We start from the raw sequence: 226,750 nt of genomic DNA, 5'->3' as shown, positions 1-226,750 counted from the left end.
TCTCGGTGTCGCCGCCGACCAACATGTACGACTTCAGCTTCCTGGCCCCCTGCCCGGCCTCGGGCCTCTTCCTGACGGGCTCGGCCGACACCATCACCCCGCCGGTCGAGGTGGAGCGCGTGGTCACCAAGCTGCGCACCCAGAAGGGCATCACGATCGACTACGAGGTCATCGACAAAGCCACCCACTTCTGGGCCGAGCACCTGCCCAGCGTCGAGAAAAGCGTCAGCGACTATCTCGACAAGCGCTTGGCGGAAAATCCGATCTAGACAGCTGGGCAAGGCCTCCTTTCGGGAGGCCTTTTCCATGAGGCGGTGCGACGTTGCGTCACTGGCGTGACGGCGCCGCTAGCGTAACACTGGTCACGAACCTATTTTTCATCAATTGATGAATATCAAGGGCGCGTGATGCATTATGACATCGTCATCGTTGGCGGGGGCGCCGGCGGGCTGGAATTGGCGTCGCGGCTGGGCCGTCGCCTAGGAGGCCGGCGCATCGCGTCCCATGGGGGCAAGCGCAGGGTGCTCCTGATCGATCGCTCCAGCTTTCACATCTGGAAGCCGACCCTGCACGAGGTAGCGGCCGGCACGTTGGACGTCCACCAGGAGGGCGTGTCGTATTCTATCCTGGGCCGATCGAATGGCTTCAACTTCCTGCTCGGCGAACTCGCGACCTTCGATCCAGGCGCCAAGCGTCTGACCCTGAAGGCGATCACCGACCAGGGCGGCCAGGTCCTGGCGCCCGAGCGGACCATCACCTTCACCTATGGCGTGCTGGCGATCGGCTCGGGTTCGAACCTGTTCGGCACGCCCGGCGCGGAGCAAGCTTATCTGCTGGAGCGCACCGAAGACGCCGAGGTTTTCCATGCGCGGCTGCTGGCCGCCTTCACCAGGGCTTCGTTCTCGACCGACAAGATCATGCGCGTGGCCATTGTCGGCGGCGGCGCCACGGGCGTCGAACTCTCGGCCGAACTGATCGAGGCGCACCGGGAGTTATTGGGCAGCCTTGGCGACGAGCAACGCTTCCGGCTGGACATCACGGTGGTCGAGGCCGCTGAGCGAATTTTGGGCGGCCTGCCCCCGGAGATCGCCGACAAAGCCAAGCTCGCGCTTGAGCGCAAGGGCGTGGCGGTGAAGACGGACGCCAAGGTGCTCGCCGTCCACGCCGACCGGCTGGAGACCAGCCGGGGCGACGTCCTCGCCGACCTGATCGTCTGGGCGGCGGGCGTCAAGGCGGCAGAGGCGAACCGAGGCTTCGGCCTGGAGACCAATCGCGGCAACCAGTTCGTGGTCAATGATCGACTTGAGACCTCCTCGCCCGACATCTGGGCCCTGGGCGATTGCGCGGCGGCGCCCTGGAAGGACGGTAAGACCGTTCCCGCCCGCGCCCAGGCGGCGCACCAGCAGGCCAGCTATCTGGAACGGGTCCTGATCGCGCGACTGCGCCAAGGTCATGTCCAGACGCCGTTCGTCTATCGCGACTTCGGCTCTCTGGTGTCGCTGGGCGATAACAAGGGCGTGGGCGCGCTGATGGGCGGTCTGGGCGGGCCGAACTTCTTCATCGAGGGCCTGTTGGCCAAGTGGGCCTATATGTCGCTGCACCTCGACCACCACCGGGCGATCCTGGGCGTCGGCCGCACGGCGACTCTGGCCATCGCGCGGCTGCTGCAGCAGCGCGTGTCGGGACGCTTGAAGCTGCACTAACTGCCCCCAGCTCCTAGGGCGAGATCCATTAAGGCTGAACGATCCGCCCGCCCGTCATCGGCGCCTTCACGCCCGTGGTGCCGGGGAAGCTGATCGGCAAGCCCTTCGCCGTCCGGGCGGCCAGATAGGCGAAGGCTTCGGCCTCGATGCTGTCGCCGCGCCAGCCGTGCGCCTCGGCCGTGTCGACCGGGACCGGCGCTCGCTCGGCCAAGGTCCGCATAATCATCGGGTTGTGTCGCCCGCCACCGCAGACGATCAAGGCGCTGGGCGTCTCGCCGCCGTGCGAGAAGGCGCGGAACACACCCTCGGCCGTGAAGGCGACCAGGGTGGCCGCCGCGTCCTCCGGCGACAGATCAGCCACCGGGTCCAGCGAGAAGTCGTAGCGGTCGAGCGACTTGGGAACCGGCGCGTCGAAATAGGGGCTCGCCAGCAGGGCCTTCAGCGCCGCCTCGTCGACGCGCCCGGCGGCGGCCAGCCGGCCGTCCTCGTCGAAACGCCCCAGCCCCCGCCCCTGCAGCATCAGGTCGATCATGCCGTTGCCAGGACCGGTGTCGAAGGCCAGGAGTTCGCCGCCCGAGCCGATCAGGGTGATGTTGGCCACTCCACCGACGTTCAGCGCCGCGACCGGCGCGGCCAGGCCCGAAGCGCGGGCGCGCGCCGCGTGGTAGATCGGCGCCAGCGGCGCGCCCTCCCCGCCGGCGGCGACATCGGCCGTGCGGAAGTCGAAGGCCACCGGTCGTCCCGTCGCCCGGGCCAGGCGCTGGGCGTCCAAAAGTTGGACCGTGCGCCCCGGACGCTGGGCCGATGGCCGCTCATGCAGCACCGTCTGGCCGTGCACGCCCAGCAGATCAAAGGCGTCCCAGGTCAGGCCGTGTTCCCGGAGGAAATCGCTGGCGGCATGGAAGTGCTCGTCGGCGACGGCCTTGCGCGCCGCGTCGAAGATCGCCGGCTCCGGCGCGCCACGCGGCCAGGCGCGGGCGATGTCGGTGGTCTTCAGCAGGAGATCGCGCGTCTCCTCGCGCAGCTTTCGCTCGCCCGCCGGGCCGAAGGCCTGGATGTCGTTGCCGTCGGTCTCCAGCACCGCCATGTCGACGGCGTCGAGCGAGGTGCCGGTCATAAATCCAAGGATACGCATGAGCCGTTGACTGCCATGCTCCGCCAACGGTAGCTAGGCCCCATGATAGACCCGCGCGTCCTGGCCCGTCCGTATTACCGCCCGCTGCCATAGCGGGAGGCCGACCAGACACGTCGCTTAGCCCCCGCCTCGCCGGGGTCGCTCTCTCAACAGTCGATCATGCGCTCCGGCCCTCCCCGGAGTCGTGAAATGAAATCCTCACAAGCCGACGCCGCCGTGTTAGACGGCCCGCCATTCAAAACAGAGAGTCGAACCATGTCAGCCGCCTCGCCCTTCAAGTCGGAGTTCCTGCGAACCCTGGAGGCGCGCGGCTACATCCACCAGATCACCCATCCTGAGGAACTGGACGCCGCGGCGGCCAGTGGCGTGATCACGGCCTATGTCGGCTTTGACGCCACGGCCTCGTCTCTGCACGTCGGCAACCTTATTTCGATCATGATGCTGCGGCGCCTGCAGCAGGCCGGCCACAAGCCGATCGTCCTTGTCGGCGGCGGCACCACCAAGGTCGGTGATCCTTCCGGCAAGGACGAGAGCCGCAAGATGCTGACCGAGGAAGGCATCCAGGCCAACATCGCCAGCATCAAGCGCGCGTTCGAGAAGTTCCTGACCTTTGGCGACGGACCGACCGACGCCGTGCTGGTCGACAACGACGAATGGCTGAGCAAGCTGGGCTACATCCAGTTCCTACGGGAATATGGCTCGCATTTCACGGTCAACCGCATGCTGACCTTCGACTCGGTCAAGCTGCGTCTCGAGCGCGAGCAGCCGCTGACCTTCCTCGAATTCAACTACATGCTGATGCAGGCTACCGACTTCCTGGAGCTGAACCGGGTTAAGGGATGCACCCTGCAGATGGGCGGTTCCGACCAGTGGGGGAACATTCTCAACGGTGTCGAGCTGATCCGTCGCGTGGACCAGAAGCCGGCCTTCGGCCTCACCACGCCGCTGCTGACCACGGCCTCGGGAGCCAAGATGGGCAAGACCGCCGCAGGGGCGGTATGGCTGAACGCCGATGTGCTGAGCCCCTACGACTACTGGCAGTTCTGGCGCAACACCGAGGACGCCGACGTGGGCCGCTTCCTGAAGCTGTTCACCGACCTGCCGCTGGACAAGATCGCCGAGCTGGAAGCCCTCGAAGGCGCTCAGATCAACGAGGCCAAGAAGGTGCTGGCCGACGAGGCCACCCGCATGGCCCACGGCGAGGAAGAGGCTCGCAAGGCGCGCGACGCCGCCGAGAAGGCCTTCGAGCAAGGGGCCCTGTCGGCCGACCTGCCGACCTTCGAGGTGCCAGCCGCCGATCTTGAGGCTGGGATCGTGCTGGCCGCCCTGTTCGCCGACGCCGGCTTGGCCGGCTCGCGCGGCGAGGCCCGTCGCCTGGCCCAAGGGGGCGGCCTGAAGGTCAATGACAAGGCCGAGGCCGACGCCAATCGCGTGATCACCTCGGCCGACCTGGCCGAAGGGGTCGTCAAGCTGGCCGCCGGCAAGAAGAAGATCGTCTTGGTGAAGCCCGTTTAGTTATGGGGTTGATTATCGTTCCGGCCCTGGCGTAGCCAAGGGCCGGGACGATGGTTTCCCTAACGGACATCAAGGACGCGTTCGATGCTGCAGCCCGGCGACAAGGCTCCCGATTTCGACCTGCCGACCGATACCGGCCGAGTCAGTCTCTCGGGGCTGAAAGGCAAGAACATCGTCCTCTATTTCTACCCTAAGGACGACACGGCCGGCTGCACATCCGAGGCGTTGCAGTTCTCGTCGGAAGTCGAGGAATTCCAGAAGCTGGGCGCGGTGATCGTCGGCGTCTCCAAGGATAGCGTCGCCTCTCACGCCAAGTTTCGCGCCAAGCACGACCTGACCATCGAACTGGCCGCCGATCCCCTCGGCGACGTCGTCGAGGCCTATGGCGCCTGGGTCGAGAAATCCATGTATGGCCGCAAGTACATGGGCGTCGACCGCTCGACCTTCCTGATCGACCGCGAAGGCGTCATTCGCGAGGTCTGGCGGAAGGTCAAGGTGCCGGGCCACATCAAGGCCGTGATGAACGCGGCCAAGGCGATCAAGTAGTTTTCCCGCGCGGGGAAACGGACCACGTCCACGATGTGTTGTATCGGCGCCTCTACCTGTGTCCATTTCGCGTGATTGTCACCATTCGCCGTGACTTCGCCGCTTAGGAAACGTTAAGGCTTAGGGCGCAAAGTCGCTTTTTTAGATTCGCGCTCACTTCGGGCGCGAACAGTCTTGCGCGTTTCCGCTTTATCGTAGCATATCGCCGGACCTGAAACGGGGGTCTCGGGCGATGGCGATTGAGCGCTTCAAGCGACTGCGGCAATCTCTCGAAAGTTTATTTCCTGAACGGCATGTCTACATTCGCTCTGGCGGCGAAATGCGCGGATATGTCTTTTCCACCAACAAGCAGTTGCTGGGCGCCGCGGCGATCGCCGGCGCGGCGCTGTGGATGGGCGTCTGCACCGCCTCGATGATGGTGGACGCCCTGGCGGTCAGCTCCACCGACCAGCAGATGATCAAGCAGAGGGCCTATTACGAGCGCCTGAACGCCGACAGGCAGGCGCGCCTGAACAGCGCCGTGGCCCAGCTGTCGGCCACCAATGGCTCGCTGGAAGACCTGGCCGCCTCGGTCGAGAAGCGCCACGCGGCCCTGGCCCTGCTGGTTTCCGACTTCAAGGGCGTGCCCGGCGCCGCCGACGCCCTGAAGGTCGCCAAGCCGCGCCTGCTGGCCGCCAGCCCGGTTCAGCGCATCCAAGCCACCCGCATGGACCAGGAGCGCCTGGTCGACGCGGCGGAAAGCTTCGCCAAGAGCCGCGCCGAACGCCTACGCCTGGCCATGCGCATGGCCGGCCTGGACGCGGGCAACTTCACCGGTCGCGGGGCGTCGCTGGGCGGCCCGCTGATCGAGGCCAAGGATCCGCGCGCCCTCGCCGCGGTCCTGGACGTGGACGAGGATTTCGCCGGCCGCATCCAGCACGCCGCCAACGACATGTCGGACATGCGCTCGCTGACCTCCGCCTCGAAGCGGTTGCCGTTCTACCGTCCGACCAACAATCCGGCCCTGTCGTCCAGCTACGGCGTTCGCTTCGACCCGTTCACGCACCGTCCGGCCTTCCATTCGGGCCTGGACTTCCCGGGCGCCTTTTACACGCCGATCATGGCCACGGCGCCGGGCGTCGTGTCGTTCACCGGCGTCCGCTCGGGTTACGGCAATACGGTCGAAATCGACCATGGCGGCGGCTTCAAGACCCGCTACGCCCACCTTGCCGCCATCTCGGTGCATGTGGGCGAACACGTGGCGATCGGTTCGCGCGTGGGGGGCATGGGCTCGACAGGACGGTCGACCGGCCCGCATCTGCACTACGAAGTCTGGGTCAATGGCAAGGCTCAGAACCCCAACCGCTTCTTGAAGGCTGGTGAGTATGTTCAGCAAGCAAGCTAAGTCCGGGTCCAAGACCCCTGCTCGCATCGAGCCGCTGCCGGCTCCGACGGCGGCGGCCCAGGTCGACTCCCAGCGCCGCGCGCCGCCGAAGGTGGCCAGCCTGCTTTCGGCCGATCTGACCATCGAGGGCGGCGTCACCGGCGAGGGCGAGCTGCAGATCGACGGCGTGGTCAAGGGCGATGTTCGCGTCGGCCGGCTGACCGTCGGCGAGACTGGACATGTCGAGGGCGGCGTCTATGCCGAGGTCGTCGAAGTGCGCGGGCGCGTGGTCGGCTCGATCACCTCCAAGCAGGTCCGCCTCTACGGCACCTCCTATGTCGACGGCGACATCACCCACGAACAGCTGGCCATGGAAACCGGCGCCTTCTTCCAGGGCCGCAGCCTGAAGTTCCAGCGCCCCGCGCCCCAGGCCCAGCCGGCGCCGACGGCCCCGCAAGCCGAGCCGCTGGCGATCGCCCAGGCCAAGCCGGTCACCGGCTAAATCGCCGCGGCGTCGCGGTTCACGCCCCCCCCGCCCATCAAAGGGCGGGGGTCATGGCGGCGCCTACGCTTCGCCCCCGTCGCGGGTATGCCCGACGCGTTGGGCCAACGAAGCGCCCATGAAGGCGTCGAGATCGCCGTCCAGCACGCCTTGCGTGTCGGAGGTTTCGACATTGGTCCGCAGGTCCTTGACCATCTGGTAGGGCTGCAGGACGTAGCTCCGGATCTGGTGACCCCAGCCGATATCGGTCTTGGTGTCTTCCAGCGCCTGCTGGGCGGCTTCGCGCTTCTGCAGTTCGGCCTCGTAGAGGCGGGCGCGCAGCATCTTCCAGGCTTCTTCCCGGTTCTGGTGCTGCGAGCGGCCGGCCTGGCAGGCCACGGCGATGCCGGTCGGGATGTGGGTCAGGCGGACGGCCGAGTCCGTCTTGTTGATGTGCTGACCACCGGCGCCGGAGGCGCGATAGGTGTCGGTCCGCACGTCGGACGGGTTGATCTCGATCTCGATATTGTCGTCGACCACGGGGTAGACCCAGGCCGAGGCGAACGAGGTGTGGCGGCGGGCGCTGCTGTCGTAGGGGCTGATGCGCACTAGGCGGTGCACGCCAGCCTCGGTCTTCAGCCAGCCATAGGCGTTCTGGCCCTTGACCAGCAGGGTCGCCGACTTGATGCCGGCCTGGTCGCCGTCGGTCTCTTCGATCAGCTCGGTCGTCATGCCATGGGCGTTGGCCCAGCGCGTGTACATGCGCAGCAGGATGCCCGCCCAGTCGCAGGACTCTGTGCCGCCGGCCCCGGAATTGATTTCGATATAGCAGTCGTTGCCGTCGGCCTCGCCGGACAGCAGGGCCTCAAGCTCGGCGCGACCGGCGCGCTCCTTGATAGCCTTGAGCTGCGCGCGGGCGTCGTTCAGCGAGTCCTCGTCGGACTCCATGTCGGCCAGCTCGGCATAGTCGAGGGCGTCCTTCAGGTCGCGCTCGATCGATTGCACGGCCTCGACCTTGGCGGCCAGGTTGGCGCGCTCGCGCGACACGGCCTGGGCCTCGGACGGGCGGTCCCAAAGGGTCGGGTCCTCAACCCGGGCGTTCAGCTCATCGAGCTTGCGGAGAGCGACGTCCCAGTCAAAGACGCCTCCTGAGCAGTCCCACGGACTGCTCGATGTCGGCCGCGGCGGCCTCGACATCCGGTCGCATCACGTAACTCCGTGACAGTGTTGAAGGGCGCGGGATCAAGCGCGCCAGGGTTAAGTGCGCGCGGTCAACCCGCTCGGGCGCGCTCTAGACTTTTGAATCCCGAGCCCGCTGATCCGGCGCGGATCGAACGATCCGAGCCGGGCAGGCTCTAACGCGCGTCGCGCTCCCACGCAATGCGTCAGTAGAGACCGCTGAGCGGATCGACCTTTTGCGCCGGCTTGCCCGCCTGGGGCGCGGCCTGCGGAACCGGCGGCAGTCCGGGCGGCAATTCCTGCTGGTACGGGATCGGACCGGGCGTCGGCGCGATCTCGACCTTAGGCTCGGTGCCGGGCCGGAAGGCCTCGCGGATGCCGCGCACCAGAGCGAACTTGGCGTTCTTCGGCGGCTTGAAATCGACGATTGGCTGGCCTTTCAAGGCTTCGCTCATGAAATCCATGAACACCGGCACGGCGTCGGTCGCGCCGGTCTCGGCCTCGCCCAGCGAGCGGTTGTCGTCGAAGCCCACGAAAACGCCGACCACCAGGTTCGGCGAGAAGCCGACGAACCAGGCGCTGCGATATTCGTTGGTCGTGCCCGTCTTGCCCGCCAGCGGACGGCCCAGCGAACTGACGGCGGCGGCCGTGCCGCGCTGGACGACGCCCTGCAGCATCGAGGTGATCTGATAGGCCGTGATCGGGTCCATGATCTGCTCGCCCGGCGCGGCGAAGCGCGGGCTTTCATCGCCGTTGAAGCCGGCTTCGCAGCGCTCGCAATCACGCTTGTCGGCGCGGAAGATCACCTTGCCCTCGCGGTCCTGGACCAGTTCGATCAGGTGCGGCTCGACGCGGCGTCCACCGTTGACGAAGGCGGCATAGGCGGCGGTCAACTTGAACGGCGTCGTTTCGCCCGCCCCCAGCGCCATGGCCAGCACCGGGTCCATATTGCGCACCACGCCGGCGCGCTGGGCCATGTCGACGATCTTCTTCATGCCGATGCTCTGGGCCAGCCGCACGGTCATGGCGTTGATCGACAGTTCCAGGCCTCGGCGCAGCGGCTGAGCGCCGTAGAATTCCTTGTGGTAATTCTCCGGGCTCCAGTCCTGGCCGTTGGCCCCCTTCAGGGTAATGGCGCTGTCGACGACCACGCTGGCGGGCGTGTAGCCGTTCTCCAGGGCCGTGGCGTAGACGAACGGCTTGAACGACGAGCCGGGCTGACGCATCGCCTGGGTGGCGCGGTTGAAGTTGGACAGAGAATAGCTGTAGCCGCCCACCAGGGCGACGATCCGGCCCGTATAGGGCTCCATCGCCACCATCGCGCCATTGACCGCCGGGATCTGCCGGAGACGATAGCCGCCGTTCGGCGACTTCTCGACGAAGACCAGATCGCCCGCCTTCAGGCCCTTGCCGGCCTTGGCCCAGGCCATGTCCTCGCTCACGATCTGGCCCTCGCCCTCCTTGCGGACGAGACGCACGTGGCCGTCGTTCGAGGTCACCAGGGCCGGACGCCAGCCGGTCCGCTCGGAGGGGATCGCCTTGCCCAGCGCGCTTTTTTCCCAGGCAAGGTCCGTCGGCTCCACGTGCCCCCAGGCCCCGCGCCAGCCATGGCGGCGGTCGTACTTCTCCAGGCCATCCATCAGCGAGATCCGGGCCGCCGTCTGCAGGCGCGGATCCAGCGTGGTGCGCATGTAGTAGCCGCCCTCGTTCAGGCGGGGGCCGAGGGTGGCGACGCCGCGCTGGCGCACCTCCTCGACGAAATAGTCCGCGTCGCGATAGGCGGCCCGCTTGGGCGCGGCCTGGACAACCAGATCCTCGGCCATGGCTTTGGCCGCGTCCTCCTTGGAGACCCAGCCCTGCTCGACCATCTGCCCCAGCACCCAGTTGCGGCGGGTGATCGCCTTGGCCTTGTTGCGGATCGGATGATAGTTGTCCGGCCCCTTGGGCAGCGACGCCAGATAGGCGCACTGCGCCAGGGTCAGCTCGGGCAAGGACTTGCCGAAATAGTTATAGGCGGCCGCGCCGACGCCAAACGAGCGATAGCCCAGCCAGATCTCGTTCAGATAGAGCTCAAGGATCTGCTGCTTGGTCAGCGACTGCTCCAGGCGATGCGCCAGGATGGCTTCCTTGAACTTGCGGCCGACGGTGGCGTCGCTGGTCAGCAGAACGTTCTTGGCGACCTGCTGGGTGATGGTCGAACCGCCCTCCAGGCGCCGCCCGCGCAGCGCGTTGCCGACATTCTTCAGCATGGCCCGGGACAGGCCCGAGACGTCCACGCCCCCGTGTTGGAAGAAGTTGCGATCCTCGGCCGCCAGGAAGGCCTGGGCCAGCTGCGGCGGGATCTGGTCGTAGGGAATGAAGATACGGCGTTCCTTGGAATATTCGCCGATCAGGGTGCCGTCCCAGGCATAGACGCGCGTCGCCGTCGGCGGACGATAGTCCTGCAACTCGCCGGCGTCGGGCATGTCGTGGAACAGCCAGGCCGCATAGATCGCGATCGCGAAGCCCGCGACCGCGATGGCCGACAGCACGGCCACGCCCGCGATGGCCATCCATCGTTCGGTGGGTTTCAGATCCACGCGACCTCCGTCGGACGAGCCACGGCGCCCGCCTTACACCCTTCACTAGATCGCTTGCCGCCGAACCGTAAACAGGGTCGTGGTCGCGTCGAGCTCGGCTCCACGCGAACGATCGTTCCTGTGATTAGAGCGCGACAGCGCAAAGGGGAAGCGCCAGGACAGCCGCGAGGCTTACGACTTCCGAAGTTCGGCGCTGAAATAGGCCTCGATGGAATCGCCCACGGCGTCGACCAGACGCTCGCGACCGTGGCGCGAGGTCAGGAAATGCTCGTCCTCGGGATTGGTGATGAAACCCATCTCCAGCAGAACGGCGGGCACGTCCGGCGCCAGCAGCACGAAGAAGCCCGCGTCGCGGTGGCTGCGCGGCAGCAGTGTCGTTTCCTCGCCGACCTTGGCCAGCAACAGTTGCGCGAAGGCGGCGGAGCGATTCTTGGTGGCGCGCTGCGACAGGTCCAGCAGGATCTGGCTCACGGCCCGATCGCGCCCCGGCATATTGGCCTTGGTCAGCCAGTCGTTCTTGTCCAGCACTAGGCCGACCCGATCCGTGCCCTTCTCCGACAGGGTGTAGACCGAGGCGCCCCGGGTGTTCACGTCCGGTCCCGAGTCGGCGTGCAGAGAAATAAAGAGGTCGGCGTCCGCGCGGCGCGCGATCTGCACCCGGCCTTCCAGCGGCACGAACGTGTCGGTTTCGCGGGTCAGCACCACCTGAAAGCGACCCGTCTTCTCGAGGCGCGCCTTCAGGGCCTTGGCCGCGGCGAGGGTGACGTCCTTTTCGTAGACGTCCGCGCCCAGCGAACCGGGGTCCTTGCCGCCATGGCCGGCGTCGATGACGATGACCTTCTTGAGGCGCAGCGGCGTCATCTTGACCGGCGCCGAAGCGACCGTCAGGCGCGGCGGGGCCGCCACCACGGGAGCGCCGTCGACGGCCTTAAGATCGATGACATACCGATAGGCTGTCGCGCCGTCTCCGGGCGGCAGCAGGAAGCGACGGCGCACCTCGGCGCGGCCGGACAGCTCCAGGCGAAGGCGAGCGCCGCCCGCCGCCTCGTCGATGACCCAGCGTTTGACCAGCCCCTGCCCCGTCCCCTGCAGATCGCCGGAGACGATGACGTTGGGCAACGTCATCACCAGACGCTGGCCGTCGGCGCCGTCCGAAACCAGCCGGCCCGCCGCGGCGCGATCCAGGTCGATGACGATGCGCGTCTCATTCCGGTCGCCGCCGAAGCGCACCTTCTGCACCCCGGCCGGGGCCGCCGGCCCCTGTGCGGTCGCGACCGCGACGCCCGCCAGGGTCAGCCCGCCGACGATCAACGCCGCGCGGACCCATCCCATTCGAGCCAGATTGATAAGAGCCTTGCGCATCCCCGCCCGCGTAGCCGGAACTGGTGAACCGAACGTCAATATCGTTCAGCCCCGGTAGCGAAAGGGTTAAGTCGAGATGCTCCGTCGAATGCTTTTCTTTTGTGCGCCAATGTTGCTACAGTCGCTCCGCGCTCGGAGGCCGTGATCGTCACGACACCGCGCGGTCCGTTGGAGCGGCGAAGTGGTCCTGAACCCTTTCGCCATGAAAGCGGCAGACTAGATAGTGTTCGAGACGCGGACGCGGGAGCGGGCTGGACGCCCCTCCAGGCCGTGTCGAGGGGCTCGCGTCGAGCTCTAACGCCTCCCGGCGACGACGCGCCATCCCGACCGCGCCATTCCGGCGCGACAGGCAAAACAACTCCACCACGCCCCACGGCGTGGCCAGGGAAAACGAAACCTCAATGGGCTGCGCCGCACCCGTCCGCCATTGGCATCCGACCCTTCGCAACCGCGCTGGCGGGGCGACGGACGGCGACGCGCGCGCCCTTCATTCATATCGGCGCCCGGGCCTAGCGCCCGCCGCGCGCCGTGGAGACTTCCTTAATGTCGAAGAAGATGCTGATCGACGCAGCACACGCCGAAGAGACGCGTGTGGTCGTCGTGGACGGTACCCGGGTTGAAGAGTTCGATTTCGAGAGCCAGACCCGCAAACAGCTCCGTGGAAATATCTACCTCGCCAAGGTGACCCGCGTCGAACCCAGCCTGCAGGCCGCGTTCGTCGAATATGGCGGCAATCGCCACGGGTTCCTGGCGTTCAACGAAATCCACCCCGACTACTACCAGATCCCGGTCGCCGACCGTGAAGCGCTGATGCGCGACGACTCGGCCGACGACGAGGACGACATCCCGGTCTCGCGTCGCGCCTCGGGCAGCGATGATGAGGACGACGTCAACGGCGGCGATCACGCGGTCGACGACGAGGAAGACGACGTCGAGGAAGAGCTGGCGCGTCGCAAGCGCCGGCTGATGCGCAAGTACAAGATCCAGGAAGTGATCCGCCGCCGGCAGATCATGCTGGTCCAGGTCGTCAAGGAAGAGCGCGGCAACAAGGGCGCGGCCCTGACCACGTACCTCTCCCTCGCCGGCCGTTACGGCGTGCTCATGCCCAACACCGCGCGTGGCGGCGGCATCAGCCGAAAGATCACGGCGGTTACCGACCGCAAGCGCCTGAAGAGCGTGGTCCAGAGCCTGGAGGTGCCGCAAGGCATGGGCCTGATCGTCCGCACGGCGGGCGCCAAGCGCACCAAGGCCGAGATCAAGCGCGATTACGAATATCTGCTGCGTCTGTGGGAAAACATCCGCGAAAACACGCTGCACTCGATCGCGCCGGCGCTGATCTACGAGGAGGAAGACCTCGTCAAGCGGGCCATCCGCGACATGTATGACAAGGACCTGGAGGGTATCTGGGTCGAAGGCGACGCCGGCTACAAGGAAGCGCGCGACTTCATGCGCATGCTGATGCCGAGCCAGGCCAAGAAGGTTTTCAACTACCGCGACCCGACCCCGCTGTTCGTCAAGAACAAGATCGAGGACCACCTGGCCCAGATCTATTCGCCGGTCGTGCCGCTGCGCTCCGGCGGCTATCTGGTGATTAACCAGACCGAGGCCCTGGTGGCCATCGACGTCAACTCGGGCAAGGCGACGCGCGAGCGCAACATCGAGGCCACCGCCCTCAAGACCAACATCGAGGCGGCCGAGGAAGCCGCCCGCCAGCTGCGCCTGCGCGATCTGGCCGGCCTGATCGTCATCGACTTCATCGACATGGATGAAGGCAAGAACAACCGCACGGTCGAGAAGGTCCTGAAGGACGCGCTCAAGGACGACCGCGCCCGCATCCAGATGGGCAAGATCTCGGGCTTTGGCCTGATGGAGATCAGCCGCCAGCGCCGCCGCACGGGCGTGCTGGAAGGCACGACCCACGTTTGCGAACACTGCGAGGGCACCGGTCGCGTCCGCTCGGTCGAGTCCAGCGCCCTGGCCGCCCTGCGCGCCGTCGAGGTCGAGGCCCTGAAGGGCTCGGGCAGCGTGATCCTGAAGGTCTCGCGCGCGGTCGGCCTCTATATCCTCAACGAAAAGCGCGCCTATCTGCAGCGCCTGCTGACGACGCACGGCCTGTTCGTCACCGTCGTGGTCGATGACAGCCTGCACGCCGGCGACAGCGAGATCGAGCGCACCGAGCTTGGCGAGCGCATCGCCGTGGCGCCGGCGCCCTATGTCGAGGAAGACGACGATTTCGACGCCTCGGCCTACGAGGACGAGGAAGAAGAAGACGAGATCATTCCGGACGAGGACGAGGAAGACCTCGAACGCGAAGACACCGACGACGACGACGCCTCGAGCCGCAAGCAGGCTCGCGAAGACGATCGCGGCGACCGCAAGGGCCGCCGTGGTCGCCGTGATCGCGGCCGGGGTCGCGGCCGTCGCGATGACCGCGAGGCCGACGCCGAAGTTGAATCCGAAGAGGAAGAGGTCGAGGGCGAGGCCGACGACCGCGCGGAATTCGGCGACGATGACGATGACCGTCGCCGCCGCCGCCGTCGCGGTCGCCGTGGCGGTCGTCGCGGCGGTCGCGAGGACGGTGATCGCCCGACCGACGCCTTCGTCTGGATCCGCCCGCGCGTCCCGTTCGGCGAGAACGTCTTCACCTGGCACGACCCGGCCGCCCTGGTCGGCGGTGGCGAGCAACGCCGCGCGCCCGAAGGTCGTGGCGAGGCCGCCGAGTCCGAACGCGCGGAACGCGTCGAGCGTCCAGAGCGCGAGGACCGTCCCGCCCGCGAACGCGGCCGCCGCGGCCGCGATCGGGGTCGTCGCGGTCGCGACGAGGCTCCCGCCGCTCAGGAGGCGGTCGTCGCCGAGGCCGCCAACGTCGAAGCCGTTGCCGAGGTCGCCGAGCCCTATGAAGCGCCGATCCTGGCGCCGCCGGTGATCGCCGCCCCGCCGGCCGATGTCTGGGTCGAGCTGCCGGAAGTCGAGGAGACGCCGAAGAAGCCCAAGCGCACGCGCTCGCGCGCCAAGAAGGCGGCCCCGGACGTCGTCGCCGAGGCCGCGCCCGAGACCGCCGAGGCGGTGGCCGAAGCCGTGACCGAAAGCGTCGCCGTCGCGCCGCCGGAACCGGTCGTCGAGGCCGCGCCCGAGCCGGCTCCGGCGCTGGAGCCGGAGGTCGTCGTGGAAGCCGCGGCGACCGCCCCGGCCGAACCTGATCCGAACGAGATCACCACCCCGCCCGAAAAACCGCGCCGCGGGTGGTGGCGCCGGTAAGGCGAACGGTTCCCGGCCCGCGCGTTCTGACCGACGCGCGGGCCGAAATCGTTTTGGGCCTGGGCGGAAACCCTTGTTCCCTCGCCTCGCCGTTCCAAGTTACATTGGTCGTGGTTCGCGGGGGCGCGATCTGGAGATCATTCGATGACCTCGCGTAGTGGGCGCGCTGGTAGGCGTCAGGCAGGCAAGCGACTGGGTGTGGCGGCCTCCGTCCTGGCCGTCCTGGCGTCCAGCCTCGCCACGCCCCGCGTCGCCCATGCCCAGGACGACGGGGCCTCGCTGATCCGCGACACCGAGATCGAGGAGATCCTCCACCATGACGCCGACCCGATCTACGCGGCGGCGGGCATCGATCCCAAGACGGTGCGCATCCTGATCATCGGCGACAAGACCCTGAACGCCTTCGCGACCCAGGGCCTTCAGATGGGGATCAACACAGGACTGATCCTGCAGACCGAAAACCCCAACCAGCTGCGCGGCGTCATCGCCCACGAAACCGGGCACCTGGCGGGCGGCCACCCGATCCGCTCGGACGAGATGATGAAGGCCGGCCTCAAGCCGATGATCCTGACCATGGGTCTGGGCATTCTGGCGGCCCTGGCCGGCTCGCCGGACGGCGGCGCGGCCTTGATCGCCAATTCGCAATTCGCCGGCGCGCTGGGCGCCCTGGGCTACAGCCGCGAGCAGGAATCGCGCGCCGACCAGGCCGGCGCGGGCTTCCTGGAGGCCACCGGCCAGTCGGGTCGCGGGCTGGTCGAGTTCTTCGACAACTTCCGCTACCAGGAGGTCTTCGACCAGTCGCGGCGTTTCGCCTATTTCCGCAGCCACCCCCTGTCGTCCGACCGCATCGAGGCCCTGCGCGGCCGGGTCGAGCGCCTGCCGCACTACGGCGCGGTCGATACGCCGGCGGATCTGGCCGAACACGAGGTGATGAAGGCCAAGCTCGAGGGCTTCCTCAACCCTCAGATCGCCTTGATGAAGTACAAGGAAACCGACACGAGCTTTCCCGCGCGGTACGCCCGGGCCATCGCCTACTATCAGATGAAGGATCCGGACCGGGCCCTGCAACTGCTGGATCCGCTGATCGCCGACCACCCCGACAATCCCTATCTCTGGGAGCTGAAGGGCCAGATCCTGTTCGAATTCAATCGCGTGGCCCAAGCCGAGGAACCGCAGCGCAAGTCGGTGCAGCTGAAGCCCGACGCGCCGCTGCTGCGCATCAATCTCGGCCAGACCCTGATCGGGATGAACGACCCCAAGAAGGTCGACGAGGGCGTGCGGGAACTGAAGCGCGCGCTGTTGAACGATCCCGAGAACGCCGTGGCTTGGCGCCTGCTGGCCGACGCCTATGACAAACAGCACAAGGATGGCGAGGCCCGCCTGGCCACCGCCGAACAGTACTTCTCGCTGGGGGCCACGCGCGAGGCCAAGGTCTTCGCCATGCGCGCGCGCGAGCTTCTTCAGAAGAACACCCCGGACTGGCGCCGCGCCACCGACATCGTCCTGGCCTCCAGCCCGAGCAAGCAGGACCTCCAGGCCCTGGCCAAGGAGGGCGCGGTGGTCTCCAGTCCCGGCCTTTAAGCTCCTTCCCTTCTTTCCCGACCAGAGATTTCGATGACCCTGATCCGTCGCGCCGCGACCCTCGCCGTTCCGCTGGCCATCGCCGGCCTCGCCCTCGCCGGCTGCGACAACGCCAAGCCCGACAAGGCGTTTGGCGAGAAGGTCCGCGCCTACCTGCTCGAACACCCCGAGGTGTTGATGGAGGCCAACCAGAAACTCCAAGAAAAGCAGGCCGCCCAGCAGATGGCCACGGCCCAGAAGGCCATTAGCCAATACCGTCAGGCCATCGAACATGATCCGCGCGACATCGTCGTCAATCCGTCGGGCGCGGTGACCGTCACCGAGTTCTTCGACTACCGCTGCGGCTACTGCAAGGCGGCCGCGCCAGAGATCGTCGATCTGGTCGCCAAGAACCCCGACATTCGCCTGGTGCTGAAGGACTTCGTGATCTTCGGCCATGACAGCGAGGCCGCCGCGCGCCTGGCTTTGGGCGCCAAGGACCAGGGCAAGAGCCTGGAGCTCTATAAGGCGATGATGGCCGAGAAGAGCCTCGACGCCGCCAGTGCCCTGCGCATCGCCCAAGGCCTCGGCATCGACCTCAACAAGGCCAAGACGGTCGGCGAGAGCCAGGCCGTCACCCAGCATCTGTCGGACACGCAGGCCCTGGCCAAGACCCTGGCCCTGCAAGGGACCCCGGCCTTCATCGTCGGCGACACGCTGGTGCCGGGCGCCGACATCGCGGCCCTCAAGCTGGCGATCGAGCAGGCGCGGGCCAGCAAGGCAAAGCCGGGCTGACTTGAAGGACGGCGATCAAGGAGCCACTATCGCTTCGTGAACGCTTCAGGAGCATAGCCGTGCGCGTCGCCATCGCCGAGGCCGAGGGTCAACTGACCGACCTAGTCCGTCGGGCCGAGGCCGGCGAAGAGATCATCCTCACGCAGGACGGTCATGCGGCCGAGCGGCTGACCCCGATATCGAGCACGCCGTTGACCGATCCGGCTGACCGTCTGCGGCGGCTGCAAGCGATCAGTGAGAGTGGCCGGTCCAAAGCTCTTCCCGGCGTGTCAGCCGCGCGCAGTCAGGACTTCCTATATGACGACGACGGTCTCCCAGGGTGATCGTCGTCGACACTTCGGCTTTGATGGCGATCGCTCTTGGAGAGGCGTTCGCCTCGGCTTGCCACATCGCCCTCGCGACCGAGACCGAGGTTCTAATCTCCGCGGCGACGGCTGTTGAGGCCATGATCGTCGCGCACCGCAAGAATGTCGCCGAAGAGATGAACGGCCTTCTGAACGGGTTCGGCTTCAGCACCATCCCAGTGGCGCTTGAAGATGTCGACAAGGTCGCCGCCGCTTACCGGCGTTGGGGCAAGGGCTTCCAACCCGCCGGCTTGAACTTCGAAGACTGCTTCGCCTATGCGCTGGCTCGCGAACGCGGATGTCCGCTGCTGTTCGTAGGCGAAGATTTCTCCCGCACCGATGTCGTGTCGGCCCTTTAGATCAGCCCCGCCAGCGGCGAGCTGGGATCGGCGTAGAGCCGCTTCTGCATCCGGCCGGCCAGATAGGCCTCGCGGCCCGCGATGACGGCGTGCTTCATCGCCTTGGCCATCCGGATCGGATCCTTGGCCTCGGCGATGGCGGTGTTCATCAGGATGGCGTCACAGCCCAGCTCCATGCCGATCGCCGCGTCCGAGGCCGTGCCGACGCCGGCGTCGACCAGCACAGGCACCTTCGCGTTCTCGACGATGATCCGCAGGTTCACGCGGTTCTGGATGCCCAGGCCCGAGCCGATCGGCGCGCCCAGTGGCATGATCGCCACCGCGCCGGCCTCTTCCAGCTTCTTGGCGTAGACCGGGTCGTCCGAGCAGTAGACCATCACCTGGAAGCCGTCGGCGACCAGCAGCTTCAGCGAGCGCAGGGTCTCCTCCATGTCCGGGAACAGGGTCTTGGGGTCGCTGAGGACCTCGAGCTTGACCAGATCCCAGCCGCCGGCCTCGCGGGCCAAGCGCAGGGTCCGCACCGCGTCCTCGCCGGTAAAGCACCCGGCGGTGTTGGGCAGGTAGGTGAACTCGGTGGGCTTGACGTAATCGACCAGCAGCGGCTGGCTCGGGTCGGTCAGGTTCACGCGGCGCACGGCCACGGTGACGATCTCGGCCCCGGCGGCGCGGGCGGCGGCGGCGTTGGTCGCGTAGTCCTTGTACTTGCCCGTGCCGACGATCAGGCGCGAGCGGAAGGTGCGGCCGGCGACGGTCCAGGTCTCGTCGCTACCAACATTTTCTGGGGCGGTGACGGTGTCGGGGGAAACATGCGCGTTCATGGGGCCGGTTTACGCCCCGTCAGCCCGGGTTTCAAATGCGGATGATCAACCGCCGCCGATGAACGTGACGATCTCGATGCGGTCGCCGTCGGCCAGGGCCGTGTCGGCATAGGTTGAGCGCGGCGCGATCTCCAGGTTGCGCTCGACCGCCACCTTGCGGGCGTCCAGGCCCAGGGCGGTCACCAGATCGGCGATCGTGACCACGTCGGCCAGGTCCCGCTCTTCCCCGTTCAGCAGTAGCCTCATCTCACCTCCGAAGCGAGCCGTGCTTGTGACCCGGAGGAACCGGCTATACAAGACCTCCCGGAATCGACGGCGGAGCCGCATGGTAAAACCGATCCACGTGCTGAGCGGACCCAATCTCAACCTGCTGGGAACCCGCGAGCCCGAGATTTACGGCAAGGACACCCTCGACGATGTCCGGGCGCGCTGCGAGGCGCGGGCGGCTTCGCGTGGCGTTTCGGTGGTCTTCCGCCAGTCCAACCATGAAGGCGTGCTGATCGACTGGGTGCAGGAGGCGCGTGAGTCGGCCTCGGCGCTGGTCCTCAATCCGGCCGGATACGGCCACACCTCGATCGCGCTCTTGGATGCGCTCAAGACCTTGAGCATCCCGGTGATCGAGTGTCACTTGTCCAACCCGGCGGCGAGGGAGGAATTCCGCCGCCACACCTATGTGTCGCTGGCGGCCACGGGGATCGTCTCCGGGTTCGGCGCGGCGAGTTACGAACTGGCGATCGAGGCCGCTCTCGGCCTGATCCGCGTTTAGCAACGATATCGCCCGGCGGTTTTGGTCGCCGAGGCGCTTCAGAACAATAAGGTAAGCTTCCATGTCGAACCCCAAGGCCCCCGCCGATCCGGTCGAAGCTCCGGCCATCGACGCCCGTCTGGTCCGCAAGATCGCGGACATCCTGAAGGACACGGGCCTGTCCGAGATCGAAGTCGAGCACGCCGGCCTGAAGATCCGCGTGGCCCGCGAGCTGACCGCCGCGCCGGTCAACTACGTGCAAGCGGCCGCCCCGGCCTACGCCCCCGCGCCCGTCTCCGCTCCGGCCCCGGTGGCGCCGGCGGCAGAAGCCGCCGCGCCGGCCCCGGCCGCCGCGCGCGGCGACGCCGTGAAGTCGCCGATGGTCGGCACCGCCTACCTTTCGCCGCAGCCGGGCGCGGATCCGTTCGTGAAGGTCGGCGACAGCGTTTCGGCCGGCCAGACCCTGCTGATCGTCGAAGCCATGAAGACCATGAATCCGATCCAGGCCCCCAAGGCCGGCAAGGTCGTCGAGATCCTGGTCGCCGACGCCCAGCCCGTCGAGTTCGGCGAGCCGCTCGTCGTCATCGAGTAAGCGCGCCATGTTCGACAAGATCCTCATCGCGAACCGGGGCGAGATCGCGCTCCGGGTCCACCGGGCGTGCAAGGAAATGGGCATCGCCACGGTGGCCGTGCACTCCGAGGCCGACCGCAACTCCATGTGGGTGCGCCTGGCCGACGAAAGCGTCTGCATCGGTCCGGCTCCGGCCGCCAAGAGCTACCTGAACATCCCGTCGATCATCGCGGCCGCCGAGATCACCGGCGCCCAGGCGATCCACCCCGGCTATGGCTTCCTGTCCGAGAACGCCCGCTTCGCCGAGATCGTCGGCGCGCACGGCTTCACCTTCATCGGTCCGAAGCCCGAGCACATCCGGATGATGGGCGACAAGATCACCGCCAAGCAGGCCGTGAAGGACGCCGGCATCCCGGTCGTTCCGGGCTCGGACGGCGGCGTCTCGACCGAAGAAGAGGCCTTCGAGGCCGCCGACCGCATCGGCTTCCCGGTGCTGATCAAGGCCGCCGCCGGCGGCGGTGGTCGCGGCATGAAGGTCGCCCAGACGCGTGAAGACCTCGCCGAAGCGGTCTCGACCGCCCGCGCCGAGGCCCGCGCCGCTTTCGGCGACGACACGGTCTACATGGAGCGCTACCTCCAGAAGCCGCGCCACATCGAGCTGCAGGTCATCGCCGACAGCCACGGCAACGTGGTGCACCTGGGCGAACGCGACTGCTCCCTGCAGCGCCGCCACCAGAAGGTGCTGGAAGAAGCCCCCTCGCCAGCCCTCTCCGCCGAAGGCCGCGCCAAGATCGGCAAGATCGTCGTCGATGCCGTCAAGGCCATCGGTTATCTGGGCGTCGGGACCATCGAGTTCCTGTGGGAGAACGACGAGTTCTTCTTCATCGAGATGAACACCCGCCTGCAGGTCGAGCATCCGGTCACCGAAGCGATCACCGGCATCGACCTGGTGCGCGAGCAGATCCGTATCGCCGCCGGCCTGCCGCTGTCGTTCACCCAGGACGACGTGGTGTTCGAGGGCCACGCGATCGAGTGCCGGATCAATGCCGAGAGCCCGCGCACGTTCACGCCCTCGCCCGGCGTGATCACCGACTTCCACGCGCCGGGCGGCCTGGGCGTTCGCCTGGATTCGGCGATCTACACCGGCTATGCGATCCCGCCCTATTACGACAGCCTGATCGGCAAGCTGATCGTGCATGGTCGTGACCGCGCCGAGTGCGTCGCACGCCTGAAGCGCTGCCTGGCCGAAATGGTGGTCGGCGGCGTCGAGACCACGATCCCGCTGTTCCAGGACCTCCTGGTGCAACCCGACATCCTGGCCGGCGACTACGACATCCACTGGCTGGAGCGCTGGATCAAGTCCCAGGAAGCCTAGAGCCTTATCCGCTCGAATGGAATCATTCGAGCGGAAAATAAGGCTCCAAATCAAACATTTAGAGCGTGATAACCGCCGAAACCGCTTACACTTTCGGCTATCGCGCTCTAGTCCGGGCCTCGTCATGGAAGACGCCTTCACGGTCGACGACCTGGTCGCCTGCTACGCGCGCGGCGTCTTCCCCATGGCCGACGCCCGCGAGGACGAGAGCCTCTTCCTGATCGATCCCGAGCGGCGGGGCGTCCTGCCGCTTGACGCGCTGCACGTTCCCCGGCGCCTGGCCCGCACGGTGCGCCATCAGCCCTACGAGATCCGCATCGACACGGCGTTCGACGCGGTGGTCGAGAATTGCGCCGCCGCTCGGCCAGGGCGGCTGGAGACCTGGATCAACCATCCCATCCAACGCCTCTACGGCCAGCTCTTCCAGCGGGGCGTGGCCCATAGCGTCGAGGCTTGGTCGGGGACGGATCTGGTCGGGGGCCTCTACGGCGTGTCGCTGGGCGGGGCGTTCTTTGGCGAGAGCATGTTCTCGACCGCGCGGGACGCCAGCAAGGTGGCGCTGGTGCATTTGGCCGCGCGGCTGATCGTCGGCGGCTACCTGTTGCTGGACACCCAGTTCATCACAGACCACCTGACGCAGTTCGGCACGATCGAGATCAGTCGCGCGGACTATCGGCGACGCCTGGCCAAGGCCTTGACCGTCGAGGGCGACTTCTACGGCTTGGCGGGCGGCGCGTCGGGGATCGACTGCTTGCAGGCGATCAGCCAAGCGTCATAGACCGGATGCTCCAGCGGGTGCAGGCCCGGGGAGCTGGCGTACATCCACCCCTTGTAGATCTGGCGACCGGCGGGCGCGGCGCGGCCGGCCTGGGCCTTGGGCTGGGTGTCGATCACGACATAGGCCGTGGTTTCCGGCGCCACCTCGTCGGCGGCCGCCGTCTCGCAGGCGCGGACGGTGAAGATCAGCGTCTTGTAGCGGATCGGCTGACCAACCGGGACCTCGAACCGCATGGTCTCGGTCGTGACCTTGTCGAGCGCTTGCATGATCGCGATGGCGTAGCGACCGCGCTTGGCGGGGAGGTCCGGCGCCTTGGGCGCGGCGGGCTTGGCGGGTGTGGTCGCGCCCAGCGCTCCGTCCGCGGCGCCGGGCTTCACGGCTGGGGTCGGGGTTGGATTGGCCTGAGCGGGCGTGACCTGCGCGGGCTGCGCCGCGCGCAGATCGGGCGCCGCCGTCGGATTGGACGACGGCCGCAGCGTCGGCGACAGCGCGGGCTTCGCCGCCGAGGCGACGGGCGGCGGGGCCGCGACCGGCGCCGGCTGGGCCGGTTGGGCGTTCTGGCGCGCCACGGCGACGCCTGTCGCGGCCAGGCCGGACAGGATCGCGACGACGCCGACCAGGGACGCCCGGCGGGTCATCGGCCCTATTCCGGCTTCCAGGCTTGGTAGTCGCTGGTGGCGGCGGCGCGCTCGCCGCCATTGGTCAGGGAGCCCTTAGGGCGCCAAGCGTGCACGGTGCCGGTCAGGTTCGGCAGGTGATCCTTCTCCCAGGCGCGGCGCTTCAGCGGCTCGCGGGTGGGTGGCTCGTCCAGGGTGTAGTGCAGCCAGCCGCTCCATTCGGCGGGGACCTTCGAGGCCTCGGCATAGCCGCTGTAGATCACCCAGCGGCGCTTGCGCTGGTCATAGCTGTCGCTGTTGTCGCGCGCTTCGAAATAGCGGTTGCCGTAGTCGTCCTGGCCCACAAACACGCCGCGGCGGCCGATATGGAAGCGCTGACCCATGGTCGCGCCGTTCCACCACGTGAAGATCGCTTTCAGCACTAGGTTCGCACCCGGAATTATAAGGGCTCACAGGGGCCGCGCGGCGGGCGCGGCTGAAGTCGGCGGAACATAGCGTTCCGGACGCGCAGCGTCCAGCGCCGGTAAAGCGCGCCAAGCTTCAACATCTTGTGGATTAGCACCTCGGCGCCCGCAACATCTATTGAGGCTCGGCGATCGAGGTTCTAGTTTGAGGTGCGACCTTAAGCGCATCCCGTTGGCTTGGAATCAGCCGCTAGGGATTTGGCAAGACATCACTACCGCCGCCCGGACCGGAACTCGCCCATGCGCACGCCCGTCAAAGCCGCCGGAATTGTCCCCGCCATGGAATGGCGGGATCTGGAGCGCGCCGACGAGATGGTCGTCGTATCGGCGCCGTCGTCTTGGTCCGACGCGCGGGTCGAGGCCTGGCTGGACTGGGCCGGCGAGATCGAGCCGAAGGCGCCGCTCGGCGGCGGCCCCGCCCGATACGCCGATCGGATCGCTCAGATTGGCCTCGCGCGCGGCCTGTTCGGCGACAAGACCGACGCCGCCGCGTTCCGCGAGGCGCTGCTGGCCACCATGCTGTCGGGCGTCGCCACACCCGCGAACGGCCAGAGCAATCTGGAGCTGCTGCCCGACATCGCCGAGATCGAGTTCCAGAGCGCGGTGAAGACCACTCTGGCCCAGCGACGGGGCCGCGTTCTTGCCGCCCAGGCCGCCGCGCGGCTCGACGCCGCTCTGGCGCAGGTGGCCGACGCCGTCCGCCGCTGCTCGGGCGATCCTCGCGCCTGCGGCGACGTCCGCAAGAACCCCGCCCTGGCCCGCGCCGCGCGCAAGGCGCGCGAACTGGGCGCCGACGACCGCGTCATCCTCGACGCCATCGCCACGGCCGACGCCTTCCGCCCGCCCTTGACCGACGAGGCCCCGGCTCGGGAATTGGCGCTGATCGCATCGGCCTCGCGTCAGGCCGTCGCCGCCGGCGACGAGGCCGCCGCCCTGGCCGCCCAGGTAGGCTGGGAAACCGGCGCGCTGACCCTGGCCCTGTCGCCGACCGACGCCGAAGCCCTGTCGCGCGGCGTGGGCGTGGCCGCCGCGATCGACGCCAGCGCCTTCCTCGACGACGACGCTTTCGACATCGAACGCTTCACCTATGTCTGCCACCTTTGGGGCACGGCGCTGGAGCTGGAACGGGGCGAACGTCCCGCGCGCCTGGGCCTAGCCGGCGTCGGCGACTGCCTGCTGAGCCAGGGCTGGGCCCAGACCAGCGTCGAAGGCCGCGACGGCGCGGCGGCGCTATGGGCCCTGGCGGTCGGCGCGGCCCTGTCGGCTAGCGCCGAGGCGGCGGCCGTCCTGGGTCAGGACGAGGCCTTCGCCCAGGACAAACAGGGCGTGCTGAAGACCCTGGCGGAACGCCGCGTGCGCGCCGCCGCCCTGCGCTCGGACCTCGCCACGGAGGCCGCCGCCTCACTGGCCACCGCCCACGCCCTGGCCCGCAAGCACGGCCTGCGCTCGGCGGCCCTGGTCGGCCCGTTCGAGGACGCCGAGGCCACGCTGCGCCTAGGCGGCGCTCCGGTCGGGCCGGCCGGCGCCATGTCGCCCGTGTCGGTGAGCCAGACCGCCGACGGGTGGCTGCTGCCCGCCTTCAGTCCGGCCGCGTTCGAGGCCCTCTCGACCGAGGGCGTCGATCTGGACGCCGCGCGTCGGCACGCCTTGGGTCATGGCTCCCTGCTGGACAGTCCGGCCATAGACCACCTCATGCTGCAAGCGCGCGGCTTCACGGCCCACGAGATCGAGAAGGCCGATAACGCTCTTCGCGAACACCACGGTCTGCGCGCCGCCTTCGCGCCGGCCGTCGTCGGCGCCGGCTTCCTGCGCGACGTGCTCGGCGCCTCGGCGGAGGACGTCGCTCGGCGCGACTTCGACACCCTGGCCTTCGCCGACTTCTCGCCCACCGAGATCGCCGCCGCCGAGCGCCACGCCCTGGGCGCGGGAACCCTGGGCGACTGCGACGCGCTCAATCCGGAACTGCGCGAGGCCTTCCGGTCGGTCGAGGCTCCCGCCTTCGGCGATCGCCTGGCGATGATCGCCGCCGTTGAGGCCTTCGCCTGCCTGCCGGCTCCCGTGACGATCCCCATCGCTTTCGATGCACGGCCCGCCGACGCCGTCCGCGCGCAGGCCGCCGCCGCGCGCGCCGGCGTCCGCGCCCTGCGTTTGATGCGCGCCGACGCTCCCTCCGACTTCAAGCTGGATCTGCCCGAGGAAGCCGCTGAACCCGCGCGCGCGGCGCCGGTCAGCGCCCCCCTGGTGACCGAGCGCGTCGTGGAGAAGATCGTCGAACGCGACCGCTCCCGCCGACGCCTTCCCGATCGCCGCAAGGGCTATATCCAGAAGGCCTCGGTCGGCGGACACAAGGTCTATCTGCACACCGGCGAGTACGAGGACGGCGAGCTGGGCGAGCTGTTCATCGACATGCACAAGGAAGGCGCGGCTTTCCGCAGCCTGATGAACAACTTCGCCATCGCCGTGTCGCTGGGCCTGCAGCACGGCGTGCCGCTGGACGAGTTCGTCGACGCCTTCGTTTTCACCAAGTTCGAGCCGGCCGGGCCGGTCACGGGCAACGACTCGATCAAGTCGGCGACTTCGATCCTCGACTACATCTTCCGCGAACTGGGCGTGTCGTATCTGGGGCGCGACGACCTGGCCAATGGCGACAGCGGCCAGTTCAACGCCGACGGCCTGGGTTGGGGCAAGCCACGCGCGGACGACGAGGCCGATGAAGCCGGCCCCGACCCCGTGCTGGCCAGCAAGTTCATCTCAAAAGGCTTCTCGCGTGGCGCGGCGCCCGACAACCTGGTCTTCGCCTCGTTCGGTCGCCGCCGGGTCGAGGGGGCGGACCGTCCGGGCGTCGAGGGCGAGATGTGCCCAGCCTGTGGCGACCTTTCGCTGGTTCGACGCGGCGGCATGACCGTCTGCGACACCTGCGGCGCTCAGTCGGACCGTCCCGGCCCCCTCGCCTCTTCGTGACCGCGTTCGGTTGGCGTTAAGCTTGCTAGGCCAGGGTGCGAACCGCTCTCTTGCCGCAGGACGTGCGCCAGAATGAAACCGATCGCTCTTATCGCCGCGCTAGTGGCCTTGGGCTGCGCCAGCGCCGCCGCCGCCCAGAACGCCGGACAGATCGCCTCGGTGCGAAACGGCGCTAATTGCCCGCGTTGCAACCTGTTCCAGGCCGATCTCGCCAATCTGGAGCTGAAGAATAAGAACCTGTCCGGCGCCCGCCTTCGCCAGGCCGACTTCTCCGCCGCGATCATGAACCGCACCCGCTTCACCGGCGGCGATCTGCGAGACGTCAACGCCTACGGCGCCGTGCTGACCGGCGCCAGCTTCGCCCACGCCGACCTGACCAACGCCAGCTTTGTCGGGGCCTACCTGCAGGGGGCGAATTTCGCCGGCGCGCGCTTGGCGGGCGTCAACTTCTCGGGCGCTGAAATGGACCGCGCCATCGGTCTGACCCAGGGCCAGTTGAACCAGGCTTGCGGCGATGGCTCGACCGCCTTGCCGCGCGGGCTTTCGCTGCCTCGCTGCCGTTAAATCCCCGTCATTACCGCGATTTAAGTGGCGTCTGGACGGTCTCGCGTCCAAACCGTAACTCATACAGTCGCGTATCGACCGCACGGAGAAATCAATGGCCCGCTGGGGCGCTTCCATCGTCGCATTGACCTTGAGCCTGATGGCCGTCTCCGGCCAAGCCCAGGCCTCGGTCGAGGACAGGGATGTCGCCAAGCTGACGTCTTTCGGCGGGATGTGCGCCAACTGCGATCTGGCCGGCCGCAAGCTGATGAACGCCAAGTTCGCCAATGCGAATTTCGTCAGGGCGATCCTGATCGGCGCCGATCTGCGCGGCGCGATGTTCTACGGCTCCAATTTCGCCAGCGCCGACCTCAGCCGCGCCGACCTGCGCGGGGCGGAGATGCGCGGCGCCAATTTCGTCGCCGCCAACTTCACCGACGCTCGGATGTCGGGCGTCGAGGGCAGCGGGGTGAGCCTTCAGTCCGCCGTGCTGATCCGCGTCGATCTCACCTCGTCCGAAATGCATGGCTCGCAATTCGTCGGCGCCAACCTGCAGAAGGCCCGCTTTTCGAACGCCGAGCTGACCGGGTCGAACCTGCAAGGCGCGAACGCCCGCGACGCCGATTTCTCGAACGCCGACATCAACCACGCCAATCTGACCGGCGGCCATTTCGAAAGCGCCAGCTTCCGCAACGCCGACATGACGGGCTCGATCCTGCGGGGTGGGATCTTCTCGGGAGCCGACTTCCGAAACGCGGACCTGACCATGGCGGTGCTGACCGGCGCGGACCTGTCCAGCGCGCGCGGTCTGGAACAGGAACAGCTGGACGACGCCTGCGGCGATGGCGCGCGTCTGCCCGCGGGCCTGACAGTGCGTCCCTGCAACGGCCTGAAGAGCAGCCATTTCCTGCTGCTGCGCGAGATGCCCAAGGCGCCGCCCGCTCCACCGGCCCCACCTGCCCCGCCCGCGCCGAAAGCGCCCAAGGCGAAGTGGTAAAGCCGCCGCCTTAGCCTGGCCCGAAATCAAAAAGCCCTCCGATCGTAAGACCGGAGGGCTTTTTCGTGGGCTTACCCTGATCCTAGACCTTGATCGGGGGCGCGGTGCGGATGTGCAGCTCCTTCAGCTGCTTGTCGAGCACATTGGCCGGGGCGTTCATCAGGAGGTCCTGGCCCTGCTGGTTCAGCGGGAAGGCGATAACCTCGCGGATGGCGACCTGGTCGGCCAGCAGCATGACGATGCGGTCGATGCCGGGCGCCAGACCGCCGTGCGGCGGCGCGCCGTAGCGGAAGGCGTTCAACATGCCGCCGAACTGCTCCTCGACCACCTCGGGGCCGTAGCCGGCGATCTTGAAGGCCTTGAGCATGATCTCGGGCTTGTGGTTCCGGATCGCGCCCGAGCACAGCTCATAGCCGTTGCAAACGATGTCGTACTGGTAGGCGCGGATGGTCAGCGGGTCCTGGTTCTCCAGGGCCTCCAGACCGCCCTGCGGCATCGAGAACGGATTGTGCGAGAAGTCGACCTTCTTCTCGTCCTCGTTCCACTCGAACATCGGGAAGTCAACGATCCAGCAGAACTTGAACTGGTTCTCGTCGACCAGCTTCAGCTCCGTGCCGACGCGCGTGCGGGCCAGGCCCGCGAACTTGGCGAACACGGCCGGGTCCCCGGCCACGAAGAAGGCGGCATCGCCGGCGCCCAGGCCCAGTGACTCCATCAGCGCCTGGGTCGGTTCCCCCAGGTTCTTGGCGATCGGACCGCCCCAGCCGCCCTGGTCTTCCGACCAGAAGACGTAGCCCAGGCCCGGCTGGCCCTCGCCCTGGGCCCAGCTGTTCATGCGGTCACAGAAGGCGCGCGAACCACCGGTCGGGGCCGGGATCGCCCAGACCTGGTTCTTGGCGTCGGCGCCCAGGATCTTGGCGAACAGGCCAAAGCCGCCGTCACGGAAGTGCTCCGAGACGTTGGCCATCTTGATCGGGTTGCGCAGGTCCGGCTTGTCGCTGCCGTACCAGGCCATCGACTGAGCGTAGGTCAGGCGCTCGAAGCCCTTGTGCTCGAACGTCGCGCCGAAGTCGTTGGTGAAGGTGTGGGTCTCGCTGATCGGCGAGACGCGGCGGCCATTGCCGAACTCTTCGAAGACGCCGTGCATCACCGGCTCGATGGCCGCGAACACGTCTTCCTGGGTGACGAAGCTCATCTCGACGTCGAGCTGGTAGAATTCCAGCGACCGGTCGGCGCGCAGGTCCTCGTCGCGGAAGCACGGGGCGATCTGGAAGTAGCGGTCGAAGCCCGAGACCATCAGCAGCTGCTTGAACTGCTGGGGCGCTTGGGGAAGCGCATAGAACTTCTCCGGGTGCATCCGCGAGGGCACCAGGAAGTCCCGCGCGCCTTCGGGCGAGCTGGCCGTCAGGATCGGCGTCTGGAACTCGTTGAAGCCCTGGGCGAACATGCGGTTGCGGATCGACTGGATCACGCGCGAGCGCAGGACGATATTCTTGTGCAGCGTCTCGCGACGCAGATCGAGATAGCGGTGCTTGAGGCGGATCTCTTCGGGATAGTCCGGCTCGCCGAAGACCGGCAGCGGCAGCTCGGCGGCCTCGCTCAGAACCTCGACGGCCGACACGCGGATCTCGATCTCGCCGGTCGGGAGGTTGGGGTTCACCACGCTGGCGTCGCGGGCGATGACCTCGCCGTCGACACGGATCACGCTCTCGGCGCGCAGGCGCTCGACGATCGCGAAGCCGGGGGTCTCGGGGTGCAGCACCAGCTGGGTCAGACCGTGGTGGTCGCGCAGGTCGATGAAGACCAGGCCGCCATGGTCGCGCTTGCGATGGATCCAGCCCGACAGACGCACCGCGGCGCCGGTGTCGGAAGCGCGCAGGGCGCCGCAGGTATGGGTGCGATAGGCGTGCATGGAGGTCATGAAAGTCTTGAATACGCGCTGATTTGCAAGGCGCGGTAAGGCGCACGTGGGCGCCGCGATGTCAAGGATTCTGGGGACGGATCTTGCGCGCGCGAGACCCGTCCCGAAAGCGGCGTCGACCTAGGCGGCCGCGACGATGGCCAGGAAATCCTTGGCCTTCAACGAAGCGCCGCCAACCAGGGCGCCGCCGACCTCCGGCGCGGCCAGGATCTCGCCGGCGTTGTCGGGTTTCACCGAGCCGCCGTAGAGGATCGGCGTCGCCCCGCCCTGTTCGCCGAACAACGCCACCAGTTCGGCGCGGATGGCCCCGTGCATTTCGATAATGTCCTCGACGGACGCCACATGGCCCGTGCCGATGGCCCAAAGCGGTTCGTAAGCGACATTGAAGGCCTGCCCCTTCAGACCGGCCGGCAAGGATTCGCGGACCTGGCCCAACACGAACGCGACCGCCTCTCCCGCCTGACGTTGGCTCAGGCTTTCACCGACGCAGATGATGGGCTCGAGGCCAGCGGCGATCGCCGCTTGGGCCTTGCGCGCCACCTGCTCCGAGGTCTCGCCATGATCGGTCCGGCGTTCGGAGTGGCCGCAGATCACCAGGGTCCCGCCCGCATCGGCGATCATCTCGGCCGCGATATCGCCGGTGTGGGCCCCGTTGGCGTTCGCGTGGCAGTCCTGGCCGCCGACGAGGACGGACGAACCCTCCACGGCGTCGGCCAAGCGGTGCAGCAGGGTGGCGGGCGGAAAGATGGCGACGCGGGCGGCGACGGGCTGGCTGTCCAGCGCTGCGGCCACGGCGCGGGCCTCTTCGAGGGCGGCCGAAAGGCCGTTCATCTTCCAATTTCCGGCGATCAGCGTCCGGGGCGTCGTGCTCGAAAGGGTCATGAACGCCTTCTTGGGGACACGCTCCCCTGGGAAGTCAAGCCCGCGCCGCTTGCCCGTTGACGTGTGGCTCTACTATACCCGCTGCTCTCGACCATCGCGCCCGTTCGCGCGGCGGTCCGTCTGGAAGGTTTTCGCCCCTATGCTCGCCGGTTTCCGCACTTTCGCCAAAAGCCCGTTCGCGGTGCTGCTGTTTGGCCTGCTGATCGTCAGCTTCGCCATCTTCGGCATCAGCGACGTGTTCAAGGGTCCGCGCGGCTCCGGCGTAATCAGCGCGGGATCGCGCACGATGACGCCGCAGGATTTCAAGCTGCGCTTCGACAACTATCGCAAGGCGATGGAGCAGCGGAACGGAACGACGATCACGCCCGACCAGGCTGTCGAGCAAGGCGTCGACCGCCAGATCCTTCAAGAGCTGGCGCTGCAGGAATCGATCGCCGCCGCCATCCACGACATGGGCGTCGCGCCCTCGGACAAGCTGGTCGGCAACGTGGTGCGCGAGCAGATGAGCCAGCTGCCGCCGACCCAGCGTCCGTTCGACCCGATCACCGGCAAGTTCGACTCCAAGACCTACGCCGCCCTGCTGGCCCAAAACAACCTCACGCCCCAGGCCTACGAGGCCTCGTTGCGCGACGAGATCGCCCAGACGCATTTCTTCACGGCCGTGGCCGACGGCTTCAAGGCGCCGCGCATCTATGCCGCCCTGCAAGGCGCCTACGGCCTGGAAGCCCGTGACGTCGGCGCGTTCGCCATCAATCCGGCCTCGGTGCCGCGCCCCGCGCCGCCGGCCGACGCCCAGCTGACGGCGTTCATGAACGAGAACCGCGAGCGCCTGACCCGCCCGGAGACCCGGGTCCTGTCGATCGTGCGCATCAGCGCCAAGGCGCTCGAGCCCAGCGTCACACCGAACCCGGCCGATGTGCAGAAGGCTTTCGACTTCCGCAAGGACAGCCTGGCCAAGCCCGAGACCCGTTCGCTGGTCCAAATCCAGGCTCCGGACCTCAAGACCGCCGCCGCCATGGCCGACCGCCTGAAGAAGGGCGAGGATCCGGCCGCCGTGGCCAAGGCCTATGGCAAGACCGCCCTCGTCCTGGCCGACAAGCCCAAGACCGCCCTGCCCGATCGCAAGGTCGCCGACGCGGCGTTCTCGCTGGCCGCCGGCCAGTCCAGCGGCGCGATTCAAGGCGATCTTGGCGTCTCGGTGATCAAGGTGACCAAGGTCACGCCGGGCGCCGCCGCCACGCTGGAGAGCGTCCGTCCGCAAATCGAGGCCGAGGTTCGCGCCCAGGCCGCCCAGAGCAAGGCCTACGATCAGACCCAGGCCTATCAGGACGCCCACGACGCCGGCGCCAATCTGGTCGCCGCGGCCAGCAAGGCCGGCGCCATGGTCGTCACGACCGCCCCGGTCACCGCTCAGGGCGCCGATCAGACCGGCCAGCCGGTCGCCGGCCTGACGCCGGAGATTCTGAAGACCGCCTTCGGCCTGGGCCAAGGCGCGGACAGCGACCTGATCGAGGCCGGCAAGGGCGAATACTACGCCGTCCGCGTCGAGAAGGTCATTCCCGCCGCCATGCCGCCGCTCGCCGAGATCAAGCCGCAATTGACCGCGGTCTGGATGGGCCAGGAGCTGGGCAAGCGCCTGAAGGCCAAGGCCGACGAACTGGCGGCCCGGGTCAAGAAGGGCGAGACGCTGGACGCCGTGGCCGCCTCGGCCCAGTCGAAGGTGCAGCACGTCGACGGCCTGTCGCGCGAGAACGTCCAGCAGCACATGGGCCTGGGCCGTGAGTTCCTGGTCGCCGCCTTCAACGCCAAGCCGGGCGAGGTCTTCACCGCGCGCGCCGGCCAGCAGGGCGAGGCCTATGTCGTGGCCAAGCTGGACAAGGTGCGCGCCGCCCCGGCGGCCGACGTGGCCCGCGCCTCGGTCATCCTGCAGACCCAGGCCGCCAGCGGACTGGTGCGCGACCTGGGCGACGCGGCGCGCAACGCCGCCAAGGTCCAGTTGAAGACCAAGAGCAATCTGACGCTGGCGCGCCAGGCCATCGGGGTCGACACCGACGCCCTGGCCAAGGCGCAGGGCGGCAAGGCCGGAAAGAAAGCCGAGTAATGAGTTTGGAGCCCGCGTTCGACGCCTTCTCGGAAGCCTATGAGGCTGGACGGCCGCAGGTCGTCTGGACCCGCCTGATCGACGATCTCGAGACCCCGGTCTCGGCCTACCTGAAGATCGCCCAGGCGCGTCCCTATAGCTTTCTGTTCGAGAGCGTCGAAGGCGGCGCCTGGCGCGGCCGCTACTCCATCGTCACCCTGAACCCGGACCTCGTCTGGCGTTGCCGGGGCGAGAAGGCCGAGATCGCCGAGGGCGCCGACATCGCCGCCGGCCGCTACACGCCCCAGCCTGGCGACGCGCTGGACAGCTTGCGCGACCTGGTGGCCCGTTCGCGGATGGAGATTCCCAAGGGCCTGCCGCCGATGACGGCTGGGGTCTTTGGCGCGCTGGGCTATGATCTCGTGCGGCTGGTCGAGCGCTTGCCCGACGTCAATACCGACACCCTGGACCTGCCGGACGGGATCATGACCCGGCCGTCGATCGTGGCGATCTTCGACGCCATCGCCCAGGAGATCGTGCTGACCACGGCCGTGCGGCCGCGAGCCGGGGTCTCGGCCAAGGAGGCCCACGCCGCCGCCCAGGCGCGGATCGAGGCCGTGATGGCCGACCTGCGCAAGCCGCTGGCCCAGGAAGGTCCCCACACGCCGCGCGGCCCGATGGAGTTCACGACGCCGGTCAGCCGCGCCGACTACGCCGAGGTCGTGGCCAAGGCCAAGGACTACATCGCCGCCGGCGACATCTTCCAGGTCGTGGCCAGTCACCGGTTCCGCAGCCCGTTCGACCTGCCGCCGTTCGCGCTCTATCGCTCGCTGCGCCGCACCAACCCGTCGCCGTTCCTGTTCTTCCTGAACCTGGACGGCTTCAATCTGGTGGGCTCCAGCCCAGAGATCCTGGTCCGGCTGCGCGATGGCAAGATCACCATCCGGCCGATCGCCGGCACCCGGCCGCGCGGCGCGACGCCGGAAGAGGACGCGGCGCTCGAGGCCGAACTGCTGGCCGATCCCAAGGAGCGCGCCGAGCACTTAATGCTGCTGGACCTGGGCCGCAACGACGTGGGTCGCGTGGCCATGCTTCGTCAGCAGGGCCGCAACGCGTCCGCCGAGCAGAAACTGGCCGAACGCCCCAAGGGGCCCAATGTCCGCGTGACCGAGAGCTTCAAGATCGAACGCTACAGCCACGTGATGCACATCGTCTCGAACGTCGAGGGCAACGCGCCCGAGGGTGTCGATCCAGTCGACGTGCTGATGGCGGCCCTCCCCGCCGGCACCCTGTCGGGCGCGCCCAAGGTGCGAGCCATGGAGATCATCGACGAGCTGGAAGTCGAAAAGCGCGGCATCGGCTATGCCGGGGCCGTGGGCTATTTCGGCGCCGATGGCTCGGTCGACACCTGCATCGTGCTGCGCACGGCGCTGGTGAAGGACGGCATGATGTACGTGCAGGCCGGCGGCGGCATTGTCGCAGACAGCGATCCCGACGCCGAGTACGACGAGACCCTGCACAAGTCCCGCGCCCTCAAGCGCGCCGCCGAGGAAGCCTGGCGATTCAGCTGAGCCTTAGGGCTGGCGGACGCGGCGGGGCGGTCGTTTGGCGCTCATGGGACACCGAGGCGATCGTCTGGAAGGTGTTGCGTGACCGCCGGCGGCGCCAGCACCATCACCGTGGCGAAGCTGATGGCGCACAGCGCGGCGAAGGCCGCCGCCGTCAGCACCACGCCAAGCTTCACGCTCCGCGTCTTCGGACGCAACAGAGCGCGAACATAGGCGAGAGCGACGGGGTCCAGGGCGGAATCACGCGGGTCCATGCCGCCATGATGCGCAAGCTCGCGACCGCTGTAACCGGCCCTGAAAGCCGCGCGCGAAAATGCCGCTACACAAACCTTCATCGCGGGCTGGAGCATCGGGCGAAAAGTGGATGCCGGTTTTTCGCGAAAGCGATGCGAAAACAAAAAAATAGAGCGAACCACGCGATTCCTATATCGCGCGGCTTGCTCTAGAACCGCACTCCGAAAGGCGGCGTCATGATCCTCGTCATCGATAACTACGACAGCTTCACCTACAATCTCGTCCACTATCTGAACGAGCTGGGCGCGGAGACCGAGGTCTACCGCAACGACGCCCTGACGGTGCAGGAGGCGCTCGGCCTGAAGCCCGCCGCCGTGCTGCTGTCTCCTGGCCCCAAGGCCCCGGACCAGGCCGGCATCTGCCTGCCTCTGCTGCGCGGCGCGCCCGAGGACCTGCCGATCTTGGGCGTCTGCCTGGGCCATCAGGCCATCGGTCAGGCCTATGGCGGCGAGGTGATCCGCGCCAAGCAGGTCATGCACGGCAAGGTCAGCAAGGTTCGCCACAACGACAAGGGCATCTTCAAGGGCCTGCCCAACCCGTTCACCGCCACGCGCTATCACAGCCTGGCCGTCCGCAAGGAAGACCTGCCGCCCGAGCTGGAGGTCACGGCCTGGACCGACGATGGCGAAATCATGGGCGTCCAGCACAGGACGCGCCCGGTGTTCGGCGTCCAGTTCCATCCGGAATCGATCGCCACCGAGGGCGGTCATCAGATGCTGGCCAACTTCATCGACCTGGCGGGCGTGCCCCGCGACGCGGCGATCTGGGTCTAGGAGCGGGCCGTATCATGTCCGACGCTTTCAAGCCGCTGCTGGCCAAGCTGGCCGACGGCCAGACCCTGGGCGACGAGGACGCCGAGGTGTTCTTCGCCGCCTGTCTGCGGGGCGAGCCAACGCCCGCCCAGGTCGCCGCCGCCGTGACCGCCATGCGCCTGCGCGGCGAGACGGTCGGCGAGATCGCCGCCTGCGCCCGGGCCATGCGCCGCGCCGCCGTCCAGCTGGAGCATCCCTACGACGTCATCGACGTCTGCGGCACCGGCGGCGATGGCCTGCACACCCTGAACATCTCCACCGCCGTCGGCTTCGTGGTCGCCGGCGGCGGCCTCAAGGTCGCCAAGCACGGCAACCGGGCCATCACCTCCAAGTCCGGCACGGCGGACGTCCTGACCGCTCTCGGCGTCAATATCGATGCGACGCGCGAGCAACAGCGGCGCGCCTTGGACGAGGCCGGCATCTGCTTCCTGTTCGCCCAGGCGCACCACGGCGCGATGAAACACGTCTCGCCGATCCGCCAGCAGCTGGGCTTCCGCACGATCTTCAACCTGCTGGGCCCACTGACCAATCCAGCGGGCGCCAAGCGCCAGGTGGTCGGCGTCTCGGCGCCGCGCTTCGTCGAGCCGATCGCCAAGGCCCTGGGGGCTCTGGGCGCGGAGCGCGCCTGGTCGGTGCATGGCTCCGGCATGGACGAGCTGACCACCACGGGCGAGACCGAGGTCGCCGAATGGCGCGACGGCCGCGTGCATCTGTTCCGGATCACGCCCGAAGCCGTCGGCCTGCCCCGGGCGGCGCTTTCGGATCTCACCGGGGGCGATCCGGCCTTCAACGCCGCCGCCCTGACCCGTCTGTTCGACGGCGAGAAGGGTCCCTATCGCGACATCGTCCTGCTAAACGCCGCCGCCGCGTTCCTGGTCGCCGACAAGGTCGAGACCCTGGCCGAAGGCATCGCCTTGGCCGGCGACGTCATCGACAAAGGCCGCGCCAAGGCGGCGCTCGCCGGCCTCGTGGCCGCCACCAACTCCACGGAAGTGCCCGCGTGACCGACATCCTCGCCAAGATCGCCGCTTACAAGCGTGAGGACGTCGCCAGCCGCAAGGCCGCGCGCTCGCAAGCCGACATCGACGCCGCCGCCAACGCCGCCTCGGCGCCGCGCGGCTTCAAGGCCGCGCTGGCAGCCCGGCACGCGCCGGGCAAGTTGTCGCTGATCGCCGAGATCAAGAAGGCCTCACCGTCCAAGGGCCTGATCCGCGAGGATTTCGATCCGCCGGTCCTGGCCAAGGCCTATGAGGCCGGCGGCGCGGCCTGCCTGTCGATCCTGACCGATGGCCCCAGCTTCCAGGGCGCCGACGCCTATCTCGTGGCCGCGCGCGCGGCGACCGCCCTGCCCTGCATCCGCAAGGACTTCCTGGTCGATCCCTGGCAGGTCGCCGAGAGCCGCGCCCTGGGCGCCGACGCGATCTTGGTGATTCTGGCCATGATCGACGACGTCCTGGCCGCCGAGCTGATGTCCGAAGCTAGGCGCTTGGGCATGGACGCCTTGGTCGAGGTTCACGACGAGGCCGAGATGGCGCGCGCCGCCGGGCTGGGCGCCGACCTCGTGGGCGTCAACAACCGCGACCTGAAAAGTTTCGTCGTCGATCTGGCGGTGACCGAGCGCCTATCCGCCCTCGCGCCCAAGGACGCCCTTTTGGTCACCGAAAGCGGCATCTTCACCCACGCCGACGTCACGCGCATGGAGGCGACGGGCGCCAAGGCCATGCTGGTCGGCGAAAGCCTGATGCGACATGCTGACGTGACGGCCGCCACGAAAACCCTGATAGGCTGAGTTTGAGCTCAACCTCGGCTCGGCCTGGAAAAGACCGCATGAACTGGCTCGCCCGCGTGGTGAAATGGGCGCTCTCGGCTCACTTCAAGCTTCGGGGCTGGCGTATCGAGGGCGAGCCGCCGACGACCCGCAAGTTCGTCATCGTCGCCGCCCCGCACACCAGCAACTGGGACTTCGTCTATTTCGTCGGCGCGGCCGACGCCTTGGGGCTCGATCTCAGTTTCATCGGCAAGGCCTCGCTGTTCAAACCGCCCTTCGACACGATGATGCGCGACCTCGGCGGCATTCCGCTGGATCGCGAGCGCTCGAAGGACATGGTCAAGGCGATGATCGAGGAATTCGCCCGGCGCGACCAATTCATGCTGACGATCGCGCCGGAGGGCACGCGCGGCAAGGCGCGTCAGTGGAAGACCGGCTTCTACCACATCGCCGTCGGCGCGGGCGTGCCGATCGTGCTGGGAATGATGGACTATCGGCGAAAGCGGGTCGGTCTGGGTCCGGCGCTCTATCCGACAGGCGATTACGAGGCCGACATGCGCCGCATCGCCGGTTTCTATGAGACCTGCACGCCCAAGTTCCCCGAGTTGGCCACGCGGTTCGAAGAGCTGACCGATTCGGCGGCCGCGCCGCCGCCGAACGCCCCCTGAGCCTTGTTTTTCAGGCCTGAACACAGCGCGAACGGCGTCAACTTGACATTAAGGAAGAACGCCTAGAGAACATCTCCAAGGTTTGCGGTTTGTTCCGCGCTCCAGCCGAGGTCGCCATGCTCACCCGCAAGCAGCACGAACTGCTCATGTTCATCCACGAGCGGATCAAGGAGACCGGCGTGTCCCCTTCGTTCGACGAGATGAAGGAGGCGCTGGATCTGGCGTCCAAGTCCGGAATTCACCGCCTGATCACCGCCCTGGAGGAGCGTGGCTTCATCCGCCGCCTCGCCCACCGCGCTCGGGCCTTGGAGGTGGTGAAGTTGCCGCAGCAAGCCACGACGGCCGCCCCGCCGAAAGGCCGCGGCGCCTTCCGTCCGCAGGTGTTCGAGGGCGGCGGCGCGCCGCCCTCCGCGCCAGCCTCGGCCGCCTCGGGACCGACGAGCGACAGCCGCGATCTGCCGATCCTCGGCCGCATCGCCGCAGGCACGCCGATCGACGCCATCCAGCACGAGCGTGAGCGCCTGCCGGTGCCCGAGACCATGCTCGGCAATGGCGAGCACTACGTCCTCGAGGTCCAAGGGGACTCGATGATCGAGGCCGGCATCCTCGACGGCGACTATGTGATCATCAAGAAGGGCGATACGGCCACGTCCGGCGAGATCGTCGTGGCTCTGGTCGGCGAGGAAGCCACCCTCAAGCGCCTCCGCAAGAAGGGCGGCTCGATCGCCCTGGAGGCGGCCAACCCCAAATACGAAACGCGCATCTTCGGCCCCGACCAGGTCGAGGTGCAGGGCAAGCTGGTCGGCCTGATCCGTCGCTATCACTGATCCCGAGCGGTCGTCCCCGCGTGCGGGGATGACCGGACACCCTGAAGCTGTCGCCCTATCGCCGCGGCGGCAGCCGCCCGACCTCGGCGAGGCTCTTGGCCGCGCTGTCGAAGCCAGCCCACGCCGCGGCCGCCAAAGCGCCGCCGGTGCTGGCGCGACGCACGCCCAAGGCGCCCAGGCTCTCAAGCGACATGTCCGGTCCCCAAAGCAAAACGTTGACGGGCTTGGGCGCGACAGCCTGGACAATGGCCCGGATCATATCGGCCTCCGCGACCGCCGGCGCATAGAGGCAGTCCGCGCCCGCGTTCGCATAGGCCTTGAGGCGCTCAAGGATCCGGTTCAGGTCTCGATCACCTCGCAGATAGCCTTCCGCCCGGCCCACGAGCATCACGTCCTGTCCGGAGGCGTCGATGGCCGACCGCGCGGCTCGCAAGCGTTCGACCGCCGTCGGCAGATCGTACAGCGCCTCGCCGGACCAGTCCTCGATCGAGACCCCCGCGACGCCGGTCTCGATCGCCAACGCGACGTTTCGCGCAACCCCCTCGGCGGTGTCGGAGAAGCCGTTCTCGAAGTCGGCATTGACCGGTAGACTCGTGGCCGCGCACAGGGTCCGAAGATGCGCCAGCACCTCGTCGCGGCTCAGCCGGCCGTCGTCCTTGCCCAAGGCCCAGGCCGCGCCCGCGCTGGTCGAGGCCAGGGCCTTGAAGCCCATCTTCTCCAACCGAAGAGCGCTTCCGACGTCCCAGGGATTGGGCAGGGCGAAGCAGCCCTCGGCGTGGAGCGCCCGGAAAGCGGCGCGGCGGGCGGTGAAATCGTTAGACATGATGTTCCTTGATACCCCTTCGGACGCGTTAGCCTCGCGCCCCGCCTTAACGGTCGCCCGTGACATCGGCTGTCAGCAGATGGCTCCAGGGGCGATCGCCCCGCAAGGGCTGGGCCCAGGCGATCCTCCAGCCATCCAGATGCCTGTAGAGCTCCGCCGCGCCGCCCTGGGCGAAGTCCTCGCCGGTCAGCAGCACGGTGTCATTGCACAGCGGCGGAATACGCTCGGGCCGCGGGCCACGCACCACGACGACCTCGGCCGCGGCGCACAAGCCCGACAGGATCTCGGCGTCCGGCGTCTTGCGGCTCCAGGCCAACGCCAGCCGCACCGGCGCGCCCGTCGCGGGGACGCAGACCCGGCGATCGCACCCATAGAGGCTCCAGGTCGTCGGCTCCAAACCGCGGCGCCGCGCCCAAAGCTCGGCGCCGAACCGCTTGGCGTCGGTGCGCAGCAGCACCGCCGCGTCCCCGGTCCGAACGGCCGCCGTCGCGCCGTCGGCGGCGATCCAGGCGTCGGGCGGCTCGGGCCTTGGCCACAGGGCGATCGACAGCGCCATCGGCGCGCCGATCCAACGAAGCCGTCCGCGCCAGAGGCACAGCATCATCAGGCCCAGGAACGCGACCACCAGCACCTGGGGCGGCGCGCTGGCCACGATCCTCTGCGCGCCATGGACGCCCGCGAAGGCGTTGGCCACCGCCACCATCGCGTCGATGCCCCAGCCGGCCACGGCTAGGAACGGCCCGCCCAGGCCAAGGGGCTCAAGCACCGTTCCGATAGCCAGGAACGGCATGATGACGAAAGACGACAGGGGCTCGACCGCCAGATTGGCCGGCAATCCCCAGATGGCCACGCGGTTGAAGTGCTGCATGGCGAACGGCCCGGTGGCCAGGCCCGCCACGAAACTGGCGGCGACGCTGATCGCCAGCCAGGCGAGCCCAGCTTGCGGCCAACGGATCCACCAGGGCGTCGAGATTTCTTTCAGAGGGCGCGGCCAGGCCTCGGCCAGCGCCACCAGGGCGGCGGTGGCGGCGAACGACATCTGGAAGCCCGGCTCGCCGGCGGCTTCGGGTTTCCAGGCCAGGATCAGCAAAGCCGCCACCGCCAGTCCGTGCAGCGTGATCGCCCTGCGGTCGAACAGAATGGCGAGGAAGGCGACGCTGGCGGTGATAGCCGAGCGCTCGGCCGGCGGCGGGGCGCCGGAGATCACCAGATAGGCCAGGACGGACAGCAGGCCGGCGATGGCGGCGATCTTCTTGCCAGGCGCGCGCAGGGCCAGCCAAGGCCAGGCGGCGACCGCCAGGCGCGCCAGGCCGAAGACGAAGCCGCCGACGATGGCCATGTGCAGGCCGCTGATCGACAGGATATGCGCCAAGCCCGAGGCGCGCATGGCGTCCGTCTGGGCCTGGGTGATCCAGGCTTCGTGACCGGTGACCATGGCCACGCCGATGCCGCCGCTGGACGGCCCCATCCGCGCGAAAATTCGTTGGGCCAGACTCCAGCGGAAGGCGTTGACAGCCATGGCGATCCGCAGGCGCGCGGGCGGCGCGTCGAGACTCACGTCCCCGATATCGCCGATCACGAAGCCGACCCCGCCGATCGAATCGAACCAGGCGTCACGCGCGAAATCATAGGAGCCCGGCGCGGCCGGCGGCGGCGGCTGGCCCAGCATGGCCCTCAGGTGGACGGCGCTGCCCGGCGCCGGGATCGGGTTTTGGCCAATCGTCACGCGAATCCGACGCGGCGTCCGCTCCGGCGCAAGGCCGGAGATCGCGACTGGGGCGACCACCAGCCGCTGGCCGCCCGCGCCCGGACTGGCGACATCGACCACGAAGCCATCGACCCGGCGCACGATCCGCTCGCCGCTCATCAGCGGCGCGGCCACGCGGTCGCTGCGTAATTTAGCGGCCAGGCCGCCGGCCATGAAGAACGCCGCCAAGCTGACCAGGACGATCAGGCCGCGTGGCGCGTTCCAACGACGCGCCAGAGCCCAGGCGGCTGCCAAGGTCGCGGCGACCGCCGCCAGGGGCCAGAGCAAGGGCTCGGCCGGCGCCTCCAGATAGGCCGCCGCGCCGAGGCCGAACATGGCCGGCGCCCAGAGAAACGCGCGATCCAGGTTGGCCAGGCCTTCCGCCAGGATCAGACGCTTAAGAGCCGCCCAGCCGCCAAGGCGCGGCGACGGCGCCAGATCTCCAGCCAGAACATCAGAGCCTAACACGCGGAAACCTTTGTATTTTTGACGCCGCGGACAAGTTCGAGACTGGACACGAAACCGCTAGGCCCCGCCCGAAATGGCGTGCTAAGACGCGGCGCCGAAGCCGCGCCGCGGCCCGCGAAATCCGACGCCGTCACGGCGCCTAGCCTTGCAGCCTTGAAGTCCATGTCGAACCTCTCCCCCACCGGCGTCGTCACGCGTTTCGCGCCCTCGCCCACCGGCTTTCTGCACATCGGCGGCGCCCGCACCGCGCTGTTCAACTGGTTATATGCACGGCATACGGGAGGAAAGTTCCTTGTTCGCGTCGAGGACACCGACCGCGAGCGCTCGACCGAGGCCGCCGTGGCCGCCATCTTCGAGGGCCTGGACTGGCTGGGTCTGAAATCCGACGAAGAGGTCGTCTTCCAGCACACCCGCGCCCCGCGTCACGTCGAGGCGGTTCACCAGATGCTGGCCGCAGGCCGCGCCTATCGCTGCTGGATGACGGTCGAGGAGTTGGAGGTCGCCCGCGAGAAGGCCCGCGCCGAGGGCAAGGCCATCCGCTCGCCCTGGCGCGACGCGCCGGAAGGCGATCTGTCTGCGCCGCACGTGATCCGCTTCAAGGGCCCGCTGGATGGCGAAACCCTGGTGGACGACCTGGTCAAGGGTCCCGTGACCTTCCGCAACATCGAGCTGGACGATCTGGTCCTGCTCCGCGCGGACGGCGCGCCGACCTATAACCTCGCGGTGGTGGTCGATGACCACGACATGGGCGTCACCCACGTCATCCGGGGCGACGACCACCTGAACAACGCCGCCCGCCAGACCCTGATCTACAAGGCGCTGGGCTGGGATGTGCCAGCCTTCGCCCATATCCCGCTGATCCACGGTCCGGACGGGGCCAAGCTCTCGAAGCGTCACGGCGCCCAGGCCGTCGGCGAGTTCGCCGATCTCGGCTACATCCCCGAAGGGATGCGCAACTATCTGGCGCGTCTGGGCTGGGGCCACGGCGACGACGAGGTGTTCAACGACGAGCAGGCGATCAGCTGGTTCGACGTGAAGGATGTGGTCAAGGCGCCCGCGCGCCTGGACTGGGCCAAGCTGAACCACATCAACGCCCAGCATCTGCGCAAGGCCGACGACGCTCGCTTGACGGATCTGGCCCTGAAGGCGGCCGAAAAGCGCGGAGAGCCCCTGCCCGCCGACGCCCGCGAACGCATCGCCCGCACGGTTCCCGAAGTGAAGGAAGGCGCCAAGACCATCCTGGAGCTGGTCGACCACTGCGCTTTCGCGCTGAAGACCCGTCCGTTGGCGCTGGAGGAAAAAACTCAAAAGCAGCTTACGGAAGAAACCGTCGCGCGCCTGGGTCGTCTGCGCGACCAACTGGCCGCCGCGCCGTCATTTGACGCCGCCACCCTGGAAACCGTGTTGAAAACGTTCGCGGAATCCGAAGGTGTCGGCTTCGGCAAGTTCGGTCCGGCGCTGCGCGGAATCCTGACGGGCGGCGCTCCGGCGCCCGACCTGAACAAGACCATGGCCGCGCTCGCCCGTGAAGAGAGTTTGGGGCGCCTTGACGACGCCCTGGCGTCGCGCGCATGAGGCGCTATAACGCAGCCGCGAAAAGCGAAAGTTGGACTGCTCGTTCCACTTATGAAGGGGTCTAAGTATGACCGATAAAGCCACGCTGACGATCGGCGACAAGAGCTACGAACTGCCGATCCTCAAGGGCAGCACGGGTCCGGACGTCCTCGACATCCGCAAGGTCTACGCCGAGAGCGACCACTTCACGTTCGATCCGGGCTTCACCTCGACCGCGTCCTGCGAAAGCAAGATCACCTATATCGACGGCGACGCGGGCATTTTGCTGCACCGCGGTTATCCGATCGATCAGCTGGCCGAGCACTCCTCGTTCCTCGAGGTCTGCCACCTGCTGCTGAACGGCGAACTGCCGACGGCGGAGGAATTCGCCAAGTTCGAGCACAACATCACCTACCACACGATGTTGCACGCTCAGTTCGACGCGTTCTTCCAAGGCTTCCGCCGCGACGCCCACCCGATGGCCGTCATGACCGGCGCCGTCGGCGCCCTGTCGGCCTTCTACGCCGACAGCATCAATGTCGACGACGCCCGTGAGCGCGAAATCAGCGCTCACCGCCTGATCGCCAAGATGCCGACGATCGCCGCGCGCGCCTACAAGTATACGGTCGGCCAGCCGTTCGTGTCGCCGCGCAACGACCTGTCGTACTCGGAAAACTTCCTGCGCATGTGCTTCGCCGTGCCGGCCGAGGACTGGAAGCCGAACCCGGTGCTGACCCGCGCCATGGATCGGATCTTCATCCTGCACGCCGACCACGAGCAGAACGCCTCGACCTCGACCGTCCGTCTGGCCGGCTCGTCGGGCGCGCATCCGTTCGCCTGCATCGCCGCCGGCATCGCCTGCCTGTGGGGCCCGTCGCACGGCGGCGCCAACCAGGAAGCGCTGGAGATGCTGGAGACCATCGGTTCGGTCGACAACATCAAGGACTACGTCCAAGGCGTGAAGGACCGGAAGTACAAGCTGATGGGCTTCGGCCACCGCGTGTACAAGAACTTCGATCCGCGCGCGAAGGTCATGCAAAAGACCGCGCACGAAGTTCTGGCGGAACTGGGCCACAACAACGACCCGCTGCTGCAAGTCGCCCAGGAACTGGAAAAGGTCGCCCTCAGCGATCCTTACTTCATCGAGCGCAAGCTGTACCCGAACATCGACTTCTATTCGGGCATCACCCTGCGGGCGATGGGCTTCCCGACCAACATGTTCACCGTGCTGTTCGCCCTGGCCCGCACCGTCGGCTGGATCAGCCAGTGGAAGGAAATGTTCGAGGATCCCTCCCGCAAGATCGGTCGTCCGCGTCAGCTCTACACGGGCGCCACGCAACGCGACTACGTTCCGGTCGAAAAGCGCTAAGCGCTTCGGCCTCGGATCAAGGATCAGGCCCCGCTTCGGCGGGGCCTTTTTCGTTCAGCGCTTCAGCAGGAAGCCCAGCACCTCGGCGACCGCCCTGTACAGCGCCTCCGGGATCTCTTCGTCGAGGTCGAGGGTCGAGAGCGCCTGAGCCAGAACCGGATCCTCCTCAATCGGGATGCCGTGTTCTCGGGCCGTCTCAATGATCTTTTCCCCGACCCAGCCTTGGCCGGACGCCACGACTCTGGGCGCGCCTGGATCTTCGTGCAGTAGCGCCACGGCGATGCGCGGCCTGGACGTCGGTCCGCTGACGCCGCTCATGAGGCCTGATCCACGAAGTGTCCCAACGGACTGTCGCCCGCGGCCGGCGGCGCGCCCGAATGGACGGCGACATCGGGCGTCAACGCCGCCTCCCGCAAGCCTGCGGCCAGGCTTTCCTCGCCAGAGCGGAGTGAAGCGATGGTCTCGGCGCGCTCCGCCCACAGCGACACCCGCGCTCGCGATCCCGTGAGGATAATGAGCGCATGGACCGGGCCCAGCGGTTCGACGTCGATCGAGAAGCGAGCCCTGTAGGTGCGTTCGACCGGACCGATCGCGCCCCCGCCGGAGCCGCCGCCATCGCGGCTGATCTCGAACTGCGCGACCGCGACGCCCCGCGGCGTCACGAACGGCGTCTCCCAGTTGAGCCTGGCGGCGGACTGGACGCGCGACTCTCCCGCCTCCGCGCCGGCATGGCCGCTCGGCAAGGACGCGATCTGCAGGAGATCCTGTCGCGCCAGCGCTCCGCCCGTCCGTTTCAGCAGGCGGCGGACGACCTCCAGGATCGGCGTGTCGGCCGGAATGGATGGCGCGCCCGGCTTCTGCCCCGCCGTCGGGCCGCCGGCGTAAGGTGGCGGCGGCGTTTTGGCGCGTTCGGCCTCGAGCGAAGGCGCGGCGTAGCCGCGAACGACGGGGGGCGCGGGCTCGACCGAAGCCGGCGCCGCGTCGACTTGGGCCTCATTGAGCAGGCTCAGTTGCACGAGCGCCGGCAAGGCCGGGCGCGCCGGCGAGGACGGAACCGGGAGGGATCGAGCCGAGGTCACGAAGCCGGCGAAACGTGGCTCCACGGCGACGTCCGGCGCCGACGATGGCGGAGCCGCCAAACTCGAAGCCGCCGCGCCCTGGGACGGGGCGGCCTTTGCCGTCGGGACGGGTTCCCTCTCCGATACGGCGCCCGGAGGGTCATCCGCGGGCGGCGTCGGCGCGGTTGGCGGTGATCCTGGCCCACTCCGCCGCTCCAGGGGTTCGGAAACGGCCGGCTTGAGCGGCGGCGCGCCCGGTTCAAGCGCGGTCGGAACCTGGGGCTCGACCGGCGGCGCGGGGGTCGCGGGATCGGGCTCAGGCATGGCGCTGGCCAGCCACGCCGATAGCGCGCCTCGAAACACGAGCAATGCGGCCTTCAGGTCAGGTTCGCCGATGATCGACCTGACGCCAGCCTGGGGCTCCGCCGCCAGCGCGGGACGCGCGAGGTGGGCCTCCAGGAGAACGCCTGATCGTTCGACGGCCCGGCGCAGCCCCTCGGCCGTGGTGAGCTCGATGGGCGAAGACGCCTGCGCCATCAACGCCCTGCCCGCTTCGCGGACCTCCGCCGGTGTGTCGGCCCGGTCGATCACGGCGCTCACATCGGCCATCAGCGGCGCCAAGCCGGCTTGGCGCGGCACGGCCTCGGCGGCCGCCAAGCGGACGGCGCGGAGCAGCACGGTCTCCTGGGGAAGGCGCGCGGCCTGGATGGGCTGGGCTTGCGGCGGGGGCTTGGCGATAGCCTGTTCCGGGCCTGGCCCGCCGTCTTGGGACGGAGCCTGCCCAGCCTGCTCGACCCCCACGCCGCCTTTGCCGGGGCCCTGGGCGCCCGCCGCCGCCGGACGACCGGCGATCTCACCGAGCCGCGCGGTCATGTTCGCGAGCGCCTGGCGGGCCACCGCCTGCAGAACGACAGAATCCGGCGCGGTTCCAGCCGGGGTGGGTGGAACGATGGGGATCAGGGGCGTGGTCGGGTCTATGGCCACGACAACGACTCCGCGAGGACGACCAACCCAAGGCTAGAACCGGAGCGTAAACCGCGAGTTAACCATCCTCGCGCGAAGTTTGCCTCTACAGCTAGTCCGAGAAATCTCGGAAAAGCTCGGAAGCGTGGTTCCCGGTCCGCCGGCGAGGTCGTCGAAACATGAGCTGGCGCAGCATCGTGGAGCATCGCCGTCGCGATCTCCTCTCCATCGTGCCGATGACCCTCTTAGCCGCCGCGGGCGCCGCCGCTTGGCTTGGGCCGCGCGCCAGCCTGATCTGGCTCGGCGCGGTCAGCATATTGATCGCGGCCAATCAGGCGTTTTGCCATTTTATCCGCATACGGAAAAATAATGTCCGTGGACTGGAGGTGGCGATGATGGCCTTCACCTTCGTCTACACCTTCGTCTACGCCGCCTTGCCCGCGATGCTGATCGCTCATGGCGAGCGCACGTCGATCTTGGCGGGCGCGGCGATGATGGGCGCGATCGCCTTGAGCTGCACGGCCGAGTTCGTCATCTCCCGGGGCATCGGCGGAGCAGCCTTGGGCGCGTTGATTTTGCACGTAATGTTAGTGGCCATCGGCACGCTAGAGACAACGTCGCCCCTGCTCCAAGCGCTATCGTTGATCGCCGTTCTCTGCTTCTTCGCCTATGTGCTGCAGTACGCCTTGCGACGAGAGGTCGATGTGCGGGACATGGCCAAGGCCACCGCCCTGGCGCAGGCGCGCGAAGCCGAGGCCGCGGCCGCCAACCAGGCCAAGACCGCCTTCCTGGCGACGATGAGCCACGAGATCCGCACCCCCTTAAACGGCATTCTGGGCATGACTCAGGTGATGGAGGCCGACGCCCTGTCGCCCGAACAGCGCGAGAGGCTGACGGTGGTCCGCCGTTCCGGTCAGGCGCTGACTCAGATCCTCAACGACGTGCTGGACCTGGCGCGGATCGAGTCCGGTCAGCTGGAACTTCGCCCCGAACCCTTCGACCTGCGCGAACTGCTGGAAGGATGCGCCCAGACCTTCGCCGCCCTGGCCGAGGGCAAGGGGCTGACTCACGGCCTGTCCATCCAACCCGAGGCCGAAGGCGTCTATCTGGGCGATTCAGGGCGGATGCGGCAGATTCTGCACAACCTTCTGTCCAACGCCGTGAAGTTCACAGAGGTCGGCGGCGTGTCGATCGCGGCCGTCTGGCGTGACGGACATCTTGAACTCACCGTCGCCGACACCGGTCCGGGCGTTCCGGAGAGCGAGCAGGAACGACTGTTTGGCCGCTTCGTGCTGCTGGACGATATCGCCACCCGTCGTCACGGCGGCGCCGGCCTGGGCTTGGCGATCTGCCGCGAGCTGGCCCGCGGCATGGGCGGCGAGGTCAGCCTGTTCAGCCGTCCCGGCCAAGGCAGCGCGTTCACCGTCTCGGCGCCGCTGCGCAAGATCGCCTCGGCGGCGCCGGTCGAAGCGGCCGAACCGCCGCCCGCCCCGCCGCCGCTGCGCTTGCTGGCCGCCGAGGATAATCCCACCAACCAACTGGTTCTGAGCGCCGTGCTGCGCCAGGTGGGCGTCGAGCCGGTCATGGTCGATAACGGCGCGAAGGCTTTGGAAGCTTGGCGAGATGGCCAGTGGGACGTCGTGCTGATGGATATCCACATGCCCGTCATGGACGGCCTGACGGCGTTGAAGGAGATTCGGCGTCTGGAGGCCGAGCGCGGCTTGCGTCGCACGCCGGTCATCGCCCTGACGGCCAACGCCATGCGCCACCAAGTCGATCATCTGTTGGAGGCCGGCATGGACGACCACGTCGCCAAGCCGATCGACATCGCCGACCTGTTACGCGCCCTGGATCGGGCCGTTCAGGCGGCCTGACGGACGACGAGCGCTCAGGAAGTCCAACAGCGCGTCGGCGGCGGCCTCGGAGGGATCTGGCATTCCGCGTCCCATCTTGTCCAAGGCGGCGTCCTGCTCGGCGGCCTGGCGTTCGCGCAGCGCCCGATCATCAAGCCGCTCGGCTATGGCCTTGGCCAAGACCTCGCCCTCGCAGGCGTCCTGCAGGAACTCCGGCGCGACCGCCCGTTCGGCGGCGATATTGAACAGAGTCACCCAGCGCGGCTTCATCAGGCGCTTGAGAATGGCGTAGGTCACCGCGCCGGTCTTATAGCCGACCACCATGGGACATCCGGCCAGGGCCAGTTCGGTCGTCACCGTGCCACTGCAGGCCAGAGCGACATCGCCGGCGACGAAGGCGTCGTCCTTGAGCCGATCATCCTCGATCACATGGGCGCGGAAGGGCCAGCCCGCCACGCGCGCCTTCACCGCCTCCGCCACCGTGTAGGCGGCGGGAATGACCACGAAGAGGTCTGGCCGATCCGCCTTGAGCCGCCGCACGGCGTCCTCGAAGTCCGGCATGATCCGCTCGATCTCCGATGGACGGCTGCCGGGCAGGACCAAGAGTATCTGGTCGTCGGGCGAAGCGCCGATCGCCGCCCGCAACCGGCCTGGATCGGCGCTGTCGAAGCGCTTGGCCAGGGCGGAATTGCCAACGAAGACGTTGGGCAGGTCCACGGCGTCGAAAAAGGGCTTGTCCATCGGTTGGATCGACAGCAGCAGGTCGACCGCCGCGGCCAAGGTCTTGGCGCGCCCCGGACGATAGGCCCAGACCTGAGGCGCGACGTATTTCACGAGCGGCAGGCCAGGATCCAGCTTTCTCAGCGCGCGAGCCAGGCGGATGTTGAAGCCCCAGCTATCGATCAGCACCGCCACATCGGGCTTTTCGCGGTCCGCCAGGGCCACGGTGTCCTTCAACCGCGCCACGACCCTCGGATAGGCCTTAAGCCCCTCCAGCAACCCCAGAATGGACAGCTGGGTAATGTCGAACGGGCTTTGCACGCCCTGTGCGGCCATCCGCGCGCCGCCCACGCCCACGAAGCTGACCTGGTCGCCCAGGCGCGCGCGCATGGCCTTGGCCAAGCCGGCGCCGAGGGCGTCGCCCGAGGCCTCGGCGGCGACCAGCATGATCTTCAGGGCGGTCACGGCAGGTCTCGCGGGTCGACCCCCAGCACGAAGAGGCCCAGTTCGTCGGCGCAGGCGATCACGGCGGCGCGGTCCACCACCAACAGACGACCCGCCTCCCCGACGACGCCGGCCAAGCCCGCGCGGGCGGCGCGCTGGAGGGTGGCGACGCCGATGGTCGGCAGATCGACCTTGGTCTCCTGGATCGGCTTGGGCGCCTTGGCCAGCACGCCCTTGGGACGTTCGGCCGAGCCTCGGATGGCCAACGGCAGTTCGGCCACCCGGCGCAACATGGCGTCGGTGCCCTCCTGCGCCTCGACAGCCAGGACCAAGCCGTCGCAGACCACGGCGCCCTGGCCGATGTCGAGCCGACCGCTCTCGCGGGCCACATGCAGCGCTTTGTCGATATCGGCCATGTGGGCTTCGTCGGGCGAGATCTTGCCCAGCCGTCCGCGCGGCAGGGTCATCTCGCCGTTGACCTCATGGGCCCCCTCGATTTCGAAGCCTTCCTTCTCGAACTCATCCAGCACGCGGCGCAGCAGAGCGTCATCGCCCTTTCGGGCGGCGACGATCAGGCTGGGCAGAACCTTCAGGCCCCGCCCGTCGGGCATCATGGCCGAGAAGTCCGGGCGGCTGACCTGGCCCGCGAAACACACGACCTCGCAGCCCTCGGCCCGCAGCGCCTTGAACACCTTGCCAAACTCGCCGATGCCGACCTCGACGCCCGGATAGCGGGCCAAGACGGGGTCGGCGAAGCTCTTCAGCCGCATGACCGCGAAGGCGCGGCCGGCGGCCTCGCAACGGGCCGCCAGTTCGACGGGAAGGTCCCCGCCGCCCGCGATCAGTCCCAGCTTGCGCATCGCGGGCCCCTAGAACTCGCGCTCGGGCAGGCAGAGCGGACGGTTGGCGTCGGCGCGGATGAAGTCGACGATCTCCATCACCTCCGGGATCGCCGCGTGGGTTTCGGCCACGTCGTCCAGGCGCTCTTGGAAGGTGCCTTCGTCGGCGAACATCAGGCGGTAGGCCGCGCGCAGGGCGTTGATCGTCTCGCGCGAGAAGCCCCGGCGCTTGAGGCCAACCAGGTTCAGGCCTTCGAGATGGGCGTGGTTGCCCCAGACCGAGCCATACGGAATGACGTCCTTGGTCACCGCCGCCAGGCCGCCGATGAAGCTGTAGCGACCGATGCGCGAGAACTGGTGCGCGGCGGCCAGACCGCCCATGAACACATAGTCGCCGATGGCCACGTGGCCGCCCAGGGTCGCGCCCTTGGCCAGCACCACGAAGTCGCCGACGGCGCAGTCGTGCGCCACGTGCGAACCGACCATGTAGAGACCGTCCGAGCCGATCGTGGTCACGCCCTTGCCCGAGGCGGTGCCGGTATGCATCGTCACGTGCTCGCGGATGATGTTGCGCGGCCCGATCAGCAGCTCGGTGCGCTCGCCCTTGTGGCCCAGGTGCTGAGGCGGCCCGCCCAGATTGGCGAACGGATGCACGACGCAACCCTCGCCCAGCGTCGTGACGCCTTCCACCACCACGTGCGACAGCAGGCGCACGCCCGCGCACAGGGTCACGTCGGGGCCGACGATGCTGTAGGGCCCGATCTCGACGTCCGGGGCGATCTTGGCCTCCGGGGCGACGATGGCGGTCGGGTGGATGGTCATGCCTTCGGACCCGTCTCGACGACCATGGCCGCGAATTCGACCTCGGCCGCCACCTTGTCGCCGACCTTGGCGACGCCCTTGAACTTGAAGATCGACGAGCGCGCGCGCAGCACCTCGACTTCCATTCGGATCACGTCGCCGGGCCGGACCGGGTTGCGGAACCGGGCGTTGTCGACCGACATGAAGAAGATGGTCTTGCCCTCGGTGTCGACTTCCAGGGACTTGCTCATCAGGACCGCGCCGGTCTGCGCCAGCGCCTCGATGATCAGCACGCCCGGCATTACCGGATTGCCTGGGAAGTGGCCCTGGAAGAAGGGCTCGTTCACGGTCACGCACTTGATGCCGACGATCGACTGGTGAGGCTTATAGTCCTCGGCGCGATCGACCAGCAGGAACGGATAGCGGTGCGGGATGCGCGCCAGGATTTCCGCGATATCGATGTCGGTCCGCACCGTTTGCTCGGCGTTCTCGGTCATTGGCTCTAGCCCCTCGTCCCTCGACCGCCCGCCATGCGCGACAGCCATGCCGTCTCCCGGAGCCACCGCTTGAGCGGTCGCGCCGGAAAGCCGGTCCAAGTTTCACCTTCCGGCACGTCCTTGAACACCGAGGCGGCCGCCCCGATGCTCGCGCCCGAGCCGATGTTCAAGTGGTCGGCCACGCCGGCCTTGCCGCCAAAGGCGACGCCGTCGCCGACGACCGTGCTGCCCGACAGCCCGGTATAGGCCGCCAGGACGCAATTACGCCCGATACGGACGTTGTGCGCGACATGCACCAGGTTGTCGATCTTGGTGTTCTCGCCAATGGTCGTATCGGCGAAAGCGCCGCGATCAACGCAGCTATTGGCGCCGATCGTGACGTTGTCCTGGATCACCACCCGCCCCAGCTGCGGCAGGTCGACCATGCCACGCGGACCCGGCGCGGCGCCAAAGCCCGCCTCGCCCAGCACGGCGCCCGCCGAGATCGTCACGCGATCGCCCAGCAGCGAAAAGCCGATGACGGCGTTGGGGCCGATGACGCCATCGCGTCCGATCAAGACCCCTGGCCCGATGGCGACGCCGGGTCCGATCCGCGTTCCGCGCCCGATCCGCGCGCCCTGGCCGATCGTCACGCCCGGCGACAGCAAGACGCCATCTTCCAGCTCCGCCTCCGGATGGATCGCCGCGGCGGCGGCTTCGTGACGGCGCGGCGCATGAAGCAAATTGACCGCCGCCGCCCAGGCAGCCTGGGGCGTCCGGGTGATCAGGGCCGCGCAGGTCGCCGGCAGGAAATCGCGATGCTCGGGACGCACGAAGCACGCCCCGGCCCGCGTGGTCGCGGCGGCGTCCTTGCGCTTGGCGTCGGAAAAGAAGGTGATCGCCTGATCATCGGCGGCGTCCAGCGGCGCGGCGTGGGCGATCGACCGGTCGGCCAAGGCGGCGTCCGCCAATTCGGCGGCGCCGGCCCGGGCCAAATCGGAAAGCGCTGCCGGACCCAGGCTGTCAAAGAAACGTGGGTCCGGCATGATTCCTCTCGGCGAAAGTTCCCCTAGGTAATCCTAAAGGAGACGATTCGCTTACTTGTTGGTCGGTTGCAGGGCGCCGGCGACCGGAGCCTGATCCAGACGCTCGCGATCGAAGGTCAGGGTCTTGATGCGGGCGTCGAGCGCGGCGACCACGGCGTCCGTGATGTCCATGGCCGGATTGGCCAGCATCACCGATTCACGGTCCAGCAGCAGGCTGCACTTCTGCGACTGGTAGACTTGGCGGATCGGGGTGTCGAGTTCCTGATAGACGCGATTCAGCGCCTTTTGCTCGGTGGCTTCGACTTCCTTTTGGCGCAGCTGGCCCTTGCGCTGCCAAGCGTTGGCCTTGACCTGCAGAGCGGCGGCTTGCTGCTCGAGGGCGTCCTGAGCCAGCGTGCCCTTCTTGGCGTCGAGCGCCTTGGCTTCGTTGTCGAGGCCCGTGCGCTCGGTGTTCAGCTCGGCGTTGACCTGCTGGATGATGGTCTTCAGACGCGCGTCGACGGCCTTGCCGACCAGCGAGCTGGCGACAGCGCGCTGGCTCGAGAAGATGCAGACGCCACTGATCGCCGGCCCATGGGTCACGGGCGGAGCGGCCGGGGCCGCCGCCGGAGCCGTCTGGGCCGAGGCGGCGGTCGCGATGGCGAGGGCGACGACGCTCGAAGCGGCCGCGGACAGGAACTTGGACATGATTATTGGAACCTTGTGGAGGTGGAGAACCGGAAGGTTTCGGTTCGGTCGTAGCTTTCCTTGGCCAAAATGCGGCTGATATCGAATCGAATGGGTCCCATGGGGGATTTCCAGTCGATCGAGATACCCGCCGAGGCACGCAGGCCCAGGTTGTCCTTGATGTTGGTGTCGAAGACGCCGGGCGACTTCTGACGGTCCACGTCATCAAGCAGGCCGGCCGTACCGAAGTCGCTGAACAGGGCGGCCTTGATGCCGTACTGCTCGGGCAGGAACGTCGGAATGTCCAGCGAGACGGTGCCGATGGCGTACATCTTCGCGCCCATCGAGTTGTTCGTGCTCGAGATGTCGCGCGGGCCGATACCCGCGATCTCGAAGCCCCGGAACGAGTCGCCGCCCTTGTAGAAGCGATCGTTGATGCGGACGTTGTCGCCGCCCAGGCCCTCGATATAGCCGAACGAGCCGGTGAAGCTGAACACGAGGCTCTTGGTGAAGCCATAGTACCAGCCGGCGTCAGCCTCGGTCCTCAGATAGCGAACGTCGCCCGCCAGACCGGCGAGGTCCTGGTTCAGGTCGGCGAACCAGCCCCGGGTCGGGTTGATCGGATCGTTCCGCTTGTCGAGACGCAGGCCATAGCCCACCAGCGAGGTGATGTAGGCGCCGCGCTGCAAGCAGAGGATCTGCGAGACCGAGCCGCTGGTGCAGAGGTTGTCGGCGACGCTGACCTGGTCGCGACGCAGCGTGTAGCGCAGGTTCATCGACGAGTCGTTGGTCAGCGGGAAGCCCAGCCGCACGTCGCCGCCCACCGACTTGGTGTCATAGGCCGCGTAGTTCGAGAGGTCGTAGCGGAAGGTGTAGAGGTTCAGGCCGGCGACCAAGTTGCGGCCCAGGAAGCGCGGCTCGCTGAAGCCGAAGTCGACCTGCTGGCGCAGCGAACCGACCGAGACGCGGGCCCGCAGGTTCTGGCCGCGACCGCGGAAGTTTCGCTCGGTGATGCCGACGTCCAGCACCAGCTTATCGACCGAGCTGTAGCCCGCGCTGAACGACAGCTCGCCGGTAGGCTGCTCTTCCAGCTTGACGCGCAGGTTGGTGCGGTCCGGCGCCGAGCCGGGCGTGTCCTCGATGGTCACGTCCTTGAAGAAGCCGAGGCGGCGGATGTTGTTCTTCGAGCGGTCGACCAGCACGCGGTTGTAGGCGTCGCCCTCGGCCACTTCCAACTCGCGGCGGACCACGTAGTCCAGCGTGCGGGTGTTGCCGACGATATCGATGCGATCGACATAGACGCGCGGACCTTCACGCACCGAGAACACCACGTCGACGGTCTTGGTCTGGCGGTTCGGCACGTAGCGCGGACGCACGTCCACGAAGGCGAAGCCGGCCGCGCCCGCCGCGAAGGTCAGGGCGTCGGTGGCCTGCTCGATCTTCTCGTCTTCATAGAGCTGCCCCTGGCGGATCGGCAGGATCTGAGCCAGCAGGTTGCCGTCCAGCTTCTTCAGCTCGGTCTCGACGGTCACCTTGCCGAACTTGTATTTCGGGCCCTCGTCCAGGGTGTAGGTGACGGCGAAGCCGTTCTTGTCGGGCGCCAGCTCGGCGACCGACGACACGACGCGGAAGTCGAAATAGCCGCGGTTGCGGTAGAACTTGCGCAGTTGCTCGCGGTCGTACTCGATCCGGTCGGGATCGTAGTTATCGTTGCTGGTCAGAAACTTGTACCAGCGGCTTTCCTTGGTCACGACCACGTCGCGCAGGTCGTTGTCCGAGTACTCGCTATTGCCCAGGAAGTTGATCCCCAGCACGCCGCTCTTGGGGCCTTCGTTGATTTCGAACACCAGATCGACGCGCTTTTGCGGCAGTTCGACGACCTTGGGCGTCACGGTCGCCGAGATACGGCCCGAACGGCGGTAGAGTTCGATGATGCGCTGGACGTCGGCCTGCACCTTGGCGCGGGTGAAGATGCCGCGCGGACGGATCTGGACCTCGTCCTTCAGCTTGTCTTCCTTCAGGGACGAGTTCCCCTCGAAGACCACCTGGTTGATGATCGGGTTCTCGACGACCTTCACGACGAGATCGCCGCCCTGCATCTCGATCTTCACGTCGGCGAAGAGATCGGTGCGGGCCAGGGTCTTCAGCGCCAGGTCGAGGCGCTGGGGATCGACGGTGTCGCCCGGCTGGATCGGCAAGTAGGACAGAACCGTCCCCTGCTCGATGCGCTCGTTGCCTTGCACCACGATGCGCTGAACCACGCCGGTCTGAGCGGCCTGGGCGAAGGCCTGCACCGGGGCCACCAAGGCGGTCGAGCCGAGCAGAAGCGCCATACCCGTGGCGAACGCGGCGCTTTGGGCGCGAAGTTTGTTCATGTGACCAATCATGGACGGAGGGCGAGCGCTGTTCACGTAAACAGGCCGCCGATGAATTTGAACACGTCGTAGCGGTTGAGGTCGTTCCACGCCGCGAACAGCATGAAACCCAGGATCAACGCAAGCCCCGCGCGGAAGCCGGCCGCCTGAAAGTCCGCGCGCAGCGGACGCTTGGCGATGGCTTCGTAGGCGTACATCAGCAGATGGCCGCCATCGAGGACCGGAATAGGCAGCAGGTTCATGAAGCCGATGCTGACCGACAGGCTGGCGATCAACACCATGAAGTTAAACAGCAGGCGCAGCGACATGATCGCGAAATTCGGCGCGCCCTCGGTGCTGGCCTTGGCCACGGCGCCGGCGGTGTGGCCGATGCCGATGATGCCGCTGACCTGATCGGCGGGCACCTGGCCCGTCACCAGACGACCAAGATAGAAGCTGATCGTCTTGATCATGCCCCACACTTCGACGGTCGCGTCGGGAATGGCCGACAGGACGGTCGACTTGTGCAGCGTGGCCATGCTGGCCAGCTCCGCGCCCATCCGACCTTCCTTGACCTTGCCGCGGATGTCGTCGCGGTTCTCGACCAGCGACGGCGTCACGACGATGTGCAACGGCTTGCCGGCGCGCAGCACCGTAAGGTCGATCGGCAGGTTAGCGCGCAGAGAAACATAGTTGACCAGATCGCCGACGCTGGTGATCTCTGTCCTGTCGGCGCGGATGATGCGGTCGCCGGCGGCCAGGCCCGACGCGGCGGCCGGCGTCGCGGGCAGCACGCGCTTGACCGTCACCGCGCCATGCTGGCTGCCGATCAGCACCAGGAAGACGGCCGTGATCGCGATGGCCAGCACGAAGTTCGCCATGGGGCCCGCGGCGGCGATGATCGCGCGTTGCCACACCGGCTTGAAATGGAAATAGCGCTTGAGAGCCCCCTCGCCTTCCCGCGAGACGATCGAGCGCTTCATGGCCTCCAGATCGTTCTGATCGGGCACGCTGGCCGCGTTCTCGTCGCCCGAGAACCGCACATAGCCGCCCAGGGGGATCGAGGCGATACGCCACTCGACGCCGTGCTTGTCGCGCCATGACATCAGCGGCGGACCGAAGCCGATCGAGAAGCAATCGATCGCCACGCCGCACGCCTTGGCCGCCCAGAAGTGGCCAAGCTCGTGGATCGTCACCACGATCGAGAGCACCACGACCGTGGACAGAATGATGGTCAGGATGTCGAGCATGGGCCCCCGGGGATCAGCGTCGATGCTTTTGCGCGACAACCTCGGCCGCAATGCGGCGAGCGCTGGCGTCCACCAGCATCGCCGCCTCGACGGCGTCGTCATTATTCGCGGCGGTCAGGTCACCAAGACTGTTCATACGCTCGAGGGTTCCCGCCACAGCGGCGGCAATATCGAGAAAGCCAATCCGGCGGTCAAGGAAGGCCGCCACAGCGACCTCGTTGGCGGCGTTCATCGCCGTGGGCGCGCCGCCGCCCAGACGCAGGGATTCGCGGGCGATGCCGATCGCCGGGAACCGGTCCAGGTCCGGCGATTCGAAGGTCAGTTGGCCATAGGCGGCCAAGTCCAGGCGCGGAGCCGGCCACGGCAGGCGATCCGGCCAGGCGAAGGCGCAGGCGATCGGCGCGCGCATGTCCGGCGGCCCCAGCTGGGCCAGGGTCGAACCGTCGGCGTACTCCACCAGGCTATGGATGACGGACTGGGGATGGATCACGACATCGACGCGGTCTTCGGGCGTTGCGAACAGGTAGGAGGCCTCGATCATCTCGAGCCCCTTGTTCATCATCGTCGCGGAATCGACCGAAATCTTGGCGCCCATGGACCAGTTGGGATGGGCGATGGCCTGCTCCGGCGTGGCGGCCCGCATGGCGGCCTTGTCCCACGCGCGGAATGGTCCGCCAGACGCCGTGAGGATCAGGCGCGCGACCCGATGGGCGCAGTCGGGCTGCAACACCTGGAATATGGCCGAGTGCTCGGAATCGACGGGAATCACCGAGCCGCCCGACGCCTTGGCGATGGCCAGCAGAGCCGGACCGGCGCAGACGAGGCTTTCCTTGTTGGCCAAGGCGATCACCGCCCCGGTGCGGGCGGCGGCCAGGGTGGGCGCCAGACCGGCCGCGCCGACGATGGCCGACATCACCCAGTCCGCGCCCATGGCGGCGGCCTCGCTGACCGCGGCCGCGCCGGCGGCGGCGCGCACCGCCGTGCCCGCCAGCCCATCGCGAAGGGCTTCGAGCTTGGCCTCGTCCTCGATCACCGCGACCTGGGGCCGCCAGCGCAAGGCCTGCTCGATCAGGCGCTCGACATTGCGCCCGGCCGTCAGGGCCAGGATCTCGACCGGCGCGCCGGACTGTTCGAACAGGCTGAGCGTGGAAAGGCCGATCGATCCGGTCGAGCCCAGCACCACTACCTTACGGGCCAAGGTCAGTGGTTCCATTTCAAATGATCGACCAACCGGATGGCGGCGATGACGATCGCCGCGAACATCAGGCCATCGACACGATCCAGAAGGCCGCCATGGCCAGGGATGATGTCCCCGCTGTCCTTGACGCCGAACCGGCGCTTGAGGATCGATTCCCAGAGATCACCGGCCATCGTGGCCAGGCCGCCCAACAGGCCGATCAGCGCCGCCGCGGGCCAGACCAGGCGCAGATGGGCGAAATGAGCCACCAGGACCGCGCCGATCGTGGCCGCCACGAGGCCGCCGACGAAGCCCGACCAGGTCTTGTTCGGCGAGATCCGGGGCCAAAGCTTCGGCCCCTTGAGGATGCTCCCCACCACATAGGCGAAAATGTCGGCGAACCAGGTCACGACGAACAGCAGCAGCGTCCACCAAAGTCCGAACTCCAGCGACCGCACCCAGACCAGGGCGATCACCGCCGGCGCGATATAGACCACGCCATAGGCCGCGTCGGCGCGACGCTCGACCGCGCCCCGCGCGATCAACCCCGCTAGAAAGGCGCCGACCAGAACGACGGACCAGGCCAGCAGGAAGTTGTGCAGAAAGGCCGCGACGATGGCGATCGCGCAGAAGACGCCAACCACGGCGCCGACCGCGTTCGGCGACTTGGGCGCGCTGATCTTGCCCCACTCGCGCGCCAGCAGCGCCGCGCAGACCAGCGCCAGGGCCAGGAACCAGAAGCCGCCCAGCCATACGGCGGCCACGACCATGGGCACGAGCACGGTGGCGGACACCACGCGCATTCGAAGATTGCCCCAGTTGAAGCGCTTAGCCGGCGACGGCGACGTCATCGGCCGCGACCCCTCCATAACGTCGATCCCGGCCGCGATACTCCGCGATGGCCGCGGCCAGGGCGTCCGGACCATAATCCGGCCACAGCACATCCTGAAACACCAGTTCGGCGTAGGCGCAATCCCAGAGGAGGAAGTTCGAGATTCGGCGCTCGCCGCTGGTGCGGACGATCAGATCCGGCGGCGGCGCGGCGGCCGTCGACAGAAAGCGCTCGAACGTCGCCTCGGTCAGGTCGCTGGCCCGAGCCTCGCCCCGCTCGACCATTTCGGCGAAGGCGCGCGCCGCGTCGGTGATGTCGGCCTGGCCTCCATAGTTGAAGGCCACCTGCAGAACGAATTCGCTATTGCCCGCCGTGCGACGCTCGGCCCGCTCGATGATTTCGGCGATATCGGCCGGCAAACCGGTGCGGCGACCGATGATGCGCACGCGCACGCCCGCCGCCGCCAGACGCTCCAGGTCCGATTCGACATAGGCCTTCAGCAGCTTCATCAGCTCCGAGACCTCGTGCGCGGGCCGGCGCCAGTTCTCCGTGGAAAAACCGAAAACCGTCAGCACGCCAACATTCTGGGCCTGAGCGCCCTCGACGGTGCGCTTCAGGGCGTTGACCCCGGCGCGATGCCCCAGAACGCGCGGCATCCCCCGCCGCTTGGCCCAGCGCCCGTTGCCATCCATGATAATGGCCACGTGCAGACGCGGCTCCGACGCGTCGCCCCCGGCGCGCGCCGAAACGTCCTGCAGGCCCGTGGTCGGCGGCATTCGCTTCAACCTTCCCTCGTCCTCTCCCCCAAATCCCACAGGGAGGACGATTAGACCTGCATGATCTCTTGTTCCTTGATTTTCAAGGCCTCGTCGATGCGCTTGATGGCCTCGTCGGTCATCTTCTGGACCTCGGTTTCCATCTTCTTGCGCTCGTCCTCGGCGATCGCGTTGTCCTTCTCGGCCTTTTTCAGGTCGTCGTTGGCGTCGCGGCGAACGTTGCGGACCGCGATCTTCTGCTGCTCGGCGTACTTGCCGGCGATCTTAGAGAGATCCTTGCGGCGCTCCTCGGTGAGCGGCGGGATCGGAATACGCAGGTTCTGGCCTTCGACGACCGGATTGAGGCCCAGACCGGCGGCGCGGATGGCCTTCTCGACCGAGACCACGACGCCGCGATCCCAGACGCTGACGCTGATCTGGCGCGGCTCGGGCACGCTGATCGAGGCCACCGCGTTCAGCGGCGTCGTCGAGCCATAGGCCTCGACCATCACCTGGTCCAGCAGGCTGGCCGAGGCGCGGCCAGTGCGCAGGGACCCGAACTCCTCCTTCAGGGCGGCGATAGCCTTGTCCATGCGATCGCGGTAGCGCGACAGGACGGGTTTTTCGGCGGCGGCCATGAGGCTCTCCTCGCTTTTTGCCGCCCGTCCCTCGGGGACGGGCCACTGCTCTAGAATTTAGGCGGCGCGGTCGGCGGCGACCACGGTGTAGGTCCCCTCGCCTCTCAGGACGCCCAGCAGATTGCCGCGTCCCTTGATCGAGAAGACCACGATCGGAATGTTGCTGTCGCGCATGAGGGCGACGGCCGAGGCGTCCATGACCCGCAGGTCCTTGGCCAGGACATCCATGTAGCTCAGTCGGTCATAGCGCTGGGCGGTCGGATCCTTCTTCGGATCGGCCGTGTAGACGCCGTCGACGCTGGTGCCCTTCAGCAAGGCGTCGCATTGCATCTCGGCCGCGCGCAGGGCCGCGGCCGTATCGGTGGTGAAGAACGGATTGCCCGTGCCCGCGGCGAAGATGACCACGCGCCCCTTCTCGAGGTGACGCTGGGCGCGGCGGCGGATGTAGGGCTCGCAGACCGTGGCCATCGGAATGGCCGACTGCACGCGAGTCTGAACGCCGATCCGCTCCAGCGCGTCCTGCATGGCCAAGGCGTTCATCACCGTGGCCAACATGCCCATGTAGTCCGCGCTGGACCGTTCCATGCCCTTGGCGGCGCCGGCCATGCCGCGGAAGATGTTGCCGCCGCCGATCACCAGGCAAAGCTCGACGCCCGACTTGACGATCTCGGCCACGTCCTCGGCCACGGCCTGAACGGTGTTGGTGTCGATCCCATAGGGCGTGTCGCCCATCAGGACCTCGCCCGACACTTTCAGCAGGATGCGGCGGTATTTCTGAGGTGCGCTGGTATCGGACATTGGACCGCTATTCCTGAGTCGTCGGCACGCACTTTACGTGCGTTCTACAGAAGTGGGATGGGTTTTGCCAACCGGCGCGGCGTCGCGGCGCGGCGGGCGCAAAAAGGGCGCGGCGCGCGTCTAGAACGCGCCGCGCCCTCGATATCCGGCCGGGAGCCCAGGCTCCCGCCGCTTGGCTTTAGGCTTGGCCGGTCATCGAGGCGACTTCGGCGGCGAAGTCGTCCTGCTTCTTTTCCACGCCTTCGCCCAGGGCCAGACGGGTGAAGCCCTTCACCGTGATCGGGGAACCCAGGGTCTTGGCGGTCTCGGCGACCAGTTGCTCAACGGTCTGGTCGGGGTTCATGACGAAGGCCTGCTTCAGCAGCACGACTTCTTCCAGGAACTTGCGGATACGGCCCTCGATCATCTTCTCGACGACCGCGGCGGGCTTGCCCGATTCCAGAGCCTGTTCGGTGAAGACGGCCTTTTCACGCTCGATCGCGGCCGGGTCCAGATCGTCCGGCGACAGCGAAAGCGGCGCGGTCGCGGCGACGTGCATGGCGATCTTGCGGCCCAGGTCGCGCAGGGCGGCCTTGTCGCCGGCCGACTCCAACGCGACCAGCACGCCGATGCGGCCCAGGTCCGGAGCGGTGGCGTTGTGGATGTACGAGGCGACGACGCCCGTATCGACCGTCCACTTGGCGGCGCGGCGGGCCATCATGTTCTCGCCGATCGTGGCGATCAGGTTGGTCAGGTGGTCCTGAACGGTCTCGCCGCCGGCGAGCTTCGCGGCCGTGATGGCTTCGATCGAACCATCGGTGGCCAGGGCCGCGCCGGCGATCTGACGGGCCGCGCTCTGGAACAGGTCGTTGCGCGACACGAAGTCGGTTTCGGCGTTCACTTCGACGGCGGCGGCGGTTTCACCCGCGCCCTGATCGGCGACGGCGATCGCCACCAGACCTTCGGCGGCGGCCCGGTCGGCCTTCTTGGCGGCCTTGGACAGGCCCTTGGCGCGCAGCCAGTCGATGGAGGCTTCGATGTCGCCGTTGTTCTCGGCCAGCGCCTTCTTGCAGTCCATCATGCCGACGCCGGACTTTTCGCGCAGTTCCTTGACGAGGGCGGCGGTGATCTCAGCCATCGAGTATCTCCAGATTCAAACGGTTGGCGATCGGGCCTTCAGCCCGCCGCGGTCTCAATGCGTATGCGACCGAGCTTGTTAGCCCGGTCGCATGTCAGGGTCGCGACGGTCCCGATCCCGGACGAACGTCCGGGCCGGAACACGTGGAAAATCAGGCCTCGGCCGATTCCGCGGCGGCTTCCGGAGCTTCCGGAGCCAATTCGCGAGCCAGGGCCGGCTCGACCGGGGCGACCGACGCGCCCAGGTCGACGCCCGAGGCGGCTTGACCGGCGGCCAGACCGTCCAGGACGGCGTCGGCGATCAGGTCGCAGTACAGTTGCAGGGCGCGAGCGGCGTCGTCGTTACCCGGGATCGGATAGGTGATGCCGTCCGGATCGCAGTTGGTGTCGAGGATGGCGACGACCGGGATGTTCAGCTTGCGGGCTTCCAGGATCGCGATCGCTTCCTTGTTGGTGTCGATCACGAACATGATGTCGGGGATGCCGCCCATGTCCTTGATGCCGCCCAGCGACAGCTCCAGCTTGTCGCGCTCGCGGGTCAGCTGCAGCAGTTCCTTCTTGGAACGACCTTGGGCTTCGCCGGCCAGGACGCCTTCCAGTTCGCGCAGACGAGCGATCGAGCCCGAGACGGTGCGCCAGTTGGTCAGGGTGCCGCCGAGCCAGCGGTGGTTCACGTAGTACTGGGCGCAGCGCTTGGCGGCCGTGGCGACCGGGTCGCTGGCCTGACGCTTGGTGCCGACGAACAGCACGCGGCCGCCGGCGGCGGCGACTTCACGGACCTTCACCAGGGCTTGGTGCAGCAGCGGGATCGTCTGCGACAGGTCGATGATGTGGATGTTCGAGCGCGAGCCGAAGATGTAGCGGTCCATCTTCGGGTTCCAGCGGTGCGTCTGGTGGCCGAAGTGGGCGCCGGCTTCCAGGAGCTGACGCATGGAGAATTCGGGAAGAGCCATCGGGCCTTTGTCCTTTTTCCGGTTGAACCTCCGCGGACACCCCGATCCAGACCATTCTGGAGCGGGACCGGAACGGCGAGGCCGGGATTTCTCCCCGGCGACGACGAACATCCGCGTGTGGAATGGGCGCGCAGATAGTCGCTTGGCGGAGAAAAAGCAAGCCCCGAAGCCGCGTTCACCCGGCGACGAAATGACCGATGAGGCGATCGCGCGGGCATGGCGTCTTCCTCACGAGGCGTCCAAGGCGCGACGATCTTTCCACGGTTCGTGGACGAGACCTTCGCGAGACTTACACACGGACGTGTCTCAATCGCGGAGCCTCGCGAGGGGCGGCGCTTGGAGGACGGGTTCAATGCTTGCGGTCTTCGATCTCGACGGCACCCTTCTGGACGGCGACTCCACGGGGATCTGGCTTTGGGAGCGCGTGCGCCGGTCGCCGCTGCGCGCCCTGCTCGCCCTGGCCGCAGCCCCGATCGCGGGTCCCATGGTCGCCATCCCCCGCACGCGCCGCGCCGGCGCCTCGGTTCTCCTGTGGATCGCTACATTCGGCCTGCGGGAGAAGGACCTCCGCTCCTCGCTCAATCGCTTTGGCGAGGCGTTCAGGGCCGGCGAGAGCAAGCTCACCTGGCGCGCGGGCGGTCTGGCCACCTTGAACGAGCATCTGACGCGCGGCGACCGCGTCGTCGTGGTCACCGCCGCCCCCGCGCTCCTGGCGGAGGCCCTGATCGGCCCGCTGGGTCATCCCATCGAGGTGCTGGGCACGTCGCTGAAGCGCCGCGGCGGCGGCTGGGTCGCCGATGTTCACTGCCGGCATCAACGCAAATGCCAGGCTCTGGCCGAAGCCGGCCACGGCGCCCGCTGGACCTACGCCTATACCGACAGCCTCGACGACCTCCCGCTGCTGCGCGGCGCCGATCGTCCGGTGATCGTCAAGGGCGGCAAGGCGGCCGAACGACGCCTGTTCCGCGCGGGCTTGCTGAACGGACGCGCGGCGGCTTGGTAGCGCCGTAGCCCGGTCGCTCCCAGGCCTCTTTGCTTTAGGCCGACGATCTTCGCGCGGCGCCGAGCGAGATCGCCAGCTGCCATGCGAGCCTTCGTCCAAGCCCGGCCCCTGGACGTTCCAGATCCGCGGCCCTGATGACGTGAAAGCAGCGCCACGGCAAAGACCTCCGGCGCCGCGCGAAACTAGGAATAAATTCCTAGACATCCTCCAGTAAGGCGACGCCCGGCGCGGTCTTCAGCGCGCCGCGCAGCGAGGCGTCGAGCGCGTAGCGGCCTGGAAGGCGCAGTTCGATCTCTCGACCGCCGCCAATCGCGGCGACGAAGGTCACCTCGCCGCCCTTCTGGGATTGAGCCGGTTCGAGCCGCCGCTTGAGGGCCTCGATCTCAGCGGCGCTGGGCGACAGGTGCACCCGCAGGCCCGCCACGACGTTCTCGATGGCTTTTTCGATCGGCTCGGCGTCGTCACCAAAGAAGCGGACCTCGCCGTCGCGAGCCTTGGCGCGGACCTTGATGGCCACGGCCTTGCCCGGCTCCAGCGTGTCGCGGCATTTGCGCAGGGACTCCGGCGGGAACAACACCTCATATTCGCCGGTGGGATCCGACAGCGAGACGAAGGCGAACTTCTCGCCGCTCTGCGATGCGCGCTCCTGACGGCGACGCACCACGCCGCACATGCGGAAGGCCTCCATGCCGGCCTCGGCCTGGGCCACGGCCTCGGCGAACATCACCGTGCGCTTGCGACGCAGCGGCCCGACCATGTCCTCCAGAGGGTGACCCGTCAGGTAGAAACCGACCGCCGACAACTCCTCGTCCAGCAGGTCGACCTGGTTCCAGTTCTCAGTCTTGGCGAGACGCGGACGCCCGGCGCTCGGGTCGGAACCGAACAATCCCCCCTGCCCGCCCTGGCGATCGGCGTGACAGCTCTGAGCATGAGCGATCAGGACGTCGGCCGAGGCCACGATCTGGGCGCGGTTCTTGTGGATCGAATCGAAGGCGCCGGCCCGGGCCAGGTTTTCGATCGCGCGCTTGTTGACCTGGCGCGGATCGATCCGCTCGACGAAGTCGAAGATATCGCGGAATGGCCCACCCTCCTCGCGCACCGCGACCAGATGCTTCATCGCCTCGAGACCCACATTGCGGATCGCGCCCAGAGCGTAGAGCACCTCGCCGTTCTCGACTTCGAAGTCGGCGCCGGAAAGATTGATGTCGGGCGCGCGCACGGTGACGTCGAATTTGCGCGCGTCCTGATGGAAGACCGCCAGCTTGTCGGTGTTCGACAAATCGAGGCTCATCGAGGCCGCGAAGAACTCGACCGGGGTGTTCGCCTTCAGCCAGCCCGTCTGGTACGAGATGAACGCATAGGCGGCGGCGTGCGACTTGTTGAAGCCGTAGCCGGCGAACTTGGCCACCAGTTCGAAGATCGATCCCGACTGCTCCTCGGGAACACCCTTTTCCTTGGCGCCGGAGACGAAACGGATCTTCTGAAGATCCATCTCCTCCTTTTTCTTCTTGCCCATGGCGCGCCGCAGCAGGTCGGCTTCGCCCAGACTATAGCCCGCCAGGATCTGGGCGATCTGCATCACCTGTTCCTGGTAGACGATGACGCCGTAGGTCTCCTTCAGCACCGTCTCCAGCGAGGGGTGGAGCGTGTCGACCGGCTTGCGACCGAACTTGCAGTCGACGAAGGTGTCGATGTTGTCCATCGGGCCGGGGCGATACAGCGAGATCAGCGCGGTGATCTCCTCGATCGAGCCGCAGCGCATCTTACGCAGGGTGTCGCGCATCCCCTGGCTTTCAAGCTGGAACACGCCGACCGTCTGGCCTGAGGCCAGCAGTTCGTAGGTCTTGGTGTCGTCGAACGGCAGCTTGCCCAGATCGATCTCGAAGCCGCGCTTCTTCAGGTGCTTCACCGCCCGGTCCAGCACGGTCAGGGTCTTCAGGCCCAGGAAGTCGAACTTCACCAACCCCGCGCTCTCGACCCACTTCATGTTGAACTGGGTGGCGGGCAGATCCGAGCGCGGATCCTTATAGAGCGGCGTCAGTTGGGTCAGCGGCCGGTCGCCGATCACCACGCCGGCGGCGTGGGTCGAGGCGTTGCGGAACAGGCCCTCCAGCTGCAGCGCCACGTCCAGGCAGGCAGAGACGTTGGCGTCTTCCTTCTTAGCCTGCTTCAGACGCGGCTCGATATCGATGGCCTGGGCCAGAGTCACGGGCGCGGCCGGATTGTTGGGCACCATCTTGCAAAGACGATCCACCAGGCCCAGCGGCAGCTGCATCACCCGGCCCACGTCGCGCAGCACGGCGCGGGCCTGCAGCGAGCCGAAGGTAATGATCTGGGCCACGCGGTCGCGGCCGTACTTCTCCTGCACGTAGGAAATCACCTCTTCGCGCCGCTCCTGGCAGAAGTCGACGTCGAAGTCGGGCATCGAAACCCGCTCGGGATTGAGGAAGCGCTCGAACAGCAGACCAAAGCGCAGCGGGTCCAGATCGGTGATGGTCAGGACCCAGGCGACCAGGGACCCCGCGCCGGACCCCCGTCCAGGGCCGACGGGGATACCATGAGCCTTGCCCCATTTGATGAAGTCCGAAACGATCAGGAAGTAGCCCGGGAACCCCATCTTTTCGATGATGCCGAGTTCGAACTCGAGCCGCTTCCAATACTCCTCCTCGGGCGCCGACAGGGTCAGGCCGTCGAGTCGCATCTTCAGACCCTCCTTGGCCTGGTGACGCAGTTCCTCGGCCTCGTTGCGGCCGTCGCCCGTCGGGAAGCTGGGCAGAATAGGCGCGCGCTTGTGCACCATGAAGGCGCAACGCCGGGCGATATCGAGGGTGTTGTCGCAGGCTTCCGGCAGGTCGGAAAACAACTTGCGCATGTCCGCCGAGGGCTTGAACCAGTGCTCCGGCGTGACGCGACGGCGTTCGTCCTGGCCGACAAACGCCCCGTCGGCGATGCAAAGCAGCGCGTCGTGCGCGTCGTAGAAGCCTTCCTTGGCGAAATAGACGTCGTTGGTGGCGACCAGCGGCACGTCATTGTCGTAGGCCCAGTTCACCAGGCCCGGTTCGGCGGCCGCCTGCTTGGGCAAACCGTGCCGCTGCAGCTCGACATAGAAGCGGTCGCCGAATGCCCTGTGCATCTCCGCCAGGGCGGCCGAGGCCTCCGCGGTCTTGCCGGCGGCGAACAGGGCGTCGACCGGCCCGTCCGTACCCCCCGATAGCAGGATCAGCCCCTCGCTATAGGCGGCGACCTTGTCCCACGGAACGACAGGTTCGGGTAGCTCGGCGCTATCGAGATAGGCGATCGACGACAGTTCCGAGAGGTTCAGGTAGCCCTGCTCGTTCTGGGCCAGCAACACGACCGTCGGGGCGCGCGCCCAGCGTTCGGTCGGACCGCCGCCGATGCCGGTGACGGGAATGGCGCAGCCGATGATCGGCTGGACCCCGGCGTCCTTGGCATAGGACGAATATTCAAGCGCCCCGAAGAGATTAGCGCGGTCGGCGATCCCGGCGGCCGGCATACCGGCCGCGGCGGCCAGCTTGCCGATCTGGTCCGCCTTGATGGCACCTTCGAGCAGCGAATAGGCCGAGCGAACGCGCAGGTGGACGAAATTCTGCCCTTCCGCGTCCGCCATCACCGTTTCTCCGCGCCTACACGACTCAGGCCACCAGCTGAGCCACCGAACACATCATCCAGACGAAGCCGACGACCGACACAAGGGCCAAAGACTCACGGGCGATACGGATCATCGGAACCTCCACAACTTTCTTGTTTCGTTCCATATTCCGCTTTTGTTCTGTTCACAAGATGTTCCAGCGATCTTCACCGCATTTTCCTTGGGCGTTCGGTGAACGGTTCACGGTCCAAAGCCACGGACCTATGGCCAAGCGCGCCGGATCGGTTCAGATCAACGCCATGCGCTTGATCATCGACACCGACACCGCCGGCGACGACGTCTTTTCGCTGATGTTGGCCCTCACCCGCCCTGGCGTGTCCGTGGAGGCGATCACGATCGCCCATGGCAATGTCGGCTTCGACCAGCACGCCGAGAACGCCCTGGTTACGCTGGAGATGTGCGGCCGGGCCGGCGAGGTCCCGGTCTATCTGGGCGCGCAGGGGCCGTTCAGCCGCGCGCCGCTAGACGCCGCCTACGTCTTCGGCAAGGACGGCATGAGCGACAGCGGCTTCGCCAGGACCGCCCAGCGGCCCGCCGACGGTCACGCGGTCGATGAGCTGGTGCGTCGGATCATGGCCGCGCCCGGCGAGATCACCCTCATCGCCCAGGCCCCGCTGACCAACATCGCCCTCGCCTATCTGCGCGAGCCCCGGATCGCCAAGGCGCTAAAGCATCTCTGGATCATGGGCGGCACGGACAACGGCGTCGGCAACGTCACGCCGGCGGCGGAATATAATTTCTACGTCGATCCCGAAGCCGCCAAAATCGTGGTCAACGCCGGCTTCAACCTGACGATCTCGACTTGGACCCTGACGCTGCGGGACGGCCTCTGGAGCACCGCCCAACTGGCGGAGCTCGAAGCGCTGGGGACCGACAAGGCCCGCTTTTTCACCGATGTGAACCGCGCCTCCCTCGCCTTCGCCCGCGAAACCGAGGGCCTCGACGGCAGTCTGCACCCCGACGCCCTGACCTGCGCCTTGGCTTTAGACGAGCGCCTGATCCTCGACGCCGAGACCTGCGTCGTCGATGTCGAGACCATGGGCGAGCTGACGCGGGGCTATCTGTCGGTCTCCCACGCGATCCTGCCGGATATCGAGGTGGCCGACCCAGCCCTGAAGCGGCGCGAGCCCAACGCCCGCGTGATCAAGAAGATCGACCAGGCCGGCTTTTTCGCCGCGATGAAACGCGCGCTGCTCTGAAGGGAGACCGCGCCCAGGCCGCTTCTATCTAGAAGGTCTGGGCCACCAGGTGACCGTCCTTCAGGGCCAACACCCGGTCCATATAGCGGGCCAGCTCCATATTATGCGTGGCGATCAGGGCCGCGACGCCTTGCTGGCGACAGACCTGATAAAGGGCCTGGAACACCGCCGCCGAGGTGGCCGGATCGAGATTGCCCGTCGGCTCGTCGGCCAGCAGAAGCTTGGGATGGTTGGCCAGGGCCCGGGCGATTGCGACGCGCTGCTGCTCGCCGCCCGACATCTGGGCTGGCTGGTGGGTCAAACGATGCCCCAGACCCAGGCCTTCCAGCAGCTCGCGCGCCCGCGCCTCGGCGTCCTTCCGTCGCCGGCCGGCGATGGTCAGCGGCATGGCGACGTTCTCGAGCGCCGTGAACTCGGGCAGCAGGTGATGGAACTGATAGACGAAGCCGACCGTGCCCAGACGGATCCGCGTGCGTAGACGTTCGGACAGCCTGGAGCAGTCGCGCCCCTCCAGCGCCACCAGCCCCCCGTCCGGCCGTTCCAGAAGCCCGGCCGAATGCAGCAGCGACGACTTGCCCGAGCCCGAGGGGCCGATCAGGCCCACCACCTCGCCCGGGTAGACGTCGATATCGACGCCGCGCAGGACCGGCAGCGGACCGGCCTCGGTCTTGTAGACGCGCTCGACGCCGCGCAGGGCCAGGATGGGATCACTCATAACGCAGCGCCTCCACCGGATCGAGGCGCGCGGCGCGCATGGCCGGCGGCAGCGTCGCCAGCACGCTCATCAGGGCCGAGATCGCGACGATGCCGCCGACCTCTGTCCAGTCGATCTTCGCCGGAATGTGCGAAAGCATATAGACATCGGCGTTGAACACCGAGGTCCCCGTCGCCCATTCCACGAAGTTCTGGATCGGGGTGATGTAGGTGCAGAACAGCGCGCCCAGCGCCAGGCCGCACAGGGTGCCGGCTACTCCGATCGAGGCCCCGGCCATGATGAAGATGCGCAGCACCGCGCCCTGGCTGGCGCCCATGGTGCGCAGGATGGCGATGTCCTTGCCCTTGTTCTTCACCAGCATGACCAGGCTGGAAATGATGTTCAGCGTGGCGATGGCCACGATGCAGAACAGGATCAGCCGCATCACCTTCCGCTCCACCTGAAGCGCGGTGAAGTAGCTGTGGTTCTTGTCGACCCAGTCGGTGACAAGCGCGCCGGGACCGGACGCCACCTCGACCGCGTGCTTGTAATCCTTGGCCTTGTCGGGGTCGTCGACCTTGATCTCGACATAGTCGATCGACGTGTCGCGGCCGAAGAACAGCTGAGCCTGCTCCAGCGGCATGTAGACGAAGGCCTCGTCGAACTGGCTCATGCCAACGCTGAAAATGCCGCCGACGATGTAATTCTTTTCCCGGGTCGAGCTGCCGAAGGCCGTCGCGGGGCCCGTCGGCGAGATCAGCGTGATGGCGTCGCCCGGCTTTACGCCCAGGCTCTGGGCCATGCGGTCGCCGATCAGGACGATCTCGCCGCCGTACTCGCCCTGGCCAAAACCGCTGATCGAGCCCTGTTTGATGTTGCCCGAGATCAGCGACATGTGCCGCAGGTCCGACGTCGTCACCCCGCGCACGATCGCGCCGGTCACCTGGGTCGGGCCGATGACCATGGCCTGGGCCTCGACCATCGGCGCGGCCTGGATCACGCCTGGGGCGGCCTTGATCCGCCGGATGATGGTGTCCCGGTCGGGGCCGTTGATCAGCGGCGACTGAGCATAGAGATGCCCGTTGAAGCCGAGAATGCGCCCCAGGAGCTCGGCTCGGAAGCCATTCATGACGCTCATCACGGTGATCAAGGCGAAGACCGCCAGCATCACCGCGCAGAACGAGATGACCGAGATCAGCGCCACGCCGCCGTTCTTGCGCTTGGCGAACAGGTATCGCCGAGCGACCGAGCGCTCCCAGCGACTGAAGGGACCGGCGGCGCGGACGTCTGGCATCAGGCGGTCTTACCCTTGACGAGCTGTTCGAGGACGGCGTCGAGCGACGCGCTTTGCCGCTCGCCGGTCTTGCGGTTCTTCAGCTCGACCACGCCCTCGGCGACGCCCTTCGGGCCGACGATCAGCTGCCAAGGCAGACCGATCAGGTCCATGGTGGCGAACTTGGCGCCGCCCCGGGCGTCGGTGTCGTCATAGAGGACGTCCTTGCCGGCGGCCTTCAGCGCGGCATAGGCCTTGTCGCAGACCTCGTCGCAGGCGGCGTCGCCCTGGCGCATGTTGACGATGCCGACATCGAACGGCGCGACGCTTTCCGGCCAGATAATGCCGCCCTCGTCATGGCTGGCCTCGATGATCGCGCCCAAGAGACGCGAGACGCCGACGCCATAGCTGCCCATCTGGACCGGAACCTGCTGGCCGTCGGGGCCCTGGACTGTGGCCTTCATCGGCTCGGAGTACTTCGTGCCGAACGAGAAGATGTGGCCGACCTCGATGCCGCGCGCCGACAGGCGATCGTCCTCCGGCAGGGCGTTGAACGCGGCCTCGTCGTGCATCTCCTCGGTCGCGGCGTAGAGCGCCGTGCGCTGGTTCACCAGCGGCTGCAGGTCGCCGTTGATCCAGTCGAGGTCCGGACCGGGGGCCGGCATCTCGACCAGGTCCTTATGGCAGAAGACGGCGCTTTCGCCGGTCTCGGCCAGAACGATGAACTCGTGAGAAAGGTCGCCGCCGATCGGACCGGTGTCGGCCCGCATCGGCACGGCTTTCAGGCCCATCCGCGCGAACAGGTTCAGATAGGCCACGAACATGCGGTTGTAGGACTTGCGCGCGCCTTCGGCGTCGAGGTCGAAGCTGTAGGCGTCCTTCATGAAGAACTCACGGCCGCGCATCACGCCAAAGCGCGGGCGACGTTCGTCCCGGAACTTCCACTGGATGTTGTAGAGGTTCTTGGGCAGGTCCTTGTAGCTCTTGATCGAAGCGCGGAAGATGTCGGTGACGACTTCCTCGGCCGTCGGACCGAACAGCAGCTCGCGCTTGTGGCGGTCGGTGATGCGCAGCATCTCGTCGCCGTAGTCGTCGTAGCGACCGCTCTCGCGCCACAGGTCGGCCAGCTGGATGGTCGGCATCAAGAGCTCGATGGCGCCGGCGCGATCCATTTCCTCACGGACGATCTGCTCGATCTTGTTCAGCACGCGCAGACCCAACGGCAGCCAGGCGTAGATGCCCGCCGCCTCCTGGCGGATCATGCCGGCGCGGAGCATCAGCTGGTGCGAAACGATCTGGGCGTCGGACGGCGCTTCCTTCAGCACCGGCAGGAAATAGCGCGACAGGCGCATCAGCTTGGAAACTCCGGGAATTCGAGAAGGGCCTGAGATAGCCCCTCGCCCGTGAGCTTGGCAACGCGGTAGAGCCCGCCCGGTTCAGATCTTTGATCTGAACCGGATCAGCAGGCTCGTCCCTTCAAGCATGGAAGCGCGACTATCGCAGAAACCGGCATCCACTTTCTGCGATCGCGCTTCGGGCCAAAGTAAGGCTCCGTCGCGAGAAAAGAGAGGCCGCGCGGATCGCCGCGCGGCCTTGTCAGTCATCGTCGGGGAAGACGCCACAGAGCGAGACCGGCAAGGCCGATCTCCTGAAGTCACCTTACCGACCGAACCGGTGTTGGGGCACGCGCTTGCGGCGAAAGCTCGGACATTGGGGCCGATCGCCCAAGCCTTAAGCGAATGGGGGCAAATCGATCGCCCGTCGCTCAAGGCTTGTGCATTCGCACGTCATGCGGCGGCAGGAAGATCCGGCAAACGCACCAGATGGAACTGGATCACCGCGAAGAACACAGCGAACACGATCGCCGAGACCCAAGTGGTGGTGATGAACTTGCGCTTCAGGTTCGGATTGATCGGCGCGCCCGGCTCGACGCCAGGCGGCGGCGTAATGCCGGCCTCGTGAAAACTCCGAACGCCTAGCGGCAGGATGCCGAACAGCACCGTCCACCAGATGGTGACATAGATGGCGAACCAGGTGATCGGGCTCATCAGTGAGCGTCCTTTGGCGTTTCCATGAGCTCGACGAGCATGCCGCCCATGTCCTTGGGGTGAACGAAGATCACCAGCGTCCCGTGGGCGCCGATGCGGGGCTCGCCCAGCACGGTCGCGCCCTTGGCCACTAGATCATCGCGAGCCTCGTGGATGTTCTCGACCTCGAAGCAGATGTGATGCTGGCCGCCCTTGGGGTTCTTGGCCAGGAAGCCGTGGATCGGCGACTTCTCGCCATAGGGCTCGATCAGCTCGATCTGGCTGTTGGGCAGGTTGACGAAACAGACCCAGACCCCCTGCTCCGGCATCGCCCACTTCTCGGTCACCGAGGTGGCGCCAAGCAGTTCTCGGTACATTTTCACCGAGTCGTCGATGGACGGCGTGGCGACGCCGACGTGGTTGAGCTTGCCGATCATGTCCGAACTCCCGCTGCGCCTTTCTGGTTCTTGCCGTATGGCCTAGCACCAGCGCGCTCCGGAAAGAAAGGGCGACCACGGCGTTTTCGCGGCCGCCCCCACTATCAGATGCGCAGGACCGTGGTCTCGACGACCGGCTTGCGCTCCCAGATGCGGAACGCGGCCTTCTTCACAGCGCGAGAAATGGCGCTTTCGATCGTCTCGTCGATCTCGCGGGCATCGCCGTCGAGACGCTTGTAGGCGGTCTCGGCCTCCTCGCAGAGATCGTCCAGCGCGTCGTCCAGCGAGTATTCCTCGTCGCCCGTCAGGCCGATGCCGCGGATCTGCGGACCCGAGACGATCTTGTTGCGACCATCCAGCACGATCGACACGGCCAGCACGCCGTTATAGGCGGCGTGGCGACGCTCGCGCAGGGCCTCGCCGTTCTCCGGCGTGACGACGCCCCCATCGACGTAAAGACGTCCGGCCGGTACTTCATCGATGATCCCCGGCTGACCGGGCGCCAGGCGCACCATGTCGCCGTTGCGCGGGCTTACCGCGTGCGGAACTTGCAGATCCTTGGCGAAGGCGGCGTGCTCGATCAGGTGGCGACGCTCACCGTGCGTCGGCACGGCGATATGCGGACGCACCCAGGAATACATCTGACGCAGTTCGTCCCGGCACGGGTGGCCCGAGACGTGGATGCCCGGCGTATCGCGCTCGGTGTGCAGGCGAACTCCGCGATCGGCGAGCTTGTTTTGCAGGTTGCGGATCGGGATCTCATTGCCCGGGATCACTCGGGAGCTGAAGACCACGTGGTCGCCCTGCCCCAGCTTCACATGCGGATGGCTGCCCTCGGCGATGCGCGACAGCGCCGCGCGCGGTTCGCCCTGGCTGCCCGTGCACAGGAACAGGACTTGGTCCTCGGGGAGGTGCTTGGCCTGGTCGTCGTTGATGAAGGGCTCCACGCCCTCCAGTAGGCCGACGGACCGCGCGGCGGCGGCCATGCGGTGCATCGAGCGGCCCGCCAGGCAGACCTTGCGGCCGCTCGCCTGGGCGGCGCGGATCACCGTGTCCATGCGCGCCACGTTCGAGGCGAAGCAGGCGACGGCGATCTTACCCTTCAGGCTCCGGATTAAATCGCCGAGGGCCTTGCGGACATCGGCTTCCGACCCCGCCTCGCCTTCGACGAAGACGTTGGTGCTGTCGCAAACCATGGCCAGCACGCCCTCGTCGCCGAGTCTGCGGATGGCCGCCTCGTCGGTCGGGGCGCCCAGCTGCGGCTCCGGATCGATCTTCCAGTCGCCCGTGTGCAGGATCGTGCCCAGCGGCGTCTTGATCGCCAGACCGTTCGGCTCCGGGATCGAGTGCGTCAGCGTGATCAGTTCCAGCGCGAACGGGCCCAGCTGGAAGGTTCCGCCCAACGGGACCTCGGTGATCGACACCTCATCCAGCAGGTCGGCGTCGCGCAGCTTCTCGCGCAATAGAAAGGCGGTGAACGGCGTGGCGTAGACCGGCGCCTTCAGGCGCGGCCACAGCCAGTGCACGGCGCCCAGGTGATCCTCGTGCGCGTGCGTCAGGACAATGCCGAGAATGTCGTCGGCATAGGGCTCGATGAAGGTCGGATCGGGAAGAATGATCTCGACGCCCGGCGTTGTCTGGTCGCCGAAGGTCACGCCCAGGTCGACGACGATCCATTTGCGATCATGCGCCGGGCCGAAGCCGTAAAGATTGAAATTCATGCCGATCTCGTTCGACCCGCCCAACGGCAGGAAGACGAGTTCGTCGTCATTGGCTTTTTTCATCAGGTCTCTGAAACAGTGTTTCGTCTGTAGATTTCAAGGAGACCCCGGATCGTCAGATCGGAGTCGAAATGGTCAATGCTGTCGGTGGCGCCCTCGAACAGCGAGGCGACGCCGCCGGTGGCGATCACGGTCATGGGCTCGGCGCGCTCGGCCTTGATGCGCGAGACGAGCCCCTCGATCAGGGAGATATACCCCCAAAACACGCCAGACTGCATGGCCGACACCGTGTCGGTGCCCACGATCCTGTTACCCGCCGGCCGCTGGATCGCGATCCTCGGCAGCTTGGCCGCCGCTTCATGCAAGGCCTGCATCGACAGATTGATCCCGGGCGAGATGATGCCGCCCTCGAACGCGCCGTCGGCCGCGACGATGTCGAAGGTCGTGGCCGTGCCGCTGTCGATGACGATCAGCGGACCGGAATAGACCATCGCCGCGCCAATGGCGTTGACCAGGCGGTCGGCGCCGGCCTCCGATGGCTTTTCGATCCGAACGTCTATGCCCAGCTTGGCGTTCTCGCCGATCACCAAGGGCTCGACATTGAAGTAGCGGCGGCTGAGGTTACGAAGGTTGAAAATCGACTGCGGCACGACGCTGGAGATGATCACCGCGTCGATCGCCCGAAAGCCGATCCCCTGCATCGACAGCAGCTGCGACAACCAGACCACATATTCGTCGGCGGTGCGGGTGCTTTCGGTCGCCGACCGCCACTGGGCGATCCACGACTGACCGTCGTGGATGGCGAACATGGTGTTGGTATTGCCCTGTTCAATGGCCAACAGCATCAGGCAGCTCCGAAAAACACATCGCCGGCGGTGATCCGGCGCACCCGACCGTCGGGCAGACGCAGGCGCAATGCGCCGTCGCCGTCGAGCCCTTCGGCGATCCCCTCGACCGTCTCGGCGCCCAGCCGGGCGACGCAGGCCTCGCCCAGGCCGTGGGCGCGCGCCGTCCAGGCGTCGGCGATCACCGGGAAGCCCAGCGCGGTCCAGGATCGCGACCAGCGCTCGAAGGCGCGCGCCAGCACCTCGACGGCCTCGGTCGGATGCGGCGGGGGGCTCTCACGATGGGCGGCGACCGAGGTGGCGGGACGCTCGCTCTCGACCGGCTTGTGGCGGAGATTGACGCCGACGCCGACGGCGATCCACAGGCCGCCCTGGGGCGCGGCGCCGGACTCGATCAGGATGCCGCTGACCTTCAAGCCAGCCAGCATCGGGTCGTTAGGCCATTTCAGGCTGATGAGAGAAGCCGGCGCGTACTCGGCCAGCATGTCGGCCACGGCCAGGGCGGCGACGAAGGAGACCTGGGCGGCCTCCGCCGGCGGCTTGTCGGTGCGAAACAGCAGGGTCGCGGCGAGATTGCCCTCGCCGGTCTCCCAGGCGCGGCCACGACGACCGCGCCCGGCGGTCTGGCGCAAGCCCAGCAGCCAGAGCGGCCCGACTTCGCCCGCCTCGGCCCGGCGACGGGCCTCGGCGTTGGTGGAGTCGATCTCGTCTAGAACGACGATCGGCGGGATGACGACGGGCGGAACGCCCGTCACCTCACGCGTGACCAAAGGCGGCCGCGGCGGCCTTGGCGGCGGGCTCAAGCCAGGCCAGGGCGAACAGCACGATCGGGCACGAGAACAGCGCGGCGGCGAAGCCGACCGCTCGGGCCGACGGCGACGGCGCGTCGACCGAACCGTTCGGCGCGTCGAACCACATCGTCTTGATCAGGCGCAGATAGTAGAACGCCGCGACGACGGAGCCGACCAGGCCCAACACGGCGGCCCACTGCATCATCACGTCGCCGGTGGCGATCGCGGCCTTAAAGACAAAGAACTTCGACCAGAAGCCCGAGAACGGCGGCAGGCCCAGGGCCGACAGCGAGAACGCGGTCATGGCCAGGGCCACGCCCGGACGCGCCTTCACCAGCCCGGCCATGTCCTCGATGGTTTCCATCGACTTGCCGTCGCGGTTCAGCGCCTGCAGGCAGGCGAAGAAGCCGGTGACGTCGATCATATAGAGGACCATGAACACCAGCATCGACTGCAAGCCGTCCTGGCCGCCCGCGGCGACGCCCAGAAGGGCGTAGCCGACATTGGCGATCGAGGAATAGGCCCACAGACGCTTGAGGTTGCTCTGCGCCAGGCCCGCGAACGCGCCGACGAACACCGACAGCAGGGCCGCGATCACCAGGATCTGGCGCCATTGGTCACCGGCGGCCGGGAAGGCGTCGCCCAGCACGCGGGCGAACATCATCATGGCCGCCAGCTTCGGCGCGGCGGCGAAGAAGCCGACGACCGGGGTCGGGGCGCCTTCGTAGACGTCGGGCGTCCACATGTGGAACGGCGCGGCCGACACCTTGAACGCGAGACCGCAGATCAGGAACACCAGGCCAAACAGCAAGCCCGCGCCATGCGCGCCGCCATGGGCGGCGGCCAGCGCGATCTGGCTGAAGTGGGTCGAGCCCGTGAAGCCGTAGATCAGCGAGGCGCCGTACAGCAGCAGGCCGGACGACAGCGCGCCCAGCACGAAGTACTTCAGGCCCGCCTCCGACGACTTGGCGTCATCGCGACGCATGGCCGCCAGGACGTACAGGGCCAGCGATTGCAGCTCGACGCCGACATAGAGGCTGATCAGGTCGCCGGCCGAGGCGGTGACGCCCATGCCGACCGCCGCCAGGATCACCAGGACGGCGTATTCGAACTTCTGATCGCCGCGCTGAGCCAGCCAGCGGTCGCCGAGCACGACGGCCACGGCGCTGGAGAGATAGATGGCCACCTTGGCGTAGCTCGCCGCGGCGTCGGCCACATAGACCCCGCCGAAGGCCCGGCCGTGCGGCCCCAGGACGGCCGTGGCGGCCGCCGCGAGCAGAGCGGCCACGGCCGCCAGCGTGAAGATCGGTCCGACCTTGCCCCTGAAGGCGCCGGCGACGAGCAGAACCAGCGCCGCGATCGCGAGAACGATCTCGGGCAGGACAAGCGAGAAGTTGGCGGAAAACGTCATAGGCTCCTCACCCGCCCACGGCGGCGCGCCAGGCGCCGACCAGCGCATCGACGGAGGATGCGGTCAGGTTGAACACAAGATTGGGATAGATGCCGAGCACCAGGGTCATGATGATCAGCGGCACGAAAAGCACGTACTCGCGCGGCTCGAGATCCTTGATCGTGGCCAGCTGCGGGTTGGTGATCTCGCCGTACATCACCCGGCGGTACAGGGTCAGGGCGTACATGGCCGAGAAGATCACGCCCGAGGCGGCGACCAGCGCGGTCCAGGTCGAGGCCTTGTAGGCGCCGGTCATGGTCAGGATTTCTCCGACGAAGCCCGACGTGCCCGGCAGGCCGACATTGCCCATCGTGAACAGCAGGAAGACGAAGGCGTAGTGCGGCATCCGGTTGGTCAGACCGCCGTAGAAGGCGATCTCGCGGGTGTGCATACGGTCATAGACCACGCCGACGCAGAGGAAGAGAGCGCCCGAGATCACCCCGTGGCTCAGCATCTGGAACAGGGCGCCCTGCTCGCCGGCGGCGTTGCCCGAGAAGATGCCCATGGTCACGAAGCCCATGTGGGCGACGGACGAATAGGCGATCAGCTTCTTGATGTCGGTCTGACGGAAGGCGACCAGCGAGGTGTAGACGATGGCGATCACCGACAGCGCGAACACCAGCGGCTGGAAGAACTCCGAGGCGTTGGGGAACATCGGCAGGCTGAAGCGCATGAAGCCGTAGCCGCCCATCTTCAGCAGGATGCCCGCCAGAATGACCGAACCGGCCGTCGGCGCTTCGACGTGCGCGTCGGGCAGCCAGGTGTGCACCGGCCACATCGGCATCTTCACCGCGAACGAGGCGAAGAAGGCCAACCACAGCCAGGTTTGCAGCCACGGTGCGAACTTGAACGTCATCAGCGCGGGAATCGACGAGGTGTGGGCGATCGCGATCATGGCCAGGATGGCGGCCAGCATCAGCACCGAGCCAAGCAGCGTGTAGAGGAAGAACTTGTAGGCCGCGTACACCCGACGCTTGCCGCCCCAGATGCCGATGATCAGGAACATCGGGACCAGGCCGCCCTCGAAGAAGAGGTAGAACAGGATCAGGTCCAGCGCGCAGAACACGCCGATCACCAGGGTCTCCAGGACCAGGAAGGCGATCAGATATTCGACCACGCGCTTGTCGACCGACTTCCAGCTGGCGATCACGCAGATCGGCAGCAGGAACGCCGTCAGAAGGACGAACAGCACCGAGATGCCGTCGACGCCCATGCGATAATGCAGGCCCGCGAACCACGCGACGTCTTCCACGAACTGGAAGCCGGGGTTCTTGGGATCGAACTGAAGGGTGACGATGACCGACAGACCGAAGGTGACCAGCGTGGTCGCCAGCGCGATCCACTTGGCCAGGGTGTCGGTCTTTTCGCTGGCCCCGTTCAGGGCGCGCGCGACGAGAAGCGCCGCGACGCCCGCCAGGGGCGCGAAGGTCGTAAGGCTGAGAAGGCCGATCATGAGCTCCGTCGCCCTCAGTGGAATTTGAACAGGGCGTAGGTCAGCAGGCCGGCGACGCCGAGCAGCATGACAAACGCGTAGTGGTACAGGTAGCCGGTCTGCAGCTTGCCGGTGCGCTTGCCGACCTCATACGAGACCGCGCTGACGCCATCGGGACCCAGGCCATCGATGATCTTCTGATCGCCGCCCTTCCAGAACAGGTCGCCGAGGAACTTGGCCAGACGCACGAAGGTGGCGTCGTACAGCTCGTCGAAGAACCACTTGTTGTAGAAGAAGACGTAGAGCGGCCCCTTGCGCTCGGCCAGCTTCAGGCCCAGGCGCTCGTCGCCCTTCAGCAGATAGACGTAGGCGGCGATCAGCAGGCCAAGGATCGTGGCGATCAGCGGGCTGTACTTCACCCACTCGGCCACGCCATGCGCTTCGTGCAGCACGTGGTTGGTCGGGGCGTTGTAGATCGCGCCGCGCCAGAACTCCTCCTGGTGGTGGCCCACGAAATAGCCGGTGAAGACGAAGCCGGCGGCGACCGCGCCGATCGACAGGACGACCAGCGGGAACAGCATCACCCACGGGCTCTCGTGCGGCTTGTGATCATGGCCGTGGCCATGGTCATCATCCGGCAGAGGCTCGTCGTGGGTTTCGTCCGCGTGGGCGTCGTGGCCGTGCGCGTCGTGAGCGTGCGCGTGGTGGTCGTCATGACCCCAGCGAGCCTTGCCGTTGAAGGTGAAGAAGGCCAGGCGCCACGAGTAGAACGAGGTCAGGCCGGCGACCAGGACGCCGATCACCCAGGCGAACATGCCGATCGGGTTGTGCTGGCCCGCCGCGTAGGCGGCCTCGATGATGGTGTCCTTCGAGTAGAAGCCGGCGAAGCCCAGTTCCAGCGGCGGGATGCCCAGGCCCGTGATGGCGATCGTGCCGATCGTCATGGCGATGAAGGTGATGGGCAGCAGCTTGGCCAGGGCGCCGTACTTCCGCATGTCCTGCTCATGGTGCATCCCGTGGATCACCGAACCGGCGCCGAGGAACAGCAGGGCCTTGAAGAAGGCGTGCGTGAACAGGTGGAACATCGCCGCCTGATAGGCGCCGACGCCGGCCGCGAAGAACATGTAGCCCAGCTGCGAGCAGGTCGAATAAGCGATGACGCGCTTGATGTCGTTCTGGGTCAGACCGACCGTGGCGGCGAACAGGGCCGTCACCGCGCCGATCACCGTGACGATGTTCTTGGCGATGGGCGCGTATTCGAACATCGGCGACAGCAGGCACAGCATGTAGACGCCGGCGGTGACCATGGTGGCCGCGTGGATCAGGGCCGACACCGGGGTCGGGCCCTCCATGGCGTCCGGAAGCCAGGTGTGCAGGAAGAACTGGGCCGACTTGCCCATCGCGCCGATGAACAGCAGGAAGCAAGCGATGTCCATCAGCGGGAAGGTATGGCCCGCGAACACCCAGGTCTTGCCGGCGTGCGCGGCGATCTGCGGGAAGATCTCGGCGAATTGGATCGACCCGAACGCCCAGAAGGTGGTCATGATGCCCAGGGCGAAGCCGAAGTCGCCGACGCGGTTGACCACGAAGGCCTTGATGGCGGCGGCGCTGGCCGAGGGCTTCTTGAACCAGAAGCCGATCAGCAGGTACGAGGCGAGGCCCACGCCTTCCCAGCCGAAGAACAGCTGCATGAAGTCGGCGGCGGTGACCAGCGACAGCATGGCGAAGGTGAACAGCGACAGATACGCGAAGAAACGCGGCTTGCTGTCGTCCTCGGCCATGTAGCCCCAGGAATAGATGTGCACCAGGGCCGAGACCGTCGTGACCACGATCAGCATGGTCGCCGACAAAGCGTCGATCCGGATCGACCAGTTGGCCTGGAAGTCGCCGATGTGGATGAACGGCAGCAGGCGGACCGTGAAGGCCTCCAGGCCGCCCCAGGTCCATTGGCTGAATGTATACCACGACAGGGCGCAGGCCAGGATCAGCAGGCCGGTCGTGACCGCCTGCGAGGCGACGTCGCCGATGCGGCGGCCGAACAGGCCGGCGATCAGGGCGCCGACCAGCGGCGCGAAGACGAGAATGGTTACAAGCGTCTGCATGACGTCGCTTAGCCCTTCATCATGCTGGCGTCGTCAACCGCGATGTCGCCGCGGTTGCGGAAGAAGGTGACGAGGATGGCCAGACCCACGGCCGCTTCGGCGGCGGCCACGGTCAGCACGAACATGGCGAAGATCTGCCCCGCCACGTCGTGCAGGAAGGCCGAGAACGCCACGAGATTGATGTTCACCGCCAAGAGGATCAACTCGACCGACATCAGGATGACGATGATGTTCTTGCGGTTCACGAAGATGCCGAAGACGCCGATCGTGAACAGGATCGCGGCGACGACGAGATAGTGCGGCAGGCCGATCATTCGGAGATCCCCTCACCCGGCTTGATCTGAACCAGCTCCATGCCGGTCTTGGGCGTGCGGGCCACCTGCTTGCCGATGTCCTGGCGCTTGACGCCCGGCTTGTGGCGCAGGGTCAGGACGATGGCGCCGATCATGGCCACCAGCAGCACCAGGCCCGCGAGTTGGAAGAAGAAGACATAGTCGGTGTAGAGCACGCGGCCGATCACCTCGGTGTTCGGAACGCCGCCCGGCGACGCGTTCGGCAGGGCCTGCTTGGCGGCCGCGCCGTTGCTGGACACGGCGGCGACGACCGCGATCATCTCTCCGACCAACACCAGACCCACGAGGCCACCGATCGGCAGGTTATTGACGAAGCCCTGACGCAGCGCCGCAAAGTCGATGTCCAGCATCATCACGACGAACAGGAACAGCACCGCGACCGCGCCCACATAGACGACGATTAGCAGCATCGCCAGGAACTCCGCGCCCAGCAGGACGAAGAGGCCGGCGGCCGAGAAGAAGGCGGTGATCAGGAAGAGCACCGAGTGCACCGGGTTCTTGGCCGACACGACGAGCAAGCCCGACGCGAGGGTCACGAAAGCCAGTAGATAAAATGCGATCGCCTGCACGGGCATTGGCCCAGGGCTCCCCTGAAATCTTACGTCCAATGACGTCGACGCCTCGCGGCGCGACGCCTCCTAGGAATCGCGCCCCCTCTTAGCGGTAGGGCGCGTCCAACTCCAGATTCTTCGCGATCAGGCGTTCCCAGCGGTCGCCGTTATCGAGAAGCCGTTCCTTGTCGTAGTACAGTTCCTCGCGCGTCTCGGTCGCGAACTCGGTGTTCGGCCCCTCGACGATGGCGTCCACCGGGCAGGCCTCCTGGCACAGGCCGCAGTAGATGCACTTGACCATGTCGATGTCGTAGCGGGTCGTCCGGCGGCTGCCGTCCTCGCGCGGTTCGGCCTCGATCGTGATGGCCTGGGCGGGGCAGATGGCCTCGCACAGCTTGCAGGCGATGCAGCGTTCCTCGCCCGACGGATAGCGACGCAGGGCGTGCTCGCCCCGGAAGCGCGGCGACTGCGGGTTGCGCTCGTTCGGATAGATCACGGTCTTCTTCGGCGCGACCATGTGCTTCATGGCCAGACCGAACGCGCCGGCGAAGTCGAGCAGGGCCGCGCCCTTGACCGCTTGAGTGATGCGCTGGAACACCAGAGCTCTCCTAAACCTGTACCTCGACGAAGGGCCGTCGTGGCCCCTCCCCGCTTCGATGGGCCAAGGCCCCTTATCTCGTCCCGCGCGGGATCACGCAGGTGTAGTTCGCGAGCTGAGCGGGGTCGCCCCCGTCCTGCTTGAACCGGATCGTCCCGCCCTCGGCCTTGCACTTGTCGCCGGCGCGCCGGAGATCGTCGTAGCTGACGATCCCCTCGCCCAGCGAATAGGACCGATCCGGAGCCGAGACGGCCTGGCAGGCCGAAAGGGCGAGGCCGGAAAGGCCCAGCGCGATGACCGCCAGGCGCCGCATCAGGCCCCCGGACCGAACACGCGCCACGCGGCGACCGCGGCGACCAGCACGAGCGAAGTCGGCAGGAACACCTTCCATCCCAGGCGCATCAGTTGGTCGTAGCGGTAGCGAGGCACGATGGCCTTGGCCATGGCGAACATGAAGAACCAGAAGACGATCTTGGCGTAGAACACCAAGGCCAGCAGGAAATTGACCAGGAACGGCGGCCAGTGCGCCGTGAAGCCAATCGGGAAGCCCGGATTCCAGCCGCCGAAGAACAGAACGCTGATCATGGCGCACATCAGGACGATGTTCGAATATTCGGCGACCATGAACAGCAGATACGGGGTCGAGCTGTACTCGACCTGATAGCCGGCCACGAGTTCGGATTCGGCTTCTGGCAAGTCGAACGGCGGGCGGTTCGTCTCGGCAAGGCCCGAGATGTAGAACATGCCCATCGCGATGACCATCACCGGCAGCAGGACGATGTTCTTCAGGCCGGCGCCGCCAAACACGTTCCAGTTCCAGAACCAGCCGGTCTGCTTCTCGACGATGGTCGACAGGTTCATCGAACCGGCCAGCAGGATCACCGTGATGATGATCAGGCCGATCGAGACCTCGTAGGACACCATCTGCGCGGCCGAACGCAGGGCGCCCAGGAACGGATACTTCGAGTTCGAAGCCCAGCCGCCCATGATGATGCCGTAGACGCCCAGCGAGCTCATGGCCAGAAGGTAGAGTATGCCGACATTGAGGTTGGAGACCACCCAGCCCGGCGCGAACGGCACCACGGCCCAGCCGACGAAGCCGAGGATCAGGCTGATCAGCGGCGCCAGGATGAAGATCACCTTGTCGGCACCGGCCGGGATGACGATCTCCTTCAAGACGAACTTGAAGAAGTCGGCGAAGGACTGCAGCAGGCCAAACGGACCCACCACGTTGGGGCCCTTGCGCATCTGGACGCCGGCCCAGATCTTGCGGTCGGCCAGCAGCAGGAAGGCCAGGCTCAGGAGAACCCAGATCACGACCAGCAGGATGCCGCCGGTCGTCAGGCCAAACCAGAGAAGCGGATTGGTCGAGTCCACGATTTACTCCGCGGCGATCTTGGCGGCGCCGGAAGCCACGGCCGCGCATTCGGCCATGGTCACGCTGGCGCGCGCGATGGGGTTGGTCAGGTGGAAGGCCTTGATCGGGCTTTCGAACGGCGCGTCCGAAACCTCGCCGTCGGCGCCCAGCGCGCCCACGTCGAACGACGTGGCCACCGAGCCCGGCGCATAGTCGATCTGGCCGAAGGTCGGGTGATCGGCGAACAGCTTGGCGCGCAGCTGGTCCAGGCTGTCATACGGCAGCTTGTGGCCCAGCACTTCGGAAAGCGCGCGAAGGATCGACCAGTCTTCCTTAGCCTCGCCCTTCGGGAACACCGCGCGGCGGCCCATCTGGACCCGGCCCTCAAGGTTTACATAGAGGCCGTTCTTCTCGGTATAGGCCGCGCCCGGCAGGATCACGTCGGCCTTGTGCGCGCCGTTGTCGCCGTGCGTGCCGAGATAGATCTTGAAGGCGTCCGAGGCGGCCGTCTCGCACTCGTCGGCGCCCAGCAGGAAGAGGACGTCGACAGCGCCCGGCTTCAGCATGTCGCGGGCGGCGAGGCCGCCGTCGGCCGGGACGAAGCCCATGTCGAGGCCGGCCACCCGAGCGGCTGCGGTGTGCAGCACGTTCCAGCCGTTCCAGCCGTCACGCACGACCTTCATGGTCTTGGCGAGACCGGCGGCGGCCTTGAGGATCGCCGCGCCATCGCCGCGGGCCAGCGCGCCCTGCCCGATGATGATCGCGGGACGCTCGGCGGCCTTCAGGGCCGCGACGAAGTCGTTCTTGCTCTTGGCCAGGCCCGACAGGGTCTTGGCACCGGCGCCAAGATAATCATAGCCGAAGGTCAGGTCGGCCTGCTCGCCGATGACGCCGAAGCGGGTCTTGCCGGCGATCCACTGCTTGCGGAAGCGCGCGTTCAGAACCGGCGCCTCGATACGCGGATTGGCGCCGACGAACAGAACGACGTCGGCGTTCTCGATGCCGGCGATCGTCGAGTTGAACAGCCAGCTTTCGCGCGGGCCGGCGCCCAGCGCCGCGCCGTCCTGGCGGCTGTCCAGGTTCTTGACGCCCAGGGCGGTGAAGAGATCCTTGGTCGCCTTGAGGCTCTCGGCGTCCTGCAGGTCGCCGGCGATGACGCCGATACGCTCGGGAGCGGTCGTCTTCAGCTTGGCGGCCACGGCCGCGAAGGCTTCCGACCAGGTCGCGGGACGCAGCTTGCCGTCCACGCGGACATAGGGACGGTCCAGGCGCTGACGGCCCAGGCCGTCGACGGCGTAGCGCGTCTTGTCCGAGATCCACTCTTCGTTGACGTCGTCGTTCGTGCGCGGCAGCACGCGCAGGACGGCCGCGCCGCGGGCGTCGACGCGGATCGACGAGCCCAGGGCGTCCATCACGTCGATGCTCTCGGTCTTCTTCAGCTCCCACGGACGGGCTTCGAAGGCGTAGGGCTTGCTCGTCAGGGCGCCGACCGGGCACAGGTCGATGACGTTGGCGCTGAGCTCGGAGGTGACCGCCGCGCCCAGATAAGTCGTGATTTCAACGTCTTCGCCGCGCGAGATCAGGCCGATTTCCGGCGAGCCGGCGACCTCGGTGATGAAGCGGACGCAGCGCGTGCACTGGATGCAGCGCGTCATCACGGTCTTGATCAGCGGGCCCATGGCCTTTTCTTCGACCGCGCGCTTGTTTTCTTCGTAGCGGCTGTCGTCGCGGCCATAGCCCATGGCCTGGTCCTGCAGGTCGCACTCGCCGCCCTGGTCGCAGATCGGGCAATCCAGCGGGTGGTTGATGAGCAGGAACTCCATCACCCCTTCGCGAGCCTTCTTGACCATCGGAGTCTTGGTGAAGATTTCCTGGCCCTCGGCGGCCGGCAGAGCGCACGAGGCCTGGGGCTTCGGCGGGCCGGGCTTCACCTCGACCAGACACATCCGGCAGTTGCCGGCGATGCTGAGGCGCTCGTGGTAGCAGAAGCGCGGGATCTCTTCGCCGGCCAGTTCCGCGACCTGCAGAACCGTCATGCCGGGTTCGAACTCGACTTCGACGCCGTTGACCTTGGCGATTGCCATTCTTGTTACTCCGCCGCGATCAGCTTGGCGCCCTGCACGTGCAGGCGACCGCTACGATAGGAAGCGATCCGCTCCTCCACCTCGTGGCGGAAGTGACGGAACAAGCCCTGGATCGGCCAGGCGGCCGCGTCGCCCAGGGCGCAGATGGTGTGACCCTCGACCTGGGTCGTGACGTCCAGCAGGGTGTCGATCTCTTTCGGATCGGCCTCGCCGGTCGCCATGCGCTCCATGACGCGCCACATCCAGCCCGTGCCTTCGCGGCACGGCGTGCACTGACCGCAGCTCTCGTGCTTGTAGAAGTACGACAGGCGGGCGATGGCGCGGACGAGGTCGGTCGACTTGTCCATGACGATGACCGCCGCGGTGCCGAGGCCCGAGCGCAGGTTTCGCAGGGCGTCGAAGTCCATCGGCAGGTCTTCGCACTGCTCGGCCGGGATCATCGGCACGGACGAACCGCCCGGGATGACGGCCTTCAGGTTGCCCCAGCCGCCCCGGATGCCGCCGCAGTGATCCTCGATCAGCTGGCGGAACGGAATGCTCATCGCCTCTTCGACGTTGCAGGGCAGGTTCACGTGGCCCGAAACGCAGAAGAGCTTGGTGCCGGCGTTGTTCGGGCGACCAAAGCCCGCGAACCAAGCCGCGCCGCGACGCAGGATCGTCCCCGCGACGGCGATGCTCTCGACGTTGTTGACCGTGGTCGGCATGCCGTAGAGGCCCGCGCCGGCCGGGAACGGCGGCTTCAGACGCGGCTGGCCCTTCTTGCCTTCCAGGCTTTCCAGCAGAGCCGTCTCTTCGCCGCAGATATAGGCGCCGGCGCCGTGGTGGACGTAGAGGTCGAAGTCCCAGCCGTGGACGTTGTCCTTGCCGATCAGCTTGGCCTCATAGGCCTGCTTGATCGCGGCTTCCAGGATCTCGCGTTCGTAGACGTACTCGCCACGAATATAGATGTAGCAGGCGTGGGCCAGCATGGCGCGCGAGGCGATCAGGCAGCCCTCGATCAGGAGGTGCGGATCATGCCGCATGATCTCCCGGTCCTTGCAGGTGCCCGGCTCGGACTCATCGGCGTTGACGACCAGGTAGTGAGGACGACCTTCCTTCACTTCCTTGGGCATGAACGACCACTTCAGCCCGGTCGAGAAACCGGCGCCGCCCCGGCCGCGCAGGCCGGAGTTCTTCATGTTGTCGATGATCCAGTCGCGCCCAGCGTCCAGGATGTCCTTGGTGCCATTCCAGCAGCCGCGCTTCTTCGCGCCCTCGAGGCCCCAATCCTGGAGACCGTAGAGGTTCGTGAAGATGCGGTCCTTGTCTTCGAGGATACCGACCATGACTCAGCTTTGCGGATCGAATGGATGGGCGCGCACATAACCCGCCCGACGAATGATGACATAGGCGAAAAGCAACCAGCCCGCGCCAATCGTGACGAGACCGGCGACAACCGCCCAGAACGGCGCCCCTTCGACCGTCCGCCCCCAGATCAGGAGCAGCGCGCCGAGGAGGCAGGCCACGAAGCCCAAGCCGCGTTCACGACGGCCCAGGCCACGGATGGTGTCGGCATAGGCCGCGCGGCGGGCGATGAGGAGGCTGTCGTCGGTCATGACGTCGCGCCCTCGCGCTTGGTCGCGCGCATCCAGCCCAGGATGAACCAGATGTGAGAGCCCAAGCCGGCCACGATGGCGCCCAGGAAGACCAGCCGCAGCCAGTCGATCCGCAGCGACACCGCGCCATAGATCGCGACGCCGGCCAGCACGAAGCACACCGCGTTGATGGCGAGCATCACGGTGAGGCGCTTCTTCTGGATGTTGGCGTCGGCGGTCATGTTAGGCGGTCGGCTCCGGCTTGGCCTTTGTCGCCTTAGGCTTTTCCGGAAGGTTCGGGATCTTGATCTTCTTGGCGGCCGAGCCGTCGTACAGCTTCGGATCCGTCAGGGTCTGGATCTTGCCCTTCGGCTCCGAGGCGCCCCGGCCGTCATAGCTGCCCGGCTTCGGCGCCTTGCCGGCCGCGAAGTCGTCTAGGATCTGGGCCAGGCTCTCCGGCGTCAGGTCCTCGTAGTAATAGTCGTTGATCGCGGCCATCGGCGCGTTGCAGCAGGCGCCGAGGCACTCGACCTCTTCCCAGCTGAACTTGCCATCGGCCGAGACGTGGTTGGCGGCGCCGATCTTGTCCTTCAGAACCTTCTTCAGGTCCTCGGCCCCGCGCAGTTGGCAGGGCGTGGTGCCGCACAGCTGCACGAAGGCGACCTTGCCGACCGGCTGCAGCTGGAACATCACGTAGAAGGTGGCCACTTCCAGCACGCGGATGACCGGCATCTCGAGCTGCTTGGCGATCTCCTGGATCGCCGGCTCGGACACCCAGCCCTCCTGCTTCTGGGCCAGCCACAGCATCGGGATCACCGCCGACTGCTTGCGGGCGGCGGGGTACTTGGCTTTCCACCAGTCGGCCTTAGCCTGGCTTTCCTTCGAGAAGGCGAAGCTGGCGGGCTGTTCTTTAGCGAGACGTCTCACACTCATTTGGGGGCGCTCATCGGGCGAAATCAACGCGAGCGATCTTGTCGCCCTTGAAGGTGTAGATGGCGGCGACCTCGAAGACGGGATCGCCATTGCCGCGGTCGACGCGCTCGTGATCGATCACGTTCGAGCCGACCACGATGCGGTTCAGCAGTTCGGCCTTGTTGCCGGGAAAATCGGCGAAGACCTTTTCGTACCAGGCGCGATAGGCGTCGATCCCGGTGCGCGCGACCTCGCCGTTCAGGCCGCCCACGACGACGTCGTCGGCGAAATGGGCGCAATGAGCGTCCAAATCCTGGGCGTTATAGGCGTCCAGCTGGGCCTGGGCCACTTTCTCAAGGGCGATGGCTTCCAGGCTCACCGGTCGATCTCCCCGAACACGATGTCCAGCGAGCCAAGGATGGCCGAGACGTCGGCGAGCTGGTGGCCGCGGTTCATCCAGTCCATCGCCGCCAGGTGCGGGAAGCCCGGCGCGCGGATCTTGCAGCGGTACGGCTTGTTGCCGCCGTCGCTGACCACGAACACGCCGAACTCGCCCTTAGGGGCCTCCACGCAGGCATAGACCTCGCCTTCCGGCGTCTTGAAGCCTTCGGTGTAGAGCTTGAAGTGGTGAATCAGCGCTTCCATCGAGCGCTTCATCTCGGCGCGGCGCGGCGGCGAGACCTTGTTGTCTTCCGACAGGACCGGACCGTGCGTCTTGCGCAGCATGTCGCAGGCCTGGCGGATGATCTTGGTCGATTCGCGCATCTCCTGCATCCGGCAGAGATAGCGGTCGTAGCAGTCGCCGTTCTTGCCGAGCGGAATGTCGAACTCGAAGTCGTTGTAGTTCTCGTAGGGTTGGCTGCGGCGCAGGTCCCAGGCGATGCCCGAGCCGCGCACCATCACGCCCGAGAAGCCCCACAGGATCGCCTCGTCCTTGCTGACGACGCCGATGTCGACGTTGCGCTGCTTGAAGATGCGATTGTCGGTGATCAGGCCTTCGATGTCGTCGCAGATCTTGGGGAAAGCCTTGGCCCAGGCGTCGATATCCTCGACCAGCTCCGGCGGCAAGTCCTGGTGGACGCCGCCCGGACGGAAGTAGTTGGAGTGCAGGCGAGCGCCGCAGGCGCGCTCGTAGAACACCATCAGCTTCTCGCGCTCCTCGAAGCCCCACAGCGGCGGGGTCAGGGCGCCGACGTCCATGGCCTGGGTCGTCACGTTGAGCAGGTGGTTCAGGATCCGGCCGATTTCCGAGTACAGGACGCGAATGATCTGGCCCCGGATCGGGACCTCGACACCCAGCAGCTTCTCGATGGCCAGGCAGAAGGCGTGCTCCTGGTTCATCGGCGCCACATAGTCGAGGCGGTCGAAGTACGGCACGTTCTGCAAATAGGTGCGCGTTTCCATCAGCTTTTCGGTGCCGCGGTGCAGCAGGCCGATGTGCGGATCGACACGTTCGACGATTTCGCCATCCAGCTCCAGCACCAGGCGCAACACGCCGTGCGCGGCCGGGTGCTGCGGGCCGAAGTTGATGTTGAACTTACGGACAGGCGTCTCCGGAACGGCCGGGACCGTCGCCTCGTCTCGGAAGTAGTCTGTCGCCGCGGCGGGCGAGTTCGTGCCGGTCATGGCTACGGACCTTCGTTACACTGTTCCATGCCAGGCCGGCCATCGGCCGATCCCGACAAGTGATCTGGAGCCAGCGCCTTCGCGCCGGCCCCGGCCCTACGCGTCTCCCGCTCGCTTCTCGGCTTTCTCGTCGCCAGGAAGCGCGTACTTCGCGCCTTCCCAGGGAGACAGGAAGTCGAACGCACGGAACTCCGTGATCTTCACGGGTTCGTAGACGACACGCTTAAGCTCGTCGTCGTAGCGCACTTCCACATAGCCCGTCATCGGGAAGTCTTTCCGAAGCGGATGGCCGTGGAAGCCGTAATCGGTCAGGATCCGGCGCAGGTCCGGATGGCCTTCGAAGAAGATGCCGAACATGTCGAATGCCTCGCGCTCGAACCAGTCGGCGACCGGGAAGACCGACGTCACGGTGGGAACGGCCGTATCCTCGTCGGTCTGCACCTTCAGGCGGATGCGATGGTTCTTCACCAGCGACAGCAGGTGATAGACCACATCAAAACGACGCTCGCGCTGCGGATAGTCCACGCCGGTCAGGTCGACCAACTGGTGGAAGCGGCAATCGGCGTGGTCGCGCAGGAATTCAAGCGCCTGGACCACGCGGTTCGCCGGACCCAGCACCGTCAGCTCGCCGAACGCCACATGATAAGCGGTGATCGCGCCGGCGCTGTTGGCGACGATGGTCTGGCCCAGCGCTTCCAGCGGCGAGATCGCCGTTTCGGTCGGAACCACGTCGGTCATCGCTCGATCGTCCCCGTGCGGCGGATCTTCTTCTGTAGCTGCAGCACGCCGTAGACCAGCGCCTCGGCCGTGGGGGGGCAGCCCGGGACATAGATGTCCACCGGAACCACGCGGTCGCAGCCGCGCACGACGCTGTAGCTGTAATAGTAGTAGCCGCCGCCGTTGGCGCAGCTGCCCATCGAGATGACGTAACGGGGCTCCGGCATCTGGTCGTAGACCTTGCGCAGGGCCGGAGCCATCTTGTTGGTCAGAGTGCCGGCGACGATCATCACGTCGGACTGGCGCGGGCTGGCGCGCGGGGCGAAGCCGTAGCGCTCCAGGTCATAACGCGGCATCGAAGCCTGCATCATCTCCACGGCGCAGCACGCCAGGCCAAACGTCATCCACATCAGCGAGCCCGTGCGAGCCCAGGTGATCAGGTCGTCGGCGGCGGCGGTGATGAAGCCCTTGTCGGCCAGCTGCTGCGAGACGCCGTCAAAGAACGGATCGTGCAGCTTGGGGTCATAGCCCTCGACCGTCGAACGGCCGCCCGACAGCGCCGGAACGCCAGATCCCGTTGGGGCCGCGTTGGCGGGAACGATCACTCCCATTCGAGGGCGCCCTTCTTCCATTCGTAGATAAAGCCGACGGTCAGGACGCCGAGGAACGTCATCATCGACCAGAAGGCGAACTGGGCCACGTCATGCGGCAGCTTCAACAGCGTGACCGCCCAGGGGAACAGGAACGCCACTTCGAGGTCGAAGATAATGAACAGGATCGACACCAGATAGAACCGGACGTCGAACTTCATGCGCGCGTCGTCGAAGGCGTTGAAGCCGCATTCGTATGCGGACAGCTTTTCCGGGTCCGGCGCCTTCGGCGCGAGCACGGCCGCGGCCAGAAGGAAGACAATCCCGATAGCCGCCGCGATCCCGAGGAAGATCACGATCGGCAGGTACTGGAGGAGGAAGGCGGTCATGACAGCCCTTGGCTTGAATCGAGCGGTTTGTAGCCCACTGTCGCCAGCGCTTCAAACACCCGAGACACATTGAGAAACGATCGCAACTAGACAATCTTGAGCTAACGCTGGTCTGTCGCGCGCAACCGGCGCGGCCTTGGCCCACAAGGACCTTTCACCTCGCCTCGCGCGCGTCGATCGCGAGCGAAACCCTTTGTCCCCAGCTCCGTTTCGCGGCTTCGACGATATGGCCGTTGACACGAGTCTTCGCCCGACATATCAGACGCCCCTCGCCGATCGGCGGGTCGCGCTTTCGCCTCGGCGAAGGCTTATGCGGATGTAGCTCAGTTGGTTAGAGCGCCGGCCTGTCACGCCGGAGGTCGCGGGTTCGAGCCCCGTCATTCGCGCCACTCTCTCGAGAGTGGTCAGCTTCCCTCCCCTCGGTCTACGGACGACCGTCGCGCTCCAAGCGCACGACGCGGATGTAGCTCAGTTGGTTAGAGCGCCGGCCTGTCACGCCGGAGGTCGCGGGTTCGAGCCCCGTCATTCGCGCCACCGTCCGGTGGCTTCCCCTTCGAAATCGGAAACGACGACCTCATCGGGCTTGAGTTGCCGCGACCGCGCGCCATCTAGCCTTCATGAGCAGCACCGCGTATCCGCCGTTTTCCGTCCTGGACCTCGCGCCCGTTCCGCAGGGCGTGACCGTCGGCCAGGCGCTTCACAATAGTCTCGATCTCGCGCGACACGCCGAATCCTTGGGCTTTCATCGTTACTGGCTGGCCGAGCATCACAATATGCCGGGCATCGCCAGCGCCGCGACCGCCGTGGTCATTGGCCACGTGGCCGGCGGTACGAAAACGATTCGAGTCGGCTCCGGCGGCGTCATGCTGCCCAACCACGCGCCGCTGATGGTGGCCGAACAGTTCGGCACCCTGAACGCGCTCTATCCAGGCCGGATCGATCTGGGTCTGGGCCGCGCGCCCGGTACGGACCAGGCCACGATGCGGGCGTTGCGCCGCTACGCCGGCGCCGTTGATTCGTTCGCCCAGGACGTCGTCGAGCTGCAGCATTGGTTCAAGCCGGCCAATCCGGACCAGAGCGTCCGCGCCGTGCCAGGCGAAGGCCAGGATGTGCCGATCTGGATGCTCGGCTCCTCGACCTGGGGCGCGCAATTGGCGGCGGCCCTTGGCCTGCCCTACGCCTTCGCCGCCCACTTCGCGCCCGATTCGCTGTTGGACGCCCTCCTCCTCTATCGCCGGCATTTCAAGCCGTCGGAGACCCTGGACAAGCCGCATGTCATGGTTTGCGTCGGCGTGTGCGCGGCGGATACCGACGCGGAGGCCGCGCGTCTGGCGACCTCGACTCAGCAGCAGTTCCTGGCCCTGCGTCGGGGGCGCCCCGGCCTTCTGCCGCCGCCTGTCGACGATATCCGCGAGCACGCTTCTCCCGCGGAGTTGGCGGGGCTGGACCACACCTTCCAGTATTCGGCGATCGGCTCTCCCGAGACGGTGCGCCGCAAGATCGAGCGGGTGCTGGAACTGACGGGCGCGGACGAGCTGATGGCGGCCTCGCAAATCCACGACCACGACGCCCGGAAGCACAGCTACGAGATCCTGGCCAGCCTCAGGGCTTAATGATCGCGAACCTGGGCGCCAGACCCAAAGCTACGCCGCCCCGTCAACTCGCCATAGATGCCGCAGAGCTGGCGAAAGACCGCGTCCCAGCCGTGCCGCTCGACGGCGCGGCGACGAGCGGCCGCGCGGACGGCGGCCAGATCGCGGGCGAACAGGGCCTCGATAGCTTCGGCGAACGGCGCGGGCTCCGATCGTGTCGCCAGTTGGCCGACCTGGTCGTCGACCGATTCGGCCACGCCGCCGGCGGCGACGCCCACCACGGGCAGGCCGCAAGCCATGGCCTCCAGTACGATCAGCCCGAAAGGCTCGTTGTCGTTGGCGTGCACGAAGGCGTCGCAGCTGGCCAGAATCCCCGCCAATTCGGCCGGATCACGGACATAGTCCATGCAGATCGCCCGATCGCTCACCGGCGCTCCGCCGCCCGCGCCGACGAGCAGAAGCTTATAGGGCGCGCCCAGGCGCTCGACCGCGCCGACCAGCACCTCCAGCCGCTTTTCCCGCGCCGGGCGGCCCGCGAACACCAGCAGGCGCTCGTCCGGCGCCACGCCCAGGCGGCGGCGTAGCCGCGCACGGTCCACGCGGGCCGGATGGAAGATCTCGGTGTCGACGCCCAGCGGCAGGCCGATGGCGTCGTGCACGCCAGCCTCGACCAGGCGGCCAGCGATGAACCAACTGGGCGCGACGGCGCGATCGAACTGACGGTAGATGGCGGCCCAACGCTTCTGCACCGGCTTTTCAACCCATTCGCCGATATGCAGAGCGGCCAGCGCCCCCAGATCGGTGTGGCAAAAGCCCACCACCGGAACGCCTAGAGCGTCGCCGGCGCGCAGCGCCGCCAGGCCCGGAGTATAGGGATCGCCAGCCTCGATAATGTCGGGCCGCTGGCGGATCAGGCGCTCCATCCAGGCCTGCTTGACCACGGGCCAACGATATCCGGCGCCGAACGGCAGGGGCGCGGCGTAGATCGAGACCCTGCCTTGCCCGTCATGGGAATCGCGCGCGCCGGGGACGACCAGCGTGTGGCGAACATCGGGACGGTTGGCGGCGAGCCACGCGCGCTTGGAGGACAGATAGCGTCGGACCCCGCCGCTGCGCGGGGCGTAGAGCATCGTGGTGTCGACGAGACGGACCGGGCCTTCAGTCGGCGGATAGTCGGAGATGGGGAGAACGCGCGGGCCGAGCGGCCGGTCCGATATCGTGTCCGTCACGCCGATTCCTCATCGTTACCGAAGCCCCCCAATACGGCCTCCGAACGATAAAGCTTTTGCGACAACCACGGTTCCTGGCCGCTTCCGACGATTTCCGCGCCCAGTCTCGCCGGCTCGCAAGGCGCGCTTTCGCGGCTTGCAAGGCTCGCCATCTGGCAACGCGGCCGTGAAGAGTGGTGGGCAGTGAGGGGATCGAACCCCCGACCCTCTCGGTGTAAACGAGACGCTCTACCGCTGAGCTAACTGCCCCTTCGCGTCGGCGCTTCTAGAGTATTTTCCGATAGGTGTGAAACGGTTATCGGGCCGAAAATCGGAAGGGATATCGCCGCGGAGGCCCATCCGCGAAACGGGAAAACGAAAAAGCGGAGCGGCCCGGCCGGGCGCCCCGCCTCTCCCTACGCGGAAGAAAGAGGTCAGTCGTTCAGCGAGGCCTTCAGCCCCTCGCCCACCTGGAAGCGCGCCGTCTTCGACGCGGGACGATTGACGGTTTCGCCGGTGCGGGGATTGCGCGCGGTGCCGGCGGCCCGGGTCACGGCCTTGAAGGCGCCGAAGCCGACCAGGCGAACATCCTTGCCCGACTTGAGGGAGTCGGTGACGGCGTCGATGAAGGCTTCCAGAGCGTCCTTGGCCTGGTTCTTGTTGATGCCCGCCTTCTCGGCGATGGCCGTGACGAGCTCGGCTTTTGTGGTCATGTTTTTCTCCCAGCCTGGGCGGCGACGCGTTTTCCCTTACGGCGCTTCGTCCAGAGCCAGGATTATGGCGGGCGAAAACGCCCCGTCAAACGACAGCGGCGCGGGAATCCCCCGCGCCGCTTAAGTTATCAACGATAAGTTGCTTTTAGTGGGTCAGCACGGCGTCGCTGTCGCCGTCGTCCTTCTTCTGACCGGCGGCGATCGGCTCGTCGGCTTCGCTCCACTCGACGGGCGTCAGCGGACCCGTGAGCCCGTGCTTGAGCACCTCGTCCATGGTCGAGACCGGGATGATCTCCAGGCCGTCCTTGACGCTGGCGGGCACGTCGACCAGGTCCTTTTCGTTCTCCTGCGGGATCAGGACCGTCTTCACGCCCGAGCGCAGGGCCGCGAGCAGCTTTTCCTTCAGACCGCCGATCGCGGTGACCCGGCCGCGCAGCGTGATCTCGCCGGTCATCGCGATGTCCTTGCGGATCGGAACGCCCGTCAGCACCGAGACGATAGCCAGGCCCATGGCCGCGCCGGCGGACGGACCGTCCTTCGGCGTGGCGCCGTCGGGCACGTGGATGTGGACGTCGGTCTTCTCGAACACCGGCGGCTTGATCCCGAACTGCAGGGCCCGCGAGCGGACATAGCTGTTGGCCGCGGCGATCGACTCCTTCATCACGTCCTTGAGGTTGCCGGTGATCTGCATCCGACCCTTGCCCGGCATCTTCACGGCTTCGATGGTCAGGATATCGCCGCCGAACTCCGTCCAGGCCAGACCGGTGACGATGCCGACCTGATCGACCTCGTCGGTCTCGCCGTAGCGGTACTTCTTGACGCCCGCGTACTTGGCCAAGCGCTCGTCGTCGATCGTGATCGAGGCGACCTTTTCACGGGCCAGATCCCGAACCGTCTTGCGCGCCAGGGCGCCCAGTTCCCGCTCCAGCGACCGCACGCCGGCTTCCCGGGTGTAGTAGCGGATCAGGTCGCGGATCGCCTTGTCCGGGACGATGAACTCGGCCGGCTTCAGCCCATGATCCTTGGCCAGCTTGGGCAGGATGTGGCGCTTGGCGATCTCCAGCTTCTCATCCTCGGTGTAGCCGGGGATGCGAATGATCTCCATGCGGTCCAGCAGCGGCTGGGGCATGTTCAGGCTGTTGGCCGTCGTGACGAACATCACCTGCGACAGGTCGTAGTCGACCTCCAGATAGTGGTCGCCGAAGGTAGAGTTCTGGGCCGGGTCCAGCACCTCCAAAAGAGCCGAGGCCGGATCGCCGCGATAGTCGCTGCCCATCTTGTCGATCTCGTCCAGCAGCACGAAGGCGTTGGTGGTCTTGGCCTTCTTCATCGACTGGATGACCTTGCCGGGCATCGAGCCGATATAGGTGCGGCGGTGACCGCGGATCTCGGCCTCGTCGCGCACGCCGCCGAGGCTCATGCGCACGAACTCGCGGCCGGTCGCCTTGGCGATCGACTTGCCCAGCGAGGTCTTGCCGACGCCGGGAGGGCCGACCAGGCACAGGATCGGCCCCTTCAGCGAATTGGTGCGCGCCTGAACGGCCAAGTACTCGAGGATCCGCTCCTTGACCTTCTCCAGGCCATAGTGGTCGGCGTCGAGGATGCCTTCGCTCTCGACAAGGTCGATCTTCTTGGTCTTGGCCTTGCCCCACGGGATCGACAGCAGCCAGTCCAGATAGTTCCGGACCACGGTGCTCTCGGCCGACATCGGGCTCATGTTGCGCAGCTTCTTCAGTTCGCCCTCGGCCTTGGCGCGGGCTTCCTTGGAAAGCTTGGTCTTCTTGATGCGCTTTTCGAGGTCGATCAGCTCGTCGCGCGAGTCGTCGGGGTCACCCAACTCGCGCTGGATCGCCTTCATCTGTTCGTTCAGATAGTACTCGCGCTGGGTCTTCTCCATCTGGCGCTTGACGCGCGAGCGGATCTTCTTCTCGACCTGCAGCACCGAGATCTCGCCTTCCATGAGGGCGAAAACCTTCTCGAGGCGCTTCACGACGTCGAAGATTTCCAGCAGGTGCTGCTTGTCGCCGATCTTGACCGAGAGGTGCGCGGCGATGCTGTCGGCCAGCTTGCCCGGCTCGGCGATCTGCGGGATCGAGGCCAGGGCCTCCGGCGGCACCTTCTTGTTCAGTTTGACGTAGTTCTCGAATTGCTCGACGACGGCGCGCGACAAGGCCTCGGCCTCGGGGCCCGCGCCCTCGTCCTCGCTGACCTCGCCGATCTGGGCCTCGTAGAAGGACTCCTGATCCGTGAACTTGACGACCGCGGCGCGGCCCTTGCCCTCGACCAGCACCTTCACGGTGCCGTCAGGGAGCTTCAGCAGTTGCAGGACGGTGGCCAGGACGCCGACGTCGAAGATGTCGCCCGGCGCCGGATCATCGTCGGCCGAGTTCTTTTGCGTCACCAGCAGGATCTGCTTGTCTCCGCGCATCACCTCTTCGAGCGCGCGCACGGACTTATCGCGGCCCACGAAAAGCGGCACCACCATGTGGGGGAAAACAACGATGTCCCGCAGCGGCAGGACGGGAAGGGTACGAAGTTCGGACATGTTCTCAATACTCCCGGCCTAGGCCCAAAAGAGGCGCCTGGCCATGCGGGCCGCCGTAACACCAGACGATGCGCCTGAGTCGAACGGCCCGTCCGCCCGGGACTGGGCGGAATGTCGTTATTTATGTGGACGTTTTACAACAGGGTTCAAGCGGGCTCGCCCATCAGCGGCGACAAGTCGCGCGGGAGCGGCAAAGCTAGCGGACTGTTGCCCCCTTCCCGCTCTTCGACGGGAAGTTTCTCCAAAAGTCCGCCCATTGAGGGATTTGCCTCGCCAAAGCTCCGCGTGGCGCCCAGAGCGCACCCGCCGTGAAACTTCTCGGCCAGGCCCCGCCCCGCACGAAAAAGGCGCGTCCCCGAAACGAGGACGCGCCCTGAACGCTTCAGACGAGACCGGTCGTTAGGCCGAAGCCGCCCCACCCTTCTTCTCGGCATAGATCAGCAGCGGCTGGGCCCGGCCTTCGACGACCTCGGCATTGACCACCACTTCCTCGACACCCTCGTAGTTGGGCAGCTCGAACATGGTCTCCAGCAGGATGCCTTCCATGATCGAACGAAGGCCGCGCGCGCCGGTCTTGCGGGCGATGGCCTTCTTGGCGACCTGATGCAGGGCGTCGTCGGTGAAGGTCAGCCCGATGTTCTCCATCTCGAACAGGCGCTGGTACTGCTTGACGAAGGCGTTCTTCGGCTCGGTCAGGATCTTGACCAGGGCGGCCTCGTCGAGGTCCTCCAGGGTCGCGACCACCGGCAGACGGCCGATGAATTCCGGGATCAGGCCGAAGCGCTGCAGGTCGTCGGGCTCGACGTTCCGCAGGATCTCGCCCGTGCGGCGCTCTTCCGGATCGGTGACCTTGGCGCCGAAGCCGATCGACTTGGCCGCGCCGCGCGCCGAGATGATCTTCTCGAGCCCGGCGAAGGCGCCGCCGCAGATGAACAGGATGTTCGTCGTGTCGACCTGCAGGAATTCCTGCTGCGGATGCTTGCGCCCGCCTTGCGGCGGCACGGAGGCGACGGTGCCTTCCATGATCTTCAGCAGGGCTTGCTGCACGCCTTCGCCCGACACGTCGCGGGTGATCGACGGGTTGTCGGACTTGCGGCTGATCTTGTCGATTTCGTCGATATAGACGATGCCGCGCTGGGCGCGTTCGACATTGTAGTCGGCGGCTTGCAGCAGCTTCAGCACGATGTTCTCGACGTCCTCGCCGACGTAACCGGCCTCGGTCAGCGTCGTGGCGTCGGCCATCGTGAACGGGACGTCGATGATTCGAGCCAGGGTCTGGGCCAGAAGCGTCTTACCCGTACCGGTCGGACCGACCAGCAGGATGTTCGACTTGGCCAGTTCGACGTCGTTGTTCTTCGACGCGTGGTTGAGGCGCTTGTAGTGATTGTGGACCGCCACCGCGAGAACCTTCTTCGCGTGGCCTTGCCCGATCACGTAGTCGTCCAGGACCTCGCAGATCTCGCGCGGCGTCGGCACGCCGTCCTTGGACTTTACGAAGGCGATCTTGTGCTCTTCGCGGATGATATCCATGCACAGTTCGACGCATTCATCACAAATGAACACCGTCGGCCCGGCGATGAGCTTGCGCACCTCGTGCTGGCTCTTTCCACAGAAAGAACAATACAGAGTGCTCTTGGTGTCGCCGCTCGCGGCTTTCGTCATGATCGCTTCTCACACTATGGCGACTTACGGCTTAACGCCGCGACGCCCCTCCGAGCGCATACGCCGCCACCGAAGCAAGCAGAATATACGCCGGGAGTTGTCTAATCCTTGACAATCCCCGATCCGGGCTCGGTTCACAAGCCTTGCCGGCGCCTTTCCCGCCTCAAACGCTCGAACACGCCGGATCGTGTCATGACCTCGTCATCTAAATTGGGCGATTGGCGCGCCGGCGCAAGCGTCGTGCGTCTTGGCTCTTACGGCCACCCCCGCGAGGCCGTATTAGCAATTGGGGAATCGTGTGGAACGGAGCGCGTGAAGCGCCCGCATGGAAGGTCGATGGCTAAGCGTTCGTGGATGGCCAAGGGGCTCAGCGCCTCGCGTCCGATGACCGGCGACATGGATGACGAGCCGGCGCTGGTGGCCTTCGACTTCGACGGCACCCTGACCGTCAAGGACAGCTTCAACGCTTTCTTGAAGTGGCGCGCCGGGCCGCGTCGCTGGGCGCGCGGAATTGTTCGCCTCGCGCCCTCGCTGATCGCCTACCTGTTCGATCGCAATCGCGCGAAACTCAAGGCCGCCGCGGTGCGCGAGTTCCTGAAGGGCGCGACGGTCTCGGAGATCGAAAACGACGCCCGCGCCTTCGCGCAAGCCCACGCCCAATCCCTGCTTCGCCCCGACGCGGTCGCTGTCTGGCGGTCCTGGCGCGCCAAGGGGGCCAAGCTCGTGATCGTGACCGCTTCGCCCGAAATGACCGTCGCGCCGTTCGCGCGGGGCCTCGGCGCCGACCTGCTGATTGGCACCCGCCTGATGTGCTCCGAGGACGGCCGCGTGCTGGGCGGTCTCGACGGGAACAATTGTCGCGCCAAGGAGAAGGTGACGCGCCTGCGCGAGATCTTCGGCCCCGATGTCCATCTGACGGCCGCCTATGGCGACACCTCGGGCGATACCGAAATGCTGGCGATCGCCGACGAGAAGGGCTTCCGCGTCTTCCGAGGAAGACCCGCCACCTGAGCGGATTTGTCGCGGGCCTTCAGGCAAGAAAAACGCCGCCGATCGAAAGACTGGCGGCGTTCTTGTTTAGCGACGGCTTAAAGCCCTACTCGGCGCCAGCCTCGGCGGCTTCGCGGGTGTCATAGACGTGGTCGACCAGGCCCCAGGCCTTGGCTTCGTCGGCGCTCATGAAGTGGTCGCGGTCCAGCGTGCGTTCGACCTCTTCATAGGTGCGGCCGCAGTGCTTCACGTAGATTTCGTTCAGGCGACGCTTGGTCTTGATGATGTCCTCGGCGTGGCGTTCGATGTCCGAGGCTTGGCCGCGGAAGCCGCCCGACGGCTGGTGCACCATGATGCGGGCGTTCGGCAACGAGATACGCTGGCCAGCGGCGCCGGCGGCGAGCAACAGGCTGCCCATCGAGGCGGCCATGCCCATGCACACGGTCGAGACCGGGCTCTTGATATATTGCATGGTGTCGTAGATCGCGAGGCCCGACGTCACCACGCCACCCGGCGAGTTGATGTACATGGCGATCTCCTTCTTGGGGTTCTCCGACTCCAGGAAGAGAAGCTGGGCGCAAATAATGCTGGCCATGGTGTCTTCGACGGGGCCCGTTACGAAGATGATCCGCTCCTTCAGCAGGCGCGAGAAGATATCAAACGAGCGCTCGCCGCGGCTGGTCTGTTCGATGACCACGGGAACCAGGTTCATCGCCGTCGTAACCGGATCGTACATGATGGGCATCACCCTTTTTGTGTGTCTTGGCCACGCGAAAACGAATCAGCCCGCGCGCCGCCGTCGCCCACGCATATCGCGTGGCCCTTAACAGGTTGCAAGGAGCCGCCCGGTTTGCGCGCGCACGAAAAAGGCGCGGTTCTCGCGAACCGCGCCTCGTTTCCGTCCGTCTCGGCTGGCCTTAGCCGCCGTAGCCTTCCGGCAGGTCGTCTTCTTCCAGGAGTTCGTCCTTGGAGACCTCCTTGTCCTCGATCTTGGCCTTGCCGAAGATCAGGTCGACGACCTTGTCTTCATAGATCGGGGCGCGGAGCGCCGCCTGCAGGTCGGCGCGCTGGCGGTACATGTCGAAGACTTGCTGAGCCTGGGCGCCGTATTGGCGAGCTTCGCGCATGATCGCGTCGGTCAGTTCCTGGTCGGTGACGACGACGTCGTTCTTGCGGCCGATCTCGGCGAGAACCAGACCCAGGCGCACGCGGCGCTCGGCGATCTTGCGATACTCGGCCTTCAGTTGGTCTTCCGACTTCTCGGCGTCTTCCGGCGGCAGACCGCCACGCGCCTTGTCGGACTCGACCTGTTGCCAGATGCCGGCGAACTCGGCCTCGACCATGCGCGGCGGCAGCGGGAAGTCGTGCTTGCTGTCCAGGACGTCCAGCAGGGCGCGCTTCAGCTTGAAGCGCGAGCTGTTCTCATAGCGGCCCGACAGGTTCGAGCGCAGCAGGTCGGTCAGGGCGGCCAGGTCCGACAGACCCAGGCGCTTGGCCAGTTCGTCGTCGGCCTTGCCGTCGACCGGCGCGCGGACTTCGTGGACCTTGGTGGCGAACTCGGCGTCCTTGCCGGCCAGTTCGGCGGCTTGATAGTTCTCCGGGAACTTCACCTTCACGACGACGTCGTCGCCCGGCTTCGCGCCGACCAGTTGGTCCTCGAAGCCCGGGATGAACTGACCCGAGCCCAGCACCAGTTCAGCGCCCTCGGCCTTGCCGCCGGCGAACTCAACACCGTCGATCGTACCGACGAAATCGATCAGCAGTTGGTCGCCGTCCTTGGCCTTCAGGCTCTTGCCCGTGCGCGGCTCGTAGGTGCGAGCCTGCTTGGCCAGTTCGTCCAGAGCTTCTTGCACTTCGTCGTCGCCGACCTTGTAGACCGGCTTGACCAGTTCGATCGACGCGGGGTCGATCGGTTCGAATTCCGGCATGACCTCGACGGCCAGCTCGAACGCCAGGTCCTCGCCGCCGGCGATGACCTTGTCCATGTCCGACGACGGGTTCAGCTCGGGCTGGCCCGCCGGACGCAGCTTGTTGTCCTCGAGGACCTTCTGGGTGGTCTCGTTCAGCGCCTGCTCGACGACTTCGCCCATCAGGGCCTTGCCGTACAGACGGCGGACGTGGGCCGTCGGCACCTTGCCGGGACGGAAGCCCTTGACGTTCATCTGCGGCGCGACTTCGGCGATCCGCGCATCAAGACGCGTGGCCAGTTCACTCGCGGGCACCGTGACGCCAAAAACGCGGCTGAGGCCTTCGCCCGACTTTTCAACGATCTGCATCGACATTCTTATTTCTCGGGTCCGGGTCGCCGCGCGCCCGAGCACCGCCCTTGGGGTCCAAAAGATCGACGCCGCCCGCGAGGACCGGGGCGGCGAAAGAGCGCCCTTATGTCACGACGTGCGCGAGCATCCAAGAGCGGCGGCGATAAAACTCGCGCCCGCCCGGCGTGTCCCAAACGAGTCAGGACACGGATGAGCCAGCAGAGGTTCAAATTTCCATGGATAATCCTCTTCCTCCGCGCTAGATCGACTTCCGCGCGGTTATGGCGGAATTGGTAGACGCAGCGGTTTTAGGTACCGCCGGGAGACCGTGGGGGTTCGAGTCCCTCTAGCCGCACCATCTTTCAATCCCTGCCGAATCCGGAATCGGCGGCGCTCACTCGCCGACCGACAGCTTCATGCGCCAGTCGCGGGCCATGACCATGAAGGTCAGCGACGTCGACCAGCCGATCAGGATCAGGCCCACCAGCGGCTCGACGCTGGCCAGCAGTCGCAGGCCGCCGATCGGATAGAGGTCGCCGACGCTTTGCGTCGTATAGGTCTCCAGCGCGAAGGAGTAGTATTGGAAGGCGTCGCGCGGAGCCCGGCCGACGAACCGTCCGAACTTCAGAACGTCAGCGCCCAGCCAGAAGCCGACCCCGAACAGCCCAGCCTCCACGGCGTGCGCCGCCAGCACGCCGAAGATCACAGCCAGCACCGTCAGCCGCGAGGCGTTGGGGCGATCGACCACCGCGACCGAGATGCCCCGCAGGGCCTCATAGTGAATCAGGACCGCCAGGCAGCTGACCAGCAGCGCCAGCAGTAGTCCTTCCGTCACCATCATCGCCTACCTCCGGGCGGACCAATCAGCGGACCCTTGCGGGGCGAACACGGCCGAAGCGAGACATCCACGCGGCGCTTCAACGACACGCGAAAAGCTCGGCCAGAACGGCGGGCGCCAAGCCTGGCAGATCCTCTGCGATCAGGCCGGGACCATGACGGGCGCCGCATTCGGCATGGATCCAGGCGCCGGCGCAGGCCGCCTCGAAGCTTTCCATGCCCTGAGCGATCAGGCCGCCGATGAAACCGGCCAGCACATCGCCCGAACCGGCGGTGGCCAGCCAGGGCGCCCCATTCAGCGACACGGCCGCGCGTCCGTCCGGCGCGGCGACCACAGTGTCCGGTCCCTTTAGCAGCACGACGGCTCCGGCGCGGCCGGCGGCTTGGCGCGCGGCGGCGATGCGTTCGGGCGACTGGTCCAGCAGGCCCGGAAAGATCCGCTCGAACTCGCCCGGATGCGGGGTCAGAACGTCGTCGCGGTCGAGGCAGGCGAACAGGGCTTCGGGATCTTGGCGGAAACTGGTCAGGGCGTCTGCGTCCACCACCAGGGCCGCGCCGGTGCGCGCCAGGGCCTGCAGATTGCGAGCGGTCGCCTCCCCTACCCCGGCCGCGGGTCCGATCACGACGGCGTCGGCCCGCTCGGCGGCGGCGGCCAGGTCGGCGTCCGTCTCGAATGGCGACAGCATCACCGCTTCCAGATGGGCCGCGTTAACGGCCAAGGCGTTGGGCGGCGACAAGACCGTCACGGCCCCCGCCCCTATCCGCAATCCGCCCCGCGCCGCCAGCCGCGCCGCGCCGGTGCTCCAGGCCTCGCCGCTGACGACCTTCAGCCGGCCCCGCGTGTGTTTGTGCGCATCCATCGCCGGCCACGGAAAGCGCTGGGCCCATAGACTGGGGTCGTTCTCGAACAGATCCGGATGCTCGGCGGGCCAGAGACCAATGTCGGCCACGACGATCTCGCCGCAAGCCTCGCGGCCCTGGGCCAGCACATGCGCCCGCTTGCGACGATGGAAGGTCACGGTCAGATCGGCGCGGAACGCGACGTCTCCCAACGGCCGACCGGTGTCGCCCTGTATTCCCGAGGGCGTGTCGACCGCCACGATGGCGAGCGGCTGGGACTGACAGAACCGCGCCAGCTTGGCGATCTCGCCTTCCAGCGGCCGCGACAGGCCGGCGCCAAACAGCGCGTCTATATAAAGTGTCCCTGGCGACGGCGCGTCGGACAGAGGTCGCACCTCGCCCTTCCAGCGGGAAGCGGCCCAGCGGGCGGCGTCGGTGGCGGGCGGATAGGCAGCCTCCACCGCCACCTGCCAGCCCCGCCGACGCAGGTGCCGGGCGGCGACATAGCCGTCCCCGCCATTGTCGCCAGGTCCGCACCAGATCACCACCGGCCGATGGGCGTAGCGCGCGCGCACGGCCCGCGCCACCGCCTCCCCGGCTCGCTCCATCAGCACCGGCGTGGGCGCGCCCCGCTCCACCGCGGCGCGATCGGCGGCGGCCATTTCGGCGACGGAGAGGATCTCTCGCGGCACGACGACTCCTTCAGAGCACCTGGCTCTGAGCTTCGCGCCCTTTCTCCAGCAGGATCAAGCGCTCGCGCTCGATCGCGAAGGTCGTGAGCGAGGCGTGGTCGGGCCGGAAGGCCATGACGTCCGCGGTCCCGGTCGCCACCGCGACCGCCGCGTTCAGGGCGACGAAGTGGCTGAACACGGCGGCTCCGGCGTGCTCACGCAAGGCCGAGGCGACGCCCTCGGTCCAGGCCACATAGTCGAGGTCGCCCCTGATCTGGTCCCAGCGCCCCGCGAACGCCTCGCGCAGCCACGCGGGACGCTCGGCCGGCGACAGGGCGGCCGGGGTCGGAATCTCGCCGACACGGGGGTCGACCTCGACCGGCACGCCAAGCGCCAAGGCGAGCGGCGCGGCGGTTTCCTGACAACGACGCAGCGGCGAAGACACCACGCGGGCCGGACGCCGCGCGAGCGGCAAGGCCAAGATGGCCTCGGCCACGGCCCGCGCTTGAGCATGGCCGATCTGGTCGAGCCCGGGATCCGCATCGCTTTCGCCCCAGGCGGCCGCCGGCTTGCCGTGCCGGATCACGTGAACGAAGCTCATGGCGATCAATCCCGAACCAGAAAGCGGCGGCGCGGCGCCGAAGGGTTGAGCCAAGCGACAGCCGCCACAACTTTCAGCAATCCTGGCGACATCGAGGCATTATGGCCGCGTCCCCAATCCGGAAATTGACCAACCGCAAATAAAATCGACGCTCCGCCCCGCACTTCCAGCCCCATTCAAACGATCGTTTCCCGGGATCGTAGGCTCGAAACGGAACGCGGCAAGCGCATTTGACGGCGAACGAGCACATGCCCGATCGAGAGGCGCCAGGCGCCTAAATTTCGATCGCGCGGTCGGAAGTGCATTCTCTCGTCGTAATAGTGGCCGACGCTCGCTTGCGGCGGAACAGGCGACATGATCGGTGCGCCTACAGTGAAGGCGGCCAACCGCCGACGGGCCCGAAAGTGGAACCGATGAAGAAGATCGAAGCCATCATCAAGCCGTTCAAGCTGGATGAGGTGAAAGAGGCTCTGCAGGACATGGGCGTCCAGGGGATGACCGTTCTGGAAGCCAAGGGCTACGGCCGCCAGAAGGGTCACACCGAGCTGTATCGCGGCGCCGAGTACGTCGTCGACTTCCTCCCCAAGATCAAGGTCGAGGTGGTCATCGAGGACAGCCAGCTGGACGCCGCGCTGGACGCGATCACCCGCGCCGCCCGAACGGGCCGCATCGGTGATGGCAAGATTTTCGTCTCGGACATCGCGGACGTTATCCGCATCCGAACCGGAGAAAACGGCCCGGCCGCCGTCTAGGCCGGATCGTCAACGCTTAAGAGAGCTCTAGAAGGGGATACGTAATGACCACCGCCAAGGACATCCTGCACCTGATCAAGGAAAAGGACGTCAAGTACGTCGACGTCCGCTTCACCGACATTCGCGGCAAGATGCAGCACGTCACGTTCGACATCGATCTGGTCGACGACGACTTCCTGAACGACGGCACGATGTTCGACGGTTCGTCGATCGCCGGCTGGAAGGCCATCAACGAGTCGGACATGAAGCTGCGTCCCGACCTGTCGAGCGCGATCATCGACCCGTTCTACCAGCAGACCACGCTGGCCCTGTTCTGCGACGTCGTGAACCCCGACACGGGCACCCCGTACAACCGCGACCCGCGCTCGATCGCCAAGTCCGCGCTCAGCTATCTGAAGTCGGCCGGCGTGGGCGACACCGTTTACTTTGGTCCGGAAGCCGAGTTCTTCATCTTCGACGACGTGCGCTGGTCGGTTTCGCCGAACAACACCGGCTACTCGTATGACTCGACCGAGCTGCCGATCAATTCGGCCAAGGAATACGCCGAGGGCAACATGGGTCACCGCCCGGGCCCGAAGGGCGGCTACTTCCCGGTGAACCCGGTCGACAGCTGCCAGGACCTGCGCGGCGAAATGCTGGCCGTCATGGGCGAGCTCGGCATGAAGCCGGAAAAGCACCACCACGAGGTGGCCCCGGCCCAACACGAGCTCGGCCTGAAGTTCGACACCATGGTGACCATGGCCGACCGGATGCAGCTCTATAAGTACGTCATCCACAACGTCGCCGCCGCTTACGGCAAGACGGCCACCTTCATGGCGAAGCCGATGTTCGCCGACAACGGTTCGGGCATGCACGTGCACCAGTCGATCTGGCAGGACGGCAAGCCGCTGTTCGCCGGCGACAAGTACGCCGGCCTGTCGCAAGAATGCCTGTGGTACATCGGCGGCATCATCAAGCACGCCAAGGCGATCAACGCGTTCTCGAACTCGACGACAAACTCGTACAAGCGCCTGGTCCCCGGCTACGAAGCCCCGGTGAAGCTGGCCTACAGCTCGCGCAACCGCTCGGCCTCGATCCGCATCCCGCACGTCGACTCGCCGAAGGCCAAGCGCATCGAAGCTCGCTTCCCTGACCCGATGGGCAACCCGTACCTGACCTTCGTCGCCCTGCTGATGGCCGGCCTGGACGGCATCATCAACAAGATCGATCCGGGTCCGGCCGCCGACAAGAACCTGTACGACCTGCCGCCCCGCGAGCAGAAGAAGATCCCGGAAGTCTGCGGCTCGCTGCGCGAGGCCCTGGAAAGCCTGGACAAGGACCGCGCCTTCCTGAAGGCCGGCGGCGTCATGGATGACGACTTCATCGACAGCTATATCGAGCTGAAGATGGAAGAGGTGATGCGCCTGCAACTGCACCCGCACCCCGTCGAATTCGATATGTACTACAAGTGCTAATCGCCTAAGCGATAGACACCGCGAAGGGCCGGAGAGCGATCTCCGGCCCTTTTTTATCGCGCCTCGATCAGGAAGCCGCGCCCGAAGTGGAACAATTTATTACTTACTGGGCAGCGCTGAATAAAATTGTCGCAACTTCGCAACAGAACCGACGCAATCGGCCCAAAACAGACGAAATCACGCCCCGAGAGATATCCCCCGAGCCACGGTTTCGCTTATCGCAACGCAACAGACGCGCCGTTAACGCCCCGGTTCAGAGTCGGCGAACGCGGCGCGCATCATCACAGGATGTCTCCATGCCCCATGCCCATCGCACCCTGCGTCGCGCCCTGACCGTCTCCTGCGGCCTCGCCGCCCTCGCCTCGGCCCTGGCCGTCGCCCCCGCCGCCTTCGCGCAGGACGCGACGAAAGTCGGCGAAGTGATCATCACCGCCCAGAAGCGCAGCGAAAACCTGCAGGACGTGCCGGTCTCGGTCGCGGCCATCAGCGGCGAGCGCCTGCAATCGATCTTCGCCGCGGGTGAGGACATCCTGGCCCTGTCGGCCAAGACCCCCGGCCTCTACGCCGAGTCCTCGAACGGCCGCGTCGCTCCGCGCTTCTACATCCGCGGCCTCGGCAACGCCGACTTCGACCTGGCCGCCTCTCAGCCGGTGTCGATCATCCAGGACGAAGTGGTTCTCGAGAACGTCGTCCTGAAAAGCTCGCCGATCTACGACCTCGACCACGTCGAAGTTCTGCGGGGCCCGCAAGGCACCCTGTTCGGCCGCAACACCACCGCCGGCATCGTCAAGTTCGACACGATCAAGCCGACCGAGGAAATGACTGGCCGCGCCAGCGCCTCTTACGGCACCTATAACACCTTCAACTTCGACGGCGGCGTCGGCGGCGCCCTGGTCGAGGGCAAGGTGGCGGCCCGCGCCTCGTTCCTGTTCCAGCACCGCGACAACTGGATCAACAACGGCTTCACAAAGAAGGACGACCAGCTGGGCGGCTATGACGAGCGCGCCGCTCGCCTGCAGGTGCTGTTCACGCCGACCGAAAAGCTGTCGGCCCTGTTCAACATCCACGGCCGCGACCTCGACGGCACCGCCGCCGTGTTCCGCGCCAACATCCTGACCAAGGGCTCGAACAAGCTCAACAGCAACTATGTCACCGACACCGTCTATTATGACGCCGGCGGCAACAACCCGCAGAAGTACAAGGGCTTCGGCGGCTCGGCCAACGTCCAGTACGACTTCGGGCCGACCAAGCTGACCTCGATCACCGCCTATGAGAACACCCACGGCTTCAGCCGCGGCGACATCGACGGCGGCAACCCCAAGGGCCCGGGCTTCATCCCGTTCCAGTCGGAATCCCAGGACGGCCTGAAGAACCTCTACCAGTGGACCCAGGAACTGCGCCTGGCCAGCAACACCCCCGGTCCGCTGACCTGGCAAGTGGGCGGCTTCTACTTCGACACCAAGTACGCCATCCGCACCGACCCGTTCTTCGCTCCGGCCACGGTGCTGCAACAGAAGAACAAGTCCTGGGCGGCTTTCGGCCAGGCCTCGTACAAGTTCACCGATCAGCTGACCGTCACGGGCGGCCTGCGCTACACCAAGGACGACAAGGACCTGAAGGTCCTCTACGGCCCCAACATGGCCGCGCCGGTCTCGGTGTCGGACTCGAAGGTCACCTGGGACCTGAGCGCCTTCTACAAGCTGACCGACGACGTCAGCGCCTACGCCAAGGTGGCCTCGGGCTTCCGCGGTCCGTCGATCCAGGGCCGCGACATCGCCTTCTTCTCGCCGGCCTCGGCCGCCAAGTCCGAAACGATCATGTCGTATGAGGCGGGCCTGAAGAGCGAACTGCTGGACCGTCGCGTGCGTCTGAACGGCGCGGTGTTCACCTACACGATCACCGATCCGCAATTCAGCGCGGTCGGCGGCGGCAGCAACTCCAACCGCCTGATCAACGCCAAGAAGGGCGAGGCCTACGGCCTGGAACTGGACGGCGAGTTCGTGGTCACCCCGAACCTCGTCCTGACCGCCGGCTACAGCTACAACCACACCAAGATCAAGGACAACACGCTGGCCGTCGCCGTCTGCGCGGCCTGCACGATCACCAATCCGCTGAACGCGGCCGGCCAAGCCCTCGTGAACGGCAACCCGTTCCCGAACGCGCCGAAGTACATCTTCGACTTCACCGCCCGCTATGCTTACCCCATCGCGAGCGGCGAGCTGTTCGCCTACACGGACTGGAAGGTCCAGGGCTTCACGAACTTCTTCCTCTACGAATCCAAGGAGTTCTACAGCAAGGGCGATTTCGAGGGCGGCCTGAAGCTGGGCTACGCCAACAAGGCCGCTGGCTGGGAAGTGGCGGCTTTCGCCCGCAACATCACCAACGAGCACAACCTGCGCGGCGCGATCGACTTCGACAACCTGACGGGCTTCGTCAACGATCCGCGCGTGATCGGCGTTTCGGTCGACACGCACTTCTAAGATCGAATTCGATCTTGGAACTCGGAAAGGCCGCGGAGCAATCCGCGGCCTTTTCTGCGCCCGTATCGAGCCGCCTTGAGATCCACTCCAAGATGCGCGTCGATACTCTTGATAGCGGGGCGCTTTTCGTCTGTGCTGCCCGCTTCTTCGAGAGTCGGGGCTTTTCATGATCAGATGGCGAAACGCGGCCTTGACCGCGAGCCTCCTCGCGCTGGGGCTATCGGCCTGCGCGACCACCAGCACGCCTCCTAAATCCGCGACCGCGGCCAAGCCGGCGGAAAAGGTCGAGGCCAAGCCGCTGCCCAAGGGTCTGGATGGACAGGCGTCGACCGGCTTCCCGTCGACCTACAAGCCGTTTCCCTCGCGCCCGACCGCCTTCGTCGGCGCCACGGTGCTGACGGCGACCGGCCAGCAGATCGAGAAGGGCGTGGTCATCGCCTCGGGCGGCAAGATCGTCGCCGTCGGCGGCCCCGACACGCCCATTCCGGCCGACGTGGTCAAGGTCGACGCGACCGGCAAGTGGATCACGCCCGGTATCATCGACGTGCACAGCCACCTGGGCGTCTATCCCTCGCCCGGCGTCCAGGCGCGGTCCGACGGCAACGAGGCCACGGACCCGAACACGGCTCAGGTCTGGGCCGAGCACTCGGTCTGGCCGCAGGATCCTGGCTTCAACCGGGCCCGCGCCGGCGGCGTCACGACGCTGCAGATCCTCCCCGGCTCGGCCAACCTGTTCGGGGGCCGCTCGGTGACGCTGAAGAACGTGCCGTCCCTGACCACCCAGGGCATGAAGTTCCCCGACGCCCCCTACGGCCTGAAGATGGCCTGCGGCGAGAATCCCAAGCGCGTCTATGGCTCCAAGGGCCGCTCGCCCTCGACGGCGATGGGCAACGTCTACGGCTACCGCAAGGCCTGGATCGAGGCGGCGGACTACGCCCGCAGATGGGACGACTATCGCGCCAAGGTCCAGAAGGGCGAAAAGGCCGACGCGCCCAAGCGCGACCTGCAGCTGGAAACCCTAGCGGGCGTGCTGAAGGGCGACATCCTCGTGCAGAACCACTGCTACCGGGCCGACGAAGAAGCCACGATGATCGATATCGCCAAGGAGTTCGGCTACAAGGTCACCGCCTTCCACCACGCCATCGAGAGCTATAAGATCGCCCCCTTGCTGGCCAAGGAAGGCGTTTGCTCGGCGACCTGGGCCTCTTGGACCGGGTTCAAGATGGAAAGCTTCGACGGCATCGACGCCAACGCCGCCTTGATCTGGAAGGCCGGGGCCTGCGTGGTCATCCACTCCGACGACCCGATCATCACCCAGCGCCTGAACCAGGAAGCCGCGATCGCCATGACGGCCGGCAACAAGCTGGGTCTGGGCGTCACGCGGGCCGAGGCGATCAAGTGGATCACGGCCAACTCGGCCAAGATGATCGGCATCGGCGACAAGACCGGTTCTCTGGAGCCCGGCAAGGCCGCCGACATCGTGGTGTGGAGCCGCGATCCGTTCAGCGTCTACGCCCAGGCCGAGAAGGTCTATATCGACGGCGCGCTGATCTATGATCGCCATGACGCGCGCTTCCAGCCCAAGTCCGATTTCGAGCTCGGCCAACCCGGCCAGGGAGCGTTCAACTGATGATCCGGTCTCTGCTTCTCGCCAGCGCCGCCTGCGCGCTGGCCCTTCCGGCGGCCGCCGAGACGGTGGCCATCGTCAACGCGCGCATCGAGCCGGTCTCCAGCGCCGCGATCCCCGCCGGGACCCTGGTGATCAAGGACGGGAAGATCGCCGCCGTCGGCGCCAATGTCGCGGTTCCGGCCGGGGCGCGGGTCGTCGACGCCAAGGGCGGCGTGGTCACGCCCGGCCTCGTCGCGGCGGCCTCTAACCTCGGCGCCTCGGAGGTCAGCGGCGTGCGCGAGACCCGTGACGACGGCACCGGCAACGCGCTCTCCGCCGCCTTCGACATCGCCTACGCGATCAATCCCGCCTCGACCTTCATCCCGCTGGCCCGCGACGGCGGGATCACCAGCTCGGCCGTGACGCCGGTGCTCTCCGGCGTCGGCGGCGGGGCCAGCGAGCACGCCGACGACGGCGTGGTCGAGGAGATGACCGCCGGCAAGGTCGGCTCGGGCGATCCGCCGCTGTTCGGCGGCCAGGCCGCGTTCATCCGCCTGAAGGCCGGCGCGCCGGACATCGTCGAGGCCTCCAAGCTGGCCGTCGCCGTCTCGCTGGGCGAGAGCGGCGCTCGGGCGGTCGGCGGCTCTCGCGGCGCGGACCTCGTTTTGATCCGCTCGGCTCTGGAGGACGCTCGCGCCTTCGCCGCCCGGCGCGCCGCCTACGAGCAGGGCGCGACCCGCGACTTCGGCCTCTCGCGCCTGGATCTGCAAGCGCTGGTTCCCGTCGTGCAGGGCAAGACGCCGCTGCTGATCCGCGTCTCGCGCGCCGCCGACATCCGCCAGGCGCTGAAGCTGGCGGCCGACGAGAAGATCCGCGTCATCCTTGAGGGCGTCGAGGAGGGCTGGATGGTCGCCCCGGAGATCGCCAAGGCCGGCGTCCCGGTCATCGTCGATCCCCAGGCCGACCTGCCCGAGAGCTTCGAGGCGTTGGGGGCTCGGCTCGACAACGCCGCCCGCCTGCACGCCGCCGGGGTGACGGTGGCGATCAACGGAGCGCGGGACTTCAACAACCTCCGCCAGGAGCGGCTGAACGCCGGCCTGGCCGTCGCCAACGGCCTGCCCTACGCGGCGGGCCTGGCCGCCGTGACCCTGGTTCCGGCCCGGATCTGGGGCCAGGACGGCAAGATCGGCTCGCTGGACGTGGGCAAGGTCGCCGACGTGGTGGTCTGGAACGGCGATCCGCTGGAGACGACCAGCTGGCCGCTGAACGTCTTCGTCGGCGGGGTCGAACAGCCCAAGGACAGCCGCCAGACCCAGCTGCGAGACCGCTACGCCAAGAGCGACGACAGCGGCTATCCGCCGGCGTATCGCTAGAGCCCTTTCCGATCTGATTGATCCAATCAGATCGGATAAAAGGGCTCTAAATCAAAAGTTTAGAGCATTTTTCGATCCGATAACCGTTTCACACTTATCGGAAAATGCTCTAGCGGGTCCCTTTGACGATCCGCCCCCGGCTTGCTGGGGGCGGATTTCGCTTTTCAGCGGAAGCCCGGCGGCCCATACGAGGCCCCCGCGTTCGAATCGCCTAGACTTCCGCCGATGTCCTCTTCCGATAAAGCCCCCTCCCTGTTCGACGACGACGCCCTGGCGCCGGTTCCCGCCGCGCCGCTGCGCAGCCCGGTCGAGCCCGTCCCCGCCGCCGCGCCGCGTCCGATCCCGCCGCCGCCTCCGTCCAAGACCTCGGCCCCGGGCGAGTACTCGGCCGCCGACATCGAGGTGCTGGAGGGCCTGGAGCCGGTCCGCAAGCGCCCGGGCATGTACATCGGCGGCACCGACGAGCGGGCCCTGCACCACCTGTTCGCCGAAGTGCTGGACAACTCGATGGACGAGGCCGTGGCCGGCTTCGCCAAGACCATCGAGGTCAAGCTCGACGCCGACGGCTTCCTGTCCGTCAAGGACGACGGCCGGGGGATGCCCGTCGACCCGCACCCGAAGTACCCCGGCAAGTCGGCGCTGGAGGTCATCATGACCGTCCTGCACGCCGGCGGTAAGTTCACGGGCAAGGCCTACGAGACCTCCGGCGGCCTGCACGGCGTCGGCGCGTCGGTCGTCAACGCCCTGTCCGAGCGCGTCGAGGTCACCGTCTGGCGCGACGGCTTCGAGCACCTTCAGGTCTTCGCCCGCGGCAAGCCGCTGGGTCCGATCCAGCAGGTCGCCCCGTCGAAGAAGAAGGGCACCATGGTGCGCTTCAAGCCCGACGACGAGATCTTCGGCGAGGGCGTCGGCTTCAAGCCGGCGCGCCTGTACCGCATGGCCCGTTCGAAGGCCTATCTGTTTCGCGGCGTGCAGATCAAATGGTCCTGCGACCCGTCCCGCATCCACGACCAGACCCCGCCCGAAGCCACGTTCCACTTCCCCAACGGCCTGGCCGACTTCCTGGCCGAGCGGACCAAGGGCCTGACCACCGTGACGCCCGAGAGCTTCTCGGGCCGCATCGAGCGCCAGGGCGAGGCTGGCGCGGTCGAATGGGCCGTCAGCTGGACGCCCCAGGGCTTTGGCGAGCACGACGGCTTCATGCAGTCGTACTGCAACACCGTGCCCACCCCCGAAGGCGGCACCCACGAGAGCGGCTTCCGCGCCGCCCTGACCCGAGGCCTCAAGGCCTATGCCGAGCTCAAGGGCGAAAAGCGCGGAACGATCATCACCGCCGACGACGTCGTCGCCCAGGCCGGCGCCCTGATCTCGGTGTTCATCAAGAACCCCGAGTTCCAGGGCCAGACCAAGGAAAAGCTCTCGACCACCGAGGCCCAGCGCTTCGTCGAGGCGGCGCTGCGCGACCCGTTCGACCTGTGGCTGGCCTCCAGCCCGAAGAACGCCCAGGCCCTGCTGGAATTCGTCATCGAGCGGGCCGAGGAACGCCTCAAGCGCCGCAAGGACAAGGAAGTCTCCCGCGCCTCGGCGACCCGCAAGCTGCGCCTGCCCGGCAAGCTGGCCGACTGCGCCGGCGGGGCCGTCGACGGCGCCGAGCTCTTCATCGTCGAAGGCGACTCGGCCGGCGGCTCGGCCAAGCAGGCTCGCGACCGCAAGTACCAGGCCATCCTGCCCCTGCGCGGCAAGATCCTGAACGTCGCCTCCGCGTCCGGCGAGAAGTTCACCGCCAACAAGGAGCTGTCGGACCTGATGCTGGCCCTGGGGGCCCAGGGCGGATCCAAGTACCGTGAGGAGGATCTGCGCTACGAGCGGATCATCATCATGACCGACGCCGACGTCGACGGCGCCCACATCGCCTCCCTGCTGATCACCTTCTTCTACCGCACCATGCCGGACGTGATCCGCCAGGGGCACCTGTTCCTGGCCCTGCCGCCGCTGTACCGCATCAGCCACGGCAGCAAGAGCGAGTACGCCCGCGACGACGCCCACAAGGACGAACTCCTGGCCACGGTGTTCAAGGGCAAGAAGCCCGAGATCGGCCGCTTCAAGGGCCTGGGCGAGATGATGGCCTCCCAGCTGAAGGAGACCACCATGGACCCCAAGCGCCGCACCCTGGCCCGCGTGACCCTGCCGCGCCACGAGGAGAGCGTCGAGGAACTGGTCGAGACCCTGATGGGCCGCAAACCCGAGCTGCGCTTCCGGTTCATCCAGGAGAACGCCGAGTTCGCCGCGGCGGATCTGGATTTGTAAGCGCGGCGCTGTCCCCCTCCACCGGCTTCGCCGGTCCCTCTAAGCCAAGCGCGCCAACCCTCGCGCCCCACATCCCCTCTCCCTAGGGGAGAGGGTTCTGGACGCTCGTACCTTTCGGTGCGTTCGCCCCCTGCTCGGCCCGCATCCGATAGGCCATCACCGCCGTATGGCCCAGCCGTTCGACCAGCCGCCAATTCACGATCGCCCCCAGCGGCGCGCCGACCAAGGGGATGAACTGGGCCAGTTTCGCCAGGTCGATGTGGTCGCGGTACTGCTGCTGGAAGGCCCGCCAGTCGAAGTCGTCCAGACGGCGGGGATGGGGCTTGGCGTCCCAGTCGTCCATCGCCGCCAGCACCCCGGCCCGATGCTCGGCGTCGGAAAACGCCAGCTCGAAGACGTGCAGGATGAACAGCCGCTCGCTCAGCACGGCCCCGTCGTGGCCGAAGATCGCGGCGATCTCGAACAACAGCTTTATCTTGAAGCTCATCAGCAGCGGGAAGTCGGCCGCCGCCGCCAGGAAGCCCCCGGCCCCGGTGATCCCGCCCTCGGCCGCGGCGGTCTTGCGCCAGACGTCAATCGCCTGCTCGGCCCGCGCCTGGCGCTGGGCCAGCGTCAGGTGCGGCTGGGGATCGGCGGTGACGAAGTCGGCCCCGGTCAGCATCGCCCGCGTCATCCCCGCGATCGCGGCGGTTATGGCGGCGTGGACTTTCTCGGGGATGAGGCGGTTGATCCGCTGCTGCGCGGCGCGGGCGAGGCCGTTCAGCGGGCCGGGCGACTTGGTGAGGTCGGCGCGCCAGGTTAGGAGGTCGGGGGAGAGAGGCATTTTGCCTCTCAGCTAGATCTGACCGACCGACGTACTAGATCAACGGCTTCGCCGTATTTAGCACGTAACCGATCAAGAAACTCAGGCTCAACGACATTTGCAAAAGCCAGTTGACCCGCAAGTTCTTCCATTTGCTCGGCAGACAATTTTCCGAGCGATGCGTGATGCACTCCTGCGGACAATAAACGTTTCTTATCGCGACCGAGACTTAGTGCGCCATCATTGGCCAGCGTTACGCCTGTAACCGTTCTTCTGCGGCTTGCCGTAATGTACGTAGTTTTCTCGCCGTGAACTTGAAGACGTGGATATTTTACCTTTCGAGCGGCTTTCTCGACCTCTCCGACCATATCTTTTAGCATTCCGGCTCGTTGCCCGGAGAAGGTGAGATCATCGGCGTATCGAGTATAGGCAATTCCCCGTCGTTCCGCCTCGGCGCTGACTTGAGTGTCAAAGTCGTACATAAGGACGTTCGAGAGGACCGGTGACGAAGGCGCCCCGATCGAAAGTCGAAATATCTTTTCGCCCTTATTTCTTCTAAAGAAAATCAAAGACGTTATCTCTCGATCTTCTTCAGAAAGGATATCGTGATCACGGCAATAGCGCTGCCAATCGGTACTACGGATCGAAGGGAAGAAATCTCGAAAGTCCATTTTCAAGATTGGACCGCTACCAGCGTGCGGAGCGGCGTTATCCCGAATAGACATACCTGTTCTGTACGCTCGCGCGGCGTCGTGCACAGGAAGCGCTCCGAGTAATCGGCCGACAAGTACGCGCTGAAGAACTTTCAGTTCTCTCGCAGGCTGCGCAATCTCGCGCATACCGCCCGTTCGCTTAGGAATATAAAATACTTTATAGCGACGCGGTGCAGTCCGAATAATGCGGATAAGATCAGAATTAGACAATCCGGTTTCGGCGGACAATAATCGGATGAGATCGCTCATGCGGCTCCCCCCGACGGAGGACTAAGGACCGCAGTTATTGCCTTCAGCCGAGCCGGATCGTGCTTCTGCCAAAAGGCCCGGATATCGGAACGCCACCGCACCTTGTCTCGCGTCCCTCCCTCCAACTTGTAATCAAGCGCAGGTTCGCCGGGAGCGGCAACGTAGAATATGTGGTTCCCCTTGCGAACCTTCTGAATCCAACCAAGAAGCTGGGCGCAATATATAAAGTTCTGCAGCCGACCGCTCTCGATTTCAAACTTCTCTAAATATGCCTTCAATTCCCCAATAGTAAGCGCGCCGAATTCCTGGCAAAGGCCAGTCATGAACAGGATAGCATGGCCGCTATTATTACGATCTAGCCTTGACCATGCACTCCTAGACTCAAGTCGCTTTTTGACCGCAGGCAGAATGTTAGCTGCAAAGGCAGACGTGTTAAGTGCTTCGATCGTGCCAGTCGGAGATATTCCGACTTCCGACCGATCGAGGACAAGTATCCACTCCTCGCCATATTCGTTTTCAAGAAAACGTATGGGCCCATTTCTAATAAACGATACCGCGCCGTAATAGTAGTCATCAAGGACAGCGAGCAGACTTGGCGCGACAGTTTTAAGCGCAGCAAAAGCGCCAAGCTCCGCGAGACTCCCAGGGCTCTCTGCGAAAAGTAATATAAGACCAACAATCTGGGCTATATCAGATTCGAAACTAAATAGATCCCGATACCCAGCTTCCGCTGTCAAAGGAAGTGCATCTTCAGCCAGCACCACACTGAAGTCCGGGGCGCTGTTTTTGCAAACTCTATAAAACGCATCCCGCAGCATAACGGGCGCCGCGAGAGAGGAATCTATTACGCCACCGCACAAGAATACAACAGTAGTAGGAGCATGAACCCGAAAAGCCTCCGGCTTCATGCTCTTTATTAGGTCAGATGGATGAAATTCTGCCACTTACCTGTGAAGGTGAGGAAGAGGGTTATGTCTTATCGAGCGTAGCGGCCTCATCGAGGCGATGAGACATAACCCTCTTCCGCACCGATAAGAGTCTACAATCAATTTAAGTCCGGCGAAGCGCCAGACTCACGTTCCGACAGGAACGCTAGAACGCGTAAATGGTGATGGTATTTTTAACGACATCAAAGCGTGAGTCAATCTTAGGAGGCATCGCTTGCTAAACAGTTCTCTAAAGGAAGGCCCCTCCTCATCCACACCTCCCGCCGCCTAATCCCCACCATCCCCAGCCCCGCCACCTCCCCCGCCTCGCCAAACCGCCCTATATCCTTCCCCAGACGTTCACCACGCCGGGCCTCTAGGCTTGTCCACCCAGTTCAGACTGCCGTTCACCGCCGCGCCGACCCATGCCCGGGAGGACTTCGCCGTCTCGCCCAGCAACGCCGACGCCGTGGCGCGCGTGGACGGTTGGCCGGCCTGGCCTGAAGGAAGGCTAGCGCTGGTCGGGCCGGCCGGGTGCGGCAAGACCCACCTGGCGCGGGCCTGGGCGCGGGCCCATGACGCCGTGGTCGTCGACGCCCTCGCGCCCGAGGCCCCGGACCTGGCGACCCTGCGCGGCCGGGCGGTGCTGGTCGAGGACGTCGACCAGCGGCCCTCGGGCGCGGCCGGCGGCGGCGGCGGCGCGGCGCTGTCCGACGAGGCGCTGTTCCACATCCTGAACATGGCCGGGGTCGACGGCGGGACCGTGCTGCTGACCGGGCGGACCGCGCCGGTCGGCTGGGCCTGCGCGGTGCCGGACCTGCGCTCGCGGCTCAACGCCCTGTGCGTCGCGGCGATCGCGCCGCCCGACGACGTCGTGCTGGAGGCGGTGCTGCGGCGGGCCTTCGAACAGAGGCTGCTGAAGCCGGATCCGGACCTCTATCCCTATCTGCTGGCCCGCCTGCCCCGCTCGGCGGCGGAGGCGATCGCGGCGGCCGACCTGCTGGACGAGGCCGCCGACCAGCGCCGGCGCGAACTGAACAAGGCCCTGGCCCGAGAGGTGCTGGGGGATTTCGAGGGGGATGAGGAGCCGGGTTGAGGCTCTGCCCCTTCTCTTAAGCTCCGTCATTCTCGCCCTTGTGGCGGGAACCCCTGGTTCAGCTGACACGTGAGACGCAAGCGGATCGCTAGCGATCCGCCCCTCCCGCACCCGCGGCGGATAGAGGGGTTCCCGCCACAAGGGCGGGAATGACGGGCGTTTATGATGGAAAGACAGGCGACATCCCCCTGTCTTTCTCCCGTCACTTGCCTCGTTCACGATGGCGCGACACATTGGCGACTAGAGTGCCTTCATGACCGAGACCGCCGCCCTGACCGTGCCCGCCACCGTTCCGCAGACCGACAGCCCCACCCCGCTGGAACTGGACGCCGAGTGGATGGCCTCGCCCGAACGGTTCTTCAATCGCGAGCTTTCGTGGCTGGCCTTCAACCAGCGTGTGCTGGAGGAGAGCGCCAATCCGCGTCACCCGCTGCTGGAGCGGCTGCGGTTCCTGTCGATCAGCGCCAACAACCTCGACGAATTCTACATGGTGCGCGTGGCCGGCCTGAAGGGCCAGGTGCGCGAGGGCGTGCGGGTGGTCAGCCAGGACGGCCTGACGCCCGGCGAGCAGCTGCCGCGCATCAACGCCTCGGCCGCCGAGCTGATGGCCGAGCAGCAGAAGATCTGGCGCCAGGTCCGCACCGAACTGTGGGACGAGGGCCTGAAGCTGCTGGACGCCAAGGACATCGAGGGCGAGGACCGCAAGAAGGCCGAGGCCATCTTCCTCGACCAGATCTTCCCGGTGCTGACGCCGTTGGCGATCGACCCGGCGCACCCGTTCCCGTTCATCCCGAACCTGGGCTTCTGCCTGGCGCTGAAGCTGCGTCGCATCGCCGACGACAAGCACCTGTACGCCCTGGCGCCGATCCCCTCGCAGGTGCGGCGGTTCTGGGAGCTGTCGTCGGTGGTGACGCGCGGCCGCAAGCGCCAGCGCAAGATCATGGCGCTGGAAAGCTTCATCATCCTCTTTTTGGACCACCTGTTCCCCGGCTACGAGGTCGAGGGACGCGGCCTGTTCCGCCTGATCCGCGACAGCGACCTCGAGATCGAGGAAGAGGCCGAGGACCTGGTGCGCGAGTTCGAGGCGCGGCTGAAGAAGCGCCGGCTGGGCCGCGTGGTGCGGGTCAAGATCCAGACCACCATGCCGCCGGACCTGCGCGACTTCATCATCGAGGGCCTGCGCGCCGAGCCCGAGGACGTGATCCTGGTCGACGGCAAGCTGGGCCTGGCCCAGATGAGCGAGCTGATCCCGCCGGACCGTCCGGACCTGAAGTTCCCGCCGTTCAACGCCCGCTTCCCCGAGCGCATCCGCGACCACGGCGGCGACTGCTTCGCGGCGATCCGCGAGAAGGACATCCTGGTCCACCACCCGTTCGAGAGCTTCGACGTCGTGGTGCAGTTCCTTCGCCAGGCCGCGCGCGATCCGAACGTGCTGGCGATCAAGCAGACGCTCTACCGCACCTCCAAGGACAGTCCGATCGTGGCGGCCCTGATCGAGGCGGCCGACAACGGCAAGAACGTCACGGCCCTGGTCGAGATCAAGGCGCGGTTCGACGAGGAAAATAACCTGAAGTGGGCGCGCGACCTGGAGCGGGCGGGCGTGCACGTGGTGTTCGGCTTCGTCGACTGGAAGACGCACGCCAAGCTGTCGGTCGTGGTGCGCCGCGAGGCCGACCAGACGCTGCGGACCTACTGCCACTTCGGCACCGGCAACTATCACCCGTTCACGGCGCGGATCTATACCGACCTCTCCTTGTTCACCTGCGACCCGGCTCTGGGGCGCGACGGCGGCAAGCTGTTCAACTTCATTACCGGCTACGCCCAGCCGGGGCGGCTGGAGAAGCTGTCGTTCTCGCCGATGACGCTGAAGCCGGACCTGCTGAGGATGATCGAGGCCGAGGCCAAGGCCGCCCGCGAAGGCCGGCCGGCGGGCATCTGGGCCAAGATGAACGCCGTCGTCGACCCGCAGATCATCGACGCCCTCTACGCCGCCAGCCAGGCGGGCGTGCAGATCGACCTCGTCGTGCGCGGCATCTGCTGCCTGCGGCCGGGGATCAAGGGGCTGTCGGAGAACATCCGGGTCAAGTCGATCGTCGGCCGCTTCCTGGAGCACGCCCGCATCGTCGCCTTCGCCAACGGCGCGGCCATGCCCAGCGCCCAGACGCGGGTGTTCATCAGCTCGGCCGACTGGATGCCGCGCAACCTGGACCGGCGCGTCGAGAGCCTGGTTCCGGTCGAGAACCCGACCGTCCACCAGCAGGTGCTGGACCAGATCATGGTCGCCAACCTCAACGACGAGGCCCAGAGCTGGAAGCTGGACAGCGAGGGCGAGTATGCCCGCGATCCGGCCTGGAACAGCAAGGGCGCCTTCTCGGCCCACGACTACTTCATGACCAATCCCAGCCTGTCGGGCCGGGGCCATGGCGCCCGCGACCTGCCCCGCGCCTTCGACCACGTGGGGCCCAAGCGGAAGGGGTGAGGGCTTTTGGCCTGCTCCTGCCGCTGGCGCTGCTGACGGCCTGCGGGCCGACGGGGCAGCGGCGCATCGACCTCTGCGCCGTGCAGGCCCTGCCCGCCCGTCCGGGCGTCGACCGCTTCGGCGCGCCGCCGCCGGGGGTGGAGCGCCAGGCCCAGCGCCAGGGCGAGGTCTACGGCCCCGGCGTGTTCGGCGGCTACAACATCCGCTGGTGGGGCCTGTGCGGGCGCAAGGCGGACACCACCGACATGCTGCTGATCGGCCCCGTGCCCTGGGCCTTGACCAAGGGCGGCGCGCGGGCGCGCGGCCGGCAGGTCAGCTACGGAACCTGCTATCATCGCGACGACGGCGACGGCTGGAAGACCATCGCGTGCAGGATCAATCCCTAGATCGCGACCCCCGCGGCCCGCGTAAAGGCCGGCGATGCCAGGTTGGCGGTCACGGTTCGCAGCCGCGCCAGTCCGTAGGCCAAACGCCCTTCCGGCGTCTCCAGCAGCGGCTCACCCAGCGCCAGCCCCTGGTGCAGAACGTCGAGGTCCGGTCCGCCCAGGTCCTCCGCCCTCGCCTGCCCGGCGACGCCGGCCACGAACACCGCAGCGTGAAAAACGTGATTGACCTGTCGGAACAGCCACAGCCGCGCCTGCTCGGCTCTTGAAGCCTCGCGGCCGAAATAGGTGCGCAGCAGCGTGGCCTCGTCCTCCGGATCGACGGCATAGGTGTTGGCGATGGCGGCAAGATCGACATAGCGGTCAGCCCGAAACGCCGCCTCCCAGTCGATCAGCCAAATCCGCCGGCCGTCATAGAGGATGTTGCGCGGATTGAGATCGTTGTGACTGGACACCGGCTCGGGCCGCAGTCGCCGGCACGCTTCGTACAGCCGGGCCCAGCCGTCGAAGGCCCCGATCGGAACCACGCCGCCGCGCCCCGCCTGATCGACGATCATCGCCAGGCCGTCCAGATAGTCGACCAGTGGCGGAAAGCCCTCGATCCCATGCAGCGCCCGCACCGCCTGGGCCAGCTCGACCACGAGGTCGGCTCGCTTCCCCACATAATCCAAAGTCAGTGATCGGGGCTCGATATAGTCCATGATCGCCACGCCATCGTCCGGATCGGCGTAGAGGACGCGCGGCGCGAGACAGGCGCGCGCAGCGAGACCCATACAGGCATAGCTCCGGCGCGGATCGCGCAGCGCGTCAAAGCGGGCCTCGATCCGCAGAAGATAGGCGACGCCACCCACGCGGACGCGCCAGGTCTCGGCGCCCGACAGCCCGCCGGACAACGCCGCACAGCCATCCAGCGCCTCGGTTCCGAACGCGGCGCGAAGGGCTTTTCGGACGACGGGACGCTGGTCGGGTGGAACGGACATCGACGGAACCTCCTGAGCGGAGCTGTCTTATTTACCCGGATGAAATATAAGTCAATATAACCCGGGTAATATTTGAGCCCCTTTACGAGCAAGCCTTCCGCCGCGGTCGTCCCCATGAAAAAGGGGCCGCCCCCGCTTCCCCTGTCCCTCGAATAGGCTAAACCAGCCCCATGCCCTCCCCGGCGCCGCGCGACGCGGCCGTGATCGATATCGGCTCAAACTCGGTGCGCCTGGTGGTGTACCGGCTGGAAGGCCGCGCCATCTGGACCGTCTTCAATGAGAAGGTGCTGGCCGGCCTTGGCCGCGACCTGGGCGCCAGCGGGCGCCTGTCGTCCGAGGGCGTCGCCCAGACCCTGCAAGCCCTCAAGCGGTTTCGCGCCGTGCTGGAGGCGGTCAATCCGGCCGAGACCTTCGTCGTCGCCACCGCCGCCGCCCGCGAGGCCAAGGACGGCCCCGACTTCGTCCGCCGCGTGCGCGAGGAGGCCGGCTTCACGGTGCGCGTCCTCAGCGGCGAGGAAGAAGCCCACTACGCCGCCGTCGGCGTGCTGGCCGGCGCGCCGGACGCCACCGGCGTGGTCGGCGACCTGGGCGGCGCCAGCCTGGAGCTGATCCGCCTCAACGCCACCGGCGCCGGCCAGGGCGTGACCCTGCCTCTGGGCCCGTTCAGTCTGGCGGGTCCCGCCGGGACGGCGAACGGCTTCGACGCCGAGCGCGTCCGCCGCCTGGCCCGCGAACGCATCGCCCCCGTCGCCGCCGATTACAGCACCGACACCTTCCATGCCGTGGGCGGCGCCTGGCGCAACCTCGCCCTGCTGCACATGCGGCTATCGGGCTATCCGCTGCATGTCGTCCACCAGTACGAGATCCCCACCGCCGAGGCCCTGGAGGCCGCGCGTCTGGTCGCCCACCAGTCCAGGAGCTCGCTGGAACGCATCGAGGGCATGAGCAAGAAGCGCTCGGAGACCCTGCCCTACGCCGCCGTCGTGCTGGAGATCCTGATCGAGCAGCTCGGCGTCAAGCGTGTCGAGATCTCGGCCTATGGCGTGCGCGAGGGCCTGCTGTTCGAGGCCATGCCGCCGCGCGTGCGGGGCCTGGACCCGTTGATCGAGGGTTGCGCGGCCCTGGGCGCCCGCCAGGGCGTCGGCGACGAACTGGGCCCGGCGCTGGAGGGCTGGATCGCTCCGGCCTTCCGCGCCCTGCCCGCGCTGTTCGGCGAACGCGACCCGATCCTCGTCGCCGCCGCCTGCCGGCTGGCCGACATGGGCGTGCGCCTGCACCCCGACCACCGCGCCGACCTCGTCTACGAGCAGGTGCTGCGCGCGCCGATCGCCGGCCAGGGCCACGCCGAGCGCTGCTTCCTGGCCGTGGCCGCCCACGCCCGCCACGCCACAACCTTCAATCCGCCCGAGATCGCCACGCTGGAGCGCCTGATGAGCCCCGCCCAGCTGAAGCGGGCCCGCGCCCTGGGCGCCACGATCCGCCTGGCGTGCGACCTGTCGGGTCGGAGCCCCAGCCTGCTGGCCCACTCGCGCCTGACCCTGGACAAGAACCACCTGGTGCTGGCCGCCGAGCCCGGCTTCGCCGACCTGCTGCTTGGCGAACAGACCAGCAAGCGCGCCGGCACGGCCGCCCAGCATCTTGGCCTGAAGCCCAAGATTATCACCGCATGATCCAGGCATAGACCCGACGAGGGTCTATGCTTAATAGGAAAATAATCCCCCCAATGCGGGGTTAAAGCCTCTTCAAACCCGCAAAACGCGGTCTCCACGAGTATAGTTTGTTATCCTTGCCGGCCTAGCGTGACCTCGAACACATAGGGAGGTCAGTGATGTTACAGCGTAAGGTCGACTATCTGGACGCCATCGCGCCGACTCCTTCCAAGACCGCCAGCCCGCGGCCCCAACTCCACGTGGCCAACGATCACGACGCGCCGGCCGTCAGCCCCGCGCGCACCCTGCAATCCGAAATCGGCCGAATCTTCGCCCAGGAGAGCAAATGGTCGGTCCGCCGCACCGTGGCGCTGGGCGCGGCCTTCCACCTGGGCGTCTTCTGCGCCCTGGGCCTGGCCGCCGGCGGCGCGCTGGCCCAGTTCCCGCATCACTGAGCTTGGCATGAGGCGGGGCGGCGGATCATAGCCTCCGCCCCGCCTTTATACCGCTCCCAAGCCGCAGAGCCCCAGCAACGCGCCTCCGACGAGTGCGATCAGGGGATGAAGCTTGGTTCGAGTTGTCACCGCGGCGACGGCCAGCGTGATCGCCGCCAAGCCCCAGGTCGTATCCGAAGCCCGAGCCATGGTGATAGCGCTGGCCGCGATCAACCCGACCGTCACCGGCGCGAGGCCGGCTTGAACGATCCGCCGCCAGGGTCGGTCGCGAAAGCGTTCCCAAGCGCGCAAAGCGAAGGCGGCGAGCAGCGATGACGGTCCAAACGTGGCGATCGATGTGACCGCCACGCCCAGGAATCCGGCGACGCGCCAGCCGACGAGCGGCGCCACCATCATATTTGGTCCTGGCGCGGCCTGCGCCAGCGCGAACAGCGCGCCGAACTGTTCGGCCGTCATCCAGCGCCGCGCATCGACCACCTGCCTCTGCATTTCCGGCAGGATGGCGTTCCCGCCCCCAAACGCCAGCAGCGACAACTCACCGAAGATCAGGGCCAGGGCAAACAGCGTCGATGTCATGGCCGCGCCGCCTTCCAGGTCATCGCGATGCTGATCGGCGCCAACGCCAACATCGTGGGCGGCAACGGCAGCCGCAACCCGGCGACCGCCAAGACGCACGCGGCCGCGATGATGGAGTTGATCGGACTCACGCGAAGCGGCCAAGCGACCTTGGCGGCCATCGAGAGCAGCAATCCCGCCGCCGCCGCCGCGAGACCGGCGAAGACGTGGCGGACCTTGGGATCGTCCTGGAAGCGATCGAACAGCGCTCCCAGCACGATCACGACGACGGTCGGGGCCGCGATCAGGCCAAGGATCGCGGCCAGAGCGCCCGTCGCGCCTCGAAACTTGAGCCCGACGGCGACCGACATGTTGATGATGTTGCCGCCGGGCATGAATTGGCAAAGGCCCAGCAGATCGGTGAATTCATCGGCGTCGAGCCAGCGCCGTTTCTCGACCATCATCCGTCGCGCTAGCGGCAGCACGCCCCCGAAGCCGGTCAGCCCCAGAATAAGGAAGCCGTGGAAGAGCTCGACGACGCTGGGCGGGTCGCGCCTGGGACTGGCGGGGAGAGGAGAGATTGGCATGGACATTGAGCGCCTTGGACTTTGAGGCCCAAGAGCTACTCGCCGCCTTTGCATACTTCAAATATATCTCAGATACATTTTACATACTTTGGACATATGGAATGATTGAGCTGCGCCATCTTCGATATGCCGTCGCCGTGGCGGACGAAGGCCATATCACCCGCGCCGCTGAACGGCTGGGCCTCCAACAACCCCCGCTCAGTCAGCAGATCCGCGCGCTTGAGGAACGGCTGGGCGTCGCGCTGTTCCGACGCCTGCCGCGCGGCGTCGCTCCAACCGCCGCCGGCGAGGTGTTCATAGAGCGGGCGCGAGCCATCCTGGGCGATGTCGACTTGGCGATCGAGGCCGCGCGGCGGACGGGGCGCGGACAGGCCGGAAGACTGGCGGTAGGCTTTACTGGCTCAGCCGCCTTCCATCCACTGGTCGCGAGCGTTATCCGCGCCATGCGCGACGACTCGCCAGACCTCGGCCTGACCCTACAGGAAGCCAACAGCGACACGCTGATCGCCGCCGTGCGAACCGGTCGACTCGATGCGGCCTTCGTTCGCGCGCCGCCCGAGGAAGACGCCGGCGTGACCATGCGACAGCTGCTGGACGAGGAAATGGTCGCGATCCTTCCGAATGATCACCCCTTGCTCGCCCAATATGAAGAAGGCCAGGCGATGCCGCTGGAAGCCCTGAGCGCGGCGCGCTTCGTCCTCTATCACCGGCCAGGCGGTCCAGGGCTCTATGACGGCATTATCGCGGCATGTCGCAAGGCGGGCTTCAGCCCGCGCGTCGTCCAGGAGGCGTCACAGATGACCTCGACACTCAGTCTGGTCGCGGCGGGGCTTGGCGTCTCCCTCGTTCCCGGGTCCATGGGAGGGCTAGGCATGACGGGCTTTTCCCAAAGACGTTTGCGCCACGGAGACGCGCCGGTCGCGCCGCTCATCCTCGCCTGGCGCACCGGAGAGGAAAGCGGTCCGCTCGCTCGTCTCATCGAGGACGTTCGGCGCGCGCTCGCCGTGTAAGGGCGCGCCCCCCTCACCCCTCCAGCCCGTATCGCTTGGCTCGCTCGGCCACGCGAGGATTGAGCGATAGAGCCTTGGCCTTGTCGGCGTCGGCCTCGGGGATCTTGCCCAGGCGGCGCTGGACGACGCCGCGGGCGTACAGCGACCAGGCTTCGCGAGGCGAGCTCGCGACGGCGGCGTCGTAGTCGGCCAGGGCCTTGTCCAGTTCGCCTCGGCGCAGGCGGACCAGCGCGCGGCTGTCGAGATAGGCCGCGTCGCCCGGACGCAGGCGCAGCGCCGCGTCGCAGTCGCCAAGCGCCTTGTCCAGCTCGCGATTCAGCAGGGCGCGCGCCCAGCAGCGACCGTTGAAGGCCTGGGCGCGGGCGACGTCCTCGGGATGGCTCTTGAGCCAGAGGTCGAAGCTGTTCAGGGCCAGGTCCGGCGCGTCGGCCGACGAATAGAGGCTCCCCAGCCGGATGCGTGCGCCCGAGGACGGCGCCAGGGCCTCGTCGGCGATCTTCAGGTCGGCCAGGGCGCCGGCGGGATCGCGCGACCCCAGCCGCAGCTGCGCCCGCGTCAGGCGCGCCTCGGCGTTCTTCGGATCCAGGACGATGGATTTGTCGAGATCGGCCACGCCCAGCAGCAGCTGCCGATTGGCCAGGTGAGCCCGGGCGCGCTGCAGCAGGTATTCGGCGTCGTTCGGCGCCATGGCCACGGCCTTGTCGAAGTCGGCGATGGCTTCGTCATACTTGCCGCGCGAGGCCAGCACCGCGCCGCGACGGCCATAGCCGGCCGCGTCCGTGGGCTCGGCCGCGGCGTCGGTCAGGTCCAGGGCCTTGCCGGTCTCGTCCACCGCGCCCTTGGGGTTGATGCCAAACAGCGGTCCGCCTTCGTAGGTGAAGAACATCCGGTGGTTCTGGTTGTCGACGAACACCCGGTGGGTCTGAAAGAAGTCGACGCCGATCAGCATGTCCGCGTCGTCGAGCGACTGGTCGACGATCGGCAGCATGGGCCCCTTGATCGCCTCGCCGCCGATGTCGATCTTGTCGAAGCGCGCCCGCCAGATCCGCACCCGCTTCTGGCCGACGCCGGAGGTGTAGCCCTCGACCGGCGCGCCGGACTTGTCGGGCCGCACACCAAGCTTGGCGGCCGCCGACAGCGACATCGACGTGAATTGCGCCCCGGTGTCGAACATGGCCTTCAGCTTGACGCCGTTGACCTCGACCGTCGCGATGGTATGGCGGTCGCCGTTCTCCATCGGCTGGACGCGCAGCAGGACGAAGGGCTTGTCGCCCGCCCAATAGGCCAAGCCGGTATCGCCGCAGTTCTGGGTCTTCATCAGACGCACGGCGCCATGGCCCAGGTCGTATTCCGCGCCGGCCAGCCCCAGGAAGTTCTGGCCCAGCAGGCCGGAATAGTGCGTATCGCTGCCGCCGACGGCGAACTGGATGCGCGATAGTTTCTGTCCCGCGATCACGAACTCCTGGGCGGTGGCCACGCCCAGGGACGTCTCGCCGCCCACGCCCTTCAGACGCACGTTGGGACCAAGGTCGCTGACCGACAGGCCAAACTCCTTGGCGTCACCCTCCGAGATCGTGCTATAGAACGCGCCGCTGTCGAGGATGAAGCGCGCCTGGCGTCCGTTGATCTGGGCGGTCACGATCGGCGAACGGCCCTCCATGGTCACGGGCAGCTCGGCGAGCTTGAAGACTTGGCACTTCGACGCCGCCAGGGCCGGCGTGGCCAATAAAGCGGCCCCCAGGGCGACACACGACACCCGCGATACGGACAACATCCCCAACGCCTCACCTCTAGGCGGCGCCAATGCCGCCCTACGCGCATGGCGATCCTCCTACGCGGCCTCGCGGGGAGCAAGGGCCTCGCCGGCGTTCAGCCGAACAAAGCGGCGTAGAGGTCGCGGGCCTTAACCGGCTTTTCGACCCAGCCGGTCATGCCGGCCTCACGGCAGGCGGCGATCTCCTCCGGAGAAACGGCCCCAGTGACGGCGATGACCGGCGTGGCGCGGTTGGCGGGGGTGGCGCGCAGACGGCGAGTGGCCTCCAGCCCGTCCACGCCCGGCATCCGCACGTCCATCAAGATGGCGTCGAACACGTGACGCTCGGCCAGGGCCAGGGCCGACAGCGCGTCCTCGGCCGTCTCGACCCTCGCGCCAAAGGCTTCCAGCAACTGCCGCAGGGCGCGGCGATTGATGTCGTGGTCGTCGACCACCAGCACCAGCGGCGCGTCGTCGCGCACCGCCAGGGCCTCGTCCCGCGCCTCGGGCGCCGGCGCCCTTCCCTCTGGCGCGGGCAGGCGCAGGGTGAAGCGCGCGCCGCCGCCCTCGGCGTTGGCGGCGCACAGGTCCCCGCCCATCAGCCGGGCCAGGTCGCGGCTGATCGCCAGGCCAAGGCCCGTGCCGCCGAACGCCCGCGCCGTCTCGACGCCGGCCTGCTCGTACGGACTGAACAGCCGCTCGATCTGGTCGTCGGCCAGACCCGGCCCGGTGTCGCGCACCTCGATCGACACCACGCGAGGATCGCGCGACTCCACTTGAACCCCGACCGCCACCTCGCCCTCGGCGGTGAACTTGATGGCGTTGGAGAGCAGGTTGTTCAGCACCTGCCGCACTCGCATCGGATCGCCCTTCACCCACTGGGGCATGACCTCGTCGCCCTTCAGCACCAGGCGAACGCCCTTGGCCTCGGCGGCCTTGCGCCAGAAGTCGACCGCGTCGGCGACCACGGCCCGCAGGTCGTGATCGACGACCTCGACGCTCATGCGGCCCGCCTCGATCTTGGAAAGGTCGAGGAGATCGTTCAGCAGGCCGCGCATCATCAGGCCCGCGTCGGCGATCAGGGCCGCGTCGGGGCGATCGCGCTCGAGGGACTCCGCCCCGGTCAGGATGGCGTTGATGGGCGTGCGCAGCTCGTGGCTGACCATGGCGATGAAGGCGGACTTGGCGGCCGTCTGGGCCTCGGCCGCCCGCCGGGCGGCGCGTTCGGCCGCCAGGGTCCTGCGCGACCATAGGAAGACCAGGCCCAGCGTCAGGGAGAGCAGGCCCGCGCCGACCAGGAAGAACGGCATGACCGGATCCAAGCGATCCCCCGCCGCGAAGGGCGCGATAACCAGATAGGCCACATAGGCGCCGCCCGAAGCGATGAAGGCGGCCACGCAGCCCTCCGCTCCCATCAGCACCGTGATAATGGCCCCCGAGAGCAGCAGCACCGCGGAGGCCGCGCCGAGAGGCGTCCCCGCCGCCCACACCGGCACCGACAGCCAGCCGAACACCGCCGCCAGCGCGCAGTCGGCGACCAGGCTCAAGGAGACATCGAGTCCGGACGGCTCGGCCTTGCGCAGGAAGCGGTTCAGCGCCGCCCACTCGGCGATCTGGACCACCAGATAGACGGCCGCCCAGGGAAAGATGAAGCCCGCCCCGGGCCGGATCATGGCCATCGCGGCCAGCACAAGCACGACGAACAGCCGCAGGGCGATCTGCTTGCGCCGCGAAACCGCAGCCGGCCTGTAGGCGATAGCCAGATCCTGCCAGAACGAACTCAAGACGACCCCCTACGCGACTCCGCCCTCCATAGAGGACAAAAGTGACGGCGAGGTACGCGAGCAAACCTTTGCATGACGTTTACCAAAACGCAGGCAAAGGTAAAAAATTGCGCGGATAGCTTGTCCGTCGTCCGCGCTTGGATCAGTCGGCCTTGGGCCCGCGACGCACCTCGACGACGCGGACCTTGGCGCCGTCCAGCACCAGGGCCAGCTCGCCGCGCTTGATCTTCAGGGCGTCGGTCCCGAAGGCGTCGCGACGCCAGCCGACCAGGGCCGGGGTGGCGGCGTTGTCGTCGGCGGCGATCTTCTCGAGATCCGACACCGTGGCGATCAGCTTGGAGGCGACGCCGGCTTCCTCGGCGCGAGCCTTCAGCAGGACCTTCAGCAGCTCGACGACCGCGCCGGCGTTTGCGGGCGGCGGCGGGCCGGGCTTGTCCATGACCGGAGCATAGCCTTCCGGATCGGCCAGGGCCGCCTTGATCGCGGCCAGCAGGTCGGGACCGAACTTGCTGCCGCCGAAGCCCTTGGGCACGCCGCGCAGGTTGTTCAGCGCGTCGAGGCTGGTCGGCGCCTGGGTGGCTAGCTCGTCGATGGCCTCGTCCTTCAGGATCCGGCCGCGCGGCTGGTCGCGGTTCTGGGCGGTGCGCTCGCGCCAGGCGGCGACGGCCTTGAAGACGGCCAGGTATTTCGGCGCGGTCTTGCGCGGGCGAAGGCGCCGCCAGGCCTTCTCCGGATCGACATCATAGGCGGCCGGGTCGGAGATGGCTTTCATCTCCTCCTCGACCCAGGCCAGGCGACCCGAGGTCTCCAGGCGCTCGCGCAGGATCGGGAACAGCTTGGCCAGGTGGGTGACATCGGCCAGCGCGTAGCTCAGCTGGGCCTCGGTCAGCGGCCGGCGCGCCCAGTCGGTGAAGCGGCTGGACTTGTCGATCTCGATCCGCAGCATCTGGCGGACCAGAGCGTCATAGGCGATCTGCTCGCCGAAGCCCGCCGCCATGCCCGCCACCTGAGTGTCGAAAAGCGGCCTCGGCATGGCCTTCAAGTTGTTGAAGATCTCGACGTCCTGACGGGCGGCGTGGAACACCTTCAAGATGCGTTCGTCGCGCATGACGGCCAGCAGGGGCTCGAGGTCGATGTCGTCGGCCAGCGGGTCGATCACCGCCTCGTGCGTCGGCGACGCGACCTGGATCAAGCACAGCTTGGGCCAGTAGGTCGTCTCGCGCATGAACTCGGTGTCCACGGCGACGAAAGGCTCGCCCGTAAGCGCATTACAAAACGCCGCCAGCTCGGCGGTGGTGGTGATCGGCTTCATCCGCTGCTAATAGCCTCGCGCACCCCCGAGTCTGCAAGCGTCAAGACGCGCTCAGCGTACCGGGAAAGCGAATTTTCCGCGTGTTCGGAGGTCGTTGCGGCCTTCGGTAGACGAGAGCGAGCTCATGAGCGACCAGCCCAACGGCCTTACCTACGCCCAGGCGGGCGTCGATATCGACGCGGGCAACGCGCTCGTCGACGCGATCAAGCCGCTGGCCAAGGCCACCCGCCGCCCCGGCGCGGAAGCCAGCCTGGGCGGCTTCGGCGCCCTCTTCGACCTGAAGGCGGCCGGTTATGACGATCCGCTGCTGGTCACGACCACCGACGGCGTCGGCACCAAGCTGCGCATCGCCATCGACACCGGGATGCACGCCACGGTCGGGATCGACCTTGTGGCCATGTGCGTCAACGACCTGCTGGCCCAGGGCGCCGAGCCGCTGATGTTCCTCGACTATTTCGCCACCGGCAAGCTGGACGTCGAGACCGCCAAGAGCGTCGTCGCCGGCATCGCCGACGGCTGCAAGCTGGCCGGCGCGGCCCTGGTCGGCGGCGAGACCGCCGAGATGCCGGGCATGTATGGCGACGGCGAGTACGACCTGGCCGGCTTCTCGGTCGGCGCCGTCGACCGCGACGACGTCCTGCCCAAGCTGGACAAGCAGCGGGCCGGCGACATCATCATCGGCCTGGGTTCGTCGGGGCCGCACTCCAACGGCTATTCGCTGGTGCGCCGCGTGGTCGAGCGCTCGGGCCTGGCCTGGGACGCCCCCTGCCCGTTCCCCGTTCCTGGCGAAGACGGCAAGACCCTGGCCGAGGCCCTGATGGCCCCGACCCGCATCTATGTGAAGTCGCTGCTGCCCCTGCTGCAGTCGGGTCGCGTCAAGGGCGGCGCGCACATCACCGGCGGCGGCCTGATCGAAAACCCGCCCCGCGCCATCGCCGAGGGTCTGGCCGCCGAGTTCGACTGGAACGCCTGGCCCCTGCCGCCGGTGTTCGACTGGCTGGCCAAGACCGGCGGCGTCTCCGAGCACGAGATGCGCCGGACGTTCAACTGCGGCGTCGGCTTCATCATCATCGTCGCCCAGGCCGACGCCGAACCGGTGCTGGCCGCCCTGCTGAATGCTGGCGAGGACGCCTTCATCTGCGGGCAGCTGGTCAAGGCCTAGCGCCCCTCCGTCACGGCGCTTCGCGCCGCGCCTCCTCCCCCGCTTCACGGGCGAGGAAGGAAAAATCACAATCCTGCTCCCCCGCTCGCGGGGGAGCTGTCGACGGGCGAGACGCCCGTTGACCGAGGGGGCGCAAATTGATGACCCAACGCACCAAGGTCGCGGTCCTGATCTCCGGCCGAGGCTCCAACATGGAAGCCCTGGTCCGCGCCGCCCAAGCCGCCGACTGCCCGTTCGAGATCGCCCTCGTGCTGTCCAACAAGCCGGACGCCAAGGGCCTGGAGATCGCCGCACAGGCGGGCGTCGAGGCCCTCTGCGTCGACCAGAAACCCTTCGGCAAGGATCGCGAGGCCCACGAGCGGGCCATCGACGCGGCCCTGCGCGAACGCGGGATCGAGGTGATCGCGCTCGCGGGCTACATGCGGATCCTCACCCCCTTCCTGGTCGACGCCTGGGAAGGCCGGATGCTGAACATCCACCCGTCCCTGCTGCCCAAGTACCCGGGCCTGGACACCCACGCCCGCGCGATCGCCGCCGGCGAGGCCGAGGCCGGTTGCACGGTCCACCTGGTCACCGCCGGCGTCGACGAAGGCCCGATCCTCGGCCAGGCCCGCGTGCCGATCCGGCCCGGCGACGACGACCACGCGCTAGGGGTCCGCGTGCTGGAACAGGAACATAAGCTCTACGCGGCGACGCTGGCGACGTTCGTGCGGGGACTTTAGGCGGATCGAGGGCTTGGAGGCCGGCGCCGATTTCGACCCATGTGCACGCGCTCGAACCTCCCGCCACGCCCTTCAAGCTCCGCCATCCCCTTGTCGACACTTCGACAAGACCGATCTCCCCGGCGAACGCCGGGGCCCAGATTCATCCGGCGCGATTGGGGATGACGCGACATAGCGCCCCGCTGAACGGATGGATTTCATCGGGTTCGATCTGGATCCCGGCATTCGCCGGGAAGGTCGGATTTCTGGATAGGGCTAGAGACTCGAGCCCCTCTAAGGCCTCCCCGCCCGCGCCATCAGCTCCAACAGCTTCTTGGCCTGCTGGGCCTCGGCGCCGCCGTAGGGGTCGGCCGAGACGGGTTTGAGCAGCTGATAGGCCGTGTCAGCGTCGTCGCCCAGCAGGAAGGCGACGGCTGCGACGAGGCGGATCTTGGCGACCTCGGGGGCCAGGCTCACCGCGCGGCGCAGGAGGGCCAGGCGCTGGGGCGACGGCGCATCGTCCGCGGTCATGGTCTGGGCCAGCAGGAACAGGGTCTGGTAGTCGTTGGGTTCCGCCGCGTCGGCCTTCATCAGATAGTCGCGCGCCTGCGCCAACAGCGCCGGCCTGTCGGCTTTGTCTGCGGCGGCGGCGCGGTAGAGCTTGCTGGTTCCCATCAGGCGCAGGGCCTCGAGGTTGCCCGAGTCTTCCTTCAGCAGCCCCTCCAGCAGCGCCTCGCCCTTGTCGCGGTCGCCCCCGCCCGGCCCGGCCAGCGTGATCTCGGCCCGCGCCAGGGCCTGGCGCGTGTAGCGATCGTCCGGCCGGCGGGCGGCGGCGCGCTGGAAATGCCGCAGAAGGCCCGGCCGATCGGCGACGAATCCCGTCTTCAGTTGCTGGACTTCCAGGATCAGGTCGTCGGCGCCCTTGGGCATCCGTCGGATCTTGATCGTCGGCGGCCGCTTGGCTCGCGGGAGTGTCACGGTCGACGGGCCGCCGGCGGCCTGCTGGGCGGCCAGGAAGGCCTTGATCGCGTCGGGCAATTTCTCGATCGGCTGGCCGAACACCTCGCCCCAGGTGGCCAACAGATCGCGCTCGCCGCCCTGGATGCGGTCGAGATAGATCGCCAGCCGGGCCTTGCGGTCGGGGTCCGCCCAGAGGTAGCGCACCAGCAGCGCCGACTGAGCGTCGTAGCGCTGGCGTTCGGCATAGCTCCAGTCGTCGCCCGTCTCGGCGATGATGCTGGTGATCTTCTTCAGGTCGCGCAGGCCCTGGGCGTCGTCGAACATGGCCGGCGTCTTGCCGACCACCACCCGGTCGGGGCCGATGTCGGCGCCGCTGTAATAGATGCCCGCGCCCTTGATCAGCCAGCGCGGCTGGCGGAACGGGAAGTTCTCGCCGAAGAAATGAAGGGCGTAGGCGCCCAGCACGCCGTCGTCGCCGGCGGTTCTGTCGACGACGTTGAAGAAGTCGAAATCGTCGCGCACCACGACGGCGAAGATGTCGTCGACCTCGGCCACGTCCATCGACAGGGCGGTGACCGCCGCGCCCGGCATGAAGCGCTGATACTGGGCGTTGACGGTCTCGCCGCGCGCCACGGGGCGGACCAGATAGATCGGAAACTTGCGCGGGGCCGGCGCGTCCGACTTGCCGTAGAGCGCGCGCAGGGCGCCATCCAACGCCTCCAGATCGGCGACGGTCTTGCGCAGCACATCGGCTTTCTCGTCGGAATAGACGATCACGTGCTCGCTCTCGGCCCGCAGCCAATGGCCGCTGGACTGGGGCGAGACCACGACGTCCTCGACCGACTGGGCCCGCGCCGCCGCTGGACTCAGCGCCAGCCAGACCGCCGCGATCACGCCTCCAAACCGCAAATCCGCATTCCCCCGCTTTTTCCGAGCCGGAAGATAGGCGCCTCCCCCGGGATTCGGATGTCAGCGGCGCAAACTTGCTCAGACCGAGCGCCAGCGACGCTCGGCCCAGATCGCGCCGCCCAGCACGACCGCGACGGCCACCCACAGCGCCGTCGCGCCGATCGTCAGATAGGTCAGGGCTCCCATCGCGCCGCCGCAGGCCAGACCCGCCCACAGGAGCACATAGCGCAGCCAGTCTGACGGCTCTCCGCCCACCAGGGCGCCGGCGATCCGCTGCCCGGCCTTGACCAGGGCGCCGGTCATGTAGGTCAGGCCGACCGCGACGTCGCCGTTTCGCTGGAAGACGGCGTTCTCGGCCCCCATCGCCATGGCCACCGCCGTCACGCCCGCCGTGTGGAAGCCCAGGGCCATCAAGGTCGCGCCGCTCGCCAGCAGCCCCGCCTCGAGGACCAGCACCGGCGAGCGACGAGTCTCGCCGAAGCCCCTGGCGGTCAGCGCGCCCAGCACCACGCCGGCCACGAACGAGCTCACCAGGGTCAGGACGGTGGCGACGGCGGTCCAGTTCAGGGTGGCCAAGCCCACGCCCAAGCGCGTGGAATTGCCGCTCATGAACGAGACGAAGAAACCGCCCAGCTTCAAAAAGCCGATCGCGTCGACATAGCCGGCCACGCCCGACAGCGTGACCGCCAGGATCACCTCGCCCCGTTCGTAGTGCTTCACCGCCCCCGACTCCGAAAAAACGAAACGGCCGGATCGTCACCGATCCGGCCGCTTCGCGTCACCTGAAAAGTCGCGCTGAAATCAGCCGACGATCTGGTCTTCGGTGAAGAACTGCTCGATCTCGATCTTGGCGTTTTCCAGGCTGTCCGAGCCGTGGACCGAGTTTTCGCCGATCGACAGGGCGAACTGCTTGCGGATCGTGCCTTCGTCGGCGTTGGCCGGGTTGGTGGCGCCCATGACTTCGCGGTACTTGGCCACGGCGTTTTCGCCTTCCAGGACCTGGACGACGACCGGCTCGGCGGTCATCTGGGCGACGAGTTCGCCGTAGAACGGACGCTCGGCGTGGACTTCGTAGAACTTCTTGGCCTGAGCTTCGGTCAGGTGAACCCGGCGCTGGGCGACGATGCGCAGGCCCGCGGCCTCGATCACCGCGTTGATGGCGCCGGTCAGGTTACGACGGGTGGCGTCCGGCTTGATGATCGAGAAGGTGCGTTCGGTCACGGTAGTGATCTCACAGAAAAGTTGTGAATTGGGAGGTTGCGGGCTTATAGCCGTGCGCCTCCTCCCCGCCAACCCCGCCGCGTAACCTTCACAAAAATGCTTCAGATCAACGACCTGACCTTCGACGCCTGGGGTCGACGGTTCTTCGACCATGCCAGCGTCAGCTTGCCGCCGGGCGCTAAGGTCGGACTGATCGGGCGCAACGGCGTGGGCAAGTCGACGCTGTTCAAGCTGATCCTGGGCCATTTGCCGGTCAGCGACGACGAGATCAGCCTGCCCAAGACCGCGCGGATCGGCTCGGTCGATCAGGAGCACCCGGCCACGCCGGTCACCCTGCTGGAAACGGTGCTGGAGGCCGACGAGGAGCGCCACCGCCTGCTGACCCGGCTGGAGACCGCCGATCCCGAGGAGATGGGCGAGATCTGGGGGCGGCTGATCGAGATCGACTCCGACGCGGCTCCCTCGCGGGCCTCGGAAATCCTGGTGGGCCTGGGCTTCACCCAGGACGACCTGGCGCGGCCGATGCGCGAGTTCTCGGGCGGCTGGCGGATGCGCGTGGCCCTGGCGGCGGCGCTGTTCGCCGAGCCCGACATGCTGCTGCTGGACGAACCGACCAACTATCTCGACCTGGAAGGCGCGCTGTGGCTCGAGGCGAGGCTGCAGAAATATCCGCACACCGCTTTGATCGTCAGCCACGACCGCGAGCTGTTGAACAACAGCTGCACCCACATGCTGCACCTGGCCAACGGCAAGCTGGAGCTCTATGTCGGCGGCTACGACGACTTCGAGAAGCGTCGCGCCGAGAAGGCCCGGCTGCAGCTGTCGGCCAAGGCCAAGCAGGACGCCGAGCGCGCCCACCTGCAGGCCTTTGTCGACCGCTTCAAGGCCAAGGCCTCGAAGGCCGCCCAGGCCCAGTCACGCATGAAGCGGCTGGCCAAGATGGAGCCGGTCGCCACCACGATCGAGGAGCGCGTCGCGCCCTTCACCCTGCCCTCGCCGCCCAAGCCCCTGCCCCCGCCGCTGATCCGGCTGGAGAAAGCGTTTGTCGGCTACGAGGAAGACCGGGCGATCCTCAAGAACCTGAACCTGCGCATGGACCTGGACGACCGCATCGGCCTGCTGGGCGTCAACGGCGCGGGCAAGTCGACCTTCGCCAAGATGATCGCCGGCGCCCTGGGCGTGCAGAAGGGCGAGTTCCACCGCGACAAGAAGATGAAGGTCGGCTGGTTCCACCAGCACCAGATCGAGGCGATGGATCCCAACGACACGCCGCTGGAGATCATCCGTCGGGCGATGCCGGAGGCGTCCGAGAGCTCGCGCCGCTCGAAGTTGGCCCAGTTCGGCCTGGGCTTCGAGAAGCAGGAGACCCGGGTCGACGCCCTGTCCGGCGGCGAGCGCGCGCGCCTGCTGCTGAACCTGGTGGCGATGGACGCGCCGCACATGCTCATTCTGGACGAGCCGACCAACCACCTGGATATCGACTCGCGTCGCGCCCTGCTGGACGCGCTGAACGACTATATGGGCGCGGTGATCCTGATCACTCACGATCGCTCGCTGATGGAGCTGGTGGCCGACCGCCTGTGGCTGGCGGCGGACGGGACGGTCAAGCCGTTCGACGGCGACATGGACGACTACGCCCGGTTCGTGCTGGAGCGCGCCAAGCTGGCCGTCAAGCCGACCCAGGTCGCCCGCGAGCCGGTCGCGCCCGCCGCGCCGGCGCCGAGGAAGACCGCTGTCGAGCCCCTGCGCCGCAAGGTCGAGGCCGCCGAGCAGGTGATGAACCGGCGCACCCGCGACCTGGCCGAGCTGGACGCCCAGCTCGAGGACCCCGATCTTTATGTGAAGAACCCGGCCAAGGTCGCCGAACTGACCAAGCGCCGCGACAACGCTAAGTCCAAGCTGGACGAGGCCGAGGAGGCCTGGATGGCGCTGGCCGAGGAGCTGGCGGAAGCCGAGGCGTGACCATCGCCGAGGTTTAGGGTGAACGCCCGCTAAACCATGTCGCTTAGCGCTTCCGCGACACCTGGTCGCGCATGGTGGCGGCATGAGTAAGCCCGCCCATCCTCGCAACCACGTCGTGGCCAACCCCGAAGGCCTCTCCGCGCACACCGTGCTGGAGGCGTTCGCGGCGTGGGTGAACGCGCGGATCGGCGAGGCAGTGCGGATCGAGATGGACCTGGCCTTCCGCGACCGGCCGTTCGACGTCGAAATCGACCGCCAGCCGGCCCTGGTCGGCTGGGAGCACAGGTTCATCCAGCCCGGCGCTCCAGCGCCCAAGGGCAAGATGTGGACGGTCTATCGCCTGCACGACCAGACCGGCCGTCCGGCCCATCTGCCGCGGTCCGACGATCTGGTCGAGGATCTGACGCCGCTGCTGGGCGAGCTGGGCTATCTGGGCGTGTTCGAGGACGGCGTGGCGATGTTCCCCGGCCTCGGCCAACGGTCCTGACGCGCGAGCGCGCCGCAGGTTTAAGCGTGAGCGGCTGAACCGCTCGAACGCGCTCCAAATGTTTGAATCTTGAGTCCGGTCAGCCGCACTTGACCTGCTGCACGACGCCGGTATCGGCGTTGAACAAGATGTTCAGACGGTCGGGTCGGTAGTCCAGGGTCACCGGACAGGTCGTGCACGCCACGCGCCAGCGCGACGGATCGACCGGCGCGGGCAAGCTGGTGCGCGGCTTGCCGACATAGGCCTGGGCTTCCTTCAGGCCGCACTGATCCTTGGGCTCCCCGGAAGACGCGCTGGTCGGCGGGGTCGGCGGCAGGGCGACAGCGGCGGGCGCGGTGGGCGTCGTGGGCGGCGGCGGCGGAGCCGGCTCGGGCGCGCTGGAACAAGACGCCAGGACAAGACCCAGCACCAGAGCCGACGCGACGCGCTTCATGCCTGCTTCTCCCAACCGCGTTCGGCGCCCTGGCGCCAATACGACACCGGATGCCCCGCCTTCTTGAACACCGACCAGCGACCGCGAGCCAGCGACAGGGCCTGCTCGTCCCGGCCGTCGAACAGCAGGATGCAGCGCGAAACCCCTGAAAGATCTCCAGGTTCGGCCCCGTCGATGAGAAACAGCGCGTCGCCGGCGTTCGGGTTCCCGTCCTCGGCGCTGAGCAGCACCGGCTGGCGCTCGGCCATCGGCTCGTTGGCCAAGCCATGCGGCAGGAAACTGTCCTCGCGATAGGTCCAGAGGTGCTGGTCCAGCGCCTCCAGCCGTCGCGGATCGCCGCCGCGCACCAGCGCCTTCCAGCCCCGGCCGAGCGTCTTTTCCAGAAGCTCGGGCAGCACCTGTTCCAGCGACGAGCGCTCCAGGTGATAGAACCAGACCTCGCAGGGCGCGGCGGACACGATCAGCCTTCGTAGGCGTCGGCGACCAAGCGGTTCAGCAGACGCACGCCAAAGCCCGCCGCGCCGTCCGGCACGGTCGGATCGGTCGAGGGCTTCTTCCAGGCCACCGAGGCGATGTCGAGGTGAGCCCACGGCACGCCGTTGACGAACTTCTGCAGGAACAGACCCGCGGTGATCGAGCCGGCCGGGCGACCGCCGATGTTTTTCATGTCAGCGATCGGGCTTTCGATCTGCTTCTCGTAGGCGGCCGGCAGGGGCAGGCGCCACAGGGTCTCGCGCTCGGCCTGGCCCGCCGCGAGAAGTTTCTCCGACAAACCATCGTTATTGCTGAACAAACCGGCGTAGTCATGACCCAGAGAAATGATGATCGCGCCGGTCAGGGTGGCCAGGTCGATCATGAACTGGGGCTTGAAGCGCTGCTGGCAGTACCAGAGGGCGTCGGCCAGCACGAGGCGGCCTTCGGCGTCGGTGTTGATGACCTCGATCGTCTGGCCCGACATCGAGGTGACCACGTCGCCGGGCCGCTGGGCGTTGCCATCGGGCATGTTCTCGACGAGGCCCAGGATGCCGACGGCGTTGACCTTGGCCTTGCGGCCGGCCAGGGCGTGCATGACGCCGGCCACGGCGGCCGCGCCGCCCATGTCCCACTTCATGTCCTCCATGCCGTCAGCCGGCTTGATCGAGATGCCGCCGGTGTCGAAGCAGACGCCCTTGCCCACGAAGGCGATCGGCTGGGCGTTCTTATCCGCCGCGCCGGTCCACTTCATGACGACCAGCTGGCTCTCGCGGACACTGCCCTGCCCCACGCCCAGCAGACTGCCCATGCCGAGCTCGGCCATGGCCTTTTCCCCCAGGACCTCGACCTCGAGGCCCAGGCTCTCCAGCGCCTTGGCGCGAGCGGCGAACTCTTCGGGATGCAGGATATTGGCGGGCTCGGAGACCAGATCGCGGCTGAAGACGATGGCGTCGGCCAGGGCCGACAGAGGCTCGTAGGCCTTCTGGGCCTTGACCGGATCGGCGGCGGCGACCTTGACCACCGTCACCGACGGCTTCTTCTCGGCCTTTTCGGTGGTGCGGTACTTGTCGAAGCGATAGGCGGCCAGGCGCGCGCCGAAGGCCGCGCGGGCGGCGCTCTCGGCGTCGGCCCCCAGCTTCAGAACCAGCTCGGAAACGCCCGTGGCCTTGACGGCCTGGTAGGCGGCGGCGGCGGCGACCTCGACGGCCTCCGGCTCGACGGCGCCCGATCCGTCGACGCCGATCAGCACGACGCGGGCGGCTTCCAGGCCGCTCGGCGCGACGAGGTCCAGGGTCTGCCCCTTGGCGCCGGTGAAGCGACCGCCGGCGATGGCGCGCGCCAGGGCGCCGCCGGTGGCCTCGTTCGCCGCCTTGGCCTCCGGAGACAAGGCCGCGCCCTCGTGCGCCAAAACGGCCAGCGCGGCCGTGGCGCCGGCCTGGGTGTCGACGGGGACGAACTCGATACGCATGTCGCGCTCCTGCAATGACCTTGCCGGACCCCGCCGATCCGGCGGTCCAGCGACTTGGCGCGGGCGCTCATCCAGCGCGCGTCCGCTCCCTCATAGCCTCGCGGCATAGTCCAATGCCGCGCCTTAGAAAAGGCTCCGTTCACCCCCAGTTCGAACGGCCAAGTCAGGTCCCCGGTTGTGCCGATGCGAACGCCCCGTGTAGAACGACGCATCTTCGGGGGTCGTCCCACGAATCCATCCGCCCCGAACCATCCTTCATGCGCCTGATCGAACGCTACCTTTTCCGCCAGTTGCTGGGTCCGACGCTTCTGGCGACGCTGGCCTTGGTGGCGCTCGCCCTTTTGGCGCGGAGCCTCGCGGAATTCGACATCCTGGTCGAACAGCGCCAAAGCGCGCTGGTCTTCCTGAAGATGATCGCTCTGGCCCTGCCGATGCTGCTGAGCATCATGATGCCGCTGGCCCTGTTCGTGGCCGCCCTGGTGGCGATGAACCGCCTGCACACCGAACAAGAAATCGTCGTCTGCTTCGCCGGCGGCATGAGCCGCTGGAGCGTGATCTCGCCGGCGATGCGCCTGGCGGCGATGGCCGCCCTGATCTCGCTGGTCATGGGCCTATGGCTGCAGCCCTGGGCCGCCCGGCAGATCCGCGAGACGGCGTTCGACATCAAGACCGACGTGACCTCGACCCTGGTGCAGCCGGGCCAGTTCACCGAGCCGGGTCCAGGCCTGACCGTCTACGCCCAGTCGATCGACCGCTCGAACAAGATCCACAACCTGTTCATTCACCAGGAAACGCCGGGCGGCGGCGCCTCGACCTATTCGTCGCGCGAGGCCGAGATCGCCACGCGCAGGGGCCAGCCCGTGCTGATCATGCGCTACGGGTCGAACCAGCACTTCTCCCGCGAAGGCGTGCTGCAGTACACATCGTTCGACGAATACACCTACGACCTATCCAGCCTGTCCCACACCGACGAGCTGCTGCACTACAAGATCTCGGACCGCTATCCGCACGAGCTGTTCTTCCCGGACCTGACCCAGGACTGGGAACAGCACAACAAGAAGAAGCTGCTGGCCGAGGGGCACTCGCGCTTCGCCGCGCCGCTCTACAATATCGCCCTGATGGCGATGGCCCTGGCCGCGGTGATCGGCGGACCTTTCAGCCGTTTGGGCTATGGCAAGCGCATCGCCGCCGTCGGCGCGGCCGCCGCCGTGATCCGCATCCTGGGCTTCGGCGTCCAGGCCGCGTGCGAGGACGCGCCGTCTTTGAACGCGCTGCAGTACCTGGTGCCCCTGGCCGCGACCTGGTGGGGCATGTCGCAGATCTTCCGCCAGAAGCTGTCGCGCCGTGTCCGCCGGCGCCTGGCGAAGACCGCGCCCGTCTGGACGGGAGCGGCCTGATGACCATGGGAATGCTGGAACGCTACGTTCTGCGGCGCACCATGGGCGCGCTGGTCGGCGCCCTGTCGGTGCTGAGCGCGATGGTGATGCTGATCGCCTTCGTCGACATCGCCCGCAACGTCGGCACGCGCGCCGACGCCAGCTTCATCCAGCTTCTGTATCTCACCGTTCTGCAGGCGCCCGCCACGATCCTGGTGCTGGCGCCGTTCGTCTTCCTGTTCGGCACCATGTGGGCCTTTGTCGAGCTGAACCGGCGCAGCGAGTTGATCGCCATGCGCGCGGCCGGCGTCTCGGCCTGGCGCTTCATCATGCCCGCGGCCTCGGCCTCTTTCGTGATCGGCATCCTGAGCATAACCCTGCTCAATCCGCTGACCACGGCCATGACCGCCAAGTTCGAGACCGAGCGCGACGCGCTGATGAACGGCTATCTGAAGACCGCGCCCAAGGGCATCTGGCTGCGCCAAGGCGACGACAAGTCCCAGATCGTCATCCGCGCCGGCGCCCGCGACCTGGTCGACGGCTCGGTGCGGTTGAAGAGCGTCTCGCTGTTCATCTACGCCCTGAACAGCAAGGGCGTGATGGACTTCACCCGGCGCATCGAGGCCAACGAGGCGCGACTGGAACCGGGGTTCTGGCGCCTGACCGGGGTGCGCGAGGCCACGCCCGGCGCCGGCGCGATCCGCTCCGACAGCCTGTCGATCCCGTCCAATCTAGACGACCGCACCGCCTCCGAACGCTTCAACACGCCCCAGGCCGTGGCGCTCTGGCGTCTGCCGGCCACGATCAAGCGGACCGAGGACGCCGGCTTCTCGGCCGCGCCGTTCAAGCTGCGCCTGCAGCAAGACCTGGCCACGCCGCTGCTTTTCGCGGCCATGTCGGTGCTGGCCGCCGCGTTTTCGCTGCGCCTGATGCGCCTTGGCGGGCTGGCCGCGCTCGCCGGGTCTGGCGTCGCGCTGGGTTTCGGGTTCTTTTTCTTCAACGAGCTGTGCAGCACGCTGGGCAAGGCGGACGTTCTGACCCCCATGGTCGCCGCCTGGACGCCGCCGATCGTGGCGATTTTGGCGGGCTTCACTTTGCTTTGCTATACCGAGGATGGGTGAGTCATTGCTTCCAAGGTCGTTCATGACTGAACAGGGTCCCGTCCGGTCCGCCTGTCGCGTCGTCCTCATGGGCGGGGCGGCCTTGATGGCGCTCGCCTCGGCGGGCGCCGCCAGCGCCCAGCAGTCCCTGGCCAGCATTCCGCCGGTCCCGGTGGTCAGCGCGCCCCCGTCCGACGGCCTGGGCCAGGACGGCTATTATCTCGAGTCCGACCTGCTGATCCGGGACGACAAAAACCAGGTGATGACCGCGCGCGGCTCGGTGGAAGCCCGCTATCAGGGCCGCACCCTGCGCGCCGACGAAGTCGTCTATGACAGCAAGACCGGCCAGGTGACGGCCAATGGTCACGTGGCGCTGATCAACGAGGACGGCACGGCCCAATTCGCCGACCACATGGAGGTCGACAAGGACCTGAAGGCCGGCTTCGCGCGCAACTTCTCGGCCCGCCTGGGCAAGGGCGTGAAGATCGCGGCCGGCACGGCGGTGAAGCGCAACGCGACCATCTCGGAGCTGAACCAGGCGATCTACACCCCCTGCGAGGTCTGCGCCGAAAAGCCGACCCCGACCTGGTCGGTCACCTCCGACAAGATGGTGCAGGATAAGCAGCGCCAGCTGATCTACTACAAGCACGCCGTCATCCACCTGTGGGGCGCGCCGATCCTCTATCTGCCGCTGTTCTGGCACCCCGACCCCCAGGCCGACCACAGCTCGGGCTTTCTGACGCCGACGATCGGCTACTCCAAGGGCCGTGGCATCTCGTACCAACAGCCCTATCTGCAGATTCTGTCGCCGTCGTCTGACGTGGTGCTCACGCCGCAGATCAACACGAACGTGAACCCGTTCCTGAACGTGGAGTATCGCAAGCGCTTCTACTCCGGTTACCTGGAAGCGCGCGGGGGCCTGACCTACGACAAGCAGTTCGACGTGCGCGGCGACCGCTTCGGCGAGTCGACCTTCCGCAGCTTCATCCTGGCCACCGGCAAGTTCGACATCGACGACAAGTGGAAGTGGGGCTTCTCGGCCGAGCGCACCTCCGACCCGCTGATCTTCGACAAGTACCACATCAAGCAGGTCTACGAGCAGCGCGGCCTGTTTACGAGCGAAGACCACCGGTTGACGTCGCAGATCTATGCGACGCGCCAGGACCAGCGATCCTGGTTCTCGATCGCGGCGGTCTCGGTGCAGGGTCTGCGGGTCGTCGGGATCAACACCGCCACGGGCGTGGCCAACGCCTTCGAGAACACGGCCGCCTTCCCCCTGATCGGGCCGCTGGTCGAGGGGCGTTGGGAGCCGGACAGCGCGATCCTGGGTGGCCGCCTGCGCCTGCAGGGTTCGGGCGTGATGCTCAATCGCTCGGAGTCGCAGTACGGCGAAGCGCCCTACGCCCTGGCCGCCTATAAGAGCCAGAGCGGCGTCGACTCCGCGCGCGGCACGGTGCAGGCCGACTGGCGCACCAGCGCAATCGTCGGCCCTGGCCTGAAGATCTCGCCGTTCGTGCAAGCGCGCGGCGACGCCTATTCGATCAGCACCTATCTGACCCCGGAAGCCAAGGCGGCCGGCGACAGCGCCAAGGAAACCTACACCCGCGCGCTGGGCGTGGGCGGCGTCGATCTGAGCCTGCCCTTCTACAAGGCGCTGAAGAACGGCGGCAGCGTGGTGCTGGAACCGCTGGCCCAGGTGGCCACGGGCTCGGACAGCTCGCGCGTGCCGGTGATCGTCGCCCGCAACGGCGCGACGACCTATCTCTACAACGAAGACAGCGCGACGCTCGAGTTCGACGAGACCAATCTGTTCCAGGCCAACAAGTCGCCGGGTTTCGATCTCTATGAAGGCGGCACGCGACTGAACGTCGGCGGCCGGGCCACTCTCGACCTGGCGCGCGGACGCGGCGCCAGCATCCTGGTCGGCCGCAGCTTCCGCACGGAGTTCGATCCGCTGATGCCGGCCCGCACGGGCCTGCAATCGAAGTCATCCGACTGGATCGTCGCCGCCACCGTGACCCCGGTGGCGGGCGTCACGGCCTTCGTCCGCACACGCCTCGACTCCGACACCCACGATATCCAGCGGATCGAAACCGGCATCGACGCCTATACCTCGCGCGTCACCGGCTCGTTGCGCTATCTGAAAGACGAGTTGGACGCCAACGGCAATCGCCAGGAAAACTTCGAAGCGCGCGGCCAATTCAACATCACCAAGAAGTGGGCGCTGACGGCCTTCGGCCAGCGCGACATGGTGCAGAACGTCTGGCGTCGTCGCGACCTGGGCGTGGCCTATATCGACGAATGCATCCGCATCGACGTGATCTACCAACAGGAAGATCGCTACGCCTCGACGGCGACGGGCCTGCGGCTGCAGCCCGACCGAACCGTCGCCGTGAGCCTAACCCTCGCCACATTAGGCAATAGAAGATACGGGGTTGGGGGAAGAAACTAACCGCGCCTGGGGGGCGCGCGGTGATGGCCGCGCGTCCAGCGAGCGTGTCATGGGGCGACAGCCGAGCGGAAAAGCCGGTTTAAGCGATCGTCGCTTCCGAAAACGTGATAATCGACCGCGCGCCCCTCTGGGGCCCGGCCTAGAGGAACGACACTATCCATGCGGTCTGCGCGTAGCGTGACGACTTTCGCGGCCGGCGCCGCCTCCATCCTGGCCCTGACGGTGGCGAGCCTGGGCTTGCCCGCGATCGCGCGCCAGGCCGCTCCCGCCGCGCAACCGCAAGGCGCTTCCCCGGCCCCGGCGGCGGCTCCGCAACCGGCGACGCCGCAGGCTCAGGCCAACCCGCTGGCCGAGAGCGTGGCCGCCGTCGTCAACGACGACATCATCTCCAGCTATGACGTGGTGCAGCGGATGCGCCTGCTGATGGCGACTTCGGGGATGCAGCCCACCCAGGAGAACCTGCCCCAGATCGAGCAGGAAGCCCTGCGCTCGCTGATCGACGAACGCCTGGAGATGCAGGAGCTGAAGCGGGTCGAGAAGCAGCAGAAGATCACGATCATCTCGACCGACAAGGAAGTCGACGAGCAGATCGCCGACATCGCCCAATCCAACAAGATGACCGCCGACCAACTCAAGCAGAGCCTGACGTCCCAGGGCATCGGCCTGGACACCTGGCGGGCCCAGCTGCGCGCCGATTCGTCGTGGCAGTCGTGGATCCAGGGGCGCTACGGCTCGCGCCTGCGGATCGGCGAGGACCAGATCAAGGCCTACCAGCGCCGCCTCGCGGAATCGGCGGCCAAGCCGCAGTACCAGGTCAGCGAGGTCTTCATCGACGCCGCGCGGGTCGGCGGCATGGAGACCGCCGCCAACGGTGCCAGCCAGTTGATCACCCAGATGCAGCAAGGCGCGCCGTTCGCGGCCGTGGCCCGACAGTTCTCGGCCTCGGCCACGGCGGCCAATGGCGGCGACGTGGGCTGGATCAGCCCCGGCGAAATGCCACCTGAAGTCGACGCCGCGCTGGAGCAACTGCGTCCCGGCCAGCTGTCCAAGCCGATCCCGGTCAAGGACGGCGTCTACATCATCTATCTGCGCGACAAGCGCGCCGGCTCCAAGAGCACGATCGTCGATCTCAAGCAGGTCGCCGCGCCCCTGGCCGCCAACGCCACGCCCGAGCAGGTCGCCGCCGCCACCAAGCTGCTGGTCGACCTCAAGCCCAAGATCGCCAACTGCGCCGCGCTGGAAGCCACGGCCGGCAAGGTCGAAGGCCTGGTCGCCGGCGATCTGGGCGAGGCCGAGATCACCGACCTGGCCCCCGCCTTCCAGGAAGCGGCCAGCAAGCTGGATGTCGGCCAGATCTCGGACCCGATCCGGACCGACGCCGGGATGCACCTGATCGCCGTCTGCGGCAAACGCCAGGGCGGCGCGAACGCGCCCAGCCATGACCAGATCGAGAACCGCCTGAAGGGTCAGCAGCTGGCGCTGATCTCCAAGCGCTACCTGCGCGACCTGCGCAATCAGGCCACCATCGAGACGCGTTGAGGCCGGTGAAGGCGCGCCCCCTCGCCCTCAGCGCCGGCGACCCCGCCGGCATCGGCGCGGAGATCATCGCCAAGGCCTGGCAGGCCCTGCGCGAGCGCGGCCCGTCCTTCGTCGTGATCGGCGACGCCCAGCTGCTGGCCTCGGCCGGCGCCGGGGTGAAGGTTCGCGTGGTCACGGGCCCGGACGCCGCGCCGGAGGTCTTCGGCGAGGCCCTTCCGGTCATCGACATCCCCCTGCTCTCGCCCGTGGTCGCCGGACGCCCCTCGCCCACCTACGCGCCGCAGGTGATCCGCTGGATCGAAACGGGCGTGGGCCTGGCGCTGTCGGGCGCGGTCAGCGGCCTGGTCACCGCCCCGATCGCCAAGGCGCCGCTCTACGAAGCCGGCTTCAAGTTCCCCGGCCACACCGAGTTCCTGGCCGAACTGACCGCCGCCGAACGGTTCGAGGGCGCGCGCGGGCCGGTGATGATGCTGGCCGCCGGCGACCTGCGCGCCACGCTGGTGACCATCCACACCAGCCTGGCCAAGGTCCCGGGAGCGCTGACCATCGAGAGCGTCGTCAACAGCGGGCTGGTCACCGCCCAGGCCTTGCGCAAGGATTTCGGCGTCGAGAGACCACGCTTGGCCGTCGCGGCCCTGAACCCGCACGCCGGCGAAGGCGGCGCGCTGGGACGCGAGGAGATCGAGATCATCACGCCGGCCGTCCGCGCGCTGCGCGATCTGGGCGTCGACGCGATCGGTCCGGCCCCGGCCGACACGCTGTTTCATGCCGAGGCCCGCGAACGTTATGACGGCGTGCTCTGCATGTACCACGACCAGGCCCTGATCCCGGTCAAGATGCTGGACTTCTGGGGCGGGGTGAACGTCACCCTGGGCTTGCCGATCGTGCGCGCGTCGCCCGACCACGGCACCGGCTTCGACATCGCTGGACGCGGCATCGCGCGTCCCGATAGCCTGATCGCCGCCATCAAGCTGGCGGACGAGATCGCCGCCCGTCGCGGCGCTTGAGAGATTTGGACATGAGCCTGGCCGACCTGCCGCCGCTGCGCGAGGCCCTGGAGCGCCACGACCTCATGGCGCGCAAGAGCTTCGGCCAGCACTTCCTGCTAGACCTGAACGTCACCCGCAAAATCGCTCGCCTGGCTCAGGTCGGCGAGGGCGACACGGTAATCGAGGTCGGCCCAGGCCCCGGCGGCCTGACCCGCGCTTTGCTGGAAACCGGCGCCCGCGTCGTGGCGATCGAGAAGGACAGCCGCTTCCTGCCCTTGCTGGCCGAGGTCGCCGAGGTCGCCGAAGGTCGCCTGGAACTGGTCGAGGGCGACGCCCTCAAGGTCGATGACGCCAAGGCCGCCGGCGGTCCGGCCCATGTGGTCTCGAACCTGCCCTACAATGTCGGCACCCAGTTGTTGATCAACTGGCTGACCGGCCCGTTCCGGCCGCTGTCCATGACCTTGATGTTCCAGAAGGAAGTCGCCGACCGCATCGTCGCCCAGGCCGGCGACGACGCCTACGGACGCCTGGCGGTGATCTCCCAGGTGCTGTGCGAGGCGCGCGTGGTCATGGACCTGCCGGCCAAGGCCTTCACCCCGCCGCCCAAGGTCGCCTCGGCGGTCGCGCGCCTGGTCCCCAAGGCCGACCCCCCGCCCGCCGAGGTCATAGGCGCGCTGGAAAGGGTCACCGCCGCGGCCTTTGGCCAACGCCGCAAGATGCTGCGCTCCAGCCTCAAGGCGCTGGGCGGCGCGACGCTGTGCGAACGGGCCGGCGTCAATCCCGACGCGCGGGCCGAGGTCATCGACCTGGCCGGATTCCTGTCCCTGGCCAGGGCGAGCCTAGTCTAGCCTCCAGCGCCGAGATCGCAACGCCGGAAGTATACCATAAGTATATCGTTAAACAGCTACCTTACCCTGTTCAGTGGTTTCACCCGAATAGGAAAAGCTCTAGCCCTCCGACGCCCCAGGGTTTATTGACGCCGGGCCCCGCGGTCTTCAGCCTGACCGCGGGGACAAGTGGGGCGAATGTGAGGAACCGTGCGGCGAAGGCGCCATCGACGGTCGCGCGGCGACTGTTGTTCATGGCCCTGACCTTGGCGGCGCCGGCCATCCTGTTGATGGCCGCGCTGGTCGCCATGCAGTATTCGGAAGGCGAGCAGCGTTTCGCGACGCAGCTGACCGCCATGACCCGCGCCCTATCCCTGGCCACGGACCGCCAGATCGGCCAGGGCCAGAGCATCCTGCAGGGCCTGTCGGTCTCGCCCGCCCTGGCCCAGGGCGACCTCGTCACCTTCGAGAAGCAGGCCCAGGAAGCCGTGAAGGGCCGTGACGCCTGGATCGTGCTGATGAGCCAGGACCGCCAGTGGATCAACACGCGAATGCCCCCCGGCGCGACGCCGCCCGTGATGCGCCTGCCGGACCGCGATTGGGCCGACATGACCAGCGGCCGCACCACGGTGTCCGACCTGATCGAACGCCCCGCGCCCCTAAGCCCGATCGTCGCCTTCGACCGTCCGGTCCTGGTCCGGGGAAAGCTTCACGTGCTGGGCTATATTCAGTCGCCGAGCGCCTTCCACGCCCTGATGACCGCCCAGGGCTTTCCGGACACCTGGACGGCCAGCATCGTCGATCGCAACGGCGTCGTGGTGGCGCGCTCGCGCGACCAGGAGAAGATGCTGGGCCGTCACGCCAGCCACGACCTTCGGCAGGCCATGGCGCGCACGAACGAGGGCGTTCTTCACAGCCAGACCCTCGACGGCATCCCCACCTTGACCGGGTTCACCCGCTCACAGCAGTCACATTGGACCTTCATCATCGGCGTGCCGAGGACCGAGCTGAACCGCACCGTGCTGTACTCTCTGGGTCCGGCCATGGTCGGCGCGGCCTTGATGATCGCCTTGGGCGTCATGGCGGCTCTGGCCTTCGCCCGTCCGATCTCGGACGACGTGCGCGGTCTTGTTCGCGAGGCCGAGGCCCTGGCGGCGGGCGCGCCCCTGGACCCCGCGCCATCCTATCTGCAGGAAATCGCCGAGGTGCGCGGGTCGCTGATGGCGGCGGACGAGGAGCTGCGCGCGCGGGAGAACGAGGCGCGCGAGGCCGCCGAACGCCAGCAGCTGATGATCAACGAGCTGAACCACCGGGTGAAGAACACGCTGGCCATCGTCCAGTCCCTGGCGCGCCATAGCCTGCGCGAAGGCGGCGAGACAGGTCTGACCCAGTTCAACGACCGCATCCATGCTCTGGCCAGCGCTCACGATCTGCTGACCCGCCGCAACTGGGAGGGCGCCGATCTCGGCGATCTTCTGAAAGGGGCGCTGCGTCCCTACGAAAGCCAGGTCGACCTTGAAGGGCCAGATGCGCCCCTGGCGCCGAACGCCGCCGTGGCGCTGGCGATGATCTTCCACGAGTTGGCCACCAACGCCTCGAAATATGGCGCTCTATCGGTCGAGACCGGTCGGGTCGGCGTGTCTTGGAAGCTTGAGGGCCGCACCCGCCTTGTCGTCACATGGCGCGAACGAGGCGGCCCGCCGGCCAGGACTCCCACGCGCGGCGGCTTCGGCACGCGCTTGATCGCCGCCAGCCTGCGGGGCGATCTGGCCGGAACGGCCGATTTCGACTACGCGCCCGAAGGCCTGACCTGCGTGCTGACCCTGCTGGCCCCGCCGCGCGGCGCCGCCTGAGCAAGCAGGCGCGGACCGATCGTCGCAGCGCCTCGTTGTCGCCTTGGCTTGGCCACGGAGCGCCTGCAATAGCTGCCCCTCCACAAGGGGATCACCGCGATGACCATGACCTTCCTGATCGGCGCCGCGCTGGGCTCGGGCCTCTTCATCGCGTTCGGCCGCGCCCCGGCGGAGAAGCTGATCGCCTTCGTCCAGAACCAGATCAAGCGCTGATCAGGGAACTAACGGCGCCGTCCAGACCTTGATGCAGCGGGTCGCGCAGGGCGACCGCTCACGGAGGTCTCCACGATGTCCATTCTCGCCTGGCTTCTTTTGGGCCTGATCGCCGGCTTCATCGCCAGCAAGCTCGTCAATCGCACCGGCAGCGGCGTGCTGCTGGATATCGTGCTCGGCATCGTCGGCGCGTTTGTCGGCGGCTGGCTGTTCAACCAGTTCGGCAGCAGCGGCGTATCCGGCCTGAACCTTTACAGCCTGGCCGTCGCGACGGTCGGCGCCGTCGTCATCCTGGCCTTGTATCACCTGATCTTCGGCCGCCGCGCGCTGTAGCGCGGCCCGGGCGACTTGGCCCGAGCCTTGTCGGCGGGGGCGAGCGACTCAGATCTCTTCCTTGAGGAGCTCGCCCACCAGCTCGCCGATCCAGGGATTGCGCGCCCGCTTCAGACGCTCGGCGTGATAGATGTGGGCCAGGTCGGCATAGGCGCGGTCAAAGTCGTCATTGAGGATGACGTAGTCGAACCGCTCCCAATCGGCGACCTCGTCCTTGGCGCGCGAGAGACGGCGATGAATCACCTCCTCGCTGTCCTGGCTGCGCGCGTGCAGACGGCGGCTCATCTCGGCCAGCGACGGCGGCAGGATATAGACCAGCACGCTGTCTTCCTTGGCCTGGGCGTGCACCTTCATCGCGCCCTGGAAGTCGATGTCGAACAGCGCGCTCTCGCCCCGCTCCAGCGCGGCCATGATCGGCGGCTTGGGGCTGCCGTAGAAGTTTCCATAGACCTCGGCCCACTCCAGAAAAGCGTCGGCCTCGATCATCGCCTTGAACTTGTCCTGGGTGACGAAGTGATAGTCGCGGCCGTCGTGCTCGCCCGGGCGCGGGTCGCGCGTCGTGGCGCTGATCGACAGGTGCAGGTCGTTGTGATCGGCCACCAGACGGCGGGTCAGAGACGTCTTGCCGACGCCCGAGGGCGCGACCACCATCAGCAACAGGCCCCGGTGCGCGCCGTGAGAAGGAGTATGGTGGGGCTTATTCAACGTTCTGGACCTGCTCGCGGAACTGCTCGATCACGGCCTTCAGCTCCAGACCGATCCCGGTCAGGGCGGCGAGGGCCGATTTCGAGCAGAGAGTATTGGATTCGCGCATGAATTCCTGGGAGAGGAAGTCGAGCCGGCGGCCCGACGCCCCCTCCCCCGACAACAGGGCTCGCGCGCCAGCCACGTGGCTGGCCAGGCGATCCAGCTCCTCGCGGACATCGGCCTTCACGGCCTGGGCGGCGGCCTCCTGGACGATGCGGTCCTCGCTGGCCGCCTCGCCGATCAACTCGGCCATCCGGCGCGCGAAACGCTCCTTCAGGACGGCGGGCTGGCCGGCGGCCTCGCCCTCGGCGGCCTGGGTCAGGGTCTCGATGCGATCGACCAGGCCGTTCAGCACAGGATCGAGGGCCGCGCCCTCCTCCTGCCGGGCGATCTTCAGCGCGTCTAGGGCTTGGGCGATCGAGGCGGCCATGGCGGCCTCGACGGCGGCGCGCGTCTCGGCGTCGTCCTCGTCCTCGCGCGCCTCGATCACGCCCTTCAGGGCCAGGAGGCCGTCGAGCGTGGGCTTGGCGACCATGCCGGTGGCGACATAGGGACCACCCGCGCTCAGATAGCGTTCGAGCACCGCCACGTTGACCTGGGCCTCGCCTGCGGCCTCGGCCCGCTTGGCCTGGACGTTGACCGTCAACTGGCCGCGCTGAAAGCGAGCCTGGGCGCCGTCCCGCGCGGCGCGCTCCAAGGCGTCGAAGCCGGGAGGTCCGCGAAAGCGGGTGTCCAGGTTACGGCCATTGACGCTGCGCGCCTCGACCGCCCAGGTCCAGGCGCCGTGCGCGCCCTCGACGCGGGAGAAGCCGGTCATCCCCGAGATCGGCATGAGTCTATTTCCCCGCCGGCGGGGCCGGTACGACCGGGATACCTTCGCCCGCCCGCTGGCGCTCGATCTGCCGCCATTTGGCGACATTGGCGTTGTGCTGCTCCAGGGTCGAGGCGAACACGTGACCGCCCGTGCCGTCGGCGACGAAATAGAGGTCGTTGGTTTTGGCCGGGTTGAGCGCCGCCGCCAGGGCCGCGCGGCCTGGATTGGCGATCGGGGTCGGCGGCAGACCGTCGATCCGGTAAGTGTTGTACGGCGTCGGCGTATCCAGCTCGGACCGGCGCAGGCCACGCCCCAGCGGACGTCCGCGCGATATGCCATAGATCACGGTCGGGTCGGTATCCAGGCGCATCCCGGTGCGCAGCCGGTTGATGAACACCGCCGCCACCTGCGGGCGCTCGCTGGCCTTGCCGGTTTCCTTCTCGACGATCGAGGCCATGGTCACGGCCTCTTCCTTGCTGCGATACGGCAGGCCTTCCTGGCGGTGGGCCCAGAGCTGGTTCAGCAGCTTGTCGCGATCGTCCATCATCCGCTGCAGAACCGCGGCCCGATCCTCGCCGCGCTGAACCTCGTAGGTCTCGGGCAGGATCGCGCCCTCGGGCGGGGTCGCCGCGTCGCCGGTCAGCACGTCGGACTTGTTGAGGATATCCATAACCATGTCCGAGGTCAGGCCCTCGGGGATGGTGATCCAGTGGCGGACGATGCGGCCGTGGCGGATAGCGTCCAGAATCGTTGCCATGGAGGCTCGGCTCTCGAACTCGTACTCGCCCGCCTTCAGCCCGCGCGCCGCGCCGGTGGCCTTGGCCGCCGTCATGAAGATCGAGGACGAGCGGATGACCCCGCCGCGCTCCAGGCTGGAGGCGATCTCGGGCAGGCTGGCGCCCTTGCGCAGGATCACCGTGGTCTTGTCGCCCGCCTTCGCCGCGGGGCCCGGGCCGCTATAGATCCAGGCCGCGCCCAGGAGGATGACGACGCCCACCACCAGCAAGGTGGCGAGGGCGCCGAAGAGGCCGCGGCCCAACCGGCGTCCCAGCGACGCGGTTTCGGGCCGCGAGGCCTTGGCGCGCGGCGCGCGGCCCTTCGAGGGACGCTTGGGGGGCTGCGGCTTCTGGCTCACGGGACCTTCTTGAACACGACCGAGGCGTTGGTGCCGCCGAAGCCGAAGCTGTTGGACACGGCCACGTCGATCTTGTGCGGCACGGCCTTGTTCGGCGCCAGGTTCATGGCGACGTGGACGTCGGGATTGTCGAGATTGATGGTCGGCGGGGCGATCTGGTCGCGGATCGCCAGGATCGAGAAGATTCCCTCGATGGCGCCGGCCGCGCCCAGAAGGTGCCCCGTCATCGACTTGGTCGAGGACATCACGACGTTCTTGGCGTGGTCGCCCAGGAAGCGCTCGACCGCGCCGGCTTCCAGGCCGTCGGCCATGGTCGAGGTGCCGTGGGCGTTGACATAGTCGATGTCGGAGGGCTGGAGGCCCGCGTCCTTGACCGCCGCCTGCAGGGCGCGGAAACCGCCCTCGCCGTCTTCCGACGGCGCGGTGATGTGGTGGGCGTCGCCCGACAGGCCGTAGCCGACCACCTCGGCGTAGATCTTGGCCCCGCGCGCCTTGGCGTGCTCGTACTCTTCCAGCACCAGGACGCCCGCGCCCTCGCCCATCACGAAGCCGTCGCGATCCTTGTCATAGGGGCGCGAGGCCTTTTCGGGCGTGTCATTGAAGGCCGTGGCCACGGCGCGGCAGGCGATGAAGCCGGCGATGCCCAGCTTGCAGACCGCCGCCTCGGCGCCGCCAGCGATCATCACGTCGGCGTCGCCGTACTTGATCAGGCGCGCGGCGTCGCCGATGGCGTGGGCGCCGGTGGCGCAGGCCGTTACCACCGCGTGGTTGGGCCCCTTGAAGCCGTATTTGATCGAGACCTGACCCGAGATCAGGTTGATCAGGGCCGAGGAAATGAAAAAGGGGCTGACCCGGCGAGGCCCCTTGGCGTCCAGCTCCAGCGCGGTGTCGGCGATGGTCGACAGGCCGCCGATGCCCGAGCCCAGGATGACGCCGGTGCGCCACTTCTGCTCGTCGGTCTCGGGAACCCAGCCCGAATCCTTGATCGCCTCGTCGGCGGCGGCGATGCCGTAGAGAATGAAGTCGTCCACGCGCTTCCGGTCGCGCGGGCTCATGGTCTGGTCGGGATCGAACGAGCCTTCCACGTCCGGGCCGCCGCCGCCGCGTCCGTCGACGCGCGGCACCTCGCAGGCGACCTGGCAGGCATAGTCGGTCGGGTCGAAGGCGGTGATGCGGTTCGCGCCCGACTTGCCGGCCAGGATGTTCTTCCAGGTCACATCAACGCCCTGGCCCAGAGGGGTCAGCAGGCCCAGCCCGGTGACGACGACTCTACGCATGGATCACTCCCAAACCTTCGATGCGGACCGCATCTGGGGACGCGGCCCCAGCAACGCCAGCCGCGAATCTCGACCTCAAACGAAAACCGCCGCGCGCACGATGGCAAGAGCCCGTGCGACGCGGCGGAATATGGTCAGGTTCGCCAGGCGAACGAGACGCCTCTTAGGCGGTCTTTTCCGTGATGAACTTCACGGCGTCGCCCACGGTCTGGATGTGCTCGGCGGCGTCGTCCGGGATTTCGATGTCGAACTCTTCTTCGAACGCCATCACCAGCTCAACGTTGTCGAGGCTGTCGGCGCCCAGGTCGTCGATGAAGGAAGCCTTCTCGGTGACCTTCTCGGGATCGGCATCCAGGTGTTCGATGACGATCTTACGCACGCGCTCGAGAATGTCGGACATTCTGTTCAGTCCCTCGTTATGAAATTTCGGCCCATGAACAGCGAGGCGAAAACCGCGCTATTCGCAGGGATTGTCGGGCACCGCCTATCACGTTCCTTTTCGGCTTGCTAGCGGCAGACCGAAAGAGGAACAGCGGTTTTAGATCATGGCCATGCCGCCGTTCACGTGCAAGGTCTGGCCGGTGACATAGCCGGCTTGGTCGCTGGCCAGATAAACGCACGCGGCGGCGATGTCGCTCCCCTCGCCCAGCTTGCCGGCGGGAATGGTCGACAGGATGCCGGCCTTCTGCTGCTCGTTCAGGGCGTCGGTCATCGGGCTGGCGATGAAGCCCGGGGCGACACAGTTGACGGTCACGCCCCGGCTGGCCAGTTCCTGGGCCAAGGCCTTGGAAAAGCCGATCATTCCGGCCTTCGAGGCCGCGTAGTTGGTCTGGCCGGGATTGCCGGTGACGCCCACCACCGAGGTGATGCCGATGATGCGGCCGGCCCGACGCTTCATCATGCCCTTGGCGGCGGCGCGGGCCAGGCGGAAATAGCCCTCCAGGTTGACCTTGATCACGGTCTCCCAGTCCTCGTCCTTCATACGGACGATCAGGCCGTCGCGCGTGACGCCAGCGTTGGCGATCACGATGTCCAGCGGCGCGCCGGCGGCTTCCTCGGCCTTGGCGATCAGGCCGTCGACCTGCTGGGCGTCGGACAGGTTGGCCACGACGGTCGAGGCGCGCTCGCCCAGCTCCGCCTTCAGCTCGGCCAGGGCCGATTCGCGCGTTCCGGAGAGCACGACGTGAGCGCCCTGGGCGTGCAGGGCGCGAGCGATGGCCCCGCCAATGCCGCCAGTGGCGCCGGTGACGAGGGCGGTCTTGCCGGTAAGGTCGAACATGGCGGCTTTCCTAGGCTTCTAGAGCGACTTGGCGAACGCTTCGAGGTCCGCCGGGGTGTTCAGGGGAGTCGCCTCGGCGTCCGGGGCGATGCGCTTGGCCATGCCCGACAGCACCTTGCCGGCGCCGGCCTCGGCGAAGCGGGCGACGCCGCCCGGGCCGGCCAGCCACGTCATGCTCTCGCGCCAGCGGACGCGGCCGGTGACCTGCTCGACCAGCAGCTTGCGAATGACGTCCGGGTCATGGACCGGGGCGGCGGTGACGTTGGCGACCAGCGGCGCGCGCGGCGCCAGGATCGTGGTCTTGGCCAGGGCCTCCGCCATCTCGTCGGCCGCCGGCTGCATCAGCGGGCAGTGGAACGGCGCCGAGACGTTCAGCGGAATAGCCCGGGCGCCCAGTTCCTTGGCCTTCTCGATGGCCTTGTCCACGGCGGCCTTGGCCCCCGAGATCACGACATTGCCTTGGTTGTTGTCGTTGGCCACGACGCAGACGCCGACCTCAGAACCAGCCTTGGCGGCTTCCTCGGCCAGGGCCAGGTCCGTCTTTGGGCCGATCAGCGAGGCCATGGCGCCCTCGCCCACCGGCACGGCGCGCTGCATGGCCTGGCCCCGCAGCTTCAGCAGGCGCGCGGTGTCGGCCAGGCTGATGGCGCCGGCGGCGGCCAGGGCCGAGTACTCACCCAAGCTATGGCCCGCGACGAAGGCGGCCTTGTCGATCCCAACGCCGAATTCCTTTTCCAGGGTCCGGGTCACGGCCAGGCTGACGGCCATCAGGGCCGGCTGGGCGTTCTCGGTCAGGGTCAGGTCGGTGTCGGGGCCCTCCTTCATCAGGGCGAACAGCTTCTGGCCCAGGGCGTCGTCGACCTCCTGGAACACCTCGCGAGCGCTGGCGAACGCCTCGGAAAGATCGACGCCCATGCCGACCGACTGGCTGCCCTGGCCCGGAAAAATGAAGGCGATGCTCATCGAAGCCCGCTCCGTCTTTTAAGATTCAAGGCCGCGAGGGTTAGGGGAAAGCCCGTTTCCCGGCAAGTGCGCGCGGTTCGGCGACCAAGGCTTGCAATCAGCGTCGCCGCGTCCAAAGTGCTGCCTTCCTCGTATCGGGGCCATTCATTCCTTTCGGAGTCGCGCCATGAAAACCGTTCTCGCCGGCGTCGCCGCGGCCGCCCTCGCCGTATCCTCTCCTGCCCTGGCCGCCCTGAAGGTCGGCGACAAGGCCCCCGATTTCAGCGCCAAGGCCGCCCTGGCCGGCAAGGATTTCGACTTCAACCTGGGCAAGGCGCTGAAGAAGGGCCCGGTCGTGCTGTACTTCTTCCCGGCCGCCTACACCTCGGGCTGCACCGCCGAGGCCCACGAGTTCGCGGAAGCCACCCCCGAGTTCGAAAAGCTGGGCGCCACGGTGATTGGCGTCACCGCCGGCAATGTCGACCGCATCAAGGACTTCTCCAAGGAGCACTGTCGCGACAAGTTCGCGGTGGCCGCCGCCGACAAGACCCTGGTCAAGAACTACGACGTGGCCTTGGCCATCAAGCCCGACTGGACGAACCGCACCTCCTACGTAATCGCCCCGGACGGCAAGATCCTGCTCAGCTACACCGACGGTAACTTCCAAGGTCACGTCACCAAGACCATGGACGCGGTGAAGGCCTACAAGGCCGCCAAGACGAAGTAGCCAGGCTTTTTGGCTTTCGGCCAGCCGCGCGGGTTGAGGCTCGCGCGGCGCGAGGCCCATGATCGGCCATGACCGATCTCGCCCACATCGACATCCCCGCGCTCGAACTGGGCCTGAGAGGCGTCGCCGTCGGCGCCTTCGCCGCGACCGGCGTTTCCCTGGCCGCCAGCCGCAAGATGACCCCCACGCGCTGGGTCGGCGTCTTCCTAATGGCCTCGGCAGTTTCGCACGCCTTCGAGAGCCATTTCTACTATACGCGCCATCAGCACTTCAGCTTTCTCACCTGGCTCCTGAGCTCGATGGCCGCCGGGGTGTTCTGGCTGTTCTGCTCCGTGTTGTTCGAGGACGAGCCCAAGATTCCACCCTGGCGGCTCGTCGTCCCTGGCGTGGCGCTGGCCCTTTGGCTTCCCGGCGCGTTCCTCCCGCCTTCGCCGGCCCGCGCCGTCGCCTGGTGGATTTTCGCCGCCTACTCGCTGGGGATCCACTTCCACATCCTGCTGATGACATGGCGCGGCTGGCGTATCGATCTCGTCGAGCGCCGGCGGCGTCTGCGCGCGCCGATCGCGGCCGCCGCGACGGGCTACATGCTGATCCAAACCCTGTGCGACTTCGGCCTGGGAAACGGCCCGGTGTTGCCCAGCTTGGCCCAAGCGGCGGCGCAGGCCCTGCTCGGCATCGGCTCGGCCCTGGCCCTGCTGCGCGCCGAGCCCGTGTTGGTCCAGGCCAGCGCGGCGGCCAGCGCGGCGCCCGCTCCAAAGTCCGCCGAGCCCCTCGACCTCACCCCCGCCGACCGGCTGGTCCTGGCGCGCCTGGACAAGGCGATGAACCAGAACGAGGTCTGGCGCGGCGAAGACCTGTCGATCGGAACCCTGGCCGCCTTGGTCGGCGCGCCCGAGCATCGGCTGCGCAAGCTGATCAACGGCACGCTGGGCCACCGCAATTTCGCCGACTACGTCAACGGCCGAAGAATCGAGGCGGCCAAGATCGCGCTCGCCGATCCCGAACAGGCGCTGAAATCGGTCTCGACCATCGCCTATGAGCTGGGCTTCGCCTCGCTGGGACCGTTCAACCGCGCCTTCCGGGCGGCGACCGGCGTGACTCCGACCGCCTGGCGCCAGGAGGCGACGCCCGCCCTGCCCCGCCTGCGCCTGATCGAATCCGACGAGAGCCCGCCAAAAACCGACAAACGCGCCTGATTTCGCGATCGGCGCGACGACCAGAAGCAGGGTCGCCTTCTTGGCGAGGTCCTTTTTCCTCGGGAGCCCTCGATGCTCGACACCCTCCTCGCGTTCGGTCGGCACTGGCTGACAGGCATGCAAATCGACGTCACGCGTTACATCGTCTTCTCGGTCGGCGTCTGGTTCACGTTGTGGATCGTGCTGGCCGCGCCGCTCGCCGGCCGCAAGATCCGCGAGACCCGCCCCGAGGCGCGCCAGCTGCTCATCGAGTTCGGAACCTCGATCCGCTCGATCGCCATCTTCTCGACGATCGGCCTCCTGACCTTCGGTCTGTTCCGCGTCGGCTGGCTGCCTGGGCCGCTGATCGCCAAGAGCTGGGGGCCGGTCTGGTTCTGGACAAGCCTCGTCCTGATGATCATCGCTCACGACGCCTGGTTCTACTGGACGCACCGGCTGATCCACGATCGGCGGCTGTTTCGCCGCTTCCACCGGCGGCACCACCGATCGAACAACCCCTCGCCGTTCACCGCCTACAGCTTCGACCTCGGCGAGGCGGCCATCAACGGGATCTTCGTGCCGCTCTGGATGATCCTGGTCCCGACCCAGTGGCCGGTGGTCGGCCTTTTCATGCTGCACCAGATCGTGCGCAACACGATCGGCCATTCCGGCTACGAGCTCTTCCCCGCCCGCAAGGACGGTCGGCCGCTGCTGCCTTGGATCACCACCGTGACCCACCATGACCTGCACCATGCGCAGGCGGGCTGGAACTACGGCCTGTACTTTACCTTCTGGGACAAGGTGATGGGCACCGAGCACCCGGAGTATCTGAAGCGCTTCGCCGAAGTGACGGCCCGCAAGGACCGAAAGCTGGAGGCTACCAGCTCGCCTTCACCAGCTTGACCATCAGGCGGCTGTCCTGCAGCCGCCATTGCTGCTCCCGAGGATTCACCGCGCCGCGCAGGCTGACCGTGAACTCGGCGGGAATGTCGAACGGCCGGGTCAGGCTGAGATCCACGCCCTCGTCCCCGGTCGAACCGCCACCCACGGCGATCGAGCCGATCGGCTTGCCGTCCAGGGTCAGGGACGAGCGGAGATTGGCGCGGGCCACGGGGACCTTTCCGGGGACGGCGATCGCCTGGCTGGCGTCCATGTCCATCGACACGCGCACATAGTTGGCGCGCGGCAGGATGCCGAAGCCGAACATCCTGGACACCGACGAGCGCACCCGGGCCTCGCGATCGTTCCAGGACGCGCCGACACCCATCGAGCGCTGGCCGACGCGATCGTCGTCCGGCTTCTGAACCAGGTTCAGGTCGAGCGCGTAGGTCGGGTTCTCCAGCGTGCCGACGGACTTGGCCGTGAGCGTCACCTTCTCGGTGTCGGTCGACAGGTCGAGAGGCACGGCGGCCGAGTAGCCGGTAAAGCGGCCATCCTTGGCCGAAACGGACATGGCGGGCTTCTGGACGATGACCTGAGCGTGCGCGCCGCCGGCCGCCATCGCGGCGAACAAGATCATGCCTGTACGAACGACGAGCCCCTTCATCGCTCCTTCCCTAGCATAGCCTGCCGTAGCGGCAAGTCCTGACAAGTCTATTTGCCGACCTTGTCGAAGCCGTCCAACTTCTTCGCGATCCGCGCGGCGAGGTCGGCCTGAATTTCCGGCGCGATTTCAACCATCACCTTCGTGGCGGCGGGCCCGAGAAGCGGCATCTTTTTCAGCACTGACTGGCCTATCGGGCTTTCGTAGAAATCGACCACCGCCTGTAATTCCTGTTCAGAATAGACCTCGGCGTATGCTGGCACGAGCTTATCCACCACCCGGCTCATCAGACCGCTGTCCACCACCTCGCCGACCGCCTCGGTCAGCGCTCCGCTCAGCATCGTCTTCTGTTGGTCGCTCAGGGTCTTCCGCTGTGCGACAGTCATGTCCATTTCTTGCTGAAGCACGCTCCGTATCAAAGGAGCCATCGTCTGTTCGACATGCATGGCCGCCACCATCCGTCGGGTCAGCGCCAAGGCCTTGGCCGAGGGCTCGGCCGAAGCGGCTGCGGGCGCGGCGAGCGCGCAGGTCAGGGCCAGCAGGGTCAGGAACTTCCGCATCTCGCGCTCTCCGACTAGGACGGATCGACAGCTAGGCAAGCTCAACCAAGAGTCGCAAGTCCAAAGCTTCCTTGCCTTTCCGCCCCATCTCCTGTAGTAGCGCGCGTTCTCACGGAAGGCGGTCTTGCGCGCACCCATCCGGGACCGGGGTTTCCCCGCTCGGCGCGCCGGATCCATCGTGGTCGACGGACTTCCGTCGTCGTCCGCGCCGCCTTCCATAACGGAAGAAGGAAAACATGGCGTTCTACGAACACGTGGTCATCGCGCGGCAGGACATCTCGCCGCAACAGGCCGAAGCTCTGAACGAGCAACTCAAAGCCCTGATCGAAGAGAATGGCGGTCACATCGCCAAGATCGAGTACTGGGGCCTGCGTAACCTCACCTACCGCATCAAGAAGAACCGCAAGGGCCACTACTCCCTGCTCGCGATCGACGCCCCGGCGCCGGCCGTGAAGGAAATGGAGCGCCAGCTGCTCATCAACGAAGATGTGCTGCGCTTCATGACCATCCGCGTGGAAGAGCTGGACCTCGAGCTGTCGCCCGTGCTGGCCCGTCGCGATCGCGGCGACCGCCCGGAGCGTCCGCGCGAAGAGTTCGCGGCGTAAGGGAGAAATAGATCATGACCGATACGACCGCTCCCGAAGCCGGCGCTCCGGCCGCCGCCGCTGGCGGCGCCCGCCGCCCGTTCTTCCGTCGCCGCAAGGTTTGCCCGTTCTCGGGCGCCAACGCGCCGAAGATCGACTACAAGGACGTGAAGCTGCTGCAGCGCTACGTCTCCGAACGCGGCAAGATCGTGCCGTCGCGCATCACCGCGGTGTCGGCCAAGAAGCAACGCGAACTGGCCAAGGCCATCAAGCGCGCCCGCTTCCTGGCTCTGCTCCCCTACGTCGTGAAGTAAGGGAGACGCCACGATGAAAGTCATTCTGCTCGAACGCGTTGAAGGCACCGGCGTCCTCGGCGACGAAGTCACCGTCAAGGACGGCTTCGCCCGGAACTACCTGCTGCCCCGCGGCAAGGCCCTGCGCGCCACCAAGGCGAACCTGGCCCACTTCGAAGCGCAACGCGCCGAGATCGAAGCCCGCAACGTCAAGAACCGCGAATCGGCCGCCAAGAACGGCGAAGCGCTGGACGGCACGCAGTACATCCTGATCCGTCAGGCCGGCGAAAGCGGCCAGCTGTACGGTTCGGTCGCTGGCCGCGACGTCGCCGACGCCATCAAGGCCGAAGGCGGCAAGGTCGACCGCTCGATGGTCGTGCTGGACAAGCCGATCAAGACGCTGGGCGTCCACGAAGTGAAAGTGAAGCTGCACGCCGAAGTGACCATCACGGTCACTCTGAACATCGCGCGCAGCCAGGACGAAGCCGAGCGCCAAGCGCGCGGCGAGAACGTCATCGCCTCGCAATTCGAGGAAGAACGCGCCGCCGAAGCCGAAGCCGCCCAGGACCTTCTGGAAGGCGGCGCCGGCTCGCAAGAAGGCGACTACGAAGCCTAAGTCCTTACGGATCAAAAGCTTTTCCAATGAGACGGCGCGGAGCGATCCGCGCCGTTTTTTTCTGCGCCGCAGCATAGAAATGTTCGACTTGTAGCTTTCGTGACAAGCTCCCATGTTCTCGATTGGGGGCGATCAAGACCCCCGCCTCGGGGCGAGAAGACGCGTGTCTCCGTCCCGGCCACGAGAGGGGATTTCTCATGCGTTACAGAGCTTTGCTGCTGGCGGCCGCCTCGCTGACGGCCTTTACCGCCACCGCCCACGCCCAGACCGCTGCGCCGGCCGCGGATGAGGCCACGGTCGAACAGATCGTCGTCACCGGCACCCGGGTCGCACGGTCGCGTCTGGACACCGTCTCGCCCGTCGACATCGTCGACAACAAGGCGCTGACCCGTCAGGGCACGCCGGAGCTGGCCCAGGCCCTGGCCAATCTGGCGCCGTCGATCGACTTCCCCCGTCCCGCCGTGACCGACGGCACCGACTCGGTGCGCCCGGCCACCCTGCGCGGCCTGTCGCCGGACCAAACCCTGGTGCTGTTGAACGGCCACCGCGCCCACACCTCGGCCCTGGTCAACATCAACGGCTCGATCGGTCGCGGCTCGGCCCCTTTCGACCTGAACACCATCCCCACCGCCGCCCTGCAGAGCGTCGAAATCCTGCGTGAAGGCGCCGCGGCCCAATACGGCTCGGACGCCATCGCCGGCGTCATCAACCTGCGCCTGCGCGAGGCGCGCTCCGGCGGCGGCGCGACCGCCACCTATGGGGTCTACAACACCAATATCGAGACCACGCGCAACACCTCGGGTCGCCACGCCAACGACGGCCCGACCTACAGCGCGTCGCTCTGGCAAGGCTTCGCCCTGCCCAACGACGGCTTCCTGACGGTGACGGGCGAGTATTCCTACCGCAACCCGACCAACCGCTCGGACCTCGACCCGCGCGTCACGCCAAACAAGGTCACCGGCATCTATGGCGACCCGCAGGTCGAGACCAAGACGGTCTACGCCAATTTCGGCCTGCCGGTGAACGACAGCTGGAAACTCTACGGCCTGGCCGGCTACCAGAACCGCAAGGGTCAGAGCGCGGCCTTCCCGCGCCTTGCCGACAACGCCAACAACTATGTGTCGGTCTATCCGAACGGCTACATCCCGAAGATCACCACCGATATCGACGACTACAACGCCGAGTTCGGCGCCAAGGGCGACATCGCCGGCTTCACCGTCGACGCCTCGGTGAACTACGGCAGCAACAAGGTTAAGTACGGCACGATCAACTCGATCAACGCCTCGCTGGGCCCGTCCTCGCCGACCTCGTTCAAGGACGGCTCGATGCAGTACGGTCAGACGGTCGCCGCCATCGACGTCAACCGTCCGCTCGAGCTGTTCCACTTCGCCAAGCCCAGCACCCTGGCCTTCGGCGTCGAGTACCGGGACGAGACCTACAAGATCAAGGCGGGCGAGACGGCCTCTTGGGTCAATGGCGGCAACGGCAAGGGCGCCGGCGCGCAAGGCTTCCCGGGCTTCCGTCCGACCAACGCCGTCGACGTCAGCCGCCACTCGACCAGCCTCTATGCCGACCTCGATAACCAGGTCACCGACAAGTTCGACGTGGACCTGGCCGTCCGCTACGAGGACTATTCGGATTTCGGCTCGACCACGATCGGCAAGATCGCCGCGCGCTACGACCTGACCGACAGCTTCGCGATCCGCGGGGCCTATTCGTCGGGCTTCCGCGCCCCGGCCCTGCAACAGCAGTACTTCACCACCACGTCGATCAACATTATCGGCGGCGCGGCGGTGGACGTCGGCACCTTCCCGGCCACCAGCGCCACGGCGGCCGCCCTCGGCGCCAAGCCGCTGGAACCGGAAAAGTCCAAGAACTACTCGTTCGGCGCCGTCTACCACAAAGGCCCGTTCGAGCTGACGGTCGACGCCTATCAGATCGACATCAACAACCGGATCGTGCTGTCGGAGAACATCCAGGGCTCGGCGACCGGCACCCCGACCCAGCAGGCGATCTACAGCCTGCTGCAGCCGTTCGGCGTCACCACGGCCCGCTTCTTCATCAACGGCGTCGAGACCAAGACCAAGGGCGTCGACATCGTCGGCCGCTATCGCCTGGACGCCGACGAGGCCGGCCGCTTCGACCTGACCCTGGCGGCCAACTTCAACGACACCAAGGTCGACAAGGTGCCCACCACCTCGACCCTGTCGTCCCTGCCCGTACCGCCCTCGCTGTTCGCCCGCGTCAACGTGGCGACCTACGAGCAAGGCACGCCGGACAAGAAGTTCGTGGCCTCCGGCGAGTGGACCAACGGCCCCTGGGGCGCGACCCTGAAGGGCGCCTTCTATGGCTCGGTGCTCATTCCCAACTCCAACCAGGCCCTCGACTACCGTTCGGGCGACCATACGGTGTGGGATCTGGAAGCCCGCTACACCTTCCTGAAGAAGGTCACCTGGGCGGTCGGGGCCAACAACCTGTTCGATGAGTATCCGAACCGGGCCCCGGCGGCGGTCAACACGACCGGCGTCGTCGGCTTCCCCGGCTTCTCGCCGTTCGGCTTCAATGGCCGCTTCCTCTACACCCGCCTCAGCTACAGCTGGTAAGCGGACGGCCTTTCAAGGCCGCGAAGGCTTGGGCCCGGAGAGCGATCTCCGGGCCCTTTTTATTATCCGCACGTCAGAAGCGGACGCCCGTTCCAGCCGTCCCCTTGCCGGTCCCGAAGAACCAGAACATACACAGAACATCCCCGTTCATCTGAACCGGCGCGACCATCCGACCCGAGCGCCGGAGCCCCAGTCGCGTTAATTTATTCCGATGTCTCTCGTACCCGCGCTCGATCTCGTTCTCCCCGGTCTTCCCGAGCCCACGATCAACGTGACGCCGCACAACATGGAAGCCGAGCAAGCGCTGCTGGGCATCCTGCTGTACGACAACGCCGCCTACGAGCGTCTCAGCGACAACCTGCAAGCCCGTTGCTTCTACGAGCCGTTTCACCAGCGGCTGTTCCAGGCCATCGAGACCCACGTTCGCAAGGGTCAGCTGGCCGAGCCGATCCTGCTGGCCGACGAGTTCAAGAACGATCCGGCGTTCCAGGAGCTGGGCGGCCTGCGTTATCTGGCCGACCTCGTCGATCGCGCCCCTCCGGCCGCCAATGTCGGCGACTACGCCCGCGTGATCTTCGACCTGTCGCTGCGCCGGGAGCTGATCCGGATCGGCGGCGACATCGCCACGGCGGCTCAAGGCGGCGGCGAGGAAAAGCGATCGGCCCGCGACCAGATCGAGGCCGCCGAACAGAGCCTCTACAGCCTGGCCGAAAGCGGCGCGGCCTCCTCGGGCTTCGTCTCGTTCGGTGACGCCCTGCGCGGCGCGGTGGAGATGACCGCCGAGGCCTACAGCCGCGATGGCGGCATGTCGGGCATCGCCACCGACCTGATCGACCTCGACCAGAAGATCGGCGGCCTGCACCCGTCCGACCTCGTGGTTCTGGCCGGCCGTCCGTCGATGGGCAAGACCGCGCTGGCGACCAATATCGCCTTCAACATCGCCAAGAAATACGCCTACGAGATCCAGCCCGACGGAACGAAGAAGACCGTCCAGGGCGGCGTCGTGGCCTTCTATTCATTGGAAATGAGCGCCGAGCAGCTGGCGCTGCGTATGCTGGCCGACGCCTCGGGCGTGTCGGGCGACCGCCTCCGCAAGGGCGAGATCGACGCCTCGGAGTTCGGACGAGTCCGCGACGCGGCGATGGAGCTCCAAAACGCGCCGCTCTACATCGACGCCACCGGCGGCATCTCGATCGCCAAGCTGACCGCGCGCGCCCGTCGCCTGAAGCGCCAGGTGGGCCTGGATCTGATCGTCGTCGACTACCTGCAGCTGGTCACCGGCTCGGACCTCGGAGCCAACGCGAACCGGGTGCAGGAAGTCTCGCAGATCACCATGGGTCTGAAGGCCCTCGCGAAAGAGCTGGCCTGTCCGGTCATCGCCCTGTCGCAGCTGTCGCGTCAGGTGGAAGCCCGCGACGATAAACGGCCCCAGCTGTCCGACCTGCGGGAGTCGGGCTCGATCGAGCAGGATGCCGACATGGTCTGGTTCGTCTATCGCGAGGCCTACTATGTGGGCCGCGCCGAACCGCGCGAGGGCACGCCCGAACACCTGACCTGGCAGGAGGAGATGGATCGCCTGCAAGGCCTGGCCGAGGTCATCATCGCCAAACAGCGTCACGGCCCCATCGGCACCGTGCGCCTGTCGTTCAACAGCGACACCACCCGCTTCGGCAACCTGGCCAAGGACCACTACTTCGCCCAGGCGCGGAATATTCCGTCGGACGAGTAGAACACCAACACGCCGATCTCCCCGGCGAATGCCGGGGTCCAGATGGAAGAGCGCTGAAGTGGGTTATATAGGCTCCGTGTTCTTCCAATCATCCCCAGCGCCATGAGATCTGGACCCCGGCATTCGCCGGGGAGTTCAGGTTTTGGATGTGGTTTGACTAAGACCCATCGCCCAAGCCACGGTCGCCATCCCGCCTTCCACCCCGACGAGTCTCATGGATTTCAGCCCCCTGCCCACCTCCAGCCTGGTCGGCGCCTTCCTGCTGGCGTTTCCGGCGCTGTTCTCGATCGTCAATCCGGTCGGAGCCTCGCTGATCTTCGACCAGGCCATGGGCGGCCGGCCCCGGCCGGAACGGCTGAAGCTGGCCCGCCAGATCGGGCTCTACGCCTTCCTGGTGCTGCTGGGCTCGCTGCTGCTGGGCGGCTACATCCTGAACTTCTTCGGCGTCAGCCTGGGCGCCCTGCGGGTGGCCGGCGGCCTAGTCGTCGCCATCCGCGCCTGGGGCCTGTTGATGGACCCGCAGGAGAACGAGGAGCGCAAGACCAGCCAGACCGAACCGGCACAGACCCACGAGGACGTGGCGTTCTTTCCGCTGACCATGCCCTTCACCACGGGTCCAGGTTCGATCTCGGTGGCCATCGCGCTGTCGTCACAGCGCCCGACCGAAGGCAGCGCCGTCGCGCCCTTCTTCATCGGCGCTGGACTGGCGGCGGCGCTGGTGGCGATCATGGTCTGGCTGCTCTACAGCGCGTCCGAGCGGGTCATGCGCCTGCTGGGCCCCGGCGGCGCCCGGGTGCTGTCGCGCCTCGTGGCCTTCCTTCTGCTGTGCATCGGCGTCCAGATCATCGCCTCGGGCGCGGAGAGCCTGGTGGCCAAGTTCATGGCCGCTCACCACGGCTAAACCGTTGAACCCGGGGTCCGCCTCGGCTACGCCCTCGCCCGTGACCGACCTCCACGACGCCCGCCTGACCATCGACCTCGACGCGGTCGCCGCCAACTTCGCGGCCCTGAAGGCGCGCGCCGGCGATCAGGAGCTGGCGCCGGCGGTCAAGGCCGACGCCTACGGACTGGGCGCGGCGCGCGTCGCCGACCGGCTTTGGGCCGAGGGCGCGCGGTCCTTCTACGTCGCGCGGCTGGCCGAGGGCGTGGCCCTGCGCGCGGCGCTCGGCGACCGCGCGGCGGCGATCTATGTCCTGGACGGCGCCACGCCCGGCGCCGGCGACGCCCTGGAAGGCGCGGATCTGATCCCCGTGCTCAACAGCCTGCCGCAGATCGAGGCCTGGAACGCCCAGGCGCGATCGGGGCGTCTGAAGGCCGCCCTGCATCTCGACACCGGCATGAACCGCCTGGGCCTGCGCCCCGAGGAGCTGAAGGTGCTGCTCGGCGCCACCGATCGGCTGAAGCGGCTGGACCTTGATCTGGTCATCAGCCACCTGGCCTGCGCCGATGTTCCGGACCATCCGATGAACGCCCGCCAGCGAGAGCGCTTCGCCGAGGCGGTCGCCCTGCTTCCAGACGCCCGCAAGAGCTTCGCCAACTCCGCCGGCCTGTTCCTGGGCGAGGCCTATCGCTTCGATCAGGCCCGGCCGGGGATCAGCCTCTATGGCGGCGGACCGGAAGGGCGGCCCCATCCCGAGATCCGAGCGGTCGCGACCGTGGAAGCCCCGATCCTGCAGGTCCGGGTCGTGCCGCGCGGCGAAACCGTCGGCTACGGCGCGACCTGGACGGCGCCCGAGACGACGCGCATCGCCATTGTCGGCGCGGGCTACGCCGACGGCGTGCCGCGCGCCAGCCCGCCGAACGGCGAGGTCTGGTTCGACGGCGCGCGCCGACCGATGCGCGGGCGCATCTCGATGGACCTCATGGCCATCGACGTCACCGACTGCGACGCGGCGCGCCCGGGCGCGATGGTCGAACTGCTGGGGCCGAACCTGCCGGTCGACGACGCGGCGGCGGCGGCCAACGCCACCGCCTATGAGTTGTTGACCCACATCGCGCCCCGCGCGCGACGGATCTATCGCTGATCCCACGTCCGGCTTTGGCGCACGCCGCCGCCAGCCTGTAGTCTCCCGTCATCCGAGAATCAGGAGACCCCATGGCCCGCGACGGCGCCGTCTACGCTTGCCAGTCCTGTGGCGCGGTTCAGACCAAGTGGTCCGGCCAATGCCCCGCCTGCCAGAGCTGGAACACCCTGGTCGAGGAGGTCGGCGCCAAGCCGCCGGGGGCGCTGTCGACAACCAAGGCGACGCGCGTGCGCGGTCTGCAATTCACCGGCCTGGAGAGCGAGACCGCCCCGCCGCCTCGACTGATGACCGGCGTCGACGAGTTTGACCGCGTCTGCGGCGGCGGCGTTGTGCCCGGCTCGGCGATCCTGATCGGCGGCGACCCGGGCGTGGGCAAGTCCACCCTGCTGCTGCAGGTCTGCGCCAGCGCCGCCCAGCGCGGCGTCGCCTGCGCCTATATCTCGGGCGAGGAGGCGGTCGAGCAGATCCGGGGCCGCGCCGATCGGATGGGCCTGGCTAAGGCCAATGTCAGCCTGGCCGCCGAGACCTCGCTGCGCGACATTCTGGACGGCCTCAAGCGCGACAGCTTCGACCTGGTGGTCATCGACTCGATCCAGACCCTGTGGAGCGACGCCCACGAGGCTGGCCCCGGCACGGTCACCCAGGTCCGCGCCTGCGCCACCGAACTGGTGCGGCTGGCCAAGAAGAAGGGCGTGGCGATCCTGCTGGTCGGCCACGTCACCAAGGACGGACAGATCGCCGGCCCGCGCGTGGTCGAGCACCTGGTCGACGCGGTCCTGGCCTTCGAGGGCGAGCGGGGCTATCCGTTCCGCATCCTGCGCGGCGCCAAGAACCGCTTCGGGGCCACCGACGAGATCGGCGTCTTCGAGATGGGCGATGTCGGCCTGCGCGAGGTCAAGAACCCCTCGGCCCTGTTCCTGAACGAAGGCGGCGAGCGCGCGGCCGGCGCGGCGGTGTTCGCCGGCATCGAGGGGTCGCGCCCGGTGCTGGTCGAGTTTCAAGCTCTGGTGGCGCCGTCCGCCTATGGGACGCCGCGCCGGGCGGTCGTCGGTTGGGACTCCGGACGCCTGGCCATGGTGCTCGCCGTCCTGGAGGCCCGATGCGGCCTTGGTTTTGGCGACAAGGACGTCTATCTGAACGTCGCCGGCGGCCTGCGCATCACCGAACCGGCGGCGGATCTCGCGGCGGCGGCGGCCCTGGCCTCCTCGGCCTTGGACGTCGCCCTGCCCCAGGATTGCGTCGTGTTCGGCGAACTGAGCCTGTCGGGCGAGGTCCGCGCCGTCAGTCGGATGGAGACGCGTTTGAAGGAAGCCGCGAAACTGGGATTTGGCCGGGCCTTGGGTCCCTTGGCCGGCCTCCCCGAAGGCGGCGGCTCCCTGCCCGTGGCGGGCGTCGCGCGCCTGACCGACGCCGTCCGCCGCATCGGCGACGAGATCTGGAGCAGCCTGACGTGACGCCGTTCGACATCATCGCCGGACTTCTGCTGCTGGTCTCGGCCGTGATGGGCTGGCTGCGCGGCGCCTCGCGCGAGCTGACCTCGGCCTTGTCCTTCATGCTGGCGGCGGCGATCGCCCTGTTCGGCCTGCGGATCAGCGGTCCGATCTTCCGCAAGCTCATGGACCCCGACTGGGCCGCCACGGGCGCGGCCGTGGTGGTGGTGTTCGTCGTCTTCTATCTGATCTTCCGCCTGGTCGGCGCCAACCTGACCCGGCGCCTGCAGGAAAGCTCGGCCGGCGGCGCGCTGGACCGGGGCGTGGGCGCGACCTTCGGCCTGGTCCGCGCCTGCGTGGTGCTGGGCGTCTTCAACCTGCTGCTGCACCTGGCCACGCCGCCGGATCGGATGCCGCATTGGGTCGAGGATTCCGTGTTCTACCCCGTCTCCGAAGTCAGCGGAAAAGTGCTCAAGGTCTTCGCCCCCAAGGGCAAGGCCCTGGCCGGAAAGCTGGCGCCGGCGATCGAGGACGCCGTCCACGATGGCGGCGACAATCCGTCCGGCGAGACCTCGTCCGGAAAAGGCTATGATCAGAACCAGCGTCGGAAGCTCGACGACCTGGTGGAGAAATCGCGATGACCTTCCTGGGCCAATCGACCGACCGCTATTCCTCGGCGCCCTGGCGCGATCCGGAAGACGACACGCTGCGTCTGGAATGCGGCGTCTTCGGCGTGTTCGGCGCGCGCGAGGCGGCCGCCATCGCCGCCCTGGGTCTGCACGCCCTGCAGCATCGCGGCCAGGAAGCCTGCGGCATCGCCGCCTTCGACGGCAACCGCTTCCACACCGAGCGCCATATGGGCCACGTCGGCGACGCCTTCACCGGTTCGGATCTGGTGCAGCGCCTGCCCGGCAACATGGCGATCGGCCACACCCGCTACTCCACGGCCGGCGGCAGCTTCATCCGCAACGTCCAGCCGATGTTCGCCGACCTGGAGACCGGCGGCGTCGCCCTGGCCCACAACGGCAACCTGACCAACTTCCTGACCCTGCGCGAGCGCCTGGTGCAGGAAGGCGCGATCTTCCAGTCGACCTCGGACTCGGAGGTGATCCTTCATCTGATCGCCCGGTCGCGAAAGGCCAAAATCGTCGACCGTTTCGTCGACGCCATCAGCCAGATCGAAGGCGGCTATGCCCTGGTGGCCATCACCAACAAGAAGATGATCGGCGTGCGCGATCCCCTCGGCATCCGGCCGCTGGTGCTGGGAGATCTCGACGGCCAGCCGGTGCTGGCCTCCGAGACCTGCGCCCTCGACATGATCGGCGCGCGCTTCGTCCGCGACATCGAGCACGGCGAAATGGTGGTGATCGAGGAGACCGGCGTCACCTCGTCCAAGCCGTTTCAGACCCTGCCGGCTCGTCCGTGCGTGTTCGAATATGTCTATTTCGCCCGTCCCGACAGCGTCGTGAACGGCCGCTCGGTCTATGGCGTGCGCAAGCGCATGGGTCAGACCCTGGCCAAGGAAACCGGCGTGGAGGCCGACGTCGTGGTGCCGGTTCCCGACAGCGGCGTTCCGGCGGCGCTGGGCTATGCCCAGGAAAGCGGCCTGCCGTTCGAGATGGGCATCATCCGCAATCACTATGTGGGCCGCACCTTCATCCAGCCCACCCAAGGCGTTCGCGAGCTGGGCGTGCGCATGAAGCACAGCCCCAACCGCGCCATCCTGGCCGGCAAGCGCGTGGTGCTGATCGACGACTCGATCGTGCGCGGCACGACCTCGCTGAAAATCGTCCGCATGGTCCGCGAGGCCGGCGCGACGGAGGTTCACCTCCGCTCGGCCAGCCCGCCGATCAAGTGGCCCGACTTCTACGGCATCGACATGCCCGAGCGCGAACAGCTGCTGGCGGCCAACAAGTCGCTGGAAGAGATGGCCAAGTTCCTGGAAGTGGACTCGCTGGGCTTCCTGTCGGTCGATGGGCTGTACGAGGCTCTGGAGGCCGGTCCGCGCGATCCGGCCACCCCGCAGTTCACCGACCACTATTTCACCGGCGACTACCCTACCCGCCTGACCGACCGCGAGATCGCGGAGGGGCGCAACGAAACCAATGACAAGCAGCTTTCGCTGCTGGTCAGCGCGTGACATACCCCTCGTCCCGCCGGAAGTCGGCGGGACGGGGAATTGGTCATGGGTTTCAAAAGCCTGCTCGATAAGCTGAAGCTCGAGCCCTACGTCATTGCGCTGTTCGGCATGGTGGTGCTGGCCTCGATCCTGCCGGTGCGCGGCGCGGCGGCGCACGGGCTGGCGCTGATCGTCAAGCTGGCCATCGCCCTGCTGTTCTTCCTGCACGGGGCCAAGCTGTCGCGCGAGAACGTGGTGGCCGGCGCCACTCACTGGCGTCTGCACCTGACGATTCTCGGCTTCACCTTCGTGCTGTTCCCGCTGCTGGGGCTGGCGATCAGCCAGGTCGGCGTCCTGCCGCCGACGCTCGCCGCGGGCGTGCTCTTCCTCTCTTGCCTGCCGTCGACCGTGCAGTCCTCGATCGCCTTCACCTCGATCGCGCGCGGCAATGTCGCCGCGGCGGTCGTGGCGGCCAGCGCCTCGAACCTCTTTGGCATCTTCATCACCCCGCTGTTGGTGGGTCTGCTGATGCACACCCAAGGCGACGCATCGGGCGGCTGGAAGTCAGTCCAGGACATCATCGTCCAACTCTTGCTGCCGTTCATCGCCGGTCAGCTGGCCCGACCGCTGGTTGGTCCGTGGATCGACAAGCACAAGAAGCTGATCGGCTACGTCGACCGGGGATCGATCCTGCTGGTTGTCTATTCGGCGTTCAGCGAGGCCGTGGTCGGCGGCATCTGGCACAAGATCTCGCCGCTGACCCTCCTGATACTGCTGGCGGTCAACGGAACGCTGCTGGCCATCGTCCTGGCCGCCACGACCTTCGGCGCCCGGGCCATGGGCTTCGATCCGGCCGACGAGAAAGCCATCACCTTCTGCGGCTCCAAGAAGAGCCTGGCCACCGGCGTGCCGATGGCCGGCATCCTGTTCCCGGGCCCGACCGCCGGCGTCATCGTGCTGCCGCTGATGATCTTCCACCAGATTCAGCTGATGGCCTGTTCGGTGATCGCCCAGCACTACGCTAAGAAGGCCCAGGAAGCTTAAGGGACTTCCGATGGTTCCCGTCCGCCCTTCCCTGCTCTAGAACCCGCGCCATGACCTCTAACTCCCCCAAGTCGCTGGCCGGCCGCCTCGCCCTCGTGACCGGCGCCACGCGCGGCATAGGCTGGGCGGTGGCCAAGGGCTTGGCCGAGGCCGGCGCCCATGTGATCGCCGTCGGCCGCACCCAGGGCGCGTTGGAAGCGCTCGACGACGAGATCGTGGCCGCGACCGGCGAGCACGCCACCCTGGTCCCCATGGACCTGCGCGAGGCCGATGGCTTGGACCACCTGGGCGCGGCGATCCACGAGCGTTGGGGCAAGCTGGACATCGTGATCGGCGCGGCCGGCCTGCTGGGCCCCCTGACGCCAGTGAGCCACCTGGAGCCCAAGGGTTGGGACATGATCCTGTCCACCAACCTGACCGCCAACTGGCGCCTGATCCGCGCCATGGATCCGCTGCTGCGCGCGTCCGACGCCGGCCGGGCCGTGTTCTTCTCCAGCAGCGTCGCCAAGAGCCGCCCGGCCTTCTGGGGCGCCTATGCGGCGACCAAGGCGGCGCTTGAGGCCCTGGTCGACGTCTATGCCGACGAGACCGAGAACACCCCGATCCGCGCCCTCTGCGTCGATCCTGGCGCCATGCGCACCCGGATGCGGGCCGGAGCGTTCCCGGGCGAGGCGCCCGAGACCGTGCCCGCGCCCGAAACCATCGTCCCGTTCATCGTGGACCTGGTCCGCCCCGACCGCCAGCCGCCCAAGGGCGTCGCCCGCTTCAAGGATCGCGGCCAGGAATCGCCCAGCATCGACGCGTGAGTCGGATCCGTTGGATAGGCAACGGAATTGGACGGAAAAGTTGTTTAAATCCGAGCGACGCCACTTCGAATAAGTAAAATCGAACGCTGATCTGTCATGATGGATATCAGTGTTGCGCCTTTAGCGACTCGTTAACCGCGCTGACCGAGAGATTGAGTCCAATTTTCACTCAGCTCTCGGGTATCCTCCATGGCGCTCTTTTCTTTCAGCCGTGAAAACGGCGACGCCCTGGGCAAGATCGCGGACCTCGAAGGCATAGTGGCGGCCATCCAACGGTCGCAGGCCGTCATCGAGTTCGATCTCGACGGCGTGGTCATCACCGCTAACGACAACTTCCTGCGGGCGATGGGCTACAGCCTGTCGGAGATCCAGGGCCGCAAGCATTCTCTTTTCGTGACGCCCGGCGAGGCAGATAGCGCCGCCTACCGTGACTTCTGGCGCACGCTGGCGTCCGGCCAGTTTGTCGCCGAGAAGTTCAAGCGTATCGGCAAGGGCGGACGCGAGGTCTGGCTTCAGGCTTCATACAACCCCGTGCTGGACAAGAACGGCCGTCCGTTCAAGGTCATCAAGTTCGCGACCGACATTACCGCTGTCGAACTCGCGCTTCAGCAGGCCGAAGAGGAGCGTAAGGTCGTCCAGGCCGAGCAGGAGCGTGTCGTCTCGACCCTGGCCCAGAGCCTGGACCGTCTGGCGCGCGGCGACCTGACCGCCAGCATCGACATGGTGTTCGAAGGACGCTACGCGCAGCTCAAGACCGACTTCAACGCCGCCGTCGTCAGCCTGAGAGACGCCATGCGCGCGATCGCCGAGGCGGCCGGCGGCATGGAAAACGGCTCGAACGAAATCGCCAGCGCCTCCAGCGATCTTTCAAGACGCACCGAGCAGCAGGCCGCGAGCCTGGAGGAAACGGCGGCGGCGCTCGACGAGATCACCGCCACGGTCCGTCGCAGCGCCGACGGCGCCAAGCAAGCCGCCTCGGCCGCTTCGGCCGCCACCCAGGACGCCAGCCGCTCGGGCGAAGTCGTTCAGCAGGCCGTCGCGGCGATGGGTGAAATCGAGAAGTCCTCGGGCCAGATCACCCAGATCATCGGCGTGATCGACGAGATCGCTTTCCAGACCAACCTGCTGGCCCTGAACGCCGGCGTAGAGGCCGCCCGCGCTGGCGAGGCTGGTCGCGGTTTCGCGGTCGTCGCTCAGGAAGTCCGCGCCCTGGCACAGCGCTCGGCTGACGCGGCCAAGGAGATCAAGACCCTGATCGCCAACTCGACCGCCCAGGTCGAGCGCGGCGTGAGACTGGTCGGCGACACGGGCCAGGCCTTGACTGGCATCGCCGGCAAGGTCGGCGAGATCGATGTGCTGATCCGCGAGATCGCCGAAAGCTCGCAGGAGCAGGCCACCGGGCTGAACCAGGTCAACGCGGCGGTGAACCAGATGGATCAGGTCACCCAACAGAACGCCGCCATGGTCGAGCAGGCCACCGCGGCCGCCTCGGCCTTGCTGGGCGAGGCCCGGGATCTGGCGCGTCAGCTCGCGCGCTTTCAGGTTGGCGAGACGAGTTCCGCCGTCCGCCGGCCCGAGCCCGCGCAGGCGGGACGCCATGCCCCGGCCCGCAATCCCGTCGCCGAGCAACGCGCGCGTATCGAGCGCATGGCCCGCCCCGGAGCGACCGCCGCTGCAGCCGCGCCGCACCAGGACTGGGAAGAATTCTAGAGCGCGTTAGGTTTAAGTGTGAGCGGTTAAACCGCTCGAACGCGCTCTAAATATTTGAATTTAAAGCCTGTTTATCCGTTTCAAATGATTCCATTTGAAGCGGACAGGCTCTACGGCTTCCCGGCGGGAGGGCGGACCTGCTGGAGCAAAAGGTTCGCCGTCGCCGCGGCCGATCCGTCTCCGGTCAGGGCCGCCGCCACGATCGCGCCGTCCTCGACCGAATAGGCCACGATCGCCTGCGCGCCCGGCGTCCCGCCCAGATGTCCCAGCCAAAGGCTCTTGGCGCCGTCGGGACGCGGGACCTCGACGGCCATGACGCCCAGGCCATACCAGCTGCCGGCGTCGAACATCGGATAGAGCCGCTCGAACATCGCGCGCACGGTGTCCCGCGTCAGCAGCTTGCCGCCGAGCAGCGCCGCCCAGACCCGGGCCATGTCGTCGGCCGACCCGACCATGGGCCCCGCCGCGCCGGCCCAGGCGGGCTCGATCGGGGCTTCCCTGGTCGAGACCAGTCTGGCCACGTCCTCGGCCTTGTCGCCCTCGGCCAGCACCCTTGAATGGGTCAGCCCCAAAGGCTTGAGAATCCGCGCCTCGATCGCCAAGCGCCAGGGCTGGCCGTCCACGGTTTCGATGACCCGGCCCAGCAGGTCGTAGCCGGTATTGGAATAGCGCCACCGCTCGCCAGGACAGGCCATGGCCCCGTGGCGAGCGATGATCCTCAGATCCTCGTCCAGGGTGTGGGCTCGGTGCTCGGCGTGGGCCTTCAGGTCCTCGTTGGCGCTGAACAGTCCGCCCGTGTGGGCCAGGAGGTCGCGGAGGGTGACGACGTCGCCGTTCGGAACGCCGGCGACATACCGGCCGATCGGATCGTCCAGGCGAAGCTTGCCGGCCTCGACCAGTTGCAGGACGACGACCGCCGTCAGGGTCTTGCCGGCGCTGGCCCAGAACAGCATCGGCGGTTGGTCGCCGCTTTCGGTGCGTGCCCAGGCGCCTCGGCCGGGAACCAACACGGCGGCGGTCATGGCGGGCGCCTTGGTCGCCGACTTGGCCTTATCGAAGGCGGCGTCGAGGCGGGCGACCGTCTCCGGATCCAACGCCGACCTGGGAACCTCGGTCAGCAACGGCGGCGCGACGGGCGCGCGCAAGGGCGGACCGGCATAGGCGACCGCGCGCTCGCAGACGACGGGCTTGTAGTCGTCGGCCAGCGCCGTCGCCGGCAAGGCCGTCAAAAGCGCCGCCATCACCATTCCGCGCATCGCCGCCTCCGCATTCAACCTAGAAGACTGAACGCGTGTGGCGAAGTTTGGACCAGTCGGCGTCAGCGCGCCTTCGGTTTACCGGGACCAGTGTTGCCCCGAACCGTGCGCGAGCCGGCCACCGGACGACGCGGCGCGGCGGCCTTGCCCCCGGCCGACTTGGCGCCGACCTTGTAGCTGGGCGTCGTCGAGACCTTCTTCTGAACCTTGGGACCCAGCTTCTTGACCGACTTGACGGCGGCCTTGCCGGGTTCGGCGGCGGCCTCGGCGGTCGGCGGCGCGGCCTTGGCGGCGGCCGGGCCCTTCTTGCGGATCGGCTTAACCGCGCTCTTACCCGGATCGACCGGCAGGCCGGCAGCTTCGGCGGCCTTGGCGGCGGCTTCCTCGGCCAGGCGCTTGGACTTCTTGACCGTGTTGCGCGAGGCGCGGATGCGCTCCTCCTCGCGCTCGCGGCGCTCGAACTCGCGCTTGCCCCGGCCGCTGTGGCCCTTGGCCTCGCCGTCGGCATAGGGGTTGGCGCCGGACTTGATGGTGATGCGCAGCGGCACGCCCGGCAGGTCGAAGCTCTCCCGCAAGGAATTGATCAGATAGCGCCGATAGTGGTCGGGCATCTGGTCGGCGCGGCTGGAGAACAGCACGAAGGTCGGCGGACGGGCCTTGGTCTGGGCCATGTACTTGGGCTTCACGCGGCGGCCGCTGACGGCGGGCGGCGGATGGCGCTGCATGGCCATCTGCAGCCAGTCGTTCAGGTCTCGCGTCTTGACCTTGGTCGACCAGTCCTTGTGGGTCTTGATCACGGCCGGCATCAGGTGGCCGACGCCCTTGCCGGTCTCGCCCGACAACGCCACGACCGGAGCGCCGCGCAGCTGGGGCAGCATCCGTTCGGCGTGCTCGCGGAAGGCGGTCAGGTGCGCGGCCTGATCCTCGATCAGGTCCCACTTGGCCAGGACGAACACCACGGCCCGCCCTTCCCGCTCGGCCAGGTCAGCGATCTGCAGATCCTGGATCTCGAACGGATGGGTGGCGTCCATGACCAGCAACACCACCTCGGCGAAGGTGATGGCGCGGATGGTGTCGGCGGTCGACAGCTTTTCCAGCTTGTCCTGGACCTTGGCCTTGCGGCGCAGGCCGGCGGTGTCGACGAGCCGGATCTTGCGGCCGTCCCACTCCCAGTCGACCGAGATGGAGTCGCGGGTGATGCCGGCCTCCGGCCCCGTCAGCAGGCGATCCTCGCCTAGCAGACGGTTGACCAGGGTCGACTTGCCGGCGTTCGGACGGCCGATAATGGCGATCCGGATCGGTTTGCTGTCGTCGTCCTCGTCCTCGGTCTCGGACGCCTCGGGTTCGAAGGCCAGCAGGGCGGCGTAGAGCTCGGCCATGCCCTCGCCGTGCTCGCCCGAGATCGGGATCGGCTCGCCCAGGCCCAGGCGGAAGGCCTCGCCGGCGCCGGCCTCGCCCGCCTTGCCCTCGGCCTTATTGGCCGCGACGATCACCGGCTTGTCGCGCTTGCGCAGGATGGCGGCGAACACCTCGTCCAGCGGGGTCACCCCCTCGCGGCTGTCGAACACGAACAGCGAGACGTCGGCCTCCTCGATGGCGGCTTCGGTCTGGGCGCGCATCCGGGCTTCCAGGCTCGAGTCATCGACGTCCTCGAAGCCGGCGGTGTCGATCAGCTCCAGCTCGAGATCGCCGATATGACCCGAGGCGTAGCGGCGGTCGCGCGTGACCCCTGGCTGGTCGTCGACGATGGCCAGCTTCTTGCCGGCCAAACGATTGAACAGCGTGGACTTGCCCACATTGGGCCGGCCGACGATGGCGAGTTTCAAAGGCATAGGCGTCCAGTAGTCGATTTTCGCCCCGATCGCAAAAGGGGGGCCGAAAAGGCAACGGCCCGGGACGGCGTTCGCCGGCCCGGGCCCGAAGGCGTCTTGATGTGCTTCCGGCCTCGGAAGAGGCCGACAAATCTAGCGGATGGCCACCAGATCCGCGTCGTCGGTGACGACATAGATCATGTTGCCGACCGCGATCGGGTTGATCAGAACGGGAGAGCCGATCTTCAGCGTCTTTTCCTTGGCCCCGGTCTTGGCGTTCAAGGCCACGGCCTCGCCATCGCTGGACACCGTGATCAGGCGGCCATTGGCCAGGATCGGCGACGACCACAGGCGCGGGTGCTTGGCGCGCTTCTTCTTCTGCTTCTTGGTCAGGGCCTCGGTGTTGTTGAGGTCCTGGATCCAGTAGACCGATCCGTTCTCGCGCGAGGCGCAGATCACCTGCCCGGCCTTGTCGACGACATAGACCACGTCGCCCGAGGGCCAGGGCGTGGTGATGGCCGTCACCGGCAGGCTCCAGCGCGATTGGCCCGTGCGCAGGTCGGTCGCCGAGAAGACGCCCGAGTGGCTGACGGCGAACACGTCGCCCTTGTAGATCACCGGGCGGCCCGGGATATCGCGGATTTCCGACAGAGCGTTGGTGCGGCTGGCGCGGCTGAGGGCCTCGCTCCACAGGTCGTTGCCGTTCGCCGCGCGAAGGGCGACCAGCTCGCCCGAGGCGAAACCGGCCACGACGGTGTCGCCGCTGATCGCGGGGCTGGAGGCGGCCAGGATCCGCGCCGGCTCGATCAGGGCCTGATAGGTCCAGCCCGGCGCGCCGCTGTCGGCGGCGTAGGTCAGCAGCTCGTTGTCGGTCGAGACCACGAACACGCGGCCGTCGGCGACGGTCGGCGCGCCGTGGACCGGCGTGGACGTCTGCTGGGTCCAGCCCAGATTACCGTTGGTCGCGTCGAGCTGGGCGACGAAGCGGAAGCCCGACGACACATAGAGCTTGTTGTCCGGGCCCAGGGCCAGACCGCCGCCGAAGCCGCGGCGGTCTTCCTTCCGCGGGATCAGATGCAGGAAGCCGCCCTTCTTGCTGGGGCCGGCGGCCGGGCGCAGATCCTTGTGCCAGATCATCGCGCCGGTCTTGGCGTCCAGCGCCGCGACGTCGGCTTCGCCGTCCATCACATAGACACGACCGTCCGCCGACACCGGCGGCGCCGTGACGTGGAAGATCTTGCCGCTCTTCTTGCCGAAGCCCTTCTTCCAGGCGACGACGAAATCCTTGCCGGCGTCGACGTGTTCGATCGACTGCTCGGCGTTGCCGCCCGGTAGGCGCCACTCGGTCTGGACGACCGGATCGGGCAGGTAGAAGTCGGCGCCCTTCAGCGATTCCGCCGCCTCGACCTTCTGGTCGAAGGCGATGATCGAGATGCGCTGGCCTTGGCTGGCCGTGGACTTGTTCTTTTCCTTCCCGTGGAAGGGATTGATCTTCGACACCGTCGAACAGCCCGTCACGGCCACGGACGCCGACATCAGCGCGACCAGCGCGATGGAACGCTTGGGGGTCATCAGGCGGCTCATTGGGCGTTGGAGGCGGCGGGTTGTTGCGGCATGGCCGGAGCCAGCTGGCTCAGCGGCGGCGTCGGCGGCAAGGCGGCGGCGGCCTTCACCGCCGCGCCCAGCTCCTTGGCCGAGCCGGAATCGATCATCTGCATGGCCGCCTGGGCCCGCTGACGCACGGCCTCGGAGGTGGTGGTGTCGAGCGAATTGGCCAGGATCACGAAATCAGCCCGCGCGCCCGCCACGTCGCCGGCCTGCAGCTTGGCGAAGGCCATCGCCTCGCGGGCATAGACGCGATACGGACTCTTTTCCCCCGCCAACGGCGTCAACCTCGACTCGATGTCCTTGTACGAGGCGGTGTCCATCAGAGCGAAGGCGGATTTGAGGCGGGCCAGGTCTCCGAGCACCGGCGACGGCGAGGCCTTGGCGGCCGCGTCGAAATAGCCGACGGCCTCCTGGGTCTTGTTCTGGTCCAGGCGAATGTCGCCCATCTGCAGGAGGGCCAGAGCCTTATAGCCGTTGGCGCCGCCGTCGGCGACGGCCTTGAACTGACCGAAGGCCTTGTCCGGCCCTTGCTTCTGGGCGGTTTCCAGCGCGGTCTGGTAGCTTTCCGAGGCCTTGTTGGCCTGGTCGGTCTGATAGGACGTCCAGCCCCAATAGCCGCCGACGCCGATCACGGCGACCGCGGCGAGCGCGCCCAGCCAGGGCAGCGACTTCATCGCCAGCGACTGATAGCGCTCGGAGCGAAGCTGCTCTTCGACCTCGTCAAAAACATCGACCACGAAAGAAAGCTCCGAAACAGGCGCTAGCCCGAATAGGTCCCGCCAGAACCGGCGCGGACATCCCCGGGTTTAAGACAGATTGTGGCGGGCGAAGGGCCGCCCGCCGAGGCGGCGAACCTATAGCGTGCCGCGCCCAGCCGCAACGCCCGGCGAAACGGCGCCTCAAGCCTTCTTGGCGTAGTAGGTCTCGGCCGGTCCCGGAAAGCTGCGATCCCGGACGTCGCGAGCATATTGGGCGGCGGCGCGCTGGATCTCGCCCTTCAGGTCGGCATAGCGGCGGACGAACTTGGGCGTCCAGTCGAACAGGCCCAGCATGTCGTCGACCACCAGCACCTGGCCGTCACAGCCGGCCGAGGCCCCGATCCCGATGGTCGGGACCGCGACCGCCTCGGTGACCTCGCGCGCCAGGCTCTCGGCGACGCCCTCGACCACGATGGCGAAGGCGCCGGCCTCGGCGGTCAGGCGAGCCTCCTCCAGCACCTTGGCGCGCTCCGCCTCGTCGCGGCCCTTGGCCTTGAAACCGCCTTCCATCAGCACCGCCTGAGGCCGCAGGCCGACGTGACCCATGACCGGCACGCCGCGCTTAGTCAGATAGGCGATGGTCTCGGGCACGGTCGGGCCGCTCTCGACCTTCACGGCCTGGGCGCCGGTTTCCTTCATGATCCGCACGGCGTTGGCGTAGGCCTGCTCGTGCGAGGCCTCGTAGGCGCCGAACGGCATGTCGACCACGACCATCGCCTTCCTGGACCCGCGCATAACCGCCTGGCCGTGCAGGATCATCATCTCCATCGTCACGCCGACGGTGTTGGGCAGGCCATGGACCACCATGCCCACCGAATCCCCGACCAGCAGCAGATCGCAGGCCTCGTCCAGGGCGGCCGCGACCGGCGCGGTATAGGCGGTCAGGCAGACGATCGGCGCGCCGCCCTTCCGCGCGGCGATGTCGGGAGCGGCCAGACGGCGAACCGTCTCTTCACGATGAGCGGACAGGATCCAGCCTCCTTGAGGCGCGTTTCGGGGCGCTCTTGTGGGCCGGATCGCGCCGCGCCGCAATATGATCCCGCCTTACAGCTCCTCGACGGCCCGCGTTACCGCGAAGGCCAGAGCGACGAGCGCCAGACCCGCCGCCAGCCAGACAGCCTCGACGCTGCCGGGCGAGGTGAACACCGACGCCACCTTGGCGTAGCCGGCGTTGATCTCGTTCTCGATGCCGTGGCTGCCGTCGCGCGAGATCTGGGCGATTTCGCTGGAAAAGCGGGTCGACAGGATCTGGAACGCCGCGATCAGCCCCGCGGCGACGCCGGCCGCGCCGATGAAAAGTCGCCGCATGGCCCAACCGCGATCCAGCTTGGCGGAGACCTCGGCGTTGAATAGGGCCGCGTCCGGGAAGGACGGCGCTTCGGCGAACAGGCGAGTCAGTCGCGCTTCGAAATCGGGCTCAGCCATGAGCTTCCCTCCTGGCCCCATCTTCTGGCCGGGCCAGTCGCGCCCGGAGTTTATCCAAACCACGTTTGACATGGGATTTGACCGTGCCGATCGGAATATTCAAGGCCTCCGCCGCCTCGGCGTGCGACCAGTCGGCGCCGTAACAGAGAGACACGCAGAGCCGCTCCCCCCGCGACAGGGCTTTCAGCGCCTCGTCCAGATCGATCCGGCTGGCCGCGTCCCCCGACGCGTCCGTCCGCCCCATGGTCTCGACCGGCTCGACGGCGTCCGAGAAGATCAGCCGCGCCTCGCGCTTGACCTTCTTCAGATAAAGCCGCGCGGCGATCTTCTTGATCCAGCCGCCGAACGTCCCCTCGCCGCGAAACTCGGCGCATTGCTCGAAACCGGTCAGGAAGGCGTCCTGGGCCAGATCGTCGGCGGCGGCGCTATCCGCCCCCAGCCGGCGCAACAGTCCCCGGACGGCCGAGCCGTGCCGCCGCACCAGCTCTCCGTAGGCCTGGCGATCGCCGCCCGCCGCGCGCGCGGCGAGTTCGATATCGTGACCGGTTGGCGGGCGCTCCATGCCCATTGACGTCAAGCCTCCCCCGGCTCGCGCGCGCCCTTAGACCCGCGGTTCCTTGTTCGGATTGAAGAAGCTCAGCACGATGAAGGCCAAGCCGATCACGGCCGGGATGCAGGCGAAACCGAAGCCCTCGAAGTCATGATCGCTGTGGAAATCGCCGAAATAGGTTGCGCCGGCGATGCCGAGGCCGATCGCCAGCCAGATAACGCCCGTGCGCAGGTCGCGAAGCCGGGTCGGCGGGGTCTTCACGGCGCGCGTCATCGCCTCGATGACTTCCGGCGGCACCGGCTGACCCTTCTCGATGGCCGCGCGCAGCGTCGAATGCAGTTCGCGGCGTTCGCGGGCCTTGAACCAGAACGGCGTGATGACGATCGCGGCGATCATAATGCAGCCGGCCACGGGAACGACGATTTCCGGACCCATATCAAATCCTCCAGAGCGTGAGCGACGACGCCCCCGGCGCCGCCTTTGCTGGTAAGAGGCTCCGGCGGCGCGGTTTGGAGGCGCCGGACGGCATGAAACTTTCGTAAGGCCGCGTTTCAGCCGATCGACAGGCGACGCCAGACCTGCGGCCCGCCCGTCATGATGATCGCCGCCACGAAGACCAGACCGCCGCAAACCGGCGCCAGGCTGGGGGCGATCGCGCGCACCATCAAGTTCAGCGCCGGCGAGACCGCCCATAGCACGAGCGCCAGCACCACGGCCCCGGCGGCCATGGCGGCCAGTCGATCGAGAAACACCCGGCGCTCCACCGCCTTCATGACCTCGGCGGTGAAGACCTCGGCGCGGCCTTGCTGGGGTTCCTCGCCCAGGAAGGCCGACAGTTGATCGTCCAGGGTCATGAAGCGCCTCCTAGAACTGCAAGCAGCCGCTCACGGCCACGGGTAACATGCGACTTGACCGTGCCCAAAGGAAGGCCAAGCGCGTCGGAAACCTCCGCGTGCGACCAGCCTTGACCCAAGCACAGGGTGACGCAGGCGCGCTGGTCTTCCGGCAGGGTCGCCAGCGCCGTCTCCAGCGCCATGCGATCCTCGGCCCCGACCTCCTTGGCGGCCTCCAGTTCCTGCTCCCCACGCCAGACCTCGTCCCGGGCGGCGGCGCGCTGGGCGCCGCGACGCTGGGACAGGGCTTTCTTCCAGGCCACTCCGAAGAGCCAGGCTCGAAAGCCCTGGTCGTCGCGCAGCTTGGGCAGTCCGGCCCAAGCCGCCACGAAGGCTTCCTGGGCGATATCGTCGGCGTCGATCCACCCGCTCTTGCGCAGGAAGCCTCGAAGCGGCTTCTCATGGATCGCCACCAGCCGGGCGAAGGCGGCCTGGGACCCCGCGCGCGCCTGTCTGACGAGCGCGGCGTCCATCAGATGGTCGGTCCGGACCGATCGAAAAGCACCTGCACCAGCGTCGCCGCGCAGAGGGCGCCCAGAACGAAAGCCACGATCGTGAACGCCTCGCCCGCGCCGTAGATGTTGGTGAAGGCGGCGAAGGCGAAGCCGGCGCTCAGCATCCCGTACAGGACCACCTGGTACCAGGTGCGCTCGCGACGGCGGCGATAGCGCGGACGCTCGTCCTCATCGCGCTCGCCCCGCCAGCGTTTGTTCAGCTTAGCCAGCAGCTCTGGCGGCGGTTCGCGGCCCGAGGCGGCGTAGGTCTTGATCAGGTCCAGCGTCTCGCGATGGGCGCGGTACGACAGCCAGCTTTCGAACCCGCCGAAGATGAACCAGCTGATCGGGAAGATCAGCCACCAGAACTGACGGAAGATGTCCTCGGACATGGGCGATTTCTCCTCAGCCGACTTGCAGCTTGGCGACCAGCTCGGCCGGCGGGCGGCGGCCGGCGCGGGTCAAGGCGTTCAGCGCCTCGATCGCGTCGCGGCGGGCCGCGTCCTTCAGCCAGACCTGGACATTGACGAAGACGAACCAGCTGATCGGCATCAGCATCCAGGCGTCTTGACGAAAAAGGTCGAGGGTCATGGCCCGCCTCAGCGCTCCAGCTGACCAACCAGCGCGGCCGGCGCCTCGCGGCCCTTTTCCGCCAGGTCGCGCAGCGCCCGCACCACCTCGCGCTGGGTGCGATACCTCAGATACGCGCGGAAGGTTCCCATGGCCATGAAGCCCATCGGGAACACCAGCCACCAGTAGTCGCGGAACAGGTCGATCATCGGACGATCCTTCGAATGTTGGGCGCGATCTCTCGCGCTTTCGAAGGTTAGTCGCCGCCGACCGCCGGGTTGGATGCGCCGACATACGAAATAATTTCCGACATCGAGCTGAACGACACCGTGGGTCGATGCTCGGCCAGGATTGACGGCTTGGCGTAGCCCCAGCCGACCGCGCCGCAATCCAGGCCCGCGGCCTTCGCGGCCTCGATGTCGCGGGTCTCGTCGCCGATGCAGATGATCTTGTCGCGCGGAACGCCGCGCCGCGTGACCTGCTTGAACTTGCGGGCCTTGCCGAACAGCGAGGCGCCGCAGGCATAGAGGCTGATCAGGTCGCCCAGCTCCTGCCCCAGCACCCGGCGGATCACCTGTTCGCTGTTGGAGCTGACGACCGCGATCTTGACGCCGGCGGCGTGCAGCGCGCGCAGCATCTTGGCGGTCTCGGGGAACAGCGGGATCGTGTGGGCGTCGGCGGCCATCAGCTTCTTGCCCGCCCGCGCGATCAGCGGCAGCTTCCACGGCGAAACGCCCAGATAGCGGATGACCTCGCGGGTGCTGCGGCCGCGCAGCATCTCGATCTCCTCGTCGGTGACGGCCTTGAAGCCGTACCGGCGCGCCATCGGATTGACGGCCCGCATCATCCACGCCGCGCTGTCGGCCAGCGTGCCGTCGAAGTCGAAGATGACCATTTCGTACCGCGAGACGGCGTACTCCCCCACGCGCGCAAGACCTCTTGAGTCCGTCCAAAGCGGACGCCGTGTCCAGTGATAGACCGAACCTCCGAAGCTTGTCGTCCTAAACTTCGCTCGGCGAGCGGCGGAAGGCGTGGATAAGCGAAAGGCTCAGCCGAACGCAGCCGCGTACAGATCGGGCTTGAAGCCGACCAGGCGCCGGTCGCCCAGGTCCAGGACCGGGCGCTTGATCATCGACGGCTGGGCCAGCATCAGGTCGACGGCCTTGGCGGCGTCGAGATCCCGCTTGTCGGCCTCGTCCAGCTTGCGGAACGTCGTCCCGGCGCGGTTCAGCAGCACCTCCCACCCCAGTTCCTCGACCCAGCCCTCGAGGCGCGCGCGGTCGATCCCGGCGGTCTTGTAGTCGTGGAAGTCGTAGGCCTGGCCGTGATCCTCCAGCCACTTGCGGGCCTTGGCGACGGTGTCGCAGTTCTTGATGCCGTACATGGTGGCGGTCATGGCCGATTCCTCGCGAGATTGCCGACGAACTTAGCCGTTCAGGTTCCAGCGCCGAAGCACGACATGCTGGGTCCGGCCAAGCTTGCTCCGCACAAGGACGAAGTGATCGACGGTCCAGCGGATGGGCGCGATCGCCTGGGCCGAAGCGACCTGAGCGTCATAGAGCAGCGTGATATGCGGAGTGAAGCTCTTGTCCGGCTTCAGCCGGACCGCCAGCATTCTGTCGGCCAGCGCCTTTTGGAAGGCGATCAGAGCCTCCACGCCCTCGCCGCCTTGCAAGGTGAAAGGATTGGAGCCTCCGCGATTGGCGAAGCTGGCGGCCCGATCGAACGCGACGCCGAATGGCGCGTGGGCCATCGCCTCGCCCGCGCGCTCGCCCTTGGCGACGATGTCGTTGGGCACGCCGACATAGTCGCCCAGATGATGCAGCGTGACATGGAAGCGATCCGTCGCGAGCGGTTGGCCGCGCAGGCCGAGCGCGTCCTTCAGCCGGCGCGCCTCGCGAGCGATCGCCTCGGCCGTCGCCGGATCGGGATACAGCAGGAACATCAGCCGGTCGGTCGGGGTCGGCGGGTCGAAGCCCGGCAGTCCCATCTGCGAAGTCTCGGCCATCGGCGTCTCCCTGGTCGCCGGCACGGTTAGACCGCTTCGCCCAAGGCTCCAACGGGCCGAGGAGGTCGCGATCCGCCCTCTTTAGCCCCCTCCCCCGATCAGGAGGCGCGGCCCTCGGCTGTCGCGCCCTCGACACGGGTCCAGATTTGCGACTTGCACAGGAAGTTGGGCAACAGGCAGCCCTTGGCCTTCAGCGACGTGCGATCCAGCAACCGGACCTGACCCGAGAAGGTCATGTTCAGGTCGGGCACGAACACCTTGCCCTTCCACTCGTCGGCGGCGGTGGCGGAGAAGTCGCGCAGCAGCTGCATCCCGACCAGGTTCTGGTTGCTGCCCTTCTTGACGTCGGCCTGCGCGCCGGCGCTGGCCCAGATCACCACGCCGCAGGTCCGGGCCTCGCAGGGGCGAATCTCGATGTGCACGCTGCCCTTGGGATTGCGCCAGACGCCATAGAGCTCGCCCAAGCGCGAGGGGACCGGGTCGGCCAAGGCGGCGCTGGCGCTCGCGCAGACCGCCGCGATCACCGCCGCCTTCAATCCAAGCCACTTGTTTCGGCTCATCGGGCCGTCCTTCCCGCTTCCGCGACGCAAACAGGATGCGAAGCTAGAGCATCGCGCGGAAAAATGGATGCCGGTTTTCCGCGGAAACGATGCGAAAACAAAAATCCAGAGGAAGCCACGCGGTTCCTAGACCGCGCGGCCCCCTCTGGACGCTTGAGCAAACGAAATGAAGCCGTCGAAATGAAGGCGAACCGCGGATCGCCTCCATTCCCTCCAAGACGGCGCGTGATCAGCCGAAGCGACCGCAGACATAGTCCTGTGTGCGGCCGACCTTGGGGCGCATGAAGATCTCGTCGGTCGGGCCGAACTCGATCATTTTGCCCAGGTACATGAAGCCGGTGTAGTCCGAGATGCGGGCCGCCTGCGACAGGTTGTGGGTCACGATGACGATCGTGTAGTCGGACTTCAGCTCGCCGATCGTCTCTTCCAGCTTGGCGGTCGAGATCGGGTCGAGGGCCGAGGCCGGCTCGTCCAGCAGCAGGATTTCGGGCTCCACGGCGATGCCGCGAGCAACGCAAAGGCGTTGCTGCTGGCCGCCCGAGAGCGACAGGCCCGAAGCCTTCAGCTTGTCCTTCACTTCTTCCCACAGCGCGGCCTTGCGCAGCGCGCCTTCGACGATGCCGTCCATCTCGGACTTCGACTTGCTCTCATAGAGACGCACGCCGAAGGCGACGTTGTCATAGATCGACATCGGGAACGGCGTGGGCTTCTGGAACACCATGCCGACGCGCGAGCGCAGCTTGGCGACGTCCTTCATGGTCAGCAGGTTCTCGCCGTCCAGCAGCACCTCGCCCACCGCCTTTTGACCGGCGTAGAGGTCGTACATGCGGTTGAAGGTGCGCAGCAGGGTCGACTTGCCGCAGCCCGACGGCCCGATCAGAGCGGTCACGGCGTTGCGCGCCACCGGCAGATTGACCGAGTGCAGGGTCTGATGCTTGCCGTAGAAGAAGTCGAGGTTGCGGGCGCGCAGCGTCACCTGGCTGTCGGCCAGATCGGCGACGAAGGATTCCGGAGCGGTCATGGCGTTCATGGACGATGGTTCCCGCGGGCGGCGACAACGCGGCCGAGAATGTTGATGGTCAGGACGGTAAGGGCGATCAGAAGCGCCCCGGCCCAGGCCAGGCGACGCCAATCATCATAGGCGCTGAGCGCGTACTGGAAAATGACCGCCGGCAGGCTGGCCATGGGCTTGGTCAGGTCGAGGTTCTGGAACTGATTGCTCAGGGCCGTGAACAGCAGCGGCGCGGTCTCGCCGCTGATCCGAGCGAAGGCCAGCAGGCCGCCCGTCAGCAGACCGCCGCCGGCGCCGCGCCAGATGATTTCCTTGATCGTGGTCCAGCGGGGCGTGCCCAGCGCCGCGCCCGCTTCGCGCAGGGCGTCGGGCTGCAGGCGCAGGATGTCCTCGGTGGTGCGGGTCACGACCGGCACCGCCAGAAGCGCCAGGGCCACGGCCCCGGCGAAGCCCGAGAAGCCATGCAGCGGCCGGACGACCAGCTCGTAGACGAACAGGCCGACCAGGATGGACGGCGCGGCCAGCAGCACGTCGTTCAGGAAGCGGATGACGTGGCCATAGGGGTGCGCGCCGCCATATTCGGCCAGCCAGGTGCCGGCCAGGATGCCGACGCCGACGGCCATGGCCATGGCCATGGCGCACATCATCAGCGAGCCCTCGATGGCGTTGCGCAGACCGCCGACCGAGCCCGGCGCGGGCGTGTCCTTGGTGAAGATGTTGAGATCCAGGCCCCCGAACCCCTGCTTGAACAGCGAGTAGAGGATGAAGCCCAGGGCGGTCAGGGCCAGCACGGTCGCCACGCCGCAGGCGGTGACGAAAGTGGTGTTGGCGATGGCGCGAAGCGCGGGACGGGACAGCATGTTCGCCTCAGTCGTAACGCTGACGCAGGAGCAGCAGGCGCGCGATGGCCAGCACCCCGAACGTGATGACGAAGAGCACCAGGCCGAGCGCGGTCAGAGCGGCGGTGTGCATCTCGCCGGTGGCTTCGGTGAACTCGTTGGCGATGGTCGAGGCCAGGGTCGAGCCGCTGTCGAACAGCGACTTGGGCAGGCCGTGCGCGTTGCCGATGATGAAGGTCACCGCCATCGTCTCGCCCAGGGCGCGCCCCAGGCCCAGCATGACGACGCCGATGGCGCCGCCGCGGACATAGGGCAGCACGACCGAGGTGATGACCTCGAGCGGCGTGCAGCCGATGCCGTAGGCGCTCTCGCGCACCTGGGGCGGCACCGTCAGGAACAGTTCGCGAAAGACCGCCGCCATGTACGGCAGGATCATGATCGCCAGGATCAGCGAGGCGGTGAAGATGTTGGCGCCGTTGGGCACGCCGTAGAACAGGGTCTCCCAGATGGAGCCCGCCGGGGCGTTCATCATCAGCGGCAGCTGAATGTGCTCGGCGAAGAACGGGGCCAGCACGAAGAGACCCCACATGCCGTAGACGATCGAGGGGATGCCGGCCAGCAATTCGACGGCCACGGCGATCGGGCGCGAAAGCTGCTTGGGACAGAACTCGACCAGGAAGATCGACACGCCCAGAGCCACCGGCAGGGCGATCAAGAGCGCGAGGGCCGAGGTGACCAGGGTGCCCACGATCGGTCCGGCGGCGCCGTAGACCTCGGTCACCGGGTTCCAGGTGGTCGACGTGAAGAAACTCAGGCCGAAATGGCTCAGCGCCGGCCATCCGCCGATCGTCAGCGAAACGACAACGCCGGCCAACGCGACCAGCAGGAGGGTCGCCGCGCCGAAGCACAGCCCCTCGAAAATCGGATCGAACCAGGCCCCTTTGGAAGCTGGTCGGGTCATTACGGCATCGGTCACAGGCGCCCCCAAGTGGACTGGGCGGGGGCCGAAACCCCCGCCCAACTTTACGCTTACTTCGAGACGTAGACCGGCTTGCCGCCGGACTTGATGTTGGCGGCCCACTGCTTGCGGATCAGGGTCTTCACCTGAGCCGGCAGCGGCACGTAGTCCAGGGCGCCGGCGGCGGCGTCGCCGTTCTTGTAGGCCCAGTCGAAGAACTTCAGAACGCCTTGGCCAGCGGCGGCGTTGCTCTGTTCCTTGTAGACCAGGATGAAGGTCGCACCCGTGATCGGCCACGACTTCGCGCCCGGTTGGTCAAGCAGCAGCAGGTAGTTGCCCGGAGCCTTCGTCCAGTCGGCGCCGGCGGCGGCGGCGGCGAAGTCAGCGGCGGTCGGGGCCGGGAACTGGCCGGCCTTGTTCTGCACCAGGGCGTAGGTTTCGCGGTTTTGCTTGGCGTAGGCGTATTCGACGTAGCCGATCGAACCCACGGTTTGCTTCACGAAAGCCGAGACGCCGTCGTTACCCTTGCCGCCCAGGCCCGTCGGCCATTGGACGGAGTCGCTGGCGCCGACCTTCGACTGCCATTCCGGATTCTTCATCGCGAGGTACGAGGTGAACAGGAACGAGGTGCCCGAACCGTCAGAGCGGTGCACGACCGTGATCGGCAGGTTCGGCAGCTTCACGCCCTTGTTCAGGTTGACGATGCGCGCGTCATTCCACTTGGCGACCTTGCCCAGATAGATGTCGCCCAGCAGTTCACCGGTCAGACGGATCTGGCCCGGCTGGATGCCCGGGACGTTCATGATCGGCACGACGCCGCCGATGACGGTCGGGAATTGATAGAGACCAGCTTGGTTCAGCTGTTCCGGCTTCAGCGGCTTGTCCGAAGCGCCGAAGTCGACGGTCTTGGCGGTGATTTGCTTGATGCCGCCGCCCGAGCCGATGGCCTGATAGTTCAGACCGACGCCCGTCTGGGCCTTATAGGTTTCGGCCCACTTGGCGTAGACCGGCGCCGGGAACGTAGCGCCAGCGCCCGACAGGTCCGCGGCTTGGACAGCGCCGCCCGCCAGAACCGCCGCGCCGAGCGCGACCGCGATCGTCTTGAACATCCGTGATCTCCCAGGGCGCGGTGTTAAAGAGCGCCCGACGGAAGCTGATTAGGTGCTAAATATAACAGCCGGATGACACGCATTAAGTTTGGCTTACATTCCGCGTTGAGTCAGCCGGGGCTTGGAGGCGCGCGCTCCCGCGACGGATCTCTAATTTCAGCCAACTGACGAATCTGTCGCTCGCGCCGCCGGCTCGAAAACCCTCCGCGCGAACCGCTAGAGCGCGGCCGCTCGGCGCTTCGAAAGGCAGCGCCATCAGCTGCCCGGACTCGATGTAGCGCTCGGCCGCGAAGAGGTTGGCGAGCGCCACCCCCGAACCGTGGGTCGCGGCGTCGAGCGCCAGTCCGGCGTCGTCGAAGGCGTGGGCGCGGGGCGCTCGCCGCCCCGGCAGGAAATGACCGGCCCAGGCGGTCCAGTCCGCGTCGGGACCGGCGATCAGCGGCGCCCGGACGACATCCTGCGCCGACTGGATGGCCAGGGTGCGGACAAGGTCCGGATGGCACACCGGCACATGGCTGAGCTCGTAGACCGCGTCGGGATCGGAAGCCGGGACCCAGGCCAAGCGGACCCCCGCGGCGGGGTCGTCGAGGCGCGTGCGCACCTCGATCTCGATGTCAGGCAGAGCCAGACCCAGAGCCCTGAGCTTGAACGAAAACCATTGCCGGGCCAGGGCCTCGGGCATGGCCACGACCAGCGCTTCCAGCCCCTCCGGATCGGCGATCTCGCGAATGGCGCGGTTCAACGCCTCCTGAGCCTGAGAATAGGTTTCGGCCAGGCGCAGCGCGGCGGTCGAGGGCTCCATCGCGCCGCCTCTCCGCTCGAACAGGGTGGCCCCGAGATCGGTCTCAAGCCGGCGGATGGACTGACTGACCGCGCTGTGGGTGATCTGCAACTCGCGCGCGGCGCCCGTGAAGCTGCGGTGGCGGCTGGCGGCCTCGACGGCGCGAAGAGCGGTGAAGGGTGGCGATCGGTCGGACATGAAAGCGAAGCTGGCCAGGAAACCTATGGATGCGATGACGTGACGGGTCTCAGTGCAAGGTCGGCGCGGGAAGCCCTTGCCCGCCATGCCCGTATTCAAGCGGGAAGGTCAGCTCAGACACCCTGCCCTCGGCGGCGCTGCGCGAGCTGAACCGTCCGCGCAGTTGCTCGACCATGGCGTCGATCAGGGACGGACCGGTCGGCGCGATCGGATCCAGCGCCTTCTCGATCTCGGTGATCCGCAACCTGCCCATGCCGCGATCGGCGCGCAGGCCGATGCGCATCAAGCCCGGATCGTCGGACGACAAACGGGCGTTCAGACATTCCAGCAGCACGATGGCCACCGAGGTCGCCTGTTCGGAGGACAGCCACAGTCCGCCCTGCTCGAACTCGACCCGCACCGGCGGATGCGACCGGGCCGACAGGGTAGCGTCCAACAGGCGACGGGCGAAGGCGCCGAAATCCAGCAGTTCTCCCCCTTCCCCGGCGATCACCCGGTGGGTCTTGGAGATCAGCATGGTGCGGGCCGAGGCCTCGCCCAGCGCCTTTCGCGCGGCGGCGTCGGGCTCGTCGCGCGCCTGCAGCTGCAGCAGCGCGGCGACCAGTTGCAGGTGGTTGGTCACCCGTTCGTTCAGCTCACGGAACAGCGCCGCGTGCGCCTGGGCCAGGCGCTCGGCCTGGGCCTGAGCGACCTTGGTCTCGGCGACGGCGCGCGACATGCCGCCCATCAAATAGATGGTGCTGGACGAGGTCAGGGCGAAGATGCCCAGCAGGGTCAGGTTGTCGGCGTCGAATTTCAGCGCGTAGATGGGGGTGGCGAAGAACCAGTATCCCAGCGCGCCGCTGATGACCGCGACCACGCAGGCGGGTCCCACCCCGAACGCGTAGGCGGCGATCAGCACGACAGGATAGAAGATCGTATAGGCGTGGTTCGCGCCGAACACCGGCTGAAGCCCACATCGCGCGCCGAAGCCGACCGCCACCAGGACCAAGGCCGCCCCATATTGCGCCCAGCGCTGCCTGCCTTGCTCGCTCACCATGCGCCCCCAAAAAAGAGAGGCTTTTTACGACGCCCCGGCGACAGATGCATGACACCGCGGCGCGGCGGATAGGCCACTCTTAGACAGAATGACTTCGATTGTAAGTTAGACTTGACGCGCTTCGCCCCGTCGGCGCTAGAGCGCGTTCGGTTTAAGCGTGAGCGGTTAAGCCGCTCGAGCGCGCTCTAAATGTCTGAATCTAGAGTGTGTCCCACTTGGAGCCAGTTTTCCTTCGCAGGCGACGCCGCTACGTCCCGATGACGACGCGATCGAGGAAACGCGGCGCTGCGCCGTATTGGGCGTAAGCGCGCGCCGCATCGGCCTTATTTTCCGCCGGTCGCCGCGCGCCGTTCAGGAAATTCTCCGCGCACGCACCGATGCGCCGAAGCAACAGGCGGTCCCCGACGTTGGGACCGCTCACGCCTGTTAGGTCAAGTTACACAAGCTTGTCACACAACCTGACTAGCACCCCTTGCAACCCGATCGAACGGGTGCACCAAGGGGACTCCAATGAAATCCAAGCTTTCTCTGTGCGCTGGCGCCGCCCTGGGCGTGATGCTGGCCGTCGGCGTCGCCGCGCCGAGCCAGGCCGCCACGACCCATCACAAGGGTAAGAAGGCTAAGCCGGCCGCCGCCTCGACCCAGGCCGCCGAGATCCGCGAACTGCGCGCCCAGGTCGAAGCCCTGACCGCCCGCATCAACGCCCAGGAAGCCGCTCAGCAGCAGACCCAAGCCACCGCGCAGCAGGCCCAGGCTCAGGCCCAAGCCGCCACGGCCCAGGTCCAGACCGTGCAGGCCGCCGCCGACAGCGAGATCAAGACGATCCCGACCCAGGTAAAGACGGCCGTCGCGGCCAATACGCCGAAGCCGAAGACGAGCTGGGCTGACAACACCTCGGTCAGCGGCCGCATGTACTATGACGTGTCGAACATCACCAACAAGGTCGACGGCGTCCGCAAGACCCCGACCGGCACCGGCTTCGACATCAAGCGCCTCTACATCGGCATCGACCATAAGTTCAACGACACCTTCTCGGCCAACGTCACGACCGACTTCCAATATTCGTCGACCTTGGGCGCGACCGAACTCTATCTGAAGAAGGCCTATCTGCAGGCCAAACTGTCGGACGCCATGGTTATCCGCGTCGGCGCGAACGATCTGCCCTGGGTGCCCTTCGTCGAAGACGTCTACGGCTACCGTTACCTGGAAAACACCCTGATCGACCGCACCAAGTTCGGCACCTCGGCCGACTGGGGCGTGCACGCTTCGGGTAAGCTGGGCGGCATCTTCAGCTACGCCGTCTCGGCCGTGAACGGCAACGGCTACAAGAACCCGTCGCGCGGTAAGACCGTGGACCTGGAAGGCCGCCTGAGCGCCCAACTCGACAACGTCACCCTGGCCGTCGGCGGCTATACCGGCAAGCTGGGCAAGGACACCCAAGGCGCCGTGACCTACCACACCGCCAGCCGCTTCGACGCGCTGGCCGCCTACACGACCAAGACCTACCGCGTCGGCGTCGAATACTTCTCGAGCACCGACTGGAACAACGTCGCCACCACCACGGCCGACAAGGCCGACGGTTACTCGGTGTTCGGCTCCTACGCCTTCAACAACCAGTTCAGCGCCTTCGGTCGCTATGACTATGTGAAGCCGAACAAGGACACGGCCAACAACCGCAAGGACGGCTATTATAACTTCGGCGTGACCTACAGCCCGACGAAGATCGTCGACTTCTCGCTGGCCTATAAGCACGACAAGGTCGAGAACGGCACGCTCAACACCTCGAACGGCGTGATCGGCGGCGTCACCAGCGGCACCTACGACGAAATCGGCCTGTTCGGCCAAGTGCGTTACTAAGAGAAAACCCGGCGGCGGCGGAACCCTGGGTTCCGCCGCCGCTTTGACTCGCGAACTGGACCGCGGTCGCCTCCTGACGGCCGCAGTTCTTCGTTTCAGAGCAAGCCGCGCGATATAGGAGTCGCGCGACTTGCCCTGGATCCTTGTTTTGGCCTCGCTCAGGAAGCCGGCTTGAGGCTGTCGTTCGTCCGGTCGCGGTCAGGGAGGCGATGGTCCGGGTCCACCACCGCCTCGGTGACCCGCTCGTGCGTGTCCAGCGTGAAGACGCGCGAACCGCTCTGCATCCAGGCCTCGACCGGGACGCGAAGCTCGGCCTTGCCGCCGCTCGCCAGCGTCACCCGCAAGGTCGCGGGCAAGACCAGCTGGCCGTGGTTCTCGACCGTGACCTTCGCGCCCTTGGCCGGATCGCCATCGACGTAGGCGACGTCGGTGACGGCCAGATCCAGCGTCCAGTTGTTCGCGTACCAGCCGCGCCAAAACCAGCCGAGATCCTCGCCCCCCGCGCTCTCCATCGCCCGGAAGAAGTCGCTGGGCTTGGGGTGCTTGAACGCCCAGTCGGCGATGAACCTGCGGAACGCCGGGTCGAACCGCTCGGGGCCGAGGATGTCCTCGCGCAGCAGGGTCAGGCCGAACGCCGATTTGAAATAGGTGATCGGGTGGCGGTACTTCTCGCGGATCGTGTCGGCGCGCGACAGAATGGGCGGCGCGTCCAGGTCCTTGAGCAACTCGGCGATCTGCTCGGCCGGCGTCCCCTTGCCTGGCGCGTATTCGCCGTCGCGCTTGGGGCCATAGACGCCGTTCTGGAAGTCATCGGACTCGTAGACGTCGATGAAGGTGTTGAACCCCTCGTCCATCCAGGCGTCGCGGCGTTCGTCGAAACCGACCACCATCGGGAACCAGGTGTGGCCGATCTCGTGGGCGCTGATCCAGAACAGGGTCTTGCCCTTGTCGTCGATCCCGTCGAACACGATGCCCGGATACTCCATGCCGGTGGCCGGACCGGCGACATTGATCGCGTTCGGATAGGGATACGGGAACCAGCGCTTCGAGAACTGCTCGACGGCGTGCTTCATGTATTCGGTCGAGCGGCTCCAGGCCCCCTCGCCCACGCTCTCGGGCGGATAGACCGACTGGGCCAGGGCGGTCTTGCCGTTCGGCAAGTTGATCCGCGCCGCGTCCCAGACGAAACCGCGCGACGCGGTGAAAGCCACGTCGCGGGTGTCGCTCATGTGGAAACGCCAGGTCTTGGTCCCGCTCGCGGCCGGCGTCGCGGCGACCTCCTCGGGCGTGCGGATCATCACGGTCTTGTCGCTGCTGGCGGCCTCGGCCAAACGCGCCTGCTGCTGAGCGGTGAGCACGTCCTTGGGATTGGTCAGCGCGCCCGAACCGGCGACGATCATGTCGGCGGGAACCGTCACGGCGTAGTCGATGTCGCCGTATTCCAGATAGAACTCGTTGGCCAGGTAGGGCAGCGTGTCCCAGCCTCGAACGTCATCATAGACCGCCATGCGCGGATACCACTGGGCGATGTCGTAGATCTCGCCGCCGCCCGAGGTTCCCCAGGCCGTTCGCCCGCCGAACAGGCCTGGCACCGTGTAATGGTAGCGGATCTTGAGCTTCACCTGGCCGCCGGACTTCAGCGGCTTGGCCAGGGTGACCCGCATCCGGGTGTCGTCGACCAGATGCGGCGCGGGCCCGACGCCCTCGATCTCGACCGCCTCGATCACATAGCCCTCTGTGAAGGCCTTGCGCGGTCGGCCAGCCTCGGCGGCGGCGCGGGAGTCCTTGCGGTAGACGTTCTGGTCCAGCTGCAGCCACAACATGTCCAGCGTATCGGGGCTGTGGTTGACGTAGGTGATCGTCTCCTCGGCGCTCAACGTCTTGCTGGCCGGATCCAGCCGGGCGTCGATGCGGTAGTCGGCGCGGTTCTGCCAGTAGGCCGCCCCCGGCGCGCCCGAGGCCGAACGCTGGGGACTGGGGGGCGACGGCATCGTGAACGGCGCGAAGGTCTTCAGCGGCGCATAGGCCTCGTCCGCCAGGGCGGCGCCCGCCGCGCCGACGGCCAGGCAAAACAGGCTCACGCCCACGAACAGGTCGCGCATTTTCTCTATCTCCCTTCGACGGCCGCCCCGCCGAGTCGCGGCGAAAGAAGAGACCCTTCCGCCGCCTCCAATCAAGAAACGCCGGCCGGAAAAGCAAATGGGACGCCGGGTTTGCCGCCCGACGTCCCACCTTCCATCCAGACGGGGCCGCGTCCGGTCTAGAACTTGGCGCTCAGCACCACGCGCACGTCACGGCCCGGCATCACCACGGAGTCCTTGTTCAGGGCCGTGGCGTTGCGGATCGTCTCGTCGGCGAGGTTGTGGCCGACCAGCATGAGCTCGATGCCCGGCTTGGCCTTGAACGGCTTCCAACGGACCTGGGCGTCGACCGAGGTGTAGCCGTCGGTCGGCGTGTCGGCGACGCCCACATGGTCCTGCTTGGAGACGGCCATCACCAGGAAGCTGGCGTCGATGGAGTCGTTGGCCCAGTCCAGGCCGCCGCCGATGCGTCCCGGCTGGATGCGCGGCACGTCGCCCGCGCCGGCGGTGAACTTGGCGCGGACATAGTCGCCCAGCACCTGACCCGACAGCTTGCCGTCGCCCAGATCGCTCAGCGGGAAGAAAGCCTTGGCCTCCAGGCCCCAGAAGCGGGCGTCGCGCTGGCCGTAGTTCAGCTCCTTCAGGTCGCCCGAACCATTTAGCGCGCAGGTTCCGTCATCGTCGCACATCCGGCCGGTCAAGCCGCCATAGATGTAGTTGCTGAAGTGCGCCGCCCAGGCCGAGGCCTCGATACGGCCGGCGCCGCCCAGCTTGTAGCGGGCGGTGGCTTCCAGCGAGTTGGCGCGTTCGATCTTCAGGTCGGGATTGCCGGTTTCGAACGTGCCGGGACCGTCGTGCGGCCCCCGGGCGAAGAGTTCGGTCTGGGCCGGGGCGCGCGCGGCCGAGGCGGCCGTCAGGCCCAGGCGCAGGGCGTCGGACGCCTGGTAGCTGAAGCCGGCCGAGACGCTGACCGGGGTATAGCTACGGCGCGTCGGAACGCCGGTGCCCGGCGTGCCGTCGATGCGAACGTGTTCGACGCGGGCGGCGCCTTGGAAATCCAGCGGCCCGACCGGCGCCTCGACGAAGGCGAAGCCGGCGGCGCTGCGGGTGTGAGTGGGCAACAGGTAGTTGGCGCCCTCGCCCAAGGCGCTGAACTTGCGATCCTGGATCTGGACGCCCAGGGCCGAGGCCGACAGCGGCCCCAGCGGGCCGAACAGGGCTTCGGCGCGGCCATCCCACTCCTTGTTGTTGAAGGTCGACTGGACCTCCATCGTGCTGGGGTCGATCTCGCTATGCGTATAGTTCGCGTAGCCGGCGTCGACATTGATCCGCTTCAGGACGCCGTCGCCGACCTTGACCGAGGCGCCGAACGCGCCCTTGTCCTGCTTCATGCTGATGAAGGTGGTGTCCGACGGGATGCCATAGCGGGCCTCGTAGTGCGTGCCGCTGGCGCCGACGCGGCTGTCGTCCCCGAAGAAATAGGACGCGCCGCCCGAATAGCCGTTGCCGTGGAACCAGGAATTGGGCTGGACGCCGTCCGGAGTGTCATAGTTGCTCGCGCGACGGCCGAAGCCATCCAGGTGTACGGCGAACGGACCCTGGCCCGCGTCGATCATGACCGTGCCCTCGCCCGTGCTGGAGGCCGAGCCATAGGCGCTCGTGACCTCGCCCTCGATGCCGTCGATCGGCTTGCGCGGGATGCGGTTGTTGATGACGTTGACCACGCCGCCGATCGCCTGGCTGCCGTAGCGCAGGGTGGCCGCGCCGCGCACGACCTCGATGTCCTGGGCGGCCAGAGGATCGATCGGCACGCCGTGGTCGGGACCGACGTCCGAGACGTCCGAACTGGAGAGGCCGTTTTCGGCCAGCTTCACGCGTTGGGCGTCCATGCCGCGGATCACCGGACGGCTGGCGCCGGCCGCGAAGCCCGTGCCCGCCACGCCGGGCAGATTACGCAGCGCGTCGGCCAGACTGGCGCCGCCATTGCTCAGCACCTGATCACGGTTGACCTGTTCGACGATGGTGGCGAAGCGATCGGGATCCCCGGCCAGGGGCGAGGCGGTGATCACCACCTCCGACACGGAATGGCCAAGATCCTGCGCTTGGACTCCGCCCGCGTAGGCCAGCAGAATCCCGGCGCTGGACGCCGTCAACAACATCGAACGCAGCCGCATATGGCTTCTCCTAAAAACAAGCCACGCCTTATTATGTTATACCGTAACATTGGCAAGCGCCCGTTTGCGGGAATGTGCGAGCCCGGAGCTTGTGATGCTTTTCGGTCACGCCGCGCCCAGCGCGCGGGCAAATAGCGGCGATCGCCGCGACGCGATCGTCATTGCCTGATTAATCTCGTTATGCAAGCTACTGGCGAGGGCAAGACACGCCCAGACTCGCCAAGGCCATTCCATGGATGTGTTCATCTTCGACGCCGTCCGCGCCCCGCGCGGCAAGGGACGCCCTGACGGTTCGCTGGCCGGCCTGAAGCCCGCGGGTCTGATCGCCCAGTTGGTCGAGGCCCTGAAGGCGCGAAACCGGGCCGAGGCCTTGGACACGATCGACCATTTCACTCTCGGCTGCGTGACCCAGAGCGGACCGCAAGGCGGGCACCTGGCCCTGGCGGCGCGGATCCTGGCGGGACTGCCCGACACGGTCTCCTGCCTGACCATCAACAACTTCTGCGTTTCGGGCCTCAGCGCGATCGCCGACGCCGCTCGGCGGGTGGCGACGGGCCAGGCCCAGCTGGCCCTGGCCGGCGGCGTCGAGAGCATGTCCCAATCGCCGTTTCTTTCCGACAAGGCCGACTTCTACAGCGACATGGATCTGGCCCGACGGATGGGATGGGTTCCCGTCGGTCTGGCGGCCGACCTGCTGGCGACCCGCGAGGGCCTGTCCCGCGAAAGCCTCGACGCGGCCGTGCTGCGCTCGCACCGCCGCGCCGCGGCGGCCTGGAGCGCCGGCCGATACGCCGGACGCGTCATCGCCATGCGCGGCGCCGATGGCGAGACGGTCCTGGATCGAGACGAGAATATCCGCGACTACGGCGACGGCTCGACCCTGGCCCGGCTGCCGCCGGTGTTCCAGGCGGTCGGCGCCCAGGGCTATGACGACATTCTGCTGGGCGCCCTCCCCGATCTCGACGAGGTCCGGCACCTGCATTCCATCGCGCATTGCCCGCCGATCTCCGATGGCGCGGCCCTGACCCTGGTCGGCTCGGCGGAGGCGGGACGGCGGCTGGGCCTTCAGCCCGTCGCGCGAATCCGCGCGCTCGGCGAGGCGGCCGGCGACCACGTGCTGCAGCTGACGGCCGGTCCGACGGCGATGGACAAGGCGCTCGGCGCCGCCGGCCTCCGCCTGGATCAGGTCGGCGTCGCCGAGGTGATGGAAGCCTTCGCCGCCGTACCGGTGCTGTTCGAGCGCGACCACGACTACGACCCCGACCGCCTCAATCCCAATGGCGGCCATCTGGCCATGGGCCATCCGATGGGCGCGACCGGCGCGATCCTGACGACGACCCTGCTGGACGACATGGCCCAGTTCGACACCGAGACCGGCCTCGTCGTGGCGACCGGCGGCGTCGGCGTCGGGGCGGCGATGGTGCTGGAGCGGGCGGGTTAAGGCTCGCCCTTCAGCGCCTTCTCCAGGCTGGCCCGATCATAATACTCGCGCCATTCCTTGACCTTGCCGCCGCGAATGTCGAGGACGCCCACGACCGGCACGGCGCCTGGATGGCCGTTGTAGGTGAAGCGGTCGGTGCGCTCCATGAACACCAGGCCGTCGATCACGCCGATATGGGCGACGTCCAGCGTCACCCCGTCCGGCGCGCCCTTTCCCAGGGCGGCGATGCGCGCGTAGATCGCCTCGCGGCCGTTGACCGGCGGCAGCATCATCGACTTCAACGACCCGTCCTCGGCGAACAGATCGGCGACCTTGCGCCAATCGGCCACCTTCCAGGCGTGGATCATCTCTCGCGCCGTGGCCAGGCGGCTGGCGTCTGTGTCCTGAGCCTGGGCCGAGCCAGCCAACAGGGCTAGAGCCAAAAGCGCTCCCGCGATCTTCATGCGTCCTCCCGAATTATTCGCCGTTCTGACGCGACGGCATCACTTGCATAACAAGACCATGATGCTAGGGTCATGACAAGACGCCAGCCAAGGCGCCCGAGCCGACGACGGCGCAGGGAGGAAACAGGAAGCATGGATATCAAGGACAGCGTCGCCCTGGTCACGGGCGGCAATCGCGGGATCGGCGAGGCGTTCGTCCGCGCCTTCCTCGCGGCCGGCGCGGCCAAGGTCTATGTCGGCGCGCGCGATCCGGCTAACGCCGCGCACCTGGTCGCCGAGGGCCAGGGCAAGGTCGTGGCGGTCAAGCTGGACGTCAGCGACGCCAGCACGATCGAGGCCGCCGCGGCTCAGTGCCAGGACGTCACGATCGTGGTCAATAACGCCGGCCAGTTCTCGATGCAGACGCTGATGAAGGCGCCGGACCTGAGCGCGGCGCGCGGCGAGATGGAGGTCAACTATTTTGGCCCCCTGACCATGGCTCGCGCCTTCGCGCCGATCCTGGCCAAGGCCGGCAAGAGCGCGATCGTCAACGTGCTGTCGGCCGGCGGCATCGTCGCGGTGCCGGGCATGGGCGGCTACAGCCCGTCCAAGTTCGCGGCGCGCGCCATGAGCACCTGCCTGCGCGCCGAGCTCCTGCCCCAGGGCACCAATGTCGTGGCCTTGATCGTCGGCTCGGTCGACACGCGCATGGCCAGCCACGTCGAGGGCTTCAAGGAAACCCCGGCCACGATCGCCGAGGCGGGCCTGAAGGCGATCAAGCGCGAGGCGGACGAGGTCGACACCGACTTCATGGCCATCGACGTCCGCGCCAATCTGGCTCGCGACCCCAAGGGCCTCGAAGTCTCCATGCGCCGCTCGCTGCTGGGCGAGCGCGTCACCACCGGCCGCTGAGGAGCCGACATGTCAAAGCCCGACTATGTGGATTTCGCCAAGCGCTTCGTGGCCGCCATCCAGGATGGCGACGGCGAGGCCGTGCGCGCCTTCTACGCCCCCGACGCCAAGCTGTGGCACAACACCGACAATATCGAGCAGACCGTCGACCAGAACCTGAAGGTGCTGGCGTGGTTCGTGAAGACCCTGCCCGATCGCTTCTACCGCGTGCTGCGCGTCGAGGCCCTGCCCGACGGCTTCGTGCAGCAGCATATCCTCGAGGCCACCCTGCCAAACGGCGAGAAGTGGGCGATGGACGCCTGCGTCGTGGTCAAGATCGAGAACGGGCTGATCACCCGCCTGGACGAATATCTCGACTCCGCCAAGTCGGCCCAGCTGCGGCCCTTCGGCCGCTAATTCCATTCCGCTTCTCTACTCTGCCTCGCGACCTGGGCGGACACTTGCGTGTCCGCCCTTTTTCTTAGCGGGTCAGTGACGCGAAGATTGATCAAAGTCGGTGGTCAGACCCATCGCCTTCAGCAGGTGGGCGCGGTCGTAATACTCGCGCCAGACCTTGATCAGGTCGCCATCGAACTCCAACACCCCGACCACGGGCGTGGAGCCGTACTTGCCTCGAATGGTGAAGGTGTCGGTGCGTTCGACGAACAGGACCTCGCCGACGACGCCAATGTTGTGGATCTTCAGCTCGATCGACTCCAGCCCGTCGGACAGCGCGTGGACGCGCTTATAGATCGCCTCCCGCCCGACCACGGGCTCGACCATCATCGAATGCAGTACGCCGTCGGGCGTGAACATGTCGGCGATCTTGCGCCAGTTCTGGGTGTTCCAGGCCTCGACCATTTCCAGCCCCAGGGCGACCTTGCGATCGGTGTTTGGCATTTTCCTCTCCATTGGTTCGCCGCGCGCTCTCGGCGCTCATAAGCTTGCATATCAATACTTATTGCGACGAGGGACTCTCTGTCGATGGGAGAACGCGCATTTCCGACGCCACATCGACGCTCCGGTACGCGCCCGCAAATAGCGACTTGCGTTACGAGACTAAACGGGCAATTCTCCTATTCAGAGGCCAAATTAGAACAACAACGGTACAGGGAGGAGCGTCCGGCTGGGTTTCACGGCGCGCGGCAGAGCGTTCCTTTCTCGCCGCCCCATCGAGCAAGCGTCTCGGCTTATGCAAGCTTCTGATCCAGGCCTTGGTCAGAACCGCTCGACCCCAACCGTCGCCCCGAAATTCGAGAACAACTCGCCGCGCGGCGAGCATCGACATCAGGCGGGCCCGAAGACCGAACGACGGCGCGGCCCAACGACGGGGAGGTCATATGAAACTGTCTCAATCCGCATCCGTGCTGGCCCTGCTGGCGGGGGCCAGCCTGGCCGTCCCAGCCTTCGCCGCGACCCCGCCCTCTCCGGAAAAGGGCCAAAACACCCTGGAAGAACTGGTGGTCACCGCCCAGAAGCGCGAGGTGAACCTGCAGCAGGCGCCGCTGTCGATCTCGGCCGTCGCGGGCGAGGCCCTGGCGCGCAACAAGATCATGAATTCCGAGGATCTGGGCCACGCCACCGTTGGCCTGTCCTTCACCCAGAACTCGCCGCAGGCGCTGGAGCTGAACATCCGCGGCGTGGTCAACACCCGCCTTTCCGCCCCCACCGCCGACCAGTCGGTCTCGACCTTCGTCGACGACGTCTATGTCAGCCGCTCTGGCAATCTGAACACCTCGTTCTACGACACCGACCGCATCGAGCTGATCCGGGGACCGCAGGGCGTGGTGCTGGGCAAGAACGTCGCCGGCGGCGCCATCAGCGTCATCTCGGCCGCCCCGCAATTCGATTATGGCGGCCATGTCGCCGTCACCCTGGGCAACTACAATCTGCAGCAGACCACGGGTCACGTGACCGGCCCGATCACCGACAGCCTGGCCGGCCGCCTGTCGTTCCAGACGATCAACCACTCCGGCTACGCCAAGGACATCCTGCACGATGTCGATCTGGAGAACCTCGACTCCAAGCAGATCCGCGGCCAGTTGCTCTACAAGCCGGAAGGCAGCGACCTGCGCGTTCGCTTCATCGCCGACTACAACTGGGACACCAGCAATGGTCCCAACCGCGTCGGCATGGGCGAGACCACCTGCACCACCGCCGCGCAGTGCTTCGCGCCCTGGTACAAGGCGCGGCTGGCCATCGCCGCCTTGCGGGGCGGCCTGTCGATCCGCGAGAGCCTGCCGACCTGGCCGCAGTATCAGGGCGACGCCGCGCCGACCCGCCAGCGCGTTCAGCACGAGTCCGCCAGCTTCATCCTGAAGGTCGACAAGGACATCACGCCCGATATCGGCTTCACCTCGGTGACCGGTTATCGCGGCGGCCAGGCCTTCACGATGTACGACCAGTCGGGCGTCGGCCCGACCAATGGCTACGGCGTCATCACGCCCCTGCTGTTCGCCGAACCGGTCAGTTTCGTCGAGGACATCGCCCAGTTCACCCAGGAATTCCGCCTGACGTCGCACTATAAAGACAGCCGTTTCGACTGGATCCTCGGGGCCTTCTACCTGCACAACAAGGTGCATCAGCTGAACCACTTCTGGGGCGAGAGCACGGTGCTGGCGGCTCTGTCCGGCGAGAGCCTTTGGGACGACCATGGCCTGAACCGCGACCTCGCTGCCTTCGCCCAGCTTGGCTACAAGTTCACCGACACCCTGAAGCTGGAAGCCGGCGTCCGCTACACCACCGACAAGAAGAGCGGGACCCAGCTGGGCAAGGCCATCGCGCTGGGCGATCGGTTCAAGCCGAACGACACCACGCCCCTAACGCCTCTGACCGACGCGGCCGGCTTCTCGACGCCGTATGGCGAGAAGTGGTCGAAGGTCACGCCGCAGGCCACCCTGACCTGGACCCCGACGGCGGACCTGATGACCTATCTGACCGTTTCGGTCGGCTTCAAGGGCGGCGGCTTCCAGAACGACGCGCCCAACGCCTTCGCCGCCCGTCAGGCCTATCGGCCGGAGTCGGTCACCAATTACGAGGCCGGCTACAAGTGGGAGTTCCTGAACCGCCGCGCGCGTTGGAACACCTCGGTGTTCTTCATGGACTATACGGACCTGCAGGTGCAGCGCACCGACGGCACCTGCCTCTGCAACGTCATCGCCAACGCCGGCGCGGCCGAGATCAAGGGCGTCGAGAGCGAGTTCCAGATCGCCCCGGCCCACGGCGTGCGCCTATGGCTGGGCGGTTCGGTGCTGAACGCCAAGTACACCGACTATGTCGATCCGGTGACGAAGATCTCGTACAATAACCTCTTCATGCAGCGGACACCGAAGTACCAAGTGTCGGCCGGGGTCGAGTACACGACCAGCGTCCTGGGCATGGAAGACGCCCTTCAGTTCCGACTGGCCTACAAGAAGCAAGGCAAGCTCTACTGGGCCCCCGACAACGTCCAGACCGAAAAGCCCTACGGCCTGCTCGACGGGCGCATCACCCTGGCGCCGCCGGACAAACCCTGGTCGGCGTCGATCTGGGCGCGGAACCTCGGCGACAAGGTCTATCGCACCAATATCATCGACATCCTGGGCGACGCGGTGTCCTCGTTCGGCCCGCCCCGCACCTTCGGCGTCGAACTCGCCACCAAGTTCTAGACGTCCCGTCCCGAGCGCCGGTCGCCTCGTCGCGTCCGGTGCCCCCTTCCTTCCCGAGCGGAGTGACATGGCTCGATTGTTTTCCATCCTCTCCGAGGTGATCGCCGCCTGGCAGGCCAAGGATGTCGAGGCGGTGCTGGCCCACATGGCCGACGACATCGTCTGGCACTACGCCGCGCCGGGCATGCCGCCGGTGCGCGGCAAGGCCGGGGCCGAGAAGCTGCTTCGGCGCTTCCAGGCCGACATGCACGACATCCAGTGGCGGATCTTCAACCACGCCGAGGCCGGGAACCTGCTGTTCCTGGAGGGCGTCGACGACTACCGCACGACCGACGGCAAGCGCATGGCCGTGCCCTATGCCGGGGTGCTGGAGTTCCAAGGCGACCTGATCATCGGCTGGCGCGACTATGTCGACCTGGGCGTCATCGCCGCCCAGAAGGCCGGTGAACCCTTCACCGCGCAGGTCGAGGCCCTGCTCGCGCGGAAGGCCGGCCGATGACGCCGCACCGCCGCGCCTTCGTCGCCGGCGCCCTGGGCCTGGCCACTGTCCCCACCCTGGCGAAAGCAACCGTTCCCATGACCAAGTTCCAAGTGCTCGAAGCCGTCATCGCCGCCTGGAAGAAGCAGGACGTCGAGGGTGTTCTGGCCCACGTCACCGACGACATCGTCTGGCGCAACTCGGGCGGCTTCGCGCCGGCGATCCGAGGCAAGGCGGCGATGCGCCAGGCGCTGACCGCCATGGCCGCCAAGATCAAGACCAACGCCTGGCGGATCTTCGACTACGCCGAGAACGACCACCGCCTGTTCATGGAAGGGGTGGATGAGTTCTGGTTCCATACCGGCGAGCACATCGCCATCCCCTACGCCGGCAGCCTGGAGTTCCGGGGCGAGCTGATCCACGAGTGGCGCGAATATTTCGACGGCCGCCTGAGCATCGCCATGAAGAACGGCGAGCCGCTCTCCGAAGAGGTCAAGGAGATGATCGGGCGCCCCGTGGCCCGCTAAACCCCGTCGGCGGCCGGCGCGCGCACCGTATCGAGATTGGCCGGCTCGCCGCACTGGTCGCAGACGATCTGGGGGTCCAGCGGGTGTCCGCAGGCAATATGGCGCAGGATCAGCGGCGCGCCTTCCGGCTTGGCCAGCCAGCGGTCGCCCCAGCGGTTAAGCTCGATGATCAGCGGGTGCAGCCCCCTGCCCTCCTCGGTCAGCCGGTATTCCCAGCGGTCCGGGCGCGTCTGGTAGAGGTCGCGCCGCAGCACGCCCAGTTCAACCAGTCGCGCCAGCCGATCGGCCAGGATGTTCGGCGCGATGCCCATCGCCTCCTGGAATTCGTTGAACCGCCGACGCCCCAGGAAGGCCGAGGCGATCACATGACTGGTCCAGCGGTCGCCAAGCACCTGAAAGGCCCGGTCCAGCATCGGATTGCCCCGATTCAGCCCCTCGGACGGCACGATCGAGCGGCGCTGGACGCGAGGCGGCGGCGAGGGTTCATAACCCGCGCCCGGCCCGGGCTCGCCGACCACATCGCGCGGTCCGACCGGCTGGCGACAGCAGCCGCAACGCAGCTGGGGCGTGAACTCGGCCCCACAGCTATGGCGCAGTCGGTGGATCGGGTTGCACGGATCAAAGAACCAGCGTCGCTCCCAGCCGATCAGCGCCAGGGCCACGCTGTAGAGGTCCCGCCCCATCTCGGTCAGGCGGTATTCGTGCCAGGTGGGGCGCTCGGCATACGGTCTCTTGACCAGAACGCCCGCGGCCTGAAGGCGCTTGAGGCGGTCCGTCAACAGGCTGCGCGCCAGGCCGATCCGTCCCTGGAAATCGTCGAACCGCCGCACGCCCGAGAACGCCAGGTACAGGATCATCAGGGTCCAGCGGTCGCCGAGGATGTTCAGCGCGCGCGTCGCGGAGTTGGCCTGCACGAGTTGGTTCAGGGCGCGGGGCGCTTGGCTGTCCCCGCTGCTATCTTCCGCCATGGCGACCCAGGTTCGGCGGGGCGCGTCGTTCGCCCCGGTTGACCGTCTGTACGCAGAACCCGGCGCGGGCGCAAACGGTCGCGCCGGCGCCGCCTCACCGCGCCCGCGCCTGGGCGTAGTCCCTGACCAGGTCGTCGACGATGTCGGCGATCGGCTCGATGCCCCGCACCGCGCCGACGCCGTGGCCCGCCGACCAGACGTCCTTCCAGCGCTTGGCCGTCTCCTCGGGCCGCCCCAGCTTGATCTCCGCCTTGCCGGTCAGCATCGCCGGATCGAAGCCGGCGGCGGCCAGGCTCTGGCGCAGCCAGTTGGCCGGTATGCCGGTCAGGGCGGCCGAGGTGACGATGTCCTCGATCTCGGCCTCGACCAGCATCCGCTTATAGGCCGGGTCGGCGATGCTCTCGGCGCAGGCGATCAGCCGGGTGCCCAGATAGGCCAGATCCGCGCCCAGCAGCTCGGCCGCGCGGATCGCCCGTCCCAGCCCGATGCCGCCGCCCAGCACGATGACGCCGTTGAAGATCTCGCGCACCGCCGGGGCGAAGGCGAAGGCGGCCAGCGGGCCGGTGTGGCCGCCGGCGCCGGAAGCCACCAGCACCAGCCCGTCGACGCCCGCCGCCGCGGCCTTGCGGGCGTGGGTCAGCGAATTGACGTCGGCGAACACCAGCCCGCCATAGCCCTTCACGGCGTCCACCACGCCGCTGGGCGCGCCCAGAGCCGTGATGACGATCGGCGGCCGATGCTTGAGGATCAGCGCCATTTCCTCGTCGCGGCGCGCATAGGAGCCATGGACCATCACATTGACGGCCCAAGGCGTCCCAGGCTCCAGCGCGCCGCCGATCTGGCCCAGCCAGGCGTCGAAGTCCTCCAGCGTGCGGGCGTTGTTGGCCGGGAACGAACCGATGATTCCCGCGCGGCAGGCGCCCAGCACCATGTCGACGCCCGAAACCAGGAACATCGGGGCGGCGATGGCGGGGATGCGCAGCCGGTCGGCGATGGCTTGAGGCAGGGCCATCGCTCAGACGCTCTCCGGACGCTTGGGCGGCCAGGGGAAGAAGCCCGAGGTGCGGCGCATATAGTCCTCATAGCCGGGCTTCTTGCGCTTCATGCGGCCTTCGACGGTCGGCACGCCGCTCCAACGGGTCAGGGTGAAGACCAGCCACGCCGGACCGATCACCGACAGCGCGCCGATCGGCGTCGTCGCGGCCATCACCCACAGCCCAAACCAGACACAGGCGTCGCCGAAATAGTTCGGGTGGCGGGTATAGCGCCACAGACCCTTGTCCATCACTTGGCCGGCGTTGGCGGGGGTCTTGCGGAACCGCACCAGTTGCCAGTCGGCGACACTCTCGAAGATCAGGCCGAAGATCGCCAGGCCGGCGCCGGCCAGGCCCTGCGGTCCCAAGGTCGCGGGCGCGCCGGACAGCTGGCCCAGCTGCACCGGAAGGCAGACCAGCCATAGCAGCGGCATCTGCAGCGCGAACACCAGGCGGAAGGCGGCGTAGCCATAGCCCCAGCCACGCTCGGCCTTGGCCTTGTCCAGCATCCGGACATAGCGGCCGTCGGGCCCATGATCGCGCCAACGCCACAGCATGTAGCCGCCCAGGCGCAGCGCCCACGCCACGCAGATCGCCGTCATCGCCATACGATGCGGCGTGCCGCCGCCGGTCTGGACATAGGTCGAAATCGCCACCGCCCCCATGCCCAGTCCCCACAGGCTGTCGACGGGCGTGCAGTCGCGCTGGGCCACGCAGATCGCCCAGGCCGCGACGAACAGGGCCAGGATCACCCCGGCGTTGACGATCGGTATCAGCAGGTAGTCCGGCATGAAATCTCCCCCGACGCCGCGCTCTCGCTGACGTCATGTTCTTCGTTCAAGCTTATGATCGATCGCGTGAAATTCCAGACGATCTCAGGAAAGGTCGATCACCCCGGCGTCGGGGCTTTCGGCGAACAGGCGCTCGACCTCGCCGACGCGCCGGTCGATGACCGCGCGTCGATTGATCGTGCCCTTGTCCGAGATCTCGTGGGCGTTGGCGTCCGGCGGCGTGGTCAGGACCAGGGCTCGGCGCACCCGCGCGGCGCCGCCTGTTTGGCCGGCGTTGAAGGCCCGCAGCCGCTCGGCGATATCCGCTGGATCAACCTCGCCCTTGGTCCACAGCATCACGCCCAGATAGGGCCGGCCGTCGTCGCACAGCACCAAGTCCGTGACGTGCGGCGACAGGGCGCGCAACAGCCCCTCCCGCAGCGCGCCGCCATAGACCCAGGTTCCGCTGGACAGCTTGAACTCCTCGGCCGCGCGGCCGGCGAAGGCCAGGCCCTGGGTCGGATCGTTCGGATCGTGGAACACCGCCAGATCGCCGGTGCGGTAGTAGCCCTCGTCGTCGAACGCCGCCGCGGTCTTTTCCGGCTCGTCCAGATAGCCGGCCGTCACCTGCGGGCCCTTCACCCGCACCTCGTACCGGTCGCCGACCGGCCATAGCTTGACGACCGCGCCCGGCGCCGGAAGGCCGATGCCGACCTTGTCGCTCTCGAAATGGATGACCATGAAGGCCGAGACCGTCTCGGTCATACCATAGCCGCTGGTCATCATGATCCGGTGGCCGGTCTCGGCCACGGCCATGGCCTGCAGGCGGTCATGGACGCTCTGGGACAGGCCCGCGCCGCCATACAGCATCAGCCGCATGTCCTTGAAGAAGGCGGTCCGCAGCACCGGATCACGCTCCAAGGCGTCGACCAGCATGGCGTAGCCCAGCGGCACATTGTTGAAATAGCGGACCGAGATCTCACGCAGATTGGCGATCGAGGTCTCGAATAGACCGGGCGCGGGCTTGCCGTCGTCGATGTAGAGCACACCGCCCTCCAGCAGGGTCGCCCGCAACACGAAGGCGCCGGCGGCGTGGTGCCAGGGCAGCCAATCCAGCATGACGCTGTCCCAGCCGGCCGCCTTGCCGATGGTCTGGATGCACTGGGTCGTGTTGGCGGCCAGGTTGGCGAAGGTGATCGGCACCACCTTGGGCAGGCCGGTCGAGCCCGAGGTCAGCATCAGCAGCGCGCGATCCTCGGGACGCAAGCTGGCGATGCGGGCGTCGACCTCGGCGGTCACGGGCGTTTCCAGGATGGCGTAATAGGCGATGGCCGGCTTGCCCAGGCCTTCCGGGTCGCCGGTGACGATCACCGCCCCGCCAAGGTCGAGCGCCGACAAGGCGGCCGCGCAAGCCTTTGTATTTTCGGCAAAGATGACACCCGGCTTCACCTTATCGATGACATGGGCCAGGCGGCCGTAGTCGCCGCCCAGGGCCGCGTAAGTCGTGCTCACCGGGCAGGCGCTCCGGCCCGAAGCCAGGGCCGCGAAGCTGATCACCGCAAAGGCGCGGGTGTTGCCGGCCAGGATCAGCACCGGTCCCTTTTCCGGAAGGTCGATCAACCACTGGGTCGCCGCGTCCATGTCGCGCTTCAGATCGGCGAAGCGGGTGTAGGACCACTGGCCGTCCGGGCCGCGATGGGCAAGGGCCGGCCAGTCGCCGCTCTTGGCCGCCCGCTCGGCGAAGGCGCGCGGCAGGTTGGGGTCGTGCGGCGCCAAGGGCACGCGGGAGCGGATCAGGATCGCGCCGTCGGCGCGGCGCTCGACGTCAAGGTCGACCGGCATCAGGTCGGTCGGCCGGAACGGCGCCAGGCGCGGCTTTTCCAGGATGTCGACCATGGTCAGACCCCCACGACCAGGCTGACCGTCGTGGTGGTCGATCCGCCGATGTTCAGGGTCTGGCAGGTCTTGGCGCCTTCGACCTGATAGTCGCCGGCCTGGCCGGTGACCTGCTTGAAGGCGTCCAGGGCCATGCGAACGCCGGTGGCGCCGACGGGATGGCCCAGGCCGATCAGCCCGCCGGACGGGTTGATCGGCAGCTTGCCGCCGATCTCGATATCGCCCGCCTCGATCGCCTTCCAGGACTCGCCCGGGGCGGTCAGGCCCAGATGATCGATGGCCATGTATTCGGTGGCGGTGAAGCAGTCGTGGGTCTCGACCACGTCGATTTGGCCAAGGTCGGTCACGCCCGCCCTCGCCCGCGCGTCCTCGATCGCCCGACGCACCTGCGGGAAGACATAGGGGTTGTCGGCGCTCGCCCGCACCTTGGTCCCGTATGAGATCGGCGCCGAGCGATGGCCCCAACCCTTGATGCGCGGCAAGCTCTCCAGCGAAACGCCGCGCTTTGCGGCGTATTCGGCGGCGCGCGTCTCGGACGCCAGGAAGATCACGGCCGCGCCGTCGGTCACCTGGCCGCAATCCTGCTTGCGCGTGCGCCCCTCGACCACCGGATTGAACTCGTCGTTGGCGGTGAAGCTCTTGTCGTTGAACGCCCACTGCCGCGTCTGGGCGTTGGGATTGCGCTTGCCGTTGGCGAAATTGATCTCGGCGATGCGCATCAGATGCTCGTACTTCAGGCCATAGCGGCGGTCGTACTCGTCGGCGAGATCGGAGAAGGCCCTGGGCCACAGGTAGGTGGCGTCCTGGAACTCGTGGCCGGTCCAGGCGGCCGCGCCCAGATATTCGGCCGCGCGCTGGCCGGGCACGTTGCGCATCTGCTCCAGGCCAACCACGCAGGCCAGGTCGTAGCGTCCGGCCTCGATCTCTGCGCTCGCGGCCAGGATGGCGACCGAACCCGAGGCGCAGGCCGCCTCGTGCCGCGCGGTCGGCAGGCCGTCGAAGTCGGGATGCACCTGCCCGAAGAAGCCGCCCAGCAGGCCCTGGTTGGCGAACAGCTCGGCGACGAAATTGCCGACGTGCCCGCTCTCGACGTCCTTGGCGTCCAGGCCCACGGCCTCAAGGCCGTTCTCGACCGCCTCGGCGAAGCCGTCGACCACCTCCATGCCCTCGCGCGCCCAGTTGCGGGAGAAGTCGCTCTGCCAGCCGCCCAGAATGTAGACCATGATCGTTTCCTCACCCTGCGCGCGGCGTCCGCCGCGTCGTTGTTTCAATCCCGAAGTTCCGGCCTGGCGCGCAACGCCGGCCGGCCGTCCATGAAGGCGGCGAAGGCCTGATGCGCGTCCTCGTAGGTCTCGCGCGGCCCCTCCGCGAGCGCGAGGCGAACCGCCGCGCCGGTATCGTCGTCCAGCCGCACCGGCGGCCCCTCGACTGCCCAAGCCGCGCGCAGGCGCCCGCCGCCCGAGATCAGAGTCTGTCCGCTGATGTCGCAAGCTTCGCTGACTAGCCAGGAGACCAGCGGCGCGACGTCGGCCGGATCCATCCGCTCGGCCAGCGGCGCCGACAGGTGGGGCGTGGTCATCGCCGTCGCGGCATAGGGGGCGATGGCGTTGATCATCAGGCCGCGCTGTCGCCCCTCGACGGCCAGGCCACGCACAAGGCCGATCAGCGCGGCCTTGGACGAGGCGTAGGCCGCCATGCCGTCGCCGCCGTGCAGTCCCGCCGAGGAGGCGCTGAGCACGATGCGTCCGGCCGGCGCCGCGCACAGCGCGCTCCAGGCCGCGTGGACCAGATGGAAGGCCCCTTGGAAATTGATGTCGAAAACGCGCTGGAAGTCTTCGGCCGTCTGGCGATGCAGGCGCGCGGTCTGGGGCACGCCGGCGTTGGAGACCACCGCGTCCAGCCGACCAAACGTCGAGAGCGCCAGGTCCACCAAGGCCTGACCGGTCTCGGCCAGCTCGGCCTCGCCATGATCGGCGATCGCCTGGCCGCCCATGGCGCGGATCTCGGCGACCACCGCCTCGGCGGAGGACGGCTGGGCCCTGTCCGTCCATCGGTTGTTGACGACCACCCGCGCACCCCGCCGCGCCAGGTCCAGAGCGTAGGCGCGCCCCAGGCCCTTGCCGGCCCCGGTGACGATGACAACCCGCCCTTCCAGATCCGCGCCGCCGGTCATGCCAGCGCCCTCCGGTCTGGGTTCAACCGGAACGGCGTAGCCAGCGGCCGGGTCACCGGACCGGGCTCTGCGGCGCAAACCACGGGAATGGCGTTGATGACGCTGCCCGCCACCGCCCACTGCTCGGCCGTGGTCGGCGTCTTGTCCTCGGGATGCTTATCGAGATCGACAGCGATGCGCACGCCGGGCCGCCCCTGGATCTTGAGCCGCCATAGCGGCGGATCGGCCTCGTCCAGATGGGCTGGCTCCATGAACCAGTGGATCGACATGATCAGCCGCCTATCGCCCTCGGCGTGGCCGATCCACCGCCAGTTCACATGCGCCACGCGCCCTTGCGCAATCGTACCTGCCGCGACCTCAAGCGCTTCGGTCGCGCCGAACACGCGGTGTTCGGTAACGATGCGCGAAAGGGACAGGCCCATCGACTTGGCCATCGCCGACAGGGTTTCGGCGTACATGCCGTTCAGCGACGAGGCCGGTCCCCAGGCGGGATCGTTCGGGTCGACCTTGGCCGGATCGGAACCGAAGCCCAGGACGTCGAAGACATATTCGGGGCTGCGCACCGCGCGGCAGTCGACGCTCTCGACCACCTCGATGGCGTCGATGTCGGCGCAGATCCCGCTGGCGACGACCGCCAACTGCTCGGCCGCGAAACCGGGGTTGAGGCCCGCGCCCATCAGGCTGGCTCCGCCCTTGCGACAGGCCGCTTCCAACGCCGCCAACCGCTCGCCCCGCCAGGCGCGGGGATCGCTATAACCGTTGATACTGATGACGTTCTTGCCACTTTCCAGCAGGCGCAGGATCTCGGCGTCGTGCGAGCCGTAAGGCGGCGCCAGGCGCGCGCAGTGGATCACGACGTCCGCGTCCAGGGCCAGGATCGCTTCGACGTCCGTGGTCGCCAGGACGCCGGTCGCCGGGCGCTTGGCGATGTCGCCCGCGTCCCGCCCCGCCTTGGCCGCGCCGTACACATAGAGGCCCACAAGCGTCATGTCGGGATGGTCGAGAACCGCCCGCAGACAGGTCTTGCCCATGGCGCCCGTGGCCCACTGGATGACGCGAAACGTCATGCCTCCTCCCTTGTTGGAGAAAGCTTAGACCGGATAGTCTTGTTATGAAAGTATGTTCGGCGGGATTTTTCCCTCGCCGTCCGTCAGGCCGCGTTTTCCGGCGTCTTGGCCGGCGCCTCGAGGATCTCGAAGGTCACATCGTGCGGCTCCACCGGCTGGCCACAGCACGAACAGGTCACGGCCGGATCCAGCGCGTGAGCGTTGGACTTGTGGCGTAGGATCAGCGGCGGCCCCTCGGGCGAGACATAGTACCGGTCGCCCCAGCGCAGCAGCATCAAAAGCACCGGATAGTAGTCGAGGCCCTTCTCGGTCAGGCGATATTCGAAGCGCTTGCCGGTCAGTTCATGCTGGCGGATCACCCCGATGCCGATCAGCCAAGACAGCCGTTCGGAGAGGATATTGGTGGCCATGGCGGTGTCGCGATGGATCTCGTCGAAGCGGCGCAGCCCGGTGAAGATCGAGCGCAGCACCAGACCCGCCCACCGGTCCCCGGTGATCTGGGCCACGTCGACCATCAGGCTGGACTCGGCCTCGCCGCTGTTGCGCTGCTGGCGGCGGCGGCTGTAGAGCGGCGCCATCCAACCCACGCCCGGGCCTTCGGCCCAGTCGACATCGCGCGGATCGATCTCGTCGCCGCAGGTCAAGCAGGTCGGGACCGGCTCGAACACCTGACCGCAGAGACGATGGCGCAGCTTGAGCCTGAGGCCACCCGAACGCTGGGACCAGCGGCGCTCCCAGCGCAGCATCATCAGCGCCGGCCAGTAGAGATCCAGCCCCTTGCGGGTCATGCGGTATTCGTAACGCGGCGGCGCGTCGACATAGCGGACCTTCTCAAGCACGCCCGCGGCGACCAGGCGCTTGAGACGATCACTGAGCTTGGACTGCAACAGCCCTGTGCGTTCCCGCAGGTCGTCGAAGCGCCGCGCCCCGATCCAGTTGGCCTCGAGGATCAGCAGGACGGCCGTGTCGCCGACCACTTCCAGCGCCCGCCAGATCGAGCAGGTACGGATGAATTTCGAAGACTGCATCTTTCGGGTGTCCGACCGCTCGCTCGCGTGGTCCCCATAAAATCGCCCGAACGCGTGCGCCTATGCAAGTCAGTATAATCACTGTTCAGCTAGCGGCGACTCCCGCCAGATCACGCCGCAGGACCTTGCCCAAGGCGTTGCGCGGCAGATCCGGCACGATCCGCAGCTTTTCGGGCAGCTTGAACGTGGCGATGTTCTGGGCGCGGAGGTGGGCGTTGACCTCCTCCAGCGACAGATCGGCCTCGCCCGCCTTCAGGGCGACGATCGCGCAGACCCGCTCGCCCAGCCGCTCGTCGGGATAGGCCGCGCAGCAGGCCTCGCGCACCTTGGCGTGACTCTCGATGAGACCGTCCAGCTCGGCCGGCGAGATATTGACGCCGCCCCGGATGATGATTTCCTTGCTGCGTCCGACGAAGCGATAGAAGCGCCGGTCCCCGTCGGGCGCGATCTCGAAGAGGTCGCCGCTGCGAAACCAGCCGTCCTCGTCGAACGCGGCCCGGGTCAGGTCCGGAGCCTTCCAGTAGCCATCGAAGGTCATCGCGCCGGCGATGCGCAATTCGCCCTGTCGTCCGGGCTCGCGAACCTCCTCGCCCGTGACCGGGTCGACCAGGCGCGTGCGGATCTTCCGGGCGAAGGCGTTCGGCCATTCGAGCCCCTCCGCCCCGAACCTCGGGAAATAGCGCGCCCGCTGCTCCGGATCGGGAATGGCGGCTCCCGTCGAAAACAGCGAGCATCCCTCGTTCGAGCCGAAAACGTTCATGATCGTGACGCCGAACGCCTCCTGCCAGCGCCGCACCATCCAAGGCGACAGGGGCGCCGAGCCCGAGCCCATGCAGCGCAGCGCCGACAGATCCCGTCCGGCCAGCAGGTCCTCGTTCCTCAACAGCATGGTCAGCACGGCGGGCGGCGCGACGGAATAGACGACGCGCTCGGTCTCCATCTGCTCCAGGAAGACGGGCAGATCGAACGGATGGTGTTGAACCAGCCGGCCCTGGCAGAGGATCCAGGGCATCACCATCCCGCCGATGGCGGCGATGTTGATCAGGGGGAACGGGTTCAGGATCGTATCCCCCTCCCCCAGCTCCGCGGCCTCGACGAGCGCCTCGCCATTGACGACCCAATGATCGTGATGTCGGGGCACGCCCTTGGGCATGGCCTCGGTGCCCGAGGTCCAGCAAATTGTCAGCGCCTCGGCGGCGTCCAGATCGGACGGGGCGTCGAAGCCGCCGGCGGCGGCCATCAGGCTCGGCAGCGACAACGCGCCCTCGGGCGCCTTGACGTCCAAGGTGAAGACCTTGGCGCGCGTGACGCCGGCGCCGACCAACCGGACGAGCATCGCCGCGTGGTCGTAGCCGTGGAAGTCGCCCACCGTGATCAGCGCCTTGGCGTCGAGGCTGGGCAGGATCTGGCCCAGCTCGTGCTCGCGATAGGTCATGGCGATCGGACTGAGGATCGCGCCCATGCGCGCGCACGCCAGGAAGGCGATGACGCCCTCCGCCAGATTGGGCAGCTGGGTCGCGACCACGTCGCCCCGGCCAACGCCGTGCCCCGCTAGCACCGCGCAAAGGGCGTCGACCTCGGCGTCGACTTGCGAAAAGCTCAGGCGACGCGGCGGCGAGCCCACCAGCGCCGCGCGGTTGGGCGCATCGACCAAAGCTTCCGCGCCGCCCCGCGCGGCAACGGCGCGGCGAAAGAGATCATCCACCGTGACCCCACGCCACCAACCCCGTTCGCGATAGGCGGCGATCCGCTCGTCTGGACTCGGACGCAAGACGATCCTCCCTGGCGGCTTTGTTCTTACCCATCCGCGCCAGCCGCGCGCCGAATGGTAAGTATCGTTATGAAAGCATGTCGCCGGCCGCGCAATTCAAATCGGCCATCGCCCCACGCCTCCGGACGGGACGAACCGCTAGACGAAGCCTCGCCCACAACGATAGTTATAACTACGACTTGGAAGCCGTCACGAAAGGGCGCCTCCGAGACTTACCATCCCGCGCCGCCACGTCGCCGGGCCGCGCTGGCGCTCCCGGTCCAGGCCGACTTCGAGGAGAAACGCCATGCCGAAGGCGATGGCCAGACCGACCGCCGCCCCCGACATCGCCCTGGACGCCAAGTTGCGGCCGACCCAGGCCCGAGGTCAGGACACCTATGAGGTGGTTCTGGCGACCGCGGGCGAGATGCTGCGCGAGATGGGCTTCGAACAGCTGACGACCAACGCGGTCTGCAAGCGCGCCGGCCTGACCCCGCCGGCGCTCTATCGCTACTTCCCCAACAAGCACGCCATCCTGAAGGAGTTGGGCGATCGCTTGATGAAGGCTCAGGACGACATGGTCTTCGCCTGGCTCGACGCCGGGGGCATGAACGGCGCGACCGCCGCCGAGCGGATCGAGAAGAACGCCGCCATGCTGGTCGAGATGATCGAGATGACCCGGCGGTTCCCGGGCGGCGCGTCGATCGGCCGAGCCCTGCGCGCGGTGCCCATGTTGCAGGCGCTTCGCGTCGCCTCGCGCGACAGCGTCGCCAGTCGGTTCGCCGAGGTTCTCAAGCAACGTTATCCGCGCGCGCCGGACGCCCGCGTCCGCCTGGCGATGAAGATGATGGTCGAGCTCATCTATTCAGCGGCGGAAATGGCCGTCGAGGAACCCGACCAGGACGCGCGCGCCCTGAGCCGCGAGGTCTGCCTGCTGTTCGAGCGCTATTTCGACACGTTCGACGATCCATCCCTAAGCCCTTGGAGCGACGCCTTGCCATAATAGTAGCTATAACTATCATACCTGCCAAACAGGTACGGGGAGACGAGGATGACGGGGTGGAGCAACTGGTCGGGCAGCGTCGCGGCCTCGCCGCGCCAGCTGGCCAAGCCGCGCACGGCCGCGGAACTGGCGGCCCTGGTGACCCAGGCGCGTAAGGTCCGGGTGGTCGGCGCGGGTCACTCGTTCATGCCGCTCTGCGAGACCGGCGACCTGCTGCTGAACCTCTCCGACTATGAAGGCGCCGTCGAGATCGCGCCCGATCGCAAGACCGTGTGGGCGCCGGCCGGATGGAGCCTCAAGCGGCTCACGGCGGCCCTCTGGACCGAGGGCCTGTCGCTGATCAATCAGGGCGACGTCAATCCGCAGTCCCTGGCCGGGGCCGTCTCGACCGGCACCCACGGCACCGGCGCGGCGCTGGGCAGCCTGTCGACCCAGGTCCTCGGCTTTCGCCTGATGACCGCCGACGGGCGGCTCGTCGAATGCGGCCCGGACCTGAATCCGGACCTCCACGAGGCCCAAAGGCTGTCGCTGGGTCTGCTGGGGGTGGCCGTCGCCATCCGGATCCAGGTCGCCCCCGCCTATCACCTGGAAGAACGTATCGAGCGCCGACCGCTGGCGGAGGTTGCCGAGCGCATGGACGAGCTGAGCGCGGCCACGCGACATATGGAGTTCTTCGTCTTTCCCTATTCGGACGATGTAATCCTGAAGTCCCTGCACCCGATCGCGCCAACCGAAACGGGCCGCGCGGCCAGGGAGATCGGCGACGAGTCCGAAGGCGCCTTCCGCGCGATCTGCGACCTCTGCGCCGCCCTCCCGGCGCTGACCCCGGCGCTGCAGAGACTGGTCATGCGCACCATGGGCAAGGCCACTCGTCGTGTCGGCCCCGCCTACGAGATCTTCCCGGCCGAGCGGAACATCCGTTTCGAGGAGATGGAATACGAACTGCCCCGCGCCTGGGGCGTCCCGACCCTGAAGGCGGCTATCGCCCATATCCGCAAGCGCCGCTTGCCGATCACCTTTCCGCTGGAGTTCCGACTGGTCGCGGGCGACGATATCTGGATGAGCCCCTTCAACGCGGGTCCCGGCGCCTCGGTCTCGCTGCACCAGTACGCCAAGATGCCTTGGCGGCCGGCGTTCGCGGAGATCGAGGCGGTGATGCGCGACGGCGGCGGCCGTCCGCATTGGGCCAAGCGCCACACCCTGACCGCTGACGACGTCCATCGCCTCTATCCGCGCGTCGGCGACTTCCTGCGGGTCCGCCAGGCCTGGGATCCGACGGCCAAGTTCGCCAATACTCACCTGACCCAGCTTTTCGGGCTTTAGAGGAAGCGTGATGACCGACCAAGACCTCCACGCCGGCCTGATCGGCGTTCCCGGCTCGCGCGACGCGCTCAACACGCCCGTGCTGGTGGTCGATCGCGCCGCCCTGGAGCGCAATATCGCGCGCATGGCCGCCTTCGCCGCCGAGAAGGGGATCAAGCTTCGCCCCCATGCCAAGACCCACAAAAGCGTGGACATCGCCAAGCTGCAGCGGGCCGCCGGCGCCGTGGGCTTCTGCTGCGCCAAGCTCGGCGAGGCCGAGGCCCTCGCGGAGGGCGGGATCACGAGCGGCCTCCTGATCACCTCGCCGGTGGTGTCGCCCCCCGCCATCGCCCGACTGGTCGCGTTGAACGCGGCGACCACCGACCTGATGGTCGTCGTCGACCATCCCGCCAATGTCGCGGCCCTAGGCGAAGCGGCCAGCGGCGGCGGCAAATCGCTGAAGGTGGTCATCGACCTCGATCCCGGCATTCATCGCACGGGCGTCAGCTCTCCGGACGCCGCCATCGACCTGCTGAAGGCCATCCAGTCCCAGCCGAGCCTGCTCTATGCCGGCTTGCAGTGCTATTGCGGGATGCAGCAGCACATCGAAGGCTTCGCCGACCGCAAGGGCGCGGTGGAGGAGCGCGGCGCCTATATCCGCTCGGTGGTCGAGGCCTTGAGCGCGGCCGGCGCCCCGCCGCCGATCGTCACCGGCTCGGGCACCGGATCCCACCGCATCGACGCCGAGCTAGGCCTCTTCACCGAGTTACAGGTCGGCTCCTACGTGTTCATGGACGACCAGTACCTGGTCTGCGACATCGCCGGCGCGGGCCCGGACCAGAGCCCCTACGAGCCGTCGTTGTTCGTCGAGGCCCGGGTCGTGAGCGCCAATACGCCGGCTCTGGCCACGGTGGACGCCGGCTACAAGGCCCTGTCGACCGACGCCGACCCGCCCAAGGTGGTCGGCGGCGCGCCGGAGGGCTCGCGTTACTTCTTCATGGGCGACGAGCATGGGGCGATCCTGCCGCCCCCGGGCCAGACGCCCCCCGCTCTCGGCGAGCGCGTCACCTTGCGCGCGCCGCACTGCGACCCGACGGTGAACCTCTACGACACCTACCACGTCGTCGAGGGCGACACCCTGGTGGCGCTGTGGCCGGTGTCCGCGCGCGGACGTTCGCGTTAAAGCCGGCTGCGGCCGAGAGCGCGTTCGGCTTAAGCGTGAGCGGTTAAGCCGAACGCGCTCTAAACATTTAAATCGATAGCCTGTTTGTCCGCTCAAATGAGTCCATTTGAAGCGGACAGGCTTTTGGTCAGGGCGGCGAAGCGGCGCATCAACCGGTCGTAGGTCGAGCGCCGGATCGGACGCTTGTCCCGCAGACGCACCCACGTGGTCTCGCTGATGCCCAGCGTGCCTTGCAGATGCGCCTTGGTGATCGCCGGCAGCAAGCTCCGCAGGCGACGGACCTGGTCGGAGTCGACGATGATCATCGTCATGGGGTCGTGGCCTCGACGAGGTCCAGACGGGCCTTCAGCGGGTCGGCGACGACCTTGGGTCCCTGCCAGGAGAAGTCCATGATCCTGTCCGAGGCGGCCTCATAGCGCGGCCAGGCCGGGCCGCCGGACATGGCCGGAACGCCCGTCTTGGCGAAGCCGATCCAGTAGGCGTGCGCCGCCTTGGCGGCCGCCGCGTCGGCGGGGGTTAGGGCCGCGCCGTAGCGCGCGTCGACCGTGTCGAACACGAACGGGATCTCGGTGGCGTGCGGCGCGCCCCACCACTGCCCGCGCAGGCTCTCGGCCACATACGAGAAGCGGAACTGATAGACTGGCGCGCCCTGGGCCGACAGGGTCTTGGCCACGGCGCGGGCGGGTTCGATGAACATGCGGTCGCCCGCCGCCGCCCAACCATAGACCTTGATGTCGCCGTCGCCCTTGGGGTCGTACAGAGCCTCGGCCTCGGCGCGGCGCGCGCCGAACGGGGCGAAGACCTGGTCGCGGCTGCCGCCGAAGAAGAAGCCGTCGGCGCTGGTCGCGCCGACCATGACCGGCATCTTGCTCCAGGCGCCGGCCTTGTAGGCCTCCAGCGTCTCGCGGGTCAGCATCTTGCCGTCCAGCATCGGGCCGCCGCCCCAGGTGGGCGTGCCCGAGGTGGCCATGTTGAGGCCGTCCACCACCGTGTCGGCCGGCAGGGCGCGCAAGGCGTCCAGCGCCGCCGCGTCGGCGCCGGATACGCCAGCCTTGGCCGCGAAGGCCAGGCCAGCCGCCTCGGCCGAGCGCGCGCCGGGCGGCGCGGTCAGCGGCAGGGCCGGCAAGAGCCGCGGACGACCGCCGCCCGACTCGATGATCGCCTTGTTGAACAGTCCCTTGGCCTGGGGCGCCGTCAGCAGGGCGTGAACGGACATGCCGCCCGCCGACTCCCCGAAGACCGTCACGTTGTTCGGATCGCCCCCGAAGGCCGCGATGTTGTCGCGCACCCATTTCAGCGCCGCGATCTGGTCCATCAGGCCATAGTTGCCCAGCAGTCCGCCGTCCGCCTTGGCCGCCGTCAGAGCCGGGTGGGCGAAGAAGCCGAAGCGGCCGACCCGATAGTTGAAGCTGACCAGCACAACGCCGTCGCGGGCGAAGCGATCGCCGCTATAGACGGCGGGCGAGCTGCCGCCGTTGACGAAGCCGCCGCCATAAATCCAGACCATGACCGGCCGCTTGACCTTGTCCTTCAAGGCCGCTTCCGGCGTCCAGACATTGGCGTAGAGGCAGTCCTCGGCCGGCTTGACGCCCAGGGGGGCGGCGTCGCCGGGGAACGGGTTCTGCATACAGTCGGGTCCATAGGCCTTGGCGTCGCGCGGCGCGGTCCAGGCTTTCGGCGGCTGGGGCGCGCGCCAGCGGAGCGCGCCGATCGGCGGAGCGGCGAAGGGCACGCCCTTGAAGGCGGCCACGCCTTCGGCGGCGGCGCCCACCACGGGGCCAAAGGTGGTCGGAACGGTCGGATCGGCCGCCAGAACCTGGGTGGCGCCCAGGCTCGTGACAGCCGCCAGGGCGGCGATACGAAGGGTCATGACGTTCCTTCCGTTATGGCTTCAGCGCGCGCGGCGCGACCTTGGCGCCGCCTTTCAGGGTCAGGTCGGCCGAGGACGCGCCGACAGCGACCTGATATTGGCCGCCCGTCAAGTT

214 protein-coding genes and 4 tRNA genes (1 of these 218 cut by a window edge) are annotated in these 226,750 nt (G+C 67.2%); 88 read left to right on the top strand and 130 right to left on the bottom strand.

Features of this window, described 5'->3' with window-relative positions; translation table 11 throughout:
* Both OR37_RS01065 and OR37_RS01060 read left to right on the top strand, forming a co-directional pair.
* A protein-coding gene (locus OR37_RS01065) for an alpha/beta hydrolase (protein ID WP_004615265.1) crosses the window boundary here: on the top strand, window positions 1-269 show its end. The gene continues 382 nt to the left of window position 1, outside the view; the window shows 269 of its 651 coding nt (coding positions 383-651); its start codon lies off the left edge, out of view; it ends in the stop codon at window positions 267-269.
* Between the two features lie 138 nt (window positions 270-407).
* A complete protein-coding gene (locus OR37_RS01060) occupies window positions 408-1,703 on the top strand; it encodes an NAD(P)/FAD-dependent oxidoreductase (RefSeq protein ID WP_004615264.1) in 1,296 nt (431 codons plus the stop codon).
* 28 nt (window positions 1,704-1,731) lie between these two features.
* Here OR37_RS01060 and OR37_RS01055 read toward each other — a convergent pair whose 3' ends face one another.
* On the bottom strand, window positions 1,732-2,838 hold the full coding sequence (locus OR37_RS01055) for an anhydro-N-acetylmuramic acid kinase (RefSeq protein ID WP_004615263.1): 1,107 nt from the start codon (window positions 2,836-2,838) through the stop codon (window positions 1,732-1,734).
* Window positions 2,839-2,880: 42 nt separating this feature from the next.
* On the opposite strand from OR37_RS01055, the gene OR37_RS21395 reads away from it, so the two are divergent.
* The 5 genes from OR37_RS21395 (at window position 2,881) to OR37_RS01035 (ending at window position 6,764) form a co-directional block, all read left to right on the top strand.
* On the top strand, window positions 2,881-2,931 hold the full coding sequence (locus OR37_RS21395; RefSeq protein ID WP_106404327.1) for a hypothetical protein: 51 nt from the start codon (window positions 2,881-2,883) through the stop codon (window positions 2,929-2,931).
* Between the two features lie 96 nt (window positions 2,932-3,027).
* A complete protein-coding gene (tyrS, locus tag OR37_RS01050; RefSeq protein WP_004615262.1) occupies window positions 3,028-4,353 on the top strand; it encodes a tyrosine--tRNA ligase in 1,326 nt (441 codons plus the stop codon).
* A gap of 84 nt (window positions 4,354-4,437) precedes the next feature.
* On the top strand, window positions 4,438-4,899 hold the full coding sequence (locus tag OR37_RS01045; protein WP_004615261.1) for a peroxiredoxin: 462 nt from the start codon (window positions 4,438-4,440) through the stop codon (window positions 4,897-4,899).
* A 232-nt stretch (window positions 4,900-5,131) separates the two neighbouring features.
* Window positions 5,132-6,283 (top strand): peptidoglycan DD-metalloendopeptidase family protein, encoded by a 1,152-nt coding sequence (locus OR37_RS01040; protein WP_035016788.1) that lies wholly within the window; start codon window positions 5,132-5,134, stop codon window positions 6,281-6,283.
* Window positions 6,264-6,764, top strand: coding sequence for a bactofilin family protein (locus OR37_RS01035; protein ID WP_004615259.1), 501 nt, complete (start codon window positions 6,264-6,266; stop codon window positions 6,762-6,764). Before OR37_RS01040 ends, OR37_RS01035 begins: the two co-directional genes overlap by 20 nt.
* 63 nt (window positions 6,765-6,827) lie before the next feature.
* Here OR37_RS01035 and prfB read toward each other — a convergent pair.
* From prfB to OR37_RS01020, 3 genes are all read right to left on the bottom strand, one after another.
* Window positions 6,828-7,950 (bottom strand): peptide chain release factor 2 gene (prfB, locus tag OR37_RS01030; protein WP_106404321.1). Its coding sequence is split into 2 segments (ribosomal slippage): window positions 6,828-7,880 and window positions 7,882-7,950, totalling 1,122 coding nucleotides; the frame shifts between segments, so codons are not numbered across the junction.
* A 178-nt stretch (window positions 7,951-8,128) separates the two neighbouring features.
* Window positions 8,129-10,501: a penicillin-binding protein 1A gene (locus tag OR37_RS01025; RefSeq protein ID WP_004615257.1), complete on the bottom strand. Its 2,373-nt coding sequence runs from the start codon at window positions 10,499-10,501 to the stop codon at window positions 8,129-8,131.
* A 171-nt stretch (window positions 10,502-10,672) separates the two neighbouring features.
* The gene (locus OR37_RS01020; RefSeq protein ID WP_004615254.1) at window positions 10,673-11,863 is read right to left on the bottom strand and encodes an N-acetylmuramoyl-L-alanine amidase family protein; all 1,191 of its coding nucleotides are present in this window, start codon (window positions 11,861-11,863) and stop codon (window positions 10,673-10,675) included.
* 401 nt (window positions 11,864-12,264) lie between these two features.
* Between OR37_RS01020 and OR37_RS20895 the strand changes: the two genes are divergently transcribed.
* The 6 genes from OR37_RS20895 to OR37_RS00995 all read left to right on the top strand — a co-directional run bounded on the left by OR37_RS20895 (window position 12,265) and on the right by OR37_RS00995 (window position 18,179).
* Window positions 12,265-12,483 carry a hypothetical protein gene (locus OR37_RS20895; RefSeq protein WP_081612842.1) on the top strand — a complete coding sequence of 73 codons (219 nt, stop codon included), beginning with the start codon at window positions 12,265-12,267 and terminating at the stop codon, window positions 12,481-12,483.
* On the top strand, window positions 12,407-15,121 hold the full coding sequence (locus tag OR37_RS01015) for an Rne/Rng family ribonuclease (RefSeq protein WP_004615253.1): 2,715 nt from the start codon (window positions 12,407-12,409) through the stop codon (window positions 15,119-15,121). Before OR37_RS20895 ends, OR37_RS01015 begins: the two co-directional genes overlap by 77 nt.
* 144 nt (window positions 15,122-15,265) lie before the next feature.
* Window positions 15,266-16,702 (top strand): M48 family metalloprotease, encoded by a 1,437-nt coding sequence (locus OR37_RS01010; RefSeq protein WP_004615252.1) that lies wholly within the window; start codon window positions 15,266-15,268, stop codon window positions 16,700-16,702.
* Window positions 16,703-16,735: 33 nt separating this feature from the next.
* Window positions 16,736-17,476 carry a DsbA family protein gene (locus OR37_RS01005; protein WP_004615251.1) on the top strand — a complete coding sequence of 247 codons (741 nt, stop codon included), beginning with the start codon at window positions 16,736-16,738 and terminating at the stop codon, window positions 17,474-17,476.
* Between the two features lie 59 nt (window positions 17,477-17,535).
* Window positions 17,536-17,799: a type II toxin-antitoxin system Phd/YefM family antitoxin gene (locus OR37_RS01000; RefSeq protein WP_004615250.1), complete on the top strand. Its 264-nt coding sequence runs from the start codon at window positions 17,536-17,538 to the stop codon at window positions 17,797-17,799.
* Window positions 17,796-18,179, top strand: coding sequence for a type II toxin-antitoxin system VapC family toxin (locus OR37_RS00995; protein ID WP_004615249.1), 384 nt, complete (start codon window positions 17,796-17,798; stop codon window positions 18,177-18,179). Before OR37_RS01000 ends, OR37_RS00995 begins: the two co-directional genes overlap by 4 nt.
* Here OR37_RS00995 and OR37_RS00990 read toward each other — a convergent pair.
* Both OR37_RS00990 and thiS read right to left on the bottom strand, forming a co-directional pair.
* Complete coding sequence (locus OR37_RS00990) at window positions 18,176-18,997, bottom strand: thiazole synthase (protein WP_004615248.1); 822 nt, start codon at window positions 18,995-18,997, stop codon at window positions 18,176-18,178. The two genes, OR37_RS00995 and OR37_RS00990, sit on opposite strands and share 4 nt — an antisense overlap.
* Before the next feature lie 45 nt (window positions 18,998-19,042).
* Window positions 19,043-19,243, bottom strand: coding sequence for a sulfur carrier protein ThiS (gene thiS / locus OR37_RS00985; protein WP_004615247.1), 201 nt, complete (start codon window positions 19,241-19,243; stop codon window positions 19,043-19,045).
* A 79-nt stretch (window positions 19,244-19,322) separates the two neighbouring features.
* Here thiS and aroQ point away from each other — a divergent pair, with 79 nt between their 5' ends.
* The 4 genes from aroQ to aat all read left to right on the top strand — a co-directional run bounded on the left by aroQ (window position 19,323) and on the right by aat (window position 22,466).
* Complete coding sequence (aroQ, locus tag OR37_RS00980) at window positions 19,323-19,763, top strand: type II 3-dehydroquinate dehydratase (protein WP_004615246.1); 441 nt, start codon at window positions 19,323-19,325, stop codon at window positions 19,761-19,763.
* Between the two features lie 61 nt (window positions 19,764-19,824).
* The gene (gene accB / locus OR37_RS00975; RefSeq protein ID WP_004615244.1) at window positions 19,825-20,334 is read left to right on the top strand and encodes an acetyl-CoA carboxylase biotin carboxyl carrier protein; all 510 of its coding nucleotides are present in this window, start codon (window positions 19,825-19,827) and stop codon (window positions 20,332-20,334) included.
* Window positions 20,335-20,341: 7 nt separating this feature from the next.
* Window positions 20,342-21,688 carry an acetyl-CoA carboxylase biotin carboxylase subunit gene (gene accC, locus OR37_RS00970; protein ID WP_004615243.1) on the top strand — a complete coding sequence of 449 codons (1,347 nt, stop codon included), beginning with the start codon at window positions 20,342-20,344 and terminating at the stop codon, window positions 21,686-21,688.
* 124 nt (window positions 21,689-21,812) lie between these two features.
* The gene (gene aat / locus OR37_RS00965) at window positions 21,813-22,466 is read left to right on the top strand and encodes a leucyl/phenylalanyl-tRNA--protein transferase (RefSeq protein ID WP_004615242.1); all 654 of its coding nucleotides are present in this window, start codon (window positions 21,813-21,815) and stop codon (window positions 22,464-22,466) included.
* On the opposite strand, the gene OR37_RS00960 is transcribed toward aat, so the two are convergent.
* Entirely contained in the window at window positions 22,403-23,104 is a 702-nt protein-coding gene (locus OR37_RS00960) for a DUF2155 domain-containing protein (RefSeq protein WP_004615241.1), read from the bottom strand. The two genes, aat and OR37_RS00960, sit on opposite strands and share 64 nt — an antisense overlap.
* A 5-nt stretch (window positions 23,105-23,109) precedes the next feature.
* The gene (locus OR37_RS00955) at window positions 23,110-23,505 is read right to left on the bottom strand and encodes an NADH:ubiquinone oxidoreductase subunit NDUFA12 (protein WP_035016785.1); all 396 of its coding nucleotides are present in this window, start codon (window positions 23,503-23,505) and stop codon (window positions 23,110-23,112) included.
* 282 nt (window positions 23,506-23,787) lie between these two features.
* On the opposite strand from OR37_RS00955, the gene OR37_RS00950 reads away from it, so the two are divergent.
* From OR37_RS00950 to OR37_RS00940, 3 genes are all read left to right on the top strand, one after another.
* Window positions 23,788-26,508 (top strand): TSCPD domain-containing protein, encoded by a 2,721-nt coding sequence (locus OR37_RS00950; RefSeq protein ID WP_004615239.1) that lies wholly within the window; start codon window positions 23,788-23,790, stop codon window positions 26,506-26,508.
* 72 nt (window positions 26,509-26,580) lie between these two features.
* Complete coding sequence (locus OR37_RS00945) at window positions 26,581-27,072, top strand: pentapeptide repeat-containing protein (RefSeq protein ID WP_004615238.1); 492 nt, start codon at window positions 26,581-26,583, stop codon at window positions 27,070-27,072.
* Between the two features lie 94 nt (window positions 27,073-27,166).
* The gene (locus OR37_RS00940; protein ID WP_004615237.1) at window positions 27,167-28,048 is read left to right on the top strand and encodes a pentapeptide repeat-containing protein; all 882 of its coding nucleotides are present in this window, start codon (window positions 27,167-27,169) and stop codon (window positions 28,046-28,048) included.
* 82 nt (window positions 28,049-28,130) lie between these two features.
* Here OR37_RS00940 and aspS read toward each other — a convergent pair whose 3' ends face one another.
* Window positions 28,131-29,969 carry an aspartate--tRNA ligase gene (aspS, locus tag OR37_RS00935; RefSeq protein ID WP_004615236.1) on the bottom strand — a complete coding sequence of 613 codons (1,839 nt, stop codon included), beginning with the start codon at window positions 29,967-29,969 and terminating at the stop codon, window positions 28,131-28,133.
* Between the two features lie 120 nt (window positions 29,970-30,089).
* Window positions 30,090-30,851, bottom strand: coding sequence for a triose-phosphate isomerase (tpiA, locus tag OR37_RS00930; RefSeq protein WP_004615235.1), 762 nt, complete (start codon window positions 30,849-30,851; stop codon window positions 30,090-30,092).
* Between the two features lie 139 nt (window positions 30,852-30,990).
* On the opposite strand from tpiA, the gene OR37_RS00925 reads away from it, so the two are divergent.
* Window positions 30,991-32,952, top strand: a complete 1,962-nt coding sequence (locus OR37_RS00925; RefSeq protein ID WP_004615234.1) for a peptidylprolyl isomerase — start codon at window positions 30,991-30,993, stop codon at window positions 32,950-32,952.
* The gene (trpE, locus tag OR37_RS00920; protein ID WP_004615233.1) at window positions 32,952-34,502 is read left to right on the top strand and encodes an anthranilate synthase component I; all 1,551 of its coding nucleotides are present in this window, start codon (window positions 32,952-32,954) and stop codon (window positions 34,500-34,502) included. Before OR37_RS00925 ends, trpE begins: the two co-directional genes overlap by 1 nt.
* A 41-nt stretch (window positions 34,503-34,543) precedes the next feature.
* Here trpE and OR37_RS00915 read toward each other — a convergent pair whose 3' ends face one another.
* Complete coding sequence (locus tag OR37_RS00915; protein ID WP_004615232.1) at window positions 34,544-34,753, bottom strand: hypothetical protein; 210 nt, start codon at window positions 34,751-34,753, stop codon at window positions 34,544-34,546.
* 216 nt (window positions 34,754-34,969) lie between these two features.
* Between OR37_RS00915 and OR37_RS00910 the strand changes: the two genes are divergently transcribed.
* From OR37_RS00910 to lexA, 5 genes are all read left to right on the top strand, one after another.
* Window positions 34,970-35,566, top strand: a complete 597-nt coding sequence (locus tag OR37_RS00910; RefSeq protein ID WP_004615231.1) for an anthranilate synthase component II — start codon at window positions 34,970-34,972, stop codon at window positions 35,564-35,566.
* 14 nt (window positions 35,567-35,580) lie between these two features.
* Window positions 35,581-36,609 carry an anthranilate phosphoribosyltransferase gene (gene trpD, locus OR37_RS00905; RefSeq protein WP_004615230.1) on the top strand — a complete coding sequence of 343 codons (1,029 nt, stop codon included), beginning with the start codon at window positions 35,581-35,583 and terminating at the stop codon, window positions 36,607-36,609.
* Window positions 36,606-37,394 carry an indole-3-glycerol phosphate synthase TrpC gene (gene trpC / locus OR37_RS00900; protein ID WP_004615228.1) on the top strand — a complete coding sequence of 263 codons (789 nt, stop codon included), beginning with the start codon at window positions 36,606-36,608 and terminating at the stop codon, window positions 37,392-37,394. The genes trpD and trpC overlap by 4 nt, the downstream gene beginning before the upstream one ends.
* A gap of 38 nt (window positions 37,395-37,432) precedes the next feature.
* Complete coding sequence (locus tag OR37_RS00895; RefSeq protein ID WP_004615226.1) at window positions 37,433-38,041, top strand: lysophospholipid acyltransferase family protein; 609 nt, start codon at window positions 37,433-37,435, stop codon at window positions 38,039-38,041.
* Window positions 38,042-38,157: 116 nt separating this feature from the next.
* Window positions 38,158-38,868 (top strand): transcriptional repressor LexA, encoded by a 711-nt coding sequence (gene lexA, locus OR37_RS00890; RefSeq protein ID WP_004615224.1) that lies wholly within the window; start codon window positions 38,158-38,160, stop codon window positions 38,866-38,868.
* A gap of 55 nt (window positions 38,869-38,923) precedes the next feature.
* On the opposite strand, the gene OR37_RS00885 is transcribed toward lexA, so the two are convergent.
* Together OR37_RS00885 and OR37_RS00880 are read right to left on the bottom strand one after the other, a co-directional pair.
* Window positions 38,924-39,691, bottom strand: coding sequence for an isocitrate lyase/PEP mutase family protein (locus OR37_RS00885; protein ID WP_004615223.1), 768 nt, complete (start codon window positions 39,689-39,691; stop codon window positions 38,924-38,926).
* 46 nt (window positions 39,692-39,737) lie between these two features.
* Window positions 39,738-41,774 (bottom strand): ComEC/Rec2 family competence protein, encoded by a 2,037-nt coding sequence (locus OR37_RS00880; RefSeq protein WP_085953248.1) that lies wholly within the window; start codon window positions 41,772-41,774, stop codon window positions 39,738-39,740.
* A 294-nt stretch (window positions 41,775-42,068) separates the two neighbouring features.
* Between OR37_RS00880 and gltX the strand changes: the two genes are divergently transcribed.
* Window positions 42,069-43,481 (top strand): glutamate--tRNA ligase, encoded by a 1,413-nt coding sequence (gene gltX, locus OR37_RS00875; protein WP_004615221.1) that lies wholly within the window; start codon window positions 42,069-42,071, stop codon window positions 43,479-43,481.
* A 67-nt stretch (window positions 43,482-43,548) separates the two neighbouring features.
* Window positions 43,549-44,829: a citrate synthase gene (gene gltA / locus OR37_RS00870; protein ID WP_004615220.1), complete on the top strand. Its 1,281-nt coding sequence runs from the start codon at window positions 43,549-43,551 to the stop codon at window positions 44,827-44,829.
* Between the two features lie 54 nt (window positions 44,830-44,883).
* On the opposite strand, the gene OR37_RS00865 is transcribed toward gltA, so the two are convergent.
* Together OR37_RS00865 and OR37_RS00860 are read right to left on the bottom strand one after the other, a co-directional pair.
* Complete coding sequence (locus tag OR37_RS00865; RefSeq protein ID WP_004615219.1) at window positions 44,884-45,147, bottom strand: EscU/YscU/HrcU family type III secretion system export apparatus switch protein; 264 nt, start codon at window positions 45,145-45,147, stop codon at window positions 44,884-44,886.
* Window positions 45,144-46,871, bottom strand: coding sequence for a flagellar hook-length control protein FliK (locus OR37_RS00860; protein WP_004615218.1), 1,728 nt, complete (start codon window positions 46,869-46,871; stop codon window positions 45,144-45,146). Before OR37_RS00860 ends, OR37_RS00865 begins: the two co-directional genes overlap by 4 nt.
* A gap of 371 nt (window positions 46,872-47,242) precedes the next feature.
* Between OR37_RS00860 and OR37_RS00855 the strand changes: the two genes are divergently transcribed.
* Complete coding sequence (locus tag OR37_RS00855; protein ID WP_235046525.1) at window positions 47,243-48,724, top strand: ATP-binding protein; 1,482 nt, start codon at window positions 47,243-47,245, stop codon at window positions 48,722-48,724.
* On the opposite strand, the gene lpxB is transcribed toward OR37_RS00855, so the two are convergent.
* The 15 genes from lpxB to rpsB all read right to left on the bottom strand — a co-directional run bounded on the left by lpxB (window position 48,689) and on the right by rpsB (window position 63,568).
* Entirely contained in the window at window positions 48,689-49,870 is a 1,182-nt protein-coding gene (lpxB, locus tag OR37_RS00850; protein WP_035016830.1) for a lipid-A-disaccharide synthase, read from the bottom strand. The genes OR37_RS00855 and lpxB overlap by 36 nt on opposite strands.
* 14 nt (window positions 49,871-49,884) lie before the next feature.
* Window positions 49,885-50,727 carry a UDP-2,3-diacylglucosamine diphosphatase gene (gene lpxI, locus OR37_RS00845; protein WP_004615214.1) on the bottom strand — a complete coding sequence of 281 codons (843 nt, stop codon included), beginning with the start codon at window positions 50,725-50,727 and terminating at the stop codon, window positions 49,885-49,887.
* A 9-nt stretch (window positions 50,728-50,736) separates the two neighbouring features.
* A complete protein-coding gene (gene lpxA / locus OR37_RS00840) occupies window positions 50,737-51,528 on the bottom strand; it encodes an acyl-ACP--UDP-N-acetylglucosamine O-acyltransferase (RefSeq protein ID WP_004615212.1) in 792 nt (263 codons plus the stop codon).
* Window positions 51,525-52,004, bottom strand: coding sequence for a 3-hydroxyacyl-ACP dehydratase FabZ (gene fabZ, locus OR37_RS00835; protein ID WP_004615211.1), 480 nt, complete (start codon window positions 52,002-52,004; stop codon window positions 51,525-51,527). The genes lpxA and fabZ overlap by 4 nt, the downstream gene beginning before the upstream one ends.
* Before the next feature lie 5 nt (window positions 52,005-52,009).
* On the bottom strand, window positions 52,010-53,029 hold the full coding sequence (lpxD, locus tag OR37_RS00830) for a UDP-3-O-(3-hydroxymyristoyl)glucosamine N-acyltransferase (RefSeq protein WP_004615210.1): 1,020 nt from the start codon (window positions 53,027-53,029) through the stop codon (window positions 52,010-52,012).
* Between the two features lie 51 nt (window positions 53,030-53,080).
* Window positions 53,081-53,716 (bottom strand): OmpH family outer membrane protein, encoded by a 636-nt coding sequence (locus OR37_RS00825; protein WP_004615209.1) that lies wholly within the window; start codon window positions 53,714-53,716, stop codon window positions 53,081-53,083.
* A 2-nt stretch (window positions 53,717-53,718) separates the two neighbouring features.
* Complete coding sequence (gene bamA / locus OR37_RS00820) at window positions 53,719-56,082, bottom strand: outer membrane protein assembly factor BamA (RefSeq protein WP_004615208.1); 2,364 nt, start codon at window positions 56,080-56,082, stop codon at window positions 53,719-53,721.
* 20 nt (window positions 56,083-56,102) lie between these two features.
* A complete protein-coding gene (locus OR37_RS00815; RefSeq protein WP_004615207.1) occupies window positions 56,103-57,299 on the bottom strand; it encodes a M50 family metallopeptidase in 1,197 nt (398 codons plus the stop codon).
* Between the two features lie 13 nt (window positions 57,300-57,312).
* A complete protein-coding gene (gene dxr, locus OR37_RS00810) occupies window positions 57,313-58,512 on the bottom strand; it encodes a 1-deoxy-D-xylulose-5-phosphate reductoisomerase (protein WP_004615206.1) in 1,200 nt (399 codons plus the stop codon).
* On the bottom strand, window positions 58,500-59,345 hold the full coding sequence (locus tag OR37_RS00805; protein ID WP_081612854.1) for a phosphatidate cytidylyltransferase: 846 nt from the start codon (window positions 59,343-59,345) through the stop codon (window positions 58,500-58,502). The genes dxr and OR37_RS00805 overlap by 13 nt, the downstream gene beginning before the upstream one ends.
* Complete coding sequence (gene uppS / locus OR37_RS00800) at window positions 59,305-60,084, bottom strand: polyprenyl diphosphate synthase (RefSeq protein ID WP_004615204.1); 780 nt, start codon at window positions 60,082-60,084, stop codon at window positions 59,305-59,307. The genes OR37_RS00805 and uppS overlap by 41 nt, the downstream gene beginning before the upstream one ends.
* Before the next feature lie 50 nt (window positions 60,085-60,134).
* Entirely contained in the window at window positions 60,135-60,701 is a 567-nt protein-coding gene (frr, locus tag OR37_RS00795; protein ID WP_004615203.1) for a ribosome recycling factor, read from the bottom strand.
* Window positions 60,702-60,758: 57 nt separating this feature from the next.
* Complete coding sequence (pyrH, locus tag OR37_RS00790; protein WP_004615202.1) at window positions 60,759-61,499, bottom strand: UMP kinase; 741 nt, start codon at window positions 61,497-61,499, stop codon at window positions 60,759-60,761.
* A 178-nt stretch (window positions 61,500-61,677) separates the two neighbouring features.
* Window positions 61,678-62,616 (bottom strand): translation elongation factor Ts, encoded by a 939-nt coding sequence (gene tsf / locus OR37_RS00785; RefSeq protein ID WP_004615201.1) that lies wholly within the window; start codon window positions 62,614-62,616, stop codon window positions 61,678-61,680.
* 151 nt (window positions 62,617-62,767) lie between these two features.
* Window positions 62,768-63,568, bottom strand: coding sequence for a 30S ribosomal protein S2 (gene rpsB, locus OR37_RS00780; protein WP_004615200.1), 801 nt, complete (start codon window positions 63,566-63,568; stop codon window positions 62,768-62,770).
* 352 nt (window positions 63,569-63,920) lie between these two features.
* On the opposite strand from rpsB, the gene OR37_RS00775 reads away from it, so the two are divergent.
* Window positions 63,921-64,571 (top strand): haloacid dehalogenase-like hydrolase, encoded by a 651-nt coding sequence (locus tag OR37_RS00775; RefSeq protein WP_004615199.1) that lies wholly within the window; start codon window positions 63,921-63,923, stop codon window positions 64,569-64,571.
* Window positions 64,572-64,767: 196 nt separating this feature from the next.
* On the opposite strand, the gene dnaE is transcribed toward OR37_RS00775, so the two are convergent.
* Together dnaE and sidA are read right to left on the bottom strand one after the other, a co-directional pair.
* Complete coding sequence (gene dnaE / locus OR37_RS00770; RefSeq protein ID WP_004615197.1) at window positions 64,768-68,199, bottom strand: DNA polymerase III subunit alpha; 3,432 nt, start codon at window positions 68,197-68,199, stop codon at window positions 64,768-64,770.
* Between the two features lie 25 nt (window positions 68,200-68,224).
* Window positions 68,225-68,314: a cell division inhibitor SidA gene (gene sidA, locus OR37_RS00765; protein ID WP_004615196.1), complete on the bottom strand. Its 90-nt coding sequence runs from the start codon at window positions 68,312-68,314 to the stop codon at window positions 68,225-68,227.
* A 166-nt stretch (window positions 68,315-68,480) separates the two neighbouring features.
* Here sidA and OR37_RS00760 point away from each other — a divergent pair, with 166 nt between their 5' ends.
* Complete coding sequence (locus OR37_RS00760) at window positions 68,481-69,440, top strand: nucleoside hydrolase (RefSeq protein ID WP_035016829.1); 960 nt, start codon at window positions 68,481-68,483, stop codon at window positions 69,438-69,440.
* Between the two features lie 28 nt (window positions 69,441-69,468).
* Here OR37_RS00760 and OR37_RS00755 read toward each other — a convergent pair whose 3' ends face one another.
* The 26 genes from OR37_RS00755 to OR37_RS00630 all read right to left on the bottom strand — a co-directional run bounded on the left by OR37_RS00755 (window position 69,469) and on the right by OR37_RS00630 (window position 92,963).
* Entirely contained in the window at window positions 69,469-70,155 is a 687-nt protein-coding gene (locus OR37_RS00755; protein WP_004615194.1) for an ABC transporter ATP-binding protein, read from the bottom strand.
* A complete protein-coding gene (locus OR37_RS00750) occupies window positions 70,148-71,428 on the bottom strand; it encodes a lipoprotein-releasing ABC transporter permease subunit (protein ID WP_004615193.1) in 1,281 nt (426 codons plus the stop codon). Before OR37_RS00750 ends, OR37_RS00755 begins: the two co-directional genes overlap by 8 nt.
* Window positions 71,428-72,759, bottom strand: a complete 1,332-nt coding sequence (proS, locus tag OR37_RS00745; RefSeq protein WP_004615192.1) for a proline--tRNA ligase — start codon at window positions 72,757-72,759, stop codon at window positions 71,428-71,430. Before proS ends, OR37_RS00750 begins: the two co-directional genes overlap by 1 nt.
* Before the next feature lie 435 nt (window positions 72,760-73,194).
* Window positions 73,195-73,455 carry a DUF1467 family protein gene (locus OR37_RS00740; RefSeq protein ID WP_004615191.1) on the bottom strand — a complete coding sequence of 87 codons (261 nt, stop codon included), beginning with the start codon at window positions 73,453-73,455 and terminating at the stop codon, window positions 73,195-73,197.
* On the bottom strand, window positions 73,455-73,871 hold the full coding sequence (mce, locus tag OR37_RS00735) for a methylmalonyl-CoA epimerase (protein ID WP_004615190.1): 417 nt from the start codon (window positions 73,869-73,871) through the stop codon (window positions 73,455-73,457). Before mce ends, OR37_RS00740 begins: the two co-directional genes overlap by 1 nt.
* Before the next feature lie 104 nt (window positions 73,872-73,975).
* Window positions 73,976-75,655, bottom strand: coding sequence for a ribonuclease J (locus tag OR37_RS00730; RefSeq protein ID WP_004615189.1), 1,680 nt, complete (start codon window positions 75,653-75,655; stop codon window positions 73,976-73,978).
* The gene (locus OR37_RS00725) at window positions 75,655-76,440 is read right to left on the bottom strand and encodes a type III pantothenate kinase (protein WP_035016783.1); all 786 of its coding nucleotides are present in this window, start codon (window positions 76,438-76,440) and stop codon (window positions 75,655-75,657) included. The genes OR37_RS00730 and OR37_RS00725 overlap by 1 nt, the downstream gene beginning before the upstream one ends.
* Entirely contained in the window at window positions 76,437-77,192 is a 756-nt protein-coding gene (locus OR37_RS00720; RefSeq protein ID WP_035016782.1) for a biotin--[acetyl-CoA-carboxylase] ligase, read from the bottom strand. The genes OR37_RS00725 and OR37_RS00720 overlap by 4 nt, the downstream gene beginning before the upstream one ends.
* A gap of 1 nt (window position 77,193) precedes the next feature.
* The gene (gene nuoN, locus OR37_RS00715; protein ID WP_200864112.1) at window positions 77,194-78,687 is read right to left on the bottom strand and encodes an NADH-quinone oxidoreductase subunit NuoN; all 1,494 of its coding nucleotides are present in this window, start codon (window positions 78,685-78,687) and stop codon (window positions 77,194-77,196) included.
* Entirely contained in the window at window positions 78,647-80,149 is a 1,503-nt protein-coding gene (locus tag OR37_RS00710) for an NADH-quinone oxidoreductase subunit M (RefSeq protein ID WP_165570562.1), read from the bottom strand. The genes nuoN and OR37_RS00710 overlap by 41 nt, the downstream gene beginning before the upstream one ends.
* Window positions 80,146-82,212: an NADH-quinone oxidoreductase subunit L gene (gene nuoL, locus OR37_RS00705; protein ID WP_004615182.1), complete on the bottom strand. Its 2,067-nt coding sequence runs from the start codon at window positions 82,210-82,212 to the stop codon at window positions 80,146-80,148. Before nuoL ends, OR37_RS00710 begins: the two co-directional genes overlap by 4 nt.
* 8 nt (window positions 82,213-82,220) lie before the next feature.
* Window positions 82,221-82,526: an NADH-quinone oxidoreductase subunit NuoK gene (nuoK, locus tag OR37_RS00700; RefSeq protein ID WP_004615180.1), complete on the bottom strand. Its 306-nt coding sequence runs from the start codon at window positions 82,524-82,526 to the stop codon at window positions 82,221-82,223.
* Window positions 82,523-83,140 carry an NADH-quinone oxidoreductase subunit J gene (locus OR37_RS00695; RefSeq protein WP_004615179.1) on the bottom strand — a complete coding sequence of 206 codons (618 nt, stop codon included), beginning with the start codon at window positions 83,138-83,140 and terminating at the stop codon, window positions 82,523-82,525. The genes nuoK and OR37_RS00695 overlap by 4 nt, the downstream gene beginning before the upstream one ends.
* Window positions 83,141-83,222: 82 nt before the next feature.
* Complete coding sequence (nuoI, locus tag OR37_RS00690) at window positions 83,223-83,714, bottom strand: NADH-quinone oxidoreductase subunit NuoI (protein ID WP_004615178.1); 492 nt, start codon at window positions 83,712-83,714, stop codon at window positions 83,223-83,225.
* A gap of 73 nt (window positions 83,715-83,787) precedes the next feature.
* Window positions 83,788-84,027 (bottom strand): hypothetical protein, encoded by a 240-nt coding sequence (locus OR37_RS00685; RefSeq protein ID WP_004615177.1) that lies wholly within the window; start codon window positions 84,025-84,027, stop codon window positions 83,788-83,790.
* Window positions 84,027-85,094, bottom strand: a complete 1,068-nt coding sequence (gene nuoH, locus OR37_RS00680; RefSeq protein ID WP_081612840.1) for an NADH-quinone oxidoreductase subunit NuoH — start codon at window positions 85,092-85,094, stop codon at window positions 84,027-84,029. Before nuoH ends, OR37_RS00685 begins: the two co-directional genes overlap by 1 nt.
* A complete protein-coding gene (nuoG, locus tag OR37_RS00675; RefSeq protein ID WP_004615175.1) occupies window positions 85,095-87,155 on the bottom strand; it encodes an NADH-quinone oxidoreductase subunit NuoG in 2,061 nt (686 codons plus the stop codon).
* A gap of 5 nt (window positions 87,156-87,160) precedes the next feature.
* Window positions 87,161-88,480 carry an NADH-quinone oxidoreductase subunit NuoF gene (gene nuoF, locus OR37_RS00670; protein ID WP_004615174.1) on the bottom strand — a complete coding sequence of 440 codons (1,320 nt, stop codon included), beginning with the start codon at window positions 88,478-88,480 and terminating at the stop codon, window positions 87,161-87,163.
* 3 nt (window positions 88,481-88,483) lie between these two features.
* Entirely contained in the window at window positions 88,484-88,750 is a 267-nt protein-coding gene (locus tag OR37_RS00665) for a hypothetical protein (RefSeq protein WP_004615173.1), read from the bottom strand.
* A complete protein-coding gene (locus OR37_RS00660; protein ID WP_004615172.1) occupies window positions 88,747-88,971 on the bottom strand; it encodes a hypothetical protein in 225 nt (74 codons plus the stop codon). Before OR37_RS00660 ends, OR37_RS00665 begins: the two co-directional genes overlap by 4 nt.
* Window position 88,972: 1 nt before the next feature.
* Window positions 88,973-89,662, bottom strand: coding sequence for an NADH-quinone oxidoreductase subunit NuoE (gene nuoE / locus OR37_RS00655; RefSeq protein ID WP_004615171.1), 690 nt, complete (start codon window positions 89,660-89,662; stop codon window positions 88,973-88,975).
* 10 nt (window positions 89,663-89,672) lie between these two features.
* Window positions 89,673-90,005 (bottom strand): nuclear transport factor 2 family protein, encoded by a 333-nt coding sequence (locus tag OR37_RS00650; protein ID WP_035016828.1) that lies wholly within the window; start codon window positions 90,003-90,005, stop codon window positions 89,673-89,675.
* A gap of 11 nt (window positions 90,006-90,016) precedes the next feature.
* A complete protein-coding gene (locus OR37_RS00645) occupies window positions 90,017-91,267 on the bottom strand; it encodes an NADH-quinone oxidoreductase subunit D (protein ID WP_004615168.1) in 1,251 nt (416 codons plus the stop codon).
* Between the two features lie 96 nt (window positions 91,268-91,363).
* Window positions 91,364-92,005 carry an NADH-quinone oxidoreductase subunit C gene (locus tag OR37_RS00640; protein ID WP_004615166.1) on the bottom strand — a complete coding sequence of 214 codons (642 nt, stop codon included), beginning with the start codon at window positions 92,003-92,005 and terminating at the stop codon, window positions 91,364-91,366.
* Window positions 92,002-92,616 carry a NuoB/complex I 20 kDa subunit family protein gene (locus OR37_RS00635; RefSeq protein WP_081612839.1) on the bottom strand — a complete coding sequence of 205 codons (615 nt, stop codon included), beginning with the start codon at window positions 92,614-92,616 and terminating at the stop codon, window positions 92,002-92,004. Before OR37_RS00635 ends, OR37_RS00640 begins: the two co-directional genes overlap by 4 nt.
* Window positions 92,586-92,963 (bottom strand): NADH-quinone oxidoreductase subunit A, encoded by a 378-nt coding sequence (locus tag OR37_RS00630; protein WP_004615164.1) that lies wholly within the window; start codon window positions 92,961-92,963, stop codon window positions 92,586-92,588. The genes OR37_RS00635 and OR37_RS00630 overlap by 31 nt, the downstream gene beginning before the upstream one ends.
* A 312-nt stretch (window positions 92,964-93,275) precedes the next feature.
* Between OR37_RS00630 and OR37_RS00625 the strand changes: the two genes are divergently transcribed.
* The 3 genes from OR37_RS00625 to OR37_RS00615 all read left to right on the top strand — a co-directional run bounded on the left by OR37_RS00625 (window position 93,276) and on the right by OR37_RS00615 (window position 94,576).
* Window positions 93,276-93,352: transfer RNA gene (locus tag OR37_RS00625), tRNA-Asp, on the top strand.
* 68 nt (window positions 93,353-93,420) lie between these two features.
* Window positions 93,421-93,497, top strand: a tRNA-Asp gene (locus OR37_RS00620).
* An 83-nt stretch (window positions 93,498-93,580) separates the two neighbouring features.
* A complete protein-coding gene (locus tag OR37_RS00615; protein WP_004615163.1) occupies window positions 93,581-94,576 on the top strand; it encodes an LLM class flavin-dependent oxidoreductase in 996 nt (331 codons plus the stop codon).
* On the opposite strand, the gene OR37_RS00610 is transcribed toward OR37_RS00615, so the two are convergent.
* From OR37_RS00610 to clpX, 5 genes are all read right to left on the bottom strand, one after another.
* On the bottom strand, window positions 94,573-95,784 hold the full coding sequence (locus OR37_RS00610) for a glycosyltransferase (protein WP_004615162.1): 1,212 nt from the start codon (window positions 95,782-95,784) through the stop codon (window positions 94,573-94,575). The two genes, OR37_RS00615 and OR37_RS00610, sit on opposite strands and share 4 nt — an antisense overlap.
* A gap of 174 nt (window positions 95,785-95,958) precedes the next feature.
* Window positions 95,959-96,033, bottom strand: a tRNA-Val gene (locus tag OR37_RS00605).
* Window positions 96,034-96,197: 164 nt separating this feature from the next.
* Window positions 96,198-96,476: an HU family DNA-binding protein gene (locus OR37_RS00600; protein WP_004615161.1), complete on the bottom strand. Its 279-nt coding sequence runs from the start codon at window positions 96,474-96,476 to the stop codon at window positions 96,198-96,200.
* 145 nt (window positions 96,477-96,621) lie between these two features.
* Window positions 96,622-99,021 carry an endopeptidase La gene (gene lon, locus OR37_RS00595; protein ID WP_004615160.1) on the bottom strand — a complete coding sequence of 800 codons (2,400 nt, stop codon included), beginning with the start codon at window positions 99,019-99,021 and terminating at the stop codon, window positions 96,622-96,624.
* Window positions 99,022-99,420: 399 nt separating this feature from the next.
* A complete protein-coding gene (clpX, locus tag OR37_RS00590; RefSeq protein WP_004615159.1) occupies window positions 99,421-100,683 on the bottom strand; it encodes an ATP-dependent Clp protease ATP-binding subunit ClpX in 1,263 nt (420 codons plus the stop codon).
* Window positions 100,684-101,019: 336 nt separating this feature from the next.
* On the opposite strand from clpX, the gene OR37_RS00585 reads away from it, so the two are divergent.
* Entirely contained in the window at window positions 101,020-101,694 is a 675-nt protein-coding gene (locus OR37_RS00585; protein WP_004615156.1) for an HAD-IB family hydrolase, read from the top strand.
* 85 nt (window positions 101,695-101,779) lie between these two features.
* On the opposite strand, the gene OR37_RS00580 is transcribed toward OR37_RS00585, so the two are convergent.
* The gene (locus tag OR37_RS00580) at window positions 101,780-102,421 is read right to left on the bottom strand and encodes an ATP-dependent Clp protease proteolytic subunit (protein WP_165570559.1); all 642 of its coding nucleotides are present in this window, start codon (window positions 102,419-102,421) and stop codon (window positions 101,780-101,782) included.
* A gap of 169 nt (window positions 102,422-102,590) precedes the next feature.
* The gene (tig, locus tag OR37_RS00575) at window positions 102,591-103,949 is read right to left on the bottom strand and encodes a trigger factor (RefSeq protein ID WP_268743936.1); all 1,359 of its coding nucleotides are present in this window, start codon (window positions 103,947-103,949) and stop codon (window positions 102,591-102,593) included.
* 257 nt (window positions 103,950-104,206) lie between these two features.
* Here tig and OR37_RS00570 point away from each other — a divergent pair.
* A tRNA-Leu gene (locus OR37_RS00570) sits at window positions 104,207-104,289 on the top strand.
* A 36-nt stretch (window positions 104,290-104,325) separates the two neighbouring features.
* Here the strand turns inward: OR37_RS00570 and OR37_RS00565 are convergent.
* The 3 genes from OR37_RS00565 to OR37_RS00555 all read right to left on the bottom strand — a co-directional run bounded on the left by OR37_RS00565 (window position 104,326) and on the right by OR37_RS00555 (window position 106,880).
* Window positions 104,326-104,772, bottom strand: coding sequence for a hypothetical protein (locus OR37_RS00565; RefSeq protein WP_004615153.1), 447 nt, complete (start codon window positions 104,770-104,772; stop codon window positions 104,326-104,328).
* A 76-nt stretch (window positions 104,773-104,848) separates the two neighbouring features.
* Window positions 104,849-106,300, bottom strand: a complete 1,452-nt coding sequence (locus OR37_RS00560) for a bifunctional ADP-dependent NAD(P)H-hydrate dehydratase/NAD(P)H-hydrate epimerase (RefSeq protein ID WP_004615152.1) — start codon at window positions 106,298-106,300, stop codon at window positions 104,849-104,851.
* A gap of 10 nt (window positions 106,301-106,310) precedes the next feature.
* Entirely contained in the window at window positions 106,311-106,880 is a 570-nt protein-coding gene (locus tag OR37_RS00555; RefSeq protein ID WP_004615151.1) for a histidine phosphatase family protein, read from the bottom strand.
* A 413-nt stretch (window positions 106,881-107,293) separates the two neighbouring features.
* On the opposite strand from OR37_RS00555, the gene OR37_RS00550 reads away from it, so the two are divergent.
* The 6 genes from OR37_RS00550 (at window position 107,294) to parE (ending at window position 116,855) form a co-directional block, all read left to right on the top strand.
* Window positions 107,294-107,632 carry a P-II family nitrogen regulator gene (locus OR37_RS00550; protein ID WP_004615150.1) on the top strand — a complete coding sequence of 113 codons (339 nt, stop codon included), beginning with the start codon at window positions 107,294-107,296 and terminating at the stop codon, window positions 107,630-107,632.
* Window positions 107,633-107,676: 44 nt separating this feature from the next.
* Complete coding sequence (glnA, locus tag OR37_RS00545; RefSeq protein WP_004615149.1) at window positions 107,677-109,086, top strand: type I glutamate--ammonia ligase; 1,410 nt, start codon at window positions 107,677-107,679, stop codon at window positions 109,084-109,086.
* A 296-nt stretch (window positions 109,087-109,382) separates the two neighbouring features.
* Window positions 109,383-111,566: a TonB-dependent receptor gene (locus OR37_RS00540; protein WP_004615148.1), complete on the top strand. Its 2,184-nt coding sequence runs from the start codon at window positions 109,383-109,385 to the stop codon at window positions 111,564-111,566.
* A gap of 166 nt (window positions 111,567-111,732) precedes the next feature.
* Window positions 111,733-113,196, top strand: a complete 1,464-nt coding sequence (locus OR37_RS00535) for an amidohydrolase (RefSeq protein ID WP_004615147.1) — start codon at window positions 111,733-111,735, stop codon at window positions 113,194-113,196.
* Entirely contained in the window at window positions 113,196-114,548 is a 1,353-nt protein-coding gene (locus OR37_RS00530) for an amidohydrolase family protein (RefSeq protein WP_004615146.1), read from the top strand. The genes OR37_RS00535 and OR37_RS00530 overlap by 1 nt, the downstream gene beginning before the upstream one ends.
* Window positions 114,549-114,773: 225 nt before the next feature.
* Window positions 114,774-116,855, top strand: a complete 2,082-nt coding sequence (parE, locus tag OR37_RS00525; protein WP_004615145.1) for a DNA topoisomerase IV subunit B — start codon at window positions 114,774-114,776, stop codon at window positions 116,853-116,855.
* A gap of 82 nt (window positions 116,856-116,937) precedes the next feature.
* Here parE and OR37_RS00520 read toward each other — a convergent pair whose 3' ends face one another.
* Genes OR37_RS00520 through OR37_RS21595 form a run of 3 tightly spaced genes read right to left on the bottom strand, consistent with a single transcriptional unit; the run spans window position 116,938 to window position 119,527 of the window.
* Window positions 116,938-117,678: an EcsC family protein gene (locus tag OR37_RS00520; protein WP_004615143.1), complete on the bottom strand. Its 741-nt coding sequence runs from the start codon at window positions 117,676-117,678 to the stop codon at window positions 116,938-116,940.
* A gap of 8 nt (window positions 117,679-117,686) precedes the next feature.
* Window positions 117,687-118,619 (bottom strand): retron St85 family RNA-directed DNA polymerase, encoded by a 933-nt coding sequence (locus OR37_RS20885; protein ID WP_004615142.1) that lies wholly within the window; start codon window positions 118,617-118,619, stop codon window positions 117,687-117,689.
* Window positions 118,616-119,527 carry a retron St85 family effector protein gene (locus OR37_RS21595; RefSeq protein WP_004615141.1) on the bottom strand — a complete coding sequence of 304 codons (912 nt, stop codon included), beginning with the start codon at window positions 119,525-119,527 and terminating at the stop codon, window positions 118,616-118,618. Before OR37_RS21595 ends, OR37_RS20885 begins: the two co-directional genes overlap by 4 nt.
* Window positions 119,528-119,927: 400 nt before the next feature.
* Here OR37_RS21595 and hdaA point away from each other — a divergent pair, with 400 nt between their 5' ends.
* From hdaA to OR37_RS00505, 3 genes are all read left to right on the top strand, one after another.
* On the top strand, window positions 119,928-120,641 hold the full coding sequence (gene hdaA, locus OR37_RS00515; RefSeq protein WP_004615140.1) for a DnaA regulatory inactivator HdaA: 714 nt from the start codon (window positions 119,928-119,930) through the stop codon (window positions 120,639-120,641).
* Between the two features lie 253 nt (window positions 120,642-120,894).
* Window positions 120,895-123,120, top strand: a complete 2,226-nt coding sequence (locus OR37_RS00510; protein ID WP_004615139.1) for an RNA degradosome polyphosphate kinase — start codon at window positions 120,895-120,897, stop codon at window positions 123,118-123,120.
* The gene (locus OR37_RS00505; RefSeq protein ID WP_004615138.1) at window positions 123,117-123,506 is read left to right on the top strand and encodes a hypothetical protein; all 390 of its coding nucleotides are present in this window, start codon (window positions 123,117-123,119) and stop codon (window positions 123,504-123,506) included. Before OR37_RS00510 ends, OR37_RS00505 begins: the two co-directional genes overlap by 4 nt.
* Here the strand turns inward: OR37_RS00505 and OR37_RS00500 are convergent.
* Window positions 123,503-124,483, bottom strand: a complete 981-nt coding sequence (locus tag OR37_RS00500) for a phosphotransferase (RefSeq protein ID WP_004615137.1) — start codon at window positions 124,481-124,483, stop codon at window positions 123,503-123,505. The two genes, OR37_RS00505 and OR37_RS00500, sit on opposite strands and share 4 nt — an antisense overlap.
* A 170-nt stretch (window positions 124,484-124,653) precedes the next feature.
* On the opposite strand from OR37_RS00500, the gene OR37_RS00495 reads away from it, so the two are divergent.
* Complete coding sequence (locus OR37_RS00495; protein ID WP_004615136.1) at window positions 124,654-126,153, top strand: Ppx/GppA phosphatase family protein; 1,500 nt, start codon at window positions 124,654-124,656, stop codon at window positions 126,151-126,153.
* Between the two features lie 155 nt (window positions 126,154-126,308).
* Window positions 126,309-126,587 carry a hypothetical protein gene (locus OR37_RS00490; RefSeq protein WP_081612838.1) on the top strand — a complete coding sequence of 93 codons (279 nt, stop codon included), beginning with the start codon at window positions 126,309-126,311 and terminating at the stop codon, window positions 126,585-126,587.
* 45 nt (window positions 126,588-126,632) lie between these two features.
* On the opposite strand, the gene OR37_RS00485 is transcribed toward OR37_RS00490, so the two are convergent.
* On the bottom strand, window positions 126,633-127,163 hold the full coding sequence (locus tag OR37_RS00485) for a chromate transporter (protein ID WP_004615133.1): 531 nt from the start codon (window positions 127,161-127,163) through the stop codon (window positions 126,633-126,635).
* Window positions 127,160-127,729 carry a chromate transporter gene (locus OR37_RS00480; protein WP_106404326.1) on the bottom strand — a complete coding sequence of 190 codons (570 nt, stop codon included), beginning with the start codon at window positions 127,727-127,729 and terminating at the stop codon, window positions 127,160-127,162. Before OR37_RS00480 ends, OR37_RS00485 begins: the two co-directional genes overlap by 4 nt.
* A 14-nt stretch (window positions 127,730-127,743) precedes the next feature.
* Here OR37_RS00480 and OR37_RS00475 point away from each other — a divergent pair, with 14 nt between their 5' ends.
* A complete protein-coding gene (locus OR37_RS00475) occupies window positions 127,744-128,739 on the top strand; it encodes a LysR family transcriptional regulator (RefSeq protein WP_200864111.1) in 996 nt (331 codons plus the stop codon).
* Between the two features lie 13 nt (window positions 128,740-128,752).
* Here OR37_RS00475 and OR37_RS00470 read toward each other — a convergent pair whose 3' ends face one another.
* The 3 genes from OR37_RS00470 to rnd form a co-directional block, all read right to left on the bottom strand.
* Window positions 128,753-130,513: a retroviral-like aspartic protease family protein gene (locus tag OR37_RS00470; RefSeq protein ID WP_004615130.1), complete on the bottom strand. Its 1,761-nt coding sequence runs from the start codon at window positions 130,511-130,513 to the stop codon at window positions 128,753-128,755.
* Window positions 130,514-130,608: 95 nt separating this feature from the next.
* The gene (locus OR37_RS00465) at window positions 130,609-132,276 is read right to left on the bottom strand and encodes a response regulator (RefSeq protein WP_004615129.1); all 1,668 of its coding nucleotides are present in this window, start codon (window positions 132,274-132,276) and stop codon (window positions 130,609-130,611) included.
* Window positions 132,277-132,418: 142 nt separating this feature from the next.
* Entirely contained in the window at window positions 132,419-133,588 is a 1,170-nt protein-coding gene (gene rnd / locus OR37_RS00460; RefSeq protein ID WP_004615126.1) for a ribonuclease D, read from the bottom strand.
* 124 nt (window positions 133,589-133,712) lie between these two features.
* Here rnd and purM point away from each other — a divergent pair, with 124 nt between their 5' ends.
* Both purM and purN read left to right on the top strand, forming a co-directional pair.
* On the top strand, window positions 133,713-134,750 hold the full coding sequence (purM, locus tag OR37_RS00455) for a phosphoribosylformylglycinamidine cyclo-ligase (protein WP_004615125.1): 1,038 nt from the start codon (window positions 133,713-133,715) through the stop codon (window positions 134,748-134,750).
* Window positions 134,751-134,890: 140 nt separating this feature from the next.
* Complete coding sequence (gene purN / locus OR37_RS00450; RefSeq protein ID WP_004615123.1) at window positions 134,891-135,472, top strand: phosphoribosylglycinamide formyltransferase; 582 nt, start codon at window positions 134,891-134,893, stop codon at window positions 135,470-135,472.
* A gap of 273 nt (window positions 135,473-135,745) precedes the next feature.
* On the opposite strand, the gene OR37_RS00445 is transcribed toward purN, so the two are convergent.
* Window positions 135,746-137,320: a tetratricopeptide repeat protein gene (locus tag OR37_RS00445; protein ID WP_004615122.1), complete on the bottom strand. Its 1,575-nt coding sequence runs from the start codon at window positions 137,318-137,320 to the stop codon at window positions 135,746-135,748.
* A 78-nt stretch (window positions 137,321-137,398) separates the two neighbouring features.
* Complete coding sequence (locus tag OR37_RS00440; protein ID WP_081612853.1) at window positions 137,399-137,998, bottom strand: YoaK family protein; 600 nt, start codon at window positions 137,996-137,998, stop codon at window positions 137,399-137,401.
* Here OR37_RS00440 and OR37_RS22385 point away from each other — a divergent pair.
* A complete protein-coding gene (locus OR37_RS22385) occupies window positions 137,918-138,106 on the top strand; it encodes a hypothetical protein (protein ID WP_419144048.1) in 189 nt (62 codons plus the stop codon). The two genes, OR37_RS00440 and OR37_RS22385, sit on opposite strands and share 81 nt — an antisense overlap.
* 15 nt (window positions 138,107-138,121) lie before the next feature.
* Here the strand turns inward: OR37_RS22385 and ndk are convergent, their stop codons facing one another.
* Window positions 138,122-138,541, bottom strand: a complete 420-nt coding sequence (gene ndk / locus OR37_RS00435; protein ID WP_004615119.1) for a nucleoside-diphosphate kinase — start codon at window positions 138,539-138,541, stop codon at window positions 138,122-138,124.
* Window positions 138,542-138,637: 96 nt separating this feature from the next.
* Between ndk and OR37_RS00430 the strand changes: the two genes are divergently transcribed.
* Together OR37_RS00430 and OR37_RS00425 are read left to right on the top strand one after the other, a co-directional pair.
* Complete coding sequence (locus OR37_RS00430) at window positions 138,638-140,503, top strand: ABC-F family ATP-binding cassette domain-containing protein (RefSeq protein WP_004615118.1); 1,866 nt, start codon at window positions 138,638-138,640, stop codon at window positions 140,501-140,503.
* Window positions 140,504-140,585: 82 nt separating this feature from the next.
* On the top strand, window positions 140,586-140,990 hold the full coding sequence (locus OR37_RS00425) for a hypothetical protein (RefSeq protein ID WP_004615117.1): 405 nt from the start codon (window positions 140,586-140,588) through the stop codon (window positions 140,988-140,990).
* Window positions 140,991-141,069: 79 nt separating this feature from the next.
* Here OR37_RS00425 and OR37_RS00420 read toward each other — a convergent pair whose 3' ends face one another.
* The 3 genes from OR37_RS00420 to OR37_RS00410 are packed head-to-tail and all read right to left on the bottom strand — an operon-like array spanning window position 141,070 to window position 143,365.
* On the bottom strand, window positions 141,070-141,423 hold the full coding sequence (locus OR37_RS00420; protein ID WP_004615116.1) for a hypothetical protein: 354 nt from the start codon (window positions 141,421-141,423) through the stop codon (window positions 141,070-141,072).
* Complete coding sequence (locus tag OR37_RS00415) at window positions 141,420-141,881, bottom strand: DNA polymerase III subunit chi (RefSeq protein ID WP_004615115.1); 462 nt, start codon at window positions 141,879-141,881, stop codon at window positions 141,420-141,422. The genes OR37_RS00420 and OR37_RS00415 overlap by 4 nt, the downstream gene beginning before the upstream one ends.
* 2 nt (window positions 141,882-141,883) lie before the next feature.
* Window positions 141,884-143,365 (bottom strand): leucyl aminopeptidase, encoded by a 1,482-nt coding sequence (locus OR37_RS00410; protein ID WP_004615114.1) that lies wholly within the window; start codon window positions 143,363-143,365, stop codon window positions 141,884-141,886.
* 257 nt (window positions 143,366-143,622) lie between these two features.
* Between OR37_RS00410 and lptF the strand changes: the two genes are divergently transcribed.
* The 8 genes from lptF (at window position 143,623) to OR37_RS00370 (ending at window position 154,047) form a co-directional block, all read left to right on the top strand.
* Entirely contained in the window at window positions 143,623-144,762 is a 1,140-nt protein-coding gene (gene lptF, locus OR37_RS00405) for an LPS export ABC transporter permease LptF (RefSeq protein WP_004615113.1), read from the top strand.
* Window positions 144,762-145,862 carry an LPS export ABC transporter permease LptG gene (gene lptG / locus OR37_RS00400; protein WP_004615112.1) on the top strand — a complete coding sequence of 367 codons (1,101 nt, stop codon included), beginning with the start codon at window positions 144,762-144,764 and terminating at the stop codon, window positions 145,860-145,862. Before lptF ends, lptG begins: the two co-directional genes overlap by 1 nt.
* Window positions 145,855-148,293: an LPS-assembly protein LptD gene (locus tag OR37_RS00395; protein WP_035016780.1), complete on the top strand. Its 2,439-nt coding sequence runs from the start codon at window positions 145,855-145,857 to the stop codon at window positions 148,291-148,293. Before lptG ends, OR37_RS00395 begins: the two co-directional genes overlap by 8 nt.
* A 159-nt stretch (window positions 148,294-148,452) precedes the next feature.
* Window positions 148,453-149,832 carry a peptidylprolyl isomerase gene (locus OR37_RS00390; RefSeq protein ID WP_004615109.1) on the top strand — a complete coding sequence of 460 codons (1,380 nt, stop codon included), beginning with the start codon at window positions 148,453-148,455 and terminating at the stop codon, window positions 149,830-149,832.
* Window positions 149,833-149,837: 5 nt separating this feature from the next.
* Entirely contained in the window at window positions 149,838-150,839 is a 1,002-nt protein-coding gene (gene pdxA / locus OR37_RS00385; RefSeq protein ID WP_035016778.1) for a 4-hydroxythreonine-4-phosphate dehydrogenase PdxA, read from the top strand.
* 11 nt (window positions 150,840-150,850) lie between these two features.
* The gene (gene rsmA, locus OR37_RS00380) at window positions 150,851-151,669 is read left to right on the top strand and encodes a 16S rRNA (adenine(1518)-N(6)/adenine(1519)-N(6))-dimethyltransferase RsmA (protein WP_004615107.1); all 819 of its coding nucleotides are present in this window, start codon (window positions 150,851-150,853) and stop codon (window positions 151,667-151,669) included.
* A gap of 233 nt (window positions 151,670-151,902) precedes the next feature.
* Entirely contained in the window at window positions 151,903-153,501 is a 1,599-nt protein-coding gene (locus tag OR37_RS00375; protein ID WP_004615106.1) for a sensor histidine kinase, read from the top strand.
* 288 nt (window positions 153,502-153,789) lie between these two features.
* Entirely contained in the window at window positions 153,790-154,047 is a 258-nt protein-coding gene (locus tag OR37_RS00370; protein ID WP_004615104.1) for a GlsB/YeaQ/YmgE family stress response membrane protein, read from the top strand.
* Window positions 154,048-154,095: 48 nt separating this feature from the next.
* Here the strand turns inward: OR37_RS00370 and gmk are convergent, their stop codons facing one another.
* From gmk to fabD, 7 genes are all read right to left on the bottom strand, one after another.
* A complete protein-coding gene (gmk, locus tag OR37_RS00365) occupies window positions 154,096-154,698 on the bottom strand; it encodes a guanylate kinase (protein ID WP_004615103.1) in 603 nt (200 codons plus the stop codon).
* Window positions 154,699-154,744: 46 nt separating this feature from the next.
* Window positions 154,745-155,626 carry a YicC/YloC family endoribonuclease gene (locus tag OR37_RS00360; protein ID WP_004615102.1) on the bottom strand — a complete coding sequence of 294 codons (882 nt, stop codon included), beginning with the start codon at window positions 155,624-155,626 and terminating at the stop codon, window positions 154,745-154,747.
* 4 nt (window positions 155,627-155,630) lie between these two features.
* Window positions 155,631-156,743: an endolytic transglycosylase MltG gene (gene mltG / locus OR37_RS00355; RefSeq protein ID WP_004615101.1), complete on the bottom strand. Its 1,113-nt coding sequence runs from the start codon at window positions 156,741-156,743 to the stop codon at window positions 155,631-155,633.
* A complete protein-coding gene (fabF, locus tag OR37_RS00350) occupies window positions 156,740-158,020 on the bottom strand; it encodes a beta-ketoacyl-ACP synthase II (protein ID WP_004615100.1) in 1,281 nt (426 codons plus the stop codon). Before fabF ends, mltG begins: the two co-directional genes overlap by 4 nt.
* A 163-nt stretch (window positions 158,021-158,183) precedes the next feature.
* Entirely contained in the window at window positions 158,184-158,420 is a 237-nt protein-coding gene (locus OR37_RS00345; RefSeq protein ID WP_004615098.1) for an acyl carrier protein, read from the bottom strand.
* Between the two features lie 138 nt (window positions 158,421-158,558).
* Window positions 158,559-159,299, bottom strand: a complete 741-nt coding sequence (fabG, locus tag OR37_RS00340) for a 3-oxoacyl-[acyl-carrier-protein] reductase (RefSeq protein WP_004615097.1) — start codon at window positions 159,297-159,299, stop codon at window positions 158,559-158,561.
* Window positions 159,300-159,317: 18 nt separating this feature from the next.
* Window positions 159,318-160,262 carry an ACP S-malonyltransferase gene (fabD, locus tag OR37_RS00335; protein ID WP_004615096.1) on the bottom strand — a complete coding sequence of 315 codons (945 nt, stop codon included), beginning with the start codon at window positions 160,260-160,262 and terminating at the stop codon, window positions 159,318-159,320.
* Window positions 160,263-160,428: 166 nt separating this feature from the next.
* Between fabD and OR37_RS00330 the strand changes: the two genes are divergently transcribed.
* The 3 genes from OR37_RS00330 to OR37_RS00320 all read left to right on the top strand — a co-directional run bounded on the left by OR37_RS00330 (window position 160,429) and on the right by OR37_RS00320 (window position 163,046).
* Window positions 160,429-160,968 carry a peroxiredoxin gene (locus OR37_RS00330; RefSeq protein ID WP_004615095.1) on the top strand — a complete coding sequence of 180 codons (540 nt, stop codon included), beginning with the start codon at window positions 160,429-160,431 and terminating at the stop codon, window positions 160,966-160,968.
* A gap of 68 nt (window positions 160,969-161,036) precedes the next feature.
* On the top strand, window positions 161,037-162,164 hold the full coding sequence (locus tag OR37_RS00325) for a helix-turn-helix domain-containing protein (protein ID WP_004615094.1): 1,128 nt from the start codon (window positions 161,037-161,039) through the stop codon (window positions 162,162-162,164).
* A 72-nt stretch (window positions 162,165-162,236) separates the two neighbouring features.
* The gene (locus OR37_RS00320; protein WP_004615093.1) at window positions 162,237-163,046 is read left to right on the top strand and encodes a sterol desaturase family protein; all 810 of its coding nucleotides are present in this window, start codon (window positions 162,237-162,239) and stop codon (window positions 163,044-163,046) included.
* Here the strand turns inward: OR37_RS00320 and OR37_RS00315 are convergent.
* Together OR37_RS00315 and OR37_RS00310 are read right to left on the bottom strand one after the other, a co-directional pair.
* On the bottom strand, window positions 163,021-163,662 hold the full coding sequence (locus tag OR37_RS00315) for a hypothetical protein (protein WP_085953243.1): 642 nt from the start codon (window positions 163,660-163,662) through the stop codon (window positions 163,021-163,023). The genes OR37_RS00320 and OR37_RS00315 overlap by 26 nt on opposite strands.
* Before the next feature lie 74 nt (window positions 163,663-163,736).
* The gene (locus OR37_RS00310) at window positions 163,737-164,246 is read right to left on the bottom strand and encodes a DUF2059 domain-containing protein (protein ID WP_004615091.1); all 510 of its coding nucleotides are present in this window, start codon (window positions 164,244-164,246) and stop codon (window positions 163,737-163,739) included.
* Between the two features lie 236 nt (window positions 164,247-164,482).
* Here OR37_RS00310 and rpsF point away from each other — a divergent pair, with 236 nt between their 5' ends.
* The 13 genes from rpsF (at window position 164,483) to OR37_RS00245 (ending at window position 179,204) form a co-directional block, all read left to right on the top strand.
* A complete protein-coding gene (rpsF, locus tag OR37_RS00305; protein WP_004615090.1) occupies window positions 164,483-164,851 on the top strand; it encodes a 30S ribosomal protein S6 in 369 nt (122 codons plus the stop codon).
* A 14-nt stretch (window positions 164,852-164,865) separates the two neighbouring features.
* Entirely contained in the window at window positions 164,866-165,144 is a 279-nt protein-coding gene (gene rpsR, locus OR37_RS00300; RefSeq protein ID WP_004615089.1) for a 30S ribosomal protein S18, read from the top strand.
* A gap of 13 nt (window positions 165,145-165,157) precedes the next feature.
* Entirely contained in the window at window positions 165,158-165,739 is a 582-nt protein-coding gene (gene rplI / locus OR37_RS00295; protein WP_004615087.1) for a 50S ribosomal protein L9, read from the top strand.
* A 197-nt stretch (window positions 165,740-165,936) separates the two neighbouring features.
* Entirely contained in the window at window positions 165,937-168,342 is a 2,406-nt protein-coding gene (locus tag OR37_RS00290; protein WP_004615086.1) for a TonB-dependent receptor plug domain-containing protein, read from the top strand.
* Window positions 168,343-168,547: 205 nt separating this feature from the next.
* The gene (locus OR37_RS00285; protein ID WP_035016774.1) at window positions 168,548-170,071 is read left to right on the top strand and encodes a replicative DNA helicase; all 1,524 of its coding nucleotides are present in this window, start codon (window positions 168,548-168,550) and stop codon (window positions 170,069-170,071) included.
* 214 nt (window positions 170,072-170,285) lie between these two features.
* Entirely contained in the window at window positions 170,286-170,972 is a 687-nt protein-coding gene (locus OR37_RS00280; RefSeq protein WP_004615084.1) for a MarC family protein, read from the top strand.
* A gap of 40 nt (window positions 170,973-171,012) precedes the next feature.
* Window positions 171,013-172,095, top strand: a complete 1,083-nt coding sequence (gene alr, locus OR37_RS00275) for an alanine racemase (RefSeq protein WP_004615081.1) — start codon at window positions 171,013-171,015, stop codon at window positions 172,093-172,095.
* A gap of 71 nt (window positions 172,096-172,166) precedes the next feature.
* Window positions 172,167-173,549, top strand: a complete 1,383-nt coding sequence (gene radA / locus OR37_RS00270) for a DNA repair protein RadA (protein ID WP_004615080.1) — start codon at window positions 172,167-172,169, stop codon at window positions 173,547-173,549.
* Entirely contained in the window at window positions 173,546-174,166 is a 621-nt protein-coding gene (locus OR37_RS00265) for a CvpA family protein (RefSeq protein ID WP_004615079.1), read from the top strand. Before radA ends, OR37_RS00265 begins: the two co-directional genes overlap by 4 nt.
* Entirely contained in the window at window positions 174,163-175,665 is a 1,503-nt protein-coding gene (gene purF / locus OR37_RS00260) for an amidophosphoribosyltransferase (RefSeq protein WP_004615078.1), read from the top strand. Before OR37_RS00265 ends, purF begins: the two co-directional genes overlap by 4 nt.
* Before the next feature lie 45 nt (window positions 175,666-175,710).
* Entirely contained in the window at window positions 175,711-176,688 is a 978-nt protein-coding gene (locus OR37_RS00255; protein WP_004615077.1) for a bile acid:sodium symporter family protein, read from the top strand.
* 50 nt (window positions 176,689-176,738) lie between these two features.
* Entirely contained in the window at window positions 176,739-177,494 is a 756-nt protein-coding gene (locus OR37_RS00250) for an SDR family NAD(P)-dependent oxidoreductase (RefSeq protein WP_004615076.1), read from the top strand.
* 189 nt (window positions 177,495-177,683) lie between these two features.
* Window positions 177,684-179,204: a methyl-accepting chemotaxis protein gene (locus OR37_RS00245; protein ID WP_004615075.1), complete on the top strand. Its 1,521-nt coding sequence runs from the start codon at window positions 177,684-177,686 to the stop codon at window positions 179,202-179,204.
* A 110-nt stretch (window positions 179,205-179,314) separates the two neighbouring features.
* On the opposite strand, the gene OR37_RS00240 is transcribed toward OR37_RS00245, so the two are convergent.
* From OR37_RS00240 to OR37_RS00130, 23 genes are all read right to left on the bottom strand, one after another.
* Window positions 179,315-180,460, bottom strand: coding sequence for a serine hydrolase domain-containing protein (locus OR37_RS00240; RefSeq protein ID WP_004615074.1), 1,146 nt, complete (start codon window positions 180,458-180,460; stop codon window positions 179,315-179,317).
* A gap of 62 nt (window positions 180,461-180,522) precedes the next feature.
* Entirely contained in the window at window positions 180,523-182,292 is a 1,770-nt protein-coding gene (gene der / locus OR37_RS00235; protein ID WP_004615073.1) for a ribosome biogenesis GTPase Der, read from the bottom strand.
* Between the two features lie 132 nt (window positions 182,293-182,424).
* Window positions 182,425-183,855: a PQQ-like beta-propeller repeat protein gene (locus OR37_RS00230; protein ID WP_035016772.1), complete on the bottom strand. Its 1,431-nt coding sequence runs from the start codon at window positions 183,853-183,855 to the stop codon at window positions 182,425-182,427.
* Complete coding sequence (locus tag OR37_RS00225; RefSeq protein ID WP_004615071.1) at window positions 183,852-184,616, bottom strand: tetratricopeptide repeat protein; 765 nt, start codon at window positions 184,614-184,616, stop codon at window positions 183,852-183,854. Before OR37_RS00225 ends, OR37_RS00230 begins: the two co-directional genes overlap by 4 nt.
* A 162-nt stretch (window positions 184,617-184,778) precedes the next feature.
* Complete coding sequence (gene panB, locus OR37_RS00220; RefSeq protein ID WP_035016826.1) at window positions 184,779-185,606, bottom strand: 3-methyl-2-oxobutanoate hydroxymethyltransferase; 828 nt, start codon at window positions 185,604-185,606, stop codon at window positions 184,779-184,781.
* A gap of 75 nt (window positions 185,607-185,681) precedes the next feature.
* Window positions 185,682-186,062: a hypothetical protein gene (locus tag OR37_RS00215; RefSeq protein ID WP_004615068.1), complete on the bottom strand. Its 381-nt coding sequence runs from the start codon at window positions 186,060-186,062 to the stop codon at window positions 185,682-185,684.
* Window positions 186,055-186,639, bottom strand: coding sequence for an RNA polymerase sigma factor (locus OR37_RS00210; RefSeq protein WP_035016771.1), 585 nt, complete (start codon window positions 186,637-186,639; stop codon window positions 186,055-186,057). The genes OR37_RS00215 and OR37_RS00210 overlap by 8 nt, the downstream gene beginning before the upstream one ends.
* 24 nt (window positions 186,640-186,663) lie before the next feature.
* The gene (locus tag OR37_RS20870) at window positions 186,664-187,047 is read right to left on the bottom strand and encodes a DUF6249 domain-containing protein (RefSeq protein WP_004615064.1); all 384 of its coding nucleotides are present in this window, start codon (window positions 187,045-187,047) and stop codon (window positions 186,664-186,666) included.
* Window positions 187,048-187,163: 116 nt separating this feature from the next.
* Window positions 187,164-187,466: a hypothetical protein gene (locus OR37_RS00200; RefSeq protein ID WP_004615063.1), complete on the bottom strand. Its 303-nt coding sequence runs from the start codon at window positions 187,464-187,466 to the stop codon at window positions 187,164-187,166.
* On the bottom strand, window positions 187,463-187,978 hold the full coding sequence (locus OR37_RS00195; RefSeq protein WP_004615062.1) for an RNA polymerase sigma factor: 516 nt from the start codon (window positions 187,976-187,978) through the stop codon (window positions 187,463-187,465). The genes OR37_RS00200 and OR37_RS00195 overlap by 4 nt, the downstream gene beginning before the upstream one ends.
* Window positions 187,978-188,391 carry a hypothetical protein gene (locus OR37_RS00190; protein ID WP_004615061.1) on the bottom strand — a complete coding sequence of 138 codons (414 nt, stop codon included), beginning with the start codon at window positions 188,389-188,391 and terminating at the stop codon, window positions 187,978-187,980. Before OR37_RS00190 ends, OR37_RS00195 begins: the two co-directional genes overlap by 1 nt.
* A gap of 13 nt (window positions 188,392-188,404) precedes the next feature.
* Complete coding sequence (locus OR37_RS00185; RefSeq protein WP_004615060.1) at window positions 188,405-188,590, bottom strand: hypothetical protein; 186 nt, start codon at window positions 188,588-188,590, stop codon at window positions 188,405-188,407.
* A gap of 8 nt (window positions 188,591-188,598) precedes the next feature.
* A complete protein-coding gene (locus OR37_RS00180) occupies window positions 188,599-188,778 on the bottom strand; it encodes a hypothetical protein (protein WP_004615059.1) in 180 nt (59 codons plus the stop codon).
* A gap of 47 nt (window positions 188,779-188,825) precedes the next feature.
* Entirely contained in the window at window positions 188,826-189,464 is a 639-nt protein-coding gene (locus tag OR37_RS00175) for an HAD family hydrolase (protein ID WP_035016770.1), read from the bottom strand.
* A gap of 153 nt (window positions 189,465-189,617) precedes the next feature.
* Window positions 189,618-189,965: an ArsC family reductase gene (locus OR37_RS00170; RefSeq protein WP_004615057.1), complete on the bottom strand. Its 348-nt coding sequence runs from the start codon at window positions 189,963-189,965 to the stop codon at window positions 189,618-189,620.
* A 30-nt stretch (window positions 189,966-189,995) separates the two neighbouring features.
* Window positions 189,996-190,577 (bottom strand): 2'-5' RNA ligase family protein, encoded by a 582-nt coding sequence (locus OR37_RS00165; protein ID WP_004615053.1) that lies wholly within the window; start codon window positions 190,575-190,577, stop codon window positions 189,996-189,998.
* Between the two features lie 98 nt (window positions 190,578-190,675).
* A complete protein-coding gene (locus tag OR37_RS00160) occupies window positions 190,676-191,137 on the bottom strand; it encodes a DUF2147 domain-containing protein (protein WP_004615052.1) in 462 nt (153 codons plus the stop codon).
* A gap of 229 nt (window positions 191,138-191,366) precedes the next feature.
* Window positions 191,367-192,167 carry a phosphate ABC transporter ATP-binding protein PstB gene (pstB, locus tag OR37_RS00155; protein WP_004615051.1) on the bottom strand — a complete coding sequence of 267 codons (801 nt, stop codon included), beginning with the start codon at window positions 192,165-192,167 and terminating at the stop codon, window positions 191,367-191,369.
* Window positions 192,164-193,009, bottom strand: coding sequence for a phosphate ABC transporter permease PstA (gene pstA / locus OR37_RS00150; protein ID WP_004615050.1), 846 nt, complete (start codon window positions 193,007-193,009; stop codon window positions 192,164-192,166). The genes pstB and pstA overlap by 4 nt, the downstream gene beginning before the upstream one ends.
* Window positions 193,010-193,016: 7 nt before the next feature.
* Window positions 193,017-193,949, bottom strand: coding sequence for a phosphate ABC transporter permease subunit PstC (gene pstC / locus OR37_RS00145; protein WP_004615049.1), 933 nt, complete (start codon window positions 193,947-193,949; stop codon window positions 193,017-193,019).
* A 68-nt stretch (window positions 193,950-194,017) separates the two neighbouring features.
* A complete protein-coding gene (pstS, locus tag OR37_RS00140) occupies window positions 194,018-195,055 on the bottom strand; it encodes a phosphate ABC transporter substrate-binding protein PstS (protein WP_004615048.1) in 1,038 nt (345 codons plus the stop codon).
* Between the two features lie 82 nt (window positions 195,056-195,137).
* Window positions 195,138-196,034: a LysR family transcriptional regulator gene (locus OR37_RS00135; RefSeq protein ID WP_004615047.1), complete on the bottom strand. Its 897-nt coding sequence runs from the start codon at window positions 196,032-196,034 to the stop codon at window positions 195,138-195,140.
* A 49-nt stretch (window positions 196,035-196,083) separates the two neighbouring features.
* A complete protein-coding gene (locus tag OR37_RS00130) occupies window positions 196,084-197,070 on the bottom strand; it encodes a DUF4118 domain-containing protein (RefSeq protein ID WP_165570558.1) in 987 nt (328 codons plus the stop codon).
* 513 nt (window positions 197,071-197,583) lie between these two features.
* Here OR37_RS00130 and OR37_RS21590 point away from each other — a divergent pair.
* Window positions 197,584-198,930, top strand: coding sequence for a porin (locus tag OR37_RS21590; protein ID WP_004615045.1), 1,347 nt, complete (start codon window positions 197,584-197,586; stop codon window positions 198,928-198,930).
* Window positions 198,931-199,088: 158 nt separating this feature from the next.
* On the opposite strand, the gene OR37_RS00120 is transcribed toward OR37_RS21590, so the two are convergent.
* Window positions 199,089-201,032 carry a M1 family metallopeptidase gene (locus tag OR37_RS00120; protein WP_004615043.1) on the bottom strand — a complete coding sequence of 648 codons (1,944 nt, stop codon included), beginning with the start codon at window positions 201,030-201,032 and terminating at the stop codon, window positions 199,089-199,091.
* Window positions 201,033-201,190: 158 nt separating this feature from the next.
* Window positions 201,191-203,185: a TonB-dependent receptor gene (locus OR37_RS00115; RefSeq protein ID WP_004615041.1), complete on the bottom strand. Its 1,995-nt coding sequence runs from the start codon at window positions 203,183-203,185 to the stop codon at window positions 201,191-201,193.
* Between the two features lie 232 nt (window positions 203,186-203,417).
* Between OR37_RS00115 and OR37_RS00110 the strand changes: the two genes are divergently transcribed.
* Window positions 203,418-204,626, top strand: a complete 1,209-nt coding sequence (locus OR37_RS00110; protein WP_004615040.1) for an acetyl-CoA C-acyltransferase — start codon at window positions 203,418-203,420, stop codon at window positions 204,624-204,626.
* Here OR37_RS00110 and OR37_RS00105 read toward each other — a convergent pair.
* On the bottom strand, window positions 204,623-205,069 hold the full coding sequence (locus tag OR37_RS00105; protein WP_004615039.1) for a nuclear transport factor 2 family protein: 447 nt from the start codon (window positions 205,067-205,069) through the stop codon (window positions 204,623-204,625). The genes OR37_RS00110 and OR37_RS00105 overlap by 4 nt on opposite strands.
* Before the next feature lie 72 nt (window positions 205,070-205,141).
* On the opposite strand from OR37_RS00105, the gene OR37_RS00100 reads away from it, so the two are divergent.
* Together OR37_RS00100 and OR37_RS00095 are read left to right on the top strand one after the other, a co-directional pair.
* Window positions 205,142-205,960 (top strand): SDR family oxidoreductase, encoded by an 819-nt coding sequence (locus OR37_RS00100; RefSeq protein WP_165570557.1) that lies wholly within the window; start codon window positions 205,142-205,144, stop codon window positions 205,958-205,960.
* Between the two features lie 9 nt (window positions 205,961-205,969).
* Complete coding sequence (locus tag OR37_RS00095; RefSeq protein WP_004615037.1) at window positions 205,970-206,356, top strand: nuclear transport factor 2 family protein; 387 nt, start codon at window positions 205,970-205,972, stop codon at window positions 206,354-206,356.
* Window positions 206,357-206,428: 72 nt separating this feature from the next.
* On the opposite strand, the gene OR37_RS00090 is transcribed toward OR37_RS00095, so the two are convergent.
* On the bottom strand, window positions 206,429-206,839 hold the full coding sequence (locus OR37_RS00090) for a nuclear transport factor 2 family protein (protein ID WP_004615036.1): 411 nt from the start codon (window positions 206,837-206,839) through the stop codon (window positions 206,429-206,431).
* 440 nt (window positions 206,840-207,279) lie between these two features.
* On the opposite strand from OR37_RS00090, the gene OR37_RS00085 reads away from it, so the two are divergent.
* The 3 genes from OR37_RS00085 (at window position 207,280) to OR37_RS00075 (ending at window position 210,591) form a co-directional block, all read left to right on the top strand.
* Window positions 207,280-209,586 carry a TonB-dependent receptor gene (locus tag OR37_RS00085; protein ID WP_004615035.1) on the top strand — a complete coding sequence of 769 codons (2,307 nt, stop codon included), beginning with the start codon at window positions 207,280-207,282 and terminating at the stop codon, window positions 209,584-209,586.
* Window positions 209,587-209,653: 67 nt separating this feature from the next.
* On the top strand, window positions 209,654-210,085 hold the full coding sequence (locus tag OR37_RS20545; protein ID WP_004615034.1) for a limonene-1,2-epoxide hydrolase family protein: 432 nt from the start codon (window positions 209,654-209,656) through the stop codon (window positions 210,083-210,085).
* Window positions 210,082-210,591 carry a nuclear transport factor 2 family protein gene (locus OR37_RS00075; RefSeq protein WP_004615033.1) on the top strand — a complete coding sequence of 170 codons (510 nt, stop codon included), beginning with the start codon at window positions 210,082-210,084 and terminating at the stop codon, window positions 210,589-210,591. Before OR37_RS20545 ends, OR37_RS00075 begins: the two co-directional genes overlap by 4 nt.
* Here the strand turns inward: OR37_RS00075 and OR37_RS00070 are convergent.
* The 9 genes from OR37_RS00070 to OR37_RS00030 form a co-directional block, all read right to left on the bottom strand.
* Window positions 210,588-211,559, bottom strand: a complete 972-nt coding sequence (locus tag OR37_RS00070; protein ID WP_004615032.1) for a winged helix-turn-helix transcriptional regulator — start codon at window positions 211,557-211,559, stop codon at window positions 210,588-210,590. The genes OR37_RS00075 and OR37_RS00070 overlap by 4 nt on opposite strands.
* A 94-nt stretch (window positions 211,560-211,653) precedes the next feature.
* Window positions 211,654-212,571 (bottom strand): NAD(P)H-dependent flavin oxidoreductase, encoded by a 918-nt coding sequence (locus OR37_RS00065; protein WP_004615030.1) that lies wholly within the window; start codon window positions 212,569-212,571, stop codon window positions 211,654-211,656.
* A 3-nt stretch (window positions 212,572-212,574) separates the two neighbouring features.
* Complete coding sequence (locus OR37_RS00060; protein WP_004615029.1) at window positions 212,575-213,384, bottom strand: DUF1295 domain-containing protein; 810 nt, start codon at window positions 213,382-213,384, stop codon at window positions 212,575-212,577.
* An 84-nt stretch (window positions 213,385-213,468) separates the two neighbouring features.
* Window positions 213,469-215,259: an AMP-binding protein gene (locus tag OR37_RS00055; protein ID WP_004615028.1), complete on the bottom strand. Its 1,791-nt coding sequence runs from the start codon at window positions 215,257-215,259 to the stop codon at window positions 213,469-213,471.
* 2 nt (window positions 215,260-215,261) lie between these two features.
* Entirely contained in the window at window positions 215,262-216,482 is a 1,221-nt protein-coding gene (locus OR37_RS00050; RefSeq protein WP_004615027.1) for an acetyl-CoA acetyltransferase, read from the bottom strand.
* Window positions 216,483-216,526: 44 nt separating this feature from the next.
* Entirely contained in the window at window positions 216,527-217,432 is a 906-nt protein-coding gene (locus tag OR37_RS00045; protein ID WP_004615026.1) for an SDR family NAD(P)-dependent oxidoreductase, read from the bottom strand.
* On the bottom strand, window positions 217,429-218,499 hold the full coding sequence (locus tag OR37_RS00040) for an NAD(P)H-dependent amine dehydrogenase family protein (protein ID WP_004615025.1): 1,071 nt from the start codon (window positions 218,497-218,499) through the stop codon (window positions 217,429-217,431). The genes OR37_RS00045 and OR37_RS00040 overlap by 4 nt, the downstream gene beginning before the upstream one ends.
* 83 nt (window positions 218,500-218,582) lie before the next feature.
* Window positions 218,583-219,527 carry a winged helix-turn-helix transcriptional regulator gene (locus tag OR37_RS00035; protein ID WP_004615024.1) on the bottom strand — a complete coding sequence of 315 codons (945 nt, stop codon included), beginning with the start codon at window positions 219,525-219,527 and terminating at the stop codon, window positions 218,583-218,585.
* Between the two features lie 85 nt (window positions 219,528-219,612).
* The gene (locus OR37_RS00030; protein ID WP_004615022.1) at window positions 219,613-221,298 is read right to left on the bottom strand and encodes a class I adenylate-forming enzyme family protein; all 1,686 of its coding nucleotides are present in this window, start codon (window positions 221,296-221,298) and stop codon (window positions 219,613-219,615) included.
* A 286-nt stretch (window positions 221,299-221,584) separates the two neighbouring features.
* On the opposite strand from OR37_RS00030, the gene OR37_RS00025 reads away from it, so the two are divergent.
* From OR37_RS00025 to OR37_RS00015, 3 genes are read left to right on the top strand one after another with little or no spacing between them, the layout of a single operon-like run.
* On the top strand, window positions 221,585-222,280 hold the full coding sequence (locus tag OR37_RS00025; RefSeq protein WP_004615020.1) for a TetR/AcrR family transcriptional regulator: 696 nt from the start codon (window positions 221,585-221,587) through the stop codon (window positions 222,278-222,280).
* 48 nt (window positions 222,281-222,328) lie between these two features.
* The gene (locus tag OR37_RS00020) at window positions 222,329-223,603 is read left to right on the top strand and encodes a D-arabinono-1,4-lactone oxidase (RefSeq protein WP_004615019.1); all 1,275 of its coding nucleotides are present in this window, start codon (window positions 222,329-222,331) and stop codon (window positions 223,601-223,603) included.
* Between the two features lie 10 nt (window positions 223,604-223,613).
* Complete coding sequence (locus OR37_RS00015; protein WP_004615018.1) at window positions 223,614-224,765, top strand: DSD1 family PLP-dependent enzyme; 1,152 nt, start codon at window positions 223,614-223,616, stop codon at window positions 224,763-224,765.
* Between the two features lie 92 nt (window positions 224,766-224,857).
* On the opposite strand, the gene OR37_RS00010 is transcribed toward OR37_RS00015, so the two are convergent.
* Window positions 224,858-225,076: a hypothetical protein gene (locus OR37_RS00010; protein WP_004615017.1), complete on the bottom strand. Its 219-nt coding sequence runs from the start codon at window positions 225,074-225,076 to the stop codon at window positions 224,858-224,860.
* Window positions 225,073-226,635, bottom strand: coding sequence for a carboxylesterase/lipase family protein (locus tag OR37_RS00005; RefSeq protein WP_004615016.1), 1,563 nt, complete (start codon window positions 226,633-226,635; stop codon window positions 225,073-225,075). Before OR37_RS00005 ends, OR37_RS00010 begins: the two co-directional genes overlap by 4 nt.
* Between the last annotated feature and the right edge of the window lie 115 nt (window positions 226,636-226,750).

Source organism: Caulobacter vibrioides OR37, from assembly GCF_000372645.1.
In the GTDB taxonomy this organism is placed as follows: Bacteria; Pseudomonadota; Alphaproteobacteria; order Caulobacterales; family Caulobacteraceae; genus Caulobacter; species Caulobacter vibrioides_E.
This window is presented reverse-complemented; position numbering and strand designations above follow the sequence as displayed.

Coding starts and splice junctions, on each gene's coding strand:
- OR37_RS01060 (WP_004615264.1), top strand. CDS start 408: ATGCATTATGACATCGTCATCGTTGGCGGGGGCGCCGGCGGGCTGGAA.
- OR37_RS01055 (WP_004615263.1), bottom strand. CDS start 2,838: ATGCGTATCCTTGGATTTATGACCGGCACCTCGCTCGACGCCGTCGAC.
- tyrS (WP_004615262.1), top strand. CDS start 3,028: ATGAAATCCTCACAAGCCGACGCCGCCGTGTTAGACGGCCCGCCATTC.
- OR37_RS01045 (WP_004615261.1), top strand. CDS start 4,438: ATGCTGCAGCCCGGCGACAAGGCTCCCGATTTCGACCTGCCGACCGAT.
- OR37_RS01040 (WP_035016788.1), top strand. CDS start 5,132: ATGGCGATTGAGCGCTTCAAGCGACTGCGGCAATCTCTCGAAAGTTTA.
- OR37_RS01035 (WP_004615259.1), top strand. CDS start 6,264: ATGTTCAGCAAGCAAGCTAAGTCCGGGTCCAAGACCCCTGCTCGCATC.
- OR37_RS01020 (WP_004615254.1), bottom strand. CDS start 11,863: ATGCGCAAGGCTCTTATCAATCTGGCTCGAATGGGATGGGTCCGCGCG.
- OR37_RS20895 (WP_081612842.1), top strand. CDS start 12,265: ATGGGCTGCGCCGCACCCGTCCGCCATTGGCATCCGACCCTTCGCAAC.
- OR37_RS01015 (WP_004615253.1), top strand. CDS start 12,407: ATGTCGAAGAAGATGCTGATCGACGCAGCACACGCCGAAGAGACGCGT.
- OR37_RS01010 (WP_004615252.1), top strand. CDS start 15,266: ATGACCTCGCGTAGTGGGCGCGCTGGTAGGCGTCAGGCAGGCAAGCGA.
- OR37_RS01005 (WP_004615251.1), top strand. CDS start 16,736: ATGACCCTGATCCGTCGCGCCGCGACCCTCGCCGTTCCGCTGGCCATC.
- OR37_RS00990 (WP_004615248.1), bottom strand. CDS start 18,997: ATGAACGCGCATGTTTCCCCCGACACCGTCACCGCCCCAGAAAATGTT.
- thiS (WP_004615247.1), bottom strand. CDS start 19,243: ATGAGGCTACTGCTGAACGGGGAAGAGCGGGACCTGGCCGACGTGGTC.
- aroQ (WP_004615246.1), top strand. CDS start 19,323: ATGGTAAAACCGATCCACGTGCTGAGCGGACCCAATCTCAACCTGCTG.
- accB (WP_004615244.1), top strand. CDS start 19,825: ATGTCGAACCCCAAGGCCCCCGCCGATCCGGTCGAAGCTCCGGCCATC.
- accC (WP_004615243.1), top strand. CDS start 20,342: ATGTTCGACAAGATCCTCATCGCGAACCGGGGCGAGATCGCGCTCCGG.
- aat (WP_004615242.1), top strand. CDS start 21,813: ATGGAAGACGCCTTCACGGTCGACGACCTGGTCGCCTGCTACGCGCGC.
- OR37_RS00960 (WP_004615241.1), bottom strand. CDS start 23,104: ATGACCCGCCGGGCGTCCCTGGTCGGCGTCGTCGCGATCCTGTCCGGC.
- OR37_RS00950 (WP_004615239.1), top strand. CDS start 23,788: ATGCGCACGCCCGTCAAAGCCGCCGGAATTGTCCCCGCCATGGAATGG.
- OR37_RS00945 (WP_004615238.1), top strand. CDS start 26,581: ATGAAACCGATCGCTCTTATCGCCGCGCTAGTGGCCTTGGGCTGCGCC.
- OR37_RS00940 (WP_004615237.1), top strand. CDS start 27,167: ATGGCCCGCTGGGGCGCTTCCATCGTCGCATTGACCTTGAGCCTGATG.
- aspS (WP_004615236.1), bottom strand. CDS start 29,969: ATGACCTCCATGCACGCCTATCGCACCCATACCTGCGGCGCCCTGCGC.
- tpiA (WP_004615235.1), bottom strand. CDS start 30,851: ATGACCCTTTCGAGCACGACGCCCCGGACGCTGATCGCCGGAAATTGG.
- OR37_RS00925 (WP_004615234.1), top strand. CDS start 30,991: ATGCTCGCCGGTTTCCGCACTTTCGCCAAAAGCCCGTTCGCGGTGCTG.
- trpE (WP_004615233.1), top strand. CDS start 32,952: ATGAGTTTGGAGCCCGCGTTCGACGCCTTCTCGGAAGCCTATGAGGCT.
- OR37_RS00915 (WP_004615232.1), bottom strand. CDS start 34,753: ATGGACCCGCGTGATTCCGCCCTGGACCCCGTCGCTCTCGCCTATGTT.
- OR37_RS00910 (WP_004615231.1), top strand. CDS start 34,970: ATGATCCTCGTCATCGATAACTACGACAGCTTCACCTACAATCTCGTC.
- trpD (WP_004615230.1), top strand. CDS start 35,581: ATGTCCGACGCTTTCAAGCCGCTGCTGGCCAAGCTGGCCGACGGCCAG.
- OR37_RS00895 (WP_004615226.1), top strand. CDS start 37,433: ATGAACTGGCTCGCCCGCGTGGTGAAATGGGCGCTCTCGGCTCACTTC.
- lexA (WP_004615224.1), top strand. CDS start 38,158: ATGCTCACCCGCAAGCAGCACGAACTGCTCATGTTCATCCACGAGCGG.
- OR37_RS00885 (WP_004615223.1), bottom strand. CDS start 39,691: ATGTCTAACGATTTCACCGCCCGCCGCGCCGCTTTCCGGGCGCTCCAC.
- OR37_RS00880 (WP_085953248.1), bottom strand. CDS start 41,774: ATGTTCGGCCTCGGCGCGGCGGCCTATCTGGAGGCGCCGGCCGAGCCC.
- gltX (WP_004615221.1), top strand. CDS start 42,069: ATGTCGAACCTCTCCCCCACCGGCGTCGTCACGCGTTTCGCGCCCTCG.
- gltA (WP_004615220.1), top strand. CDS start 43,549: ATGACCGATAAAGCCACGCTGACGATCGGCGACAAGAGCTACGAACTG.
- OR37_RS00865 (WP_004615219.1), bottom strand. CDS start 45,147: ATGAGCGGCGTCAGCGGACCGACGTCCAGGCCGCGCATCGCCGTGGCG.
- OR37_RS00855 (WP_235046525.1), top strand. CDS start 47,243: ATGATGGCCTTCACCTTCGTCTACACCTTCGTCTACGCCGCCTTGCCC.
- lpxB (WP_035016830.1), bottom strand. CDS start 49,870: ATGCTGGTCGCCGCCGAGGCCTCGGGCGACGCCCTCGGCGCCGGCTTG.
- lpxI (WP_004615214.1), bottom strand. CDS start 50,727: ATGCGCAAGCTGGGACTGATCGCGGGCGGCGGGGACCTTCCCGTCGAA.
- lpxA (WP_004615212.1), bottom strand. CDS start 51,528: ATGACCATCCACCCGACCGCCATCGTCGCCCCGGAGGCCAAGATCGCC.
- fabZ (WP_004615211.1), bottom strand. CDS start 52,004: ATGACCGAGAACGCCGAGCAAACGGTGCGGACCGACATCGATATCGCG.
- lpxD (WP_004615210.1), bottom strand. CDS start 53,029: ATGCCGGACCCACGTTTCTTTGACAGCCTGGGTCCGGCAGCGCTTTCC.
- OR37_RS00825 (WP_004615209.1), bottom strand. CDS start 53,716: ATGTCCAAGTTCCTGTCCGCGGCCGCTTCGAGCGTCGTCGCCCTCGCC.
- bamA (WP_004615208.1), bottom strand. CDS start 56,082: ATGATTGGTCACATGAACAAACTTCGCGCCCAAAGCGCCGCGTTCGCC.
- OR37_RS00815 (WP_004615207.1), bottom strand. CDS start 57,299: ATGCTCGACATCCTGACCATCATTCTGTCCACGGTCGTGGTGCTCTCG.
- dxr (WP_004615206.1), bottom strand. CDS start 58,512: ATGGAACCACTGACCTTGGCCCGTAAGGTAGTGGTGCTGGGCTCGACC.
- OR37_RS00805 (WP_081612854.1), bottom strand. CDS start 59,345: ATGGAGGGGTCGCGGCCGATGACGTCGCCGTCGCCGGCTAAGCGCTTC.
- uppS (WP_004615204.1), bottom strand. CDS start 60,084: ATGCCGCCGACCACGGGCCTGCAGGACGTTTCGGCGCGCGCCGGGGGC.
- frr (WP_004615203.1), bottom strand. CDS start 60,701: ATGGCCGCCGCCGAAAAACCCGTCCTGTCGCGCTACCGCGATCGCATG.
- pyrH (WP_004615202.1), bottom strand. CDS start 61,499: ATGTCCGATACCAGCGCACCTCAGAAATACCGCCGCATCCTGCTGAAA.
- tsf (WP_004615201.1), bottom strand. CDS start 62,616: ATGGCTGAGATCACCGCCGCCCTCGTCAAGGAACTGCGCGAAAAGTCC.
- rpsB (WP_004615200.1), bottom strand. CDS start 63,568: ATGGCTCTTCCCGAATTCTCCATGCGTCAGCTCCTGGAAGCCGGCGCC.
- OR37_RS00775 (WP_004615199.1), top strand. CDS start 63,921: ATGCTTGCGGTCTTCGATCTCGACGGCACCCTTCTGGACGGCGACTCC.
- dnaE (WP_004615197.1), bottom strand. CDS start 68,199: ATGGCGGACGCGGAAGGGCAGAATTTCGTCCACCTGCGCGTTCGCTCG.
- sidA (WP_004615196.1), bottom strand. CDS start 68,314: ATGATCCGTATCGCCCGTGAGTCTTTGGCCCTTGTGTCGGTCGTCGGC.
- OR37_RS00760 (WP_035016829.1), top strand. CDS start 68,481: ATGCGCTTGATCATCGACACCGACACCGCCGGCGACGACGTCTTTTCG.
- OR37_RS00755 (WP_004615194.1), bottom strand. CDS start 70,155: ATGAGTGATCCCATCCTGGCCCTGCGCGGCGTCGAGCGCGTCTACAAG.
- OR37_RS00750 (WP_004615193.1), bottom strand. CDS start 71,428: ATGCCAGACGTCCGCGCCGCCGGTCCCTTCAGTCGCTGGGAGCGCTCG.
- proS (WP_004615192.1), bottom strand. CDS start 72,759: ATGCGCCTGTCGCGCTATTTCCTGCCGGTGCTGAAGGAAGCGCCGTCC.
- OR37_RS00740 (WP_004615191.1), bottom strand. CDS start 73,455: ATGAGCCCGATCACCTGGTTCGCCATCTATGTCACCATCTGGTGGACG.
- mce (WP_004615190.1), bottom strand. CDS start 73,871: ATGATCGGCAAGCTCAACCACGTCGGCGTCGCCACGCCGTCCATCGAC.
- OR37_RS00730 (WP_004615189.1), bottom strand. CDS start 75,655: ATGAAAAAAGCCAATGACGACGAACTCGTCTTCCTGCCGTTGGGCGGG.
- nuoN (WP_200864112.1), bottom strand. CDS start 78,687: ATGCGCTGGTCGGCGCCTGGCGCGCCGCCGTGGGCGGGTGAGGAGCCT.
- nuoL (WP_004615182.1), bottom strand. CDS start 82,212: ATGCAGACGCTTGTAACCATTCTCGTCTTCGCGCCGCTGGTCGGCGCC.
- nuoK (WP_004615180.1), bottom strand. CDS start 82,526: ATGATCGGCCTGCCGCACTATCTCGTCGTCGCCGCGATCCTGTTCACG.
- OR37_RS00695 (WP_004615179.1), bottom strand. CDS start 83,140: ATGCCCGTGCAGGCGATCGCATTTTATCTACTGGCTTTCGTGACCCTC.
- OR37_RS00685 (WP_004615177.1), bottom strand. CDS start 84,027: ATGCGGCGCCTGGCGGTCATCGCGCTGGGCCTTTCCGGCCTCGCCCTT.
- nuoG (WP_004615175.1), bottom strand. CDS start 87,155: ATGGCAATCGCCAAGGTCAACGGCGTCGAAGTCGAGTTCGAACCCGGC.
- nuoF (WP_004615174.1), bottom strand. CDS start 88,480: ATGGTCGGTATCCTCGAAGACAAGGACCGCATCTTCACGAACCTCTAC.
- OR37_RS00665 (WP_004615173.1), bottom strand. CDS start 88,750: ATGACCGACGACAGCCTCCTCATCGCCCGCCGCGCGGCCTATGCCGAC.
- OR37_RS00660 (WP_004615172.1), bottom strand. CDS start 88,971: ATGACCGCCGACGCCAACATCCAGAAGAAGCGCCTCACCGTGATGCTC.
- nuoE (WP_004615171.1), bottom strand. CDS start 89,662: ATGAGTGTGAGACGTCTCGCTAAAGAACAGCCCGCCAGCTTCGCCTTC.
- OR37_RS00645 (WP_004615168.1), bottom strand. CDS start 91,267: ATGACCGGCACGAACTCGCCCGCCGCGGCGACAGACTACTTCCGAGAC.
- OR37_RS00640 (WP_004615166.1), bottom strand. CDS start 92,005: ATGACCGACGTGGTTCCGACCGAAACGGCGATCTCGCCGCTGGAAGCG.
- OR37_RS00635 (WP_081612839.1), bottom strand. CDS start 92,616: ATGGAAGAAGGGCGCCCTCGAATGGGAGTGATCGTTCCCGCCAACGCG.
- OR37_RS00630 (WP_004615164.1), bottom strand. CDS start 92,963: ATGACCGCCTTCCTCCTCCAGTACCTGCCGATCGTGATCTTCCTCGGG.
- OR37_RS00615 (WP_004615163.1), top strand. CDS start 93,581: ATGAGCAGCACCGCGTATCCGCCGTTTTCCGTCCTGGACCTCGCGCCC.
- OR37_RS00600 (WP_004615161.1), bottom strand. CDS start 96,476: ATGACCACAAAAGCCGAGCTCGTCACGGCCATCGCCGAGAAGGCGGGC.
- lon (WP_004615160.1), bottom strand. CDS start 99,021: ATGTCCGAACTTCGTACCCTTCCCGTCCTGCCGCTGCGGGACATCGTT.
- clpX (WP_004615159.1), bottom strand. CDS start 100,683: ATGACGAAAGCCGCGAGCGGCGACACCAAGAGCACTCTGTATTGTTCT.
- OR37_RS00585 (WP_004615156.1), top strand. CDS start 101,020: ATGGCTAAGCGTTCGTGGATGGCCAAGGGGCTCAGCGCCTCGCGTCCG.
- tig (WP_268743936.1), bottom strand. CDS start 103,949: ATGCAGATCGTTGAAAAGTCGGGCGAAGGCCTCAGCCGCGTTTTTGGC.
- OR37_RS00565 (WP_004615153.1), bottom strand. CDS start 104,772: ATGATGGTGACGGAAGGACTACTGCTGGCGCTGCTGGTCAGCTGCCTG.
- OR37_RS00555 (WP_004615151.1), bottom strand. CDS start 106,880: ATGAGCTTCGTTCACGTGATCCGGCACGGCAAGCCGGCGGCCGCCTGG.
- OR37_RS00550 (WP_004615150.1), top strand. CDS start 107,294: ATGAAGAAGATCGAAGCCATCATCAAGCCGTTCAAGCTGGATGAGGTG.
- glnA (WP_004615149.1), top strand. CDS start 107,677: ATGACCACCGCCAAGGACATCCTGCACCTGATCAAGGAAAAGGACGTC.
- OR37_RS00540 (WP_004615148.1), top strand. CDS start 109,383: ATGCCCCATGCCCATCGCACCCTGCGTCGCGCCCTGACCGTCTCCTGC.
- OR37_RS00535 (WP_004615147.1), top strand. CDS start 111,733: ATGATCAGATGGCGAAACGCGGCCTTGACCGCGAGCCTCCTCGCGCTG.
- OR37_RS00530 (WP_004615146.1), top strand. CDS start 113,196: ATGATCCGGTCTCTGCTTCTCGCCAGCGCCGCCTGCGCGCTGGCCCTT.
- parE (WP_004615145.1), top strand. CDS start 114,774: ATGTCCTCTTCCGATAAAGCCCCCTCCCTGTTCGACGACGACGCCCTG.
- OR37_RS00520 (WP_004615143.1), bottom strand. CDS start 117,678: ATGCCTCTCTCCCCCGACCTCCTAACCTGGCGCGCCGACCTCACCAAG.
- OR37_RS20885 (WP_004615142.1), bottom strand. CDS start 118,619: ATGAGCGATCTCATCCGATTATTGTCCGCCGAAACCGGATTGTCTAAT.
- OR37_RS21595 (WP_004615141.1), bottom strand. CDS start 119,527: ATGAAGCCGGAGGCTTTTCGGGTTCATGCTCCTACTACTGTTGTATTC.
- OR37_RS00510 (WP_004615139.1), top strand. CDS start 120,895: ATGACCGAGACCGCCGCCCTGACCGTGCCCGCCACCGTTCCGCAGACC.
- OR37_RS00500 (WP_004615137.1), bottom strand. CDS start 124,483: ATGTCCGTTCCACCCGACCAGCGTCCCGTCGTCCGAAAAGCCCTTCGC.
- OR37_RS00495 (WP_004615136.1), top strand. CDS start 124,654: ATGCCCTCCCCGGCGCCGCGCGACGCGGCCGTGATCGATATCGGCTCA.
- OR37_RS00485 (WP_004615133.1), bottom strand. CDS start 127,163: ATGACATCGACGCTGTTTGCCCTGGCCCTGATCTTCGGTGAGTTGTCG.
- OR37_RS00480 (WP_106404326.1), bottom strand. CDS start 127,729: ATGCCAATCTCTCCTCTCCCCGCCAGTCCCAGGCGCGACCCGCCCAGC.
- OR37_RS00470 (WP_004615130.1), bottom strand. CDS start 130,513: ATGTTGTCCGTATCGCGGGTGTCGTGTGTCGCCCTGGGGGCCGCTTTA.
- rnd (WP_004615126.1), bottom strand. CDS start 133,588: ATGAAGCCGATCACCACCACCGCCGAGCTGGCGGCGTTTTGTAATGCG.
- purM (WP_004615125.1), top strand. CDS start 133,713: ATGAGCGACCAGCCCAACGGCCTTACCTACGCCCAGGCGGGCGTCGAT.
- purN (WP_004615123.1), top strand. CDS start 134,891: ATGACCCAACGCACCAAGGTCGCGGTCCTGATCTCCGGCCGAGGCTCC.
- OR37_RS00430 (WP_004615118.1), top strand. CDS start 138,638: ATGCTTCAGATCAACGACCTGACCTTCGACGCCTGGGGTCGACGGTTC.
- OR37_RS00425 (WP_004615117.1), top strand. CDS start 140,586: ATGAGTAAGCCCGCCCATCCTCGCAACCACGTCGTGGCCAACCCCGAA.
- OR37_RS00420 (WP_004615116.1), bottom strand. CDS start 141,423: ATGAAGCGCGTCGCGTCGGCTCTGGTGCTGGGTCTTGTCCTGGCGTCT.
- OR37_RS00410 (WP_004615114.1), bottom strand. CDS start 143,365: ATGCGTATCGAGTTCGTCCCCGTCGACACCCAGGCCGGCGCCACGGCC.
- lptF (WP_004615113.1), top strand. CDS start 143,623: ATGCGCCTGATCGAACGCTACCTTTTCCGCCAGTTGCTGGGTCCGACG.
- lptG (WP_004615112.1), top strand. CDS start 144,762: ATGACCATGGGAATGCTGGAACGCTACGTTCTGCGGCGCACCATGGGC.
- OR37_RS00395 (WP_035016780.1), top strand. CDS start 145,855: ATGGGTGAGTCATTGCTTCCAAGGTCGTTCATGACTGAACAGGGTCCC.
- OR37_RS00390 (WP_004615109.1), top strand. CDS start 148,453: ATGCGGTCTGCGCGTAGCGTGACGACTTTCGCGGCCGGCGCCGCCTCC.
- rsmA (WP_004615107.1), top strand. CDS start 150,851: ATGAGCCTGGCCGACCTGCCGCCGCTGCGCGAGGCCCTGGAGCGCCAC.
- OR37_RS00375 (WP_004615106.1), top strand. CDS start 151,903: ATGGCCCTGACCTTGGCGGCGCCGGCCATCCTGTTGATGGCCGCGCTG.
- OR37_RS00370 (WP_004615104.1), top strand. CDS start 153,790: ATGTCCATTCTCGCCTGGCTTCTTTTGGGCCTGATCGCCGGCTTCATC.
- gmk (WP_004615103.1), bottom strand. CDS start 154,698: ATGGTGGTCGCGCCCTCGGGCGTCGGCAAGACGTCTCTGACCCGCCGT.
- OR37_RS00360 (WP_004615102.1), bottom strand. CDS start 155,626: ATGCCGATCTCGGGGATGACCGGCTTCTCCCGCGTCGAGGGCGCGCAC.
- fabF (WP_004615100.1), bottom strand. CDS start 158,020: ATGCGTAGAGTCGTCGTCACCGGGCTGGGCCTGCTGACCCCTCTGGGC.
- OR37_RS00345 (WP_004615098.1), bottom strand. CDS start 158,420: ATGTCCGACATTCTCGAGCGCGTGCGTAAGATCGTCATCGAACACCTG.
- fabG (WP_004615097.1), bottom strand. CDS start 159,299: ATGTTCGACCTTACCGGCAAGACCGCCCTCGTCACCGGCGCCACTGGC.
- fabD (WP_004615096.1), bottom strand. CDS start 160,262: ATGAGCATCGCCTTCATTTTTCCGGGCCAGGGCAGCCAGTCGGTCGGC.
- OR37_RS00330 (WP_004615095.1), top strand. CDS start 160,429: ATGAAAACCGTTCTCGCCGGCGTCGCCGCGGCCGCCCTCGCCGTATCC.
- OR37_RS00325 (WP_004615094.1), top strand. CDS start 161,037: ATGACCGATCTCGCCCACATCGACATCCCCGCGCTCGAACTGGGCCTG.
- OR37_RS00320 (WP_004615093.1), top strand. CDS start 162,237: ATGCTCGACACCCTCCTCGCGTTCGGTCGGCACTGGCTGACAGGCATG.
- OR37_RS00315 (WP_085953243.1), bottom strand. CDS start 163,662: ATGATCTTGTTCGCCGCGATGGCGGCCGGCGGCGCGCACGCTCAGGTC.
- OR37_RS00310 (WP_004615091.1), bottom strand. CDS start 164,246: ATGCGGAAGTTCCTGACCCTGCTGGCCCTGACCTGCGCGCTCGCCGCG.
- rpsF (WP_004615090.1), top strand. CDS start 164,483: ATGGCGTTCTACGAACACGTGGTCATCGCGCGGCAGGACATCTCGCCG.
- rpsR (WP_004615089.1), top strand. CDS start 164,866: ATGACCGATACGACCGCTCCCGAAGCCGGCGCTCCGGCCGCCGCCGCT.
- rplI (WP_004615087.1), top strand. CDS start 165,158: ATGAAAGTCATTCTGCTCGAACGCGTTGAAGGCACCGGCGTCCTCGGC.
- OR37_RS00290 (WP_004615086.1), top strand. CDS start 165,937: ATGCGTTACAGAGCTTTGCTGCTGGCGGCCGCCTCGCTGACGGCCTTT.
- OR37_RS00280 (WP_004615084.1), top strand. CDS start 170,286: ATGGATTTCAGCCCCCTGCCCACCTCCAGCCTGGTCGGCGCCTTCCTG.
- radA (WP_004615080.1), top strand. CDS start 172,167: ATGGCCCGCGACGGCGCCGTCTACGCTTGCCAGTCCTGTGGCGCGGTT.
- purF (WP_004615078.1), top strand. CDS start 174,163: ATGACCTTCCTGGGCCAATCGACCGACCGCTATTCCTCGGCGCCCTGG.
- OR37_RS00255 (WP_004615077.1), top strand. CDS start 175,711: ATGGGTTTCAAAAGCCTGCTCGATAAGCTGAAGCTCGAGCCCTACGTC.
- OR37_RS00250 (WP_004615076.1), top strand. CDS start 176,739: ATGACCTCTAACTCCCCCAAGTCGCTGGCCGGCCGCCTCGCCCTCGTG.
- OR37_RS00245 (WP_004615075.1), top strand. CDS start 177,684: ATGGCGCTCTTTTCTTTCAGCCGTGAAAACGGCGACGCCCTGGGCAAG.
- OR37_RS00240 (WP_004615074.1), bottom strand. CDS start 180,460: ATGCGCGGAATGGTGATGGCGGCGCTTTTGACGGCCTTGCCGGCGACG.
- der (WP_004615073.1), bottom strand. CDS start 182,292: ATGCCTTTGAAACTCGCCATCGTCGGCCGGCCCAATGTGGGCAAGTCC.
- OR37_RS00230 (WP_035016772.1), bottom strand. CDS start 183,855: ATGAGCCGCCTGATGACCCCCAAGCGTTCCATCGCGCTGGTCGCGCTG.
- OR37_RS00215 (WP_004615068.1), bottom strand. CDS start 186,062: ATGGCTGAGCCCGATTTCGAAGCGCGACTGACTCGCCTGTTCGCCGAA.
- OR37_RS20870 (WP_004615064.1), bottom strand. CDS start 187,047: ATGGGTCCGGAAATCGTCGTTCCCGTGGCCGGCTGCATTATGATCGCC.
- OR37_RS00200 (WP_004615063.1), bottom strand. CDS start 187,466: ATGACCCTGGACGATCAACTGTCGGCCTTCCTGGGCGAGGAACCCCAG.
- OR37_RS00195 (WP_004615062.1), bottom strand. CDS start 187,978: ATGGACGCCGCGCTCGTCAGACAGGCGCGCGCGGGGTCCCAGGCCGCC.
- OR37_RS00190 (WP_004615061.1), bottom strand. CDS start 188,391: ATGTCCGAGGACATCTTCCGTCAGTTCTGGTGGCTGATCTTCCCGATC.
- OR37_RS00185 (WP_004615060.1), bottom strand. CDS start 188,590: ATGACCCTCGACCTTTTTCGTCAAGACGCCTGGATGCTGATGCCGATC.
- OR37_RS00180 (WP_004615059.1), bottom strand. CDS start 188,778: ATGATCGACCTGTTCCGCGACTACTGGTGGCTGGTGTTCCCGATGGGC.
- OR37_RS00175 (WP_035016770.1), bottom strand. CDS start 189,464: ATGGTCATCTTCGACTTCGACGGCACGCTGGCCGACAGCGCGGCGTGG.
- OR37_RS00170 (WP_004615057.1), bottom strand. CDS start 189,965: ATGACCGCCACCATGTACGGCATCAAGAACTGCGACACCGTCGCCAAG.
- OR37_RS00165 (WP_004615053.1), bottom strand. CDS start 190,577: ATGGCCGAGACTTCGCAGATGGGACTGCCGGGCTTCGACCCGCCGACC.
- OR37_RS00160 (WP_004615052.1), bottom strand. CDS start 191,137: ATGAGCCGAAACAAGTGGCTTGGATTGAAGGCGGCGGTGATCGCGGCG.
- pstB (WP_004615051.1), bottom strand. CDS start 192,167: ATGAACGCCATGACCGCTCCGGAATCCTTCGTCGCCGATCTGGCCGAC.
- pstA (WP_004615050.1), bottom strand. CDS start 193,009: ATGCTGTCCCGTCCCGCGCTTCGCGCCATCGCCAACACCACTTTCGTC.
- pstC (WP_004615049.1), bottom strand. CDS start 193,949: ATGACCCGACCAGCTTCCAAAGGGGCCTGGTTCGATCCGATTTTCGAG.
- pstS (WP_004615048.1), bottom strand. CDS start 195,055: ATGTTCAAGACGATCGCGGTCGCGCTCGGCGCGGCGGTTCTGGCGGGC.
- OR37_RS00135 (WP_004615047.1), bottom strand. CDS start 196,034: ATGTCCGACCGATCGCCACCCTTCACCGCTCTTCGCGCCGTCGAGGCC.
- OR37_RS21590 (WP_004615045.1), top strand. CDS start 197,584: ATGAAATCCAAGCTTTCTCTGTGCGCTGGCGCCGCCCTGGGCGTGATG.
- OR37_RS00120 (WP_004615043.1), bottom strand. CDS start 201,032: ATGCGCGACCTGTTCGTGGGCGTGAGCCTGTTTTGCCTGGCCGTCGGC.
- OR37_RS00115 (WP_004615041.1), bottom strand. CDS start 203,185: ATGCGGCTGCGTTCGATGTTGTTGACGGCGTCCAGCGCCGGGATTCTG.
- OR37_RS00110 (WP_004615040.1), top strand. CDS start 203,418: ATGGATGTGTTCATCTTCGACGCCGTCCGCGCCCCGCGCGGCAAGGGA.
- OR37_RS00105 (WP_004615039.1), bottom strand. CDS start 205,069: ATGAAGATCGCGGGAGCGCTTTTGGCTCTAGCCCTGTTGGCTGGCTCG.
- OR37_RS00100 (WP_165570557.1), top strand. CDS start 205,142: ATGACAAGACGCCAGCCAAGGCGCCCGAGCCGACGACGGCGCAGGGAG.
- OR37_RS00095 (WP_004615037.1), top strand. CDS start 205,970: ATGTCAAAGCCCGACTATGTGGATTTCGCCAAGCGCTTCGTGGCCGCC.
- OR37_RS00090 (WP_004615036.1), bottom strand. CDS start 206,839: ATGCCAAACACCGATCGCAAGGTCGCCCTGGGGCTGGAAATGGTCGAG.
- OR37_RS00085 (WP_004615035.1), top strand. CDS start 207,280: ATGAAACTGTCTCAATCCGCATCCGTGCTGGCCCTGCTGGCGGGGGCC.
- OR37_RS20545 (WP_004615034.1), top strand. CDS start 209,654: ATGGCTCGATTGTTTTCCATCCTCTCCGAGGTGATCGCCGCCTGGCAG.
- OR37_RS00075 (WP_004615033.1), top strand. CDS start 210,082: ATGACGCCGCACCGCCGCGCCTTCGTCGCCGGCGCCCTGGGCCTGGCC.
- OR37_RS00070 (WP_004615032.1), bottom strand. CDS start 211,559: ATGGCGGAAGATAGCAGCGGGGACAGCCAAGCGCCCCGCGCCCTGAAC.
- OR37_RS00065 (WP_004615030.1), bottom strand. CDS start 212,571: ATGGCCCTGCCTCAAGCCATCGCCGACCGGCTGCGCATCCCCGCCATC.
- OR37_RS00060 (WP_004615029.1), bottom strand. CDS start 213,384: ATGCCGGACTACCTGCTGATACCGATCGTCAACGCCGGGGTGATCCTG.
- OR37_RS00055 (WP_004615028.1), bottom strand. CDS start 215,259: ATGGTCGACATCCTGGAAAAGCCGCGCCTGGCGCCGTTCCGGCCGACC.
- OR37_RS00050 (WP_004615027.1), bottom strand. CDS start 216,482: ATGGTCTACATTCTGGGCGGCTGGCAGAGCGACTTCTCCCGCAACTGG.
- OR37_RS00045 (WP_004615026.1), bottom strand. CDS start 217,432: ATGACCGGCGGCGCGGATCTGGAAGGGCGGGTTGTCATCGTCACCGGG.
- OR37_RS00040 (WP_004615025.1), bottom strand. CDS start 218,499: ATGACGTTTCGCGTCATCCAGTGGGCCACGGGCGCCATGGGCAAGACC.
- OR37_RS00035 (WP_004615024.1), bottom strand. CDS start 219,527: ATGCAGTCTTCGAAATTCATCCGTACCTGCTCGATCTGGCGGGCGCTG.
- OR37_RS00025 (WP_004615020.1), top strand. CDS start 221,585: ATGCCGAAGGCGATGGCCAGACCGACCGCCGCCCCCGACATCGCCCTG.
- OR37_RS00020 (WP_004615019.1), top strand. CDS start 222,329: ATGACGGGGTGGAGCAACTGGTCGGGCAGCGTCGCGGCCTCGCCGCGC.
- OR37_RS00015 (WP_004615018.1), top strand. CDS start 223,614: ATGACCGACCAAGACCTCCACGCCGGCCTGATCGGCGTTCCCGGCTCG.
- OR37_RS00010 (WP_004615017.1), bottom strand. CDS start 225,076: ATGACGATGATCATCGTCGACTCCGACCAGGTCCGTCGCCTGCGGAGC.
- OR37_RS00005 (WP_004615016.1), bottom strand. CDS start 226,635: ATGACCCTTCGTATCGCCGCCCTGGCGGCTGTCACGAGCCTGGGCGCC.